The sequence below is a fragment of the Streptomyces sp. NPDC028991 genome (assembly GCF_055564775.1).
In genome coordinates this window covers 23,898-218,805 of sequence record NZ_JBVHVP010000013.1, presented here as the reverse complement: position 1 = coordinate 218,805, position 194,908 = coordinate 23,898, and the positions used below count along the sequence as shown (strand labels likewise).

Genomic DNA, 194,908 nt, shown 5'->3' with positions numbered 1-194,908 from the left:
GTCGTGGCCGCCTTCGGGGGAGCCGATGGCCCAGGGGACGCCGACGTCGTCGGGGGTGGCGGAGAGGGTGTTGTTGCGGCCCTTGCGGTGGGTGGTGCCGATGGGGTGGACGGGTGGGAGGTAGACGACGTCGAAGCCCATGGCGGCGATGGCGGGCAGTCGGCGTTCGGCGGTGCGGAAGGTGCCGTGGGGCTGTTCGGGGGTGCCCTCGGAGCGGGGGAAGAACTCGTACCAGGCGCCGTACAGGGCGCGTTCGCGCTCGACCAGCAGGGGCAGCGGGTCGGAGGTGGTGACCAGTTCCCGCAGCGGATGCCGGGCCAGCACCGCGTCCACCCGGGGCGTCAACGCCGCCGCCAGCCGGGTGGCCACGGGCAGCGTGTCGTCGAGCAGGGCGTCAGCGGCGGCCAGCACCACGGCACGTCCGGCGTCCTCGGGGACCCCCGCCGCGGCCCGCCGGTACAGTTCGGCGCCCTCTTCCAGGACGAGGCCGGTGTCGATCCCCGCCGGCACCTTGATCCGCGCGTGGTGCTTCCAGGTGGCGACGGGGTCGCTCCACGCCTCCACCCGGTACGTCCAGTCGCCCGGGGCGCCCGGGGTGACCTCGGCGCCCCAGCGGTCGCTGCCGGGGGCCAGCTCCCGCATCGGCGTCCACGGGCCCGGCCGGCCCTCGGGGTCCTTCAGCACGACGTTGGCGGCGACCGCGTCGTGCCCCTCCCGGAACACGGTGGCGGTGACCTGGAACGTCTCTCCCGCCACCGCCTTCGCCGGGCGCCTGCCGTACTCCACCACCGGGTGGACGTCCCGTACCGGGATACGTCCGATCCCCACGGTCGCACTCATCCGTTCTCACCTCCGCCGTGCTCGGGGCCGGGCCGGGGCCCGGCCGTTCGGGTCAAGCCGCGCCGGAGGGGGTCTTCCGCCCCGACGGGGAGAGCCGGTCCACCTGCTCCTGCGCAGGGGTGACCAGGTTCGTTCGCAGATACCTTTCGGCGGCATCCGCGGCCTCGCGTGCGCACCGCTTTCCCATCAGTACGCAGAGGGTGTAACCGGAGTCCTCGAAGGTGGACCGGACGCCCACATCCGCCGGGGACGCGAGCATCGAGCGTTCCCAGGCGCGGTAACGCCGCAGCTGCCGGGCGACTTCGCTTTTGGCGGGAAGCAGCATGGCCGGTCACCTTCCGGACGGTCCGGGGGTACGGACGATCGAGTTCTTCACACATGGTGCACGGGTGGTGACGCGCCGTCTTGTTGGATCTTCAACTGCTTTCTCGTGTTGCACGAATGGACTACTGCTCCCACTCTGGAGTGACTCAGAAGCGATCAGTGCTCACGCTTCGTGTTCGGGGAGCTCGTCCCCCAAGGGGCGAGGAGGAGCGAGAGCTTTCGCGGTGAGGAGCCACGACGATGAAGACCGCAGTGCCCTGCTACTACCACCTCGACGTGGAAGTGAGCCCGGAACGGGTCGGACAGGTCAGGCGCATCCTGGCCGCTCACCTCCGGTTCTGGAACCTGGAGAACCTCGTCGAACCCGTCTGCTCGGGCGCCGAAATGCTGCTCCGGGCGATCGACGAGCACGCGAGCGACAAGAACACGTCGATCGAGATGTGGTGGAACCACCAGCACCTCATCACGGCCGTGGGGGGCAACGACCACGCGCTCCGTCCCGACCAGGACCTGCGCACCTGCCTCCAGCACCTCGCCGCCACCAGCGACGGCTGGGGCTGCTGCGCCGCCGACACCGGGGCCAAGGTCATCTGGTTCTCGCAGCGCGCCCGGGCCGGCGAACGCGTCCCGCTGGTGGCGACGGCGCCGGAGCCGATCACCCAGGAGGGGCTGGAAGTGCCACGCGAGATCATGCCGGTGGCCCGGCTGGCCGGACCGGCCGGCAGGACGAACGGCGTTCTGGAGGAGGCCCGGTGACCCGCGCCAGGCCGAACTGGAAGGGGTCGCCCGTGTGGAGCGGGCACCCCTACCCCCTGGGGGCCGCGTACGACGGACAGGGCACCAACTTCGCGCTGTTCAGCGAGGTCGCCGAACGCGTCGACCTCGTCCTCGTCGACGACGACGGCACCCACAGCACCATCCCGCTGCCCGAGGTCGACGGCTTCGTCTGGCACTGCTACCTGCCTGGCGTCGGCCCGGGGCAGCGCTACGGCTACCGGGTCCACGGTCCGTGGGCCCCGGCCGTGGGCCATCGCTGCAACCCGGCGAAGCTGCTCCTCGACCCGTACACGCGGGCCGTGGACGGGATGGTGGACAACCACGCCTCCCTCTTCGAACGGGCCAGAGGCAGGGCCGACCCGGGCGACAGCGCCGGGCACACCATGCTCGGCGTGGTCACCGACCCGTTCTTCGACTGGGGCGACGACCGGCCGCCCAGGCGCCCGTACTCGGAGAGCGTGATCTACGAGGCCCATGTCCGCGGTCTCACCCGCACCCACCCCGACGTCCCCGAGGAACTGCGCGGCACCTACGCGGGACTGGCGCACCCGGCGGTCGTGGAACACCTGACGTCCCTCGGCGTGACCGCCGTGGAGCTGATGCCGGTGCACCAGTTCGTGCACGACGGCCACCTCCAGGACCGGGGCCTGTCCAACTACTGGGGCTACAACACCATCGGCTTCTTCGCGCCCCACAACGGCTACGCCGCCCTCGGCACCCGCGGCCAGCAGGTCACCGAGTTCAAGTCGATGGTCAAGACCCTGCACGAGGCCGGCCTCGAAGTGATCCTCGACGTGGTCTACAACCACACCGCCGAGGGCAACGAGAAGGGACCCACCCTCTCCTTCCGCGGCATCGACAACGCCTCGTACTACCGCCTGGTGGACGGCGACTGGCAGCACTACTACGACACCACCGGCACCGGCAACAGCCTGCTGATGCGACACCCCTACGTACTCCAGCTGATCATGGACTCGCTGCGGTACTGGGTGACCGAGATGCACGTCGACGGATTCCGCTTCGACCTCGCCGCCACGCTGGCCCGGCAGTTCCACGAGGTCGACCGGCTGTCGGCGTTCTTCGACCTCATCCAGCAGGACCCGGTGATCAGCCGCGTCAAGCTGATCGCCGAGCCCTGGGACGTCGGCGAGGGCGGCTACCAGGTCGGCAACTTCCCGCAGCTGTGGTCGGAGTGGAACGGCATGTACCGCGACGCGGTGCGGGACTTCTGGCGCGGCGAGGAGCACACGCTCGGCGAGTTCGCCTCCCGGCTGACCGGCTCCTCCGACCTGTACCAGCACAGCCGGCGCCGCCCCCGCGCCAGCGTCAACTTCGTGACCGCGCACGACGGGTTCACCCTGCGCGACCTCGTCTCGTACAACGACAAGCACAACGAGGCCAACGGCGAGGGCAACCGGGACGGCGAGAGTCACAACCGGTCCTGGAACTGCGGAGCCGAGGGCGAGACGAGGGACCCGGCCGTACGGGAGCTGCGCGGCCGACAGCAGCGCAACTTCCTCGCCACGCTCCTGCTCTCGCAGGGCATCCCGATGCTCTGCCACGGCGACGAACTGGGCCGCACCCAGCGGGGCAACAACAACGCCTACTGCCAGGACAACGCCATCTCCTGGATCGACTGGCGGCTGAACGGGGAACAGCGCGCGCTGCTGGACTTCACCCGGCGCGTCATCGCGCTGCGGGCCGGCCACCCCGTCCTGCGCCGGCGCCGCTACTTCCGCGGTGACACCCCCACCCACGCGGACCAGCCGCTGCCCGACCTGGTGTGGCTGCTGCCGGACGCGCGGGAGATGACCGACGACGACTGGCAGCGCTCCGACGCGCACGCCGTCGGCGTCTTCCTCAACGGCGACGCCATCGCCGAACCCGACCCGTGCGGCCGGCCGGTCGAGGACGACTCCTTCCTGCTGCTGTTCAACAGCCACTGGGAGCCGGCCGACTTCCGGCTGCCCGACGCCACCTACGGGGAACGCTGGGCGACGCTGATCGACACCGCCGACCCCGAGGGCGTTCCCGACGAGGCGGAGCACAAGGCGGGCACCGTGGTGACCGTCGAGCAGCGCAGTCTGGTGCTGCTCTCCCGGCCGTCCCGCACCGGCCGGTGAGCAGCCCGTGAGATCAGCCGAGGCGGCGCGCGGTCACCGTGAACTGCGCGCCGTCGGCGTCCCGGAGCACGGCCTCGTCGGTGTCCAGCGACAGCACGCTGCCACCGTGCCGCTCGGCGGCGCGGGCGCAGGCCGTGACGTCCCGGACCGCGAAGTGGACCTGCCAGTGCGGCCGGATGGCCGGGTCGGGCGCCGCTCCCAGGGCGCCCGACTCGATGCGTGCCACCACGTCCCCCTGGTTGCGCAGCACGACCTCGTCGCCCTCGTACCGGACCTCGCAGCAGCCGTTGGGCCCCGACGCCCAGTCGAAGATCTCGCCGTAGAAGATGGCGGAGTCGAAGGCGTCCCGGGTGTGCAGCCGGATGAAGGCCGGACGCGAGGTGCGCCAGGTCTCCCAGTCCGAGAAAAGTTCGCCCTCCCAGATCCCGAAGGTCGCGCCGTCCCGGTCGGCCAGCAGGGCCGCCCGCCCGGGCGGGAGGGAGATCGGCCCGACCGCGGCCGTGCCACCGCGCTCCTGCGCCCGCGACACGGCCTCGTCCGCGCTGCGCACGGCGAAGTACGGCGTCCACGCCACCGCCATCTGCCACATCGCGGCGACCGCGGCGATACCCGCGACCGGCGCCCCGTCGGCCAGGGCGATCCGGAAGGGCTCGCCCAGCTTGGCGGGCCGCCACTGCCAGCCCAGTACGGCGGAGTAGAACTCCTCGGTGGCCTTCAGATCACGGCTGGTCAGACTCACCCAGCAGGGGGCCCCGTACACGGAGTGCGTGGAAAGGAGGCTCTCCTGGCCGGCGGGGAGGGGCATGTCGTGGTTCATGGCAGTCGCGTCCTGGTCTCGTCCACCGGCAGCCACCGGCTCCACACCAGTGTCCGGCCGGGAGTGCGGCGGGCGCCTGCCGAGTACCCCGGCCGCGACGCCGAAACGGTGGCGGACGAGCCCCGGACAGCCCAGTGGCGCGAGGAGGCGCAGGTGGCGACGATGGATGCGTCGGAGCGGTACCGCGCGGCACAGGTGGCGGAGACCCGCCGGATCCGGAGGTGACCATGCCCACGGACTGGGGCTCGGACCAGACCGGCTCGGACCAGATCTTCCAGTTGCAGGAGCAGGTCCGGCAGCTCAAGGAGGCGGTCGTCTCGCACGCCGTCGTCGACCAGGCGATCGGGATGGTCGTCGTCCTGGGCAGGGTGACGCCGGACGAGGGATGGATCGTACTGAAGGAAGTTTCCCAGCATACGAACATCAAACTGCGCAATGTGGCGGAACTGATACTCATCTGGGGGCGCACTGGAGTGATGCCGCCGGGAATCCGGGCCGCCCTCGAGGACTCCCTGGACCGCCACGGCCCCGTACGGATCCCCGGCGAACCGCCTGAGCGCTGAGACGGCGCACCGCGACCGTCTCAGCGGACCTCCGCGAGGATCTCGTCGCGGATCCGGTCGAAGCAGCCGCTGAGCAGCCGGGAGACGTGCATCTGGGAGATGCCGAGCTGCTGCGCGATGCGGCTCTGCGTCATCCCGCCGAAGAAGCGCAGGTAGAGGATGGTGCGCTCACGTTCGGGCAGCGCCTCCAGGCAGGGCCGGACGGCCACCCGGTCCACGACCGCGTCGAAGGCCGGATCCGGCCCGCCGAGCGCGTCCCCGAGCGCGTACCCGTCGGTCCCCGGCATCTCCGCCTCCAGCGAGAGGGCGGAGAAGCACTCCAGGGCCTCCATGCCGGTACGGACCTCGACCGTGGTGAGCTGCGCGTGGTCGGCGATCTCCTCGATGGTGGGGGCGCGGCCCGGCGTGGTCTGGGCCAGTTCCTTCGCGGATTTGCGTACCCGGTTGCGCAGGTCCTGGATTCGCCGCGGCACGTGCAGGGTCCACATGTGGTCGCGGAAGTGCCGCTTGATCTCGCCGGTCACGGTCGGCACGGCGTACGCCTCGAAGGCGTGGCCGCGTTCCGGGTCGTAGTGGTCGACGGCCTTGACCAGTCCCAGGGCCGCCACCTGGTAGAGGTCCTCCAGGTTCTCTCCGCGTCCCCGGAAGCGGACCGCGATCCGCTCGGCCATGGGCAGCCACACCTGGATCAGTTCGTCCCGCAGCGCCTTGCGCTCCGGGCCCTCGGGCAGCCCGGCGAGCCGGTCGAAGGCCGCGGACGTGTCGGGAGCGTCGTCGTGCGGATGGGGCTTGGTTCTGCCGGCGATACGCATCATGCGCACCTCCCTCAGCAGGGGTGCGGGCAAGTCCTCATATATATGGATACTGAGCGCGTTTCTCCCGAACGGCCACCCGAACGGCTGCGGACCGGTGAGCGAGACGGCGGCGCCGCCGAACGTGATGTGCGGCACGCTCTGGGTGATCGCCCGGCGGGGGCACCGGCGGATACTTCCTGCGCAGCGCTTGATCACTGATCAAAAGGGGCGAAGTCCCTGGCCACAGCGCATTCCGCTCATTTGACAGTGCACTGAGCACACAGATAGGAAGCAGCGTCGAGAGGTCGAGAGGGGCACCGTGTACGAGCCGAACGTCGTCGGGGACTGGCAGGAGTACGACGAGCACGCCGGTCTGCGGGTCCGCGTCCACCGACTCGAGGCCGCCGAGCCGCCGCGTGGACGCGACGACGCCGCCGAGGGGCTGACGTACTTCTGTGTCCGGGTGACCGTCGAGAACCGGGGCGGCCGGCAGCTCGGCATCCACCTGGAGGACGGGCAGATCGACGTGCGGATCGGCCCCGACGGGGAGAGCGCGTTCATCGACTGGCGCAACTCCCAGTTCATCGAGGGTTTCGACGTCTACCCGCTGCGCCGGGCCACCGCCGTGCTCTACGCCGCCGGCCCGGAGGCGAGCCTCGGCCAGGTGGACGTCCAGGTGCAGGTGCGGGTGGACGAGGAGTGGGCCGACCGCCGGCTGTGGACGGGCGGCCTCGGGCTGCCCGACGGGAGCGCCGGAAGCCTGTCCGGCACGGTGCGGGACGACGGGGTGGCGCACCAGGTGAGTGCCTTCCTGCGGGGCCAGGCGGAGGAGGGCTCCGCCTGATCCCCGGGGGGCCGGCGCCTCAGTGCGCGATGCCGTCGATGATCTCGCGGGCCCCCTGGCGCAGCAGGGCCACGGCGACCGACGTGCCCAGCGTCGCCGGGTCGAGGCGGCCGGCCCACTCGTGTGCGTTCAGCCGCGTCTTGCCGTCCGGGGTGAAGACGCAGGCCCGCAGGGAGAGTTCCCCGCTCCGCTCCACGCGGGCGTATCCGGCGATCGGGCTGTTGCAGTGCCCCTGCAGGACGTGCAGGAACATGCGCTCCGCCGTCGCCTCACGATGGGTCTGCGGGTCACCGAGGCCGGTGACGGCGTCGATGAGGGCGGTGTCGCCCTCACGGCACTGCAGGGCGAGGATGCCCGCGCCGATCGGCGGCATCATCGTCTCGGGGGAGAGGACCTCGCTGATCACGTCACGGCGGCCGATGCGCTCCAGACCGGAGACCGCGAGCAGCAGGGCGTCCGCGTCGCCGGCGGCCAGCTTCGCCAGCCGCCGGTTGGCGTTGCCACGGAACGGCACACACGTCAGGTCCGGGTGGGTGGCGGCCAGTTGGGCGACGCGGCGGACCGAGGAGGTCCCGACGCGGGTCCCGGCCGGCAGCTCGTCCAGGGTGAGCCCCTCCGGATGGATCAGCGCGTCCCTGATGTCGTCCCGCTCCAGGAACGCGGCGAACACCGTGCCGGCCGGCAGCGGCCGGTCGGCGGGCACGTCCTTGACGCAGTGCACCGCCAGGTCGGCCTCACCCGACAGCAGCGCGGCGTCCACCTCCTTGGTGAACGCGCCCTTGCCCTCCACCTGCGACAGGTCGCCGAGCCACTTGTCGCCGGTGGTCTTCACCGGCACGACCTCGGTGCGCACGCCGGGGTGGAGGGCCGCCAACGCGGCCCTGACGCGTTCGACCTGCGCCAGGGCCATCGGGGAGTCGCGGGAGACGATGCGGATCAGTTCGGGGGCGGACATGCGGACACGATAGTGCTCTCCGGGGCCCGCCGGTTGCGTGGTTCGCTCGACCGGCCCCGGCCGGGCGCCTCAGGCGTTCGGGTCGAAGGGGATGCCGGAGGGCTTGGCGGCCGCCAGGTGGGAGGCGAAACTGCCGTCCTTGAGGCCGAAGGTGGCGCTGCCGAAGTCGTGGGAGCTCAGCTTCTCGCGCAGGCCGGCCGGATAGCCGTTCCAGCCGACCAGCGTCGGATACTGCCAACCGCCCCGGTGGTTCTCCGGCGGCTCGTCGCCCGAGGTCGCCGGGCGGAAGCAGTGGGTGCTGACGCCGTCCTTGTGGTAGACGATCTTCGGATGCGTGCCGTCGAAGCGGACCGCCGACCTCGCGTGCACACGGAACGATCCGTGGCTGGAGGTCGAGACGTACTCCACGGTGCCGTCCCGTACCCACACCACGACGTGCTCCCAGTCGTGCCGGTGGCCGCCGAGGCCGCTGCCGGGCAGCGCCTGGTCCTTCTCGAAGTAGAGGCCGTACATGTAGGCGCACCAGCCGCTGTCGCACTTGGCGCGTGCGTAGCCGTTGGTGTTGTCCAGGTCGACGGCGTCCCGGCAGTTGCCGTTGAGCGCGCCGGTCGGTTTGAGTCCGCCGTTGACCGCGCCGTCGGCGCCGATGGCCGGCGTGGGGTAGCAGCCGTCGGTGTCGTAGTCGTAGGCGGGCTGGTACGTCCGCTCCAGGCCGTCGGCGTTGCCGGGCAGCCCCGGGGGCGGGGCGGCGAAGGCGGTGGCGGGGAAGGCGACGACGAGGGCGAGCGCACCGAGCGGTGCGGCGAGCCATCTCTTGCGGCGGGTGGGGGCGGTACGCGACGACACCGCGTCCTCCTCTGATTCCGGGCGCAGCCCAACGGCTGTGGGGGTAAGGGGAGTTCAGGGTCCCGTCTTTGCACTTCCGCGCCAAGGGGCCACGGGCGTCCCGGTGGTGAAGGGCAGCCCAATACTTGACGCGGGGTCACCCGTTCACACCATGTCGTCCGGAATGTCGGCGGCCGACTCCTCGGGCGCGAGGTCCGGCCGGAGCCTGAGCCAGGACGGCTGGCGCAGCATGCCCTCCCGGGTGCGGGTGCTGTACCGGACCTCGCCGACCAGCCGGGGGACGGCCCAGCGCGCCCCCGGCACCGGCGGTACGGGGTCGAAGGGGCACACGTCGCTCGCGGCGGCCCGCAGCAGCGCCGCCAGCTCGGTGCGCTCGGCCGCGCTCCAGCCGGTGCCGACCCCGCCGACGTAGCGCAGCCGGCCCGCGGCGCGCTGGCCGACCAGGACGGCGCCGGGCAGGCCCGTGAGCCGTCCCCTGCCGGGCAGCCAGCCGCCGACCACGACGTCCTCGCTGCGCATGTTGCGGATCTTGATCCAGGCCCGGGAGCGGATCCCCGGCTCGTACACCGAGTCCAGCCGCTTGCACACCAGGCCCTCCAGGCCGTGCTCGCGGGTGGCCCGCAGTGCCTGCTCGCCGTGGCCGACCAGGGCGGCCGGGGTGGACCAGGACGGCCCGCCGAGGCCGAGATCCGTCAACCGCTGGCGGCGGCGGGTGTAGGGGAGGCGGAGGAGGGGCCGGCCGGCCAGGTGCAGGGCGTCGAACAGCACCAGATGGACGGGGACCCGCGCCGCCCGGTGCGCCGCACGGCCCGGGGCGTGCGCCAGGCCCATGCGGGACTGCAGCAACTGGAAGTCGGCGCGGCCCTCTTCGTCCAGAGCCAGCACCTCCCCGTCCAGCACGGCGGCGGTGGAGCCGAGCGCCGTGCCGAGCGGTGCCAGTTCGGGGTAGGCGGCCGTGATGTCGTGGCCGGAGCGGGCGCGGAGCAGCACGGTGCCGTCGCCGGGCAGGTAGACCACCACGCGCTGGCCGTCCTGCTTGGTCTCGTAGGCCCAGCGCGCGTCCTGCGCGGCGGACGGCAGGGCACCGGGCGTGGCGAGCATGGGAGGGATCAGCGGCAGCTCCACGGGTCAGTTCTCGACGCACCCGTGCGCCGTCACGCGCGTTGCCCGCCAGGTTCGCCTGAACGGCGCCGGGCCCGGGGCGGGACCGGCGCCGGCGCCGTCAGCGGACGGAGGCGCTCTCCGAGGCGCCTGCGCCGGCCGGTGCCGGGTGCGCCGGTCCGGCGGCGGGGCGGTGCCGCGGGATGAAGGACGCGATCAGGCAGGCGAGCAGGGCCGCACCGGCGCCGATGGCCATGACCACCTTGAACGCGTCCTCGGACGGCAGGGCGAAGCCGCCGAGGTCGATGGTCAGCTGAGCCAGTATCACTCCGGCGATGGCACTGGCGACCGACGTACCGATGGACCGCATGAGGGTGTTCAGGCTGTTCGCGGCGGCCGTCTCGCTCGCCGGCACGGCGCCCATGATCAGCGCCGGCATGGCGCCGTAGGCGAAGCCGATGCCCGCGCTGATGACGCAGGAGACCAGTATCAGGTGCCAGAGCTCGGACATCAGGAGGATGTTCAACCCGTAGCCGGCCGCGACGATCAGGGCGCCGGTCATCAGTGTCACCTTCGGGCCCTTGGACCGGGAGACCTTCGCGGAGACCGGGGCGAACGCCATCATCACCAGACCGGACGGCGCCATCACCAGGCCCGTGGTCAGCAGGGAGCGCCCGAGGCCGTAACCGGTAGCCTCGGGCAACTGCAGGAGCTGCGGAAGCACCAGGGACATGGCGAACATGGAGAAACCGATGGCCACGGACGCCAGGTTGGTGAACAGCACCTGGCGGCGGGCGGTGGAGCGCAGGTCCACCAGCGGCTGCGCGGTACGCAGCTCCCACCGGCCCCAGGCCAGGAGGATCACCACACCCGCAGCGAACAGACCGAGGGTGGTGCCGCCGGTCCAGCCCCAGTCGGCGCCCTTGGAGATCGCGAGCAGCAGGCACACCAGGCCGGCCGCCATGCCGAAGCCGCCGGGCAGGTCGAAGCGGCCGCCGGTACGTACCGCCGACTCGGGAACGATCGCCAGTACCAGCACCAGGGCGACGGCGCCGAGTGCGCCCGAAAGCCAGAACAGCATGTGCCAGTCGAGGTGGTCCGCGATCAGTGCGGCGGCGGGCAGACCGAGCGCGCCGCCGACCCCGAGCGAGGCGCTCATCATGGCGGTGGCGCCGGCCAGCCGCTCGGCCGGCAACTCGTCGCGCATGATGCTGATGCCGAGCGGGATCACGGCGGCGGACAGGCCCTGCAAGGCGCGGCCGACGACCATCGGGACGAGGCTGTCGCTCAGTGCGCAGACCACCGAGCCGCCGATCAGCAGCACCAGGCTGAGCAACAGCATCCGCCGCTTGCCGAGCATGTCACCGAGCCGTCCGACGACCGGGGTGGCCACCGCGGCGGCGAGCAGCGTGGCGGTCACCGCCCAGGCCGCGTCCGAGGCGGGGGCGTCCAGGAGCCTGGGAAGGTCCGGGACGATCGGGATGACCAGGGTCTGCATGAGCGAGACGACGATCCCGGCCAGGGCCAGTACCGCCACCACGGCGTTCGGCCGCGGCACGGCGGCCGTCTCGGCGCCGGTGGATCCGGCGGGGGATGCGGGCATGGAGGTGCCTTTCGAGCAACGAGCGGGGAACCGGAGCGCGACGGAGTTAAGAGTTAAGTCAGTCGCTTGACGTATCCTACGGGGTACGGAACGGGGCACGCCCGTCCGGGCCACGCACGGCGCCGGATCCGGTGTTGCGTAGGCTTCCGTGAGAACCCGCCGCACGTCGGCGGACCTGCGGCGACTTAGGGGACTGGCCGTCGCGGGCCGGCAGGGAAGTCCCGGTGCGGCGGTGATCATGGCGGGCAGGGCGGTACGGACGGAACAGGTCAGCGCGACCCGGCAGCTGATCCTGACCACGGCCGAGCGGCTGTTCGCCGAGCACGGGGTGTACGCGGTCTCCAACCGCCAGGTCAGCGAGGCCGCCGGGCAGGGCAACAACGCCGCGGTCGGCTACCACTTCGGCACCAAGTCCGACCTGGTCCGCGCCATCGTCCAGCACCACTCGGAGCGGGTCGAGGAGCTGCGGGCCCGGCAACTGGCCGCCCTGGACGACTCCGCCGATCTGCGCGACTGGGTGGACTGCCTGGTGCGGCCGCAGTTCGACCACCTGGCGGCGCTGGGCAGCCCCACCTGGTACGCGCGGTTCTGCGCCCAGGTCATGACCGACCCGGCGCTGCGGCAGATCATGGTCGACGAGTCCCGCGCCTCGGCCTCCCTGCGGGCGATCATCCGGGGGCGGAACCGGTGCATGCCCGCACTGCCGGGAGAGGTCGGGGCCGAGCGGGGCGACATGGCGCGCCATCTCATCGTGCACACGGCGGCCGAGCGGGAGCGTGCCCTGGCCGAAGGGCGCCCCACCCCTCGCGCCAGTTGGCAGGACGCCGCCGACGGACTGGTCGACGCGATCGTGGGCATGTGGCTGGCGCCCGTCACGCCCCGGGGCGGGATGTGACGGGCGCCTGTCGAGCGAAGGCCGACGGGCCGGGCGCGTACGCCCGCACGCTCACCGTGCGGGCGTACGCGCGGCCTGCGCCGTGGGCGGTGCGGGCGCCGGGCGGATGGCGGTGGGCGCGCAGGCCGGACGGCAGGTTCCGGTCGGGCCCTCGTGAGCCGGGCCCCCGCACCGGGGACTGCGCCTGGGCCGCCCTCCCCGTGCGGGGCGGGTCTCGCGCCCCGGGCGGCGGCACCACCGCCTGACCGATGTTCACCGCACGCCGCCGGGGCCGCCCGCCGTCGGCGTTTCGGGGGCGGGCTCCGGCGCGCACCGGCACGACGATCACCAGATCGTCTACGCTGCCCACCCCGGTCGCCCCCGGCCGCCCCCGGCCGGCGGCGGTCTGCGCGGTCATCCACGCGGACCCGGCCGACCCCCGCACCCTCGCCGCGCTCGGTGCCGCCACCGGGACCGGGGAGCGCGCGCTCAGCCGTCTCCTCCGCCGTGAGTTCGGCGTGACCTTCCCCCGGTGGCGCACGCAGTCCGCCTCCACCACGCCCTGCGCATGCTCGCCGACGACCTGCCCGTCACCACCGTCGCCCACCGTCGCGGCTGGTCCGCCGCCAGCGCGTTCATCGAGGTGTTCCGCCGCTCGTTCGGCTACACCCCCGGCACTCACAACCGCCGTACGTGAACCCGCCGCCGCCCATTCCTTACCGTCGAGTAATATCGCGTGGCAGGCCCCCAGAGGAGGAACCGTGTCCCGGTCCGAACGCTCACCCCTGCTGCTCGCCGGCCTGCTGGCCACCGCGGGCGTCGCCCACTTCGCCCGCCCCCGCACCTTCGACGCGATCGTGCCGCGCGGCCTGCCGGGTGCGGCCCGGACATGGACGTACGCCAGCGGTGTCGCCGAACTGGCGCTCGCCGCCGGCCTCGCGCTGCCGCGTACCCGAAAGGCCGCCGCGCTGACCACGGCCGCCTTCTTCGTCGGGGTGTTCCCCGCGAACGTCAAGATGGCCGTGGACTGGCGGAACCGTCCCGCACCGCAGAAGGCCGCCGCCTACTGCCGGCTGCCGGTGCAACTGCCGCTCGTGCTGTGGGCCCGCGGCGTCGCCAAGGGCAGCGAGGGCCGGTCGTGAGCCGGAACCCGGCCGTCGGCGACACGGTCGACGACTTCACGCTGCCGGACGAGACCGGCACCCCGCGCCGTCTGTCCGGGCTGCTCGCCGACGGCCCGGTCGTGCTGTTCTTCTACCCCGCCGCCCTGACCCCCGGCTGCACCGCGGAGGCCTGCCACTTCCGCGACCTCGCCACCGAGTTCGCCGCGGTGGGCGCCCGTCCCGTCGGCGTCAGCGGGGATCCCGTCGAACGGCTGCGGGAGTTCACCGGGCGCCACACCCTCGGCATGCCCCTGCTGTCGGACGTCGACGGCGCGGTGCGCGAGCTGTTCGGGGTGCGGCGGGGGTTCGGTCCGGTCCCCACCAAGCGGGTCACCTTCGTCATCGGACGGGACCGCGGCCTGCTGGAGGTCGTCCGCAGCGAACTGAGGATGAACGCGCACGCGGACCGGGCTCTGGCCGCCTTGCGCGCACACCAGGGGTAGCGCCCCGCTCTCGCTCCGTCGCGGTTGAAACCGGGCCGTAAAGGGTCAATCCTGGACGCTATGGAGCATCCCTCCGCTGTGGTGACCCTGGACACCCACGGCACGGTGACGGGGTGGAGCGAGGGCGCCCGGCAGCTGACCGGTTACCCGGCCGAGGAGGCCGTCGGGCGGGCCGCTCTGGAACTGCTGGCCGAGGACGTGCCGGCCGACGTCCTGACCGCCCTGTCCGGCACCGTGCGGATGCGGCACCGGGACGGAACCCTCGTCGCGCTCCGCCTGCGCGCCTGCGCCCTGACGGGCCCGGACGGCGGGCCGGCCGGATACGCCGTCAGCGCCGAACCGCCCGGCGGCGGGCGGACCTCGCTGGCCGAACTGGCCTTCGAGCAGGCGGCCATGTCGATGTCCGTCTTCGACACCCGCCAGCACTACCTGCGGCTCAACGACGTGGCCTGTCAGGTGATGGGCGTGCCGGAAGAGGCGCTGATCGGCCGCTACTTCCCGGACTCCGTCGAGGACGCCGAGCACAGCCAGGGCTTCCTGCGCCGGCTGCGCCAGGTCGCCGAGACGGGCAGACCGGCGCGCTACGAGAGCTTCACGGGAGCACCGGCCCTCAACCGCGACCACGCCTGGACCACCGAGATGTGGCCCGTCCGGGACGCCTCCGGCGAACTGCTGGGCACGGCCCTGGCGGCCTTCGACAGCACGGAGCAGTATTGGGCGCGGGAGCGGCTGGCCCTGCTGAACAAGGCGGCGGCAGCCATCGGCACCACGCTCGACCTGGTGCGCACCGCCGAGGAGCTGGTCGAGGTGGTGGTGCCGCGGTTCGCCGACTTCGCCAGTGTCGACCTGCTCGAATGGGTCCTGGGCGCGGAGGAGTCGCCGATGCCGTTCAGCGAGGAGGTCGCATTGCGCCGGGTCGCCCACCGCTCCGTCACCGAGGGCACCCCGGAGGCGGCCGTGCGCCTGGGGCACGTGGACGTCCACCCCGCCCTGTCACCGCCCGCGCGGGCGGTGCGGGAAGGCCGGACCCTGGTCAGCCAGGCGGGCGAGCCGTCCTTCGTGCGCTGGGTCGCCGAGCGCAACGCGCGCGGTCCGGAGGGACGCCCCTACCGCATGGGCGCCCACTCGATGATGGCGGTGCCCCTGCGGGCCCGTGGCGTCACCCTGGGTGTCGCGGTGGCCGTGCGCATGGAGCAGCCGGACGAGTACGGCACCGAGGACGCCGTGTTCGCCGAGGAGCTCGCCAGCAGGGCCGCGGTCTGCATCGACAACGCCCGCCGCTTCGCCCGCGAGCGTTCCACCGCGCTGACCCTCCAGCACAGTCTGCTGCCCAAGGGCATGCCTGGACAGGCGGCGGTCGAGGTGGCGCACCGTTACCTGCCCTCCGTGTCGGCGGCCGGCATCGGTGGTGACTGGTTCGACGTGATTCCGCTGGCCGGCAGCCGTGTCGCGCTCGTCGTCGGCGACGTCGTCGGCCACGGCATCCCGTCCACGGCGACCATGGGCCGTCTGTGCACCGCCGTCCGCACCCTCGCCGACGTCGACCTGCCCCCCGACGAGCTCCTCACCCACCTCGACGACCTCGTCACCCACCTCGTGGCCGGGGACTCGGGCGACGAGGTCGCGGAGCTGGGCGCCACCTGCCTCTACGCCGTCTACGACCCCGTCTCCCGCTGCCTGGCCCTGGCCGCGGCCGGGCACCCCGCACCGGCCGTGGTCCTGCCCGACGGCACCACGCGGCTCGTCGAGATGACCGCCGGGCCGCCGCTGGGTGTCGGCGGACTGCCGTTCGAGGCGACCGAGCTGGAGCTGCCCGAGGGCTCCGTCGTCGCCCTGTACACCGACGGCCTCGTCGAGGACCGCGACCGCGACGTCGACCACGGCACCGCGGAACTGTGCCGCGCGCTGACCGCGCCCGCAAGCTCCCTCGACGTCCTGTGCGACACCGTGCTCAAGGCCGTCATGCCGGAGGAGCCCAGTGACGACGTGGCACTGCTGCTGGCCCGCACCCGCGCGCTGGGCACGGAGCAGATCCGCACCTGGGACGTCCACCCGGACCCCGCGCACGTGGCCGCCACCCGGCGGTCCGTCACCGACCAACTGTCGCGGTGGGGACTGGACGAGGCGGCGTTCGTCACCGAGCTGGTCGTCAGCGAGCTCGTCACCAACGCGATCCGGTACGGCGAGCCGCCCATCCAACTGCGTCTCATCCGCGACAGCGCCCTCATCTGCGAGGTCTCCGACGGCAGCTCCACCTCACCGCACCTGCGCCGGGCCCATGCCTACGACGAGGGCGGCCGGGGCCTGCTGCTGGTCGCCCAGCTCACCCAGCGCTGGGGCAGCCGGCAGACGGGCACCGGAAAGACGATCTGGGCCGAGCAGCCCCTGCCGGCGGAGCCCTAGCCGGGGACTGTCCGGCGAATCACGCGGCGGACGCGAGGTCGCCCGGCTACGTCACCCGCCCGCGACCTCGGACCACAGACCTCGACCGTCCTCCGCGGCGACCCGCGCGAGGGCGCGCCCGGTGCGGGTGCCGACCGGGGCCGGGTACTCCCGTCAGAACTCCTCGTGCACCTCCGGGTCGCCGCCGATCCGCCGGTGCGCGCGGTCGGCGACCGCGCGCATCTGGCCCGCGTCCAGTTCGAAGCCGAAGACGTCGAGGTTCGCCCGCTGCCGGGCGGGGTCGGCGGACTTCGGGATCGGCACCGCGCCGAGCTGGATGTGCCAGCGCAGCACCGCCTGCGCGGGCGTCACTCCGTGCGCCTCGGCGACCGCGGCCAGGGCCGGATCGTCCAGCAGGTCGCTGCCGCGGCCCAGCGGGCTCCAGCTCTCGGTGCGGATGCCCTTGCGCTCGTGGAAGGCGCGCAGTTCCTCCTGCGGGAAGAGCGGATGCAGCTCGATCTGGTTGACGGAGGGCAGGACACCGGTCTCCTTCTCCAGCCGTTCGATGTGCCCGGCGGTGAAGTTCGAGACGCCCACCGAGCGTACGAGGCCGTCGTCGCGCAGTTTGACCATCGCCTTCCAGGAGTCGACGTACCTGTCCACGCGCGGCAGTGGCCAGTGGATCAGGTACAGGTCGACGTAGTCGACGCCGAGCCGGGCGCGGGACTCCTCGAACGAGGCGAGTGTCTCCTCGTAGCCGTGGTGCCGGCCGGGCAGCTTGGTCGTCACCACGATCTCCTCGCGGGGGACCCCGCTGCCGGCCACGCCGCGGCCGACACCGGTCTCGTTGCGGTAGTTCGTCGCCGTGTCGATCAGGCGGTAGCCCGCCTCCAGGGCCTGGCGGACCGCCCGCTCCGCCTCGTCGTCCGTCATCGGCCAGGTGCCCAGCCCCAGGGCGGGGAGCGGGGTGCCGTCGTCGAGCGTGTGCGTCGGGATGCTGTTCACCGGGGGACCTTCCCTAGACCGTGTGTACGGCGGTCTGCCGCCCGTCCAGCGTCTCCCACGGGGTGAGCGCTGATCAACCGGACGGCGCGGGAAGGGGTCTGCCACGATCTCCGATGCAGCCGACACGCACGACCGACCGGCCAGTGACCGACCGGCCAGTGACCGACCGACCAACGGAGCGCGCATGACGAGGGACAGGGCAACGGCACAGCGTACGGCGACCGAGGCCACGGGGATCGAACCCGCGGTGATCGAGGCCGCGGGGATCGAGGTCGAACCCGCCGCCGGGCACATCGGCGCCGAGATCCGCGGCGTCGACCTGGCCGGCGGCCTCGACGCGGCGCAGGTCGCGGCGATCCGGGCGGTGGTGCTGCGCTGGAAGGTGGCGTTCTTCCGCGATCAGCGCCTCGACCACGCCGGACACGTGGCGTTCGCGCGCCTGTTCGGCGAGCCGGTCGTCCTGCCCCGGCGCGGCAAGGCGTCACCGGCGGACTTCCCGGAGATCGAGACGACCGCCGACCGGCTGGAACTGGGCGGCCGGTTCGGGATGGACCACGACGAGTGGCTGCGTCGGCGCCGGCACACACTGCTGCGCGGCTGGCACTGCGACCACGGTGCCCGAGTCGACCCGCCGGCCGCCACCATCCTGCGCGCCGAGACGGTCCCGCCGTACGGCGGCGACACCACCTGGTCGAACCTCGCCGCGGCCTACGCCGGACTGTCCGCCCCGATGCGCGTGTTCGCCGACGGACTGCGCGCCGAACACCGCCTGGGCGTCGGCTACCAGCCCCGGCCGGGCGACGACGCCTATGTCCGGCATCTGCTCGACCACCAGACCGCGACCGTGCACCCGCTGGTCCGCGTCCATCCGGAGACGGGGGAGCGGGTGCTGTTCGTCAACGGCTACTACGTCGAGCAGATCACCGGCCTCTCCCGCCCGGAGAGCGCGGCGGTCCTGGAGCTGCTGCTGGAGCAGGCGACCCGCCCCGAGTACACCGTCCGCTTCCGCTGGGAGCCGGGCAGCGTCGCCTTCTGGGACAACCGGGCCACCATCCACCTCGCCCCGAGCGACAACGCCCACCTCGGACACCCCCGGATCATGCACCGCGTGATGCTCGCCGGCGACGTGCCGGCCGGGGTCGACGGCACTCCCTCCGAGGCGGTCGTCGGCAGCGGACCGGGACGTTGGTGAGCCGTCACACGAGCGGGATCGTCACCTCGTCCTCGACCGGCGGGTCCAGCTCCTGCGCCCGGTTGCCGGTGGCGGCGTAGCAGCGCAGCCGGACCGCGTCCGAGGCGACGTCCAGGCGCAGGAAGGATTTGAAGAAGGGCGGGTCGTACGTCGCCGAACTCGGCGAGAACAACCGCGTGTAGATCTTGCGCACGGGCAGCCGGAACCGCTTTTTGTGGTCGGGCCGCCGTCCGGTGCCCAGCAGCCCGGCGACCAGCCGGGTGCGCCGGGTGACCCGCGCGGCGGTGCCCTGGGCACGGGCCGGACGGATGCCGAGGCGTTCGGTGATCACGGCCGTCGCCTCGGCCTCCGTGAGGGTGAAGAAGCGGCGCATCCGCAGCCGGCGGCCGTACAGCCGGCTGTAGAAGGCGAGGGAGTCGCCGCGCAGCGGATAGCAGCGGAAGTCCTGCTCACCGACGCCGGCCACCGAGACGCGGGGGATGGTGTGGGTGGCGTGCATGAACGCCCCGCCGCCGCCCGCGACGACGTACTGGACGGTCCGGCCGTCCACGTCGACCGGATAGCGCTGGTAGTTGTGGATGTCGCCGCCTATCGCCGCGACGTAGTGGCTGCCGGGGTCGCGCACGATGTCGTCGACGGTGCCGCCGCCCTCGATGGCGCACGGGTGGTGCTCGCCGTCCACGTACAGGGGCGAGCCGGTCACCAGGATCTTCGGCCGCGGTCCCCGCGACACCTCGCGCAGCCACGCGCCCTGCTCGGCGTCGACCGTGCCCAGCAGCCCCGTGTCGATGCCGACGATCCGCACCGGGCCGGCGTCGATCGCCCAGTACGGTCCGGGCTGGGTGGCCTGCTGGGCGGGCGCGGACCGCATCGCGCGCGCCTCGTCCAGGTGCCGGCCGTCGTCCGGTCGCGGCCGGTGCCACAGCGAGGACCGCAGCCAGGCCGGGGTGAGAGGGCGCGGCGCGGGCTCCGGGGGCAGCGGCGGGGCGTCGCCGCAGAAGACCCGCATGAAGCCGCCGAGGTCCTCGTACCAGTCGTGGTTGCCCGGTATCGCGTATATGGGCCCCTGGTAGTCGCGGTACGGGCGGAAGAACTTCGTGCCGTAGTCGTCGGCGCTGCCCACCGGGTAGATCACGTCGCTGGCGACGATGGCGAACCGGGTGTCCCGACCCTCCTTCAGCAGGCCGGGCACCACGGCGTACTGGGGGTCGTCGCCCTCCCCGGTGTCGCCGACCACCAGGAAGGAGAACCGGTCGGGATCGTCCCGTCGGATCACCTTGTCGGCCGGGGCCCCGGCGGCCGTGCGCTGCGCCACCCAGCGGGCGCGGGTGCGGCCCGTGGGGTCCCCGAGCCAGGCGGCGAGCACGCCGTTGCGGGCGGCCCACAGTGTTCTCGGGTTGAGCCAGGACAGCTTCTCGGTGCGCTGCGGGACGAGTTCTCGGTAGGCGCCGCGCTCGGTGGAGCCCCAGCCGGCGCCTTCGGCGGTATCGCGTGAGGAGTCAGACACCCGGGCACGGTAACAACGCGCGGGGCGGGGGCGGGACGCGGGGGAGACCGTCAACTCCCGCCCCCATGACGCCGTTTCGGAGCCCTCTGGGTCAGAACGTCCGCTTCAGGAGGTCCAGCAGCGCCTCCCAGTGGCGCTCCGTCGCCTTCGGGTCGTACGCCGCGGTGTCGGCCTGCGTGTAACCGTGGGGGGCGCCTTCGTACACCTCGCAGCGGTGCCGGACACCGGCCGCGGTCAGCGCCGCCGCGAGGCGCTCCTGCTGCTCGGGTGGCATGGACCCGTCGTGGTCCGCGTGGCCGAAGTACAGCTCGGCGGTGATGTTCCCGGCCACCAGGTGCGGGCTCTGCGGCCCCTCGGTCGCCAGGTTCCCGCCGTGGAAGCCGGCCGCCGCGGCGACCCGGTCCGGATACGTGCCGGCCGTGCGCAGGGCGAGCCCGGCGCCCATGCAGTAGCCGGTCACCGCGACCGGGCCGTCGGCCGCCGCGGGAGCCTTGGCCAGCCACCGCAGGTAGGCGTCGGCGTCCCGCATCGCCCGGTCGGGCGTCAGCGACCGCATGACCGGGCCGAGGCGCTGGAAGATGTCCGGACGCGCCTGCGGGTCGATGAACTCGGGCAGCTCCACGACCGGCGCCCGCCCGTGCCGGTGGAAGACGTTGGGTACCAGGACCGTGTACCCGGCCCCGGCCAGCCGGTCGGCCATGTTCCGCAGTTGCGGGCGCAGCCCGAAGGCGTCCATGTAGAGCAGGACCGCGGGACGCGGGTCCCCGTCGGCGGGATGGGTGAGATAGGCGTCGGCGCTGCCGTCGTCGGTGGGGACGTCGACGGCGGTTCCCTGTACGTCGGTCATGGCGGGACTGTCTCTCTGTCTGGTCTCGGTGCCCGGCCCGTGGTCGTCCTGGCACGCCGGGCCGGAGGCGTGCCGTCGCCCCGGGCGGCCCGTTACTCGAACCTCGTCGTGTCGCCCGCGCCCCGTCGCACGATCTCCGCCTCACCGCCGGAGAAGTCGACGACGGTGGTCGGCTCGGTGCCGCAGTCCCCGGAGTCGATCACCGCGTCGAGCACATGGTCGAGCCGGTCCTTGATCTCCCAGCCCTGGGTCATCGGCTCCTCCTCGCCGGGCAGCAGCAGGGTGCTGGACAGCAGTGGTTCACCGAGCTCGGCGAGCAGGGCCTGGGTGACGACGTGGTCGGGGATGCGCACGCCCACGGTCTTCTTCTTCGGATGCTGGAGCATGCGCGGCACCTCCCTGGTCGCCGGCAGGATGAAGGTGTAGCTGCCGGGCGTCGACGCCTTGATCGCCCGGAACACGTCGTTGTCGATCTGTACGAACTGGCCGAGCTGCGCGAAGTCCTGGCACACCAGGGTGAAGTGGTGCCTGCTGTCCAGTTGCCGGATCGACCGGATGCGGTCGATGCCGTCGCGGCTGCCCAGTCGGCAGCCCAGCGCGTAGCAGGAGTCCGTCGGGTACGCGATCAGCGCCCCCGAGCGGACGCTGTCGGCGACCTGGGCGATGCTGCGCGGCTGTGGGTTGTCGGGGTGCACGTCGAAGTACTTCGCCATTCACCGAGCTTATGCCCGCCGGAGCGCGCGGACCGACAGGCCTGGTCGGCGGCTCGGTCGCCGACCGTGCCCGGATCCGCGCGCCCGCCGGAAGTGCCGGTCGGTCTCGGCCATGGGGTAACGTCCCCGGACTGGGCCGAGGCAGGGCGAGGACGAGGAGAAGGCCGACGTGGCGGGCCGAGAGGACGGGGCGGACGGGGCACGGCAGTGGGAGGCCGGAAGCGGGGGGCACGCCGACTGGGCGGCGGAACTGCTCGACCACCTGCGGCCGGCCGGACGCGACGTACGCAGGGTCGTGACCTGGCTGGGCCGCACCGCGCACGCGACCGTGTCGTTGCAGGACGGTACGGGCCGTCTGCTGGCCGGCGCCCGTACCCCGCTGGACGAGGACCTGGTCGCCGACATCACCTCCGGCCGGATCGCCTCCGCCGCCCTGGAGGACCGGGGCCGCCATCTGCGGCTCGTCCGCGTGGAGCGCGTCCATCCGGCGCCGGCCGCCGTCCTCGCGGTGGCCCGCGAGACCCCCTTCGACCGGCGGGTGTCCGACATCGTCACGCACACCGCCCAGGTCGTGGAACTGCTCCTGGCCGGCCACGAGTCGACCGCGGCCGGACACCGGCTGCGGCGGGCGACCTCCGACCTGCGCCTGGCCATCCTGCAACTGCTGATGGTGGAGGACACCGTCTCCGCCCGCCGTGTGGCCGCCGGACTCTGGCCGGGCCTCCTCGACACCGAGGACGCGTGCGTCTACGTCGTGGAGTGCAGCCCGGACGAGCGCGACCACCTCGCCGAGGAGTGCCTGTCGGTGACGGGTGAACGGGCGCTCGTCGTACGATGCCCGGCCATGGACGGGCACGTGATCGTCCTCACGCCCCGCGAGGCGGCGGGAGCGGAACTGCGCTCGCTCGCGGGCCGTCTCCCCGGCGTCTTCCTCGGCGGCAGTGCCCGGCAGAGCCTCGCCCGCACCGCCACCGCGTACGGGCAGGCCGTCAGCGCGCTGGCCGTCGCCCGGTTCCGCCCGGAGAAGGCGGCCGTGTACGCCGAGCGGACCCACCCCGAGCGACTGATGGACCCGGCGGCGCTGCACGGCTGGACGGTCCGCCTGCTCCGCCCGCTCGACGCCCTGCCGCACCACACCCGCGCCGAACTGCTCGCCACCACCCGGCTCGGCTTGGAATTCACCGCCGTCAACACGGCGAAGATCCTCGGCGTGAGCCGCAACACGGTCCGCGCCCGCATGGACCGGGTCGAGTCACTGCTGCGCACCGACTTCGACGACCTGACCGTCCGCGCCACCGTCCACCTCGCCCTGAACGCCCAGGCGGGCCTCGCCGCGCACCCGGCCGGGGGTGCCGGCCGGCCCGGCCCCGCCCGTCTCGCCGACCTGCTGGCCGGGCCCGCCCTGCGTACCTGGGCCGGCGACCTGCTCGGCCGCCTGGAACCGGACACCCGGGACCTGCGGCGCACGCTCCGCACCTGGATCGCCGTCGGCGGCAACGCCGAGCGGACCGCGCAGACGCTCGGCGTGCACGCCCAGACCGTGCGCGAGCACGTCCGCAGCGCGGAGCCCGTCCTCGAACGCCAGCTGCTCGCCGCGGGCAGCGACCTGTACGAGGTCGTGCTCGCCCATCTGGCGACGGGCGATCTCGACCTGCCACCCCTGCGCGGGTCGAAACCGGACCATCCGGACCCACCTGTGCACGGGTGAGTCCCCGCGGCCCGGCAGTGGGCACGGACGCGATTCACAACGGCCGAGCCGTCCACGTAGGTTCGACGGGCCGAGGGGGCACGACCGGAACGGGGGACCGGTCGCGCCTCCTCCGGCCTTTTCGCCACCGGGACGCCGGACCGGCTCAGCCGCGCGGCCGTACGGGAATCTCCTGCCGGCCGAAGGCGATGAACGACGGCACCTGCCGCAGCTCCCGCCGATCCACGGCCAGGCACAGCTCCGGAAACCTCTCGAACAGGGCGGGCAGTGCCGTCAGGGCCTTTGCGCGGGTGGGCGGAGCATCGACGCACCGGCGCACTCCGATGCCGACCGCCAGACCGGCCCGAGCGCGCGCGGCCCGGCGCTCCTCCCGGGGGCGTCGGCGCCGACCGGGTCGAGGGCGGTGCGGTCGGTGACGGCGAGGCGCAGCTCGTCCTCCCGGAAATGTCCCAGTGGGTCATGCGGCTCAACGGGACATGACTGTGGGCTCAGTCCGTTCCGGTCAGGCCGTGTGCCGTCTGGCGCCCCGGGTACCCGGCCCGCACTTCGGAAACGAACACCACCTCTGGGAGGAGGTCCGTATGGCCAGCGCCACGGAGACCGGCGGCGTGACCGGCACGCAGGACAAGGACTACAACCTGATCTGGTACGTCGAGTCGTGCCTGAACAACGCGCTGCGTCTGGAGACGTACATCCAGGACGCGGAGCGCAACAAGGACACCGAGGTCGCGGAGCTGTTCCGCAAGGCGCAGGCGGACAGCCGCAAGGGCGCCGAACTGGGCAAGGGCCTGCTGCGCGCACGGCTCGACGGCGGCTGAACACGACCGGCCCGCGATGGCCCGGACACCCCTGTGACACGGGTGTCCGGGCCATCGGCGTGGAGCTCGTCCAAATACCTGCAAATCGGTATGTGTCGGATGTCTCATCGTGGGGTACCCGGAGCGCCCATGTGCGCGGCCGACGGCCGCCTCGCAGCTCAGGGCCGCGTCCGAGGCCGGCCACGAGTCGAAGGAGCCCACGAAAATGACGGACGTATCGAGCCAGGGACCCGCCCCGGGCGACGACCGCAAGGTGCTCACCAACCGGCAGGGGCACCCCGTCTACGACAACCAGAACCAGCGCACGGTCGGCGCCCGCGGCCCCGCCACGCTGGAGAACTACCAGTTCCTGGAGAAGATCAGCCACTTCGACCGCGAGCGCATCCCCGAGCGCGTCGTGCACGCCCGCGGGGTGACCGCGTACGGCTACTTCGAGGCTTACGGCGCCTGGGGCGACGAGCCGATCGAGCGCTACACCCGGGCCAAGCTGTTCCAGGAGCGGGGCAAGCGCACCGACCTGGCCGTCCGGTTCTCCACCGTCATCGGCGGACGCGACTCCGCCGAGACGGCCCGCGACCCCCGCGGCTTCGCGGTGAAGTTCTACACCGAGGACGGCAACTGGGACCTCGTCGGCAACAACCTGGCCGTCTTCTTCATTCGTGACGCGATCAAGTTCCCGGACGTCATCCACGCCCTGAAGCCGGACCCGGTGACCTTCCAGCAGCAGCCCCGGCGCATCTTCGACTTCATGTCCCAGACGCCGGAGTGCATGCACATGCTGGTCAACCTGTTCAGCCCGCGCGGCATCCCGGCGGACTACCGCCACCAGCAGGGCTTCGGCGTCAACACCTACAAGTGGGTCAACGCGGCCGGTGAGACCAAGCTCGTCAAGTACCACTGGATGCCCAAGCAGGGCGTCCGCAGCATGACCGAGGAGGACGCCGCCAACGTGCAGGCGCAGGACCTCGGCCACGCGACCAAGGACCTCTACGACGCGGTCACGCGCGGGGAGTACCCCGAGTGGGAGCTGCTCGTCCAGATGATGGACGACCACGACCACCCGGAGCTCGACTTCGACCCGCTCGACGACACCAAGACCTGGCCCGAGCAGGAGTTCCCGGCCAAGCCGGTCGGCAGGATGGTGCTCGACCGGATGCCGGAGAACTATTTCGCCGAGAACGAGCAGATCTCCTTCGGCACCGGTGTCCTCGTCGACGGCCTGGACTTCTCCGACGACAAGATGCTCGTCGGCCGCACCTTCTCCTACAGCGACACCCAGCGCTACCGGGTCGGTCCGAACTACCTCCAGCTGCCCGTCAACCAGGCCAAGAACGCCGACGTGCGCACCAACCAGCGCGACGGCCTGATGGCCTACCACCAGGACGGCGGCGGCGAGAACCCGACCGTCAACTACGAGCCGTCGATCACCGGCGGCCTGCGCGAGGGCGAGTACCCCACGCACGACGAGCAGGGGCCGGAGATCCAGGGGCGGCTCACCCGCAAGCGCATCCCGCGCACCAACGACTACATGCAGGCCGGCCAGCGCTACCTGCTGATGGAGGAGTGGGAGCGCGACGACCTCGTGGCGAACTTCGTCGACCTCCTCTCCCAGTGCGACCGCCCGGTGCAGGAGCGCATGGTGTGGCATTTCCTGCTGGTCGAGAACGACCTCGGCCTGCGGGTCGGCGAGGGCATCGGCATCAGCCCGCAGGACGTGAAGCACCTGGAGCCGCTGGCCGGCCAGGACCTCACCGACGAGGACCGCGAGCGGCTGGCCAACCTCGGCAAGAACCCGCCGCGTGACGTGGAGGGCCTGACGATGACCCACTGCGTCCCGAACGAGCGGCACGTCGTGACGCGCTGAGACTCTCCTCCGGGCCGCCGCTCACCCCGGGCCGGCGCTCACCCCGGGCGTCGCAGCGCCGCCCGGGCCGCCGCGAGGGCCTGCTCGGCGTAGCCCCGCCCGAACAACACGGCGTGCACCAGCAGCGGGAAGAGCTGGTGCACGCCGACCCGGTCGGCCCAGCCGTCGGCGAGCGGCGCGGCCTCCCGGTAGCCGTCCATGACCCGGTCCAGGTGCGGGCAGCCGAAGAGGCGCAGCATCGCCAGGTCGGTCTCCCGGTGCCCACCGTGCGCGGCCGGGTCGATCAGACGGACCTGCCCGTCGGCCCCCCACAGCACGTTGCCGCTCCACAGGTCGCCGTGCAGCCGGGCGGGCGGCTCGGCGGGCCCCGCCAGCTCGGGCAGCCGCTCACAGACCCGCTCGACGTCGGTCGCCTCGGCGGGCCCGACGGTGCCGGCGTCGACCGCGCGGCGCAGATACGGCAGCACCCGGTGTTCGGCGTACCAGCTCGGCCAGTCGCTTCCGGTGACGTTGCGCATGGGGGCGAGCCCGATGTACGCGGCCTCGGGTCCGCCGGGGGGCGCGGCACCGAACGCGGGCGCCCCGGCGGCGTGCAGCGCGGCCAGGTCCCGGCCGAACCGGACCGCCGCCCCGGCACTCGCCCGTCCCTGTGCCACGTGGTCGGTGACCAGCCAGCGCGCGTCGTCGCCGTGCACCACCGGGACCCGTACCGTGCCGGCGTCCGCCAGCCAGCGCAGCCCGGCGGCCTCGGCCCGTGCCGCTCCGGCGCCGTCGCCGCGTTTGACCACCACCGTTCGCCCGTCGTCGAGGGTGACCTCGGTGAGCGCCCCGGACAGCGGGCGCTCACCGGTCACCGACCGGCCGGTGTACCGGGCCGCGGCGGCCGAGGGCGAGGTGGCGGGAGACACGGCCACCAGACTAGGGCCGGCTGCGGCCGACCCGGTGAAATACGCCCGGTACGCCGATCGAACGCCCCGGGCGCGGGGCAGCAGTGGGACTATGACCAGTTCAGCGTTCCATCGCACGATCACCCTGCCCGCCCCCGTGTGCGAACAGGCCGCGCACCATCTCGAGCACGCGGTCCAGAAGGCCATCGACGGCGCCGCGACCCCCTGGCGCGCCTTCCGGGGGGCCGACGGCGGCGACTTCGCGTTCTCGGTCCCGGTCGTCGAGCAGGCCGCGGGCTGCCTCCTGGTACTGGCCGCCGAGAGCGCCCAGAGCCTGCGCCCGTCCGCCCTGCGCGCGCTGATCACCGTCGCCCTGCACCTGAGGGACGCCGCCGAGGCCGTCCGCCGGCCCGTGCTCACCAGCGGTGCCTGGTGAGCACCGCTCCACTCCCACCGGGCCGCAAAACGGGGTGACCCGTTCCTGAGCGTGTGCTTGGCTGCGCGGCATGGATTTCTCCCGCTTCCTCGACTGCCTCGCGGCCGACTACGACCGGCTGCGGGCCGTCGTCGCGACCGACGCCGGCGCCGCGGTACCCACCTGCCCCGGCTGGACCGTCGCCGATCTGACCCGCCACGTCGGCGAGGTCTACCTGCACAAGACCGTCGCCATGCGGGCGGGCGCCGAGCCCGAGCCGTGGCCGCCGAAGGAGTTCGCCGAGGAGGAGCCGACGGCACTGCTCGACCGCGGGTACACCGCGCTGCGCGCCGAGTTCGCCACCCGCGCCCCCGAGGACCCGGCCGCCACCTGGTACGGCCCCGACCAGAGCGTCGGCTTCTGGATCCGGCGGATGGCCCAGGAGACCGTCGTCCACCGCATCGACGCCGAACTCGCCACCGGTCGGCCCGTCGCGCCCGTCCCGGCCGATCTCGCCGTGGACGGGATCGACGAACTGCTCAAGGTCTTCGCCGCGTACTCCGTCGCCGAGTGGGGCGAGTACTTCACCGACGTCCTGGCCCGCACGCCGGGGCACACGTACCTGGTGCGGGCCGGTGACGCGGCCTGGCGGGTGCGGACCGGCCCGGGGGAGTTCACCGTGACGGACGGCGTCGCCGGCGACGGCACGGCCGACGTGACGTTCAGCGGCACCCCGGAGGCCGTGCTGCGCCGGCTGTGGAACCGGGAGAGCGCCGACGGGGACACCGGGGTGACGATCGAGGGCGACCCGGAGGCGGTCGAGGAGTTGCGGCGCTGCATCGTCGTGGCGGCCGAGTGAGCGGACGCCCGGGTCCGGAGGCGAAGAGGACGGCCGTTCTCAGGGCTTCTCCCGCTCGGCGGTGACCGGCTGCACCCGGTGATCGACAAACGCCGTCCAGGACCGCCCCCAGAGGCGGAGCGGGCATGCACGTCGTGTGCCGCCGCCTGTGTCCCGGCCCCCGGTCTGCGCCGGGATGTGTCCGAGGCCACGCCACCGACGAGCGCCGGGCCATGGTCCGGGCCGGGGGCGCCGGGCTACGGTTTCCGCGGACCCCGTGTCCTCCACGACGACCAGACTCCCTGTCCCACGACGAGCGGTTCGGACGGCCCGGCAGTGCACGCAGATCTCTCCCCCGTCATCGCGGCGACCACCCAGTGGCTCACCGGCGCCTATCCGGCGTCCGGCGGTGCGCTGGCCTGCGCCCTGTGCGAGGTGCAGGCGCGCCAGGCCGTGACGGTCGCGGCCCGGCTGCGCTACCCGACCCCGATGGACGTGGCGCTGCTGGGCGTGGCGGGCCCGGGAGGCTCAGCCCGGCTGGACTGGACCACCGGCGCGGACGGTGCGACGGCCGCGGAGCCGGACGGGGACGCCTGGCGGACCTGGGTGGACGAGGTCGTGGCGAGCTGGGCGGCCTGCCTGCTGACCGACCCGGAACTCGCCGCCCTGGCCGTGGCGGCGCTGGCCGACGGCGGCCCCGCGGCGGGTACGCCGGCGGAGTTCCGCCGCCTGGTCGCGCCCGACGATCAGGACCGGCGGGCAGCGACGCTCCTGCGCCACCCCGACCTCGCCGCGCCCGTCGCCGCACTGCACCGGGCCCAGCTCGTCGCCCGTCTGAACCCCGGCCGGGCACTCGTCGCCTGATCCCGGCGCCGTTCAGGCAGCCGTGCCCAGCGCCGCCTGCCCGGGCACATCCGCGTCTCCGGCCCGCACCGCAACCGGCGCCGTGACCCGGCGCCGGCGCAGGAGGTGCCCCGCGCCGATGCCGCCCGCGATGATCAGGCCGCCCGTGACGAGCGCGCCGCGGGCACCGGCCAGCTCCATGAGCAGCCCGAGCGCCGGCGGACCGCCGAGGCTCCACACCGTGCCGATGCTGCCCCACACCCCGAGCACCCGGCCCCGCATGTGCGCGGGCGGGTCGGTCTGGAGTACCGCGGTGCCCGCCGTGTCGGACACGGACTCCACCACGGCCATCGGCAGCACCATCACCAGCAGGACGGCCAGCGACGGCGACAGGCCGGCCACCACCTGCAGCAGTCCGCCCGCCGCCGCCAGCGCACCCACGATCCGTACGGAGGGCCGGCGCAGCCGGGCGCCCAGGACCGCGCCGACGATGCCGCCGGCCGCCAGCACGGTGGAGACCGTGCCGAACGACCCGGCGCCGCCCGCGAGCGGTCCGGTGACGAGCACGGCCAGGGTGAGCTGGTAGTTGCGCCCGAAGACCGCGCTGACCCCGGTCACACCGGCCAGCGCCAGCAGCCGGGGACGGCGCGCGAAGAAGGCCAGTCCCTCCCGCACCGTCATGGTGTCCGCCGCACCGCGGCGCTTCGTGGCCGCGACGTGCTCGACCGCCCCGCGAGCCGGCCGCAGGAAGGGGATGACCGAGGCCACGAACAGGAACGACAGCCCGTTGGCGGCGTAGGCGGCGGCCGTGCCGAGGAAACCGACCGTCACCCCGGCCAGCGCGGCGCCCGTGAGCCGGCCCGCCTGGTGGACCAGCGCGCCCACTCCGATCGCGGAGGGCACGTCCTGAGGCGGGACGAGGTCGTTGCCCAGCAGTGAACACGCCGGGCCGTCGACGGTGGCGATGACGCCGGTGACGGCGGCCAGCACCATCAAGGAGGTCACGTCGAGCCGGTCCAGCGCCACCATGAGCGCCGTCACGAAGGCGACCGCGCCGAGCAGGGCCTGGCTGACCGCGGCGGTCAGTTTCCGCGGCCAGCGGTCGACGGCCGCGCCGCCGAACACGCTGATCAGCAGCGCGGGCGCAGCCTGGACCGACATCGACAGGCCCGTCGCGGCGGCGGATCCGGTGATCTGCAGGACCAGCAGATTCTGCACCGTGAGCTGCATCCACGTACCGGCGTTCGACACGAAGTTCGCGACCGACCACCAGCGCATACCGCGGTATCTCAGGGACCGCCACGGCGAACGGGACGCGGACGGGGGCGGTGCCGAGGCCGGGGACGGCGGGGCGGGGGCAGGGGAAGAAGACACAGTGCGCCACTCGAAGACGAGTCGTGAGACCCGGAAAGGGAAAGGGAAGGGAGCGAGAAGGCCGGCTGCGTTGCGCGACCACTCCACTGAGCCGGATGACGGCGCCGACCATCGTGGCAGAAGGGACCGGCGAGTCATCGCCGACGCCTGCCTTCGGACTCGGCCCGCCCGGCCCAAACTGCCCAAACTCCCTTGTGCGCAATGGACTTGCCCAGCCGAGTGGGCTTGATCACAGCCCCCGGCGCCGCACGTGCCGGGCCGGCGGCCGTGACGGGGACCACAGTGGGACGGCCGTTCGGCTGCCGGCCTGGGCCGCCGCCGAAGCGGTCGCGGCAGACGTCAGGGTATGAAAGCGACTCGGTGGGGCACCCGGGGCACGCTCGTCAGCGCTCCGTCAGGCGCTTCGCGGAGGAAGAGAGGTCGTCCTCATGATGCCGATGGCGGCGTTCAGCCCGCGGGCGGAGGCCCGTCCGCCCTGGGGCAGTGTCCTGGTGACCGGCGGCGCGGGGTTCCTCGGCTCTCATCTGTGCACCCGCCTGCTCGATTCAGGTGTCGAAGTCAACTGCCTGGACAACCTCTCCACGGGGCGGGCGGAGAAGGTGGCCCACCTGGCCGGCCGGCCGGGCTTCCGCTTCCTGGAACGCGACATCTCCGAACCCGGCTGCCCGGACGCCCTCACCGGCCCCTACGACCTGGTCCTGCACCTGGCGGGCCCCGCGTCCCCGGCCGCCTGGCCGGACCGGCCCGTGGAGATCCTGGAGGCGGGCAGCCTCGGCACCCGTGCCGCGCTGGCCGTCGCGGACCGGGACGGCGCCAGATTTCTGCTCGCCTCCTCGCCGCCGGTACTGCCCGACGCGCCGTCCGGCGCCGACCCGGTCGGTCCGCACAGCGCCTGTGCCGAGGCCGTCCGGTTCTCGGAGGCCCTGGTCGCCGCGCAAGCGGCCACCCACGGCTCGAACGCCGGGATCGTCCGGCTGTTCACCGGCTACGGGCCCGGCATGCGCACGGACGTCGGAGGGATCCCGGCCCGCTTCATCGAGCAGGCCCTCGCGGGCCGGCCGGTCACCGTGGCCGGAGACGGCAGCCGGACGCACCCCCTGTGCTACGTCGACGACATGGTCGACGGCGTGCTGCTGGTCGCGGCCGGCCGGTCGGTGCGGCCCGTGGACATCGGCGGCGACCAGGAGCCCACGGCCGTGGAGATCGCCCGCCGGGTGATCGAGCTGACCGGCTCCGACTCACCGCTGGCCTTCGTCGACGGGACGGGGGGCCTGCCCGCCGAACCCCGGCCGGTCACCGGCTTCGCCCGTGAGATCTTCGGCTGGCTGCCGAGCGTCACCTGGCAGGACGGCCTGGAACGCACCGTCGCCTCCCTCCGCGAGCGGCCCGATCCGGTCCCGACGGCGACGACCGGGCGGGTGGGGGAGTGGTGGGTGTGATGTGAGGAGAGGAACACTCCGCACGCGCCGCGGTGCGTGTGAGTCGCGGTGCGTGTGAGGGGCGGTGCGTGTGAGGGGCGGTGCGTGTGAGGGGCGGTGCGTGTGAGGGGCGGTGCGTGTGAGGGGCCCGTCGCCACGGCGACGGGCCCCTCACACGGGATGCGGACGGGCGTGCTCAGTCGGGCTTGCCCCGCCCCGACATCGCGTCCCGCACCCGGTCGACCATGCCCGCACCGGGCGCCAGGAGCTTGTTCATCGGGGGCTTGTCCGGCGCGGACGGGTGCGGACGCGTCGGAGCCGTCTTCTTCGCCTGGCGGACCTTGTCGCCCAACTGGTCCAGGGCGTCCGCGGGGCACGCCTCGCGGAGCCTCGGGAAGAGGTTGCCCTCCTCGTCGGCGACGTGCTCGCGGATCTCGCTCATCAGCTTGCCGATCAACCGGTCGAACTCGGCGTCGTCCGACGCGCAGCCCTCCAGGTCCTTCATGATCTGCTCGGCCTCGGCGTGGTCCTCGAGCTCCTTGTCCGCGAGGGCACCCCCGTTCGCCACGTGCTCACGGACGGCCGGGTAGAGATACGCCTCCTCTGCCACCGAGTGCCGGATCAGCTCGATCGTCGCCTGATCGGCGTAGAGCTTGCGGTCCTTGTGACCGGACGGCAGCGCCTCGATCTTGCCGAAGAGCTCCTCGACCTCACGGTGATCGGTCGTCAGCTCGTCGATGACGTTTCCTCCGTGTCCCATGTTTCACCTCCAGCAAGGTCGTGGCGGTCGTGGGACAGACCCGCCACGAGCGTCGGGTCCCCCCACACTCATTGGGCTAACGCCGAATTCAGCTGCCCAGCCTGGCCCGCACGCCGCCCGCCGTCGCCGCGGGACGTGCCGTGGCCCGGACCGAACGGCGCACCAAGTGGGCGTCGTGCCGCAGTCCTCGGGCCGCGTGGCGTCCGCGCCACAGCATCGAGGGGGCACCGCCGGTGTCGTCGGCCGCGATCAGCAGGCCGCCCATCATGGACAGGTTCTTCAGGAAGTGGATGCGCTGCTGGGCACGGTCGGACGGGTCCTCCGCCTCCCAGTAGCGGTGCGCCGCCAGCGTGGTGGGGACCAGGCTCGCCGCGAGGGCCAGCGCGGCCAGCCGTGGACAGCGGCCGAGCCCGAGGAGGACCCCGCCCACCACGTGGACGGCGCCGTTGAGCCGTACGAGTTGTTCGGTGTCGTCCGGCAGCACCGCCACGCGGTCGGCCACCGGCCGCACGACCGGTTCCGCCGCCGGGGCCACGTCCGAGGGGCGGCGCAGGGAGTGCAGACCGCCCGCGACGAACATCGAGGCGAGCATCGGGCGGCCGGCCATACGCAAAAGACTCATGAGGCTCTCTCGCTTCTTTCCGTGGGTTCCGGAGGACCATCGTGTGGTGCCTACTGGGATCATCAGGTGCCCGGACCGGGCGGCGCCATTCGGCGGTCGGCGCGCTGTCGGCGCGCGTCGGCACCGCGTCGCGCGGTTGGTGCGCAGGTCACAGGCTGGTGAGGAGCTGCGGCGACAAGTTCTTGATCATGGTGTTGGTCCAGCGCATCTGGCGCAGCGTCTGCGGGTGGCAGGCGGAGGCCAGCTCCAGCAGCTCGCTGTCTCCGGCCGCCTGGGCCGCCTGGGCGAGCATCTCCCAGTGCAGCGAGTTCTCCGCGGCGGCGACGTGCAGCTCCCGCAGGTGGCGCAGGAGCAGCAGACCCGGCTCGGGACGGTGCACCACCGCCTCCGCCGCCTTCTTCCGCAGCGTCGCGAAGGCGCCGTCCGGGGAGTGGTCCGGCGGGTCGCCCAGCTTCACGTCGTGGCGCGCGGCGACCTCCGCCAGCCGCCGGACGTGTTCGCGGGACCAGAGGGCGAGGTCGGTGGCGACGTGATGGACCTCGTGCTCGGTACGGTGCCGCTCGGCGACGGTCACCAGGTCGTGCGACAGGTGCCGTTCGCCACGGTGCAGCGTGCGCAGGGTCAGGGTGATGCCGTTCACTGGGCGCCTTCCTCACGGCCGTGCGGGAACTCCGCCGGCGTCTGCGTCGTGTGCGCCGCCGGTCCGCCCGCGGTGGGCCGGGCGGCGCCGGCGGTGGCGGGTGCCGAGGCGGTGGTGGTCGGCGCCGGGGACGGCCCGCCGTCGCCGCGCTCCACGAGGGTGACGGCGGCCGTGGCCGTCTTGAACAGCGGCTGCTTGGACGCCGGGTCCCAGTCGGTGACGGTCGTCTCGTTCGCCGCCCGCCCGGGCGTGTCCGGACCCGGCCCCGACCCGTCCTCGGTGTCCCAGTAGCCGTAGTGGAACGGTACGAAGAGCAGGCCCGGCCGGATGCCGGTCACCCGCAGCCGCCCTCGCAGGGAACCGCGTTCGCTCCTCACGTCGACCAGGTCGCCCTCGCCGAGGCCGAGCCGGTCCGCGTCCGCGGTGGACATCTCCACCCACACGTCGGGAGCGGCGGCGTCGAGCTGGGGTGCCCGCCCGGTCTTGGTACGGGTGTGGAAGTGGTAGATCGTCCGGCCCGTGGTGAGCTGGAACGGGTACTCCTCGTCCGGCTCCTCGTGCGGCGGCCGGTAGGCGGCGGCCTTCAGCATCGCCTTGCCGTCGGGGTTGAGGGAGCGGTACTCCACGACCTCGTTGGACGCCCCGGTCTCCAGGTCCTTTCCGTAGCTCTCGCACAGGTCCGGGTGGGCCCAGCCGATGCCGTCGGTGTAGAGGCGCGCGGTGCCCTCGGGCGACTCCTCGCCGCAGGGCCACTGGATGCCGCTGGTGTCGCGCAGTCTGGCGTAGGACAGGCCGGTGTAGTCGCAGGGGCGGCCCGCGCTGCACCGCTTCCACGCCTCGAACGCCGACTCGGGGCCGTCCCAGGTGATCAGCGGGCCGCCGTCCTTGTCGCGGAAGTCCATCCGCCGCGCGTAGTCCAGGAAGATGTCCAGGTCGGGCTTGGCCTCGCCGGGCGGTTCGACCGCCTTCCGGGACAGGTGCACCGTGCGGTCCGCGTTGGTGAGCGCACCGGTCTTCTCGCCCCAGGTCGCGGCCGGCAGCACCACGTCGGCCAACTGCGCCGTCTCCGTGAGGAACAGGTCCTGCACCACCGTGAACAGCCGCTCCTGCGCCAGGATCGAGCGGATCCGGGAGAGTTCGGGCAGCGAGACGGCGGGATTGGTGCCGCTGATCCACAGCATCCGGATCGAGCCCTGCTCGGCGTACCGGTACATCTGCATCGCGTGTGTGGGCGGCGCGTAGTGCGGGATCTTCTCCGGCTCGACGTTCCACACCCGCGCGAGGTCGGCGACGTGGGAGTCGTTCTGCCAGTTGCGGAAGCCCGGCAGGTCGCCGTTGGCGCCGCACTCGCGCGTGTTCTGCGCGGTGGGCTGGCCGTTCATCTGGAGCAGGCCGGCCCCCGGGCGCCCCAGCATGCCCCGGATCAGGTGCAGGTTGTTGATCTGCACCGCGGCGGCCGTGGCCTGGTGGGACTGGTAGACGCCCTGGAGGACCGTGGAGACCAACGCGTCGGTGGTGCCGACGAGTTCGGCCGCCTCCTCGATCCGGGCGGCGGGGACGTCGCAGATGTCCGCGGCCCACTCGGGCGTGCAGTCGGCCACCCGCTCGGCCAGCTCCTCGAAGCCGACGGTGTGCGCGTCGATGAAGTCGCGGTCGATCCTCTCGTGCCGGATCGTCTCGTGCAGCAGCGCGTTGAGCAGGGCCACGTTGGTGCCGCCCCGGGGCGCGAGGTGCACGGCGGCGTGCCGGGCGACCCGGGTGGGGCGGGGGTCCACGCACAGCAGTCGCGGCGGGTCGGCACCCTCCATGCGGTCCAGCAGCCGCATCCACTGCACGGGCTGCGTCTCGGCGATGTTGTGGCCGAACAGCGCGACCACGTCGGCGTGGTCGAAGTCGTCGTAGCTGCCGGGCTGCCCGTCGCAGCCGAAGGTCTCCTTCAGCGCCTCCGCGGCCGTGGCCGTGCACAGCCGGGTGTTGCCGTCGAGGTGGTTGGTGCCGATCCCGGCCCGGGCGAGGACCGCGAGCGTGTAGTACTCCTCGAGGAACAGCTGGCCGGAGGTGTAGAAGCCGATCGAGCCCGGCCCGCGCTCGTCCAGCAGTTCGCGGGAGCGGTCGGCGACCAGGTCCATCGCCGTGTCCCAGTCCGTCTCCACCAGCCGCCCGTCCCGCCGCACCAGCGGCCGGGTCAGCCGGTCCCGGGAGGCGTTCGCCTGCCACCCGAACAGGTCCTTGGGGCCGAGGCGGCCCCGGTTGACCCGGTCCACGTCCCGGCCACGCACGCCCACCATCCGGCCGTCGGCCACCGCGATGTCCATGGCGTCGCCGTCGGAGTGCAGGATCGACGCCGACTGAACCCATCGCTGCACCGCCTCGGGCTCCACCCCGTCCGCGAGGAACGTGTCCACCCGGGCCGGCCAGGTCTCGTGCCGTCCGTAGGGCGCCCTGCCGCCCCACGGCTGCGCGATCCGGTCCGCCGTGTCCTCCATCGCCGGCCTCCCGCCAGGTTCCGTGCCACTGCCGGCCGCCGGGTACCCGGGTGCCTCGGACCGAAGCGGACCACTTGTGGGAGCGCTCCCAGCCGGGCAGGATGCTGCGGTGACCACGACTGCCGCCGTACGCCCGTACCGTTCCGCCGACGCCCCGGCCCTCGACGACATCTGCATCCGCACCGCGCACAACGGCCAGGATGCCCGGCCCGGGTACGCCGACCCCGCCGTCCTGCCCGCCGTCTTCGCCGCGCCCTACGTCCACCTGGACCCGGATCTCGCTTTCGTACTGGACGACGGGCGGGGCCGGGCGGTCGGCTACATCCTCGGCACGTCGGACACCCCGCGCTTCGCGGAGGAGTTCCGCGCCAAGTGGCTGCCGAGGGTCGCGGACCGCTACCCGGCACCGGACGGCCCGCCCGGCACCCCGGACGAGGTCATGGCGGGACTGCTGCACGACCCGGAACGGATGGTCGTCCCCGAACTGGCCGCGTACCCGGCGCATCTGCACATCGACCTGCTGCCCGAGTGGCAGGGCCGCGGACACGGCCGGGAGCTGATGCGCACGTTCTGGCGGGCGCTGCGGGAGCGCGGCGTACCGGCCGTCCATCTGGTCATGGCGACGGCCAACACGCCGGCCAGGGCCTTCTACGACCGTATGGGGTTCCACGTGATCGAGGCGGCGGGCCTGGACCTCGCGGACGTCACCTGCCTCGGGCGTACGACGCGGGACGGCGGCCCGGCCTGACCCGGCGGGCGGTGGTCAGCCCACGCCCAGCCGGTAGACGTTGAAGGCCCGGCGGATGACGGGCTGGGCCACGTTGCGCACCCGGACGCCGCCCGCCGTCATCCCGTGCTCCGAGCCCAGGTGGGCGTGGCCGTGCACCGCGAGGTCCGCGCCGGCCGTGTCGATCGCCTCCGCCAGCAGATAGCTGCCGAGGAACGGGTGGATCTCCAGCGGCTCCCCGGCGAGAGTGTCGGCGACGGGGGAGAAGTGGGTCAGCGCCACCCGGGCCGCGCAGCCCTCCTCGTCCAGCTCCTTCAGCGCGGCGTGCAGGCTGTCCGCCGAGCGGCGCGTGGTGCGGACGAACTCCTTCATGACCGGCTCGCCGAACTCTCCGGCACTGCGCCCGACGAAACCGCCGCCGAACCCCTTGGTCCCGGCGATCCCCACCCGGGTCCCGGCGCACTCCACGACCGTCCCCTCGCCCTCCAGGACCCTCACGCCGGCGTCCCGGAGCAGGGCGGCGACCTTCTCGGGCTGCTCGTCGTGGTGGTCGTGGTTGCCGAGGACGGCCACCACCGGCACCGCCAGGTCGCGTACCTCCCGGGCCACCACGCGCGCCTCCTCCGGCGTGCCGTGCCGGGTGAGGTCCCCGGCGAGCAGCAGCAGGTCGGCACAGTCGGGCAGGGTCTCGAAGGCGGGTCGCAGCAGTCCCTGGCTGTCCAGCCCCATGTGGATGTCTCCGACGGCGGCGACGCGGATCATCACAGCTCCTCCGCATGGTCGGGGCCGGCCGTCTCCGCCACCACGACGTCGGTGTGCACGGTGAGCCCGGCCAGTTCCTCGTGGGCGATTCGCAGCAGCGTCTCGCGGCACTGCGCCGAGGGCACCGTGCCGGTGATCACGATCGCGCCGGCCCGGATCTCCGCCCGTACGCCGAGCTCGCCGAGCTCCTCCGCGGCGAGCCGGTCGTGCAGGTGGGCCACGCGGTACTCGACGTTCCCGGCCGCGGCCGCGGTGTCGCTCGCCGCGGGGCCCTGGTGTGCGACGGGGTCGCTCATCGCCGCTCCTCCTTCGGGGAACCGGCCGGGGTACCGGCCGGCGAGATGATCTCCAGCCGTTCGAGGATGTAGAAGAACGCGGCGGGCATCGGGGCGTCCCCGCAGTCGCGGCGCAGCTCGTCCCAGTCGATCTTCTCCCGCAGCGTGCGGGCGATCGGCAGCACCGCCCCGAAGTCGCAGTGGTGCTCCGAGAAGGCGGCCAGCAGGCCGCGCAGCAGATCGGTCGGCGACAGGACCGGCATGAGCACGGAGTCGACCGAGAGATCCTGGGCCCGGGCCAGCAGCTGTGTGGTGACGGGCTCGTGCGCGAGCTCGAAGATGAGGTCCACCTGCTGGCCCAGGCAGTTCGCCTTCAGCAGCCAGTCCTCGGGCGGCGTGTACACCGCCAGGCCCGCCTCCCGCAGAGTCGCGGCGACGGCCTCCGCGTCGTCGGGCCGGATGCAGAAGTCGACGTCGTGCTGGAGGTTCTGGGTGCCGCCGTGCGCGTACACGGCCACGCTGCCGGCCAGCGCGAAGGGGTGCTCCTTCTTCTTCAGGATCGAGCCCACCTGCTTGGCCGCCTGGAGGATCGCCTGGTTGCGGTCGAGGGGGAGATCCTCGTGGCGTGCGTCGTTCGGGGGGACCGGTTCCGGGTCCCCCGCTGCCAGACGGAGCTCGGAAACGCCGGCGCGCTGGTCGAGAGCGCGGTCGTCGGCGTGCTGCGTCATTGCTGTCCCCTTTCCGGGCCGTCGCCTGCCGGGGCGGACCCGACCGGCCCTCCCCTGGGCTTTCGGGTACCCGGCGCGCTACCGCCGACACGACGAGGTCGTCATCGAGGTGAGGTGTTCCGGCCATGGTGGGCACTCGGGCGGCATGAACGACGAGCACGGGCAACAGCGGACCGGTCCCGAGGAGCGCCGCACGGTGGAACGGCTGGTGGCGGCCTGGCTGGCGGAGACCGAAGACCACGACCGCGCCGCGGCACACGAGGCCCGCTCCGGCTGGGAACGGGGTGCCCTGTCCGAGCCGGCCGCCCAGGACCTGGCCACCTGGGTCACGGCGAGGGTCACGGACACCGGTTTCACGGAGGACGAGGGCCCTTATGTGGAGGGACCCGTCCGGATCACTCCGTCGGACAAGGACGCCGTGCACGACTGGCTGCGTGCGCGGGGACACGGGGTCTAGGGGTACGACCCGCAGGGTCGTTCACGCGGCTGACCGGTGGGCGGCCGCCGAGTGCGGTGTGGCAGCGGTGGTGGTTTCAGGTGTGCGGGAAGTCCGCCGGGGCTGCTGTTCCTTCGGCGTCGCTGGTGTGGGGCCGCAGGCAGGCCCTGACGGGCCGGCCGCCGCGGTGCCGCCGCGTCAGCAGACCGGCGGCCGCCATTCGAACATCAGGATCGTCGCGTCGTCCCGCAGCTGACCGCCGGCCTGCGAGTCCAGAATCGAGTGGATCAGGCGCCGCAGCGTCTCCGGGGCCAGCTCGCCGCCGGCCGTGGCCCGGATGACGTAGTCCGCGAACCGTTCGAGCCCGAACAGCTTCTCCTCACGGGTACGCGCCTCGGTGACCCCGTCGGTGTACATCAGCACCCGGTCACCGGGCTCCAGCCTCATCTCGTGCAACCGGCGCGGGTCGGGGGAAAGGCTCGCCGGCACGCCCATCGGAGGGTCGGCTTCCCGCTCCAGGGCGTCGACGATCAACTGCTCACCCCGGATGAGCAGCGGCGCCGGGTGGCCGCAGTTGCTCCAGCGCAGCAGACCGGTCTCGAACTCCAGCTGGGCGAGGATCGCGGTGCAGTACTGGTCCGGCAGCCAGCGGGCCAGCGCGTCGTCGACGCACGCCACGAGGGCGGGCAGTTCGGCCCCGTTGCGCCGGGCGTTGCGGCAGGCGGCCAGCGCCACCGCGCTGGTCAGTCCGGAGGCGAGGTCGTGCCCCATGGAGTCGATGACCGAGACGTGCAGCGTCGTCTGGGTGAGCGAGTGGTCGAAGGCGTCGCCGCCCAGCTCGTAGGCCGGTTCGAGGACGGCCGTCGACACCACCTGGGCGTTGCCGATGGTGCGCGGGGGCAGGAAGGCACGCAGCATCTCGGAGGGGAGATGCATCGGCTCGGTGCGGGTGTGCCGGACGAAGGAGTCCTCGAAGGCCCGCTTCGAGGTGATCATCATGGCCAGCAGCGAGGCCAGCGCCCGGCCCCGGACCAGAGTGGCGGAGGTCAGCGCCGACGAGTGCACCGCCAGTACCCCGAGCCGCTCCGCACCGTCCAGCAGGGGCAGCCACGCCGTTACGCCGCCGGTGTCGGACTCCTCCACGCGCAGCGCCTGAGTCCGGTAGGCCCAGCCCGCGAGCGAGCCGTCCACGGGGATGGCCGACGCCACGTCGGTCTGCGGTACGAGATGCCGTTGCTGCAGGTCGACGAGGTAGACCACCGCGTGCTGGAGATCCAGCGCCTTGGCGCACCTGGCCACCGCGGTGGCCAGGTCCAGCGTCAGATGGGCCGGATCGGCGAGGAACTCCTGCAGCAGCGCCTCGCTCGCCTCTGACGTCGACACCTCGTCTCCCCTCGTCGATGAACCGTCGTGACGGGGCGCACTGCGCAGCAGTCTGGCACCCGGTGCCCCGCCCCGCCCGTCGAGCGGATCACCCGCGGAGCGCTTCGGACCGGGCAGGAAGGGCACGCGTCACGTCGTACGACACCGAGCGCAGTCGTACGACACCGAGCGCACAGGAGTGGTGCCACATGACCGAGTACGAGCGTTCCCGCACCATGCCCGCCCGGCCCGAGCAGGTCTTCGACCAGGCCGCGAACGTCGGCCGGCTGGACACCTGGCTGCCCCGGGACCTGCACGTGGAGCTGGAGGACCCGCCCGCCGTCACCGTGCACGAGGACCGCACCGACCAGGACACCTCCGCACTGCTGAGCGCCCGGCCCGAGCAGATGCGGCTCGAATGGGGCACTCGCGACCAGGGCAGCTACGCCGGCTGGCTCCAGGTCGCCGGACTCGGCAGCGGGGCCAGTGAGGTGACGGTGCACCTGTCGTTCTTCGACGAGGGCCACGACCCCGGGCAGCCCGCGGTGGCCGACGCCCTCGACAGCAGCCTGCGGCGGCTGGAGGAGCAGGTGAGGATGCGCACCGACAACGCGGCCGGCTGACGGGGGCAACCCATGAGGGTCGTGTCGTGTCGTAAAGGAAAAGCTTCACCGAACCGACAGCGACACCGACAGACCGACATGGGGGAAACATGTACATCCGTGCCCGAGGGCTCCGCGCCGCCGTGACCGCGCTGGCGGCCGGTGCCGCGGTCGCCGTGGCCGCCGTCCCGGCGACCGCGACGCCGCCCGAGTCCGGCCCGCCCGCCTACCTGGAACCGGCCGAACTGCCGCCGCACCCCACCTCCGACTGGTACGCCGGAACGGTCACCGCAGGTCAGCCGGACCCGCTGCCGATGTGCGTGGGCGAGGCCCTGCCGTCCACCGCCTCCCACCGCCGGTACTGGACCGAGTACGACACCGGCGCCCTCCAGGTCACGGTCGTCGAGCGCAGCACCCAGCGGGCCAGGCAGTTCGCCGCCCTGCTGCGCGAGGACCTCGCCGGCTGCGCGCGGAAGGTGATGGAGCGGTACCCCGACATCACCGCCACGCAGCGGTACTACGGCCGCGTGAACGTCGAGGAGGGCGCCCACGTCTACGGCGTCCACACGGCCGCCGAGTGGGGCGCCTCCGACATCGGCCTGTTCTCCGTGGGCAGGGACGGCAGGGCCGTGACGGTCGTGCAGTGGGGCCAGATGGGCACCTTCGCACACGCTCGGGTGGCCGACTTCAAGGCCACCACGGTCACGGCCGTCGGCAAGCTGTACTGAACGGCCGCGGCGGCCGGGTCGTGCCCCGGCCGCCGCACGGGCCCGGGTGTCCGCGCGGCGCACCGGGGCACTCACCGGCCATGGACGCACACCGCCGCCCGCTGATGGACCGCACGCTGCCCCTGCTGACCCAGGGGTACGCCTGGCTGCCCAACCGCATGCGCGAAAGCACCGACTCCGTGGTGCGCACCCGACTGCTCGGCAAGCCCGCGCTGGCCGTGCGCGGCCCGGAGGCCGTGCGCTTCTTCTACGACGAGGGTCACGTCCACCGGCACGGAGCCATCCCCGCTCCCGTGCTGGACACCCTCTTCGGACAGGGCGCCGTCCACACCCTCGACGCGGACGCCCACCGCGCCCGCAAGGAACTGTTCCTGCCACTGCTCGACCCGCACCGCGTCGCCGGTCTCGCCGAGTCCGTCACCACGGCCTGGGACGAGGCCGTGCGCTCCTGGAGCCGACGCCCCCGCGTCGTGCTGTTCGACGAGGCGGGCGTGGTGCTCACCCGCGGAGCCTGCCGGTGGGCCGGACTCCCCGAGGAGGCCGTCGACGCGGAGCCGCTGGCGCGGGATCTGATCGCCATGGTCGACGGCTTCGCGGCCCTCGGGCCCCGTCATCTGCGGGCCCGCCGGGCCCGCGCCCGGCAGGAGGCCCGCATGGCGCGCCTGATCGAGGACGTACGGTCCGGTAAGGTCTCCGCCCCCGCGGACTCGGTGCTCGAACGGGTCGCCCGGCACCACGACGAGCCCGACGAGCCGCTGGAGGCCGGGACGGCGGCGGTGGAACTGCTGAACGTACTGCGCCCCACGGCCGCCGTGAGCTGGTTCGTGGCCTTCGCCGCCCACGCCCTGCACCGGTGGCCGGCCCATCGGGAGCGGCTGCGCGCCGGTGACGGCGCGTTCGCGACGGCGTTCGCGCACGAGGTCCGGCGGTTCTACCCGTTCGCCCCGTTCCTCGGCGGCCGGACCGTCTCGGAGCTGACCTGGCACGGCGAGTCCGTCCCGGTCGGCGGGATCCTGCTGCTCGACGTCTACGGCCAGAACCACGACGAGACACTCTGGGGCGACCCCTACACCTTCCGGCCGGAGCGCTTCCTGGACCGGCCCGCCGACCCCGACGAGCTGATCCCGCAGGGCGGCGGCGACCCGGCCACCGGGCACCGCTGCCCCGGCGAACGCGTCACCGTCGGCCTGCTGGAGGCCCTGGCGGTGCGGCTGGCCCGCCTGGAGTACACGGTCCCCGAGCAGGACCTGCGCATCCCGCTGCGCCGCGTCCCGGCCCGCCCGCGCAGCGGCTTCGCCGTCACCGGCGTACGCGCGCCCTGACGCGCGTCAGGACGTACGGTCGCCGCCCTTGTGTCCCTCGTCCGGCTCCACCGCGTCGCGCCGCCCGGTCTGCTCCGCCTGGTCGAGCCGGGCGAGGCCGGGATGGTGCAGGTCGAAGGCCGGCGACTCGGAGCGCACCCGCGGCAGTTCGCGGAAGTTGTGGCGGGGCGGGGGACAGGACGTGGCCCACTCCAGTGAGCGCCCGTACCCCCAGGGGTCGTCGACCTCGACCGGCCGCCCGTACCTGGCGGTCTTCCACACGTTGTACAGGAACGGCAGCGTGGACAGGCCCAGCAGGAACGCGCCGATGGAGGACAGGGTGTTGAGGGCCGTGAAGCCGTCGGCGGCCAGATAGTCGGCGTACCGGCGCGGCATGCCCTCGACGCCGAGCCAGTGCTGCACCAGGAAGGTGGTGTGGAAACCGGCGAACAGCGTCCAGAAGTGCACCTTCTCCAGGCGGTGGTCGAGCATGCGGCCCGTCATCTTCGGCCACCAGAAGCTGAATCCGCCGAACATCGCGAACACGATCGTGCCGAACAGGACGTAGTGGAAGTGCGCCACCACGAAGTACGAGTCGGTGACGTGCCAGTCCAGCGGCGGCGAGCCGAGGATCACCCCCGTCAGCCCTCCGAACAGGAACGTCACCAGGAAGCCGGCCGCCCACAGCATCGGCGGCTCGAAGGACAGCGACCCCTTCCACATCGTGCCGATCCAGTTGAAGAACTTCACCCCGGTGGGTACGGCGATGAGATACGTCAGGAACGAGAAGAAGGGCAGCAGTACGGCACCGGTGGCGAACATGTGGTGCGCCCAGACCGTGGCGGACAGCCCGGCGATGGCGATGGTGGCCCCCACCAGTCCCATGTAACCGAAGATCGGCTTACGGGCGAAGACCGGGATGATCTCGGTGATCACCCCGAAGAACGGCAGCGCCAGGATGTACACCTCCGGATGGCCGAAGAACCAGAACAGGTGCTGCCACAGGATCGCCCCGCCGTTCCCGGCGTCGAACACGTGCGCGCCGAAGTGCCGGTCCGCCTCCAGCACCAGCAGCGCCGCCGCCAGCACCGGGAACGCGAGCAGCACCAGGACCGAGGTCAGCAGTACGTTCCAGACGAAGATCGGCATTCGGAAGATCGTCAGGCCCGGGGCGCGCATGCAGACGATCGTGGTGATGAAGTTGACCGACCCCAGGATGGTGCCGAACCCGGACAGCGCCAGCCCCATGATCCACAGATCCCCGCCGAGATAGGGGGCACGGAGCGGGCCGCTGAGCGGTGTGTAGGCGGTCCAGCCGAAGTCGGCGGCGCCCTGCGGGGTGAGGAAGCCGCCGAGGACGATCAGACCGCCGAAGAGGAACAGCCAGTACGCCAGCATGTTCAGCCGCGGGAAGGCCACGTCGGGCGCGCCGATCTGCAACGGCATGACGGCGTTGGCGAACCCGGCGAAGGTCGGGGTCGCGAACAGCAGCAGCATGATCGTGCCGTGCATCGTGAAGGCCTGGTTGTACTGCTCGTTGGAGAGCATCTGGAGACCCGGCCGGGCCAGCTCCATCCGGATGAGCATCGCCAGCACCCCGGCGATCAGGAAGAAGCCGAACGACGTGATGAGGTAGAGGTGACCGATGCGCTTGTGATCGGTCGTGGTCAGCCAGGAGACGACCACCCGCCCCTTGCCGCGGTGTTCCGCCGCCGGGGCCGGCACGGTCGGTTCGGTCTGTGTCGCCATCCGCCCAGAGCAGCCGACGCCCGGCCGCCTGCGCCGACGCCACGTCACGCGCCCACCCGGGTAGGGCCGATTGGCTGATCGTTTCTATCCGTCCGGGTGCGTCGGCACCTCGGAGGGACGCAGCGGCCGTCACCCGAATGGCCCCCGCACAGTACTGGTGAGGCCCGATCCGGTGTCTCCTGGAGTGTGTCAGCGGCGTCCAGGCTGGGAGGCCGATCATGTACGAAATGTGCGTGGGCCCGGAGAAGGCGGGCGGAGCGTTGGTGTGGCACGTGATGGCCAAACAGGCCGCGGCCACCCTGTGCGGACAAAGGCTCCGCGAACGTATCGAGGCATCCGACGGCGAACGGGCACGTCACTGCCCGGACTGCATGGCTTCGTTCGAGAAGTTGATGACAGCCACGCCGTGCTGACGGACCGTCCGCAACCGTCCGCCCCGTCGCATCCCGCGGCGGGGCGGACGGCATACGGCGGCGCACGGCGCTCGTGGTGGGCGGTCGGCGTGATTGTCGGCTGGGCGCATGGTCATGGAGCTGGGCTGCCTCGGTGATCTTTCGCCGGGTGGTGCGCCGCGGCGACTCCCCGCGGTGCGGTAGCCGATTGACTGGCGGTGCGGCCGGCGCGGCACGGTGCGAGCGCCCTCGGTTCCCCCTACCCGTCATCGTGTCCGACCGTCGATTCCCGTCATCGCCCTTGCCATCGTGAGGAGTAGTACGTGTCGCAGATCACCGACTCGCCCCCGGTGGGCGCCTTTCCGCGTCTGGACTGGGTCGACGACGTGTTCTCGCCCGCCCTGCGGGCCGCGGTCGAGTCGCTGCCGGCCGCGGAGAGCCTCGTGGCCCGCTACCACCGGGGCTGGTGCGAGGCCGACGGCGCGCCGCGCGCGGACGCGTCCGGCGGCGGCAAGGCGGTGCGCCCGGCACTCACCCTGCTGTCGGCGGCGGCCGTCGGAGGGAGCCCGTCGGCCGCGGTGCCCGGCGCCGTGGCGGTCGAGCTGGTGCACGACTTCACCCTGCTGCACGACGACGTCATCGACGGCGACGCGCTGCGCCGCCACCGGCCCGCCGCCTGGTCGTTGTTCGGGACCCCGGCGGCCGTACTGACCGGAGACGCGCTGCTGGTCGCGGCGCTGCGCGCACTGGCCCAGGCCTCGCCGACGCGGGCCGGGGCAGCCGTGCAGGAACTCGTGGGCGCGCTCCTGGAACTGGTGGAGGGGCAGAGCAACGACGTCGCGTTCGAGAAGGCCCACGAGGTGTCTGTCGCGGACTACCTGGCCATGGCCGCGGGCAAGACGGGCGCCCTGATCGGCTGCGCCTGCGCGCTGGGCGGCGTGCTGGCCGGAGCGGACGACGTCCGGGTCGGCGGCCTGCGGGAGTTCGGCCGGCGACTCGGCGTGGCGTTCCAGTGCGCGGACGACATCCTCGGCATCTGGGGCCGCACCGCGCGCAGCGGCAAGCCGGTCGGCGCGGACCTCGCCGCGCGCAAGAAGTCACTGCCGGTGGCGGCGGCCCTCGCGGCCCCGGGCGCGGCGGCCGAGCGGCTGCGCGAGCTCTACCGCGCACCGCACCCACTGGACGAGGACGACATCGACCTGGCGCGTCACCTCGTGGAACAGGCCGGCGGACGGCAGGCCGCCGAGGAGGAGGCACGCCGCCAGATGGCGGCCGCGCTGCGGTCCCTGTCACTGGCCCGGCCGACCGCCGACGCCTACCGCCAACTGCACGACATCGCCTGGGCGATGACCCGCCGCGAATCCTGACCCGCACCACCATCCCACCATCCCACCACCAGCTCACCGGCCGGAGCGAACGTCTCCGCCGCGTGACCCGGAGCCGGGCGGACCGTTGTCCTGACGACGACCGCCCCGTCCCCTCGCCCCGGCCGCGCCGCGGCCGACCGCCGAGGCTCCGATCCGACGAAACACAGTGGAGCCGTGCAGCACACCGAGCACAGCGCAATGCCTCCGGGCGACCTTCCGGCCGTGGCCGCCTACGGGCTGCAGGTGGCCCGCGGCGCCCAGCCGGTGCTGCGCAACGTCAGTTTCACCATCCCCCGCGGCCGCATCGTCGGTCTGCTGGGCCCGAGCGGCTGCGGCAAGACCACCCTGCTGCGCTGCGTCGTCGGCGTGCAGCAGCCCGGCGCCGGCCATGTCCAGGTGCTCGGCCACGCGGCGGGTGCCTGGCCGCTGCGCACCCGCGTCGGCTACGTCACCCAGGCACCCTCCGTGTACGCGGACCTGACGGTGCTGGAGAACCTGCGGTACTTCGCCGCCGCCCTCGGCCTGCGCGGCTGGCAGCGGGAGGACGCCGTGGTCCGCGTCGTGAAGGACGTGGACCTCGTGGCGTACGCGGACCAGCCGGTCGCCCGGCTGTCGGGCGGTCAGTACTCGCGGGTCTCCCTGGCCGTGGCCCTGCTGAACCGGCCCGAACTGCTGGTGATGGACGAACCGACGGTCGGCCTGGACCCGATGGTGCGCCGGGAGCTGTGGCTGGTCTTCCAGCGGCTGGCGGAGGAGGGCACCACGCTGCTGGTCTCCAGCCACGTCATGGACGAGGCCGACCGCTGTGACCGGCTGCTGCTGATGCGCTCGGGCCGGCTCCTGGCCAGCGCCGACCGGAACAGCCTGCTCGAGCACACCGGCTGCGATGTGGTGGAGGAGGCGTTCCTGCACCTCGTCAGGGCCGCGGCGGCGGCCGAGGCGCGGGCCCGGCAGCACACGGGTGTGGACGGCCTCTCCCCCCACCTGCTCGACCAGCCGGGCGCGCCCGACGCCGAACGCACCTTCTTCGCTGCGGACACCCTCACATGACTGTCACCCAATTGGCCGACCGGCTGCCGTTCTCACCCGGCATCACCTCCGCGACCGCGGTACGGGTGCTGCAGCAGATCTCCCGCGACCGCGGCAGCACCGCACTGCTGCTGGGCATCCCCTGCATGCTCATGGTGCTGCTCAAGCTGATGTTCCACGACTCGGAGGAGACCTTCGAACGGGTCGGGCCCCAGGTCTTCGGCATCTTCCCGGTCATCGTGATGTACCTGGTGGCCTCCGTGTCGACGCTCAGGGAACGCACCTCCGGCACCGCGGAGCGGCTGCTGACCATGCCGGTACGGCGGCTGGACATCGTTCTCGGGTACAGCCTCGCGTTCGCGTTCCTGGCGCTGCTCCAGGCGGTGCTGTCCACCCTGCTCGCGGTGGGCCCGCTGGGCCTGGACATCGAGGGCCCGGCGTACCTGCTGATGGTCATCGCCATGCTCGGTGCCCTGCTGGGCCTCGCCCTCGGCCTGCTGGTGAGCGCCTTCGCCCGCAACGAGTTCCAGGCGGTGCAGTTCCTGCCGGCCGGGGTCCTGCCCCAGTTCCTGGTGTGCGGGCTGTTCGTGCCCCGCGACGAGATGCACGGCGCGCTGGCGGCCCTCGCCCGGGCGATGCCGATGACGTACGCCGTGCAGGCCGCGGGCGAGGCGGCCGCACACACCGGTGTCACCGGGCTGTTCGTCCGGAACGCGGTGCTGATCCTCGTATGCGTGGTCCTGGTGCTCGTGGCCAGCGCCGCGACGCTCAAACGTCGATGAGGGCCGCCCACCGACGGCCCTCATCCGGTAACACCTGCTGCCCGGTTCGGCTAGCGCGCCAGGCCCCAGGAGAAGCCACCGGAGACACTGCCGAACTTCGGGATCTCGAACGGGCCGAAGTGCATGGGCGGCTCGTGGCCGCCGTTGAACCCGCCGCCACCACCGCCGGGGCCGGGCGAGGCGACGGCCGGGGCCGACACCGGAGCGGCACTGGCGGCCGGCACTGCCCCGCCTGCCGCGAGGGCCAGAGCGGCCAGCGACACCACGACGGCGCGGCGCAGCGACAATGACATGAAAACCTCCGAAGCGAATTAAAAGAAAGAGGAGATGTGGGCGAGTGCAAGCCTAGCCAATCGAACTCCCCCGTACCGGCAGTGAAATGCTGATTTCCCCCGAACGAATCGGTGGATACACCAGCAGAAAACGCGATGAACGTCAATGAAGAAGCAAGTGGAAAAGGAAAGGTGAAAAACAATATGACCGGGATGCGGCGGACGGTGCTCGCCCTCTGCGCGGCCCTCACCGCCCTGCATGTCGTCGCGGTGCCCGCCTGGGCCGGTCCACCGCCCCCGCCGGCGCCGCCCACCCCCTACCGGGCGCCCCTGTGGCCCGTGCCCGAGCCGGGTCGGTGGGAGTCCGCACCGGGTCCGGCCGCCTCCCAGGGCTCCCGCCCACCGGCCGCGGGCTCCACCGCGGCGGACGACCGCATGGTCGCCGCCGTCAACCGGCAGCGCAAGCAGGCCGGCTGCTCCTCGGTGCGGCTGCACCCGGCGCTGAGCCGGGCCGCCCGGAAGCACAGCGCCGCGATGGCGCGCAGCCGTCGGCTGACCCACACCGGGGCCGACGGCAGCAGCCCCGCCGACCGGATGCGGGCCGCCGGATACCGGGTCGGCTCCGCCGGCGAGAACGTCACCGCCGGATCCGGCACCGCCGAGGCCGCCGTCGCCGCGTGGACGCGCAGCGCCCCGCACCGCGCCATCCTCCTCACCTGCCGCTACACCCACGCGGGCGTCGGCAGGGCGAAGGGTCCCGGCGGCCCCTGGTGGACCCTCGACCTGGCCTCGGGCCGGTGAGGCGTCCGCACGTGCCGAGGCGTCAGGCGAGGTCCGGGTCCCACCACCAGGCGACGGACGGGGCGCCCTCCACCGGCCCGGGACGGGCGTCGGAGGGTTCGTCGGCCCAGGACAGGAGTGTGTCGTCCATCTCGTCCGGCCACTGCCCACCGCTCAGGTAGCGCGGCACCCGCAGCCCCCACTCGTTGTTGCCGCGAACGCCGTACCGGAGCCCCTGGAGATAGCCGGCGAGTTCGACGCTCGCGGTCGGCCGGACGCGGTCGTGGAGCCGCACGAACCGCAGCAGGACACGGTCGCGCAGCGCGGTGCCGGCCGTCACCGCGTCCCGGAGCGGGCAGGCCCGCTCCTGCATCAGCACCGTGTAGATGTTCTGGTCGGCCTGACCTCCTGACAACTCCTTGTGCAGCGAGTGCCGGTCGTTGTCCAGAGCGGCCACGAGGACGGCCATCTCGGTCAGCGCGCGGACGGCGGGCCGGTGCAGTTCACGGTCGGGGACCTCGGCGCCCGTCGCCAGTTCCAGCAGGGCGAAGGTGGGCTCGCCGCCCGACGACAGCAGCCGCATCGCCAGGAAGTCGTCCAGCCCCGGCATACGGCCGGCCGCCTGGTTGCCGATCTGCCAGGCGACGCCGGACAGCCAGGCGCGGTGGGCGTGCACGAACCGGGCCACCTGCGTGGGCGGGGCGAAGCCGCGAAAACGGCGCATGATGTCCTGCAAGGCGCCGACGAAGCGGTCCGTGCCCGTGGCCGAGTCCGTCTCGCAGGCCCGCTGCACCTGGCCGGCCAGCGCGTTGAACTGCGCCGGCCGGCTGCTGAGCGGCCCGGTGTCGCAGCGTGCGTCGTCGAAGGCGAAACCCCAGTAGACCCACAGGGCCGCCGCCAGCAACCGGTCCTCGTCCGCCACCGGGGCGAACCGGGCGAAGAAGTCGGCGCTGTGCGTCGCCACGACCCAGGCCCGTTCCCGTTCGGTGTCACACAAGCCGCTGTCGCCGATCCATGCCACGGCTTGTTTCTCGACCTGCCGGACACGGGGATGAACAGCGGACTCGAAAGGACAGAAGATCGGCGGCAATTCCACGCCGGATACGCGGGACGCGGGGGATCCCATGGCAACACGCACCTTCCGGATAATGAGGTTGGCCCAAGGGTTCGGGGATTCGCTCACGATCATGGAGAACCGGTCGGTCCAATGGCGGCAGGCCATGCCCGCCGGACGGCGGCAGTCAGCCGAAAGGGTTGGCGCCGCGCGACGGTTGACCGGCCGCGACCATCACTCGCCTGGTGCAGTGTCACGGTGCCGACCCGGGGAAGTCGCACGTCGTGCCCGGGTGCGCAGTCCTCCCGCACCGGGGCGGCAGGGAGTGCCGCGGCCGGGATCCCCGAGTCGGCCGCGGCACCCCCTCATCGCTCGCGCGGCGGTGACCTCCTCGGCCGCCGAGCGGCGCGCGTCCCAGGCCGGCATGTGACCGTCGAGCGACGCCGCGCCCCGGTGGACGTCGAGGAGGAGCCCGGCCCCACCGCCCGCGCCCGCAGCGGCCCGGCCGGCGCCCCGCTCGGCTCGGGGAGTGGTGTCACCGCACGGCTTCGGTCAACTCACGGTGGTATGGCGGTGAGCCGCGGGCACCGCCCCGGTGGGTACGTCGCTCCGCGCCCCGGCAGGTACGTCATACCGCGCCCCGGTGGGACCATCTGCCCGCAGGCCCGGTGTCCGTCGGCGTGGTCGGAGCCGTCCGGGACCGGAAGGAGCCGTCAGCGTGATCGAGTGGGTGTCCCTGCCCCCGCCCCTGGGCAGCGGTGCCAGACCTGTTCCCCGGCCGGTCGCGGCTGCGCTCGTGTGGGCCGGCCGACGGGACCCGTTCTGGCTGACCTGACTGCTCGGTGCGGCCCTGGTCGGCACGGCGCCGGCCCGCCTGACCCATGCCCGGGCCGCCTACCGGCGGGTGGCCGCGGCGACCGGACCGTAAGGCTCCGAGCAGGGTGCAGCCGGGGCCGGCGACTTCTGACGACGCGTGACCGAAGGCCGGGGCCCGCCCTCTGTCGACGGACGGGTCCGCCCTCTGCCGACGGATGGGACGGGCCTCCTGCCGACGGACGGGGTGGGCCCCGGCCGGCGGTCGGGTCGGGTCTCCTGCCGGCGGTCGGAGGGGGGCCTCGACCGGTGATTGGGGGAGGACCCTGACCGTCGGTTGCGGGACGGACCCCGCCGGGTCACCCGGCGAAGTCCTCCCCGCCCCTCCGGGATCAGGCCGTGTGCAGGGTCAGTCCGTAGCGGTTCAGGATCTCGTTGACGGGCTGGAACCAGGTCTCCCCGCCGCTGGAACAGTTGCCCCAGCCGCCCGAGGTGACGCCCTGCGCCTGGTCACCGCTGATGAAGGAGCCGCCCGAGTCGCCGCCCTCGGCGCAGACACTCGTCTTGGTCATCTGGTGCACCGCGCCCTGGCTGTAGTTGACCGTCTCGTTCTTGGCCAGCACGGTGCCGCAGTGCCAGTGGGTGGTGGAGCCGGAGCGGCAGATCGAGGCGCCGACGGGTGCCTCGTTCGAGCCGCGCACCAGCTGGTCGGAGACCGTTCCCCAGCCGAGAACGACCGGTACCGTCCACCAGCCGCTGCCGACACTGACCCAGGCGTAGTCGTTGCCCGGGAACGACGAGCCCTGGAACGTGCCGATGTGCGAGCCGTCCCAGCCTCGGACCGCCCCTCCCACACCGCCGCAGTGGCCGGCGGTGACGAACCCGCCGTGCACCGAGAAGCCGATCGAGCAGCGGACGTTGCCGGTGTAGTACGGGTCCCCGCCCACGGTTCCCGCCGCGAAGGTCTGCGGAGCGGATTCCACCGTGCGCACCGTGACGGGACCGGCCTTGCGGGCCCGGTTCACGAAGTGCCGGACATCGTTGTCAGCGATCTCGCCCCGGACCACGTCGACGACCACCGTGTTGGCGGCCGGGTCGACGTGCCAGCTGCTGACGCCGGCGGGTGCGTCCAGGCGGTCGATGCGCGCCTTGGTGGCGTCGAGCCGGCGCGCGCTGTGCTCGACGGTGCGGACGTGCGCGCCGGTGGCGCCGACGGCTCGGACCGTCTCGGGTGCGGCCTCCGAGGTGACGGCCACGGTCAGTTGCCCGCGGTCGGCGTCGAACCAGGAGCCGCCGAAGGCGTCCCCGGCGGCCTTGCGTGCCGTGGGCGCGAGGCCGGTGGCGCGGCGTTCTGCCGCGAGCCGGTCCTCGGCCGCGGCCCGGGTGAGGCCGAAGTCCCGCTGCATGGCGTCCAGGAGACCGGCGGAGGCCGGTTCCCCGGCGGAGGCGGCGGAGGTGGTGGGGGAGTCGGCCGCCGAGGCCGGCAGCGTGCCGACCGCGGTGAGACTGCCGAGTACGAGGAGGGTGGCCAGGCCGAGGTGCCTGAGTCTGCTGCGTCTCACGGAGTTGCCCTTCGTCGTTCCAACGAGGTGGGGGTGGAACAGATGGGTGGAACAACCGCAGTCTGAGAGCGCTCTCATCGAGGTTGGTTCGAGCTTAGTCAGAGTGCAACGTCAGGTCCATGCCAATGCGGGGCTTTTCCGGTGGGGATCACGCGGACTGCGAGACAAGACGGCGAGACGGCGAGACGGGATGGCGAGACGAGACGGCGAGACGGGACGGCGAGGTGAACGGTCGCGGTCCCTCTGGGGGTCCCTTACGCCCCGATTGGCCGGTCCCGGACGGGGCACTCAGTGCTGCGTCCTTGCAGTGACGGCTTCTGGCACAGGGAGGCAGTCGTGGCGGTTCGGCATCGGCTGATCCAGGCGAGCCCGCAGGCGGTGTGGGAGGTGCTCGCGGACGGCAACCAGTACGTGAGGTGGGTGGTGGGCCCGTCCGAGGTCACCCCCAAGGCCGGACGGTGGCCGCAGGTCGGCGCGACGATCGCCTACGAGGTGCGGCTCGGGCCGGTGCGGCTGAACAACGAGTCGGTGGTCCGGCACTGCGTGGAGGGCTCCGTACTGGAGCTGGAAGCCAAGGCGGGCAGGCTCGGCACGGCCCGGATCGCCATCGAGCTGCGCCCCTGGGGCGAGCAGTGCCTCGTGATCGTGGACGAGCACCCGCTGCGCGGCCCGGGCGGCCTGCTGCACAACGTGGGCGTCGAGGCGCTGATCCAGGTACGGCACCGCGCGATGCTCTCCCGGCTCGCGGGACTGTGCGAGGCCGAGGCCGGGGACCAGTGCCGGCCGGACCCGGCGGAGCCGCCCGGTTCCGTGGCCTTCGGACCCGGCCCCGGAGCCGGCCGTGCCTGACGCCGTGGTGGTCGGGGCCGGCCCCAACGGACTGGTGGCGGCGAACCTGCTGGCGGACGCCGGCTGGAGCGTGGAGGTCCTGGAGGAGCAGCCCGAGCCCGGCGGGGCGGTGCGCCACGACAGCGAGGTCGCCCCCGGCTTCGTCAACGACCTGTTCAGCTCCTTCTACCCGCTCGCCGCGGCTTCCCCGGTCCTCGCCGGACTGCGGTTGGAGGACCACGGACTGCGCTGGGCGCACGCCCCCCATGTGCTGGCCCACCCCCTGACCGACGGCACGTGCGCCGTCCTGGACCGCGACGTCGGGACCACCGCGGCCTCCCTCGACGCCTTCGCGCCCGGAGACGGAGCCGCCTGGGACCGCCTGCACGAGGTCTGGGACCGCTACCGGGCCGACATCCTGGACGCCCTCTTCACGCCCTTCCCGCCGGTCCGGGCAGGCGCCCGCCTCGCCCTGCGGCTGCGCGGCGGCGGAGGACTGAGGCTGGCGCGCACCCTGGTGCTGCCGGTGCGGCGCATGGGCGAGGAGGAGTTCTGCGGCGAGGGCGGCAAACTGCTCCTGGCCGGCAACGCCCTGCACGCCGACCTCGCACCCGAGGCGGCCGGAAGCGGCGGGTTCGGCTGGCTGATGTCCATGCTCGGCCAGACCTACGGCTTTCCCGTGCCGGTCGGCGGCTCCGGTGCCCTGACCGCTGCCCTGGTGCACCGGTTGCGGGCCCGCGGCGGCACCCTGCGCTGCGGGCGCCGCGTCGAGCGGATCCTGGTCCGGGACCGGCACGCGGTGGGCGTCCGCACCGCCGGCGGGGAGACGGTCGCCGCCCGGCGCGCCGTCCTCGCCGACGTGTCCGTGCCCGCCCTCTACGGCGATCTCGTCGCCCCCGAGGACCTTCCGGACCAGGTCCTGGCCGATCTGCGGCGCTTCCAGTGGGACTTCGCCACCTTCAAGGTGGACTGGGCGCTGGACGGCCCCGTGCCCTGGCGGTGCGAGGACGCGGCCCGGGCGGGGACCGTGCACCTGGCCGACGGTCTCGACGAGCTGACCCGGTTCGCCGCCCAGATCGCCATGCGGCAGGTACCCGACCGTCCCTTCGCGCTGTTCGGCCAGATGACGACCACGGACCCCTCCCGCTCACCGCGCGGTACGGAGTCCGCCTGGGCCTACACCCACGTCCCCCACGACATCCGGTCCGACGCGGGGGACGAGGAGATCACCGGCAGCTGGGACACCAAGGAGCAGGAGCTCATGGCCGACCGCGTCGAGCGCCAGGTGGAACGCTTCGCGCCCGGCTTCCGCGGGCTGATCCGGTCCCGGCGCGTGCTGGCCCCGCCGACGCTCCAGGCCATGAACGCCAACCTCGAGGGCGGCGCCATCAACGGCGGCACCACGGCCATGCACCAGCAGCTCGTCTTCCGGCCGGTGCCCGGCACCGGGCGGCCGGAGACACCGGTGGCCGGCCTCTTCCTCGCCTCCGCGGGCGCCCACCCGGGAGGCGGGGTGCACGGGGCGCCGGGCGCCAACGCCGCGCGCGCCGCCCTGCGTCAGCACCGGTTCGCCGGCCTCGCGCGGGTGCAACGCGGCCTCACCCGCCGCGACCGCTCCGGCGACAAGCGGTGACCTTCCGCCTGCGACCGTCCGTGCCGCGACCGGTCGCGTGTGGCGTCCGCGTGTTCTCCCGAGGAAGGGCCGACCGGTGACAGACAGCCCCCTGCAGAACCGCACCGTCGTCGTGACCGGCGCCGCGCGTGGGCTGGGCGCCGCCCTCGCACGCGCGTGCGCCCGCCGTGGCGCCCGGCTCGCGCTGATCGGCCACGAGAAGTCGCGACTGGACGCCGTGGCGGCAGACCTGCCGACCGACGCGTTCGCCGTCGAGGCCGACGTCACCGACCCCGCCGCGCTGGACGACGCGGCCGGTGAGGTCCGCGGACGCCTGGGGCCGCCTTCGGTCGTGGTGGCGAACGCCGGCATCGCGGAGGGCGGCCCGTTCGCCACGTCGGACCCGGACGAGTGGCGCCGCGTCGTGGACGTGAACCTGACCGGCAGTGCCCACACCGCCCGCGCCTTCCTGCCGGACCTGCTCCGCACCGCGGGATACCACCTGCAGATCGCCTCGCTGGCCTCGCTCGGCGCCGCACCCATGATGAGCGCCTACTGCGCCTCCAAGGCGGGAGTGGAGGGCTTCTGCCACTCGCTGCGCGCCGAGGTGGCCCACCACGGGATCGCGGTGGGCATCGCCTACCTCAACTGGATCGACACCGACATGATCCGCGACGCCGACCGGTACGCGGTCCTGCGCGAGTTGCGCGCCCACATGCCCGCGCCGGCCCGTCGCACCACTCCGGTGGACGATGTCGCCGCCCGCCTGGTACGAGCCGTGGAGCGCCGCCGTACCGCCGTGTACGTACCCGGCTGGCTGCGCCTGGCGCAGGTGGGGCGTACGGCCCTGCCGCCCGTGGTGACGCGGCTGTCCCGCCGAGAGCTGCCCCGGCTGGAGGCGGAGGGCGCCCTGGACGCCACCGGCCCGCTCGGTGCGGGCGGGCGTGCCGACCACGCGGTGGGGGAAACGGGAGGCGTGGAGCCGTAGCGGCTGCCCGCTGCCGCGCCCCTGGCCCGGGCGATGGCATGTGGCGTGACCCGGCGGACCGCGCACCCGGGGACCGCGGAAACGGTCTCGGCTCGCGCGCCAGGGGCGTGGGTGTCAGCGCGGCCCGAATCGTCGCGCCACTGCACGCAGCACCGGCGACCGGCCCCGGTCCGGCACCGTCCACAGCGTCTCGCCCCGCACGCCCCACCTCGCCAGCAGGGCGTTGGCCGCGAGGAACCCGGAGGTGGCGGCGCGTTCCATCAGGGCCACGGGCAGACCCGTACGGACCAGGTCTCCGGCGACGACGACGGCCGGGTCGGGTGTCCGGACCGTCGGGCGGTCGCGGTAGCCGCCGACGGTGAACAGCGGGCAGTCCGCCCGCCACTCGTGCCGCGCGGCCACGACGCGGGCCTCACGGGTCTCCGGGTACACCTGGTGCAACCGGTCGACGAGGCGCTTCTCCTCGACCTCCCGGACGGCCGTCGGCGGCAGGGCGTAGGCGTGGAGTTCGACGACCGACCCTCCGGTGCGCGCCGCCCAGCGCGCCGCCTCGCCCTCCCAGTGGGACAGCACGCTGACGTTGTCCAGCGAGCCGTAGCCGCTGGTGCCGAGGAAGCCGGGCCGGCCGGTCGCGACCGGACGGTCCAGCCAGAGCCGGGAGACCAGGAACGGCGGGGCGGTGCGCAGCCGGGCCACCCGCTCGCGCCACCCGGCGTCCCCCAGGTGCGGCGAGCGGCTCACCAATCCCTTCAGACCACCGGTGTCGAGGGCGAGTACGACGGCGTCGTACGGCCGGGCACCGGTGGCGTCGACCACCAGGTGGCCGCCGGACGGACCGGGCCGGACGGCCTCGACGGGCGTGCTCGTCCGCACCTCGGCCCCACGCCGCGTCAGTTGGCCCGTGAGCGGATCCCACAGTGCCTGCGGGAACGGTTCGCGGGGGACGTCGAACAGCAGTCCCTCGCTGGAGCCGAGGAAGTAGATGTGGAACATCAGCGCCATCTCCGCGGCCGACAGCTCCCGCGGGTCAGCGAAGAAACTGCGGGAGAACACCTCGAAGGCCAGATGCCGCGCGGCGGCGGGGAAGCGCAGGGCGTCGAGGAAGTCCTGGGCGCTGACGTCGTCCAGCTGTTCGTGGACGCGGCGGGTACGGACGTCGAGGAGCGGCAGGGCCGCGGCGGGCCGCATGGCCAGCAGATCGCGCGGACGGAAACTGGGGCTCAGGGCGACGAAGCCGAGGGCGCTGAACGGCGGCGTGCGCGGTACCCGGCGGAAGCCGTCACGCAGGCCGCTGCTGTGCCGCAGCGGATAGTCCGGCAGGCCGGTCAGCATGCCCAGCCCGGGATCGGAACGGCGCAGCAGATTCCGCAGGTTGTAGTACTGCCGGAAGAAGGCGTGGAAGCCCCGGCTCATGGTGGCGGACGTGCCGTCGGGCAGGTCGACCGGCCAGCCCGCGACCCGGCCGCCGAGCACACGCTCGCGCTCGTGCAGCACCACGCGTACTCCGCGCTCGGCCAGCACGGTCGCCGCCGCCAGCCCCGCGATGCCGCCGCCGATCACCGCCACGGACGGCGGTTCTCCGGCCGCCCTCTCCCGCCCCGCCCGCGGGGCGATGGCCCGCGCCCGCCGGTCCCGCCCCGGGGCCCGCGCCCCGCTCCGCCGGCTCACCGGGCACCGCCGGTCCACGCGCCGCCGCCCTCCGCCGGGCCCGGCCCCGCCCCGGTGCGGTGGGCGAGGAAGGTGTGGGTGATGCCCGTCTGCCAGCCCGGCAGTGGCAGGACGCGGACGCGTGCGAACCCGGCCCGGGCCAGCCGCGCGCCGAACGCCGGCGCGGAGTCGAACGCCAGGACGCTGCGCCACAGATGCCGGTAGAGGTCCCGGTCACCGGTGGCCGTGCCCAGCGGCAGGACGACGCCCCGGCACACCGCGGCCCACACCAGTCGGTCCACGCGCCGCCCGCCGAGCGCGTACTCGTGCACCGCCAGCCTGCCGCCCGGGACCAGCATCCGGTGCACCGTGCGCAGGACGGCGTCGGGATCGGTCAGGTTGCGGAACAGGTAGGCGGCGAGGACCGCGTCGAAGGGCCCGTGCGGCTCGGCGCGGTGCAGTTCCTCCGCCGGGGTGTGTACGAAGCGCACCCGCGACGGCCAGCGTTTGGTCCGGGCCCGGTCCAGCATGCCCGCCGAGGCGTCCACCCCGACGATCTCCGCGGCGGGGAAGGCTGCGGCCAGCGCCGCCGTCGACGCGCCCGTGCCGCAGCCCAGGTCCAGCACCCGGCGTCCGGCGCCGCCGTCCGCGAGGCCGAGCCGGCGGGCGGAGCGGCGCAACTGGGCGTGGTAGCCCGGGTTGAGAGCGACCAGGCGGTCGTAGCGGCCGGCGCCGTGGTCGAAGGCGGCGGTCAGCGCGGCGTCTCGCAGCAAGGACGGCATCGGGGCTCCTGGGGGCAGATGACTCACGGGCGGGTGTCGCTCGAGGACCGGTGTTGCTCACGTGCGGGTGTCTGGCCGAAGGGCGGGTGTGCTGCTCGCGGGTGGCCGTGCTGCCGGCGGGGCGGGGCACTCGCCGACGGTCTCCGGTCAACGGACGGGAACGTGGCGGCGCGGCAGCCACGGCAGTTCGGCCGCCGTGCGCAGCATCGGCAGGGCGGGGGCGCGCACCCCGACCGCCAGGTCCTCGTACAGCCGGGAGCGCCCGTCGAGGAAGCGCAGCAGCCGTCCGGCGGGTACCCGGTCGAACAGCCGGAAGAAGAGGTCGGGGCCGTCCACCCGGCCGGTGTCCAGCGCGCGGAGCAGCACCGCGTCCATCAGCCGCGCCCGCGCCGGGTGCGGGGGCGGCGGCACCGGGCGGCGCCCCGCGCGTACGGCGTGGGCGACGGCGGCGGACTGCCGCTGCACGGCGGCGAACGTGTAGCCGGTGGAGGGGCGCGTCGCCCCGCCCGCCATCCCGATGCGGAAGACGGCACCGGAGCCCTCGGCCCGCCGTTCGAACACGGCGTCGGTCATCGGGATCACCCCCTGCTCCGCCGACAGGATCTCCGTGGCGCCGGTGCGCAGGACGCGGCGCGTGTAGTCCTCCAGGGCGCCGTCGTACGCGGCGGACGTCAACGGTGCCGGGCCGAACTCGGTGTACTCGACCAGCGCGGTGTGCCGCCCGGTCGGGAGCACGTAGCCGAAGGACAGGCCCCGCTCCGGTTGTCCGGTGCGGAAGTCCATCAGGTCGACCACCGCCGGGTCGAAGACCGGCCGCTCGGTGCGGACGAACCAGCCGCGGAAGTGCTGGAGGAGGCGGGTGCGGGCCGGCGGCAGGCGGAGTGGCGGGCGGGAGTCGAAGACCCAGCGGGCCCGCAGGTCGACGCGGGCCCCCGTCGCGTCCGCGGCCGTCACGCACGCGGTTCCGTCCGCCCGCGTGGTCACCGTGCCGACGGTGGCCTCCAGACGCCGCAGCCCCGGCCGCTCCCCGAGATCGCGGTCCACGAGCGCCTCGAAGTCGTCCGAGCGGATCATCTTGTAGCGGGCGGGCGCGATGTGCCGCAGGACGACCGCCCCGTCCCGGCTCCGCACCCGCAACCACTCCCACGACGCCGTCGTCGCCGCGTCGAAGCGGCCGGGGCCCGACTCCCAGAAACACCAGGTGCGGCGCGGTGCCCGCAGCGGACCGGGCGGCGGATCGACCAGGACGACGGAGGGCGCCGCGCCGCGTGGCGCGTCCGCCGGGAGCCGGTGCGCCAGGGAGAGACCTGCCGCCCCGGCACCGATGACGACGATGTCCGCCTCGACCACCGCCACCTCCTTCCGCCTGTGTGCGCGACGAGCGTGCGATGGCTCGGTTCCGGCGGAGTATTCCGCCCCCGTGCCGCCCCCGGACGCACGGCGCGCTGGACCGCCCGGGGCGGGTGCCCGCCGCACGGGTGACAGTCGGGCGTGAACGGCTCCGGGGTGGCGTCGTGCGGGAGGTGAAGGGGGAAGGCATGACGCCGAGTCACCCCCGTCGGACCGTGGCCGACGCCGGACGGCGCATCCACCGTGCGCCGTCCGGCCGGAGCAGCCGCGGCGGCCGACGTGTCCGACACGGCCCGGCACCGCGGCCGACGACGAGAGGACCCGGGATGCGCCCCAGCACGGCCGACGACGGCCGGGAACAACTGCGGGACCTGCCGCACGGGGCGGGAGGCTCGCGATGACGCGGACGGTGACCGGTCGCACCGACCACGTCGTGGTCGTCGGGGCGGGGCTCGCGGGCCTGTCGGCCGCCCTGCACCTGCTGGGCTCCGGGCGGCGGGTGACGGTCGTGGAACGCGACCCGCTGCCCGGCGGCCGCGCCGGACGACGCGAGCTGGGCGGGTACCGCCTCGACACGGGCCCGACCGTGCTGACGATGCCCCATCTGGCCGACGAGGCGTTCGCCGCCGTCGGCGACCGGCTGGCCGACCGCGTCGAACTCCTGCCCCTGCACCCCGCCTACCGGGCCTGCTTCGCCGACGGCGGCACCCTCGACGTCCACACCGGGGCGGACGCGATGGAGGCGGAGGTCGAACGGTTCGCCGGGGCCCGGGAGGCGGCCGGGTACCGCCGGCTGCGCACCTGGCTGCGACGGCTGTACGAGGTGCAGATGCGCCGGTTCATCGACGCCAACTTCGACTCGCCGCTCGGCCTGCTCACCCCCGACCTGGCCCGGCTCGCCGCCCTCGGCGGCTTCGGCCGGCTGGACGCGCGCATCGGGCGGTTCCTGACGGACGAGCGGCTGAGGCGCGTCTTCTCCTTCCAGGCCCTGTACGCCGGTGTCGCACCGGCCCGGGCCCTGGCCGCCTACGCCGTCATCGCCTACATGGACACCGTGGCCGGCGTGTACTTCCCGCGCGGCGGCATGCACGCCCTGCCCCGTGCCATGGCGGACGCCGCCGCCGACGCCGGAGCCGACCTGCGCCTCGGCCGGGACGTCACCCGGCTGGAACGCTCCGGCAACCGCGTCACGGCGGTCGTCACCGCCCACGAACGCGTCCCGTGCGACGCCGTCGTCCTCACCCCCGACCTGCCCGTCGTCCACCGGCTGCTGGGCCGCCGTCCGCGCCGCCCGGTCGGGCTGCGGCACGCGCCCTCCGCCGTGGTCCTGCACGTGGGCACCACCCGCACCTGGCCGCACCTGGCACACCACACGCTGTCCTTCGGGTCCGCGTGGCACCGGACCTTCGACGAACTGACCCGGACCGGCGCCCTGATGACCGACCCGTCCCTGCTGATCACCCGGCCCACCGCCGCAGACCCCTCCCTGGCGCCCGAGGGACGTCACCTCCACTACGTCCTCGCCCCCTGCCCCAACACCGACATCGGCCCCGGCGCCCGGGACTGGGCCGACCTCGCGCCGCGCTACCGCGACCGTCTGCTCACCACTCTGGAACGCCGGGGACTGACCGGCATCGCCGCCGCCATCGAGGAGGAGTGCCTGGTGACACCCGCCGACTGGACCGCACAGGGGCATGCCGCGGGCACGCCGTTCTCCGTCGCCCACACCTTCGCCCAGACGGGACCCTTCCGCCCCCGCAACCTGGTGCGCGGCACGGACAACGCGGTCCTCGCGGGCTGCGGGACCACCCCGGGAGTGGGCGTGCCGACCGTGCTGATCTCCGGGAAGCTGGCCGCCGCCCGCATCGCCGGACCACCGGCACGCCGTTCGCCGGCGAAGGGCGGGCGCCGATGACCCGGCGCGAACTGGACGCCGCGGGCATCACCGACCCGGCCCTGCGCGCCGCCTACACCCGGTGCCGGATCCTCAACGCCCGCCACGGCCGCACCTACTTCCTCGCCACCCGCCTCCTGCCCGCCGACCGCAGACCGGCCGTGCACGCCCTGTACGGATTCGCGCGGTGGGCGGACGACATCGTCGACGACATGGGTGCCGAGGCGACGACCGCCGACCGCGCGGCCGCCCTCGCCCGGCTCGAGGAGCAGCTGCGGCAGGCGCTGACCGGGGCCGGGCCGGCCGGTGAACCCGTGGTGGCCGCCCTCGCCGACACCGCCGCCCGGTACGCCATCGACCCGGCGCACTTCACCGACTTCTTGGCCTCGATGCGCAGCGACCTCACCGTCACCGACTACGCCTCCTACGACGACCTGCGCGCCTACATGCACGGCTCGGCCGCCGTCATCGGCCTGCAGATGCTGCCCGTGCTCGGCACCGTGACCGCCCGCGTCCGGGCCGCGCCGCACGCCGCCGCGCTGGGCGTCGCCTTCCAGCTGACCAACTTCCTGCGGGACGTCGGCGAGGACCTCGACCGGGGCAGGATCTACCTCCCGGCGGACCTGCTCGCCGCGCACGGCGTCCACCGGGACCTGCTGCTGTGGAGCAGGCGCACCGGCCGCCCCGACCCCCGCGTCACCGCCGCGCTGCGGGCCGCCGAGGACCTCACCCGCGCCGTCTACCGCGAGGCCGCCCCCGGACTCGCCATGCTGGACCCGGTCGCGCGCCCCTGCATCCGTACCGCGTACGTCCTCTACGGCGGCATCCTCGACGCCATCGCGGACGACGGATACGCGGTACTGCACCGGCGTGCGGTGGTGCCCCGCCGCCGCCGCGCGGCCGTCGCCGCCGGCGGACTCGTCCGGGTGCTGGCCGCCAGGCTGGGGGCGCGTGGCGCCGCCGCGCACGGGATGCCGCCGGCGCCGTGCCGGAAAGACACCCACTCCGTGAAGGAGGCCGGATGAGGCAGCACCCCCACCCCGGCCGGGGCCGCTACCCACTGCGGCTGCGGCGCCGCCCCGTCCCCTGGCGGAACCAGCGTCCGACCTGGCGCGAGGCACGCCCCGCCCTCATCGCCGGAGCCCTCGAGCGCGCCCGGGCCCGCCCCTCCGGCAACTGGTACGTCCTCGGCGCGAGTACGGACGCGGCGCCCACCCGGCCGCTGTCCGGCACGGTCGACGGCGTCGAGGCCGTCGTCTGGCGCGACGCGCGCGGGCGTCTGGTGGGCGGGCCCGGCGCCTGCCCCCACCTCGGTGCCCCCTTGGCCGACAGCCCGGTGCGGTGCGGCACGCTGGTGTGCCACTGGCACGGACTGGCCCTGGACGGCGGTGCGTTCGCCGGCTGGGAGCCGCTGCCGGTGCACGACGACGGCGTCCTGGTGTGGGTACGGCTGGACGCGGTGGGGGAGGAGACGCCGACGCCCGCCCCCGTCGTACCCGCCAGGCCACCGCGCAACGCGGCCCTGACATCCGTCTGGCGCGGGGTCGGGGTCTGCGAACCCGAGGACGTCGTCGCCAACCGGCTCGACCCGTGGCACGGCGCCTGGTTCCACCCGTACTCCTTCGTGGACCTCACCGTCGTCGAGACGCCCCGCCAGGCCCCCGACGCCGGCGAGGACGACGACCGCTTCGTCGTGGACGTGTCCTTCCGGCTCACCGGCCGGCTCGTCGTGCCCGTACGGGCGGAGTTCACCGCCCCGGAGCCCCGCACCGTCGTCATGCGCATCACCGGCGGTGAGGGCACCGGATCCGTCGTGGAGACCCACGCCACGCCGCTCGGCCCGGACGAGGCCGGCCGGCCGCGTACCGCGGTCACCGAGGCGGTGCTGGCCACCTCGGACCGGCCGGGCTTCCCCGTGGTCCGGCGCCTGGCCCCGGCCCTGCGCCCGCTGATGCGGGCCGCCGCCGGCCGCCTGTGGCGCGACGACCTCGCCTACGCCGAACGCCGCGGACACCTGCGCGCTCGCGGCAGGTTTCCCGGCTAGAACGGAGCAGGACCGGCATGCAGACCTTCCTCCCCCACCCCGGGTTCCGGGAGTCGGCGCTGACCCTGGACCGCCGCCGGCTGGGCAAGCAGCGGGTCGAGGCACTCCAGGTGCTGCGCGGCCTCACCGTGCCCGGCTACGGCTGGCGCCGGCATCCGGCGGTGCGGATGTGGACGGGCTACGAGGAGGCCCTCGTCCGGTACGGCCTGGAGGTCTGCCGGGTCTGGCGCGAGCGGGGCCACCAGGACAGCTGCGCCGCGTCCCTCGTCGCCGGGCTCGCCGCGAGCCGCCCGCACGAGCCGGTGCGGGACCAGTCCGAGCTGGCGGGCGCCGGGGAACTGCCGCCCTGGCTCGGGGACGACGCCTTCCACCGCAGCCACCGGTCGGCGCTGGTGCGCAAGGAGCCGGAGGTGTACGCCGAGCTGTTCCCCGGGGTCCCGGACGACCTGCCCTATGTGTGGCCGGACTCGGACCGGGAGCGCGGCGAGGCGGGGAGCGGTACCCCGTAGGGTCAGGCCCGCTGCTCGCCGGCCAGTTCCTTCATGTCGACGGTCTGGTCGGCCGGCGGCTGCTCGGGGCTCACCGGCTCGTCGTACTCGCTGAAGGTGACGCTGCCCGGGTTCTCGCCGCCCTCGGTCGTGGTCTTGAGGATGTACGGCTTGCCCTCCGTGGCGACGTACAGGGCGAGTGTCTCGCCGGAGGAGCTCTCCTTGGTCAGCTTCAGGGCCTCCTCGCCGTTCACCTCGGTCGTGTCGCCGCGCTTCATCCCCTGGCGCTCGGACTTGTCCTCGTCCATGGCGGCGATGAAGCCCTGCTTGTCGCAGACCCCGGCGGTCGTGGCGTCGTTCGCCGGCATCTTCACCCACTTGTCCCGCAGCTTCGGCACCATCTTCCGCGCCGCCTCGGGCTGCTGTTCGAGGGCGTTGCGCCAGTACTGCTCGTCACCGCGCAGATAGAGCGTCGCGTCGGTGTGCCGCACGTCCGCCGTGGACTCGCCGGTGCCGATGGTGCCCTGGCAGTTCTTCTCCTGGTCGACCGAGACGTCGATGGTGACGGTGCTGCCGTCCTCCTGGCGGGTGTCGCCCTTCATGTGCAGGGACTTCGCCTGCCGCGTGGCCTCGACGGCCTTCGCGGCGATGTCGTCGGCGCTCTGCCCCTCGAAGGGCTTGCCCTCGTCACCGGAATCGCCGCCGCAGCCGGCCAGTAAGGCGAGGGAGACGCTCGCGGTCGCCACAGCGGTCGCCACTTTGATGGTGCGCACTGGCAGTTCCTCCCAGATCCGTTGATGCCCGTCAAATCCCTTGACTTTCCGATGTGTTGACACCGGGACGTTCCGACTACCCCGTATTCCTCCGACATGCGCGCGATGGAGAAGCCGTGACGTCCGTGTGCGGGCGGTGGCCGCGGATTGGTCCCCGACGACGCCCGTGAAGTGGACCCCGTGCCGGGCCGCTGCGCTTCCTAGCGTCATGGCCATGAACGCCACCACCCTGCGCGGCGCCCTGCTCGCCGCGTTCGCCTGTGTCCTCGTCGGAGGATCCTTCACCGCCAACAGCCTGCTCGGCGACTACCCGTACGCGGGCGGCCAGTTCCTGCGCTACGGTCTGGCCTTCCTGCTGCTCGTCCCGCTCGCCGGACCCGGCGCGACGACCCGGCTGCGCACGCTGGGAGCCGGCCGGTGGCTGCGCCTCGCGCTGCTCGCCGCCGTCGGCATGGTCGGCTTCAACCTGGCCGTCCTCGCCGCGGAACGCACGGCGGAACCGGCGGTCCCCGGCGTCTTCGTGGGCTGCGCGCCGGTGGTGGTCGCCGTCCTCGTCCCCGTCCTGGACGGGCGGCGGCCGCAGCGCGCCGTGCTGTACGGGGCGTTGTTCGTGGCCGTGGGCGCCTTCACGGTCCAGGGCTGGGGGCGCACCGACGGCGCGGGCATCGCCTTCTCCGTGTGCGCCCTGGTCGGCGAGGTGGGATTCGCGGTCCTCGCGGTGCCCGTACTGCGGCCCCTGGGCCCTCGGCTGCTGTCCACCGTGGTGTGTGGTGTGGCGGCCGTCGAGTCGGCGGCGGCCGGTGTCCTGGCCGACGGTGGCGGGTGGCTGCGGCGGCCGGACGCGGTCGAGGGCGGGGCGCTGCTGTGGCAGGCGGCGGTGGTCACCGTCATCGGGTTCGTGTGCTGGTACATGGGCATGCAGCGGATCGGGGCGGAGCGGGCCACACTGTTCTCCGGCCTGATCCCGGTCGCCGCCGCCTGCACGGCACCGCTCGTCGGTACGGGCTCCTACGGCGCCGCTCAGGCCGTGGGCAGCACCCTGGTCTGCGCCGGGGTCGCCGTGGGTTCCGGTGCCGCGTCGCTGCCGTTCGCGCGCCGGGGCCGGGCGCCGGCGACGCGGCAGCGGACCCCGGAGCGCTCCTTGGAGAAGCCGGAGAGGTCCTTCTAGGTGTGGTGCCCGGGTTCACGCGGGCCGGGCACAGGGTCCCGCGGACGTCCACCGGGACCCTGTGCTTCGTCCGGTACGGCTCAGGGCTGTACGGGCATGCTCCAGCAGTTCGAGCCGGCCGGCTTGCCGGAGAGCCGGTCGGTGAGCCAGGAGATGGCCTTGCCCTGATCGGCGAGCAGCGGGGCGAAGTGGTTGAGCAGGCCACTGCCGACACCGGGCAGCAGGACCGGGTCGTAGGTGACCTTCGCGCCCTTGCGGCACCAGTCGACGGCCAGTTGCCGGGACTGTTCGTGGGGGACCAGGTCGTCGGCCACCCCCGTGGCCACGCGGACCGGACCGGTCGGCTTCAGCGCGCCGATCCGCTGCTCGGCCAGGAAGGCCCGCAACGTCGGCTCGGCCCGGATGATGTCGCCGAGCGACTGCCCGGTCCTGGTCCAGGCGGTGCTGCTGTCTCCTCCGTACGCGAAGAGGGCGTCGCCGACGCACATGGTCGACAGATCCTTCAGCGCCTCCTCGCCCGCCGTGTCGACGTACCGGTCGGCGATGGGCCGCAGGGCCGGCTCGCTCTGCAGGAAGCCGTTGAGCGACCAGCCCAGCGCGCCCGCCAGGTCGCCGCCGTCGATGGCCTCGGTGACCTCGGTCAGGTCGGCGGGCGGAGCGCCGGCGTAGGTGCCCGCCAGCTCGACGTCCGGGGCGTAGGTGGGCTGGAGTTCGGCCGCGGCGGCCGTCGCCCCGCCGCCCTGGCTGTAGCCGAACAGACCGATCCGGGAGTCCGGGGTGACCGACGCCGAGTCGAGGGAGCGTGCGGCGCGTATGGCGTCCAGTACGGCGTGGGCTCCGTCGACGCGGTTGACGTAGGTGTGCAGCCGGTCGGTGGTGCCGAGCCCCACGTAGTCGGTGACGACGACCGCGACGCCGCGCAGCAGCAGCCGGTAGACGGACAGGTCCTCGTAGCCCACCGACACCGTCTCGCCGTTGAGCAGCAACGGGTGCTCCAGTGCCATCGAGGCGGCGCACTGGTCGCCCTGGCCCATGGTGCCGGGCGCCACGGCGACCAGGGGCCGCGGTCCGTCGCCGCGCCACTTCGCGGTGGGCTCGATGTAGGCGCCGGTCACGGCGACCGGTTCGCCGTTCGCGTCGGTGGACTTGTACATCAGCCTGGTCGCACGTCCCGGAAGGGGGCCGCCGAGGGTGGGCAGACTCAGGGCGAGGCGCAGCGGTTCGCTGCGGATCAGCGCGCCGTCGGTGTCGGGCAGCGTGGACGGCGGGGAGTAGAAGGCGGGGATCTCGACGCCGCGGGAGACCTCCGTGGCGGAGCCGGTCGCCGGACCGGTGGCGGCGGCCGGGACGGCCTGCGCACCGAGGGCGAGCGCGACCGTGACGGCCGCGGCGAGCGTGCGTGGGCGTGGGGGCATGGCGAACCTCCTGGGGAAGGGCCGGAACCGGTCGTCCGCGGTCCAGTGGGGTCAGGGCCGTGGCCGCGCTGCTCCTGTGAGGTGACGGGACCGTAACCGACCAGGGGTTACCGGGGGTAGCACCATGCTCATTACGGTTCAGTAACTTGACGCGCCGTCTGACAGCGGTCCCGTCGCGAACCAGGAGGTGCCGAAGCGCGGAGGGGGAGCGGTACGGCCCGCCGCTCCGTCGGGCAGCGGGCCGGGCGCCCCGGTTGTTCCGGCCGGGGCACGCGTGCCTACCGGCGGCTGCGCACCAGCAGATACAGGAAGTACGGCGTACCGATGACCGCCGTCATGAGCCCGGCGCCGAGCTGGGCCGGGGCGATCACCGTGCGGCCGATCAGGTCGGCCGCGCACACGAGCGTGGCCCCCAGGAGGAGCGCGACCGGCACGACCCGTACGTGCCGCCGGCCCACGAGCGCCCGGGCGGCGTGCGGGGCCACGAGCCCGACGAACCCGATGGTGCCCGCGCAGGCCACGGCCGTCGAACTGAGTACGACGCTCAGCACGAGGAACCCGAGCCGCCCCGCCCCCAGCCGCAGGCCGAGCAGCCGCGGTGTGTCCTCGTCCAGTGAGATCAGGTCCAGCTCGGTGCGCCGGGCGACCGCGACACCGATGCCGACGACCAGAGCCAGCGCGACCGGCACGATGTCCGGCATGGTCCGCCCGTAGGTGGAACCCGACAGCCAGGTCAGCGCCTTCGTCGCGTTGAACGGGTCGGTGAGCACGATCAGCAGGCTGATCAGCGCGGTCGTCGCGGCGGCGACCCCGATGCCGACGAGGACCAGCCGGTTCTGCCGGAAACCGCCCCGGGCGGCGAGCCCGAAGACGAGGACCGCGGTGACGGCGGACCCCGCGAAAGCGGCACCGGCGACACCCCACGTCCCGGCCACCGGCGCGGTGGTCACCAGGACCACGGCACCCAGCGCGCCGCCGCCGGAGACGCCCAGGACGCTGGGCTCCGCGAGCGGGTTGCGCGTCACGGCCTGTACCAGCGTGCCGGCCAGGGCGAGCGCCGCGCCCGCGCCGAGCGCCGCGAGCACCCGGGGCACCCGGGTGTCCAGGACGAAGGAGACGGTCCGCCCCGCCCGGCCCTGCGCCCAGTTGAGGACGTCACCGAGCAGCAGCTTGCTGTCGCCGACCAGCACGGCGGCGATCACGAGGCCCACCAGGACGGCGACCAGGACGGCCAGCGTGGCCAGGAACACCGCCCGGCTCGGGATGCGCAGCCGGTCCGGCGCCCCGGCCCCGGCCGTGTCCTTCAGGCGCAGCGCCATGACGACAAGGAAGACGGCACCCACCAGGCTGGTGACGACACCGGTGGGCACGGCCACCGAGAGGTCGTCCGCGACGAAGGTCCGCAGCAGCACGTCCGAGCCGAGGACCAGGGCCGCGCCGGTGAGCGCGGCCGCGGGCATGGCCGTACGGGACCGCGCGAAACCGCGGAACCGGCGGGCCAGCGGGCGCACGAGGGCGGGGGCGCACAGGCCGACGAATCCGATCGGCCCGGCGAGCGTGACCGCGGCGGCGGACAGCAGCGCGGCCAGGACGACGACCGTGACCCGGGTGGCCCGGACCGGGACGCCCAGTCCGCGCGCGGCGTCGTCGCCGAGCGCGAGCGCGTCCACCCGGCGGGCCGTCAGCAGCAGCCCGACGAGCCCGGTCAGGGCGATGGGCAGCATCTGCAGGATGCCGTCGAAGCCGTTCTGGGCGATGCTGCCCTGGTTCCACTGGTAGAGACCGTCCGTCTGCTCGGGGAAGAGCAGCAGCAGTCCCTCCGTCATGGAGTTCAGGCCCAGCATCAGCGCGGTGCCGGCCAGCACGAGCCGGACGGTGCCCGTGCCGAGCCCGGACAGACCGAGTACGACGGCCGCCGCGGCCAGGCCGCCGGCGAAGGCGACACCGGAGGAGGCGATCATCGGGAGCGAGACGCCGGTGGCGCCGACCAGTCCGAGGGCCAGGTAGGAGCCCGCGTTCACGGCCAGCGTGTCGGGCGAGGCCAGCACGTTGCGGCTGACCGCCTGGAGCACGGCACCGGCCATACCGAGGACGGCGCCGACCAGGAGGCCCGCGGTCATGCGGGGCAGCCGGGACGCGATCACGACGGACGCGTCGTCCGGACGGGCCTGCCCGGTCAGGGCCTTGAACACCTCGGCCGGTCCGACGGCGGCGGTGCCCTGGGTGATGTCGACGACGGCCAGGACGGCGACCAGGAGGACGAGCCCGGCCGTCACCGCGGCCGCGCCCGGCCGGGACGTGGGTGCCGTCGACGGACGGGCGGCGGGCTTGGTTGCGGTGACGGCCATGACCCCGCTACTTCGTCAGTGCGCCGACGATGGAGTCGATGTACGCCTCCATCGACCGGGGACCGCCGAACATCCAGATGCCGTCGTTCAGCCGGTGCACGTCGCCGGCCTTCACGAACGGCAGGGACTTCCACACCGAGTTCTCGGCCAGCGCGCCGGTGAACGGGGTGCTGTTCTTGTCCTCGTCGCTGGCGATGTAGGCGAACTGGACGTCCTTCGGCAGGGCGGTGAGGCCCTCGACGTCGGTGGAGGCGAGGCCGTAGGCCTCGTCGCCCTTCATCTTCCAGGCGTTCTTCAGGCCGATCGCCTCGTTGACCTCACCGATGAGGGAGGTCGCGGTGTAGGGGCGGATGGAGACCTGGTTGGACGTCACGTAGCCGTCGGCGAAGGCGATCTCCTTGCCGGCCATCTTCGCGTCGGTCAGGGCCTTCTTGCCCTCGGCGACCTTCGCCTCGAAGCCCTCGCGGATCGTCTCGGCCTTGTCCGTGGTGCCGGTCGCCTTGGCGATGAGGTCGACGTTGTCGAGCATCTGCCCGATCTGGTCGGTGCCGTCGGCGGACTTCACCTCCAGCACGGGGGCGACCTCGCGCATCTGCTTCACGGCGGCGGGCGGCAGGTCCGTGGTGGCGACGATGAGGTCGGGGGCCAGGGAGGCGACCGTGTCCATGCTCGGCTCGCCGCGCGTGCCGATGTCCTTGGGCTCGTTCTTCAGCGGGGCGGACGTGTCCCACGTCGTGTAGCCCTTGACGTCCGCGACGCCGACCGGGTCGACACCGAGCGAGACGAGGCTCTCGACGACGTTCCACTCGGTGGCGACGACCTTCTTGGCCGGGCCGTCGAGCTTCACCTCGGTGCCCTTGCCGTCCTTGAGCGTGATGGCCTCGGAGGCCTTCTTCTCGGACTTGTCGGCGGCGGGCTCGGTGGTGCCGCAGGCGGCGAGGGTGAGCGCCGCGGCGGTGGTGGCGGCCGCGGTGAGCAGGAGGCGTCTCATGAGGTGGTGCCGAGCCTTTCGGTTCGTATGTGGTGGCGGCCGATCGGGCGGGTGCGCAGCCGGCCGGTCAGGGGGTCGGTGTCGACGTCGATCCGGATGCCGTAGACGGCGGTGAGGCGTTCCGGCGTCAGCACGTCCTCGGGTGGGCCGTCGGCGACGATCCGGCCCGCTTCGAGGAGCGTGATCCGGTCGGCGACGGCCGCCGCCTGGTCGAGGTCGTGCAGGACGACACCGACGGCGATGCCGTGGACGTCCGCCAGGTCGCGGATGAGGTCGAGGAGTTCGATCTGGTAGCGGAGATCGAGGTACGTCGTCGGCTCGTCCAGGAGCAGTACGCCGGTCTCCTGGGCGAGGCAGCTCGCGAGCCAGACCCGCTGCAACTGCCCGCCGGACAGGTGGTCGGCCCCGCGGTCGGCGAGGTCGTCGACGCCGGTGAGGGCGAGCGCCCGGTCGACGGCGGCGGGGCCGTCCGGATCCGGCCGCCCCCAGCGGCCCCGGTACGGATAACGGCCGAACTCGACGACGTCCCGCACGGTCAGCCCGCCGGGCGTCGGGCGTCCCTGCGTCAGCAGGGCGACGTACCGCGAGAAATCACGGGACGTCAGCGCCAGTCCGTCGGTGTCACCGTCGATCCTGAGCGTGGCGGCGCGGGCGCGTTGCAGCCGGGCGATGGTCCGTAGCAGCGTCGACTTCCCGCTGCCGTTCGGACCCACCAGGACGGTCACTTCACCGGGCCTGAGCCCGACCGCCGCGTCGTGCACGACATCGACACCGTCGTACGACACGGTCACACCGGCCGCCGACAGTTCATGACCGCGCAGGCGCGGGGTACCGGCTGCGTCTTCACCAGATCTCACGTGGCGAAGGTTAGCCTAACCTAAAAAGCGCTGGTAGAGGCGGGGCTCGCACAGTGCGGGGGGAGGCCGTGCCGTCGCGGCCTCCCCCGACTGGGTGAGGATCTCAACTCGCCTGCCACGACTGGGGTTTCCACAGACCGGACCGGTTCAGGGACTGCGGGCAGTGCAGATAGATCTCGTCGATTTCCAGCAGCAGGGCGAGGGCCGGACGCCGGCCGTCCCGTGCCATCGCGTCGAAGAAGGGCGCGTCGGTGAGGAGACGGGCCCGGCCGTTGACGCGCAGTACCTCCTTGCCGCCGGGAACCAGGTAGAGCAGTCCGGCGTGCGGATTGTCGAGAATGTTGTGGAAGCTGTCCCCCCGTCGGTTTCCCGGCCGGTCCGGCAGGGCGAGGGTGCCGGGGCCGAGGATGTGCGTGAACCCCGGGGCGTCACCGCGCGGCGAGACGTCGCAGTTGCCTTCGGTGTCGGACGTGGCCAGCAGGCAGAAGGGGGAGCGGGCGAGGATGTCCCGGTCCTCGTCCGTGAGCCGGTCGTGGACCTTGTCGATGACGATGGGCCAGGGCTCGCCCAGCAGCTCGCGCAGTTCCGCGCGCGAGCCGAGCTCGACCCAGCCCTCCTCGGTGACGGCGTCCGGCCGGGCGCCGGCCGTGTCGATCGTGTGCGGCAAGGCCGGCTCCCCAGGTGTGTGCTCGGCGGAAGCGCGGGCTTCCGGCGGATGGCTGCATCCAGCACATTATCTGATGTTAGGTTCGCCTTACCTGGCGGCTCGGGAGTGACGCGGAGGACGGGCGGCGCCGACCCTCAGAAGGCGTACCGGACACGGAGCCAGGGCGCATGGGCGGCGACGAGCTCGCGGAGCCGCTCCACCGCCCCGGCCTTGACGCCGCTGCGGTAGCGCACGTTGAGCGCGCCGTTCTCGGAGCGCTTGGCCTGCTGGATCTCCGGCCGCCACAGCACCTCCTCGGCGCGCGGATGCCAGCCGAGGTTGACCTCGTGCAGCTCCCGGTTGTGGGTCAGCATGATCACTTCGGCGGCGGCCTGCCGCTTGACCCGGTCCGGCAGGACGTCGTCGAGGTGCCGCAGCAGCTCCGCCCAGGCCTCCTCCCAGCCCGGACGCAGCACCACGGGGGAGAGGTTGAAGTGCACCTCGAAGCCGGCGTCCAGGAAGTCGCCGGCCGCGGCGATGCGCTCGGCGACCGGTGAGGTGCGCACGTCCAGCAGCCGGGAGTCGTCCGGCGGCATCACGGAGAAGCGGATCCGGGTCCGGCCGCGCGGGTCGAGGGCGAGCAGGTCCGGGTTGACGTACTTGGTGGCGAAGGACGCCTTGGCGGTCGGCCACTGCCGGAAGGCGTGCACCAGATCCGCGGTGTTGTCGCAGATCAGGGCGTCCACCGAGCAGTCGCCGTTCTCGCCGACGTCGTAGACCCAGGCCTCGGGGTCGCACTGGTTCGGCTCGGGCTTGGGTCCCTGCCGGGCGATGTGCCGGCCCAGGTGAGCGATGACCCGGTCGATGTTGGTGAAGACGGTGATCGGGTTGGCGTACCCCTTGCGGCGCGGCACGTAGCAGTAGGCGCAGGCCATGGCGCAGCCGTTGGAGACGCCGGGGGCGATCCAGTCCGCGGACCGGCCGTTGGGGCGGGTGGCCAGCGTCTTCCGCTCGCCCAGGACCAGCGTCTCGCCCTTGATCCGCACCCAGCGCTCGACGTTGCCCTCGTTGCCGTGCAGCCCGGGGACGCGCCAGTGCGAGTCGACCTCGATCACGCGGGCGCCGGGGAAGCGGGCGATCACCTGCCGGCCGCGTGGCGAGGCGGCCGCCGCCGGCTCGGCGTGGATCTCCCGTACGGGCAGCAGGCGGCGGGCGGCGGCCGAGTCCCGGAAGAGCGGTCCGCCGGCGGGCGCGGGGGCCGGCGGAGCGGGCGTCAGGGCATCGAGGCCGAACAGGGTGCCGGAGCCGTCGTCCGGCGCGGTGGACGGGTCGTGCATGGGGTGCTCCGGTGCGCGGGTGCGGGACGGACCGTCGCGGCCTCGGTGCGCCGCGGACGGTCCCGGTCCCTCCACTGTACGAAGCGCGCGGTGCCCGGTGCCGTGTCACGCGTCCCGTCGGGGGCATACGCGTGACACGGCACCGGTGCGGTGCCGCCGACCGAAGGGATGTACACCGTGCTTGCCATCATCGCGGCGGTCCTGTTCCTGATCGCCTGGCTGATCAACGCGGCGGAGGTCTCGACCAACGACATCTTCACCTCCACCAACGTGATGCTCGCCGGCCTCGCCCTGCTGGCCCTGCACGTCGCCGGCATCGGCAGCGGCTGGGCGGCACGCGGGCGCCGCCGCTGAGCCCCCCGCCCGCAGCCCCGGTTCCGCCCCCGTCAGGGGACACGGGCCACGCCCGCGTAGATGCCGCTCTCCTCCCGGGCGGGCGGCTCCTCGTCCCCGCCGTACCACTCGGTGGCCGTGACCAGGCCGGGCGGAAGCAGTTCCAGTCCGCCGAAGAAGCGGGCCACTTCCGCCCGGGTACGGAAGCCGAGCCGGATGCCGCCCTCGGCGTACTGGGCGATCACCTGCTCCGCCAGCTCGGGGAAGAGGTCGATCGCGGCGTGCGACAGGACCAGGTGGCTGCCCGACGGGAGGGTCTCGACCAGACCGCGGACGATGCCGTGGGCGTCCTGCTCGTCCGGGACGAAGTGCATCAGCGCGATCAGCGACAGCGCGACGGGACGGTCGAAGTCCAGGATCTCCCGGGCGCGCCGCACGATCTCGTCCGGCTCCCGGACATCGGCCTGGATGTAGTCCGTGGCCCCCTCGGGGCTGCTGACCAGCAGGGCCTCCGCGTGCCGCAGGACGATCGGATCGTTGTCCGCGTAGACGACCCTGGCCGAGGGAACCGTTCGCTGGACGATCTGGTGGAGGTTGGGCTCCGTCGGGATGCCCGTGCCGATGTCCAGGAACTGGTCGACGCCCCGCGCGGCGAGGTGGGCCACCGCACGGTTCATGAACGCGCGGTTCTGCCGCGCCGCGTCCCGCGCCTGGGGCGGCAGTTTCTCGCCCACCGCCTCGTCGACGGGGTAGTTGTCCTTGCCGCCCAGCAGCCAGTCGTAGACACGCGCGGGGTGGGCCCGGCCGGTGTCGATGTGGGGAGGCCGGGAATGGTCCGTCGTCATGGCAGGCTCCGTGGTCAGGGAGGTGACGCTCCACCGCAGTTCCCGATCATCGTACTGCTCCGCGGCCCGTGCCATGTTCCGGGCCGGCGACGGGAGTTGCCGACCGCTCGACGAGGGTCACCCGACGTCCCGGCGCGCGGTGCGGGGCGGGCGGTGGGCTCACTCCCGGTCCGCGTCGGTGATCTCGCGGACGACCCGCGCCGGTGTCCCGGCGACGACCACCATGGGCGGCACGTGCGCCGTCACCACGCTGCCCGCGCCCACCACCGAACCCCGGCCGACGTTGACCCCCGGCATGATCAGTGCGCCGGCCCCGATCCACACGTCGTCCTCGATGCGCACCGGCGCAGTCCGCACCACCGCCGCGGCGGTGGTGCGGACTGCGCCGATCGGTCGTGCTGGGGTCAGCTCGCGGACACGTCCGTCACCGTCCAGCGCTGGTTGTCGCCGGAGTTGGGCGGCCACGTCGTGACGGCCGCGCCCTCGTGCGTCGCCTGGCCGCCGACCTCGAGCAGGCGCCCGGTGGCCGCGTTGACCAGGGTCCAGGTGCCGTCGCCGGTGGTCGACACGATCCACTCGGCGGCCTTGTCGCGCTTGCCGGTGTCGGGCTCGGCCACCGGGACGTCGTCGCGAACGGCCAGTCGTGTGCCGTCCTCGGGATCGGTGAAGACGTGGCGGTCGCGGACGCCGCTGTCGTGGCGTACCGCGCTCAGCCGCCACTCCTGGGCGCTCGTGCCGGCCTCGGTGCCGAGGACCAGACCGGTGCCGTCCGCCGCGACGGTGACGGCCTTGCCGCTCTGCACGCCGGTCAGCGTGTAGGTGTGGCCCTTGCGCAGGGCGGCGGCGTCCTTCGCGACGCCGGAGACGCCCTTGATCTCGAAGGAGGTCACGGACTGCGCGGGCACGGTGAAGGTGGCCGCGCGGTCGCTCACCCTGACCGGGGCCTGCTGCTCGAGCTTGCCGTCGGCGCTGGTCACGACCGGGGTGACGGTGGCCCTCCGGCTCACGTCGCGGAACTTCGCCAGGTCGATGGTGACGGTACGGGGCGCGGTCGTCCGGTTGACGTGGACGAGCGAGGCACCCTTGCCGTCGCGGGTGACGGCGGCGGCGCTGGAGGTGTCGTCCGTGTTGATCAGCCGGTCGCCGGGCCGGATGAAGTGGGTGAAGTTGCGGGCGGTGTCGAACTTGGTGTTGGTCCGGATCGGGCAGGTCTCGAGGGTGTCCCCGGCGGTGCAGCCGAACGGGATCTGGATGCTGCCCCAGTTGCCGCCCTCGGCGGACTCGCCGCCGGGCTTCATGTTGTCGTAGTCCTCGACGGGCTGCCAGAACACCCAGGCGCGGGGCTCCAGTTCGCGCAGGTCGTCCACGATCTGCTGGGCGAGTCCGAGGCCGGGCCGCATGTCCTCGAAGTCCTGGCCGTCACCCCAGTCGCCGCCGACCTCGCTCATCCACAGCGGCTTGTCCGCGGCCTTGGACAGGTCCCGCACGGTGGTGCGCTGCCCGGTGCCGTAGGTGTGGACGTTCATCTGGCCGACGAGGTCGCGGTCGGCCTGCGAGTACGCGCTCCAGTTCTTCGCGAAGGTCCCGGGGTTGGTCTCGTCCATCGCCGAGATGTCCGCCTTGACCTTCGCCTTCTTCAGCGCGGGGGCGAGGGCCCGCAGGACCTCGCGCTGGAGCTCGGGGCCCATGTGGGCCCCTTCCTGCCGGCCGCCGACGGGTTCGCCGTCGGCGCCCAGCCGCGTACCCCAGTAGGGGGTGTTGGGCTCGTTGAACGGGTCGACGGTGTCGACCTTGATGCCCTCGGCCTTCTCCAGCCGCTTCGTCGCACCGGCCACGTAGGCGGCGAAGTCCCCGACCGACTCGGACTTGAGCTGGTCGGCGGAGGAGTCGAAGCCGCCGGAGACGTAACCGCTGACGGTCATGAACCAGGGCGGGGAGTTGCTGAACGTCTCCCAGTGGTCGATGTCGTCCTTGATGCGCTCGACCCACCAGCGCTGGGCGGCGTCGGCGTCCTCGTTCCAGTCGGCCGGGTCGTCGGCGCTCCACCAGTCGGTGTCCTCGCGGGTGGTGCCCGCGGGCGCCTGCCACCAGCCCTCCACCGCGCCGCCGGCGCGCAGGTAGTCCTTCACGTCCGGTGCGTTGCCGCCGCCGATGTTGTAGCGGGCGATGTTCAGCCCCAGGCCGTCGTCGCCGAACAGGAGCCGGGCCAGCTTCTCGCGGATCTCGGGCGGGTAGCCGCCGGTGGCGTTGGCGAACCAGACCAGGCTGGTGCCCCAGCCCTCGAACTCCTCCTGCTGGTACGACGGGTCGGGCCGCACGGTGACGGAGGCGGCGGCCGCGGCCGGTTCGGCCTGGGCGGGAACGCTGATCAGTGCGGCCCCCGTGGCCAGGGCGGTCAGGACCGCTGCCCCCAGGAGGCGTCTGCTGCGGGTACGGCGTGCCATCGTGTGCTCCCAACTGAACGGTGTGGTCGCTGCGGTGGCCCCTCCGCCCTGGTCCGGGCAGGAGGGGACGGCCCCGGAGCGGGTGCGTGCCGCTCCGGGGAGTCGTGGGTGTGGTGCGACGGTGCCTGGAGGGCGCCGGTGCCGTCTCAGTCCGTGGGCGTGCGCAGGACGGCGACGTCCCTGGGCGCGAGGGCGACGGCACCGTCCGCGTCGGTGGTGCCGGCCAGAACCTCCCCGGCGAGGCCCGGGACGGTCACCGCCTCGTCGGTCCGGTTGACCAGGAACAGGAAGCGGCCGCCGGGGCCCCGGCGCACGGTGGCCTCGACCGATCCGCGCACCTCGGCGGGCAGTTCGCTCGCCACGCCCGCCGGTTCCAGCAGCCGCGGCAGCAGCGAGGCGAGCCCGTCGGCGCCGAGCCGGGTGGAGACGTAGGCGGCCGAACCGCTGCCCGTGGGGCGCCGGGTGACCGCCGGGCGGCCCGCTTGCGGACCGGTGCGGTAGTGGGCCAGTACCTCCGTGTCCGGAGCGGTGACGGTGATGTGGTCGGTCCACAGCCCGCCGGTGCTCGCGTCGTCCAGTTCCACGGTCCGCTCGGCGGGCAGCGGGCCGAACTCCTCGACACGGATGCCGAGCAGATCCCGCAGGGCGCCCGGGTAGCCGCCGAGCCAGACGTGGTCGTTCTCGTCGACGACACCGGAGAAGTAGGTGGTGACCAGGTGCCCGCCCTGCTCGGCGTAGCGGGTGAGGTCCTTGGCGAGCTCGGCCGGGACCAGGTGCAGCACAGGGGCGATCAGCACCCGGTGGCGGCTCAGGTCGGCGCCGGCGGTGACCACGTCGGCGCGGATGCCGAGCGCCAGGAGCGCGGAGTACCAGTCGAGCGCCTCCCGGTGGTAGTCGAGCAGCGACGTGGGATGCGAGTCCTGCTCGCTCGCCCACCACGACTCCCAGTCGAAGAGGATGCCGACCCCGGCGGGCTCCCGCTCGCTCCCGGCGACCGGCGCCAGCGTCCTCAGCGTGTCGCCGAGCGCGGTGACCGCGCGGAACAGGTCGCTGTCGGCGCCGGCGTGCGGGACCATCGCCGAGTGGTACTTCTCGGCACCGGCCGCCGACTGGCGCCACTGGAAGAAGCAGACCGCGTCGGCGCCGTGCGCCACGTGTGTCAGCGAGTCCCGGGCCAGCTCGCCCGGCCGCTTGGCCAGGTTGACGGGCTGCCAGTTCACGGCACTCGTGGAGTGCTCCATCAGGAACCAGGGCCGGCCGCCCGCGATGCCGCTGGTGAGGTTCGCGGAGAAGGACAGCTCGTCACGGGCCTGGGGGCTCGGCACCACGTAGTGGTCGTTGGCGACGAAGTCCACCTCGCCGGCCCAGTCCGCGTAGTTCATGCCCTTGGTGCCGGGCATCACCATGAAGTTGGTCGTGACGGGGACGCCGGGCGTGACCTCCCGCAGGATGGCCCGCTCCGCCCGCAGGTGGTCCTTGAGCGCGTCCGACGAGAAGCGTTTGAAGTCCAGCTGCTGGGTCGGGTTGGGGTGCGAGGCGGCCAGCCGCGGCGGCAGGATCTGCTCCCAGTCGCTGTAGCGCTGCGACCAGAACGCCGTGCCCCAGGCGTGGTTGAGGGCGTCCGTCGTGCCGTACCGCGCGCGCAGCCAGTCGCGGAACGCACGGGCCGCGTCGTCCGAGTAGTCGTAGACGTTGTGACAGCCCAGCTCGTTGTTGACGTGCCAGGCGACCAGGGCCGGGTGCTCCGCGTAGCGGGTCGCCAGCTCCCGGACCAGGCGCAGGGCGTGCTCGCGGAAGACGGGCGAGGTCGGGCGCCAGTGCTGGCGCGCGCCCGGCCACAGCGTCTCGCCCCGGTCGGTGACCGGGAGGATCTCCGGGTGCGCGGTGGTCAGCCAGGGCGGTGGGGAGGCGGTGGCGGTGGCCAGGTCGACGCCGACGCCGTTGTCGTACAGGAGATCCATGACCTCGTCGAGCCAGGCGAAGTCCCAGGTGCCTGGGCCCGGCTGGAGGCGGGCCCAGGAGAAGATGGCCAGCGACACGACGTTGACGCCGGCCTCGCGCATCAGTCGTACGTCCTCCTCCCACACCTCCCGGGGCCACTGCTCGGGGTTGTAGTCGGCGCCGAAGAGGAGACGGGGGGCGGGCGCACCGTCCGGCCCGCGCTGCAGGCGGGACAGGAGGGTGGAGATCATGACGGTCCTTCCGGTGTGGTGCGTACGGTGCGGGAGCGGCGGTGCGTGAGTCGCGCCGCCGCCCCGCGGGCCGCCGCGTCGTGTGCTGCCGGTACTGCTTCCCGACTGCTACTTCTCGACGGTGAAGCCCTGTTCGGTGCCGTACTCGACGGAGGCCTCCTGCCAGGACTTCAGGCCCTCGACCAGCGTGGTGTCCGAGACGTAGGCCTTGCCGACGGTGTCGTTGAAGATCGAGTTCGCGTACACCTGGTAGGGCAGGTACGACCAGTCGTCGGCGACGTTCGCGGCCGACTCGGCGAAGACCTTGTTGGCCTTCTGGCCGCCGAAGTAGGGGAACGCGGTGTCCTGGAACTCGGTGGACTGCAGGTCCGCGGTGGTCGCCGGGAAGGCGCCGTTGTCCAGGCGGGTCTGCACGCCCTCACCGGCGTTGGCGTACTCGACGAAGGCGTACGCCAACGCCTCGTTCTTGCCCAGCTCCGGCAGGGCCAGCGCGCTGCCGCCGTTCTCCGCGCTCGCCTCGGCGCCCGCGGTCCACTGCGGCAGCGGGGCGACGCGCCAGTCACCGGCGGCGTCCTTCACGCCCGAGGCGAGGTTGGCGGGCATCCAGGCGCCGGTGGCGAGTGTCGCGATCGTGCCGTCGCCGAGACCCTTGTACCAGTCGTCGGTCCAGCCCGTGACGGGGGCGAGCAGCTTCTCGTCGATGAGCTTCTGCCAGGTGTCGGTGAACGTCTTCGCGCCCTGGTCCGAGAAGTCGATCTTCACCTTGGTGCCGTCGACCGTGTAGGGGCGTGAACCGGCCTGCCAGAGCATGCTGGTGGCGAACCCGGCGTCGCCGGTGTCGGCGGTGATGTACGCCTTCGGGTCGGCCTTGTGCAGGTCGCGGGCGGCGTCCAGGTACTCGGCCCAGGTGGTGGGCACCTTGATGTCGTACTTGTCGAAGACCTTCTTGTTGTAGAACAGCGCCATCGGACCGGAGTCCATCGGCAGCGCGTAGACGCCGTCCGAGCCGGCCTTCACCCCGTTCCACGGGCCCGGGGAGAACTTGGCGGAGAGCTTGTCGGCGCCGAAGCCCTCGAGGTCGGTGAGCTGCTCGGTCAGGGCGTACTGGCCCATCGCGTAGTACTCGATCTGCGCGACGTCCGGGACGCCCTTCTTCGCCGATATGGCGTTCTGCAGCGCGGTGTACTGGTCGGCGTTGGTGCCCGCGTTGACGAGGTCGACCTTGACGCCGGGGTGCTTCTTCTCGAAGTCGGCGGCCACCTGCTTGAGGGTGGGCTCCCATGCCCAGACCGTGAGGGTGCCGCCCTCGTCGAGGGCCGCCTGGATGTCCGCCTCGGAGACCGCCTTCCGGCTCGATCCCCCGTCGTCGGAGTCGCCGCAGGCGGTCGCCCCCAGGGCGAGGGCGCAGACGAGGCCTATGCCGCGCAGTATGCGGCGCGAGTGCTTGGGCATGGGATTGCTTCCACTTCTTCGTGGCCGGAACCGGCACCGTCGAGGGTTGGAGGGGCGTTGGGGGAGGGGGGAGAGGGTGGGGGCTACTCCTTGACGCTTCCGGCGGCGAGGCCGGACTGCCAGTACCTCTGGAGCAGCAGGAACGCGGCGATCAGCGGCAGGATGGTGATGAGCGACCCGGTGACGACCAGGTTGAAGACGGCCTCGCCGCCCGCGGTCGCGGCCTGGGCGTTCCAGCTGTTCAGACCCAGGGTCAGCGGATACCAGTCGGGGTCCTTGAGCATGACCAGCGGCAGGAAGTAGTTGTTCCAGGTCGCGACCATGGTGAACAGCAGGACGGTGACGATGCCGGGCGCCAGCAGCGGCAGGGCGACCTGGAAGAAGGTGCGCACCTCGCCGGCGCCGTCGATGCGTGCGGCCTCCATCAGCTCGGCCGGGACGGCCTCGGTGGCGAACACCCACATCAGATACAGGCCGAACGGCGAGATCAGGGACGGGATGATGACCGCCCAGGGGGTGTTGGTGAGCCCCATGTTGCTGAACATCAGGAAGGTCGGCACCGCGAGGGCGGTACCCGGCACGGCCACCGCGCCGATGACCACGGCGAAGACGGCGCGCCGCCCGGGGAAGTCGAACTTGGCGAGCGCGTAGCCGCCGAGCACGGCGAGGAAGGTGGCGCCTCCCGCGCCCAGACCCACGTACATCAGGGTGTTCAGCAGCCAGCGGGTGAAGACGCCGTCGTTGTAGGTGAACGTCTCGCTGATGTTGTCCCACAGCGCGAAGTCGCCGTCGAACCACAGGCCGAAGGAACGGGCCAGCCCCTCCTGCGTCTTGGTGGCGCTGACGGCCAGCCAGATCAGCGGCACCAGGCTGTACAGCAGCACGAGCCCGGTGAGCACGGTCAGCAGGATGCTGCGCCGGGGCTTGTCGGGGGAGTGGCGGCGGCGGGACGTACGCAGCCGGGGCACGGAGCCCGAGGTGCCGGACGGGGCGGTCGCGGAACGGTCGGAGACGGTGACGACAGGACTGGTCATCGCTGCTTCACACTCCCTTGCGCATGCCGCGCAGCTGGACGACGTAGGCGATGACCATGGTGATCAGCCCCATGACGATGGCGACCGTCGCGGAGTAGTTGTGCTGCTGGCCGTTGAAGGAGAGCGAGTACGTGTAGTAGTTCGGCGTGTAGTCGGTGGTGATGGCGTTGGGCGCCAGCGGCTGGAGGATGCTGGGCTCGTTGAAGAGCTGGAAGCTGCCGATGACCGAGAAGATCGTCGCGATCACCAGGGCGCCGCGGATGGCAGGGAGCTTGATGGCGGTGATCACGCGGATCTGCCCGGCGCCGTCGATCTGGGCCGCCTCGTACAGCGAGTGCGGGATGACGCGCAGCGCCGAGTAGAAGATCAGCATGTTGTAGCCGACGAACTCCCAGGTCACGATGTTGCCGATGGAGGCCAGCACCAGGTCCGGGGAGAGCGGGTCGGGCAGGGAGACGCCCAGCGCGCTGTTGACGTCGCCGACCAGACCGAAGCGGGTGCCGTACATGAAGCCCCACATCAGGGTGGCGACCACGGCGGGCACGGCGTACGGCAGGAAGATCGAGATGCGGAAGAAGTCCCGGCCGTAGAGGCGACCGCTGTCCAGGGCCAGTGCCACCAGCAGGGCGATGCCGAGCATGATCGGCACCTGTACGGCGAGGAAGAGCGAGACCCGGCCGAGCGAGGCCCAGAACCGGTCGTCCTTGAGCGCCTCGCCGTAGTTGTCCAGGCCGACGAAGGTGGTGCCGCCGATGAGCTGGTCGCGGAAGAGGCTGAGGTAGACGGAGTACGCGATCGGCGCGAGGAAGACCAGGGCGAAGACGGCCACGAAGGGCCCGAGGAATCCCCACCCCGCCCAGGAGCGGCGCTCTTGCCTCGCCGGGGGTGGGGCGGGCCGCGGTGCGGCGGCGGCCGGCGGTTGCAGCGTCGTCATGTCGTTCCTCGCTCGTCCACGTCCTGGAGCCTCACCATGTTTGCGTAAACATCCAGCAGCCGCGGAAGTGCGTTTCTGTTGATCGGTGAGCTGTTATGTTTACGTAAACATTTAATGGCGGCATGTCTACACTGCCCCGGGGACGACGGTCAAGGGTCCTTCGGAGCCGAGGCTCGGACGGTTGCGGAGAGGTGGCGAACGGCAGTGGACACCGCTGAGGAAGCCGTGGACGCACGGGGCGCGGTTCCGCGGCTCCGCCGCGGCGGCCGGGCGCCGACGGCGTCCATGGCGGACGTGGCCCGGCTCGCGGGAGTCTCCTCGCAGACCGTCTCCCGTGTCTCCAACGGCTACGCCGGCGTGACGGAGGAGACCCGGCAGCAGGTGCTGGCGGCCATGAAGGAGCTCGGCTACCGGCCCAACAGCGCGGCCCGGGCCCTCAAGCGCGGTGAGTTCCGCACCATCGGCGTCATCACCTTCTCGCTGGCCACCACGGGCAACGTGCGCACCCTGGAGGCCATCGCCACCTCGGCGGCGAGCGAGGGGTACGCGGTGACGCTGCTGCCGGTCGCCGTCCCCACCCAGGACGAGGTGCGGGGCGCGTTCTCGAGGCTGGAGGAGCTCGCCGTCGACGCGGCGATCGTCATCATGGAGGTCCACCTCCTGGACGCGGCGACCCTCAAACTGCCGCCTCACGTGCAGGTCGTGGTGGTCGACTCCGACGCGGGCGACCACTACACGGTCGTCGACACCGACCAGGCCGGCGGCAGTCGTGCCGCGGTGCGTCATCTGCTGGACCTGGGTCACGACACGGTGTGGCACCTCGGCGGACCCGAGGGCTCCTTCGCCGCCCAGCGCCGCACCGACGCCTGGCGGCGAACGCTCACCGAGGCCGGCCGCACGCCGCCGCCCCTCACCCGGGGCGACTGGTCGGCGGAGTCCGGCTACCGGGCGGGCCTGGAACTCGCCGCCCGCCAGGAGTGCACGGCCGTCTTCGCGGCCAACGACCAGATGGCCCTCGGCCTGATGCGCGCCCTGCACGAACGCGGCCGGCGCGTACCCGAGGACGTCAGCGTCATCGGCTTCGACGACATCGCCGAGGCCGGTTCCTTCCTGCCGCCGCTGACCACCGTCCACCAGGACTTCGCCGAGGTGGGCCGGCTGTGCGTGGAGGCCGTGCTGCGCAAGATGCGCCAGGACGGCCCGGAACGGGGCACGACGCTCGTGCCGACCCGGCTGGTCACCCGCGCGAGCACGGCGGCGCCGCCGGAGTAGGGGGCGCGGGTCCGGGGCGCGGCCCTGCCCGGTTCCCGCTGTGGGAGCCGTACCCGGCGGTGCCGTCCCGCGGCCGACGCGGCACATGGACACCGCGGGACCGAGTCCCGCGGATACCGGTTTCCGGCCGAACGGGTGAGTACCGACCGGTTTACGGGCTGCCGGGGAAGGCAACTCCACAAGCCGAACGTCGTCCCCCCACGCCCGGGAGAGCTTCATGACCCAAGTCGCCGACTATGTGCTCCAGCGTCTGTCCGAGTGGGGCGTCCAGCGGGTGTACGGCTATCCGGGTGACGGCATCAACGGCCTGCTCGGCGCCTTCGACCGGGCCGACGGCGACCCGGAGTTCATCCAGGCGCGGCACGAGGAGATGGCCGCGTTCATGGCCTGCGGGCACGCGAAGTTCACCGGTGAGGTGGGCTGCTGCGTCGCGACCTCGGGGCCGGGTGCCGTTCACCTGCTCAACGGCCTCTACGACGCCAAGCTGGACCACCAGCCCGTGGTGGCGGTGGTGGGCCAGCAGAAGCGGCTGTCGCTGGGCACCCATTACCAGCAGGAGATCGCCCTCGACCGGCTGTTCGCGGACGTGTCCGAGTACTGCCAGATGATCGTGCATCCGGGCCAGGCCCGGCACGTGATCGACCGGGCCTTCAAGACCGCGCTGACCACCCGGGGCGTCGCCACGATCATCATTCCGAACGACGTGCAGGAGGAGGAGGCCCAGCCCTCCCCGCCCAGGGAGCACGGTTCGGTGTTCTCCAGCGTGGGCTGGAGCCGGCCCCGGGTCCTGCCCGACCTGGACGAGTTGCGCAAGGCCGCCGACGTCCTCAACGCGGGCGACAAGGTCGCGATGCTGGTCGGCCAGGGCGCGGCGCATGCGGAGGCGGAGGTGATGGAGGTGGCCGAACTGCTCGGCGCCGGCGTCGCCAAGGCGCTGCTCGGCCGGGAGGTCCTGCCCGACGACGTGCCGTTCGTCACCGGCCCCATCGGCCTGCTGGGCAGTAAGGCCAGCGACAAGATGATCAAGGGCTGTGACACCCTGCTCATGGTCGGCAGCAGTTTCCCGTACTCGGAGTGGCTGCCCGAGGAGGGGCAGGCCCGAGGCGTCGAGATCGACATCGACGGCCGCATGATCGGCATCCGCTATCCCATGGACGCCCACCTCGTCGGCGATTCCAGGGAGACCCTGCGCGCCCTGATCCCGATGCTCCAGCGCAAGGAGGACCGCGGCTGGCGGGAGAGGATCGAGAAGGACGTCCGGGAGTGGCACGACCTGGCCGACCGCTGGGCGGGTGAGCACTTCGGCAAGACGATCAACCCCCAGGCCGTCGCCGCCGAACTGTCGCCGCGGCTGCCCGACGGAGCCATCCTCACGGCGGACTCCGGCTCGGGCACCAACTGGTGGGCCCGGCACCTCAAGCTCCGCGAGGGCATGCGGGCCTCGCTGTCCGGCACGCTGGCGACGATGGGCCCGGGGACGCCGTACGCGATCGCGGCCCGGTTCGCGTATCCCGGCCGGCCGGTGATCGCGTTCGTCGGTGACGGCGCGTTCCAGATGAACGGCATGAACGAGATGATCACCGTCAAGCGGTATCTGGACCGCCTGACCGGGCCGGCGCCGTTCGTTTTCTGCGTGTTCAACAATCAGGACCTCAACCAGGTCACCTGGGAGCAGCGTGCCATGGCCGGTGATCCCAAGTATCCCGGTTCGCAGGACATCCCCGATGTCCCCTACGCCGCCTACGCCGAGCTGCTGGGCCTCAAGGGCATCGTCTGCGACGACCCGAAGAAGGTCGCATCCGCCTGGGAGGAGGCGCTCGCCGCGGGCCGGCCGGTGGTCCTGGAGTTCAAGGTGGACGCGGAGATCGCGCCGATCCCGCCGCACATCATGAAGGAGCAGGGCAAGAAGGCGGTCAAGGCGGCGCTGCACGACCCGGAAGCCACCGGTATCGCCACCAAGGGCGTACGCCAGAAGCTCACCGAGTACGCCGAGCATCTCCCCGGACGGGGGAAGAAGTGAGCGGCGGGCGGCGGGCACGGCGAGCCGGGCGGCACCGCCGGGCGGACGGCAGTGAAGTCGTGGTCGTCACCGGGGCGAGCGGTGGCGTAGGCCGGGCCACCGCACGGGCCTTCGGCGCCCGGGGGAGCTCCGTGGCCCTGCTGGCGCGCGGCGAGCACGCCCTGGAGCGGGCGGCGGAGGAGGTCCGGGAGAGCGGCGGACGGGCGCTGCCCCTGGTGGTGGACGTCGCCGACGCGGCGGCCGTGGACGCGGCGGCCGCCCGGATCGAGGAGGAACTCGGCCCGATCGACGTCTGGGTGAACGCGGCGTTCGCGACCGTCTTCGCACCCGTGCCGGAGGTCAGGCCCGAGGAGCTGAAACGTGCCACGGAGGTGACCTACTTCGGCTTCGTCCACGGCACCCAGGCCGCCCTGCGGCACATGACGCCGCGTGATCGCGGCACCATCGTCCAGGTCGGGTCGGCCCTGGCCCAGCGCAGTGTCCCGCTCCAGGCGGTGTACTGCGGGGCCAAGCACGCCATCCAGGGTTTCACCGAGTCCCTGCGCTGCGAGCTGTTGCACGACCGCAGCGGGGTGCGGGTGACCATGGTCCAGATGCCCGGGCTCAACACGCCCCAGTTCAGCTGGGTCCTCACCCGGCTGCCCAGGCATCCGCGCCCGGTGGCTCCCGTCTACCAGCCCGAGCTCGCCGCCGAGGCGGTCCTGTACGCCGCCGACCACCCCGAACGGCGTGAGTACTGGGTCGGCGGCTCCACCGTCGCCACCCTGCTCGGTCAGAAGTTCGCCCCGGGGCTCCTGGACCGCTACCTGGCCCGGACCGGCTACGACTCGCAGCAGACGGACCAGCCCGTCGACCCGTCCCGCCCGGTCAACCTCTGGAAGCCGCCGGACGAGACCGCGCCGGCCGACTACGGAGCACACGGCGACTTCGACGACGAGGCCCACGCGCGCAGCCCCCAGTTCTGGGTCTCCCGCCACCGCCGGCCGCTCGCGCTGGCCGCCGCCGTGGCCGGAACGGCCGCCGCCGCACTGGCCGACGGCATGCGCCGACGCGCACGGGCCGGTGGGGCGGCGGCGTCGGTGCGGCGGGCCGCGCACTCCGTTCCCAGGCCGTGGGCGTAGTCGGGGGACCGTAGTCGGGGGATTCGCCGCTGCCGTCGCGAAGCGCCTCCGCGACCGGCTCCTCCCCAGGTGTTCCAGGGCTCAGACCGGCGAACCCGTCCGCCGGTCGAGCACGTCCTTTGTCACGGCGTCGACCAGGTATGTCTGCGTGTCGTCCCGCCGGACGGTGGTGACGTCCACGGACCACACGGTCTCGTCCCGCCGGTCCTTCTCCAGCCGGAGGCCGGTCACCTTCCCGAAGTCGGGGCCCTTCACCTGCTCGACGGCTTCCTCGGGCAGCACCCTCGCCGAGGCGACCAGGGCGGAGACCCGCTCTTTGGCCGCGGCCGACTGCCCGTCCGGTACGACGGTGCCGAGGAGCCGCCCGTGCACCGCCTCGACGCGGACCACGTGCACGGTTCCGTCCCGGGCCGCGACCCGGGTGGACCAGACGGGCTGCGGGTCGGAGACCCGGCGCAGCGCCACGGAGAGCAGACGGCTGCCGGGGACCTCGTCCAGCGCCTTGCGGAGGGCCCGGTCGTAGGGCGCCTCGACCTGCGGCAGCACCTCGGGACGGGGCGAGGGCGGCGGGCCGTCGCACGCGGCGCCCGTGGTGAACAGAGCGCCCGCCACGACGAGCGTGGGCACACCGGTACCGCGGGCACGACGTCGGACCGTCGTGCTCCTGAGCGGGCGGGTCATGGCTGTCTGCCTTCCTGAGAGCTGGTGCGGAGGGAGAGGGCGGCGGCGGGGAAACGGATCACTCACGGTCGATGTTGCGTGTCCACCAGTGGTGCTCGCAGAACCAGTGGCCGACCATCGCGCCGCCGAAGACGACGAACCCGACCCCGATCAGCCACGACTCCACCACCAGCACGATGCCGACCGTTCCGTAACTGATCGCGTTGTCGAGGATGAGCGGTGTGAACACGAGGTACGAGAAGCCGCGCAGGCCGATGAGCCCCGCCATGGTCGCGATCGCCCCCGGCAGCAGGTCACGCCAGCGGACCTGGCTGCCCAGCAGGAAGTGCTGGCCCCACCAGAAGAACAGCATGCCCGTGGCCGTGGACAGCGCGATCCGCAGCGACCCGTGCAGCGCGGTCCGCGTCTGTACCTCCTGGTAGAGGTAGGCGGTCAGCATGACCACCCAGGTCAGCTGGCGCCAGACGCGGTGCCACGGACCGGAGGGCAGTTCCCAGATGCGTTCGTAGCCGTTCTGCACGCTCGCCGCGAAGGACACGCCGAACACGGCGAGCGCGATGCCGCCCCACACGCTCGTGGTGCCGACGATCTTGGTCGGCGGACTGATGATGTCGGTCAGCACCCGGGCGGACCGGCCGGACAGCCCCATGCCGTCGGCCAGCCAGGAGGCGAACCCGCCGCGCGCCCCCAGGGGGTCGAAGGCGGCCACCACGATCAGCAGCGGCGCCAGCGTGACCAGGGCGAGCGTGGCGAACCCCATGGCCCGGTGCATCAGCTCCAGGTCCCGGCCGCGCCGCACCAGGGCGGACGCGGCCAACCGGTCCCACACCCGGTGGAACGGCTGCCGGAAGCGGTTCACGGGATGCTCCTCGGGCGGTCCCCTCGATGGCTCGCGGATGCGGAACTGAGTGACCCGTCGGCGGGCCGGACAAACGTCGCGCCACCCGGACGCCCGCCGCCTGCCACCCGGACGCCCGCCACCCGCCCCCTGGACGCCCGCCACCCGCCCCCTGGACGCCCGCCACCCGCCCCCGGACGCCCACAGCCCGGACGGCCTTCGCATGGGCCGAACGATGCGGGGAACCGGCTCCGGGAAGGTGAGCCGAGAGGATGTGCATCATGCGCGCACTGACCGTCCGTCCCGGCCGGGACGGCTCGCTCGGGGTGGAGGAGACCGGGGAGCCGAAGCCGGCCGCCGGTGAGCTCCTGGTCCGCGGACTGGCCCTGGGTGTCTGCGGCACGGACCGGGAGATCGCCTCCGGCGTGTACGGCCAGGCCCCGCCGGAGCACGACCGGCTGATCGTCGGCCACGAGTCACTCGGGCGCGTCGCCGACGCGCCACCCGGCAGCGGATTCGCCGTCGGCGACCTGGTGGCCGGCGTGGTGCGGCGCCCCGACCCGGAGCCCTGCGGCGCCTGCGCGCACGGCGAGTTCGACATGTGCCGCAACGGCCGCTACCGCGAACGCGGCATCAAGGAACTCGACGGGTACGGCGCCGAGCTCTGGTGCGTCGAGACCGACTACGCCGTGCGCGTCGACGCGGGGCTGGGCCTCGCGGGGGTGCTCATGGAGCCGACCAGCGTGGTGGCCAAGGCCTGGGAACAGATCGAGAAGGTGGGCGACCGGGCCTGGTTCGAGCCCCGCAGCGTGCTGGTGACCGGCGCCGGCCCCATCGGTCTCCTCGCCGCGCTGCTCGGCCGGCAGCGCGGCCTCGACGTACACGTCCTGGACCGGGTCACGGACGGACCCAAGCCGGACCTCGTACGCGCCCTCGGAGCCACGTACCACAGCGGCGCGGCCGACGACGTGTTCGCCGCCGTACGTCCGGACGTGGTGGTGGAGGCCACCGGGGCGGGCCGGCTGGTGTTCGACGCGATGCGCGGGACCGCGGCGTACGGCATCGTCTGCCTCACCGGCGTATCGCCCGCCGGACGGAGCCTGACCGTCGACGCGGGCACGGTGAACCGGGACATCGTGCTGGAGAACGACGTCGTGGTGGGTTCCGTCAACGCCAACCTCCGCCACTTCCGGCAGGCCGCCGACGCCCTGGCACGGGCCGACCGGGACTGGCTGCACCGGCTGCTCACCCGCCGCGTGCCGCTGGAGCACGCGACACGGGCGTTCGAGCGGAGCGCCGGCGACATCAAGACGGTGATCATGCTGGAGGGCGGCGCGGACTGACCGCTCGCCGCACGAGCCGAGGGAGTACGCGATGACGCCGGCGACCGGCTTCGACGCGAGGACGCTGGACGAGTGCACGGTCGACTCGGTCGACGTGCACGCCTTTCGGGTGCCCACCGACGGGCCGGACGGCCGGGAGCAGGACGGCACCCTGGAGTGGGACTCCACGACCGTGGTCCTGGTGCGGGTGCACGCCGGCGGCCGGACCGGTCTCGGCTACACCTACGGCGACGTGTCCGTGGCGACCTTCGCGCACTCCGTTCTGGCGCCGGTGATCCAGGACGGCCCGGTCTCCTCGCCGCCGGCGCTGTGGGAGCGGATGGGCGAGCGGATGCGCAACGCCGGCCGCCCCGGAGCCGGAGCCATGGCCCTGTCCGCCGTCGACGTGGCGCTGTGGGACCTCAAGGCGAGACTGCTCGGCCTCCCGCTGGTCCACCTCCTCCCGGCCCACCACGCCCGGGTGCCGGTCTACGGCAGCGGCGGCTTCACCAACTACTCCCTGGACCGCCTCACCGAGCAGCTCACCGGATGGGCCGAGCAGGACATCCCGCGCGTGAAGCTGAAGACCTCGCGGGAGCCGGCGGCCGACGCGCGGCGCCTGACCGCCGTACGCCGGGCCGTCGGCGACGGGGTGGAGCTGTTCACCGACGCCAACGGGGCGCTCGGCCGCAAGGAGGCCCTGTACTGGGCGCACCGGTTCCACGACGAGTGGGACGTGCGCTGGTTCGAGGAGCCCGTGAGCTCCGCCGACCTGGCGGGACTGCGGATGCTGCGCGACCGGGGCCCGGCCCGGCTGGAGATCACGGCGGGGGAGTACGCCTTCACCGCCCAGGACTTCGCCAACCTCGCCGACGGGCCGGCCGTGGACTGCCTCCAGGCCGACGTCACCCGGTGCGGCGGCATCACCGGCGTGCTGGAGGTGGCCGGTCTGTCGGCGGCCCGGCACCTGGACCTGTCCGCGCACTGCGCCCCCGCCGTGTCCGCCCACGCCTTCTGCGCCGTGCGCCGGCTGCGGCACCTGGAGTACTTCCACGACCACGTGCGCGTCGAGCGGCTGCTCTTCGACGGCGTCCTGTCGCCCGACGGCGGGGACCTGTGCCCCGACACGGGCCGTCCGGGGCTCGGCCTGGACGTCAGATGGGCCGACGCGGAGCCGTACCGCGTGTACGGTACCCGCCCGGCCTGACCCCGACCGGGACGCGGACGCGGAGCGGCGACGGGCTCACGGGGTCCGCCCGCGCGGGTTCAGGGGTCCATGCGCTGCTGCTCGCGCATGCGCTCGTTGTGCCAGGCGATGGCGGCGCGTATCTGCGGCTCCTGGAGGCCGGTGCGGCAGCCCAGCTGGTCCATGGAGAGCGCCGTCGCGCCCGTGGTCAGGGCGCGGGTGAGCTTCGCCGCCCACAGCTCCTCCTCCACGAACGGCCGGTGCGCGTAACCGTCCTTGATCACGTCGAAGTGATCGTCGCAGCACGCGGTGATGAGCCGCAGCCCGTCGAACCATTCGTTGGTGAGATGGGCCGCGGAGGAGTCCGGCACGTAGCCGCTCACGGCCTCGTCCTCGGGGAAGACCCTGGCGCACAGGTCGCACAGCTCCATGGGGACCGGCTTCGCGGCCCGACGGCCCTTCCTGCCCTTGCGCTTCCACATGGCGACTCCCGGGGATCGGCGTCCGGAATGCCGGAGTTACCCGCAGGGCGAGGAGCAAACGCCCCGCGGGCGAGGGGACCGTCGTGGTCCCGGCCGCTCCGGACGCCGTTACGCCAGCCTCACCGGCAGCTCGAAGAGGTCGTTCTGCGTGACCACCGGCTTGTTGCGCAGGTCCGAGGCCGGTACCGCCAGGTCCAGGTGCGGGAAGCGGGCGTAGAGCGCGGGGAGTGCCACGCCCGCCTCCAGCCGGGACAGGGCCGCGCCGGGGCACACGTGCGGGCCGTGGCCGAAGGAGATGTGCCGGTTCTGCGAGGTGCGGGTGATGTCGAACCGGCCCGCCGTCGGGCCGTGCGCCCGCTCGTCCCGGCCCAGCGCGCCGTACGACACGATCAGCGCGTCCCCGGCGGGTATCACCCGGTCGCCGACCGGGACGTCCTCGGTCGCGAAGCGGACCAGCACGTGCGAGGTCGGGGTCGAGTAGCGCAGCGTCTCCTCGATCACCGCGGACCAGTCCGCCTCCCCGGCGAGCACCAGGGCCCGCTGCTCGGGATGTGTGGACAGGTTGACGACGGAGTTCACGATGAGGGAGATCGTGGTCTCGTGGCCGGCGGCCACCATCAACTGGAGCGTGGAGACGATCTCCGCGTCGGTGAGGTGGTCGCCGTTCTCGGAGGCCTGGATCAGCGCGCTGGTCAGGTCGTCGCCGGGCGCGGCGCGCTTCGCGGCGACCGTGTCGGCCATGATCCCGGCCAGCTCGGTGAGGGTGGCGACGACCTCCTCGGGCGGCGTCTGCGTCGAGAAGAACTTCTCGAACAGCACCTTCAGCCGCGGCAGCCTGGTCTCCTCGATGCCCATCAGGTCGGCGATGACGTACATCGGCAGCGGATAGGCGAAGGCGGCCTTGAGGTCGACCACGCCGCCGTTCGTGGGTAGCTCGTCGAGCAGCCGGTCGGTGAGCTCGGTGATCCGCCCCCGCATGTGCTCCACGCGGCGCGCCGTGAGCGCCTGTGCCACGAGGGTGCGCAGCCGGCGGTGCTCGGCGCCGTCCACCGTGAGCATCGAGCGGCCGGGGTTGGCCAGCCCGATCAGCGGCCAGTCGGCGGGGATCTCGCCACGCTGCCACGCGCCCCACACGTTGATGTCCTTGACCAGGCGGGGGTCGGTGAGCAGGGCCTTGGCCTCCGCGTGGTGGGTGACCGCCCACACGGGGACGCCGCCCGGCAGCTCCACGGCGACGAGCGGCCCGGCCGCGCGCAGCCGGGCGCTCTCGCCGTCCAGGTCGGTGACGAACGGGTCCAGCGGAATCCGGGCCTCTTCGGTGCCGGTCGTCATGCTGACGTGCCTCCCAGGGCAGTGGTCGGGGTGAACCGCACGGGCAACTCGGTCAGCCCCCGCAGCCACGGCGAGGGGCGACGGGTGAGGGACCCGGCGGGTACGGCCAGGTCGATGTCCGGCAGCCGGTCGAGGACGACCTCGATGCCCGTGCGCGCGACGACCTCGGCGACCTCCTGCGCGGGGAACGGGCAGCGGTGCTCGCCGTGGCCGAAGGAGAAGTGCGCGTTGTTGCCGCCGGTGAGCGCGGACCCGTCGGTACGGACCTGCGGGTCGGAGTTGGCGCCCTGCAGACCGAGCAGCACCAGGTCGCCGGCGCGGACGCGGCGCCCACCGAGCTGCGTGTCCCGGGAGGCCCAGCGGCCGGCCACGTTCTGCGTGGGCGTGTCCTCCCACAGCACCTCGTTCATGGCCTCGGCGACACTGTTGCGGCCGCCGAAGAGCGAGGCGGCGAAGCGGTCGTCGGTGAGCATCAGGCGCAGCGAGTTGCCGATCCAGTCGGCGGTCGGCTGGTGGCCCGCGGCCATCATCACCATGAGGTCCTGGGCTACCTCCTCCTCGGTGAAGCCGCTGTCGTCGGCCAGCATCCGGGAGGCGACGTCGTCGGCGGGCGCCGCCTTCCGGTCGGCGAGGAGCCGGGCCATCGACGTGGCGAGGTGCGTCTGGCCGGCGATGGCCCGCTCCCTGCCGTCGATCATGTCGTTGAGGGCGGTGACGAGCGCCGGGCCCTGCTCGTCCAGGAAGCCGTACAGGCGGGCCAGGACCCGCACCGGCAGCAGCATGGCGTAGTCGCCGACCAGGTCGGCCTCGCCCTTGGCACACAGCCGGTCGACGAGTTCGTCGGCGAACCGTTCGGCGTGGCCGCGCAGGACGTGCGGGTCGACGGCCTCCAGCGCGTCGCTGATCATGGCGGCGCGTTCCCGGTGCCGCTCGCCGACCGTGTAGAGGATCGATGGCTGCCTCCGGCCGATCATCGGCAGCAGCGGCCAGTCGCCGGGGATGTTCTCCCACTGGTTCCACAGGTCGGAGTCCCGGCTGAACAGCACCGGATCGCCGGTCACCTGGTGCAGTTCGCGGTAGCCGAGCACCAGCCAGGCCGGGATGTCCCCGTCCAGCAGTACCGGGGTGACGGCACCGTGCTCGCGCCGCATCTGCCGGTACAGCAGGGCGGGTTCGGTCTGGAAGCGGGGGCCGCTGAGCGGTACCGCGTCCGTGACGTCGGTGGCGTCGGTGCTCACACGAACTCCTGTCGGGGCCGGGCAGCCTGGCCCGCGTAGTGGGCCTGAAGGTGCTCGACGAGCGCGATCAGCACCTGCTTGCTGGACTCGCGGGACCGGGCGTCACAGGAGACCAGCGGCACCCGCGGGTCCAGGTCGAGGGCCTCGCGCACGGTCTCGGGCGGGTGCTCGGGACCACCGAAGTCGTTGCAGGCGACGATGAACGGCGTGCCGTGGTGCTCCAGGCGGTCGATGGCGTACCAGGAGTCGTCGATGCGGCGGGTGTCCACCAGGACCACCGCGCCGAGCGTGCCGGAGAACAGCCGGTCCCACAGGAACCAGAACCGCTCCTGGCCGGGCGCGCCGAACAGGTACAGCACGTTGCGCGCGTCGAGGCTGATGCGGCCGAAGTCGAAGGCCACGGTCGTCGCGGTCTTGCCGCGCACCTCGCTGATGTCGTCGACGGCCTCGCCGGCCTGCGTCATCGTCTCCTCGGTGTTGAGGGGGCGTATCTCGCTGACCGAGCGGACCAGGGTCGTCTTGCCGACGCCGAACCCGCCCACGACCACGATCTTCAGGCCGTTGTCGGCGGACGCGCCCAGGGGAGGGCGCGCGGGAGGACGGGCGTCAGAGATTGCGGAGTCCAACGAGCACCTGCTCCAGGATGTCGGGATCGGGGACGGCCGCCGTGTGCGGGTGACGTGCGCTCACCCGGCCGGCGGCGTGGAGGTCGGAGAGCAGGATCCTGGTGATGCTCACCGGGAGCCGCAGTTCGGCGGCGATCTCCACGACGGCCGTGGGGGCCTCGGTCATCCTGAGGATCGCCGTGTGCTCCGACTGCATGCCGGGCCTCGGCTCGCACTCGGCGACGACGAGGGTGACCAGGTCGAAGGGGTTGCCGGGGTCCGACCGGCTGCGGCCCTGGGTGACGGTGTACAGGCGGTCGGGCGCGTCGTCCCTGCCGGGGCGGCTCATGACGTACGGGGCCGCGCGGTGAGGTGCTCGCCGAGCTGCTCGACGAGCTCGCTCATGTTGTGCCCGACGAGCCCCGCGTCCGCGTCCTCGGAGGTGACCACGGCGAGGTGCGCGCCCTCACCGGCCTCCACGATGAACAGGATGCCGCCGTAGAACTCGGTCATGGCCGAGCGCACCCCGCCGCTGCCGTCGCCGAACTCCACGGACGCGCCCTGGGACAGCGACTGGATGCCGGCGGCGATGGCGGCCAGTTGGTCGGCCTGGTCGACGGAGAGCTCCGGGGTGCGGCACAGCTTGAGTCCGTCGCGGGACAGGACGAGCGCGTGCCGCGCGCCCGGCGTGCGCTCCAGGAGGCCCTCGATGAGCCAGGTGAGCTTCTCGTCGGCGGTGGTCGAGCCGGTCATGAAGTGGTGTCGCCTTCCGGGTGCGCGTGCGAGTGGGACGGGTGGTCGGGGGCCGTCTCGGCTGGTGCGGGTACGTCGGGCCCGGGCTGCGGGGCACGGTCGCGCGAAGTGGCGGGGCCGGTGGCCCGTACGGCCTGGCGGAAGCTGCTGAAGCGGGCCGCGCGTACCTTCGCGTCGTCGGCGGGGGGAGTGGGGCGGGGCTCGGCGGGCCGGGCGCGTTCGGCCGCGGCGAGGGTGCGGCCGCGACGGCGCTTGGGCAGCCCCGCGGACGGCTCCTCCGGGTCCTGGCCCGCCCTGCCGTGGGCGGGCAGCGGCTCGGGGGTCACGTCGCCCGGGACGGTCCCGGCGGGGGGCGGCGCCGGAGCGTCCGGCGGGTCGGCGGGGGCGCCGAGAGGTGCGGTGGTGTCCGGGGCGGTGGGCGGCGGGGCCGCCGGCCCGTCGGAGGAGGCCCCGGCCCGGGGCCCTGCGGTGGCGGACGGTACGGGAGTGCGCGATGGGCCCGCCGAGGTGGTGGGCGGCGCGGTGATGCCGGGCGAGGCGGTGATGCCGGGCGGGGCGGCCTGGGCGGTGGCCGCCGGACCGGTGGAGGCGGCGGGGCCGCTCAGGATGTCCTGGGGGACGAGCATCAGCACCCCCGTACCGCCGCGTGCGGACGGGCGGAAGGACACCTTCAGCCCGTACTTGGCCGACAGCCGACCCACCACGGCGAGACCCAGTCTGGTGCCGGTCAGGCCACCGAGCCCGGCGGTCTCGCCGGACACCGCCTGCTCGGCCCGGCGCAACTGCACCTCGCCCATCACCAGTCCGCTGTCCTCCACGGAGACGATGACGCCGGCCGGCACCTCCTCGACGTACACGTGGACCTCGGCGGTCGGCGGGGAGAAGTTCGCGGCGTTGTCGAGCAGTTCGGCGAGGGCGTGCATGACACCCTCGGCGGCGTGTCCGGCGACCGCGGTGTCACTGACCGAGTGCACGCGCACCCGCTGGTAGCCGGCGATACGCCCCATGGCTCCGCGCAGAATGGACTCCATGCCGATGGGCCGTGCCCAACGTCGCCCGGAGCGGGCCCCCGTGAGGACGGCGACGGAGTCGGCGAGCCGGCCCGCCTGCGCCGTGCGGTGGTCCAGGTGGAGCAGATCGGCGAGGACGTCCTCGTCGCTGTGCCGCTCCTCCATGGCCCGCAGGTCGGCGAGCATCCCGGTGGCCAGCGCCTGCATCCGGCCGGCCGCGTTGGCGGTCGCGGAGACGGCGGCGGCTCGCCCGCTGTTCGCCCGCTCCAGCCGGGCCCGCAACCGGGTGGTCTCCTCGGCGAGCCGCGCGACCTCCTGGGCCCGCTGCTCGGCGAGCCGCACCCGCTCCTGATCGAATTCCTCCGTGAGCCGCTCCCGCTCGCGGCCGGACTCCGCCACCAGGCGGGCGCGTTCGCGCTCGGCCTCGTCCCGCAGGCGCTCCAGATCCTGCCTCGCCTGCTCGGCCAGCCGCGCCCGGTCCTGGGCGAGCCCGGCCGCGTCCGCGCGGGCGGAGTCCAGCAGGCGGCGGGTGGCCCGTTCCCGGCGTACGGCGTGCACGGACATCGTCACGGCCGCGCAGAGCAGGATCGCCGCGGCGCTCGCGCCCAGGCCGAGTGGGACGCGTACCGAGGACGGGGCCGCGGCGACGGCACCGCCGACGACGAGGGCCGACACCACCGCGCAGGGCAGGGCAACGGCCAGGAGAGCACGGGGAGCGGGTCGGTCGCCGGGGCGGGCGGGCGCGGTCATCAATCGGGTCCTCGCCAGGCCGCCGGAGCGGCCCTCGTGTCGTCCTTCGGGGCACGTGCGAGCAGATGACTCTCACACAGCACGCAACTGGCGATCACTATACGAGAGTTACTGATCGAAAAGAGAAGGATTCCGTTCAATCACTGCTCGTTCAGGCACAGCACGCTGCCCCGCCGAACCCGCCCGGCAGGCGTCACAACCGCTCGTTCGCCACATCGTCCTCATCGGGCGTCCGCCCCGTCCCCCGACGGCCGTGGGCCTGGAGCAGCCGCAGCCGGTCGAGGTGGGAGATCACGGGGGAGGCCGTCACCCCGTGCAGCACGACGGAGCCGAGGACGGTGAAGGCCACCACGGCCCACAGTTCCCCGGCCGGAACGTGGAAGCCCTCCGTGCCGAGGGCGTGCGCGAGGTAGAACAGCGAGCCGATGCCGCGGATGCCGAAGAAGGCGGTCACGAGACGCTCCCGGCGGCCGGCGGCCGTGCCGAACTGCGCGACCCAGCCGGTCAGCGGCCGCGCGACGAGCAGCACGAGCAGGCCGACGGCCGCACCCTGCCAGGTCAGGTCGGCCAGGGCACCCTGTGCCACACAGACACCCAGCAGGAACAGGAGCCCGGCGGTCAGCAGTCGTTCGACCTGCTCGACGAAGTCGTGGAGCACGGCGTGGTAACCGTGGTCGCGTTCGGCGGCGCGGATGCGGCAGGCGGTGACGAAGACGGCCAGGAAGCCGTAGCCGTGGGCGAGTTCGGTGATGCCGTAGGAGAGGAACGTGGCGCCCAGGGCCACGAAGCCCTCCCGGTGCTCGGACAGCCGCACCGACGCCCGGCCGGCCCGGAAGAAGAGCCAGCCGAGCAGCTTGCCGACGGCCAGGCCGGCCAGTACGCCGATCCCGCACGCGTACAGCAGGTCGACCAGCAGCCAGTGTCCGACCCACCCGCCGGACAGGCCCGTGCCCGCCGCCGCGGTCAGCGCGATCGCCGCCATGACGACGGGGAAGGCGAGGCCGTCGTTGAGGCCGGCTTCGCTGGTGAGCGCGAAGCGCACTTCGTCCTCGTCGTGCTCGGAGTCGGTGGGCGCGCCCACCCGCACCTCGGAGGCGAGCACCGGATCGGTGGGCGCGAGCACGGCCGCGAGCAGCAGCGCGGCGGCCGGCGGCCAGTCCAGCAGCCACCAGGCGAGGAGCCCGGTAGCCGCGATGGTCAGCGGCATGGTGATGCCGATCAGACGCCACGGCGCACGCCAGCGGCGCCGGCCGAAGGGACGGTTCAGCGCGAGCCCGGCACCCATCAGGGAGACGATGACGCAGATCTCGGTGAGATGCTCCACCCACACCCGGTCGCGCACCGGGTCGATCTCCGGAAGCGGCGTGGACAGCAGTTGCAGGGCGGCCCCGCAGGCCAGGAAGACCAGTGGCATCGACAGCGGCCGCCCGGCCACCAGCCGGGGGAGGACGGCAGCCGCGAGGGCACCCGCCCCGAGCACGGTGAAGAGGAAGTCAGCCAAGGTCACCGCTCACGTGTGCCCGCCGTCGAGGAGTCCCACGCCAGGCCGCTCGGCCGGAACGCGGACGGGACGGGCCCCGCGGCGCTCAGGGCAGTCCGCCCTGCTCGCAGACCTGGCGGGCGAGGTCGCGGAGTTTGACGTTGTGGTCCTGCGAGTACCGCCGAAGCGTGGCGAAGGCCTGGTCCTCGGTCAGGCGGTGTCTGCCCATGAGGATGCCCATGGCCTCGCCGATGGTGTGCCGGGTGCCGATGGCCTCCTGTAGCTGGGCGTGCGTACGGGCACTGGAGAAGGCGACCGCGGCATGGGAGGCCAGCAGCCAGCCGGCGGTCTCGTCGGCCTCGGTGAACGCGCCGGGCCGGTACGAGTAGAGGTTCAGCGCCCCCAGATCCTCGTCCTCGGTGAACAGCAGGAAGCCCATCATGCTGCCCAGGTTCAGTTTGCGTGCCTCGGGCACGTACTTGGGCCAGCGCCGTGCCTCTTCCGTGAAGTCGGCGATCCGGAACTGCCGCTGTCCCTCGGAGGTGCGCGCGGCGTCGAAGCACGGTCCTTCTCCCACCCGCCCCTGCAGCTCGTCACTGTCGACGACCACCGGGTCGGTGGGGGCCAGGGACTTCACCTGTTTGCCGCGCAGGATGAGGATGCCGGCGGCGTCGCAGTCCTCCACCAGCTCCTTGGCCGAAGCGGTGATCCGCTCAAGGGTGTCGTTCACCGATTCCTGCGCCAGCAGATCGCGCGCCAACGACGCCATCTGCTGAGCGAACCCACGCCAGTCCTCCATGCCGATTCCTCCTCGTTCCCCGGAGGAGTGCCCCGGAAGCGGGCGCGCGCACCTGTGGCCCGTCCGGCCGCGGCCGTCCGTGTCGCCGAGGCATACGACGGACGGCTGACACTGCCGCGCCGACCGGCCGACCGGGAGCTCAGCGGCCGCCGGGCCGGAGCCGGTCGGCGGCGTCCGGCGACTGGATCCGCATCCCGGGACGCCGCCGGTGCACGGTCAGGTACGTCACCCCGTCCGGGCCGGCGACGACTCCCCGGGCGGAGCCGTGCGGGAGCCAGGTCAGGACGCCCGCGCGCAGGGGCTGCTCGCCGTCGGTGCGGACCAGGGCGGCCTCGCCGTGGAGAACGAGCAGCAGGACGTCCAGGTCCGGTTCGGTGTGCGTGTCGACCCGCCCCGCCGGGGGGAGGCGGACGACGTTGGCGTCGAGCTGCCGCCCCGGCTCGGCGAGCTTCCACAGGGCGCCGGCCGACGCGGCTTGGCCGCGGGGCACGAGGTCCGCGGTGTCGCACAGGACCCGGGGGAGGGGAGGACCGGCCGCCGGCGCGGGAGAATCGCCGTCTTCCGCCGCCATCAGGTGTCACCGTCCGCCGGACGACGTCCAGTGACGCGCCGCGCGAAGAGATTCCGGTAGATAAACACGAATCCATTATGCGCATTTGATAGCGTCCCGGCTGTGCGGCTGACCAAATTCACCGACCTGGCGCTGCGTTCCGTCATGCGCCTGGCGGTCGTGGGGGACGGTGACGACCCGCCGACCACCCGTGAGGTGGCCGAGGTCGTCGGTGTGCCGTACACGCACGCGGCGAAGGCCGTCACGCGCCTGCAGCACCTCGGTGTCGTGGAGGCGCGGCGCGGGCGCGGCGGCGGACTGACACTGACCTGCCTCGGGCGGCGTGCCTCGGTGGGATGGCTCGTGCGGGAGCTCGAAGGCGACGGTGAGGTGGTCGCCTGTGAGGGCGACGCACCGTGCCCGCTGCGGGGGGCGTGCCGGCTGCGGGGCGCGCTGCGGAACGCGCAGGAGGCCTTCTACGCCGCACTCGACCCGCTGACCGTGGCCGACCTGGTGGCCTCGCCGACCGGTCCGGTCCTGATCGGCCTCACGGACCGTCCCTCCGGTTGACGGACGGCCCGGCCGACGGGTTGCCGGGCGCCGAGGCGCCGAGCAGGCGGTCACGCACCCGTGGGCGGGCGCCGGCCCGCCGCGGGACTTCCGCAGAGGCGTTAGGCCGCTGCGGTGAACGCGGTGGTGATGGCGGTGTCGACGCGGGCGTGCACGACCAGCCGCGGGCCCGAGGTGTCGGCGTTGTTCTCCAGCAGCCGGCGGACGGGCGCGCTGTGGGTGACGGCGCACATCAGGACGCCGAGCCGGCCGCACCACTGGTGGGCCCGGAGCACGGCGCTGACCGCGGCGTGACCGGCGGCCCGCTCGGTGAGGACGATGACGACGGGGGTCGGCTGATGGGCGTCGACCAGGTTGGTGATGTGCGTGGTCAGCGTGGCCCGCCCGTCGATTCCCGGGTCCTGGTCCACCGTGATGACCAGGACCCCATGCTCCAGGGTGTGGGACAGCATCGTGGCCTCCGATCCGACGCCTGGTGGCGAAGTTGTGTCCAGTGAAGGTGCCCGGTACCGCGCTCGCAACGCGCCCGCGTCCGGACCGGCCGGCCGGTGCCCCGCACACGGCACTGAGTACGATCGTCCGGACCCCGCCCGCCGTGCCCTGATCGACACAAGGAGCCCCGACCGTTGCCCGCCCTCCTGCCCCCGCCCCGTACCGGGCCCCGCCTGCTGGCCCCGGAGCGGCTGACGCGGCTGGAGGACGGCGAACGGCTGCACGCCCTGCTGTGGCGCCCGGGACCGGGCTGGCGGATGGCCAGCAGTGCCGTGCTGGGCGGGGGCATCGCCGATCGCGCATGGGTGCTCAACGCGCAGGTCGCCCACGGCTACCGGCGAACCGACCCGGCGCGGCACCTGGCCGACCTGGCTCGCGCCGCCGGCGCACGGGGGCCCGGGGTGGGGCTGATGACGGCCGCCGACGTGTCCGCCTGCGCACGGGCGCGGGACGGCGGTGCGGAAGCCGTGGTGACCGCGGGGATCTCGGTACGCGGATGGGCGGCCTCGCCCGAGCAGGGGGCCGCAGCGCCCGCCGCACCGGGGACGATCAACATCGTTGCCGCGCTGCCGGTCGCGCTGAGCGACGCCGCCCTGGTCAACGCCGTGATGACGGCGACCGAGGCCAAGGTCCAGGCGCTGCTGGACGCCGGCCTCGACTGCTCCGGCACGCCCACGGACGCCGTGTGCGTGGCCGCCCGCGCCGAGCGGTCCGGAGCCGGGACCCACACGTTCGCGGGCCCGCGCTCCGAGTGGGGAGCCCGGCTGGCCCGGGCCGTCCACCGGGCCGTGCTCTCCGCGCTGCCCACCGGCCCGTGAGCCCGGGTCCGTCACCCCGTCACAACGAGGTCCTGCGCCGCACCGCCACCGCCCGCAGGGCCAGCGCCACGGCGAGCAGCACCCAGGCCACGGCGCAGTACGCCCACGCCGTCGCGCCCCGCACGAGATCCACGGCGCTCCACACGGCCCACAGCGCGAGTACGACGCACAACGCCGTCCACGCGACGTCGGCGAGGCGGGTGCGTAACTGCGCGCGCTGCCGGGTGCCCGGTTCCAGATCGCCGAGACGGTTGCCGGTGGGTCCCTGCCGCTGATCCACGTCGGACTCCTTGGGGGAACGCTGAAGAGTGAACTCCTGGTACCCGCAGGGAGGTTGCGCAAGCGGTGGGGCGCGGAACACATGCGTGGGGTGACCCGGACCGGGCCGCCCCACGCACGCGTCGACCTCGGGCGATCAGCGCTGCGAGGTCTTCTGCAGGGCCTTGTCGAGAGCGGCCTTGAAGCCGTGGGCCCACAGCTGGTTCACCCGGCTGCGCTCGTTGGCGTTCGGGTAGGCGTTGGTGCAGGACGGGCCGGGGCCACCGCCCGACATCAGCTCGCTGCACGGGCCGGAGTAGTGGTCGGGCAGACCGAGCACGTGCCCGGTCTCGTGGGCGGTCACGCGGGTCGAGTCGTACTGCTGGTTCTGCCGGTAGTCGAGGAAGATGTAACCGTTGCCGTGTCCGTCCGTGGAGGCGTACGAGCCGCGCGAGTCGTTGCCCTCGTAGTACGCGAAGTCCGCGCCGGAGCTTCTCTCCGCGAGCCGCACGTTGGACACCGAGCCGTTCCAGATCTGGGTGGAGCGGGATATCTGCGAGCGGAAGCTGGGCGCGTTGGCGGCGCTGTAGTAGACGGTGACGGCCGCCGTCGAGGTCGGGTTCGCGGCGCGCTTCTCGGCGACGGACTTGATGACCGCCTCGAAGAACGCCCGGTTGGCGGCGGCGTCTTCGCCCGAGCCGGCGGAGGGCTGGTAGCCGACCTGGGCGGCCTTGGCCGGCGCCTGGGGAGCGGCGGCCGTCGCGGCGGGACCGGTGCCGAGCGCGGCCGCCGTCAGGCCGAGGCCGACCGCGGTGGAGAGCAGGGGCAGGCTGATACGCATCGATGACTCCTTGTGTGGGGGAGTGGGGAGAGAAGTCGTCACCGGTGAGTGTGGAGGGCCCGTGAGCCCGCTGTGATGATGGCAACAGGTGATAGGGCGGGGCTATCACCACCGAAGGCCACCACCGGAGGGCAGCACCGGAGGGCAGCACCGGAGGCCGCCACCGGGCGGCCTCCCGGAATCAGCTTCGACCGGAGTGCAGAACTCGCCCTGATAGGCCGCGTTTTGTTCACCTGGCGCAACCAAGTGTTCCGCTTTACGCTCCTTGCATGGAGCTCGAGGTGAGGCACCTACGCGCACTGTGCGCCATCGCCGACGCCGGCAGCCTGCACCGCGCGGCCCGTCAACTGGGCGTCGCCCAGCCCACCTTGAGCACGCAGCTGCACCGTATCGAACAGGCCCTGGGCGGGCCTCTGTTCATCCGCGAGCGCACCGGCTGCCGCCCCACCCCGCTCGGCCGGACGGTCCTCGGCCGGGCCCGTCCGCTGCTGGCCGACATGCGCACCCTGGTCCGCGAGGCCCGCGCCGCCGCGGCCGGCGGCGACAGCCGGGTGCGCGTCGGCTCGACGGCCAGCCGCGCCCTGGCCGGCTGGCTGCGCCGGCTCAGACAGCCGGGCCTGGAACCGACGCTCCAGATGGACGTCTCCGCCAACGCGCTGCTGCGCAGGGTCGCCGAGGGCCAGCTCGACGTCGCCTTCGTGCACGAGGTCGAGGGCTGCCCGCTGCACGTGCCCGAGGGCCTGCGGCTGCGGGTCCTCGTCGAACGCGAGCCGCAGTTCGTCATGCTCCCCGCGGACCACCCCGCGGCCCCCCGGTCCGTCGTCCGCCTCGACGACCTGGCCGAGGACCGCTGGATGGTCGACCCCACCGTCGACGGCGAGTGGGACGGAGTGCACCGCATGCTGCGCGCGGTCGGCCTCAACCCGCGGGTCCTGCACGGCGACTACCACACCGCCGCGTCCCTCGTCGCCACCGGCGAGGTCGTCACCGTCTGCCAGCCCAGTTCCCTGTCCCGCCCCGACACGGCCGTCCGGCGCCTGCACGGCGACCCCCTCGGCGTACGCCTGCTGCTGGCCGCGCGCACCCGGACCGAGCTGGACGCCGTCTACCCGGCGCTGGAGGAGGCGTACTGGGAGGTGGCCCGCCAGTCCACCGCGTACCGGGAGTGGCTGGAACACACCGGGCCCCGCCTCGTGCCGGCCCCCTGAGCCGTATCGGCCATTGCGGTGGTTTCCCACCCGAATCGGTATGGCAAGAAGGTCATATGGTTACGGAGAGGTGTATGAGCTCTGTGCGACGTCTTCCGCCTCTTCGTTCGATGGCCGTCATCTGTGCCCTGGGCAGTTCCGTCCTGCTGATGACCGGCTGCACGAACGCCGACACGACACGCTCCAGTGTCGCCGAGGCGGCTCAGACCACTCCTCCCACCACATCCCCCACCAATACGGCCACCGCCACCGACACCGCTTCGCCCTCTCCTTCGGAGTCCCTGACCGACGACCAGTCCGAGCGCCGGGCTCTGGTCCCGAAGGCGAAGGTCACCTGGGACAAGGCGGCCGACACCGCCGTGCAGGAGGTCCCCGAGGGCAAGCTCGTCGACCTGGAACTGAAGCCCACGTCCGCCGAGGCCACCGCCTCGACCGGTTCGCCCAGCCCCAGCATGCCGAACCCGGCCCCCAGCCAGGGCGCTCCCGAGTGGGAGGCCAAGGTCGCCGCCCCCGACGGCACCGTGCACCGGATCGACGTCGACGCGGTTTCCGGCAAGGTCTTCCGCACCCAGGCCGAGGACCAGGACGCCGACGACAAGCAGCAGGTCGCCGACTGGCTGAAGAACGCGACCCAGACGCCGGAGCAGGCGGTGAAGGTGGCCACCGACAAGGCCGACGGCACGGTCACCGGCGTCGAGCTGGACGAGAACGACGACCAGCAGCTCCTGTGGGCCGTCGACGTCGTGTCGACCGACAACTGGAACAAGACGACCGTGGACGTCGACGCGACGAACGGCAAGATCCTGCGCGAGCACGTGGACCGCGACTGAGTGCCGACCCCGGCACCGCGAGAAGAAACCGAAACAGCACGAGCAGCCGGGTGGAGTCACCCGGCTGCTCCCGTCTGACGCTCAGACACGCCGGCATGACCACCGAGACGGCGAACCAGCCCATCATCAGCTTCGGCAGCCAGGTGTTGAGGGGAGCGTCACCCCTTGCGGCCCACCCCGCCGAACATGGCCACCTCGGCGGGCGTTTCGTCGTCACCGGCGTCGGGATGCCAGCGGTTGCAGGAGACCACGCCCGGCGGCAGGAGTTCCAGCCCGTCGAAGAACCGGGCCACCGCGCCCGGGGTGCGCTGGGTCAGTTTCGGGGTGCCGTGCTCGTTCCAGAAGGACACCGCCGCGTCGACGTCGGGCATGTCCGGCCGGGTGACGGTGTGCGACAGGACGAGGTGGCTGCCCCCGGGCAGGGCGTCGACGAGCCGTCGCACGATCCCGTACGCCTCCTCGTCGTCCTCGACGAAGATGACGACGCCGAGCAGCATCAGCGCCACCGGCTCGTTCAGGTCCAGCGTGCGCGAGGCGTGCTCCAGGATGGCGTCGACGTTGCGCAGATCCTCGTCGAGGTAGTCGGTGCGGCCCTGAGGTGTGCTGGTGAGCAGCGCCTCGGCGTGGGCGAGGACGATCGGGTCGTTGTCGACGTAGACGATGCGGGACTCGGGCGCGATGCGCTGGGCGACCTCGTGGGTGTTGTCCGCCGAGGGCAGTCCGGTGCCGATGTCGAGGAACTGCCGGATGCCGTGCTCACCGACGAGCCGGCGTACCGCGCGGCCCAGGAACAGACGGTCGGCGAGGGCGTAGTCCCCGATGCCGGGGTGCAGCCGGCGTATCTGGTCGCCGGCCTGCTGGTCGACCGCGTAGTTGTCCTTGCCTCCCAGCCAATAGTTCCAGATCCGGGCCGTGTGCGGCTGGTCCGTCCTGATCCTGTGACGCGGTTCGTTCATGGCGGGCGACTCGGCCATGGTGAAGTCCTCCGGTCCGGGCGGTGATCACTCAGGGACCAACGTAGTCCCCGGAGTTGACGGAAGCGAAGGCTCCGGAGCGGGGCGTCGGCACCGGCGGCCGCGGGCGAGTGCCGGGTCGTTAGGATCATCCCTCATGACGGCACCCGAACCCACCATCCTCGCTACCTCCGGAGGGCACCGCACGGGTGGCCGGACCATGGTGGCGTTCGACGCCCTGGTGCACCACGCGGTGGAGCTCTCCGGCGCGCACGGCCGGCGTCCCCGGGTGCTGTACGTCGGCACGGCGATCGGGGACGCCGAGCACTTCACCGCCCGGATGACCGAGGCCGCCCGTGTCGCCGGCTTCGACCTGACGCCGCTGCACCTGTTCCCCATGCCCAACGTCGAGGACGTCGAGGAGACCGTGCTCGCTCAGGACGTCGTCTGGGTGATGGGCGGCTCGGTGGCCAACCTGCTGGCCGTCTGGCGCGTGCACGGCCTGGACCGCGTCATGCGCCGGGCCTGGGAGGCGGGAGTCGTGCTCAGCGGGGTGAGCGCGGGATCCCTCTGCTGGTTCCGCGGCGGTGCGACCGACTCCTTCGGCCCCCAGCTGCGCCCGGTCACCGACGCCCTGGGCTTCCTGCCCTACGGCAACGGCGTGCACTACGACGTGGACGAGGGCCGCCGCCCGCTGACCCACCGGCTCGTCGCCGACGGCACGCTGCCCGCCGCCCACTGCACGGACGACGGCGTCGGCCTCGTCTACCGCGGCACCGAGCTGGTCGAGGCGGTGACGGAGATTCCGGGCAAGGGCGCCTACGTCGTCGTACGCGAGGGCGACACGGCGGTGGAGGAGCGCATCGAGCCGCGGGAGTTGCCCGGCGTGGCGCCGTAGTCCCTACGGCGGGGGCGGGCGGCCCCGGCGCCTCGGCGGGCCGCGGTGGCCGTACGTGTTTGCCGACGCGGTCCGGGGCAAGGCGGTGTCCATGAGCGATCCGAACAAGGACACGAACCAGAAGCCCAACACCACACGGACCGCCGCGTCCAAGGCCCGCGACGCCGCGGACAAGGCGACCGCCCCCGCCTCGCGGGCCGGACAGACCGCCGAGAGCAAGGCCGGTGACGCGGCGTCAGCGGCCAAGGCCGGCGCCCAGCGTTCGGCGCAGGCCGCGAACGGCGCCGTGCAGTCGGCGGCCAAGGGCGTGGCGGCCGGCCGTCAGGTGGTCGTCGAGACCTCGGGACAGGTCGCGGCCACGGCCAAGACGGCGTGGACGGTCATCGCCCAGCGCAAGCTGGTCGCCGCGGGCGTGGGAGCCGGCATCACCGCGCTGAGCGCGGCGTCGTACGCGGTGGGACGCCGTGCGGGACGCCACACGCACGGGCCCCTCACCCGGCTCACCGGCGGCCGGATCTGACGCTTCGCGGCCGGCTCAGACCCGGACGCCGATGCCGACGCCGACGCCACGGCGCCCGGCCGGCCGGGTGTGCGGGCGGGCCGGCAGCCTCGGCGCCCCCGTACCGGTCATGGCGTTCGCCCGGTGCCGGCCGCAAGGCCCGGCACCGCCGTACCGCTCCCCGGGCAGGGGAAGATGGGACCGCGAGCGAAGTCCCGACCGATGCGGAGGAGTGGGCGTATGCAGCATGACCGAGCCGGAAAGCCGGCCGGCCCCGAGGACTTGATCGACGTCGCCCGGCTGGTGACGGCGTACTACGCCCTGCGCCCGGACCCGGCCGAGCCGGGGCAGCGCGTGGCCTTCGGCACGTCCGGGCACCGCGGATCATCCCTGGCGGCGGCGTTCAACGACGACCACATCGCCGCCACCAGCCAGGCCATCTGCGAGTACCGCTCCGCACAGGGCACCGACGGCCCGCTCTTCCTGGGCGCCGACACGCACGCCCTGTCCGAGCCGGCGAGAATCACCGCACTGGAGGTGTTCGCGGCCAACGACGTGACCGTCCTCGTCGACACGGCGGACGGCTACACCCCCACCCCGGCGGTCTCGCACGCCATCCTCACCCACAACCGCGGCCGCGCCTCGGGCCTCGCCGACGGAGTGGTCGTCACCCCGTCGCACAACCCGCCCGCCGACGGCGGCTTCAAGTACAACCCGCCGAACGGCGGCCCCGCGGGCTCCGACGCCACCTCCTGGATCCAGGACCGGGCCAACGAGATCATCGCGGCCGGCCTGAAGGACGTACGGCGTGTCCCCTACGCCCGGGCGCTCGCCGCGCCCGGCACCGGCCGCCACGACTTCCTCGACGCGTACGTCTCCGACCTGCCGAGCGTCCTGGACCTGGACGCGGTCCGGTCGGCGGGCGTGCGGATCGGTGCCGACCCGCTGGGCGGCGCGTCCGTCGCGTACTGGGGCCGCATCGCCGAGCAGCACCGCCTCGACCTGACCGTCGTCAACCCGCTCACCGACCCCACCTGGCGGTTCATGACGCTGGACTGGGACGGCAAGATCCGCATGGACTGCTCGTCGCCGCACGCGATGGCCTCGCTCATCGAACAGCGCGACCGCTTCACCATCGCCACCGGCAACGACGCGGACGCCGACCGGCACGGCATCGTCACCCCGGACGCCGGGCTGATGAACCCCAACCACTACCTCGCCACCGCGATCGCCTACCTCTACGCCCACCGCACCGACTGGCCCGCCGACGCGGGTGTCGGCAAGACGCTGGTGTCCTCCGGGATGATCGACCGGGTCGCCGCCGATCTCGGCCGGCGGCTGGTCGAAGTACCCGTGGGATTCAAGTGGTTCGTGGACGGACTGGTCGGCGGCACGCTCGGCTTCGGCGGCGAGGAGTCCGCCGGCGCCTCCTTCCTGCGCCGGGACGGTTCGGTGTGGACCACGGACAAGGACGGCATCATCCTGGCGCTGCTCGCGTCCGAGATCACCGCCGTCACCGGCAAAACGCCCTCCGAGCACTACGCCGCCCTGACCGCCCGCTTCGGCGAACCCGCCTACGCCCGCATCGACGCGCCCGCGACCCGGGAGGAGAAGGCCCGCCTGGCCAGGCTGTCCCCGGCCCAGGTCACCGCCGACAGCCTTGCCGGGGAGCCGGTCACCGGCGTGCTCACCGAGGCACCGGGCAACGGCGCGCCCATCGGCGGCATCAAGGTGACCACCGAGAACGCCTGGTTCGCGGCCCGCCCTTCCGGCACCGAGGACGTCTACAAGATCTACGGGGAGTCGTTCCTCGGACCGGACCACCTCCGGCAGGTGCAGGACGAGGCCAAGCTCGTCGTCCTGGGCGCGCTGGGCGGCTGACGCCGTACCGGCACCCCGGCACCCCGGCACGGGCCCGGGCCGGTCGGCGACGGCCGGCCCGGGGGAAGTGCCGCGGCCGGCCCGGGGGAAGTGCCGCGGTCGGCCGGGGGGAAGTGCCGCGGTCGGCCCGCCGCACCCGACCGTGCGGCCACGACGACGTGTGCCGCAGGATCGGCTACCCGCCCCCCCGTAGACCGCCGAGCCGGGCCCGGACGGGGATCAGGACCGGGCGCGCTCGCCCCGCGGGTGGGAGCGCAGTGCCCACGCCGGTGTCCAGACCTCCGTGTCGAGATGACCGGACGGCCGGGCGGCGAGGTAGCCACGCAGCACGGCCAGCGCGGGGTGCGGGTTGCCGGCGTGCCAGAGCAGGGAGTGCGGGTAGACGGGCGTCGGGTCGCGCAGCGGGACACGTCGCAGATCGTGGACGGCGGGCCAGACCAGGGGGGTCCGCTCGCTGAGGAAGGTCGCGACCGTCGAGGACTCGGCGATCGTGTCGAGGAGCCCCTCGACACCGAAGTTGGGGCCGATCGCGTCGATGGTGAGCCCGAACTCGCCGGCGAGCGCGTCGTAGTAGGCCGACCACTCGGTGCCGGGTGCGTTCCCGGGCATCCAGACGCGATGACCGCGGACCTGGGCCGGGGTCACCGCCCGCGCCCTCGCGAACTCGTGGGCGGGCCCGGTGAAGAGCTGGAGCGGCTCGTCGAAGACGGGCGTGGCCTCGACGCCGTCGGGGAGGTTGGTTCCCGGCATGGTGACGCAGCGGAAGGACGCGTCGATCTCCCCGGAGCGTATGGCGGTCGCGGCCGCGTCCGCGTTCGCTTCGAAGAGGATGACGACATCGAGCTCGACCTCGGGATGGGCGCGGTGGAAGTCGCGCAGCACCCCGGCCATGGCGGACCGTCTGCCGATCACGTCGACCCGCAGCGGGCGCCGTCCGGGCCGTACCGAGGCGGCGGCCCGCTCCGCGGCGTCGAGGAGGGCACGGGCGTGCGGCAGGAAGGCCTGTCCGTCGACGGTGAGCCGCGCCCCCCTCGCGGTGCGGATGAACAACGGCGCACCGAGGTCCTTCTCCAGCGCGGCGATGCGCTTGGAGACTGCCTGCTGGGTGATCGCCAGCTCGGCGGCGGCGACCTGGAACTGCCCCGCCCCGGCGGCGGCGACGAAGGTGCGTACGGCGGTGAGATCCACGGCCCGCACTCTACGGGCACAACCCCTGGTTGTGAGTACTCGACGGAAGGGATGGACGGAAGGGGTGGTAAATGGCCGAGCGCGGCTTCACCCGCACAACCACACGGAGTGCGCGATGCCCGGTCCCCGGGCAGGCCGACCTCGCCCCGAAACCAGGTGCGCCCTCCGGGCGTCCGTGTCACGCTCCGCCGGTGGACCGACAGAAGATCTCCAGACTCGCCCATGCCGATCACCCGATCGCGGGCGCCACTCGACGACGACTCGGTACACCGACTCCTGGCACGTGGTCTCCCACACGTCGGCGCGCGCGTTCCCGACCTGGGCTGCGGGGGTGGAGAGTGGCTTCTGCGCGCCCTCGCCGGACATCCGGGGCTGACGGCCGAGGGGGTCGACATCTCCGAGCCCTCGCCCGCACACGCGCGAGACGCGGCGGACCGGCTCGGCGCGCGGGACCGCCTGGTCCTCCACCGGCAGGACGCCGCACGATTCGCCGCGCCGCACCGGTACGACCTCGTCCTGTGCGTCGGCGCCACGTACGCCGCGACGACTACGAGTGGGCCTGGACCGGGCCGCCGGCCTCGTGCGCCCTGGACCACCGCACCGATCCGGACAGTGCCCGGGCGCTCGAGGCGGCCACCACCCACCGCGACGGATGGCTGCGGGTCTGCCGCGACGCCATGGGTTTCCTCTGCCTCGTCCTGCGCCCGACGGGCGACCGAGTGGCACGACCACACAGTTCCGGTGATCGGACGGGCGTTCTCTGATGTTTCCCGGATTTTGGGGGTAGACGGGCTGGCGTAACGGTCAAGGCTCAGGAAGAGGGCGGATCGGATGGACGGGGCTGCCCACAATGGGGATCAGCTGAGAAGTGAGCTGGTCAGGGTTTCGGCGGAGTACGAGGGCATGCCCGGCGACATCGCCCGGGGACGTGAACTGGCCCGCGGGTTTCTGGCGCGGGTGCGGGCGGCGCAGGGCCTCCCGGTGTCCGACCGGGCGACGGACTTGGTGCAGTTGGTGGTCAGCGAGCTGCTGACGAACGCCTGCAAATACGCGCCCGGCCCCTCGTTGGTCGACCTCGAGCTGGCCGATGACCGGGTGGAGGTCACGGTGTGGGACAGCGATCCGGCTCTGCCGGTGGCCGAGACGCCGGACCCGGGCCGGATCGGCCGGCACGGGCTGGAGATAGTCATGGCCGTCTGCCAGAGCTTCGAGGTGCGCCGGGAGCCGGTCGGCAAGCGCACGAGGGCCGCGGTGAGGCTCGCCGACACGTGAACGGCTCGGCAGCCGGACGTGTCTGCCGGCCCCGACGAGACGACGGCGGCACCGCCGCACGGCACACGCCCGCGCCACTCTTACGTCCGGCGGGCCGCCGGCCCCCGGCCCGGATCCGGTGGACCACGCTGCGGCGCGCTGGCCCCCGGTTCCGCCGCTCGAGGCCGGCCTGGTACAAGATCAGCACCGCGAGCCTGCCCGGCCTCCCTCCTTCGGCCCTCGCGAAGCGGTTCATCCCCGCCCGCTGAGGGAACCTGGCGCGGGACGGACGGCATCGGAAGGCTGTGAGGGCCGTGACATCACGCTGGGCGGGCCACCGGGAGGGCGGCGAGCCGGGTGCCGAAGGACCGGACGGTCCCTCGGCACCCGACTTCGCCCGGACCGTCCTGCACGCTCTCGGCGCCGGCGTACTCACCCTCGACCCGTCCGCGCGCATCACCTCCGTGAATCCCTGGGCCGAGCACCTGCTGGGCCGGCCGGCGCGGGACATGGTCGGCCACGACGCGCACGACCTCCTGCACCGGTACGCCGACGGCAGCCCCGTGCCGCGCGAACGGTGCGCCCTGCGCAACCCGCTGTACGGAGCGTCCTCGGAGGAGGGCAGCGAGGAGTACTTCCAGCGGGCGGACGGCACCACGGTGCCGATCATCTGGGCCGCCACCGCACTGGTCGGGGACAGCGGCCAGGAAGGGCTCGCGCTGGTCTTCCACGACTTCAGCCTGAACCGCAGCGCCGCCGAGGAGACCGAGGCGCGTACCACCGCCTTGGAGGCACTCACCGCCCAGTTGCACCTGGTGGCCGAGATCTCCACCGTGCTGATCCCCAGCGAGCGCACGTCCACCACGCTCCGACGCCTCCTGCGGCTGCTCGTGCCGGACCTGGGCCAGTGGGCCGCGGTCGACGTCTACCAGGGGCAGTCGGACGCCCTGGAGCGCGTCGCCGTGCGCAGCAGCGCACACCCGCACCGCGCGGGACGGCTGCGAGGGCCGATGACCTCGCTGCCGGACCCGGCCCGCGCCGCGCTGACCAGGCTGATCAACAGTGACCGTCCCGCCTCGCTGAGCTCCGAGGACCTGCTGTACGACCCGCGCAACCCCCTCGCCGCCACCCACCGGGTGCTGTTCGAACGGCTCGCGGACACTCGGCCGTCGTCGTCCCGCTCCGCACCCGGCAACGGTCGTACGGGACGCTGACCGTGGCACGCGCGGAGGGCCACCCCGCCCACACCGATGCCGAGGTCGCCCTGCTGGCCGACATCGGCCGCCGCGTCGGGCTGGTCCTGGACAGCGCCCGGCTCTACCACGAGCAGCAGAACGTCGCGGAGACCATGCAACGCCAGCTGCTGACCCCCCTCCCACAGGTCGACCACGTCCGCATGGCCGCCCGGTACTGGCCCGCCGAGAGCGCCATGGAGGTCGGCGGCGACTGGTACGACGCCTTTCTGCTCGCCGACGGTGTCATGGCCCTGGTCATCGGGGACGTGGTCGGACACGACCTCCAGGCCGCCGCCCACATGGCCGAGGTCCGCAACATGCTGCGCGCCCTGGCCTGGGACCATCAGGAGCCGCCCAGTGTGATCATGCGGCGGCTCGACGAGGCCGTGACCAACACCAGTGACGCCCCCATGGCCACACTCGTCTTCGCCCGCGTCGAAGGCCCCGAAGGCGGCCCGTGGCAGTTCCACTGGGTGAACGCCGGCCATCCGCCGCCGCTGCTGATCACACCGGAGGGGGAGACGCGTTTCCTGGAGGGCGGCCACGGCCCGCTCATCGGCATGAGCGCCACCCTGCGCCTCGGTCTGAGCTGGCCCGACGCACGCGAGGAACTTCCGCCGGAAAGCATCCTCCTGCTCTACACCGACGGTCTGGTGGAGAGCCGCGACCGTCCGATCGACCTCGGCATGGCCAAGCTCCGCCACCACGCCGGCGTCCTGGCGCGCCGGCTGGAGGAGTGGACCATCGACGAGTACTGCGACGAACTGCTCGACCGCATCACGCCGCGCGGCGACGATGTCGCCCTGCTCGCCCTGCGCCTGCCCGCCGCCGGCGTCGGTGCCCCCGGAACCACCGCGCCGCCCCCGCCGCCCCAGTCCACGCACAGCGAGGCCGCGCCCGACCGGGCCGCCCCGGGCTCACTGCGCCAGCGGCCCGAGGTGGAGGACCCGACACACGTCGCTCCGGAGGAGTAGCGGCAGGGCGGCGGCGAAGGCCCCGTCCACGTGCTCCGTCCGCTCCGCCCGTACCCGTCCGGAAACCGCCGCCGTCGTCGGCGACAGCCGGCTCCGCGCCGTGAGGACGGCGGGCCGGGATCACCCGACCGGGGAAGCCCGCGCGCGATTGCGGACGTCGGCCAGGGACCCCCGGGTGCAGCGCGGCAACGCGAGCCGGGTGTCGAGCGCGTCTGCTGGGCACTGCCCGCCGGATCGGGGCCGAGCCCCGCCCGGGCCGTCTCCGCGGGGACGACGATCGACGCGGAGCCCTGGTCGAGGGTGTCGTGGATGTCCCGCGCCATCCGCTCCCGCTCCTCCGCGACACCCTGGCGCTGGTGCGCCTCGGACAGGGCCGTCCGGGCCCGCTCCAACTCCACGATCGGCTCCGCCCGTTCGGCGCTCCGCACGACCACCGAACGCGCCCACGGACCGGTCAGGACACCCATGGCCACGACGATCAGGGTGGACGCCGGCGCAGCAGTAGCCCGGGGTGGGCCTTCTGGACGACCGCCGTATGCGCGAGCGGCGCGTCCACCTTGTCCTTGGCGGCCCGTCCCGCACCCTTCGGCGCGACCTCGGCCATCAGGAACCGGCGATCCCCCGACCACAGCGGGGCCGCCACGGCCGCCACCTCGGGCAGCCCTTCCGTCCGGGCCGTCAGATCGCGTGCCGCCGCTCGACGGCACGCTCGTCCGGGACACCCGAACGGACGGATATCAGGACCTGCTCGGCGGATCTGCGCTCCGGCCGCTCCAGCGTGCCATGCGCACAGTCCTTGACCTCATCCCCAAAACCCCCTACAGGCAAAGCAGTTGGCAGACAGAATGTCCGGTCGAACCTGCCGCCCACTGCTCGGTGCCCGGGGAGGAGACACCCCCTCGGCCCAGGGAGGACACCCCCGTACTCCCACGTGTCCGCAGGTCCCCCGACCGGGCGGACGTTCACCCGGCTGAGCGCCTTGAGTGGTGCGAGACGCGGGGCTGGCTGACGGTAATTCACGTCGGGGCCGGGTCACCTCAGCTGACGAAGCACCAGCTGCCCGGCCGTGACGGAAGGAACCTCAGATGCGTTCTGCTCGCATGCTCCTGACCACAGCGGCGGCCTCGGCCGTCCTCGTCCTCGGTGCTCCCGGCGCCTACGCGGCGGTCGGGGGCGACTGGAACCACGACGACTCTTCCTACAGCAAGGAGCACGACAACGGAGGCAAGCACGAGAAGCCGCGCGGTGGGATGCACACGGGTGGCGGCGCCCTGACCGCGGTGAGCGAGGGTGACTGGGAGGGCGGCTCCAAGCAGGGTTCGGAGACCCAGAAGCAGGACGAGGGTGAGAAGTCCTGGGGCGGCGGCGAGCACGAGAAGCCGCGCGGCGGTATGCACACCGGAGGCGGCGGGCTGGACGAGCCGGCCACGACCGCGGGCGGCCTGGCCGTCCTGGCCGTCGCCGCGACCGGTCTGTACGCCGTCCGGCGCAGGAAGTCGACTCACGGAGTGGCGTGAGCCATGCCGGGCGCGATAGCAGTCGGGCCGCCACCCAGGCACCGCATGGCGGCCCGGCTCGCTCCCACCCCGTCCGCCGGTGCCCCAGTGAGGTGGTCCTCGATGGCAGTTCCCCCTTCTTCCCTCGCCGACGACGAGTCGGCGCCGACCGGGTCCCGCTCGGGCATGACGGTGCTGCTGGCCGTGGCCCTCCTGGTCCTCGCGGTGAGCCTGATCGGCGGCAACGACACCTCGGCCGACTCCTCCCGCCCGCCGCTCGCCGCCCAGCCCGGAGCGTCGGCCCCGTCGGCCGCCGACCGGCCCGGCACGGGGCTGCCGCGGTCGAAGCCGGTGCGCCTGCTCATCCCGGAGATTTCCGTCGACGCCCCCTTCACCGACCTCGCCATCGGTGCGAACGGGCAGCTCCAGGCCCCGCCGCCCGACGACACCAACCTCGTCGGCTGGTACGCCAAGGGCGTCTCCCCCGGGGAGGAGGGCACCTCGATCATCGCCGGGCACGTGGACACGAAGACGTCGGCGGCCGTCTTCGCCCGCCTCGGCCAGCTGGAGAAGGGTGACGTCTTCCACGTCGAGAGGGCCGACGGACGCAAGGCGTCGTTCGAGGTCGACGACCTGGAGACCTTCGACAAGGACGACTTCCCCAGCAAGCGCGTGTACGGCGACGCGGACCGGGCCGAGGTACGGCTCATCACCTGCGCGGGCGACTACGACCGGAAGGCCAAGGACTACACGGACAACCTGGTGGTCTTCGGGCACCTCACCTGAGTCGCGTACACCGTCCCGGACCACCCGGTCACCCACGCAGTGCATACGAGTCGCGCGCCGGCCGGGCCGGGCACAGGATCGAGGGACGCCGGCGTCCCATCACCGCGGCCGACGTTCAGTTCCGCTCCCGCGAAGGAGATGTGCGCAGGATGACCATGACGTCCCCCCCTGCTTCCGAACCGCTGACGCGACAGGCGTCGCACCATGTCTCCCAGTCCGTGTTCGACGGCTCCAGGCTCCGCGTCGTTCTGCTGGTGGAGGTCTACGACGGAGCCCAGCAGCAGTTCCTCGAGACCTACGAGCAGCTGCGCAGCCACGTGGAGTCCGTTCCCGGGCACCTTGGCGAGCAGCTGTGCCAGTCCATCGAGAACCCCTCCCAGTGGCTCATCACCAGCGAGTGGGAGAGCGCCCCGCCCTTTCTGAACTGGGTGAGCAGCGAAGAGCACGTGCGGATGGTGAAGCCGCTGCACAGCTGCGTCCGGGACACCAGGTCGCTGCGCTTCCACGTCGTCCGCGAGACGGGCCACCCGGCGGCGGGTGCCGGGACCGCCCGGAGCGGGCTCCAGACGTCGCCCCGGATCGGTGACGGTGTGATCCGGCACGCGCTCACCTTCACGGTGAAGCCGGGCAGCGAGGACGCGGTCGGCGAGATCCTCGCCGACTACGCCTCGCCCGAGCCGCGGGTCGACGACACCACACGGCTGTGCCGCACCTCCCTGTTCCTGCACGGCAACCGGGTGGTGCGGGCCATCGAGGTGCGCGGGGACCTGCTCGCGGCCCTGCGGCACGTGGCGGAGCAGCCCGAGGTGCGGGCCGTCGAGGAGGCCATCAACCCGTACCTGGAGCAGGACCGGGACCTCGGCGACCCGGAGTCCGCCCGGGTGTTCTACACGCGGGCGGCACTGCCCGCCGTCCACCACGTGACCGCGGGCGAGGAGGACCCGGCGGCGCGGCGGCACGCGTTGTCGTACCCGGCCCGGCCGGGCTGCGGCATGCGGCTGGCCCGGCTGCTCGCCGACCGCGACGAGGCCGCGGCGGACGACCCGGACAGCCCGGTCCTGTGCAGCACGATCTTCCAGCGCGACGACGTCGTGGTGCGGCTGGTCGACGTACGAGGCGGTCTCGACGCCGGTGAGCCGTCGGTGTCCCTCGGCCTCACGGATCCCGGACAGGTGGCCGAGCTGACGACACTCCTGGACGGCCCGGCCGGTACGGACCGGCCCGCGCCGACGGGCGGCGGCCTCGACCGGGCGCTCGAGGGCGCCCGCATGAAGCTCGTCACCGACCGCCGTTCCCCCGACGCCTGACCCGATCGCCACGGCGCGCACGTCGGCCGCCGGACCGCTGCGGATGCGGTCCGGCGGCCGACGTGCCGCGTGTCCCGGTCGGCTCACTCCGGGACGGTGCAGTCGAACGCGTGCAGGTAGGGGTTGACCGGACGGATGTCGTCGATGGCGAGGCCCGCGTCGGTCAGCCTTCCGACCATGCTGTCGGTGGTGTGCTTCGCGCCGCCGACGTTGAGGAGCAGCAGCAGGTCCATGGCGGTGCTGAACCGCATCGAGGGCGTGTCGTCGACGAGGTTCTCGATGACCACTACCCGGGCCCCGGGCCCGCCCGCCGCCATGACGTTGCGCAGCGCTCGGGCGGTGCTGTCGTCGTCCCACTCCAGGATGTTCTTGATGATGTACACATCGGCCTGGACGGGGACGGCCGCCCGGCAGTCGCCCGGCACGATCCGCACCCGGTCCGCGAGCGATCCGCCCTCGCGCAGCCGCGGGTCGGCGTTCTCCACCACCCGTGGCAGGTCGAGCAGGGTGCCCCGCATCGACGGGTACTTCTCCAGCAGGCTCGCCACCACGTGCCCCTGGCCGCCGCCGATGTCCGCCACCGACGTGCTCCCCGACAGGTCGAGGAGCGCCGCGACGTCCTGGGCCGACTGCCGGCTGGAGGTGGTCATGGCGCGGTTGAAGATCGCGGCCGACTCGGGAGCGTCCTCGTTGAGGTAGGTGAAGAACTCCTTGCCGTACAGGTCCTCGACGACGTTGTGGCCGGTGCGTACCGCCTCGTCGAGCCGGGGCCAGGCGTCCCAGGTCCACGGCTCGGTGCACCACAGGGTGATGTAGCGCAGGCTGTGCGGGTCGTCCTCCCGCAGCAACAGGGACATGTCGGTGTGCGTGAAGGTCCCGTCCTTCCGCTCGGCGAAGACGCCATAGCAGGTCAGCGCACGCAGCAGTCGGCGCAGCGGCCTGGGCTCGGTCTTCACCGCGGCCGCGAGGTCCTCCACGGCCATGGGCGTGTCGCCGAGCGCGTCGGCGACGCCGAGCCGGGCTGCCGCGCGGAGGGCGGCGGCACATGCCGCCCCGAACACGAGCTCCCTCAGCCGCATGGGCGGTGGCGGGGCAGTCTGTGCGGTCGTCATGTGCCGCTTTCCTTCCTGCTTCGGTCCACGGATGGCTGCGGTCGGCCGGTCAGCACAGTCCCGCGGGCTTGGAGGCGCCGCAGGTGTTGCCTTCGAAGGTGTTGCTCTTGGCCGTGTCGCCGGTCCCGGTGTGGACGAGGTCGGCGGGGGAGTTGTCGCGCAGCCTGTTGCCGTTGATCTCGTTCTGCGAGTTGGGGGCGCCCACCACGCTCGCGGCCAGGACGATTCCGCCCGACATCGATGACTTGCCGGAGTTGCCCTCGACCGTGTTGTCGGCGACCAGGACCTTCTCGGCGCCGGTCAGAACGATGCCGGAACCCTGGAGGGCCTCCAGCCGGTCGGTCTTCGGGCAGGACTTGTTGTTGCGCACGACGTGGTTGTCGCGCACGACCAGGTCGCCGGCCTTGGGCTTGTTCTCGTCGCCGACGACGAACACGCCCGCGCAGTTGCCGCCGATGTAGTTGTCCGCCACGGCGAGGTTGCGCAGGCGGCGGACGGTGACGCCGATCCGGTTGCCCTCGACCCGGTTGTGTTCGACGACCGTGCCCTGGGTGTCCACCGCGCCTTGCTCGGCCTTGACGGTGTTGGCGAGGAAGATGCCGGCGTCGCCGTTGTCGCGGGCGGTGTTGTCCCGGAACGTGCCGTGGATCGACTGCTCCTGGGCGATGCCCCAGACGCCGTTCTTCGCGGCCGTCACGTTGCGCACGGTGAGTCCGTCGGTGGCCATCGAGAACAGGCCGGTGTGCTTGAAGCCGGTCACCGTCAGGCCGGCGACGGTGACGCCCTTGACGTTCTTGTCCTTCGTTCCGAGCACGCAGATGCCGTTGCCGCCCTCGGCGCAGGTGTCGTCGTCGGCGGCCTTCTCGGTGCTCGGCATGATGACCGTACCGCGGCCCATGCCGCGCAGGGTGAGCCCGGGTGTGCTCACCGTGACGCTTTCGCGGTAGGTGCCGGGGGCGACGAGCACGGTGTCGCCGGAGTCGGCAGCGTCCACTGCCTTCTGGATCGATTGGCCGGGGTGGACCACGTGGGTCATGTGGCCGGCGGACGCCGGAGCCGCACCGAGCCCCGTTCCGATCATCGCTGCGGTGCACACCAGGTACACGACATGGCATTTCTTCATACTCCGCACGTTATGCCCGAAAGATTCGCACACGAGGGGGATGAGCCATCCGACGGCGTGTCATGAACGGGCGGTGAACCGGTGGTTCTCGGGCAGACGGGCGTAAGTGATCTTCATGTCGGCCGCAGGGAGGAATGACCGTCGTGACCGTGCCTGAACGCCGCCCGCGCCCGGGACGCTCCGGGCGCCGCTTCGACCTCCGCGCCACGGCCGTGTACTTCGGATTCGCCGCCGTCGGCCTGTGCATCGTGGGATGGGCCGTACGGATGGCGTTCGACGTCGCGGAGCGGCGTCCGGCCTGGGCCGTCGTCCTGGTACTCGGGGCAGTGGCGGCAGCCGCGGTCCGCCGGCGCGGGAGAGCCGGCTTCTCGCCCTCGAGGCTGGCGCGCCGCACCACGGGCGCCCTTGACGAGGCCACGGCGACGGCCCTGGACGCACTGGAGGAGGAGCCGGGCGCCGCGCCGGTGGCGGAGAAGGCTCGCGGCCTCGACGAGCCCGCCACGGCCGCCGCCGCCGGCCACGGGGCGCTCGGCGCCGACGAGTTCGAGCAGGCGATAGCCGATCTCTGCGTACGGGACGGCTGTGCCGAGGTGGAGGTCGTGGGCGGCGCGGGCGACCTGGGCGCGGACGTGGTGGCGGTGGCGCCGGACGGCAGCCGCGTCGTCATCCAGTGCAAGTGTTACGGCGACGGCAACAAGGTCGGCTCCCAGGAACTCCAGCGCTTCGGCGGCACCTGCTTCACCGTCCACGAGGCCGACGTCGCGGTCCTCGTCACGAGCAGCGACTTCACCGCACCGGCCGCCGAGTACGCCGAGCAGTGCGGAATAGTCTGCGTGAACGCGGAGCGACTGCGCGACTGGAGCGAGGGCCTGGGGCCGGCCCCCTGGGTGCCGAGTCCCCTCACCGAGCAGGAGGCGCGGCCCTCGGACCGGGCCGCCCGGTGATCTCCCGGAGCCTCCTCGCCCCGCCGACCGCGGGGGAAGGGCGGTTCTTCCGCCGCCCAGTGGCAACCTGGGTTGCATGGGCAAGACTGCGCTGATCGTCATCGACATGATCAACACCTACGATCACGAGGACGCCGACTCGCTGATTCCCTCCGTGGAAACCGTGCTGCCGGCGCAGACCGGCCTCCTGGAGCGGGCACGGCGGCAGGGCGTCCCCGTGATCTACGTCAACGACAACTTCGGCGAGTGGCGTTCCCACCACGGAGAGATCCTCGACAAGGCTCTCTCGGGACCGCACGCCCGTCTCGTCGAGCCGCTGCGACCCGACGAAGCGTCCCTTTTCGTGGTCAAGGCGCGCCACTCGATCTTCTTCGGGACCCCGTTGACGTATCTGCTCCACGAGCAGGGGATCGACCGGCTCGTGCTGTGCGGGCAGGTGACCGAACAGTGTGTGCTGTACTCCGCGCTCGACGCCCACATCCGCCACTTGCAGGTCATCGTTCCGCGTGACGCGGTGGCCCACATCCACGCCGACCTCGCGGACGCCGCGCTGCGCATGATGCAGCGGAACATGGAGGCCCGGGTGTGCGACAGCGGCGAGTTGTGGACGTGAGACGGCCGCCCGCCACACGGAGGCGATGCGCACAGTCCTCGTCGAGGACCTGGACGCCCGCGTGCCCGGCGGGAGCGATGCCGGGTCCGGCGGTGCACCCCGCCCACCGGGTGCGCACCGGTACCCGTCCGGTCAGCTCCGCAGGGTGCGCGCGGGCAGGATGACCTGCGCCGCCGCCGCGAGGGTCTCCTCGTCGTTCGCGAACGCGGCGACCGCGTCGCCGTCGCCGGGCTCCCCACCGGACCAGGGGCGGGTGGTGAAGATCAGGCAGGCGTACCCGCGCTTGTCGACCGCCGTGCGCCACTTCGCCGTGGGAACGAACTGGGCGTTGACTCCCGGCATGGTGAGGGCCGCCGCGCCGGGCACCACCAGCAGGCCGACCGGCAGGTTCGGCAGCCGCGCGGCGTCGAGGACGCCGTCCCCCACGGAGAGCCCGGAATGACGCAGCAGCCGCTCGACGGCGACCGGGGACGCCTCCGGGCCGCCCTCGCCGTCGCCGAGGGAGCAGGCGAGGAGGAAGGGGACGTCACCGTCGGGGGTCTCACGGCTCCAGCACATGATCACGAGTGTGCCGAGGTCGGCGGTTCGCAGGGGACGCGTGTCAGCTGAGATCGAGGTCACCGCGAAACCGTAAGGGCGCGCCGGGGCACCCCCGCCCGCCTCTCACCCGACTGGCGGACGTCCTCGCGCTTCTTCACACGAACGAGGTGTGTGTTCCCGGACGGCGTCGGTGATCCTGGCGCGCGTCCGGGCCGGTTCCCCGCCGACGGCGGCCGTGCCGAGACCCTGGGCGCGCACCGGGCGGGAGCCGGAGAGTACGGCGCCGGCGCCGCGAACGTCCGGGAGATTCGGCCCGCCCGGTTGCGTGACCGCGCCTCGGGATTCCCCGTCTCCGGTCTCCCGCCGGGCGGCGTACCGGCCGCCGACGGTGGTCCGGGTGCTCCGGTCGGCCCAAGGGACTGGTGGCTGACGCGGCGCCTCGCCGTCACGTGGTGTAACTGTCTCTGTATGATCTGTAGACGAAATGCTCATAGGGGCGACGTGCGCAGTTCGCAGGGCCGCAGGATCCGGACCGCCGTGGTGGTCCTGTTCGCGGCGACCGCGCTGGGCGCGACCACCGAAGCCGCGGCCTCGCAGTCGGTCCCCTCGCGTACCGACTGGGACGCCATCGCCGCGTGCGAATCGGGCGGCAACTGGAAGGCGAACACCGGCAACGGCTACTACGGCGGCCTGCAGTTCGCACGGTCGAGCTGGATCGCGGCCGGCGGTCTCCGGTACGCCCCGCGCGCCGACCTCGCCACCCGCGGGGAGCAGATCGCCGTGGCCAAACGCCTCGCGCGGCTGCAGGGAATGTCGGCCTGGGGCTGCGCCTGACGTTCCCGCCCGGCGCCGGCGGGCAGACGTAGTCATGTGGGCCGCCCGTCCGCAGCAGGGTGAAGGAGGGCCGGCAGCCATGGCACTTCTCCCGGGGTACAGCCGTCCGGCCCCGCGCGCACGGCTCGGCGACATGATCTTCTCCAGGGTGGCGGGGCCGGACGGGCCGGCGAACCGGGCCCGCATCCACGACGCACCGGGCCCACGCTGGTTCGGACCGGAACGGCCGATCAGACGGGTGCACGGGGATGCCTCGATGTTCATCGGAGGTCTGTCCGCCCTGCTTCTCCAGTCCCTCCATCCCCTGGCCATGGCCGCCGTCGCCGCGCACTCCGGATTCCGCGGCGATCCCTGGGGGCGGCTGCATCGGACCAGTACCTTCCTGGCCGTCACCACCTACGGACCCGCCGACAGCGCACAGCAGGCGTGCGATCGGGTACGGGCCGTCCACGACGGCGTGCGCGGCACCACCGCCGAGGGGCAGCCGTACGCCGCCGCGGATCCGCACCTGCTCTGCTGGGTGCACATCGCCGAGGTCGACAGCTTCCTGCGCGCCCACCAGCGCTACGGCGCCCGGCCCCTCGACGACGAGGAGTGCGACGCGTACGTGGCCGACACGGCGCGCATAGCCACCGCGCTCGGCGTCCCGGACCCGCCCGTCGACCGCACCGGACTCGCCGAGCGACTGGCCGCCTACCGCGGGGAACTGCGCGCGACCGGCGAGGCGCGGAGCACCGCTCGGTTCCTGCTGCTGAACCCGCCGGTACCACTGCTCGCACGCCTCCCGTACGCGGTCGTCGCCGCCAACGCCATCTCGCTCCTGCCGGGCTGGGCCTCGCGGGCCCTGTGGCTGCCGCGCGTCCCCCCGGCCGAGGGCGTGTGTGTACGCCCGCTCGGCGTGGCCGTGACCGCGGGGATCCGCTGGGCGCTGACCCCGCCCCGCGACGCGGCGTAGTCCCGGGCCGCCGTTCGCGGGTGCCCGGTCGCCGCCGACGGGCTCGTCAGGCACCCGGACCGGGATCCGGCCGCGCCGCCGTGTGGATGCCGGCCCGGGCCGCTTCCAGCTGGGCGGCGAACGCGATGCCGAGGAAGAGCGCCACGGCGGTGAGGTTCGCCCACAGCAGCAGTGCGATGAAGGCGGTGAGCGGACCGTAGACGGCTCCGAAGGCGCCGCTGTGCCCGACGTACAGCGCGAGCAGCCAGGTCGCCGACACCCACAGCACGAGGTGGACCGCCGAGCCGAAGGCGAGCCACGTGTAGCCGGGCTGGTCGCGGCGGGGTGACCAGCGCAGGATCACCGCCGAGGCGACCCAGGCCAGCAGCAGTCCCGCCGGTACCTCCAGCACGCCCCACCACCCGGTGCCGCCGTCCCGGTCGCCCATGGAGCGGGCCACGGCGTCCCCGACGGCCTCACCCGCGACGAGTACGAGGAACCCCAGCACCATGGGCAGGCCGGCGGTGAGCGCGAGCACCAGTGCCCTCGCGTACTTGCGGGGGAGGGGGCGGTCTCGTTCGATGCCGTAGATGCGGTTGGCGCCGCGCTCGATCTGGCCCATGGCGGAGGCGAGGTTCAGTACGGCGAACGCCAGGCCCAGCCACAGCGCGAGCGTGCTCCACGCGTCACTGCCGGCGCTGCGCCGGGTGCCCTCGAGCGCCTCCTCCACGACGTCGGCACTGGTTCCCGGCACGATCCTGCCGAGGGTGAACTCGACGACCCGGCCCACTGCTTCGGTGTGCACCGACGTGGCGAGGCCGACGAGCACGATGGTGAACGGGACCAGGCCCAGCACCACCTGGAAGGCGAGGGCCCGCGCGTTGGTGAAGCCGTCCGCGTAGCGGAACCGGGTGAAGGAGTCGGTCAGCAGCCGCAGGCCGCCGTACCGGCGCAGGGCGGTCAGGGCTTCGTCGCCGGAGAGTTCGTCTCCGAGCATGTCCCGGGTCTGCGGGACGTGGACGGCGGTTCCCACGGTGCGGCTGCTCCTCGGCTCGGGGCGGGGACGGGCGAGGTGGAGTCCCCACCCGTGCGCATGCCCCGTGAACGAGCCGGCAGCGCGGACGGGGCCGCCTCGCGCCCCGACGGTGTCGCCGAGTTGACCGGGGTAACCCGTGGGCGTGCACTCGGGCCCGCTCGCCTCGCGACCCGTTTCCCCGCGCCACCGCGTGGGCAGCCCCCCGGCGGGGGAGCAGAGAGGCGGTCCCGGACGTTGCGTACGCCGATACGTCCGGGGCCGCCCTCGCACCGCTTGTCCGGCCGCCGGCGGCGGCGTACCGCGTCCCGCCTCCGTGGCGACGGAGGCGGGACGAAGTAGGGACCGGTCCTCGGGGAGAGGGGTCAGACGCCCGCCACCGACTGGATCCACGAGCGGTAGGCGGTCACGTTCGTGTACGCCGTGGTGGTCTGCCGGTCGCTGGTCGAGGCGACGCCCACCTGGACTCCGCCGGCCATCATCGGGCCGCCGGAGTCGCCGCCCGCGGTGATGCCGTCACCGGGGCGGGCACAGATCGCCTGACCGTAGTAGGCGTCGTAGCACCCGCGGGTGACGGTCAGGTTGGCGACCTTCAGGTACCGGGACTGGCAGTTGATCTCCGAGCCGCACCGGGAGGTGGCGCCCCAGCCGTAGACCTGCACGCTCTGGCCGACCCGCACCGTGCCCGGCTGCCCGAGCCGTGCGTAGGAGGCGGAGACCGAGCGGTCGAGCCGGACCAGCGCGAGGTCCGACGAGGCGTGGGTGACGGTCTGGACGCCGTTGGCCACGGTGCCGCCGGAGCTCTGGTCGAGGCTGCCGATGCGGAAGGAGAGGCCCCCGCCGCTCACACAGTGCTTGGCGGTCAGGATCCAGGTGGGGGAGATGATGGTCGAGGAGCAGGTCTGGGTTCCGTTGGAGAACAGCCGGGCCGCCCAAGGGGCGTTCTGTGCGTAGCCGCCGCCGATGATCGGCTGGGGGCCGCCGTCACCGGGCCGGGGCTCCGCCGCGGACGCGCTCGGCGCGAACACGAGGGCGGACAGCAGGGCTGCCATGAGGGCGGCCATCAAGGTGGGGACGAGTCTGGGTATGCGCAAGGCTCCTCGATTCCGACGACACGCGTGGGGGCGCGTGTTGGTGTGTGGGGCGCCGCTCAGGATGTCCGGCGCGGATCCGGGACCACCAATCCCGACTTCTCATAACGCGCCGTTATGGAAGGGCCGGGTCGGCCGGTGGGCCGGCCCGGCCCGGCCCGTCGGTTCAGCCGGCGGACGAGGCCGGGGGATCCCTTCTTTCGCGCACGGTCATCAGCAGGGTGCGGGGCCGCACGGTGGCCGCGGCGACGGGCCGCACCGTCTGGCCGGGGGCGAGTTCCAGGCGCACCCGCCGGGTGATCGTGGCGATGGCGGTGAGGAGTTCGGTGAGGGCGAACCGGTCGCCGACGCACTTGTGCTTGCCGGCGCCGAACGGCAGGAACGCGTGCGTGGGGCGCGGCTGGTCGCTGTCCAGCCAGCGGTCGGGGTCGAAGCGCAGGGGGTCCGCGAACAGTTCCGGGTCCCGGTGCAGGGCGTGCTGGCAGTAGGCCAGTTCGGTTCCGGCGGGCACGGTCCAGGGGCCGAGCCGCGTCTCGGTGACGGTGCGGCGGGTGACGAGCCACCCGGTGTGGTGCAGCCGCAGCGTCTCGTCGACGACCCGCCCGAGGTACGGAAGGCTGCCCAGGTCGTCGAAGGTGACCGCGCGGTCGCCGAGGACGTCGTCCAGTTCCTCCAGGACCCGCGCCTCGATCCCGGGATTCCGGGCGAGTTCGTACAGCACCCAGGACAGCACCGAGGCGGTGGTCTCGGTGCCGGCCACGGCCAGGGTGAGGATCTCGGAGGAGATCTGGTGCCCGGTCAGCGGCCGGCCGGTCTCCTCGTCGGTGGTGCGCAGAAGCAGCGACAGCATGTCGCCGGTGTCGTGGCCGGAGGCCTGGAGCTCGGTGACGGACCGGTCGATGGTGGCCCGTACGGCGTCCCGGGCCGCGGTGAAGCGGCGGTTGGCGGGCAGCGGCAGCCGCTCGACCCAGTCGGGCAGCATGACGCGGGCGCCCACGCCGTTCATCACCACCGACAGGTCCGCGCGCAGCCGGCGGAAGGTGGCCTCGTCCAGGCTGCCGGAGAACACGGTCTTGGCGAGCATGTTCAGACTGAGCCCGACCATGGCCTCGCGCACGTCGAGTCTCCGCTCCGGGCCCCAGCCGTCGACGGCGGCCTCGGTCTCGCCGCGCATGGTGTCGACGTAGCGGGCGATCCGGTCGCGGGCGAAGGCGGGTTGGAGCTGGCGTCGTTTGCGGACGTGGGCCTGGCCGGCCGCGGTGACGACGGAGTCGCCCAGCAACTGGCCCATCTTCTCGAAGAACCGGCCCTTGTCGAGGCTCGGTCCGAGGTCGGTCAGCATGGTGCGGATGAGGTCGGGATCCTGGACGACCAGGGTGCGGGTGCCGGGCTGGAGGGTGATCTCGACGAGCGGTCCGTAGGTGTCGCGCAGTGCGGCGATGAAGCCGAGGTTGTCGCGCAGGAGCTGTATCGCGTGGCCCAGGAACGGCAGCGAACCCGCTGCCCTGGGTATGGGGGGAGGCGCTACGAGCGTCACGAGGGTACGTCCCTTCGAGTCGATCTTGGGCGCCTCCATGGCTGCCCTGATCACTGCCCGGGGCAATCCGCGCGAGGGCGTGGTGTTCGCCACGTGACCCGCGGGCACGGGCGGGTGTGGCAGGACGGGCGGTGGGGAAGATTCCGCTTTCGGCCGGCCCTCGACCCGCGGCGGGCCCTCGACCCGCGGCGGGCCCTCGACCCGCGGCGGGCCCTCGACCCGCGGCGGGCCCTCGACCCGCGGCGGGCCCTCGACCCATGGCGGGCCCTCGACCCGCGGCCGGCACGAAGGCCGCGGGCCGGCCGCCGGGTCAGCGGAGCAGCAGCTGCACGAGGGCGACGGTGCCGACCGTCACGACCAGGGTCCGCAGAACCAGCGGGCTGAAGCGGCGGCCGACCTTGGCCCCGAGGTAACCGCCGAGGGCCGAGCCGACCGCGATGAGCCCGACGGCCGTCCAGTCGAAGTCCGCGGCGAAGAGGAAGAAGAGCGCGGCGACGGTGTTGACGACGGCGGCCAGGACGTTCTTGACGGCGTTGAGGCGTTGCAGGGGTTCGTCGAGGAGCATGCCCATCAGGGACAGGTAGATGATCCCCTGCGCGGCCGCGAAGTAGCCGCCGTAGACGCTGGCGAGCGTCAGGCCGGTGAACAGCAGTGGACCGCCGTCACGGCGGGGGGAGGCGCCGGTGCGTGCGCGGCGGCGCTGCATCAGCCTGCCGAGCCGGGGCTGGAGGGCCACCAGCACCAGGGCCAGCCCCACCAGGACCGGCACGATCGTCTCGAACGCGTCGGCAGGCAGGGACAGCAGCAGCGTGGCGCCCGCGAGGCCGCCGATCAGCGCGCCGGCGCCCAGCTTCAGGATGCGCCGACGCTGGCCGGTCAGCTCCTTCCGGTAGCCGATGGCCCCGCTGATGGAGCCGGGGATGAGGCCGAGGGCGTTGGAGACCGTGGCGGTGACGGGGGACAGTCCCGTGGCCAGCAGCACGGGAAAGGTGATCAGCGTTCCGGAGCCGACGACGCTGTTGATCGTTCCGGCCCCGACGCCCGCCGCGAACACCGCGGCCATGGCCTCGGGCGTCACGCGGGGCCGCCCCGCGCCGCCGCCGGACCCGGCCGGAAGGTGTCTTGTGCATCTTTCACGGGGCCGACTGTACCCACCGCCGAAGTCACGGCATGTGCCGGTACCAACCGGTCGCGCTTGAGCAGTTCTTGACGTGAAGTCACCTGATCAGGCGGTGATACGATCACCGCGTTTGCGGAGCGGGCGGATGGGTGAAAGACGGCATCCCCGACTTCAGGGACAGCCCGGACAGCAACCCCCGGTGCGGGCAGTCCACCGGGCCGCCCGCGTAGACGGGAATCCAGCAAGCCGGCCTTCAGTCGCCTGAAGAGAGTCTTATGACGGAATACACAGGGAACCCATTGCTCTGGGTCCTTCTCGTCGCCCTCGTCGCCGCCGCCGCGCTCATCAGCCGCCAGCGCAGGACGGCGCGAGCCTTGCGGCAGCAGGTCCAGGGTCTCAGGGATCACTACACAGAGCTGGAGAGCAATTACGGCAAGTCCGTGCAGGCGGCTCAGGAACGGGCCGAGGACGAGACGAAAACCGTCCTGAAATCGGCCATGCGGACTCTGCAGGGCCTCGCCGCCGAACAGCAACTGGTGCTCTCCCGGCTGCAGACCAAGTACGGCGACTCGGCGCTCCTGCAGGACCTGCTGGAGATCGACCACACCAACTCGCAGTTCGGCCGGCGCGCCCAGTCCATCGCGGTCCTGTGCGACGGCTGGCTCGGCGGCCGGCGTGACACCGCCTCGGTGTACGACGTGGTGCGCAGCGCCCAGGGCCGCATCCGGCACTTCCGCCGGGTGGAGATCCTCTCCCAGGTCGACTTCGGCATCACCAGCCGGGCCGTCGAACCCGTCGCCCTGGCCCTCGCCGAGCTGTTCGACAACGCCACCAGCTACTCCAGCCCGGACACCGTCGTCGAGATCAACATCCGGACCGTGCCCAAGGGCATCTGCGTGGTCGTCGACGACGCCGGAGTCGGCATGAGCGACGAGGAACGCGCCCGCGCCGACAAGCTGCTCGCCACCGAGCGGGCCTCGGGCGTGGCGGGGCTCGGCAACCCACCGCAGTTCGGCTTCGCGGTCATCGGCCTGCTGTGCGAGCGATTCGGCTTCGAGGTGTCGGTGGACTCCTCCTCCCCCTACGGAGGTGTACGCGCGGTGGTCCTGTTGCCGCACGAACTGCTCACCGCCATGCCGGAGAAGAGGGCCCCCGCCCCCGCCGCCCGCGGCACGGCCCGGCCGGGCCCGGACAGCGGACCGGAGGCCGCGCTCACCTCCTCCGAGACCGGTGACGGTCTGCCCCGGCGGCGGCGCAAGCGCCCGATGGCCATCGTGCCCGGCAGCTCCTCCGGCCCGCGCCAAGCGGGCCGCTCCGACTCCGAGCAGGCGCAGATCATGGGTGCCTTCCAGCGGGGCACGCAGACCGGCCGCGTCACCCGGCCCGAGGAAGCGGACCGGACGAGCAGAACACCTGGTGCAAGCAGAGAAGGACATGAGGACTCGTGAACGACGATCTGTCATGGATGCTCGACAGCGCCCTGGAGATTCCCGGGGCCCTGCACGCGGTCCTGATATCCGCCGACGGCCTGCTGATGGCCCGGACGCAGGACTTCGACAAGGACGACGCGGACCGGGTCGCCGCCGCGATGAGCGGTGTCCAGTCACTCAGCCGCACCCTCGCCTTCTTCTGTGAGGACCCGCACCAGGCATGGCGGCAGACCCTGGTCGAGTTCGACGGCGGCTGGGTGTTCCTGATCTCCGCCGGTGAGGGCGCCTACCTCGGCGTCTCCGCCTCCCCGGAGGTCGACATGGCGGACATCACCTTCCGGATGCAGCAGCTCGTCGCCCAGCTCGGCAAGCGGCTGACGACCCCGCCGCGCGAGAACCTCGGCACCCGCTCATGACCGGCCGCGACGGCTGGGAGCCGGAGGCCGCCGAATTAGTACGGCCGTACGTCATCACCAAGGGGCGCGGCCTGCCCGACGAGGACGACCTCTCCCTCATCACCCTGGTCACCGCCTCGCCCGAGGACGCGCGGCGGCCGACCCGGCTGTCCCCCGAGGAGCAGAGCCTGCTGGAACTCTGCTCGGCCGGCTACCTCTCGGTCGCCGAGATCGCCGGACACACCCATTTCCCGCTGGGCGTGGTGCGGATCCTGCTGGCATCCCTCATGGAAGGCGGCTACGTCACGACCCGCCCGCCGGTGGCCCCCGCGCGCCTGGCCGACAGGGAGATCCTGGAGGAGGTGCTCAATGGGCTCCGCGCCAAGTTTGGGTGAACAGGACTACGTACGCGGCGGGGCGACCCAGACCGCGGTGAAGATCCTCGTCGTCGGGCACTTCGCGGTGGGCAAGACCACCCTCATCGGCTCCATCTCCGAGATCGAGCCGCTGTCCACCGAGGAGACGATGACGCAGGCCGCCGAGGCGGTCGACGACCTCAAGGGGGTCCAGGGCAAGACCACCACCACGGTCGCCATGGACTTCGGCCGCCTCACCATCAGCGACCGCGTCGTGCTCTACCTGTTCGGCACGCCCGGCCAGCAGCGCTTCGTCCAGATGTGGGAGGACATGGCCCGCGGCGCGCTCGGCGCCCTGGTACTGGTCGACCCCGAGCGGCTGGCCGACTCCTTCCCCGTGATCGACCTCATCGAGCACTACGGGCTCGAGTACGCCATCGCCGTCAACCACTTCGACGGGGCGCCGCTGCGCGACGAGCGGGCGCTGCGCGAGGCCCTGGACCTGCTCGACGACACCCCCGTCGTCACCTGCGACGCCCGCGACGAGAAGTCCTCGGCCGCCGCACTGACCACCCTCGTCCGCTACTTGCTGGACCGCACCCGCTAGGAGCTGGGAGCAGACATGAACGCCCACGACACCGCCCCGGTGCCGCCGCCCGGGTGCCCGGCCCACGGCTCCGGCGCCCGTGTGCCGCTGCACGGGACGGAGTTCGCCGCCGACCCCCAGGCGTACTACGAGTACCTGCGCCACTACGGGGCCGCCGCGCCCGTCGAACTGGCCCCCGGAGTCGAGGCGACGCTGGTCACCGACTACGCGGCGGCGCTCCAGTTGCTGCAGGACTCCGGCTCCTTCCGCAAGGACGCGCGTCGCTGGCGGGCCTTCAACGAGGGCAAGGTGGGCCCGGACAGCCCCGTCGCCCCGCTGCTCGCCTACCGGCCCAACTGCATGTTCGCCGACGGCGCCGACCACCTGCGCCTGCGCCAGGCGGTCACCGACAGCATGGCGAAGGTGGACACCCGCCGGCTGAGCCGGAGCACCGAGCAGATCTCCGGCTACCTCATCGCCCAGTTCGGTGGCCGCGGCTCGGCCGACCTGCTCGGCGACTACGCCAAGCAGCTGCCGCTGTTCGTGTTCAACGAACTCTTCGGCTGCCCCGCCGACATCGGCGACCGGGTGCTGTTCGGCATCTCCGGCATGTTCGACGGCGTCAACGCCGACAAGGCCACCGCGGTGCTGTTCCAGGCGGTGGGGGAGCTGGTCGAGCTCAAGCGGAGCAAGCCCGGTGACGACGTCACCTCCTGGCTGATGCGGCACGAGGCCCGGCTGACCGACGAGGAGATGGTCCACCAGCTCGCGCTGCTGCTCGGTGCGGGCGCCGAACCCCTGCGCAACCTCATCGGGAACACCCTGCACCGGCTCCTGACCCACGAGCGGTACGCCCGCGAGGGCGGTCTGATCGACGAGGCCCTCGACGACACGCTGTGGGAGAACCCGCCCATGGCGAACTACGCGCCGCACTACCCGGCCGCCGACACGGAACTCGCCGGGCAGCAACTGCCGGCGGGCGAACTGGTCCTGGTCAGCTTCGCCGCGGCGAACACGGGCCCGGCCCTGAAGGCCTCGCGCCAGGCGGGCAGCAACCGCGCGCACCTCGCCTGGAGCGCGGGTCCGCACGCCTGCCCGTCCAAGGAACCGGCCCGGCACATCACGGTCACCGCCATCGAGCACCTGTTCAACGAACTGCCCGACGTCGAACTCGCCGTACCCGAGGACAGCCTGACGTGGCGTCCGGGCCCCTTCAACCGGGCCCTGGCCACGCTCCCGGCCCGCTTCACGCCGGTGCGGTCCGGGCGGCGTGGTGACCCGCGGCAGGACACCGGAGCGGCCGAGCAGGAGCAGACGGCGGGCCCGGCCCGGCCGGCCGAACGCAGCGGCATGTGGAGCCAGTTCCTCAATTGGCTCACACGGTGACATGCGCAACACCCTCCCAACCTGCCCCTTCCGCATGAAGGTTCGACGGCACGGGTAGTGAGCAACGCGGCATTCAAGTTGCTTACGAGTAAAAGGAGGTGTCGTGGACCACATATCCACGAACGCCGCTTTCCCGCCGCCGAAACCCCCGATACCCGCCTCCCCAGGCGGGTATCTCGCTGTGCGGCTCCGGCCGGGGACGGGCCGGTGACCGCCGCACCGACGGACACGGCCCCGCGGGGCACGGCGACGCTCGGTGCCTTCACGAGCGGCCAGTTGCGAAGACTCGGCGCGGTCGCCGGCCTGTCCGAGGCCGACGTCGACACGTACGCCCGTGTCCTGACCGACTCGCTGGGCCCGGTGGCCGAGCGGCCGCTGAACCTGCCGCCGCCCGCCCGCACGTTCCTGTCCGACGACCACACCCCCGTGGAGTTCTCGCTCTCCTTCCAGCCGGACGCGGCTCCCGCCCTGCGGGTGCTCCTGGAACCGGGCTGCGGCGCAGACAGCCTGGCCCAGGGCGGCCGCGCCGGACTCGAGGCGATCCGGGCGATGGCCCGGCGCTGGCGCTTCACCACCGGCCCGCTCGACGAGCTCCGGGACCTGTTCCTGCCGCCCTCCCCGCAAGGGCCCCTGGCCCTGTGGTGCGCTCTGGAGCTGAGACCCGGCGGTGTGCCCAAGGTCAAGGTCTACCTGAACCCGGCCGCGAACGGGGCGGAACGTTCCGCCGGGACGGTGCGTGAGGCTCTGCACCGACTGGGCCACCGCCGGGCCTTCGCGGGCCTGCCCCAGGGGCACGGATACCCCTTCCTCGCCCTGGACCTGGGGGACTGGGAGCAGCCCCGGGCGAAGGTCTACGTCCGCCACGAGAATCTCACGGCCGGTCAGGCCGGGCGGCTGTCCCGGATGACCGCGGGTCCCGGTCCGGCGGCGATCGAGGGGTTCTTCCGTGCGGCCGCGGGCCCCGGCCCCGGCCTGACGGGGCTCACAGGGCGGCCCGGCCTGTCCTGCCACTCCTTCACCGACACCGCCACCGCCCGGCCGAGCGGCTTCACCCTGCACATCCCGGTCAGGGACTACGCGAGGCACGACGGAGAGGCCCTGACACGGGCGGCGGGCGTGCTGCGGCACCACGGCATGGACGCCTCGGTGCTCGCCCGCGCCTTCGCCGCCGTCACCGACCGGCGGCCCGAGGACGGCGTGGGGCTGATCGCCTACCTGGCGCTGGCCCATCAGCAGGACCGCCCGCCGCGGGTGACGGCCTACCTCTCCTCGGAGGCGTACGCGGTGAGGCCGCCGGTCGTGGAGGCCGTCCGCCACCCGGTGGCGGTGCGCTGAGCGGACCGTCCGGACACCACGGGGCTCCCGGCGCGACGCGCCGGGAGCCCCGTGGTGTCCGAAAAGGCTCCGAAAAGGCTCCGAAAAGGGTCCAGAAATGGTGCCGAGACGTGGTGGCCCGGCGGCGGGCGGGACGGCTACACGGGCAGCGACTCCCGGAACTCCGCCAGGTACGGGCCCACGTCCACCTGGATCGAGGCGCCCTGCGTCCGGCCGTACCGCTGCACGACGGCAGCGAGGTACGTGCCGATCTCCTCGCGCATCGCGTCAGCCGCGGGCAGCTCGGCCTCGCCGTCGATGATCCGCGCCACCCACTGCGCCTGCGCCTCCACCAGCCGGGTGATCGCGCCGACCGGGCGGACGAGTCCGACGAAGTACAGTCCCGGCCGGCCGGGCGCGGCCACCCGTCTGTACAGCTCGACCGAGCCGTCCGCCGCGACCGGGCAACCGGTGGGCAGGAAGGGGAAGGTCATGTGGAAGCCGGTGCAGTACACGACCGCGTCCGCCGCCACGGAGGTGCCGTCGGTGAAGACGGCCCGGTCGCCGTCGAAGCAGGCGATCGCCGGCTTCGGGGTGACGGCGCCGTGCCGGATCCGGCTGAGGATCTCGTCCGAGAGGGTCACGGCCGAGGAGAAGAGCGGGTGGTCGGGCTCGGGCAGGCCGTAGTCCGCCAGCCTGCCCCGTGCGACGAGCAGGGCCTGCTCGGCCCATCGGCGCCGTTCGGCGAAGGACATCTCGTTCCACCAAGGCGCTTCGGCGATCTCGTCGAGCGACATCCCGAAGAGCTGCTTGGGCGCGATGTGCAGCCCCCGGCGCACCGAGAGCACGGTCTCTGCCGCGTGCCGGGAGAGGTCCGCCGCGATGTCCACCGCCGAGGCTCCGAGACCCACCACGACCACGCGCCGACCGGCGAAGTCGGCGCCGTCGCGGTAGTCGAGGGAGTGGAGAATCGTTCCGGCGAAGGACGCGGAACCCTGGGGGAGAGGGTCCGGCAGGGCGGGGACGGTGTGGTGCCCGGAGGCGACGATCACCTGCTCGAACCGACGCGTCGCCGTCGCGCCGTCCGCGTCCCGGCTGACGACCGTCCACATGCCGTCCGCGTCCTGGTCCACGGACACCACCTCGGTCCGCAGCTCGACGTGGTCGCGCAGGCCGGCCCACTCTGCGAAGGCGCGCAGATAGGCGGCGACCTGGCTGTGCCGGGGATAGAGCGGGTACGAGTCCGGCATCGGGAAGCCGGCGTAACCGGTCAGCTGCTTGGCGGTGTTGAGGTGCAGCGACAGGTACCCGGGCCCGCGCTCGCCGGCCTCCGGCTGACGCCAGATCCCGCCGACGTCCGGCGCCTTCTCCAGACAGAGGAACCCGATGCCGCGTTCCTTGAGGGCGTGGGCCACCGCCAGCCCCGACAGACCTGCACCGATCACACACACACGCACGGGATTTACCCCCAGGATGTACTCAATCTCCCCCGATCATGCATTCACTGCCCATCCACATCTCTCCGCACACCAGCACGAGAGGTGAACAGACGTGTCTGTGCTCACGTTTCGTCCCCAGGGGCACCGTTTGGATCTTGCCGGGTCCCGAGGCACCGTTGCCTGGCAAACGGCCCGGTCCCAACGTCACCCCCAGCCTGCCGGCGGTCACGTCCGGCGCAGATCCGTGACCCGGCGGAGCTTGCCGAGCGAGCGCTCCAGGGTCTCCGGGTCCACGATCTCCACCTCGACGGTCACGCCCACACCGTCCTTGACACCCTGGCCGATCGCCGCGGCGGCGGCCGCGCGCTGCTCCGCACCGGCGTCGGGGCGGGCCTCGACCCGCACGGTCATGTGGTCCATGCGGCCGCGCTCGGTGAGCTGGATCTGGAAGTGCGGGGCGACACCGGGCGTGCGCAGCACGATCTCCTCGATCTGGGTGGGGAAGACGTTCACCCCGCGCAGGATGATCATGTCGTCGCAGCGGCCGGTGACCTTCCGCATCCTGCGGAAGGCCGGCCGCGCGGTGCCCGGCAGCAGCCGGGACAGGTCGCGCGTGCGGTAGCGGATCACCGGGAGCGCCTCTTTGGTGAGGGAGGTGAAGACGACCTCGCCCTCCTCGCCCTCGGCGAGCACGGCGTCCGTGAGCGGGTCGACCACCTCCGGGTAGAAGTGGTCCTCCCACACGTGCAGACCGTCCTTGGTCTCGACGCACTCCTGCGCCACGCCGGGGCCGATCACCTCGGACAGCCCGTATATGTCGACCGCGTGGATGTCCATGCGCTCCTCGATCTCGCGGCGCATCTCCTCGGTCCACGGCTCGGCGCCGAAGATGCCGGCCTTCAGGGACGTGCTGCGCGGGTCGACGCCCTGCCGCTCGAACTCGTCGAGCAGGGTGAGCATGTAGGACGGGGTGACCATGATGATCTCGGGCCGGAAATCCTGGATGATCTGGACCTGCCGGGCCGTCATGCCGCCGGAGGCCGGGATCACCGTGCATCCGGCGCGTTCGGCGCCATAGTGGGCGCCGAGGCCCCCGGTGAACAGGCCGTAGCCGTAGGAGATGTGCACCTTGTGGCCCGGCCGGCCGCCCGCGGCCCGGATCGAACGGGCGATGACGTCCGCCCACATGCACAGGTCGCCCTCCGTGTAACCGACGACGGTGGCACGTCCGGTGGTGCCGCTGGAGGCGTGCACGCGCCGCACGTCGGCCATCGGGACGGCGAACATGCCGAAGGGGTAGGTGTCGCGCAGGTCGGCCTTGGTGGTGAAGGGGAACCTGGACAGGTCGGCCAGGCTGCGGCAGTCGTCGGGCTTCACTCCGGCGGCGTCGAACTTCCTCCGGTACAGCTCCACGTTCTCGTAGGCGTGCCGGAGGGTCCTGCGCAGCCGGTCGAGCTGGAGCTCTCGGAGCTGCGCCGGGGAGAGCCGCTCGGCGTCGTCCAGCAGGTCGTGGGGGAGGGGCTCGCCCCGGCGGGGTGCCGGGGGCGCCCCGGTCGTCGGCTCGCTGCTCATCGCGACTCCTTCGTCGTCGTGCCCGGCGTCTCGCGCGCCGTAGTGTCCCGCACGCTGCGGCTGCGTCCGCGGAACTCCGCGATCACTTCCGCGCCGCGCCGCACCGTCACGTCGTAGACACCGCTGCGGCCGAACCGGGCCCGCTCCTCGGCGCGCGCCACGAGCACGTCGCCCTCGCGGGCCGGCGCGACGAACACGATGTCGGCACCCGCGGCCACGGTCACCGGTCCGTGGCTGTTGCACGCGCAGGCGAAGGCGGTGTCGGCGAGCAGGAACAGGTAGCCGCCGTGGGTGGTCCCGTGTCCGTTCACCATCGCCGGGGTCACGGTCATACGGAGCTCGGCGGTCCCCTCGTCGTGCTCGACCAGCTCGATGCCCAGCCGCCGGGACGCCTCGTCCGCGGAGAACATCGCCTCCGTGGGCGTCGGCTCGACGGCCTCCGACACCTTTCCCACCACGCGGCCCCACCACCTTGTCTCCCGACCGACCATTCGGTTAGCGCACGGCAGGGCCCAGTAATCCAGGCGTGCGGCCGCCCTGTCAAGAGAGCGGCCGGTGGGGCGATGGGCCTTGCCCGGCGCGGGGAAACGCGTCACACTGATACCGAACGAATGGTCGGTTGGGAAGCTGGTGACGATGACCACGACACACGCCGCCGAGGCGCCGCCCCCGGACGGACTGCAGGAGCACTTCGACGCGACGATCGCGCGCGACCAGCGCATCGAGCCGCGCGACTGGATGCCGGACGGCTACCGGAAGACGCTGATCCGGCAGATCGCCCAGCACGCCCACTCGGAGATCATCGGCATGCAGCCGGAGGGCGAGTGGATCACCCGGGCGCCGTCGCTGCGCCGCAAGGCGATCCTGTTCGCCAAGGTCCAGGACGAGGCCGGCCACGGGCTGTACCTGTACTCGGCGGCCGAGACGCTCGGCGCCGACCGCGACGACCTCACCGAGCGGCTCATAGAGGGACGCCAGAAGTACTCGTCGATCTTCAACTACCCGACCCTGAGCTTCGCCGACGTCGGCGTGATCGGCTGGTTCGTGGACGGCGCCGCGATCTGCAACCAGGTACCGCTGTGCCGCAGCTCGTACGGGCCGTACGCGCGCGCGATGGTGCGCATCTGCAAGGAGGAGTCCTTCCACCAGCGGCAGGGCTACGAGCTGCTGATGACGATGATGCGCGGCACCGGCGCCCAGCGGGAGATGGTCCAGGACGCGGTGAACCGCTGGTGGTGGCCGTCCCTGATGATGTTCGGCCCGCCCGACGACGCCTCGCCCAACTCCGCGCGGTCGATGGCCTGGAAGATCAAGCGGCACAGCAACGACGAACTGCGCCGCCGCTTCGTCGACATGACCGTCCCGCAGGCCGAGAAGCTCGGCGTCACCCTGCCCGACCCGGACCTGCGCTGGAACGAGGAGACGGGGCACCACGACTTCGGTACCCCGGACTGGGACGAGCTGATGCGCGTCATCAAGGGCGACGGACCGTGCAACGAACAGCGGATCCAGCGGCGGCGGGCCGCCCACGAGGAGGGCGCCTGGGTGCGCGAGGCGGCCACCGCCCACGCGGCCAAGCAGGCGGCCCGTACGAAGAGGGGAGCGGCGGCATGAGCGCCGACAAGCAGGGCTGGCCGCTGTACGAGGTGTTCGTGCGCGGCAAGCGCGGCCTCAACCACGTCCACGTCGGCTCGCTGCACGCCGCCGACGACACCATGGCCCTCACCCACGCCCGCGACCTCTACACCCGGCGCAACGAAGGCGTGAGCATCTGGGTCGTGCGCTCCGAGCACATCACCGCCTCCACCCGCGACGAGAAGGACCCCTTCTTCGCCCCCAGCGCCGACAAGGTCTACCGCCACCCGACCTTCTACGACATCCCCGACGACGTCCCCCACATCTAGGAGCAGGGCATGAGTGACGACCACGTCTACCTGACCCTGGCCGAGGGACACGAGGACGACACCCGCTGGGCCTACGGCACGGGCTTCGAGGACCCGCTGCACGGCGTCGACACCACCGTGCCCGGGGGAGTCGACGCCGGTGAACTGGTCGCGGACTGCGTGGCACTCGCCGACGACGCCCTGGTCTCGGCGCAGCGGCTCGCCGAGTGGGTCACCCGGGCACCGGAACTGGAGGAGGAGGTGGCGCTGGCCAACATCGGCCTCGACCTCCTCGGCCAGGCCCGCCTGCTCTACGCGCGCGCCGGCCAGGCCGACGGCACCGGCCGCGACGAGGACGCCTACGCCTACTTCCGGGACGCCGGCGACTTCCGCAACGTGACGCTGGCCGAACTGCCCGGCGGCGACTTCGCGTTCACCGTGGTCCGGCTCCTGGTGCTCTCCAGCTGGCGCCTGGCCCACTTCCAGCGGCTGGTGACCCATCCCGACCCGGTCCTCGCGGCGGTCGCGGCCAAGGGCGTCAAGGAGCTGACGTACCACCGGCAGTACGCCGCCGAGTGGGTCGTACGCCTCGGCGACGGCACGGACGAGTCGCACCGCAGGACGCGCGCGGCCCTGGAGCAGGTCGCCCCGTACCTCGGTGAACTGCACAGCGCGTACGACGTACGGGACGAGGTCGCCGGCGACCTGCGCCAGGTCACCGAGGCGGCCGGGCTCACCCTGCCGGTGTACCGCCCGCTGCCCGGCTCCGGGCGCGCCGGCGAGCACACCGAGCATCTGGCGCCGCTCCTCGCCGAGTTGCAGGGCGTCGCCCGCGCTCACCCGGAGGCGACATGGTGACCGCGCTCCCGGACGCCCGCCGCGCCAGGCACGTCGCCGAGCAGGTGGCCGACCCCGAGCTGCCCATGCTGACTCTCGCCGACCTCGGCGTGCTGCGCGGCGTCGAGGTGACCGGGGACGGCACCGTGGTCGCGAGTCTGACCCCCACCTACTCGGGGTGCCCGGCGATGGCCGAGATGCGGGCGGACGTCGCCGCCCGGCTGCGGGAGGCGGGGTACGCGCGCGTGGAGATCCGCACGGTCCTCGACCCGCCCTGGACCACCGACTGGATCACCGAGGCCGGCCGCCGCAAGCTCGCCGAGCACGGCATCGCCCCGCCCGGCGCCGCACCCCGCGGCCCGGTCGCCCTAGTGCTGTCGCCCACCCGGCCCGCGGTGCCCTGCCCCCGGTGCGGCTCGGCGGACACCGAGGAGACCTCCCGCTTCGCCGCCACGTCCTGCAAGGCGCTCTGGCGCTGCCGGGCCTGCCGTGAGCCGTTCGAGTACGTCAAGGAGATCTGATGGCCCCGACCGCCCCCGCCTCGGCGACCGAGTCCGCCTCGGCGTCACCGGCGCGCACCCGTCGCCGTCCCGCCTTCCACCGCCTGCGCGTCGCCGCCGTCGACCGGCTGTGCGCGGACGCGGCGGCCGTGAGCTTCGAGGTCCCGGACGAGCTGGCCGAGGAGTTCGCCTTCGCGCCGGGCCAGTCGCTCACCCTGCGGCGGCAGATCGACGGCCGGGACGAGCGCCGCTCGTACTCGATCTGCGCACCGGCCGGTGCGGTGCCGCGCATCGGGGTGCGGGTGGTGCCGGGCGGACTGTTCTCGTCGTGGCTGGTGAGCGAGGTGCGTCCGGGTGACACCGTCGAGGTGATGGCCCCCACCGGCTTCTTCACACCCGACCTGACCACTCCGGGACACCACGTGCTGATCGCGGCCGGGTCGGGCATCACGCCCATGGTGTCCATCGCCGAGTCGGTGCTGGCCGCCGACCACCGCTCGACCGTCACCCTGTTCTACGGCAACCGCCGTACCGACACGGTGATGTTCGCCGACGAACTGGCCGACCTGAAGGACCTCCACCCGACCCGCCTCCAGCTGGCCCACGTGCTCTCCCGCGAACCCCGCGAGGCAGAGGTGCTCTCCGGCCGTCTGGACGCGGAGCGGCTCTCGGCGCTGGTCGACTCGCTGGTGGACGTGGAGAGCGCGGACCACTGGTGGCTGTGCGGCCCGCAGGGCATGGTCGCCGACGCCCAGCAGGTCCTGGCCGGCCTCGGTGTCCGGGCGGACCGCGTCCACCGGGAGCTGTTCTACGCCGACGACGAGCCCGTCCGGGAGGTCCGGCACGAGGAGGCCGGCCCGCGGGGACCCGTCAGCGAGGTCACCATCACCCTGGACGGCCGCTCCACGACCTCCACCCTCTCCCGGGGGCGGTCCGTCCTCGACGGCGCCCAGCAGACCCGCCCCGACCTGCCCTTCGCCTGCAAGGGCGGCGTCTGCGGCACCTGCCGTGCCCTGGTCACGGACGGCAGCGTCGACATGCGCCGCAACTACGCGCTGGAAGCGGCCGAGGTCGACGCCGGCTACGTCCTGACCTGCCAGTCGTACCCGGTCTCGGAGAAGCTGACCGTGGACTACGACAGCTGAGAAGACGTCACCCGGGTTCGGGCCAGGTCGCAGGAGGGTGACGTGGCTGGTCGACGCCGGTGAGCGGGATCCGGTGGGTGCGGCTGCGAGGCGGAGGAGAACGTCGGCGCGGAGCGTCGGCCAGTGACGACGACGCCGCGGCTGAGCCTGCCGGACCCCGCGTCCGCGGCACGATCCGAACGAGGCCCCGGTGACGGGGCGGGCGCCGCTCAGCAGCCCTCGGCCAGCACCTCGCGGATCACGTGGCGGGCGTTGCCCGCCATCGCCGGGTTGCTCGCACGGTAGTACGGCAGCGCGATCAGCGCCTGGGAAAGCGTCCGCCCCCGGCCGCGCCTCCAGGCCGCGTCGTCCACGCCGAGCGCCTCGCGGAACACCTGCCTCGCCCCGGCCGGCAGCAGATTCCACGCCGGGAAGAGATCGCAGGCCGGGTCGCCCACTCCCATGCAGCCGAAGTCGATGACCGACGACAGCCTGCCGCCGTCCACCAGCAGGTTGCCCGGCATCAGGTCGGCGTGCAGCCAGACCGGCGGTCCGTCCCAGGCCGGAGCCCGCAGCGCGTCGTCCCAGACGGCGGTCAGCGCGTCGCAGTCGAGACCTTCCTCGGGGAGGCCGCGCAGTGCCTCGATCGCGGACCGGGTCGACTCGTCGAGCGTGGCGAGCGGTCCGCCGCGATGAGCCCGCGGCGCGCCCGGCAGGGTGACGCTCCGCATCGCCGCCACGAACCGGGCCAGGTCCCCGGCCAGCAGCGCCGGCTCGCTCAGTGCTCCGGCCTCGGGGATCTCTCCGGGCAGCCACCGCAGCACCGACCAGGGCCACGGATACCCTGCGCCGGGCTCACCGGCGCCGAGCACCTCGGGGACGGCGGTGGGCAGCAGGGGCGACAGGCGGGGCAGCCACTCCCGCTCCGCCAGCACGTCCCCGGCCCCGCCCTCGATCAGCGGCAGCCGTACGACCAGGTCGTCGCCGAGCCGGTACATGGCGTTGACCGTCCCGCCGGACGGGAAGCGCTCGACGGGCAGTCCCGCCCACTGCGGGAACTGCCCGGCGACCAGGCGCCGTACGAGACGGTCGTCGAGGGCGTGAAGGCCCTGCCGCGTCTGCCCTGAAGTCATGGGCCTCATCCGAACCCCCGACGCCGACGCCGGTCAAACGCCTTCCCGTCAGCCGGACGGAGAGGTGTGGTTCCTCGCGTGGTCCCGCACGGCGTTGGCCATCCTGGTCCGGGACCGCCAACGCCGACCCGGCGGGGATCCGCGCGAGGGCGGGGGATCCGACCCGTCAGACGCCGAACTCCGAGGGCGACACGCCAAGGGCGGTGCAGGCCTCGCGGATCGCGTACTGCTCGGACGGCTCGAAGACTCCGTCCGCACCGGCGATGACCATGCCGGTCTGGATGACCGCCCGGGCCTCCGCGGGCTTCTTGGCGGCCTTGGCGATCACCTGAAGGGCCTCGCTCTTGCCCAGCTCGAAGTTGGCGACGAGCTTGTCCACGTGCTGGTTGAAGCGCTGGCGGAGCTGGTCGGCCGGGAAGTTCTGCAGAACCTCGTTGGAGACGATCAGCTCCTCCACGCGCTGCCGCTCGGCCGGCTCCACCTGGCCGTCGGCCGCGGCGACCAGCGCGCACATGGCCATGCTGGCGTCCCGGTAGGCGCCGCTCTTGAGTTCGGTCTTGACCGACGCGAGCTGGGTCTTGAACATCCCGATCAACTGGGCCTTGGAACCACCGGAGGACGAGCCCGGCCGGCCGGCTGCCTGGTGCCCCTGCGGTCCCTGCCCGGGGCCGCTCGCTCCCCGAGTGCCCTGGGACTGCTGGAAGGTCTTGGCCTGGTCCTTGATCTTGTCCCACATCGCCACTCGTGCCACCTCGGCTTCTGTTGCTGCTGCGTGTCCGTCTTGGTCCTCGGTCGCGATTCCTCGCGGCCATCAGGATGAACGAGGCCGGGGGCCGCGGGGTTCCCGAACGGCAAAGACCGGGCAAAGTGTCTCACGGCGGCGTAGTAGGCTGCGCGACCAGGAGTTGACGGCCGGTCGGCAGGACGGGGTGTGGGACGGGTGGCTCGGCTGAAGGCGTCACCGGTCGCTGCCGAGCCCCGCGAGCCGCTTGGCCCTCCCGCCGCCCGGCGCACGGTCCGGTCGCGTGAGGTCGGCTGGTTCGTCGCGATCGGCATCCTGTCGACCGCCGGGCAGGCGCTGCTGTACTGGGTGCTGCGCCTGTGGTGGCCCCCGGCCGCCGCCAACCTCGTCTCCCTGATGGTGCTGACGGTGCTGAACACCGAGGCGAACCGGCGGCTGACGTTCCGGCACACCGCCGTGGGCGCTGCCCGCGCCCACCTCGGAGCCGGTGGCCTCTTCCTGCTGGGCTACCTGGTCACCTCCGGTGCCGTGCTGTGGTTCAGGCACGCGGAGCCCGGTGCCTCGCCCGCCGCCGAGACCGGAGTCCTCGCCGCCACGTCGGTGGCCGTCACCGTCGTGCGCTTCGTCGTTCTGCGGCTTGCCGTCTTCCGCGGCCCGGCTCGCCGACGGCGTTGACCCGTGCCCGGACGGCGTTGACCCGTGCCCGGACGGCGCTGATCCGCACGCCTCCCGTCAGGCGCCGAAGCGGCGACGGGAGGCCTCGATGTGGCCCAGGTACCGGTGGGTCCAGTCGCACATGTGGTGCGTCGTCTTCAACAGCCCCCGCCCCGGCTCCGTGAGGGTGTACTCGACCCGCGGCGGCACGGTGGGGTGCACACACCGCTCCACCAGCCCGTTGCGCTCCAGCATGCGCAGGTTCTGGGTGAGCATCTTGTGGCTGATGCCCTCGATCTCGTCGCGCAACTCCCCGAAGCGCAGGGTGCGGTCGCCCAGCGCCTCGATGAGCAGCAGCGCCCACTTGTTGGCGATGTCCGAGAAGATCTCCCGCGCCAGGGAGTCCGCGCGCGTCAGGTCCGCGTCGTCGGGCGAGCCCGTGAACTGCTTGGTCACCATCGGGTTCCCCAGTCACTGAAAAGTGCGTTCTTCCATGTCAGCGGTCACTCTCCTACGGTTCCCGAGTAACCACAAGAGAGCGAATGGCAAGGAGAGACACGTCATGGCCATCACCCTGGTGAACCCCGGCGGACTGCCGGAGGTCGACGTCTACCGGCAGGTGGCGATCGCGTCCGGATCGAAGCTGGTCTTCGTCGCCGGACAGGTCGCGTGGGATGCCGACGGGACCACGGTCGGCGCGGACGACCTGGCCGCGCAGGCCGAGCGGTGCTACCTCAACGTGGCCACCGCCCTGGCCGCGGCCGGTGCCTCCTTCGACGACGTGGCGAAACTGAACGTGCACGTCGTCGACTGGACCCCCGACAAGATGCCCCTGCTGCTGGAGGGCATCGGCCGGGCGACCGCGAAGCTCGGCGTCACCGCGGCACCGCCGGCCACGCTGCTGGGCGTCGCGGCGCTGGACGTGCCCGAGCATCTGATCGAGGTCGAGGCCACCGCGGTCGTCGACTGAACGGCCCTGCCGCGACCCGGCCGCACTCGCAGGCGGCTTCGCCTCCGTCCGGCGGGGACGGCGCCAAGGAGGGACCGGGCGTCCCCGCGGGCGGTCCCACGCCCCGTCGCACCTCACGCACGGGAAACGCCCAGTGGCGTTTTTGATGCCGCGCGTACCGGTGTGCGCGGTCGGCACCCGACGGCGCCGTTTGAGTGCCTGAGCTCGGGACACGCGATTGCTGGGCGCCGCCGGCCGGCGGCGCCGACCGCGTACCCGATCGTGTGGAGGCCGGCAATGACGGAGAGGAACGGAACGGGCGGCGGACCGCTCGACCGTCCGGCGATGCCCCAGGAGGAGGCGGAGCTCTCTCCGCCGTACCGATTCCAGCGACAGCAGCGCCCCGGTCTGGAAGAGCGGATGGAACTGCGCCCGCGCTATCACGCCCCCAACTACCGGGGCTCCGGGAAACTCGCCGGGAAGGTGGCGCTGATCACCGGCGGCGACTCCGGAATCGGCCGCTCGGTGGCCGTCCTCTACGCACGCGAGGGGGCCGACGTCGCCGTCGTCCACCTGCCGGAGGAGCAGAGCGACGCCGACGAGACGCGCGAGGCGGTCGAGAAGGAGGGCCGCACCTGCCTGCTGCTGCCGGGCGACCTGTGCGATCCCGCCTTCTGCGCGGACGTCGTCGAACGCACCGTCGCCGAACTGGGCGGTCTGAACGTCCTGGTGAGCAACGCCGCTTACCTGAACAGTCAGAACAGCCTGTCCGACCTGACCGCCGAGGACTTCGACCGGGTCTTCAAGACGAACGTCTACGCCTATTTCCATCTGGTGACCGCGGCGCTGCCGCACCTCTCCCACGGTGACGCCGTGATCGCCACCGCGTCCGAGGAGGCCCTCAAGGGCAGCGAGATCATGATGGACTACGCCGCGTCCAAGGCGGCCCTGGTGGTGTTCACCAAGTCCATCGCCCCGCACCTGGCAGAGCGCGGCATCCGTGCCAACATCGTCTCCCCGGGGCCCACCTGGACGGTGCTCAACCTGGCGGGTCAGCGGTTCCCCGACGACTATCTGACCCATCTCGGCAGTTCGTCTCCCATGGGTCGGGTCGCCCAGCCGGAGGAGGTCGCTCCCGCGTACGTGTACCTGGCTTCCGACGCGGACTCCAGCTTCACCGTCGGCGAGGTCATCGCCGTCACGGGCGGTCTGACGGACACCCGCTGAACGCGTGGCCGTCGCGCCCGTCGTCAGCCGCGCGCGGCCCGGTCGAGGAGGCTCTGCAGGTAGAGGCCGCGCCGGGCGTCGAGCGGGGCCGGCGTGCCGGTGCGGACGGCCGTCGCGAAGTCGTGGCGCAGGACGGGCCAGCACTCCTCGTGGTCGATGCCGGCCGTGTCGTAGACCACGGGGTGCGCCGCGCCGAAGAGCTCGACGCGGGTGAGCGTGTGCGGGACGGCCACCGAGCCGGACAGGGACGCCTGGCTCACGGCCCCGTTCTCGTGCTCGCAGGTCAGCTCCACCCAGCGGCGCGGGTCTCCGGTGGCGCGGATGCCGGTGATGGGGCCGACCGCGGTGTCCAGGAGGTCCAGCAGGTGGGGTCCGAGGTCGAGCAGGGCGCCGTGCTCCAGGCGCCAGCCGGTGGCGAACTCCCCGCGCAGGAAAGCGCCGTGGAGGTAGCAGGCGCGGGCTCCGGCCACGTCGAAGGCGCGTGCGGCCGTCAGGAAGGCCCGGGTGGCCGGGTGGTAGCGCTTGGTCAGCACGAGCTGGGAGACCACACCGGCCTCCGCGACCGCGTCCGCCACCCGGCGGGCCGCCGAAAGGTCGGGCCCGAGCGGCTTCTCCAGCAGCAGGGCCTTGCCCCGCTTCGCCGCCCGTGGCGCCAACTCGGCCTGGACGGCGGGCGGCACGGCGAAGGCCACGGCCTCGCAGCGGTCCAGCAACTCCTCGAAGCGGGTGGCGACATGGGCGGCGTAGGGCGCGGCGGTCTCGCGGGCGGCCTCCGTACGACGGGCCCAGACCGCGGCGAGCCGGGTCTCGGGCCCGGCGGCCAGCACCCGGGCGTGCATGGTGCGGGCCCAGGGGCCGGCGCCCACGAGTCCCACCTCGACGGGCCGGTCGGTCCAGGGCACGGGGGCAGCGGTCACGGTGTTCCTGTCTTCCTGGTGCTCTTCGTGGGCTACTTGAGTGGTGCGCCGGGGGACGGCGGTGCGCTCACGGCGCGAGGCGGTCGAGCCGGGCGTCGGCGCCGGCGGGGGAGTAGAGGTGCTCCACGACCATGGCGGCGGCTCCGACGATCCCCGCGTGGTCGCCGAGCCGTGAGGTGACGACCTGGAGGTTGGCCGTCGCCCGGGGCATCGCGCGCTGGTAGACCAGTTCCCGCACCCCGGTCAGGAACGGCACCCCGGAGAGCTCGCCGGCGATCATGAGCACGCCGGGATTGAGCAGGGTCACGACGGTGACCAGGACTTCGCCCACCCGCCGTCCGGCCTCTCTGGCCAGTCGTACGGCGTCGGGGTGGCCCTCGTTGAGCAGCCGCCGGACGTCCCGTCCGGAGGCGGTGTCCAGCCCCAGCGCGGACAGCTCCTTGGCGATCGCACGCCCGCTGGCGACGGCCGCGAGACAGCCGTGGGAGCCGCACATGCACAGCGCGTCGGACCGGTCGTGCAGGCGGATGTGCCCGATGTCGCCGGCGCCGCCGTCGATGCCGCGGTAGAGGCTGTCGCCGATGACGACACCCGCGCCGATCCCGGTGGACACCTTCAGCAGGAGGAAGGACGCACAGTCGCGGTGGTTGGCCTGGTGCTCGGCCAGCGCCATGAGGTTGGCGTCGTTGTCCACCAGCACCGGGACGGCGTCGGCCTCCGGGGCCAGGCCCATCCGCGCCGCGTACGCCTCCCGCAGCCGCTCCCGGATGGGGTACCGGTCCCAGCCCGGCATGATGGGCGGCTCGATCACCCGCCCCGACTCCCAGTCGACCGGGCCGGGTACGGACAGCCCGATCCCCACGACACGGGACGCCGGGACCCCGGCCGCCGCGATCAGGTCCGGGAACCACTCGGCCAGCCGGTCCAGCACGTGTTCGGGGCCCTCGCCGACATCCATCGGCCCGGTGTGCTCGGCCAGGATGGTGCCCGCGAGATCGAGTACGGCGGCGCGGGCGTGCCGGGTCTCCAGGTCGAGGGCGACGACCGAGCCGTGACTCGGATCGAAGGCGATCCGGTGGGACGGCCGGCCACCGGTGGAGGCGCCCGTGGTGTGGCGCAGCCACCCCGCACGGTTGAGCAGGTCGAGGCGCTGCCCGACGGTGGACCGGGACAGTCCGGTGGCGTGCTGGAGGTCGGCCCGGGTGTTGGCGCGGCCGCTGCGGATCAGCTGCAGCAGCGCGCCGGCGCTGGCCTGACTCGACGTCATCATGGTGTCCCCCAGGGCTCAACTCTTGTCGGCGCCGCTGGTCAGACCCTCGGTGAGCAGTCTTTCGGCGGCGAAGAACAGAAGTACCACGGGGATGGTCAGCACCACGGAACCGGCCATCAGCACGGTCTTCGGCACCTCGATGCCGTTGGACAGCTGCGCCAGGCCCAGGGAGACCGTCCACTCGCCGGGGTCGGCGGCCAGGAACAGCAGCGCGAAGAGGAACTCGTTCCAGGCGATCATGAAGACGTACAGGCCGGTCGCCATCAGGGAGGGCAGGGCCAGCGGCAGGATCACCTTCCGGACGGTCTGCAGCCGCGAGCACCCGTCGAGGGCCGCCGCCTCCTCGATGGAGGCCGGGATGGTGACGAGGTAGTTCTTCAGCATGTAGATCGACACCGGCACGGTCTGGGCGACGTAGACGATGGCGAGGCCGGCCAGGCTGGAGGACAGCCCGATCCTGGCGAAAATGACGAACAGCGGGACGGCCAGCAGCGTCGCCGGGAACAGGTAGACGGCCAGGAAGAGCGCGCTGACCTGACGGTGGCCGAAGAACTTCAGCCGGCTGACGGCGTACGCGCCGGGCACGGCGGCCACGAGGGTCAGCACGACCGTGCCGAGCGAGACCAGCGCGGAGTTGAGGAGGAACCTCAGGAAGCCCTGGCCGCCGTCGTCGGTGGAGCGCAGCACGTCCTGGTAGGTGGAGAAGGTGAAGTCCTTCGCCGAGACCCACAGGGAGCCCGGGTCGAGCAGCAGCGCGTCGATGGGCTTCAGCGACAGCAGCACCATGTAGTAGAAGGGCAGAAGGGTGATCACGGCGAGGAACGCGATGACGAACCAGCGCAGGACGCCGAAGAACCTCTCCTCGAACAGGGCCCGGCTCAGGGCCGCCTTGCGCGTCACGCTTCCTCCTGGACCTTGTTGCCGAAGAACTTGAAGTAGAAGCCCAGCAGGATCATCAGCGAGACGGCCAGGACGAGCGCCTGGGCGGCCGCCGCTCCCACGTCGTAGCGGGCGGTGAGGAAGTCGTAGACGCGCACGGCGGCCACGTCGGTGCCGGCGCCGCCCCCGGTGAGCAGGTAGACGTCGTCGAACTTGTTGAACGTCATGATGAACCGCAGCACGCACAGCAGCGCGATCACGGGCATCAGCTGGGGCAGCAGGACGTGCCGGAAGCGCTGGGTCGGGGTCGCACCGTCGACCAGCGCGGCCTCCTCCAGCGTGTCGGGCACCGCCTGGAGACGGGCCAGGATGAACAGGAACGCGAAGGGGAAGTAGCGCCAGCACTCGAAGACGATGACGGTCAGCAGCGCCAGCGGGACGTCGAAGTGCAGGCCCAGCAGATGGACCTCGTACTCCCGGGTGGACAGGAAGGCGATCGGGTCGTCCCAGCCGAACAGCCGCCGGCCCCAGTCGTTGACCACGCCGTACTGCGGGCTGAGCGCGACCTCCCAGACGAAGGCCACGGCGACGACGGGCGCGACGTACGGCAGCAGCATCGCCGCGCGCAGCAGCCCGCGCCCCTTGAACGGCTTGCGCAGCGCGAGCGCGGCGACCAGGCCGAGGACGACGGAGCCGAGCGTGGAGCCCGCCGTGTAGAGCAGGGTGGTCCACAGGCTGGACCAGAAGCCTGCCGAGTCGAAGACCTGCGCGAAGTTGTCCAGGGTCCAGTTGCCGAACAGGCCCATGCCCTGGATGTCGACGAGCCTGGCCTTCTGGAAGGCCAGCAGCACGGTCCACGCGATGGGCAGCACGACCACCACGAGGACCACGAGGAAGGTGGGGGAGACGAACGCGAGGCCCGCGCGGTTGGCGCGCCGACTGGCGGTCATCGGACGGCGGCCCGGCGCGTCGGGCCGGTCCGTGGACCGGGGGCTGGTGTCCCGGCGCTGCGGCGCGCCGGCTGGGGCTGTTGTCATGAGGGACCTTCGTGACGTGCAGGCGGGCGGCTACTGCAGGGACTTCTTCAGGGCGGCGACCTCTTCGTCGGCGTCGCGGGCCGCCTCAGAGGGCGAGCTCTGGCCGCTGGTCATGGCGCCGACGGCCTTCGGCACGGGCAGTTCGCCGTTGGTGGCGCCGACGAGGGCTCCCTCGCCCTGGGTGATGCCCCAGCGGCGCATGTTGCCGACGCCGTCGGCGAGCTGGTCGAGCAGGCTCTCGGGGAAGACCTCGTCCAGGGGTTTGCGGGTGTCGACGCCGATGTCACTGTGGCGCCAGGCGCGGAGGTATTGCTCGGGGTCGGCGGCCGTCCCCCTGCGGACCGGGATCTTGCCCTCGGGCGCCATGCCGAACCAGGACTCGTAGCCGGTGCCCATCATGTACTCGATGAACTCGCGGGACGCCGCGGTCTCGGCCGTCTTGGTGGTCACCCAGGAGGTGATCTCGCCGAACTGGGCCGGCTCCTTCGCGTCGGGACCCTTCATCGCGGTGACGATGCCGCTGTTGTCCGACAGGTACCGCGGATCCTTCGCGCACTGGGGGCAGCTGGGCAGGGCGTCCTTGCGCAGGCCGGCGAGTTCGTCGAGCAGGAACGAGGACCAGATGACCATGGAGGACCGGCCGGCGAAGTACGTGGCCCGGGTGGAGTCCACCGTCTGGGTGCCCGGGGCGCCGTAGGCGCGGGCCAGTTGGTCGTAGGTGCGGAACGCCTCCTCGCACTGCGGGGACTCGAGGGCCACCTCGTGCCGGTCGTCGACCAGTTGGCAGTCGTTGGCCAGGGCGAGGCTCTCGAAGCTCTGCGAGGTGAAGACGTCGCTGGGATCGGTGGCCGCCGAGATGCCGTCGTGCCCCTCGGTGGTCAGCGCCTTGGCGGCGGCCAGCGCCTTCGCGTACGTGTCGGGAGCCGCCAGGCCGTTCCGCGCGAACTGGTCCTCGCGGTAGACCAGCAGCTGGAGCCAGGCGTCGGAGGGCACGCCGAGGCTGGTGGCGCCGTCGGAGGTCAGCTCCAGCGCGTTGGCGTTGAACGTGTCCCGGCCGAGTTCGCCGACGATCCGCTTCGGGATGTCGGTGTTCAGCAGCCCGTTGGTGTACATCTGCCAGACCTGGCCCATGGGGGCGGCGCCGATGACGTCGGGCAGCGTGCCCGAGGCCGCCGCCGACATGATCAGCTGCGGCATCTGGCTCTCGTCGACCCCGACGAGCTTGACCTTGATCCCGCTCTTCTTCTCGAACCCGTCGATGACCTTCCGCGTCGCGGCGACGCGGTCGGGGAGGTTCTCCTGGGACCAGACCGTGATCTCACGGTCGGGTTTGCCGGGTCCCGTGCTGCCCGCGCAGCCCGAGAGCAGCCCGATTCCCAAGGCTGCCGTGACGCCGACCGCGGTCGTCCTCGACCGCAGGGTCCTGATGCGCATTGAGTGTCCTCGTTCCGGCTTACGTCTGCTCGCCACGCATCACAGCACTACTTTTGCTGGTTGACAAGACATAAGTTGCGGATATTGTCGACGCAACCGCACCAGCAACCCTTCCGGAGCCCCTTCGTGTCATCCGTGGAACGCGTCGTCCAGTTCACCGGTCCCCGTCAGGTGGAGGTGGCCGAGCACGTCAGGGCCGAACTGCCGCCCGGCCACCTGCGGGTCCGCACCCGCTACTCGGGCATCTCGGCCGGCACCGAACTCACCGCCTACCGCGGCACCAACCCGTACCTGACCCGCACCTGGGACCCAGAGGCGCGGCTCTTCCGCGACGGCGCGCCCGGCATCGAGTACCCGGTGGCCGGCTGGGGCTACTCCGAGGTCGGCGAGGTCGTCGAGGTCTCCCCGGAACTCGCCGGCACCCCGGGCCTGCCGGCCCCCGGCGACCTGGTCTGGGGCATCTGGGGCCACCGCGGCGAGGGCGTCGTCCCCGCCGAGCGCATGATCGGCCACACCCTGCCGACCGGGCTGGAACCGCTGGCCGGGGCCTTCGCCCGGGTCGGCGCCATCGCCTACAACGCCGTCCTGGCCGGCGACATCCACCTCGGCGAGGACGTCGCCGTGTTCGGCCAGGGCGTCATCGGCCTGCTGACCACCCGCCTCGCCCGGCTCAGCGGCGCCCGCGTCACCGCCGTCGACGCCCTCGACGGCCGCCTGGAGACCGCGAAGCGGTACGGCGCCCAGTACACCCTCAACGCCCGCACCGACGCCGTCGCCGAACGCGTCCGAGAGACCACCGGTGGCCTCGGCGCCGACCTCGCCATCGAGATCAGCGGCGCCTACCCGGCCCTGCACGAGGCGCTGCGCTCCGTCGCCGCCGGCGGCCGGGTGGTGGCCTCCGGCTTCTACCAGGGCGACGGCGTCGGCCTGCGCCTCGGCGACGAGTTCCACCACAACCGGGTCCAGCTGATCTGCTCCCAGATCGGCGGCGTCCCCCCGCAGTTGTCGAACCGCTGGACGGTCGAACGCCTCCAGCAGACCTTCCTGCGCCTGGTCGCCGAGGGCCAGGTGGACGTCGGCTCGCTGGTGAGTCACGTCGTCCCCGTCGCCGACGCCGCCGACGCCTACGTACTGCTGGACGAGCGGCCCGCCGAGGCGCTGCAGGTCGTCCTGGAATTCTGAGAGTCCCCGAAAGGCATCCCCATGCTCAAGACCGCCGTCCAGGAACAGCTGCTGCCCGGAGACACCCTGCAGGCCAAGTGGGACTTCGCCCAGCAGGCCGGCTACGACGCGATCGAACTGCGCGGCAAGGGCGACCTCCACTTCGCCTCGCGCCGCGGTGAACTGAAGCAGGCCCGCGAGGACGGCGTCGTCATGCCGACCGTCTGCGTCGACATGCCGCACTTCCTCGGTGCCTTCGACGAGGACCTGCGCCGCGACGCCGTCGCCCAGATGAAGTCACAGCTCACCGTCATCGCCGAGATCGGCGGCGTGGGTGCCCAGACCCCCGCCTCGTACGGCATGTTCTCCCGCCGCCTGCCGCCCTTCGAGCCGCCGCGCACCGAGGAGGAGGACCGCGACGTACTCCTCGCCGGTCTCACCGAACTCGGCGAGCACGCCCGCAGGGAGGGCGTCACGCTCTTCCTCGAGCCGCTCAACCGCTATGAGGACCACATGGTCAACCGGCTCGAACAGGCCGCCGACCTGATCCGCGCCGTCGGCCTGGACTCCGTCCGGATCGGCATCGACAGCTACCACATGAACATCGAGGAGACCGACCCCGCCGCCGCGATCCTCGCCCACGCCGACGTCATCGGCCACGCCCAGGTCTCCGACTCCAACCGCTTCCAGCCCGGCGCCGGCCACCTCGACTGGCCCGCCTGGCTAGGCGCCCTGCACACCATCGGCTACGACGGCCATCTCGCCCTCGAATGCCGGCTGACCGGCGACCCCGTCGAGGCCGTGCGCTCCGTCCCCGCGTTCCTGGCGAGGTCGGGCGCGTGAACTCCCCCTTGGAGCTCCTGGACCGGCCCGCGCCCACCGCGCCCGCGGACCTGACCCTGCGGCGCGGTGCGGCGCGGGTCCTCATCGACAACTGGACCGGCGCCTCCACCGTCCCCTCCCGCACCCTCTACCCCCACCAGTGGAGCTGGGACTCCGCCTTCGTCGCCATCGGACTGCGCCACCTCTCGGTGCGCCGCGCCCAGCGGGAGCTGGAGTCCCTGCTGGCCGCGCAGTGGGCCGACGGACGCGTGCCCCACATCGTCTTCAACCCCGCCCTGCCCCACGACGCCTACTTCCCGAGCCCCGACTTCTGGCAGTCCTCCCGGGCCGGCCGCGCCGCGGGCGCACCGCCGACCGCCGAGACGTCCGGCATCGTCCAGCCGCCGGTGCACGCCCTGGCGGCCTGGCTCGTGCACCGGGCCGACCCGGCGGAGTCACGACGCCGCGGCTTCCTCGCCCGCGTCCACCCCCGGCTCGCCGCCTGGCACGAGTACCTGCGCACCCGCCGCGACCTCGGCGGCCGGGGCCTCGCGGCGGTCGTCCACCCCTGGGAACCCGGCATGGACAACAGCCCCTGCTGGGACCGGGCCCTCCAACGCGTCGAACCCAGCCCGCCCGACACCTTCCGGCGCGCCGACCTCGACCACGGCCACCCCGCCGACCGGCCCACCGACCTCGACTACGGCCGGTACGTGCGGCTGGCCACCGAGTACCGGGAAGCCGGTTACGACGACCGCGTCGTGCGGCACCGGTTCGCCGTGGAAGACCCGTGCTTCAACGCGCTGCTGGTCGTCAGCGAACTCGCCCTGGCCGCCATGGCCCGCGAACTGGGCCTGCCCGGGGAGCGGCACACCGAGCGGGCCGCCGAGCTGACCCGGGCGCTGGTGGACCGGCTCTGGGACGAGGAGGCCGGCCTGTTCCGCGTACGCGACCTGCACACCGACACGCCGGTCGACGAGGCGAGCGTCAGCGGACTGATTCCACTCCTCGTGCCGCACCTGCCGCAGGACGTCGTCCGGCGCCTGCGCACCACGCTCACCGGCCCGCGCTTCGCCGCCCCGGCCACGAGCCTGGTCCCGAGCTACGACCTGACCGGCCACGCCTTCGACCCCACCCGGTACTGGCGCGGACCGGCCTGGTTCAACACCGCGTGGCTGATCGAGCGGGGACTGCGCACCCACGGCCTCGGCCGGGACGCCGCACGTCTGCGCACCGGCTTCCTCGCGGAGGCGGGACGTTCCGCCTTCGCCGAGTACGTCGATCCCGCCACCGGCGTGGGCCGCGGCACCCGGCGCTTCTCCTGGACCGCCGCCCTCACGCTCGACCTGCTGAGTGCCGACCCGCAGGAGCTACACCTGAGGCCCGGCCGGGAGCCCGGCCCGAAGGAGCCCTGCATGAAGGAGTCGGGCACGAACGAGTCCGGCACGAACGAGTCCGGCTCGAAGGAGCCCTGCACGAAGGAGTCCGACCCGAAGGAGTCCATGCCATGACCGCGGCCGACCCCCGCGTCCAACTGGTGCGCGACGCCACCTTCGTCCGTCTCGGCACCGAAGGGGGGATCAGCGGCGTCCGCGGGTCGGCTCCCGACGGACTGTTCTTCCAGGACGCCCGGCACCTCAGCCGCTGGCGGCTCACCGTCGACGGCGGCACCCCCGTCGCCCTGGTGCCCGCCACCGCGGACACGGACGACACGGCCGCCTGCGTGCTGACCCCCGAAGGCACCCGGGACGACCCGCCCGCGTACACCGTCTTCCGGCGGCAGAGCCTCACCGCGGGGACGTTCGCCGAACACCTGAGTCTGGTCAGCAATCGCCCCGACCCGGTGACCGCCCGCCTCGACCTCACCGTCGACGCCGACTTCGCCGACCTCTTCGAACTCCGCGCCGACGACCGCGACTACGCCAAGCCCGGCGGGGAGCGGCAGACCCGCGAGACCGCGGCCGGCCTGCTCTTCGCCTACCGGCGAGCCGACTGGCACGCCCGGACCGAACTCACCTGCCGCCCCGCCCCGGACACGGTCGACCCTCCGCGGGGGGAACAGGGGGCCACCGCACGGACGTTGACCTGGCACCTGCCGCTCGACGCCCACGGCCGGACCGACCTGCACCTGACCGTCCGCGCACACCCGCACGGACGCCCCCGGCCCGCCGGTGCCGCACGGCGCCCGCACCGCCACGAACCGGTGGCCGCCGCCGCGGACGACCTGACGCTCACCGTCGAGCGCGGTCTCGCCGACATCGACCTGCTGACCATCCCGGTCACCGGCGTCGACGGCGAGGACGTGCACGTCCCGGCCGCCGGCATCCCGTGGTTCCTCACCCTGTTCGGCCGCGACTCACTGCTGACGTCGTACTTCCTGCTGCCGTACCGGCCCGATACGGCAGCCGCCGTCCTGAGCGCGCTCGCCGCCACCCAGGGCCGGCGCCACGACGCCTTCGGCGGCGAGCAGCCCGGACGCATCGTCCACGAGACCCGGCACGGCGAACTCGCCCACTTCCGGCAGGTCCCGTACGGCCGCTACTACGGCGCCGTCGACGCCACGCCCCTCTTCCTGGTCCTGCTGCACGCCCACCACGAGGCGACCGGCGACCGCACCCTGGCCGCCCGCCTGGAGCGGCACGCCCGGCAGGCCGTCGACTGGATGCTGACCGACGGCGGCCTGGAGCAGCACGGCTACCTCGTGTACACCCCTGACCCGGGTGGGCTCGTGAACCAGAACTGGAAGGACTCCGCAGGCGCGATCTGCTTCCGCGACGGCACCCAGGCCGAGGGCCCCATCGCGGTCTGCGAAGCGCAGGGCTACGCCTACGACGCGCTGCTGCGCACGGCCCGGCTCGCCGACGAGGTCTGGGGGGACGAGCCCTACGCGCGCCGACTCCGCGCGTGCGCCGCCCGGTTGCGGGACCGTTTCACGGCGGACTTCTGGATGCCCGGGGCGGACTTCCCGGCCCTCGCCCTGGACGGTGACGGTCGCCAGGTCGACGCGCTGGCCTCGGACGCCGGGCACCTTCTGTGGTCGGGCATCCTCGACCCGGAGCGCTCCCGCCGGGTGGGACGGCGACTGCTGGAGCCGGACTTCTTCTCCGGCTGGGCGATCCGGACCCTCGCCGCCGGTCAGCGCCCGTACCACCCGCTGTCGTACCACCGGGGCAGCGCCTGGCCGCACGACAACGCGGTCATCGCCCTGGGCCTGGCCCGCCAGGGACTCACGCACGAGGTGCGCACCGTCGCCGAGGGCCTCGTCGCGGCGGCGGCCCACCACGGCCACCGGCTGCCCGAGGTCCTGGCCGGTTACGACCGCTCGGCGACCGCCGGACCGGTCCCGTATCCCCACTCCTGCTCACCGCAGGCCTGGGCCGCCGCCACCCCGCCTGCCCTGCGGACGGCGCTGCTCTGGCCGGCCGGGCAGGACACCGGAACGGCCGGCTGACGGACGGGGCCGGCCCTTACTGCGGACTCGTGCGGGCCGGGTCCTGCCCCGAAGTGCCGAGGCGATGGCGGCAGTCCGGGTCGTGCCGTGCGCCCAGAGAGGTCCACCACCGCTCGCAGCAGCCGTCGCGGAGGGGGGCGCGGGCGGCGGCGGGCCGGGTGCACTCCGGGCCGTGCAGGGCGCCGTCGGAGTGCCGCCAGAACGCGCAGCACGGTTTCGGCACGGCGCTGAGCGACTGCTGTCCGCGGGGGCGTGCCAGCCGCTCGGCGCGCTGCGCCTGTGCGAGCCGCAGTCGGTGTGCCGCCCGGGCGCGGGCGGCACACCAGGCGAACACGGCGGCGGCGTACAGGCCCGGCAGGGCCAGAAAAGGATGGTGGGCGGCCGCGTACCCGGCGGCGGCGAGAAGGAGCACGGCGGCGGCACGGCAGGCGCGGGCGGTGCGCAGGCTCGGTGTCACAGGGAACCCCCGTTGGTCGGCGACGGAGCGGGCCTCGGGACATCCGTATGCCCGCTGTTCGCCGTCCTACGTGCCCGGATCGCCGCCGACGGCGCGGGGGAAGCGGCCCGCCGCGACGTCGGCGGGCGGAAAACCCGTTGCGGTCACCCACCCGTGCTCGCCTTCGACGAAGGCCGGCTGGTGGCGTACGGGTTGTTGTGGGACGAGTCGGGCGGGGAGCGCGTCGGCATCGACCACTACGTGCTGCCGGACCATCAGGAGACCGGGCCGCACATCACGACAGACGGGCGGGCCGGCCCTCGCGTCTGCGGCATGATCCGCCGGACGACTCGCGCACGGCCATGAGCGAACGGGCGTTCACCCGGCGATTCGGCTCGGAGACGGGCGACAGCCCGGCCGTCTGGCGGGGGCGGGTCCGCCTGCCGGCGGCCGTCCCGCTGTCGCGCACCGCGTCGGTCGGCGAGGTCTCCGGGCGCCTCGGCCACGCGTCGCCCGCCGCGTTCACCGCGGCCTTCACCCGCGCCTTCGGCACGTCGCCGTCCCGCTTCGCGGCGAGCCACGGCAGGCCGCGCTAAGGCTGCCCCTGCTCCTGCCCCCGCTCCCGCGCGTGGTGGCCCAGGGCCGCGCTGCGGCTCGTCGCCAGGTGGTGCAGGACGAGCGCCTGTACACGCTCCACGTCGCGCTCCGCGATGGCCTGGTAGAGAGCCTCGTGTTCCAGCGCCACGCCCAGCAGGTCGTCGTGCTGGCCCATGAGCCACCGCAGGCGGCTGCGCAGGACGCGTTCGAGCTCGTTGAGCAGTTCGTTGGCCGCCAGGGAGATGACCGTCTGGTGGAAGTCGGCGGCCGCCCGGCGGGCCCGCACCGCGTCGTCCGCGCGGGCCGCCGCCAGTTCGGCGTCCACCGTCGCGCGGAGCTTCTCCAGCCCGGAACGGGTGTGCCGCTGGGCGGCGAGCCGGAACGCCAGGGTCTCCAGGCCCGAGCGCACCTCGTCGAGATCGGCGATGTCGCTGGTCGTGAACTCCCGTACCACTGCCCAGGACCGCGGCCGCGGTGTCACGAGTCCCTCGGACACCAGGGTCTTGAGGGCCTCCCGGACGGGCAGCCGGCTCACGCCGAGCGCCTCGGCCAGCTCCCGTTCCACCAGTCGGCTGCCCGGCCGCCGCACGCCGTCGACGATCTCGTCGCGCAACCGCCGTGTGACCCGCTCGGACTCGGGCGTGAAGCCCTCTGACGCAGCCATCGCCGTCCTTCGTCTGTCTTCCCCTGCCGAGCGCGCCGACCGCGCCGGTGCGGAGCGTCGGTCGGGCGGCCCGTCAGAATACCCCGCGGCCGGTGGGGCCGGCGGGCGGCCGCCGCCGGGGCGCGGGACGCGGGAGGAAAGACGGTTCCGGCGGTCTCAGCCGGCCTTCGGGGGCCAGTTGAGGATCTGTTTGGGACGCGGTCGCGCGTAGGTGCGCACCTTGGACGTGGACAGACCCAGCCGTACCAGTGACTCGGCGATCGTCACGGCGGCGGCGATCCCGTCGACCACGGGCACACCGGTGCGTTCCACCACGCGTTCGGCGAGGCCCGCCATGCCGCCGCAGCCCAGGCAGATCACCTCCGCCCGGTCCACCTCGACCGCACGGGCGGCCTGCTCGGTGATGGCGTCCACGGCGGCCTGCTCGTCCCGCTCGAGCTCCAGTACGGCGAGCCCGCTGGCGCGCACGGAGGCGCACCTGGCGCTCAGCCCGGCCACCTGCAGCCGCTCCTCGATCAGGGGGACCGTGCGGTCGAGGGTGGTGACGACGGAGTAGCGGCGGCCCAGGAACTGGGCGGTGCTCGCCGCGGCCTCGGTGATGTCGACGACGGGGACGTCGAGCAGTTCCTGGAGTCCTTCCCGGCCGTGTTCGCCGTACCCGGCCTGGATCACCGCGTCGAACGGCTCCGGGTGGGCGCGGACGGTCTCCATGACGGCGACCGCGGCGAGATAGCTCTCGTAGTTGCCCTCGACGGACTCCGCGCCGAAGACGGGCGTCAGCGGGACGATCTCGGTGCCCGGGGAGGCCGCGCCGGCCGCCTGCTTGCCGATCGCGTCGGTGATGGACTGCGTGGTGTTGACGTTGACCACGAGGATGCGCATGGGCGGGCCTTCTGCTCGGGTGAGGCGCGGCGACGGCGGAGCTATTCGGCGGCGACGGCGATGGCTTCGCCGTCCACGTCGCGGACCGGCGAGGCACGGTCGGCGATGAGCGCGTACAGCGCGGCGGCGACGATCGCGCCGACGAACCAGGAGAACCCGGCCGCGGCGTGGAAGAAGGGGACCAGGGCGACGACGACGGCGATGGCGGCGCTCGGGACGAAGGCGGCGACGGCCCGCGGGTTGTAGCCGCGCCGGTAGTGGTACTCGGCGCCCGCGTCCTCGGTGTAGAGGGCCGGCACGTTCACACGGGCCTTCCGCAGCAGCCAGTAGTCCGCCATGATCACGCCGAAGAGCGGGCCGAGCAGGGCACCGAGCCCGCCGAGGAAGTAGTTCACCACGACAGGGCTGTTGTAGAGGTTCCAGGGGGTGATCACCAGACCGAGGACCGCGCTCACCAGGCCGGCGCGGCGGAAGTCGAGCCGGTGCGGGAAGAGGTCGACCAGCGCGTAGATCGGCGCCACGAAGTTGGCCAGCAGGTTCACCGCCACCGTCAGGGCGATCAGGGCGAGTGAGGCGACGGCCAGCAGGAACATGTTGGGGATGGTCCTGACGATGTCCGTCGGGCTCGTGATGACGTGTCCGTCGAGGGAGAACTGGGCACCGCTGAGGACCGCCACGATGCCGGCGAAGAAGAGCATGTTCACCGGAATGCCGATCACGTTCCCGCGGACGATGGCCCTCCGGCTCCTGGCGGACCGGGTGAAGTCGCAGAAGTTCAGGACGAAGGTCCCGTAGATCACGACCCACAGAGCGGCGGCTTGCAGGACCTGGAGCCACATCGCGCCGCCGGTGAGCGGCTCGCCGTTGGACAGGGAGACCGAGCCGTCCGCCCGGACGAACATCCACACCGCCAGGGCGCACATGGTGAGCAGCGTGGTGGGTGCCGCGAAGGCCATGTACCGGCGGATCATCTGCATCCCGTAGCTCACGATGAGCACCTGCACGGCCCACAGGACCAGGAAGGTGATCCAGCCGAGCGTCGACTGGCCGAGCAGGGAGTTCGTGTCCAGGCGGGCCAGGCCGGGGAACATCGCCACCAGCAGGGCGCTCAGCACGGCGGAGGCGAGGTAGGTCTGGATACCAAACCAGGCGATGGCGACCGCGCCTCGGACGGCGGCCGGAAGCTTCGCCCCTTTGACGCCGAACGCTATGCGGCTCATCACCGGGAAGGGGACGCCGGTCTTGTGTCCCATGAAACCGGACAGCGTGAGCAGCAGGAAGAGCAGGACCGACGCGACGACGAAGGCGGCGAGGATGCCCCACACGTTCAGTCCGAGGGCGAACAGTCCGATGGCGAACGCGTAGTTCCCGAGACTGTGCACGTCGTTGGCCCAGAGCGTGAAGACGTTGTAGGCGCCCCAGCGGCGCCCTTCCCTCTTCGTCGGGGCCAGGTCGTATGTGTAGAGACCGGGGCTGGGGGCGGTGTCGCCGGCCTCCGCGGGGGAGCGGCGGTCTTCCAGGGCAGTCATACGGGACTCCTGGGATCAGGTGCGGGGGAGTTGGAGAGTTCCACAAAGCGGAAGCGACGTTTCGATGAACAGAACGTAGTTTTCGCCAAACAGCACCGTCAAGAGGTCTGCCGCAAATGGAATCCCATTTTTGGGCCTGTTGACAGAGAGATGGACCGTCCCTAGCCTGACGCCCCGTCATTACATCGATGTAAAGATCGATGCAAAGAGCTGCGGAAAGGACCCCCCGTGCCTCCCAGCCCCTCACACCGTCCCCGCGCGCACGCCGGCCTGCTCGTCGCCGCCCTCCTCGGGCTCGTCGTGAGCCTCCTGCCCGCCCTCACCGCACCGGCCGCCGCGGCGTCGCCCGCGCCTTCACCCGGGCCTTCACCCGCATCGCGTGCCGCCACCGCGGCGGCCGGCACGTTCCGCAACCCGCTCAACACCGGGCCCGACCCGTACATGACGCACTGGAAGGGGAATTACTACCTCACCACGACCCAGGGCGACAGCATCAGGATGTGGCGTTCCCCGTCCCTGGGCACCCTGGCCACCGCCGACCCGGTCACGGTGTGGACGGACACCGACCCGTCCCGCAACCGCAACATCTGGGCCCCGGAGTTCTACCGCTTCGGCGACCGCTGGTACCTGTACTACACGGCCGACGACGGCGTCGACGAGCACCACCGGCTCTACGTCCTGGAATCGGAGCGCGACGACCCGGCCGGCCCGTACCACTTCAAGGCGAAGCTCGCCCCGCCCAACCACGCGGACGACTTCGCCATCGACGCGGGCATCCTCCGGCTCGGCGGCAGGCTCTACCTCGCCTACAGCGGCATCAACCGGTACCAGCACAACGGCATCAACATCGCCCCGATGTCCGACCCGTACACCGTCTCGGGCGACGCCGTCGCCATCGACGCCGCCGGCGGATGCCCGGAGGTGCGGGAAGGCCCGGAGTTCCTCTACCGCAACGGCCGGGTGTGGATGACGTACTCCACCTGCGACACGGGCAAGCCGGACTACCAGGTCTGGATGATGTCGATGCCGCTGAACGCCGACCCGCTCGTGCCCGGCAACTGGCATCAGCACCAGGGCGCGGTCTTCTCGCGCGCGGACGACCGCGGCGTGTTCGGCCCCGGGCACCACGCCTTCTTCAAGTCTCCGGACGGAACGGAGGACTGGATCGTCCACCACGCCAAGACCACGTCCGTGAACACCTACGGCAACCGCACGACCAGGGCGCAGAAGTTCACCTGGCGGGCCGACGGCAGCCCCGACTTCGGGCGCCCGCTCGCGATGGGGGCCACCCAGGACCTGCCTTCCGGCGACCCCGGATCCGGCAACTACTGGATCAACGACGACGGCCGCTCCAGCGGCCCCGGCGGCGTCGCCTACGGCGGTGCCTGGAACTCGGGCACGGGCTGTGCCACCCAGTGCTTCTGGAGCGACGACCACTGGAGCGACCGCGCCGGTGCCACGGCCACCTTCTCCTTCACCGGCACCCGCATCGCCCTGCTCTCCGTCAAGGACACGGGGAACGGCTACGCGGCCGTCAGCGTCGACGGCGGCCCCGAGCAGCGGGTCGACTTCCACCACCCGATCCGCGTCGGCGAGGCGGTGCAGTACCTCAGCCCGCGGCTCGCGTACGGCGACCACACCCTGCGGGTCCGGGTGACGGGAGAGCACAACTCCCAGTCCGGGGCGTCCTTCGTGAGCGTCGACCGCGCCGAGGTCTACGTGAACTGACGCACCCGGCCGAAGGGCCCTCAGTGCCGCTCGTGGCCCTCCGTGCTCTCCCTCAGGACGAGCCGGTGGGCCACGATGCGGTCCTGCGGCGACAGCACACCGGAATCGGCGCCGCCACTCACGGCGTCCGGTCCGGTCGCCTCCTCGATGCGGCGCAGCAGCAGCTGTACGGCGACCTTGGCCACCGCCGCCTTGTCGGGGGCCACCGTACTCAGCGTCGGCACGCTGAACCGCCCGCCCTCCACGTCGTCGAAGCCGATGACGGCCACCTCCCCGGGCACGCCGACGCCGTGCTCGTGCAGAGCACGCAACGCCCCCAGCGCCAACTGGTCGTTGAGGCAGAGCAGCGCGTCGGGCCGCGCGCCGTCCCGCAGCGCCCGCGCCACGGCCTCGGCGCCGTCGGGCATCCTGAAGGAGTCGACCGGCAGCAGGGCGGCCGGATCGTAGGCGATGCCCGCTTCCGACAGGGCCGCACGGTAGCCGCGGGTCCGGGCCTCGGCCGTCCCCAGACCCGAGTCGTCGCGCCCGCCGACGGCGAGGATGCGGCGCCGCCCGAGACCGATCAGGTGGGTCGTCGCCTCGCGCGCGGCCCTCTCGTTGTCTATGGCGACGTGGTCGGCGCCTTCCTCCAGCAGCTCGCCGAGCAGCACGGTGGGCGGGGCGCCCGCGCGGTCGCGCAGGTCGTCGGCGGTCAGGGCGAGCGGGCTCAGGATGATCCCGTCCACGAACGCGGAGCCGAAGCCGGCCAGTGCCGCCAGTTCATGGGCGCGGTCCGCCCCGGACTGATGGATCAGCACGGTCAGGGAGCACTGCTCGGCCTCGCGGATCACATGCCGGGCCAGCTCGGCGAAGTACGGTATGTCAAGCTCGGGAACGACCAGGGCGATGATGCCGGTACGGCCCTTGCGCAGGTGACGGCCGGCCAGGTTCACCCGGTAGCCGAGCTGTTCGATGGCCTCGCGCACCACCTGCCTGGTGCGGTCGGAGACATGGGCGTAGTCGTTGATGACATTGGACACCGTCTTCTCCGACACGCCCGCGTGACGTGCGACGTCCTTGATCCTGGGCCGTGCCACCGAGACCTCCCTGCCTCTCGCGCGACTGCCGAGTCTATGTCCCGGCGCGGCACCGGTCCGGGCGCGGGCCGGCGGACGACGATCTCCCGGTCACCACCGGTGACCCCCGGCCCAGCTCTTTACAGCCAATGTACATCGATGTAAAAACTAGCCACCGCATCAGCGTCCGGCCGTCGAAAGGTCCGCGATGAGTTCCCGTTTGCCTGCCCGGGGGGTGCCGGCCGCCTCCGATCCGGTACGCCGCCTCAGCCGCCGCCGGCTTCTGCGTCACACCATGGCCGGGGCGGGAGCCCTGCTCGCCGCGGGTCCGCTGTCCGGCTGCGCCTCGCCGGCCTCCGCCTCCGGCGCCTCCGCGCTGAGCGTCTGGGACCTGTTCCAGGGCGGCGACGGCATGCTGATGGACGACATGATCGAGGCGGTCGCCAGGGGGGCGGCGGGGGCCGAGGGCTTCGAGGTGGACCGCACGATCCTGGACTGGGGGCCGTCCTACTACACCAAGCTCGCCATGTCAGCCGCCGGCGGCCGCGCCTCCGACGTGGCCGCCATGCACCTGTCCCGGCTGGCGGGCTACGCGCCCGGCGGCCTGGTCGACGCCTTCGACCTGGACCTGCTCGCCGAGTTCGGCGTGACGCGGAAGCACTTCACGCCCGCCGTCTGGGAGCGGACCCAGCACGACGGAACGGTCTACGCGATCCCGCTCGACGTCCACCCCTTCATCGTCTTCTACGACCAGGAGGCCGCGGACACCGCAGGTCTCCTGGACTCCTCGGGCCGGCTGGCTCCCATGGGCTCGCCGGAGGCGCTGCTGGACGCGGGCAAGGCCCTCGCCGAGGCGACCGGGGGGGCGGGCATCCTGTTCGGCCATGTCACCGACACGGCACAGAACTGGCGTCTCTTCGCCGGCCTCTACGCGCAGACCGGCGCCGAGTTCACCCTGCCGGACGGCGGTCCCCCGGAGATCGACACCGACGCCGCCATACGCGTCGTGACGTTGATGAAGCAGCTCTTCGACGGCCGGACCAACCCCGGCAACCTGGACTACAACGGCGCGCTGGCCGCCTTCACCAGCGGCCGCGGCGGAATGGCCATGCTCGGGGAGTGGGAGCTGCCGACGCTGAAGCAGTCCGGCATACCGCTGGGTGCCGCCCCCTTCCCCCAGGTCTTCGACCAGCCGGCCGTCTACACCGACAGCCACGGCTTCGTCCTCCCGCACCAGGAGAACCCCGACCCGGCGCGGCGCCGCGAGGCCCACCGGTACGTCGCGGAGATGCTCAAGCACAGCCTCACCTGGGCGAGCGCCGGCCACATCCCCGCCTACCAGCCCGTGCTCGCGGAACCGGAGTACGCGGCCCTCGAGCCGCAGTCCTCCTACGCGGACGCCGCGAAGGTGGCGGTGCTCGACCCGCCCAACTGGTTCGCCGGAGCCGGTTCGAACTTCCAGAACCGGATGTGTCAGCCGCTCCAGTCGGCGCTGCTGGGCAACACGTCCGCCGAGCAGGCGGTGCGTCAGATGGTCCGCGAAGCGGACGCGCTGCTGCGGCAGCCCAACCCGGTGGCCTGACCGGCTAAGGAGTGACCGACGTGACCACCACCGCACCTCTCGGCGCCGAGGCGCAGACCGGCCCGCCCGCTGCGCACGCGGGCGATCGCCGCACCGCCCTGCGGCGAATACGCCCCGGCAACGGGCTCGTGTTCGTCCTGCCCTTCCTGCTCGTGTTCGGCCTCTTCATGGTGTGGCCGATCGTGCACGGGGTCTGGATGAGTTTCACCGACAGCTCGCTCGCCCTGCGCGACACGCACTTCGTCGGCTTCGACAACTACACCGAGGCCTTCGGCGATCCCGACGTGTGGAGCAGCCTCGGCAACACCCTCTTCTTCACCGTCATCTCGAGCGTGCCACTGGTACTGGCCGCCCTCGCGATGGCGCTGCTGGTGCACAGCGGACTCGCCGGACAGTGGGCGTGGCGACTGGCCTTCTTCGCCCCCTACCTGCTGCCCGTGACCGTCGTGACCATCATCTGGACCTGGCTCTACCAGCCGGAACTGGGCCTGGCCAACCAACTCCTCGAAACCCTCGGCATGGAACCGGTCGGCTGGCTGTCCGACGAGTCCGTCGCCATGTGGTCCGTCACCGTCCTCACCGTCTGGTGGACGGTCGGCTTCAACTTCCTGCTCTACCTCGCGGCGCTCCAGTCCCTTCCCACGACCTTCGACGAGGCGGCGGCCCTCGACGGCGCCGGCGCCTGGCGGCGCCTGTGGTCCGTCACCCTGCCGCAACTGCGCAGGACGACGGGGCTGGTGGCCATGCTCCAGATCCTGGCCTCCCTCAAGGTCTTCGACCAGATCTACATCCTCACCAAGGGCGGCCCGGGCGGCTCCACCCGCCCGGTCCTCGAGTACGTCTACGACGTCGGCTTCACCGGCTACCGCCTCGGCTACGCCTCCGCCATCTCGTACCTCTTCTTCGCCCTGATCGTCGTCGTCTCGCTCGTGCAGCTCCGCCTCTTCCGCCGGGAGGACTGACCGTGTCCGCAACCGCCACCACCGTCCGCACACGGCGCCGTCCACCCCGCGAAGCGGCCGGCTCCCCCCTGCTCCTCGGCCACGGCCGGGTGCCCCGCGTCCTGGCCGGAACGGCACTCGCCGTCCTCGCGGCCGTCTGGCTGGTGCCGTTGGTGTGGGCGGTCGTCACCTCGGTCCAGAGCGAGAAGGACATCAACTCCACCGGCCTGTCCCCGTTCAAGGGCGCCTTCACCCTGGACGCCTACCAGCGGATCCTGGAACGCGGGAACGTCACCGGCTGGGCCTTCAACAGCTTCCTGATCGCCGCACTCGTCACGCTGATCACGGTGGTGGTGTCCACCCTCGCGGCGTACGGGTTCTCGCGCGGCACGTTCCGCGGTCGCCGGGCGCTGCTCGCCGTCACCGTCGCCGCCATCATGATCCCGCCGCAGCTGCTCGTCGTGCCGCTGTTCGAGCAGATGCTCCTGTTCAACCTGGTCGACACCTACGCGGCGGTCATCCTGCCCCAGGTCGTCGCGCCGATGATGGTGTTCATCCTCAAGCGGTTCTTCGACGGCGTCCCCAAAGAACTGGAGGAGGCGGCCCGGATCGACGGTGCCTCCGAGTTCCGGGTCTTCCGGTCGGTCGTGCTGCCGCTCTCCCGGCCGATCGTGGCCGCGGTGGCGATCTTCGTCTTCATCGGGGCGTGGAACAACTTCATGTGGCCGTTCATCGTCACCAACAACCCGGACCTGATGACCCTCCCGGTGGGCCTGGCCACCGTGAAGGACGCCTACGGCATCCAGTACGCGCAGTCCATGGCCTCCGCCCTGCTGGCGGCGCTCCCGCTGATCGCGGTCTTCCTCCTCTTCCAGCGCCGCATCGTCGACTCCGTCGCCACCACCGGCCTCGGCGGCTCCTGACCCCCGCCCCACCCGCTGTACCCACGGGCCCGGCACTCCCGCGCCGGCCCACCGATCGACTGGAGCATGTGTGCCCACTCACTCCGTACCCCGCCCGGAGTACCCGCGACCGCAGTTCGTGCGCCGCGACTGGCTCAACCTGAACGGCGCCTGGCAGTTCGAGACCGACCGGGGCGACAGCGGACTCGAACGCGGTCTGCTCGACCGCGAGCTGCACGGCGAGATCCTCGTACCCTTCCCGCCCGAGTCGGAGCTGTCCGGCATCGGGGACACCGACTTCCTGGAGGCCGTCTGGTACCGGCGCGCCCTCACCCTGCCGGCGGCCTGGGCCGGGCGCCGCGTACTGCTGCACTTCGGTGCCGTCGACTACGACACCACCGTATGGGCCGACGGCAAGGAGGTCGCCCGGCACCGCGGCGGCTTCACCCCCTTCACCGCCGACCTCGGCGACATCGCCGGGGCGGGAGAGGAGGTCGTCGTCACCGTGCGGGCCCGCGACCCGAGGTCCGGCCCGCAGGCGCGCGGCAAGCAGGCGGTGCGGTACGCCAACCACGACTGCAACTACACCCGGGTGACCGGCATCTGGCAGACCGTCTGGCTGGAGCCCGTCCCCGACCTCCACCTGCGCCGCCCCCGGATCACCCCGGACCTGGCCGGCTCCGCCTTCCACCTCGAACTGCCGCTGTCCGGCAACCGGCCCGGACACCGGGTACGCGCCGTCCTGGCCGACGCCGACGGCGAGGTGAGCCGCGCCGAGGTCCGCGCCGACCTGGACCTCGCCCCGCGCCTCCACCTGCCGGTACCGGACGGCCGCCGACGGGAGTGGAGCCCCGGCGACCCGCACCTGTACGACCTGCGCCTCGAAATCCTCGACGCCGCCGGACAGGTCGTCGACAGCGCGGAGAGCTACGCCGGGCTGCGCGCCGTGGGCCTGCGCGGCAAGGCCGTCACTCTCAACGGGCGCCCGCTCTTCCAGCGTCTCGTCCTGGACCAGGGCTGGTACCCGGACGGACTGATGACCGCCCCGACCGACGCGGCACTGGTGCGGGACATCGAGCTGGCCATGGAAGCCGGCTTCAACGGAGCCCGGCTGCACCAGAAGGTGTTCGAGGAGCGCTTCCTGTACCACGCCGACCGAATCGGCTACCTGGTCTGGGGCGAGTTCGGCGACTGGGGCTGCGAGACGGGCGGCTCCTCGGGCGACAACCAGCGGCCCGACGCCTCCTACGTCGGCCAGTGGCTGGAGGCCCTCGAACGCGACTACTCGCACCCCTCGGTCATCGGCTGGTGCCCACTGAACGAGACGTACCAGAAGCTGCACGACCGCATCACCCAGCTCGACTCCGTCACCCGCGCGATGTTCCTCGCCACCAAGGCCATGGACACCACCCGGCCGGTGATCGACGCCTCCGGGTACGCCCACCGGGTCCCCGAGACCGACATCTACGACTCCCACAACTACGAGCAGGACCCGGCCGCCTTCCGGCAGCTGATGTCCGGCCTCGCCAAGGACGCCCCCTACGTCAACGCCCACGAGACCGGCACCCCGTACTCCCAGCCGTACCGCGGCCAGCCGTACTTCGTCAGCGAGTTCGGCGGCATCTGGTGGGACCCGGAGGCGGCCGCCGACCGGTCCGGCGACGACCGCACGGAGTCCTGGGGCTACGGGGAACGGGTCCGCAACGAGGAAGAGTTCCACGAGCGGTTCGGCGGTCTGACCGGGGTACTGCTGGCAGACCGTGACATGTTCGGCTACTGCTACACGCAACTGACCGATGTATTCCAGGAGCAGAACGGCGTCTACCGCTTCGACCGCGGCGAGAAACTCGACGTCGAACGCATCCGTGCCGCACAGCTTCGCCCGGCCGCGATCGAGGAGCAGGAACCGGCCCGGCCTTCCGAGCCGGAAACGGACTGAGCGAGGATGACCCGGTCGCACTACGGGGCGCCGCACCGGCCCAGGGCCGCGCCGCCGGAGCCGGATTCCGCGATCACCTGAAGACCATGGTCCCGGCGCGGTGACGGAACCTCGTCATGCGTGGAGGGAGTTGTGCCATCCGTGCGCACGTATGTGTGTGGGACGGTTGAGCCAGCAAGGTTTCCCGCCACAATGGTGGCGGGATCCGTCCGTGGCGAGGGGGACTTGTGGGGGAACGGGCCGAGGTGCCGCGGGGCCGGCTCTGCGACCGGCCGAGAAGAAGGTGCACCGCATGAGCCCGGTCCTGGATACGGCGTTCATACCGCCGCGGGACCGGGAGGAGGTGGTCCGGCACGCGGTGTGGGAATCCCTGGTGGCGGTCGATATCGACCACCGTCCCGCGGCTGAGGACATCTCCGTCCGCATCGGGCTCGGCGCCGTAGGGCCTCTCAGGTTCTGTTCGGCGCGGGCGTCGGCGGTCACCGTCCGTCGGACCGAGCGGCTGGCCCGGCAGGACGAGGAACCGGCCGTCTTCCTCGGCCTCCAGACGACGGGCACCAGCCTGGTGGCGCAGAACGGCCGCGAGTGCGTGCTGAAGCCCGGAGAGCTGGCCGTCTACGAGTCGATCTCTCCCTATACGCTGCTGTTCGACGAGGGCGTCGACCACCACTTCCTGCGGTTCCCCCGTGCGGCACTCGCGCTCCCCGACCGGTTGCTGCGCGAGACCAGCACGGTCCCCCTGGGCCCCGACAACCCCGTCGCACGGCTCGCCTTCACCTACTTCTCCCAACTGGCCGTGACCGACGAACTGCGCCAGGGCGCGCACGCCGACGCCGTCGTGGAACCCAGCATCGAACTCCTCCGCGCCGTCCTGACGGCCCAGTACGGCAACCTCGGCCTGGCCAAGGGCCCGATGGAGGCGACACTCAGCCTGCGGATCACTCAGTACGTCCGAACCCACCTGGCGGATCCCGATCTGTCGGCCGCGCGGATCGCCGCCGCGCACGGCATCTCCGTACGTCACCTCTACGCGGTGCTGTCCCGGTCGGGCATCAGCCTCGGAGACTGGATCCGTACACGCCGCCTGGCCGAATGCAGGCGGGAGCTGGCCGGCCCGAACGGACGGCTGCGGACCGTCGCCGCGGTAGGCCGGAGCTGGGGCTTCGTGAACGCCGCCCACTTCAGCAAAGTGTTCAAACGGACGTACGGAATCTCGCCCCGGGACTGGCGCGACCAGAACCACCCCCGGTCCTCCGCGTGAGGGCCCCGGGGGCTGCCGGACACGGACTGCCGGCTCCGGCCCCCCGGCGCGCCGGGTCAGAAGGGGCGGTCGCCCTCGATGGCGACGCGTTCGGCGACGCGGCGGTCGGTGCCGTAGTCGCCCACGGCGTAGTGCTGCGTGGCGCGGTTGTCCCAGAAGGCGACGTCACCCGGCTGCCAGCGGAAGCGCACCTGGTACTCGGGGACGTGCGCCTGCTGGAAGAGGAAGCGCAGCAGCCGGTCGCTCTCGTCCCGGTCCATACCGGTGATGTGGGTGGTGAAGGACGTGTTGACGAACAGCATGCGCCGTCCGGTCTCCGGGTGGGTGCGCACGACGGGGTGCTCCACGGGCGGGAACAGGTCCTGGTGCGGGATCAGCCGCTCGGGCCCGTAGAACCTCGCGAAGCCGGGGATGAAGTCGTGCACGGCACGGGCACCGTCGATGCGGGCCTTCACCTCCTGCGGGAGGTTGTCGTAGGCGGCCGCCATGTCCGCCCACATGGTGTCGCCGCCGAACGGGGGCACCTCGCGCAACTGGAGGACGGCGCCGAGCGCCGGCCGCTCGCGGAAGGTGACGTCGGTGTGCCAGACGTTCTCGTACGTCGGGGTGGCCCCGTCGGCCTTGTCGAAGCGGACGACGTCCTCGCTGGAGCCGGCGGCGAGCAGGGGGTTGGTCTCCAGCTCGCCCCAGTTGCCGGCGAACCGGCGCTGCCGGTCGGACGTGAGGTGCTGGGCGCGGAAGAACAGCACCTTCCACTCCAGCAGGGCGCGGTTCAACTCCTCGCGCAGTGCGGGAACGAGCGGGCGCGAGAGGTCGACGCCCCTGATCTCGGCGCCGATCGTGCGAGCCTGCGGAACGACCTCGAAGAGTTCGTAGGGCCGTTCCTCCCACCCTGCGGGCAGTCGGCGCAGGACGCGCCGGCCCTCGTACATCCCGTCCTGCGGGACGCGTGCTTCGCGCAGGCCGGTGCTCGGACTGGTGGCCGTTACGGTCATGGGAGTCCTCCCCTTGTGTGGCGGTATCGGTGGGGCCGGCCCACGGCGGCACGACAGCACCGCCGGATGGCCGGGCAAAAAAGAGGGTGATTTCCGGACTGGTCGCCGGACGGAAGACCGCTCGGCACACAACGCGGCACGCGTCGGGCCTGCGGTTCGAAGACGGCCGTTATCGGCCGGAGCGCTCACAACCGGTTCGTTCGGGCACGCGGGGACACTCCGCCGTGGTGCCGAACCGGTATGTGGTCATGGCACCGATTGTGTGATCTTCCCGCGCCCGTGTCAATGGGCTCAGACGATTTGCGGAACGAAGGGGAGCATGGCATCGCCCTCGGGCTGGACGATGCCGTAACTGCTCTCGGGCACCTTGTTCCAGACACCGGGCAGATCGCCCAGGGGTTCCGAGACGATCAGGCGGGTCTCGTCGGACGCCTCGCGCAGGAAGGGCAGGTCGGGATGGAGGGCCCGCAGGCTCTCCACGCGTGAGCTGTAGTAGAGCGACCTCGAGTCACCCTGGCTGGAGTAGCGGAAGGCCCACAGCCGTCGCCCCTCGGTCACGGCGACCGTCATCTGCAGCGGAAACTCCACGCCGTGCTCGTGACCGACCTCCTCCACCAGCCCCGCCATCCGCGCCACGGCCCCCGGAGGATCGTCCTCCAGACCGAGCGTGAGGGCCAGGAAGAACATCATCTCCGAGTCCGTGGAACCCTCGATGTCCAGGAAGAGCCGCGGATCGACGGCCAGGGCGAGGTCGCGCCGGACGCGGTGGAACTCGGCGATCGCACCGTTGTGCATCCACATCCAGCGGCCGTGGCGGAAGGGGTGGCAGTTGGTCTGCTGCACCGCGCTGCCCGTCGATGCCCGGATGTGCGCGAAGAACAGCGGTGAACGGACGTGGCTCGCGATCTCCCGCAGATTGCGGTTGCTCCACGCCGGTCCGACCTCCCGGACGATCGCGGGTGTCGTCATCTCCGGGCCGAACCAGCCGACGCCGAACCCGTCCCCGTTCGTCGTCTCGACGCCCATCCGGGCGTGCAGGCTCTGGTCGATCAGTGAGTGCTGCGGCTTGTAGAGCATGGTCTCCAGCAGCACGGGCGTCCCCGAGTAGGCGAGCCATCGGCACATCGTCTGCCGCCTCCCTGGTCCCCGCGCGCGCTGCCGTGCGGGGCGCGAACGTCAGTCGACCGGCCAGGTGTGGACCGGGGCGTTGAGATGCATGTAGTCCATGTACTGCCGGGTCATCCGGCGCAGCGCCTCGTGGCGGCCCGGATGGGCGGAGGCGTCGATGTGGTGGAACATCTCCTTCTGCCAGACCGCGCCGTTGCGCCCGGTGACGCACCGCTGCTCGATGATGCCGAGCAGCGGCTCCCGCCAGGCCGCGTCCATGCCGGAGAGCTCCAGCCCCCGGTGCGCCAGCGGCAGCAGCCGCCGCAGGACGAGTTCGGGCGCCGGCACCTCGCCCATGCCCGGCCAGTACAGCCGCGCCTCGATACCGTGCCGGGCCGCGGTGTGCAGGTTGTCCTCGGCGACCGAGAAGGACATCCGCGACCACACCGGCCGCTCCTCCTCCACCAGGGCGCGGGTGAGCCCGTAGTAGAACGCGCCGTTGGCGAGGGTGTCGGCGACGGTCGGACCGGCGGGCAGCACGCGGTTCTCCACCCGGACGTGCGGAATGTCGTTCGCCACGGCGTAGACGGGCCGGTTCCAGCGGTAGATGGTGCCGTTGTGGAGGGTGAGCTCGCCCAGTTCGGGGATGTCGCCCCGGTCCAGCGTCTCCACCGGGTCCTGCTCGTCGCACAGGGGGAGCAGCGCCGGGAAGTAGCGCAGGTTCTCCTCGAAGAGGTCGAAGACGCTGTTGATCCACCGCTCCCCGAACCACACCCGGGGCCGCACTCCCTGCGCCTTGATCTCCTGCGGCCGGGTGTCGGTGGCCTGCTCGAACAGCGGGATCCGGCTCTCGTGCCAGAGTTCCTTGCCGAGCAGGAAGGGCGAGTTGGCCGCGAGGGCAACCTGGACCCCGGCGATCGCCTGGGCCGCGTTCCAGTAGCCGGCGAACTCGTCGGGGGACACCTGGAGGTGGAACTGCGTGCTGGTGCAGGCGGCCTCCGGCATGATCGTGTCGGCGTACGTCCGCAGCCGGTCGACGCCGTCCACCGCGATGTGCAGGTCCTCGCCCCGGGCCGCGAACACCTGGTCGTTGAGTAGCCGGTAGCGGGGGTTCTCCGACAGGGCGGCCTCGCCCACGTCCGACTGGCGCAGCGTGGGCAGGGTGCCGACCATGATCAGATGTGCGCCGATCGACTTGGCGCGGTCCTCCGCGTGGTTCAGCGCGGCGCGGATCTCCGTCTCCCAGGAGTCGGGGCCGCCCGCGGTCAGCCGGCGGGGCGGGATGTTGATCTCCAGGTTGAACCGGCCCAGCTCGGTGGACCAGGCGGGGTCCGCGATCGCCTCGAGCGCGTCGCTGTTGCACATCGCCGGCTCGGCCCCGTCGTCGACCAGGTTCAGTTCGATCTCCAGCCCCACCTGGGGCCGCTCGGTCTCGAACCGTGACTCGCGCAGCATCTGCGCGAAGGCCTCGAGGCACTCCTGCATCTTGATCCGGTACCGGCGGCGGTCCTCGCGGGTGAAGACCAGCGCCGGGACGTCCCGTCCCATCGGCCCTCCCGGATTGCCTCGCTCGGACAGCTCTCCACCCCAGCGTCGCACCACCTGGCGCCTCTCACCAGGCGGGACGGGAGGGGGCCCACCGCACTGTGTGCGGTGGGCCCCCGTCGGTTCAGGTCCTCGTGCGGCCGATCAGTCCTTAAAGCTTGCCGGACTCCCGCACCGTGATCTTCGCGGAGGTGCGGCCGGACGGGGAGGAGCCGTAGGTCTCGATCTTGTCGACCACGTCCGTGCCCTCGACGACCTTGCCGAAGACGACGTGCTTGCCGTCCAGCCAGGGGGTGGGGACGGTGGTGACGAAGAACTGCGAGCCGTTGGTGTTCGGACCCGCGTTCGCCATGGAGAGCAGGTAGGGCTCGGTGTGCTTCAGCTGGAAGTTCTCGTCCGCGAACTTCTCGCCGTAGATGCTCTTGCCGCCGGTGCCGTCGCCCCGGGTGAAGTCACCGCCCTGGAGCATGAACTGCGGGATCACGCGGTGGAACGGGGAGCCCGCGTAGCCGAAGCCGTGCTCGCCGGTGGCCAGCTCGATGAAGTTCTTGGCGGTCTTGGGGGTGACGTCCTCGAAGAGTTCGAAGACGATGCGGCCCGCATCCTGGCCGTCGATGTCGATGTCGAAGTAAATCTTGGAATTGCTCATCGCACCATTGTGACGTGCGAGTGCCGGTGATGCCGAACCGGCTGCCACTTCAGGGCGTGGCGAGCAGTTCCAGGGTGTCGATCACGCGGTTCGAGAAGCCCCACTCGTTGTCGTACCAGGCGACGACCTTGACGTGGCGGCCGTCGACGCGGGTCAGGGCCGAGTCGAAGACCGACGAGGCCGGGTTGCCGGTGATGTCGGAGGAGACCAGAGGATCGTCGGAGTACTCCAGCACTCCGGCGAGCGGCCCCTCGGCGGCGGTGCGGTAGGCCGCCAGCACGTCCTCACGCGTCACGTCACGGGCGACGGTCGTGTTCAGCTCGACGATCGACCCCACCGGGACCGGCACCCGGATCGAGTCGCCCGACAGCTTGCCGTCCAGGTTCGGCAGCACGAGGCCGATGGCCTTGGCGGCGCCCGTCGTGGTCGGCACGATGTTGACCCCGGCGGCGCGGGCGCGGCGCGGGTCGCGGTGCGGGCCGTCCTGGAGGTTCTGCTCCTGGGTGTAGGCGTGCACCGTCGTCATGAAGCCGTGCTCGATGCCGGCCAGTTCGTCGAGCACCGCGGCCAGCGGCGCGAGCGCGTTGGTGGTGCAGGACGCGTTCGAGACGATCGTGTGGGCGGCCGGGTCGTACGCCTCGGTGTTCACGCCGTACGCGAGGGTGACGTCGGCACCGTCCGACGGCGCGCTGACCAGGACTTTCCTCGCGCCCGCGGTGAGGTGGGCACGGGCGGCGTCCGCCGAGGTGAAGCGCCCGGTCGCCTCCAGCACGAGGTCGACGCCGAGCTCGGTCCACGGCAGCCGCGCCGGCTCGCGCTCGGCGAGCACCCGGATCCGGTGCCCGTCGACGACGAGGGTGTCCCCCTCGACGGTCACCGGGCGGCCGAGCCGGCCGGCCGTCGAGTCGAAGGCCAGCAGCCGTGCGAGGGCGGCGGGCTCCGTGAGGTCGTTCACGGCGACGACCTCCAGCTTGCCGTCACGTTCGAGCAGGGCGCGCAGCACATTGCGTCCGATGCGGCCGAAGCCGTTGATGCCGATGCGAGTCATGAGTGGTGTCCCTTCGGTTCGCCGTGCGGTGCGCCACCAGGCTCTCGCGCGGCGTCCGCCCGCGGGAGCGGCGTGAGTGCCACGGTTCGCAAGGATCGCGCCAGGGGCATGCGGCGGCGCCGGACAGGCCCTAATCGCCCTGGGCGAAGGTGCGCCGGTACTCGCTCGGTGTGGTGCCGAGGATGCGCTGGAAGTGCAGCCGCAGATTCGCACCGGTGCCGAGACCGACGTCGGCGGCGATCTGCTCGACGCTGCGCTCCGAACGTTCGAGCAGCTCACGGGCCATGTCGATGCGGGCGCGCATGACCCACTGCATCGGTGTGTACCCCGTGTCGTCGACGAAGCGCCGTGAGAAGGTGCGCGCCGACACCGCCGCGTGCCGGGCGAGGGCCTCGAGAGTGAGCGTCTCGCCGAGCCGGCGCAGCGCCCACTCACGGGTGGCGGCGAACCGCTCGCCCAGCGGCTCGGGCACGCTGCGCGGCACGTATTGAGCCTGACCGCCGCTGCGGTAGGGGGCGGCGACGAGGCGACGGGCGGCGTGGTTCGAGGCGGCCACCCCGAGGTCGCCGCGCAGGATGTGCAGGCACAGGTCGATGCCCGAGGCGGCGCCGGCCGACGTCAGCACACTGCCCTCGTCCACGAAGAGCACGTTCTCGTCGACCCGCACGAGAGGGTGTTTGGCCGCGAGCGCCCGCGTGTAGTGCCAGTGCGTCGTGGCACGTCTGCCGTCGAGCAGGCCCGTGGCGGCGAGCGCGAAGGCACCCGTGGAGATGGCGGCGAGCCGCGCCCCCCGTCCGTGGGCCGCCGTCAGTGCGTCGACGACGGCCCGCGGCGGGTCGTCGAGGTCGGGGGACCGGTAACCGGGCAGGAAGACCACGTCGGCCCACGCCAGCGCGTCGAGGCCGTGGGCGACGTGGTACGACAGGCCGTCACCGCCGGTCACGAGACCGGTCGCCGCGCCGCACATCCGCACCTCGTACGGCATGCTCGCGCGCGTCGTGAAGACCTGCGCCGGGATGCCCACGTCGAGCGGTTTCGCACCCTCGAGCACAAGGACGGCGACGCGGCGCAGGCGGGAGGACGGCACGGGGCCAGCGTACGTGGGGAGCGGAGGGTCAGCGCAGCCCCAGTGCGCTCATGGTGTGCTCGGCCATGCGCCGCTCCCCGAGGGCGTTGGGGTGGACGGGGACGAGGCTGTGCCCGAAGAGGAGCGGTTCGATCCACCGGGTGCCGGGAGCCTCGCAGGCGTCGTGGCCCTCGGAGACCCGGGAGAAGTCGACATACGTGGCACCGGTCTCCTCGGCGGCCCGCTCGACGGCGACGTTGAGGCGCGCCTGGATCCCCCGGAGGTAGGGCACGTCACCGGCGGCGATCGGCAGCTTCGCGAAGCAGGACGGATCGGCGGTGGCCGGCGTGATCCACGGGTAACCCAGGGCCACGACCCGGGCGTTGGGCGCCTTGGCGCGGACGGTGCGCAGCGCGGCCTTGAGCGCGGGGTAGGTGCTGGTGTCGATCTGGTCCTCGAAGGACGTCCCGTGTCTGTCCTTGCAGGGGCTGCCCTTCCCGCCGCTGAGGACACCCGCGGAGCCGCAGGCCGTGATGGCGTTGACGAAGGTGTTGTTGTCGTTGCCGCCGATGGTCAGCGTGACCAGGTCCGTGCCGGCGCCGAGCGCGTCCGCCTGGGGAGCGACGCCCGGGTACTGCGGCTGCGTGAAGTGGGCGGTCTGTGCGGCGCCGCAGGTGACGTCCTTGAGGCGGGCGCCCGTGGCGGCGGCGATGACGTGCGGATAGTTCGCCGTGGAGCGCAGGCAGAGCAGGTTGGTGGGATCGACGGGCAGGACGCCCGAGCCGGCGCTGTAGCTGTCGCCGAGGGCGACGTAGTCCAGGGAGGGGGTGGTGTGCGCGGTGGCGTCGGTGAGACCGAGGGCCAGCGTGCCGGCGAGGGCTGCTGACGCGGTCATGACACGACGAAGGGCGTGCTTCGGCATGTGGGGTCTCTTCTCGGGGCGTGGGCGCGGGAGTTGCGCGGGTGTGCGACCGCTGGTTACCGATCGGTTCTACTTTTAAGTAATGTGCACGCGACCTGACTTTGAGTCAACGTTGTTGACGGAACTTCTTGCAGCGGACCTTCGAGGGTCGATCGATTCTCGATCGATTCCGATTGAAGGGCGGGGCTCGCCCAGGTGGTCCGAGACACCACGGTTCCCGACGTCCGCGGCCCGATCGGCGCGGGCGGTGTTCCTCCGCGAAAGGCGTTTGCCCATCGCCGAAGCGTGTGGTGAGGATATGCCGGCAAGGCAGGAACACCACCGTCGCAGACCTGTCCCTGCCCCCTGACCTCCGGAGGAACGCCGTGCCCGACCTCGCACCCGAGGTGCGCCCCGCGACCCACGACGACGTGCCCGCCGCCGTACGGACGCTGGCCCGCGCCTTCGCGGACTACCCGTTCACCCGGCACGTGGTCGCCGCCGACGATCACCAGGAGCGGGTGCGCCGCTTCCAGGAACTGTTCCTGACGCGGGTCGCCATGGCGTACGGACGTGCCTGGGTCACCGACGACTGCCGTGCCGTCGCCGCCTGGACGACCCCGGAGCGGGATCCGGGGCCCGCCTTCGCCGAGGCCGGTCCCCGAGTCGCCGAGCTGGCGGGCGACCGGGCGGCGGCCTTGGAGTCGGCCGAGCGCGCCCTGGCGCCGCACCGCCCGTCTGGCCCGGTGTGGTTCCTCGCCACCGTGGGGGTGGACCCGCGTACCCAGGGTTCCGGTCTGGGCACCGCCGTTCTCCGGCCCGGCCTGGAGGCGGCCGAACGCGCGGGTACCCCCGCCTTCCTGGAGACCTCGGACGCGGCCAACGTACGGTTCTACGAACGCCTCGGATTCGAGGTGACCGCGGAGGTGAGCCTGCCGGACGGCGGCCCGCCGACCTGGTGCATGCTCCGGGAGCCCGGACGCTGACTGGCGGGGCGGGTGACTCCCGCCGCGAGAGCACTCGCCGCGCCGGCTCCCGGGACGGCTGTCGGTGCCCGTGGCCATGCCCGCCCGGCCCCGTCCGTACCGCCCGCGCCCGGAGCCGATGCCGTCGTCCCGGCCGAGAGCTACCTGGCCGGCGCCGTCCACCGCACGGGAGACGGCCGCACCGGAGGACTCAGCGGCGGCCGGGGGAAAGGGACCCGGGCTGTTCTAAAGTGACTACCGTCAGTTCAGCCGACAGGGACCTGTGAGGTACTCACCAGCCATGCCGACCGAAACGTTTGAGTTCCAGGTAGAGGCGCGTCAGCTCCTGCAGTTGATGATTCACTCCGTCTACTCGAACAAGGATGTCTTCCTGCGCGAGCTCGTCTCCAACGCCTCCGACGCACTGGACAAACTGCGCCTGGCCGCCCTGCGGGACGACACTGGCGGCGTCGACGTGACCGACCTCCACATCGAGCTCGACGTCGACAAGGAGGCCCGTACCCTCACCGTGCGGGACAACGGCATCGGGATGTCGTACGACGAGGTCACGCGCCTCATCGGCACCATCGCCAACTCGGGCACGGCCAAGTTCCTCGAGGAGTTGCGCGAGGCCAAGGACGCCGCCGGGGCCGACGGGCTCATCGGGCAGTTCGGCGTCGGCTTCTACTCGGCCTTCATGGTGGCCGACGAGGTCACTCTGGTGACCCGGCGTGCCGGTGAGACCGAGGGGACCCGCTGGACGTCCCGCGGCGAGGGCACGTACACCCTGGAGACGGTCGCCGACGCGCCGCAGGGGACGTCCGTCACCCTCCACCTCAAGCCGGCGGACGCCGAGAACCAGCTCCACGACTACACCTCCGAGTGGAAGCTCAAGGAGATCGTCAAGCGGTACTCGGACTTCATCACCTGGCCGATCCGCCTGCTGCCGGAGCCGGCCGAGGACGGCGCCGAAGCGCGCGAGGCCGAGACGCTCAACTCGATGAAGGCACTGTGGGCCCGCCCGCGCGACGAAGTGTCCGACGACGAGTACCACGAGCTGTACAAGCACATCAGCCACGACTGGCGCGAGCCGCTGGAGACGATCCGGCTGCAGGCCGAGGGGACCTTCGAGTACCAGGCCCTGCTCTTCGTGCCCTCGCACGCCCCGCACGACCTGTTCACCCAGGGGTATCAGCGCGGCGTACAGCTCTATGTGAAGCGTGTCTTCATCATGGACGACTGCGAGGAACTGCTGTCGCCCTACCTCCGCTTCGTCAAGGGCGTCGTCGACGCGCAGGACCTCTCGCTCAACGTCTCCCGCGAGATCCTCCAGCAGGACCGCCACATCCGCATGATCCAGCGCCGCCTGACGAAGAAGGTCCTGGCCACGCTCAAGGACCTGATGACGTCCGGGCCGGACCGCTACGCCACCTTCTGGCGGGAGTTCGGAGCCGTCCTGAAGGAAGGACTGGTGACCGACTCCGAGAACCGGGAAGCGATCCTCGCCGCCTGCTCGTTCGCCAGCACGCACGACGCAGACGAGCCGACCACGCTGAAGAGTTACGTGGAGCGGATGAAGGACGGCCAGGACGACATCTACTTCATGACGGGCGAGTCCCGGCAGGCCATCGAGGACTCTCCGCACATGGAGGCGTTCCGGGCCAAGGGCGTCGAGGTGCTGCTGCTGACCGACGCCGTGGACGAGGTCTGGGTCGACGCGGTGGGCGAGTACGAGGGCAAGCGGCTGCGCTCGGTGGCCAAGGGCGAGATCGACCTCGGTGGAACGGAGGAGGACGGCAAGAGCGCCGCCGAGAAGGAGGCGCAGAGCGAGGAGTACGCCGGGCTGCTCGGCTGGATGACGGAGCATCTGGGCGAGGACGTCAAGGAGGTGCGCCTCTCCTCCCGCCTCACGGTCTCCCCGGCCTGTGTCGTCTCCGACGCCGACGAACTCACACCCGCGCTGGAGAGCATGTACCGGGCGATGGGTCAGGAGGTCCCGCACGCCAAGCGGATCCTCGAACTCAACCCGGAGCATCAGCTGGTGAAGTCCTTGAACCGGGTCCACACGGGGCAGCAGGACCGGACGGAGCTGACCGAGGCCGCCGAACTGCTGTACGCCCTGGCGGTACTCGGCGAGGGAGGCAAACCGAAGGAGCCGGCCCGGTTCGTGAAGCTGGTGGCGGACCGGCTGGAGCGCACCCTGTAGCCGCTCCGGCCGGTGGGGGGCCTCGTCGTGCACCACCACGAATCGTGGCGTCCGTGAAACGGAACGGGGGCCGGCGCCCACTGGCCCTAGCGGGCGCGCCGGTCCGTGGTGGTGACACGGGCGATGGCCTCCAGGGTGAGGTCACGGCCGTGGGGCTCGCGGGCCAGCGCCCGGTGCAGGGTCAGGCCTTCGATGAGGGCGTCGAGCTGGCGGGCCGTGTCCGGGTCGAAGTGCTTCTCCAGGTGGACGCGGCTGCGGCGCATCCACTCGTGCGTGAGTTCCCGGTAGGCCGGCTGCCGCGCGGCTAGGGTGTACAGCTCCTGGGTGAGCACCAGGTCCCGCCGGCTCCCCTCGGACAGGTCGTGCACGAGGTCGGCCACCGCGGCCCGGGCCTGGTCGCGGTCGGCCGCTGCGCCGAGGCGGGCGTCGAACACGTCGACGATGTGATCGGTGAAACGGCCGAAGGCCTCCCGCAGCAGTTCCTCCATGCCGCCGAAGTGGTACGTCATCGATCCCAGGGGGACCCCGGCGCGCGTGGCGATCTTCCGGTGGGAGACGCGCGCGATCCCCTCCTCGGCGATCAGGTCGAGCGTCGCGGCGATGATGCGTTCACGCCGCCGCGGATCCGTGTGTCCGGTTGCCATGGGAGCGGGCTCACACCTTCCGCACCGGCCGGGCGGGGTTGCCGACGGCCACGACGTTCGGGGGCACGTCCTTCGTGACGACCGCTCCGGCACCGATGACGGAGTTGTCGCCGATGGTCACGCCGGGCAGGACGATGGCGCCCCCGCCCAGCCAGACGTTGTCGCCGATGGTGATGGGCCGGGCCGCCTCCAGCTTGTCGCGCCGGGGCCCGGCCTCCAGGGGATGCGTGGGCGTGAGCAACTGGACGCCCGGCCCGATCTGGCAGTCTTCCCCGATGGTGATCGCCGCGACGTCCAGCGCGGTCAGGTTGTAGTTGACGAAGGTGCGCGCGCCGATCGTGATGTTGCCGCCGTAGTCGACGTACAGCGGTGGCCGCACATGCGCCTCGGCGCCCAGGGAGCCGAGGAGTTCGGCGAGGATCGGCTGCGCGGCCGCCGCGTCCTGCGTGTAGACGGCCTGGTAACGGGCGGCCAGCCGCACGGCCTGTTGCTGTCTGCGGGCGATCTCCGGATCGTCGGCGATGTAGAGGTCGCCCGCCTCCATGCGTTCGAGGTTCGTGCGGGGGTCCTGCGCGAAGTGGTCCGTCGGCATGCGCTCGATCGTACCCCCTGGGGCGTACGAACGTACACTCGCCGTCGGCACGCCACTCGGAGGAACCCCCGGCCGAAGCCCTCCCTCAGCGGCGGCGGGGCTGGAGCACCCCGGCGCACAGGAGGACGAGAAGCCCCGCGACCGGCACCACCAGCAGCCCCACCCGCAGGCTCGTCGCATCGGCGACCAGTCCCACGGCCGGCGGGGAGAGCAGGAAACCCAGCCGCATGAGCCAGGAGACGATGGTCAGCCCGGACCCGGGCTTCAGGCCGGGCAACTCGTCGGCCTCGTGCATGGCGGCCGGAACCAGGGTCGCCACTCCGAACCCGGCCGCGGCGAACCCGAGGACCGTCCCGGGCACCGTCGGCACGGCCAGCGCCAGCCCCATACCCGCCGCGGCGACGAGAGCTCCGGAGCGGGCCACCGCGCGCTGGCCGAAGCGGTCCACGAGCCGGTCACCGATCAGCCGGCCGACGAACTGCGCCCCGACCAGGGCGACATAGCCGGAGGCGGCCAGCGCCACCGACGCGTGCAGCGAGTCGGAGAGGTAGAGGGCGGCCCAGGAACTGCCCGCGTCCTCGACGAGTGTGCCGGCCGTGGCGATGAGCACCAGCGCGGCGAGTACGTATCCGGTACGCGGTCCCGGCGCCGTGCGCCTGGTCTCCCGCGGCGCGCGCCCCTCGGCGCCGGGTTCCACGTCCGGCTCGGTCTCCGGGCCCGGGAGGCGGAACCGCAGGGCGACGCACGCCGCGATCCCGAACACCGCGGCCGACAACAGCAGGTGCCCGCCGCGCGGGACACCCAGGGCCATCGCGGCGGCGGCCATGGACCCGCCGGTGACCGCGCCGATCGACCAGATGGCGTGGAAGGAGTTGATGATGGAGCGTCCGTAACGGCGCTGCACCCGCAGGCCGTGGGCGTTCTGTGCGACATCGGTGAACGCGTCCGCCGCTCCGGCCAGGAGCAGGGCGGCCGCGAACAGCACCACCGAGTCCGCCAGGCCGGCGGCGAGAATCCCCACCCCGGTCAGCAGCGTGCCGCCGACCGCCACCCGCGCCGAGCCGAAGCGGCGGACGAGTATCCCGGCGCCGAGCCCGGCCGCGATGGCACCGGCCGGGAACGCCGCCACGGCCAGACCGTAGGCGGTGTTGCCGATGCCGAGGTCCGATTTGATCTGCGGGTACCTCGGCAGGAGGTTGGCGAACAGGGCCCCGTTGGTGAAGAACAGCACGGCAACGGCCACGCGAGCCCGCCGGTCGGCCAGGGCGGGCCGGTGCAGTACGTCGACAGTCATGCGCGGGAGCCTACAGGCGTAAGCGTACGAACGTACACTCTGGATAACCGGTGTACCGACGGCCCCGTCGGCGCGATCATGGGGAGCGAGTGACCACAACCCCCCGAGGAGCCCCCCGACATGCCGGTGCCCGCAGACCCCACGGTGCTCCATCCGATGCCCGGACAGCCGAGGGTGGTGCTCCTCAAGCCGCTGGTGACCTCCCCGCTGATCGAGGTGGGGGAGTACTCCTACTACGACGACCCGGACGACGCGACGGCGTTCGAGACGCGCAACGTGCTCTACCACTACGGGCCGGAGCGGCTCGTCATCGGCAGGTTCTGCGCCCTGGGGACGGGCACGCGGTTCATCATGAACGGCGCCAACCACCGTATGGACGGCCCCTCGACCTTCCCGTTCCCCACCATGGGCGGATCCTGGTCCGAACACTTCGACCTGCTCACCGGCCTGCCCAACCGGGGCGACACGGTCGTCGGGAACGACGTCTGGTTCGGTCACGGAGCGACGGTCCTGCCCGGCGTACGGATCGGCCACGGGGCGATCATCGGCGCGGGCTCCGTCGTCACCCGGGACGTGCCCGACTACGGCATCGTCGGTGGCAACCCCGCCCGGCTCATCCGCACCCGCCACAGCGACGAGGATGTCGCCCGGCTGCTCGCGGTGGCCTGGTGGGACTGGCCGGCGGACCTCGTCACCGAACACGTGCGGACCATCATGTCGGGCACCGTCGCCGACCTCGAAGCGGTGGCCCCGCCTCGTTAAACTGGCGCCCGTCGTACCGCACAGCGCACTGAGGAGACCGGATGCCGGCACGCGACCCGTCCGTCTCCGGCGATGCGACCGGGGCGCCGTCCTCGCCGCCGGTCCGGCAGGTGCTGTCCGACAGTGTCTACGAGGACGTCAAGGCCATGGTCATGGACCATGAGATCGCCCCCGGTGCCCGCGTCGGCATCGAGGCACTGGCCCGCACGCTCGACGTCTCACCGACCCCCGTGCGCGAGGCCCTGGCCCGGCTGGAGTCGGACGGCCTGGTCGTCAAGCGCTCCCTGTCCGGGTATCGGGCCACCGAGTTGCTGACCCGGCAGGGGGTGGAGGAACTCTTCGAGATGCGGCTGCTCCTCGAACCGCGTGCCGCCGCCCTGGCCGCCCGCCACGCCGAAGAGTCCCAGCTCGACGCCGTCGAGGCGATCCTGGAGGACATGCAGGCCCACCCCGGCCCCGCCGGACCGTACGCGGCCTACCGGGATTTCGCCGCCCTGGACCAGCGTTTCCACGACACGGTCGCCGCGGCCGCCCACCGGCCCCTGCTCGCGGACGCGGTGCGGCGGCTCCATTCCCATCTGCACATCTTCCGCCTCAGCAGCCTCCAGAGCGAGGGTGCCCCGACCCTCGCCGAGCACGAGCGCGTGGTCCGCGCGATCCTGCGGCGCAGTGCCGAACGCGCCGCCGAGGCGATGGCGGACCACCTCACCCGCAGCCTGGAGCGCCGCCTCAGCCGCCTCGGCCCCGGCTGACGCCGCGCCGGTCACCCGCCGTGGACGCCGGTGCGGGTCATCCGGTAGACGCGCCGGGCGGTGCCCGCGAACACCTCGTCCCGCTCGGGCCCGCCGAGCGAGGCGGTCAACTCCCGGGCGGCGGCCAGGACGTCGCCGTAGCGGGCGGCGAGGGTGCTCACCGGCCAGTCGGAGCCGAACATGAGCCTGCCGGGGCCGAAGGCGTCGAGCACCGTGTCGGCGTACGGTCCGAGGTCGCCGACCGTCCACGACCGCGGGTCGGCCTCGGTGACCATGCCGGAGAGCTTGCACACCGTGTTCGGCAGGGCGGCCAGCGCGCGCACCCGGCCGGCCCAGGGCTCCCGTCGGCCGGATGAGATCGGCGGCTTGCCCAGGTGGTCGAGGGCGAAGGTGAGTTCGGGGAGAGCAGCTGCCGCCCTGGTCGCCGACGGCAGCTGGTGCGGAAGGATCACGAGGTCGTGGACGAGTCCGGCCGCCGCGACGGCGCGAAGCCCGCGCAGCACCTCGGGCCGGGCCAGCCAGTCCGGGTCGGGCTCCGCCTGGACCTGGTGCCGGATGCCGCGCAGGAACCCGCCGCCGGGCAGCGAGCGCAGCCGCGCCAGCTCGTCGGCCACCCCGGGCGACGTCAGGTCGGTCCATCCGACGACCGCGCCGACCACGTCGCTGTCCGCGGCCAGGGCCAGCAGCTCGGGTGTCTCCTCGGGCACGGTGACCGTCTGCACGAGCACCGACGCCGCCACCCCGGCCTCGCGGACCTCGGCCTCGAACTCCGCGAGGAGGAACGAGCGGCGAAGCGGGGCGAGTTCCGGCCCGGTGATCCACTCCTGGTCGCGTACGCCGAGGTCCCAGACGTGATGGTGGGCGTCGACGACGCTCATGGCCCTCCCCTGACCGGCACCGGTACCTCACCCGGCAACAGGTCCAGCGCCCGCAGGCTCTCCCACACCGCGTCGGGGAAGGGCCGGTGGAACCGCGCGGCCGCGTCCCGGACCTGGGCGGCCGACCGCGCCCCGACGAGGACGGAGGCGACCGCCGGATGTCCGAAGGGGAAGCGCAGCGCGGCCGCGCGCAACGGCACTCCGTGTGACTCGACGACGTCGCGCATCCGCACGGCACGGCGCAGCAGGTCCGCGGGAGCCGCCCGGTAGTCGTAGGTGGCACCCGGCGACGGATCCGCCAGCAGCCCGGAGTTGAACACACCACCGATGATCACGCTCTTGCCGGCCGCCGCCGCTGCGGGCAGCAGTCTCTCAAGGGCGCCTTGTTCGAGGAGGGTGTAGCGTCCCGCGCAGAGCACGGCGTCGACATCCGTGTCCGTCAGGAAGCGCGTCAGCATCCGGGTCTGGTTCATCCCCGCGCCGATCGCCCGGACGACCCCCTGCGACCGCAGCTCCTCCAGCGCCGGATAGGCCTCCCGGAACGCCTGCTCCCCGTGGTCGTCCGGATCGTGCAGCAGCACGAGGTCGACGCGGTCGAGCCCGAGCCGGGTGAGGCTGTCCTCCAGCGAGCGGCGTACGCCGTCGGCGCTGAAGTCCCACCGCCGCCGGTGGGTGGCCGGTACGGCGAAACCGTGTGCCAGGTCGTCGCCACCGCCGTCGTGCGGGACGAGTACCCGTCCCACCTTGGTGGACAGGGTGAAGTCGTCGCGGGGCCTGGTCCTGAGGGCCTCGCCCAGTCTGCGTTCCGACCGGCCGAGGCCGTAGTGCGGGGCGGTGTCGAAGTAGCGGACGCCCGCTTCCCAGGCGGCGTCCACGGCGGCCGCCGCCTCCTCCTCGCCCACGTCCTCGTAGAGACCGGCGACGGCCGCGGCGCCGAAGCCGAGGGCGGTCACGGAGACGTCGCCGCGGCCGAGAGTGCGGCTCGGCAGCGCTGCGGCGGCACCGCTTCCGTCCGGCCGCGTCACCGTCCCTCCGGCCGCAGCCGCAGGCCCTGCATCCCGCCGTCCACGGCGAGCGCGGTGCCCGTGACCGAAGCGGCGGCCGGGCTCGCCAGGTACACGATGGCAGCGGCGACCTCCTCGGCGGTGACCAGCCGGCCCATGGGCTGCCGGGCGTCCAGCGCCGCCCGCTCGGCGACGGGGTCGGCCGCCCGGTCGAGGAGGCGGCCGATCCAAGGAGTGTCCGCCGTACCGGGGTTGACGCAGTTGACGCGGATGCCCTCCCGGACGTGGTCGGCGGCCATGGCCAGGGTCAGGGACAGGACCGCGCCCTTGCTCGCGCCGTACAGGGCGCGCTGCGGGAGTCCCGCCGTGGCCGCGATCGAGCAGGTGTTGACGACGGCGGCGTGCGCGGAGGCCCGCAGGTGGGGGAGGGCCGCGCGAGTGGTGCGGACCATGCCGAGGACGTTCACGTCGAGGACCCGGTGCCACTCGGCGTCGTCGTTGTCCTCGACCGTTCCCACCGCTCCGATGCCGGCGTTGTTGACCAGGATGTCGATGCCCCCGAGGTGCTCGGCGGCGGCGGTGACGGCGAACCGCACGGAGGCGTCGTCGGACACGTCCGCGAGGTAGCCGCGCAGGGGTTTCCCGTCCGCCGACGGGTCGGGTCCGAGCGGGTCGGTGTCCAGTACGGCGACGTCGGCGCCGCGGGCTGCCAGCAGGCCGGCGGTGGCCCTGCCGATGCCGGACGCGCCGCCGGTCACCAGGGCTTTGAGGCCGGACAGTTCGCTCATGGGTTCATCCTCTTCTGCCGGCCGGCCGGGTCGGCGGCGTCGGTGACCCAGAAGGAGCCGTCCGGATATCGGTAGGCCGCGATCGACGCGTCGTGCATCTCCGCGGAGAAGCCGGGTGCCGCGGGAGCCACGTAGCGCCCGTTCGCGAGGGTCACGGGGTCCTTGAAGTGCTCGTGCAGATGATCCACGTACTCGATCACGCGGTCCTCGGTCGTCCCGGTCAGGGCGACGAAGTCGAACATCGACAGATGGCGCACCAGCTCGCACAGGCCGACGCCGCCGGCGTGTGGGCAGACCGGGACGCCGTGCTTGGCGGCGAGCAGCAGGATCGCCAGGTTCTCGTTGACGCCGCCCACCCGTGCCGCGTCGATCTGCAGCACGTCGATCGCCTCGGCCTGCAGAAGCTGCTTGAAGACGATGCGGTTCTGGACGTGCTCACCGGTGGCGACCTTGATCGGGGCGACGCCCTTGCGCACCGTCGCGTGCCCGAGGATGTCGTCGGGGCTGGTCGGCTCCTCGATCCAGTACGGGGCGTATCCGGCCAACGCGTTGGTCCATTCCACGGCCTCGGCGACGTTCCAGCGCTGGTTCGCGTCGACGGCGATCCGGACGTCGGGGCCGACGGCCGCGCGCGCCGTGCGCATCCTGCGGACGTCGTCGGCGAGATCGGCCCCGACCTTCAGCTTGATCTGGGTGAAGCCGTCCGCGACCGCCTGCTCGGCGAGCCGGACCAGCTTCGCGTCGGAGTAGCCGAGCCAGCCGGGAGAGGTGGTGTACGCCGGGTATCCGGTCGCCAGGAGCCGGGCCTCGCGCCCGTCGGCGCCGTCCTTGCCCTCGCGGAGCAGGGTCACGGCCTCCTCCCGGGTGAGAGCGTCCTCGATGTAGCGGAAGTCCACCTGGTCCGCGAGCCATTCCGGCTCCGCGTCGGAGAGGAACTTCCACACGGGCTTGCCCGCACGCTTGGCCGCCAGGTCCCACACCGCGTTGACGACGGCGCCGATCGCCATGTGCATCACGCCCTTCTCCGGGCCGAGCCAGCGCAACTGGCTGTCGCCGACCAGGACCCGGCCGAGCGATCCGGGATCGGCGCACACCGCTTCGACGGGCAGGCCCACGACGTGGTCGCGCAGCGCCGCGATCGCCGCGACCTGCACGTCGTTGCCCCGCCCGATGGTGAAGGCGAACGCGTGCCCCTCCAGTCCGTCGCCCGCGTCGGTCCGCAGGACCACGTACGCGGCGGAGTAGTCGGGGTCGGGGTTCATCGCGTCGGAGCCGTCGAGCTCGCGCGAGGTCGGGAAACGGATGTCGATCACGTCGACGTAAGCGATGCGCGCCGCGGCCATGGTCGCTTCCCAACTGGAATCAACTGGAATCAAATAGGATCCTGCCGTCCTGATGGTGTGGCAGATTCGATCACCTCGTCAAGACGCGCACCGCAACCGACTTGGTTGCGTCGCGCTCGCTCCCTGCGTGACGGGGCGGCATATCCCATAGGATTTACCCAGCATCGCGAGCGAGCCGCAATCCGCGCCAGGGCTCACTCGAGGAGCTCCGCGACCAGGGTGGCGAACTCGTCAGGGGTGGCCAGGCGCACGCCGAGCTGTTCGGCCCGCGGGTAGGCGGCGGCGTCCACGACCCCTGCTGCCGAAGTCGTCATGGGCGGTGTCTTGCCCCCCCCCGCCACTGACTATGGGCCCGGTCACGCGGACCCGCCGCACGGTGAGACGACACCGCCGCGCGGGAATGGCTGGAAGAGGCGCTTCGTTGACACCTGTCATGCCCGACTCTTCCACACGGCCCCCGGCGTCCCGTATGCCGCTCGCCGTCTACATCCTCGGCCTGTCCGTATTCGCCCTCGGCACGAGCGAGTTCATGCTCTCCGGGCTGCTGCCGCCCATCGCCGACGACATGGACGTGTCGATCCCCCGGGCCGGGCTGCTGATATCGGCGTTCGCGATCGGGATGGTGGTCGGCGCGCCCCTGCTCGCGGTCGCGACCCTGCGGCTGCCACGGAAGATCACGCTGGTCGCGCTGATCTCGGTGTTCGGCCTCGGCCAGGTCGCGGGCGCGCTGGCGACGACGTACGAGATCCTGTTCGTCTCGCGCGTGGTGAGCGCTCTGGCCTGTGCCGGATTCTGGGCGGTGGGCGCTGCCGTCGCCATCGCCATGGTGCCGAAGACCTCACGCGCCCGGGCGATGGCCGTGATGATCGGCGGACTGTCGATCGCCAACGTCCTCGGCGTCCCGGTGGGCGCCTTCCTCGGCGAGCACCTGGGCTGGCGGTCCGCGTTCTGGGCCGTCGGCGCGGCGTCCGCCGTCGCGCTCGTGGGTGTGGTGACCCTGATCCCGCACATCCCCCTGCCCGAGCGGCGTCCTCGGCTGAAGGGCGAACTGGCGATCTACCGAGACCGTCAGGTGTGGCTGTCCATCGTGGTGACCGCACTCGCCGCCGGGGGTGTGTTCTGCGCCTTCTCGTATCTCGCGCCGCTGCTCACCGACGTGGCCGGGCTGGCGGACGGCTGGGTGCCGACCGTGCTGGCCCTGTTCGGCGTCGGCGCGCTGATCGGCACGACGATCGGTGGCCGGGTCGCCGACGCGCACCTGTTCGGCGTGCTGCTCTCCGGCATCACCGCCTCGACCGTGCTGCTGGCCGCGCTGGCGCTGTTCGCGTCGAGCCCCGTGGTCGTGATCGCCCTTTCCCTGCTCCTCGGCGTCTCCGCCTTCTACACGGCACCGGCGCTCAACGCCCGCATGTTCAACGTCGCCGGCGCGGCACCCACCCTCGCGGGCGCGACGACGACCGCCGCGTTCAACCTCGGCAACACCGGCGGCCCCTGGCTCGGCGGCACGGTGATCGACGCGGGCCTCGGCTACGCCGCCACCGCTTGGGCGGGCGCCGCGATGACCCTGCTCGCGATCGCCTTCGCCGCCGTCTCGTTGCGGCTGCACAGCCGGTCGCGCATCGTGATGGGGAGCATGGCCGCCGAGTCCGTGGGCGCGGAGCGGACCCAGCGGGTGTGACGCCTGCCGGAGTGCGGAAACATCACTTATGATCATCGGCAAGGCGGGGTCGTAGCACAGAGGCAGTGCGCCGCGACAGCATCTCGGAGGACGCCGGTTCGGTCCGGCCGCCCCGCCCCTTCTCCGCACCCGGGCACTCCGGTTCTCCGCACCCGGGCGCTCCGGTCGGGTGGGCTCGACGCGCGGGGCTCCTCGGCCGGCCGGACCGCGGCGTTCAGTCGTCGGACGGGACACCCGTCGCCGGATTCGAAGGGACGGTCGGCGTGCTCCGCGCGGCGTCGGCGCAACGGCGCGCCAGGCGGGCGAAGGCCTCCTCGAGCGCGAGCGGGCCGACCACCTCGATCTCGGTGTCGAAGACGCCGATGGCGGCGGCGAGGGCCGGCCACGACCAGGAACCGAGGCTGAGCCGGCAGCGGTCCGGGCCGAGTTCCTCGACGGTGCCGTCGAGGGCGTGGGGGGACACGGCGGCGGCGGGCAGGTGGAGGACGACCTCGCCGCGGCAGGGCCATTCGGGAGAGTGGGCGGAACCGCGGAACCTGCCGGTCAGGAAGGCGGCGACATCTCCTCCGGGCAGTTCACGCGGCGTGAAGCGGGGCCCGGTGGGGGTGCGCGGGGTGATCCGGTCGGCGCGGAAGACGCGCCAGTCGTCCCGCTCGAGGTCCCAGGCGACGAGATACCAGCGCCCGCCGTGGGCGACGAGGTGATGGGGCTGAACCCGGCGGGGCGGCGGCACCGTGTCCTCGCCCGTGTCCGCCGGGTGCGGCGGGGCGTAGTCGAAGCGCACGACCTCGTGCGCGCGGACGGCGGCGCTCAGGGCCATCAGGACGCCGCCGGCGGCCCTGGTCGCGGACCGCGCGACGGCGGTCACCTGGAGGGCGTCGATCCGATGGCGCAGGTGGGCGGGCATGACCTGGCGGAGGGTGGTCAGCGCGCGTGCCGCGCCGTCCTCGATACCGGCGCCGGAGGTGGTGGCCGTCCGCAGTGCGACCGCCAGGGCCACGGCCTGTTCGTCGTCGAACAGCAGCGGCGGCAAGCGGGTGCCGGAGTCGAGCCGGTATCCGCCGTCGGGCCCGCCGTCGGGCCCCTTGGCGGCCACGACGGGATAGCCGAGTTCGCGAAGCCGGTCGACGTCTCGGCGCAGGGTGCGGGCGCTGACGTCCAGCCGCTCGGCCAGCACGGCTCCGGGCCAGTCGCGGCGCGCCTGGAGCAGCGAGAGCAGCGACAGCAGTCGTGCTGAGGTCTTCTGCATGCCGCCCATGCTGCCCGAAGAAGCGGCCACGACCTGACCGCTACCTGCGCCAACGTGAGAACCGCGGGGCCGGTCCGGCCCCGCGGCCGGCCGCTCCCGCACGGGCTGTCCGGCTGCCGTCAGAGGCGAGGAGCCCATCGTGTCCGTCAAAGCCGTGACCCACCTGAACTTCCGCGGAGACGCCCGCGAGGCGCTCACGTTCTACCAGTCCGTGTTCGGCGGGGACCTGGCCGTGGTGACGTACAAGGACGCCGGAAACGTCCAGGACCCCTCCGAGGCCGACCAGGTGACCTGGGGCCAGGTATCCGCCGACGGCGGTCTGTGCGTGATGGCCTACGACGTCCCCTCGCGCATGCCGTGGAACCCGGGCAAGAACGCCTTCTTCGTCTCGGTCCGCGGGGACGGGACCGAGGAGATCACCGCGTACTGGGAGAAGCTGTCCGACGGCGCGACCGTCCTGCAGCCGCTGGCGGCCGCGCAGTGGGCGCCGCTCTACGGGATGCTCCGGGACCGGTTCGGCGTCACGTGGGTCCTGGACGTCGTGGGCGAGTAGCGAGTAGCGAGTAACGAGTAGCGAGCGGCAAGTACGGCCCGCGCCGAGGGCCGCCGGCCGGGTGGCGGACACCCGTCACCCGGCCGGCGGCGGACGCCCGGCCACCAGCACACCAGCCGCAGAGCACCGGCACAGACCACCTCCGCGCGCACAGGCCGCGGACCGCGGCGCGCGGACCGCGGCGGCTCGCGGATCACGGATCATCGTCCGCGGAACACCGGCCACCGGCCACCGGCCACAACCCGAACGAAGGCAGGACCCACAGTGAGTCGCCACCACACCCGCCCCTCCCGGACCCGTCACCCCGCCCCGCGGCTCGGCTCCGAGGCCTCGGTCCGATGACCGTGCTCGATGCCCGGGCGCTCAACCGCGCCACCCTGGCCAGGCAGTTGCTGCTCGACCGTGCCGACCTCCCGGTCCTCGACGCGGTCGCGCACCTCGGCGGCGTCCAGGCCCAGGAGCCCCAGGAACCGTTCGTGGGGCTCTGGTCGCGGCTGCGTGCCTTCGATCCGTCCGCCCTCTCGGGACTGCTGACGGGGCGGCGCGTGGTGCGTACCCATCTCATGCGCCGAACCGTCCATCTCGTCACCGCCGACGACGCCCTGGCCTGGCGGGCCCGACACGACGGGATGCTGCGCCAGCGGGTCCTCGGCACCTACCGCCGCGAACTCGAAGGAGTGGACCTCGACGAACTCGCCGCGGCGGGCCGGGCGGTCATGGCCGACGGCGAGCCCCGCTCGATGAGCGCGCTGGCGCGGGTGCTCGCCGATCGCTGGCCGGCACCGGGAGCGCGGGCACTGGGCGAAGTGCTGGTCGCCGCACTGATCCCCATGGTGCAGGTGCCGCCACGCGGGCTGTGGCGCACCAGGGCGGGCGTGCGCAACGCCCCGCTCTCCTCCTGGCTGGGCCGCGAGATCGACCCGCCGGCCCCGGACGGCTCCGACCCGGTCGGCGAAGCCCTGGTACGGCGCTACCTCGCGGCATTCGGACCCGCCGCCTCGGCGGACCTGCGTGCCTGGTGCGGCCTCGCCGGACTGCCCGCCGCGATCACCGCCGTACGGGGGGAACTGGTCGCCTTCCGCGACGAACGAGGCAGGGAACTGCTGGACCTCCCCGACGCGCCGCGTCCCGACCCCGGCAGCCCCGCCCCGGTGCGATTCCTGCCGGCGTTCGACAACGCGATCCTCGGCTACCACGACCGGAGCCGGATCATCGACGACGCCCACCGGGGTCTGTCGGTCGCGGGCGCTCGCGTCGTCCTGGTCGACGGCCGGGTCGCCGCGACCTGGAGCGTCGAGGCCGACACGGTGACCGTCACTCCGCTGCGCCGCCTCTCCCGGGCCGACCGGACCGCCGTCGCCGAGGAGGGGCGGGCGCTGGCGTCCCTCCTCTCCGACCGGGACAGCGACAGGGTCCGCGTCCTCGCGTCGCCCCGCTGAGCGGCGGTACCGGCTACGTCCGCCGCCAGGGCCGGCAACCCCACAGGGAACACGGAAAACGTCCCCCACCACCCTCCCCCCCTCCACCATCAAAGGCAACGCCGCTGACCGCCTTTTCCCAA

General features: G+C 72.6%; 186 protein-coding genes, 1 tRNA gene and 7 pseudogenes. 92 read left to right on the top strand and 102 right to left on the bottom strand.

The genetic code is table 11. The features are described from left to right. Together ACZ4V1_RS24705 and ACZ4V1_RS24700 are read right to left on the bottom strand one after the other, a co-directional pair. A partial coding sequence (locus tag ACZ4V1_RS24705; RefSeq protein ID WP_468339656.1) for a maltotransferase domain-containing protein occupies positions 1 to 840 on the bottom strand: 840 nt, incomplete at its 3' end. Between the two features lie 52 nt (positions 841 to 892). After that, the gene (locus ACZ4V1_RS24700) at positions 893 to 1,165 is read right to left on the bottom strand and encodes a DUF5133 domain-containing protein (protein WP_468339654.1); all 273 of its coding nucleotides are present in this window, start codon (positions 1,163 to 1,165) and stop codon (positions 893 to 895) included. Between the two features lie 239 nt (positions 1,166 to 1,404). On the opposite strand from ACZ4V1_RS24700, the gene ACZ4V1_RS24695 reads away from it, so the two are divergent. Both ACZ4V1_RS24695 and glgX read left to right on the top strand, forming a co-directional pair. Next, positions 1,405 to 1,920 carry a pep a2 gene (locus ACZ4V1_RS24695; protein WP_468339652.1) on the top strand — a complete coding sequence of 172 codons (516 nt, stop codon included), beginning with the start codon at positions 1,405 to 1,407 and terminating at the stop codon, positions 1,918 to 1,920. Continuing rightward, on the top strand, positions 1,917 to 4,064 hold the full coding sequence (gene glgX, locus ACZ4V1_RS24690; protein WP_468339650.1) for a glycogen debranching protein GlgX: 2,148 nt from the start codon (positions 1,917 to 1,919) through the stop codon (positions 4,062 to 4,064). Before ACZ4V1_RS24695 ends, glgX begins: the two co-directional genes overlap by 4 nt. Before the next feature lie 13 nt (positions 4,065 to 4,077). Here the strand turns inward: glgX and ACZ4V1_RS24685 are convergent, their stop codons facing one another. Further along, on the bottom strand, positions 4,078 to 4,881 hold the full coding sequence (locus ACZ4V1_RS24685; RefSeq protein ID WP_468339648.1) for a VOC family protein: 804 nt from the start codon (positions 4,879 to 4,881) through the stop codon (positions 4,078 to 4,080). On the opposite strand from ACZ4V1_RS24685, the gene ACZ4V1_RS24680 reads away from it, so the two are divergent. Together ACZ4V1_RS24680 and ACZ4V1_RS24675 are read left to right on the top strand one after the other, a co-directional pair. Continuing rightward, positions 4,873 to 5,106, top strand: a complete 234-nt coding sequence (locus ACZ4V1_RS24680; protein WP_468339647.1) for a hypothetical protein — start codon at positions 4,873 to 4,875, stop codon at positions 5,104 to 5,106. The two genes, ACZ4V1_RS24685 and ACZ4V1_RS24680, sit on opposite strands and share 9 nt — an antisense overlap. A gap of 2 nt (positions 5,107 to 5,108) precedes the next feature. After that, the gene (locus tag ACZ4V1_RS24675) at positions 5,109 to 5,444 is read left to right on the top strand and encodes an ANTAR domain-containing protein (RefSeq protein WP_468339645.1); all 336 of its coding nucleotides are present in this window, start codon (positions 5,109 to 5,111) and stop codon (positions 5,442 to 5,444) included. A gap of 20 nt (positions 5,445 to 5,464) precedes the next feature. Here the strand turns inward: ACZ4V1_RS24675 and ACZ4V1_RS24670 are convergent, their stop codons facing one another. Then, the gene (locus tag ACZ4V1_RS24670; RefSeq protein ID WP_468339675.1) at positions 5,465 to 6,256 is read right to left on the bottom strand and encodes a SigB/SigF/SigG family RNA polymerase sigma factor; all 792 of its coding nucleotides are present in this window, start codon (positions 6,254 to 6,256) and stop codon (positions 5,465 to 5,467) included. 301 nt (positions 6,257 to 6,557) lie between these two features. Between ACZ4V1_RS24670 and ACZ4V1_RS24665 the strand changes: the two genes are divergently transcribed. After that, positions 6,558 to 7,082, top strand: a complete 525-nt coding sequence (locus ACZ4V1_RS24665) for a hypothetical protein (RefSeq protein ID WP_468339643.1) — start codon at positions 6,558 to 6,560, stop codon at positions 7,080 to 7,082. Between the two features lie 19 nt (positions 7,083 to 7,101). Here ACZ4V1_RS24665 and hemC read toward each other — a convergent pair whose 3' ends face one another. From hemC to ACZ4V1_RS24645, 4 genes are all read right to left on the bottom strand, one after another. Then, positions 7,102 to 8,037 (bottom strand): hydroxymethylbilane synthase, encoded by a 936-nt coding sequence (gene hemC, locus ACZ4V1_RS24660; protein ID WP_468339641.1) that lies wholly within the window; start codon positions 8,035 to 8,037, stop codon positions 7,102 to 7,104. 69 nt (positions 8,038 to 8,106) lie between these two features. After that, on the bottom strand, positions 8,107 to 8,883 hold the full coding sequence (locus tag ACZ4V1_RS24655) for an NPP1 family protein (RefSeq protein WP_468339639.1): 777 nt from the start codon (positions 8,881 to 8,883) through the stop codon (positions 8,107 to 8,109). Between the two features lie 144 nt (positions 8,884 to 9,027). Continuing rightward, the gene (locus ACZ4V1_RS24650) at positions 9,028 to 10,008 is read right to left on the bottom strand and encodes an ATP-dependent DNA ligase (RefSeq protein ID WP_468339637.1); all 981 of its coding nucleotides are present in this window, start codon (positions 10,006 to 10,008) and stop codon (positions 9,028 to 9,030) included. Between the two features lie 97 nt (positions 10,009 to 10,105). After that, positions 10,106 to 11,587, bottom strand: a complete 1,482-nt coding sequence (locus ACZ4V1_RS24645) for an MFS transporter (RefSeq protein WP_468339635.1) — start codon at positions 11,585 to 11,587, stop codon at positions 10,106 to 10,108. A gap of 238 nt (positions 11,588 to 11,825) precedes the next feature. On the opposite strand from ACZ4V1_RS24645, the gene ACZ4V1_RS24640 reads away from it, so the two are divergent. The 5 genes and pseudogenes from ACZ4V1_RS24640 (at position 11,826) to ACZ4V1_RS24620 (ending at position 16,470) form a co-directional block, all read left to right on the top strand. Further along, positions 11,826 to 12,482 carry a TetR/AcrR family transcriptional regulator gene (locus tag ACZ4V1_RS24640; RefSeq protein WP_468339633.1) on the top strand — a complete coding sequence of 219 codons (657 nt, stop codon included), beginning with the start codon at positions 11,826 to 11,828 and terminating at the stop codon, positions 12,480 to 12,482. 341 nt (positions 12,483 to 12,823) lie between these two features. Next, positions 12,824 to 13,158, top strand: a pseudogene (locus ACZ4V1_RS24635) (helix-turn-helix transcriptional regulator); the annotation flags it as partial. A gap of 64 nt (positions 13,159 to 13,222) precedes the next feature. After that, entirely contained in the window at positions 13,223 to 13,603 is a 381-nt protein-coding gene (locus ACZ4V1_RS24630) for a DoxX family protein (RefSeq protein ID WP_468339631.1), read from the top strand. Further along, on the top strand, positions 13,600 to 14,067 hold the full coding sequence (locus ACZ4V1_RS24625; protein WP_468339629.1) for a peroxiredoxin: 468 nt from the start codon (positions 13,600 to 13,602) through the stop codon (positions 14,065 to 14,067). Before ACZ4V1_RS24630 ends, ACZ4V1_RS24625 begins: the two co-directional genes overlap by 4 nt. Positions 14,068 to 14,127: 60 nt before the next feature. After that, positions 14,128 to 16,470, top strand: a complete 2,343-nt coding sequence (locus tag ACZ4V1_RS24620) for a SpoIIE family protein phosphatase (RefSeq protein WP_468339627.1) — start codon at positions 14,128 to 14,130, stop codon at positions 16,468 to 16,470. A gap of 153 nt (positions 16,471 to 16,623) precedes the next feature. On the opposite strand, the gene ACZ4V1_RS24615 is transcribed toward ACZ4V1_RS24620, so the two are convergent. Beyond that, positions 16,624 to 17,454: an aldo/keto reductase gene (locus ACZ4V1_RS24615; protein WP_468339625.1), complete on the bottom strand. Its 831-nt coding sequence runs from the start codon at positions 17,452 to 17,454 to the stop codon at positions 16,624 to 16,626. A 184-nt stretch (positions 17,455 to 17,638) separates the two neighbouring features. Here ACZ4V1_RS24615 and ACZ4V1_RS24610 point away from each other — a divergent pair, with 184 nt between their 5' ends. Further along, positions 17,639 to 18,646: a TauD/TfdA dioxygenase family protein gene (locus tag ACZ4V1_RS24610; RefSeq protein ID WP_468339623.1), complete on the top strand. Its 1,008-nt coding sequence runs from the start codon at positions 17,639 to 17,641 to the stop codon at positions 18,644 to 18,646. A 4-nt stretch (positions 18,647 to 18,650) separates the two neighbouring features. Here ACZ4V1_RS24610 and ACZ4V1_RS24605 read toward each other — a convergent pair whose 3' ends face one another. The 3 genes from ACZ4V1_RS24605 to ACZ4V1_RS24595 all read right to left on the bottom strand — a co-directional run bounded on the left by ACZ4V1_RS24605 (position 18,651) and on the right by ACZ4V1_RS24595 (position 21,713). Continuing rightward, positions 18,651 to 20,153 (bottom strand): metallophosphoesterase family protein, encoded by a 1,503-nt coding sequence (locus tag ACZ4V1_RS24605; RefSeq protein ID WP_468339621.1) that lies wholly within the window; start codon positions 20,151 to 20,153, stop codon positions 18,651 to 18,653. Between the two features lie 91 nt (positions 20,154 to 20,244). Continuing rightward, entirely contained in the window at positions 20,245 to 21,000 is a 756-nt protein-coding gene (locus ACZ4V1_RS24600) for a dienelactone hydrolase family protein (protein WP_468339619.1), read from the bottom strand. Between the two features lie 92 nt (positions 21,001 to 21,092). After that, on the bottom strand, positions 21,093 to 21,713 hold the full coding sequence (locus ACZ4V1_RS24595; RefSeq protein WP_468339617.1) for an L-threonylcarbamoyladenylate synthase: 621 nt from the start codon (positions 21,711 to 21,713) through the stop codon (positions 21,093 to 21,095). A gap of 169 nt (positions 21,714 to 21,882) precedes the next feature. Here ACZ4V1_RS24595 and ACZ4V1_RS24590 point away from each other — a divergent pair, with 169 nt between their 5' ends. After that, positions 21,883 to 23,421, top strand: a complete 1,539-nt coding sequence (locus tag ACZ4V1_RS24590; protein ID WP_468339615.1) for a helix-turn-helix domain-containing protein — start codon at positions 21,883 to 21,885, stop codon at positions 23,419 to 23,421. Positions 23,422 to 23,566: 145 nt separating this feature from the next. Here ACZ4V1_RS24590 and ACZ4V1_RS24585 read toward each other — a convergent pair. Continuing rightward, positions 23,567 to 23,758, bottom strand: a pseudogene (locus ACZ4V1_RS24585) (cytochrome P450); the annotation flags it as partial. Positions 23,759 to 24,002: 244 nt separating this feature from the next. On the opposite strand from ACZ4V1_RS24585, the gene ACZ4V1_RS24580 reads away from it, so the two are divergent. After that, positions 24,003 to 24,239, top strand: a complete 237-nt coding sequence (locus ACZ4V1_RS24580; RefSeq protein WP_468339613.1) for a hypothetical protein — start codon at positions 24,003 to 24,005, stop codon at positions 24,237 to 24,239. Positions 24,240 to 24,444: 205 nt separating this feature from the next. After that, positions 24,445 to 26,103: a catalase gene (locus ACZ4V1_RS24575; protein WP_468339611.1), complete on the top strand. Its 1,659-nt coding sequence runs from the start codon at positions 24,445 to 24,447 to the stop codon at positions 26,101 to 26,103. A 38-nt stretch (positions 26,104 to 26,141) separates the two neighbouring features. Here ACZ4V1_RS24575 and ACZ4V1_RS24570 read toward each other — a convergent pair whose 3' ends face one another. Further along, positions 26,142 to 27,011: a fructosamine kinase family protein gene (locus ACZ4V1_RS24570; RefSeq protein ID WP_468339609.1), complete on the bottom strand. Its 870-nt coding sequence runs from the start codon at positions 27,009 to 27,011 to the stop codon at positions 26,142 to 26,144. Between the two features lie 91 nt (positions 27,012 to 27,102). Here ACZ4V1_RS24570 and ACZ4V1_RS24565 point away from each other — a divergent pair, with 91 nt between their 5' ends. The 3 genes from ACZ4V1_RS24565 (at position 27,103) to ACZ4V1_RS24555 (ending at position 29,107) form a co-directional block, all read left to right on the top strand. Next, positions 27,103 to 27,426, top strand: coding sequence for a hypothetical protein (locus ACZ4V1_RS24565; RefSeq protein WP_468339607.1), 324 nt, complete (start codon positions 27,103 to 27,105; stop codon positions 27,424 to 27,426). Between the two features lie 70 nt (positions 27,427 to 27,496). Then, positions 27,497 to 28,264, top strand: a complete 768-nt coding sequence (locus tag ACZ4V1_RS24560; RefSeq protein WP_468339605.1) for a maleylpyruvate isomerase family mycothiol-dependent enzyme — start codon at positions 27,497 to 27,499, stop codon at positions 28,262 to 28,264. Between the two features lie 315 nt (positions 28,265 to 28,579). After that, on the top strand, positions 28,580 to 29,107 hold the full coding sequence (locus tag ACZ4V1_RS24555; RefSeq protein WP_468339603.1) for a hypothetical protein: 528 nt from the start codon (positions 28,580 to 28,582) through the stop codon (positions 29,105 to 29,107). Between the two features lie 12 nt (positions 29,108 to 29,119). Here ACZ4V1_RS24555 and ACZ4V1_RS24550 read toward each other — a convergent pair whose 3' ends face one another. Next, positions 29,120 to 30,364, bottom strand: coding sequence for an MFS transporter (locus ACZ4V1_RS24550; RefSeq protein ID WP_468339601.1), 1,245 nt, complete (start codon positions 30,362 to 30,364; stop codon positions 29,120 to 29,122). 524 nt (positions 30,365 to 30,888) lie between these two features. On the opposite strand from ACZ4V1_RS24550, the gene ACZ4V1_RS24545 reads away from it, so the two are divergent. Further along, positions 30,889 to 31,899 carry an NAD-dependent epimerase/dehydratase family protein gene (locus ACZ4V1_RS24545; RefSeq protein WP_468339599.1) on the top strand — a complete coding sequence of 337 codons (1,011 nt, stop codon included), beginning with the start codon at positions 30,889 to 30,891 and terminating at the stop codon, positions 31,897 to 31,899. A 175-nt stretch (positions 31,900 to 32,074) separates the two neighbouring features. On the opposite strand, the gene ACZ4V1_RS24540 is transcribed toward ACZ4V1_RS24545, so the two are convergent. From ACZ4V1_RS24540 to ACZ4V1_RS24525, 4 genes are all read right to left on the bottom strand, one after another. Then, positions 32,075 to 32,638, bottom strand: a complete 564-nt coding sequence (locus ACZ4V1_RS24540) for a hemerythrin domain-containing protein (protein ID WP_468339597.1) — start codon at positions 32,636 to 32,638, stop codon at positions 32,075 to 32,077. 88 nt (positions 32,639 to 32,726) lie between these two features. Next, positions 32,727 to 33,260, bottom strand: a complete 534-nt coding sequence (locus ACZ4V1_RS24535; protein WP_468339595.1) for a DoxX family membrane protein — start codon at positions 33,258 to 33,260, stop codon at positions 32,727 to 32,729. Positions 33,261 to 33,408: 148 nt separating this feature from the next. Next, entirely contained in the window at positions 33,409 to 33,900 is a 492-nt protein-coding gene (locus tag ACZ4V1_RS24530; protein WP_468339593.1) for a hypothetical protein, read from the bottom strand. Continuing rightward, on the bottom strand, positions 33,897 to 36,386 hold the full coding sequence (locus ACZ4V1_RS24525) for a molybdopterin oxidoreductase family protein (RefSeq protein ID WP_468339591.1): 2,490 nt from the start codon (positions 36,384 to 36,386) through the stop codon (positions 33,897 to 33,899). Before ACZ4V1_RS24525 ends, ACZ4V1_RS24530 begins: the two co-directional genes overlap by 4 nt. Positions 36,387 to 36,495: 109 nt before the next feature. Here ACZ4V1_RS24525 and ACZ4V1_RS24520 point away from each other — a divergent pair, with 109 nt between their 5' ends. Next, the gene (locus tag ACZ4V1_RS24520) at positions 36,496 to 37,134 is read left to right on the top strand and encodes a GNAT family N-acetyltransferase (protein ID WP_468339589.1); all 639 of its coding nucleotides are present in this window, start codon (positions 36,496 to 36,498) and stop codon (positions 37,132 to 37,134) included. Between the two features lie 15 nt (positions 37,135 to 37,149). On the opposite strand, the gene ACZ4V1_RS24515 is transcribed toward ACZ4V1_RS24520, so the two are convergent. Genes ACZ4V1_RS24515 through ACZ4V1_RS24505 form a run of 3 tightly spaced genes read right to left on the bottom strand, consistent with a single transcriptional unit; the run spans position 37,150 to position 38,878 of the window. Further along, entirely contained in the window at positions 37,150 to 37,875 is a 726-nt protein-coding gene (locus ACZ4V1_RS24515) for a metallophosphoesterase family protein (RefSeq protein ID WP_468339587.1), read from the bottom strand. After that, on the bottom strand, positions 37,875 to 38,171 hold the full coding sequence (locus ACZ4V1_RS24510) for a BON domain-containing protein (RefSeq protein ID WP_468339585.1): 297 nt from the start codon (positions 38,169 to 38,171) through the stop codon (positions 37,875 to 37,877). The genes ACZ4V1_RS24515 and ACZ4V1_RS24510 overlap by 1 nt, the downstream gene beginning before the upstream one ends. Further along, entirely contained in the window at positions 38,168 to 38,878 is a 711-nt protein-coding gene (locus ACZ4V1_RS24505; RefSeq protein ID WP_468339583.1) for a nucleotidyltransferase family protein, read from the bottom strand. The genes ACZ4V1_RS24510 and ACZ4V1_RS24505 overlap by 4 nt, the downstream gene beginning before the upstream one ends. A 145-nt stretch (positions 38,879 to 39,023) precedes the next feature. Here ACZ4V1_RS24505 and ACZ4V1_RS24500 point away from each other — a divergent pair, with 145 nt between their 5' ends. Beyond that, a complete protein-coding gene (locus ACZ4V1_RS24500; protein WP_468339582.1) occupies positions 39,024 to 39,335 on the top strand; it encodes a hypothetical protein in 312 nt (103 codons plus the stop codon). A 4-nt stretch (positions 39,336 to 39,339) separates the two neighbouring features. Here ACZ4V1_RS24500 and ACZ4V1_RS24495 read toward each other — a convergent pair. Both ACZ4V1_RS24495 and ACZ4V1_RS24490 read right to left on the bottom strand, forming a co-directional pair. After that, positions 39,340 to 39,534: pseudogene (locus ACZ4V1_RS24495) on the bottom strand (IS481 family transposase); the annotation flags it as partial. Continuing rightward, complete coding sequence (locus ACZ4V1_RS24490; protein ID WP_468339580.1) at positions 39,513 to 40,697, bottom strand: PP2C family protein-serine/threonine phosphatase; 1,185 nt, start codon at positions 40,695 to 40,697, stop codon at positions 39,513 to 39,515. The pseudogene ACZ4V1_RS24495 and the gene ACZ4V1_RS24490, both read right to left, overlap by 22 nt. Before the next feature lie 188 nt (positions 40,698 to 40,885). On the opposite strand from ACZ4V1_RS24490, the gene ACZ4V1_RS24485 reads away from it, so the two are divergent. The 3 genes from ACZ4V1_RS24485 (at position 40,886) to ACZ4V1_RS24475 (ending at position 43,328) form a co-directional block, all read left to right on the top strand. Continuing rightward, on the top strand, positions 40,886 to 41,299 hold the full coding sequence (locus ACZ4V1_RS24485) for an SRPBCC family protein (protein WP_468339578.1): 414 nt from the start codon (positions 40,886 to 40,888) through the stop codon (positions 41,297 to 41,299). A gap of 89 nt (positions 41,300 to 41,388) precedes the next feature. Beyond that, the gene (locus ACZ4V1_RS24480) at positions 41,389 to 42,006 is read left to right on the top strand and encodes a hypothetical protein (protein WP_468339576.1); all 618 of its coding nucleotides are present in this window, start codon (positions 41,389 to 41,391) and stop codon (positions 42,004 to 42,006) included. Between the two features lie 80 nt (positions 42,007 to 42,086). Then, a complete protein-coding gene (locus ACZ4V1_RS24475; protein ID WP_468339574.1) occupies positions 42,087 to 43,328 on the top strand; it encodes a cytochrome P450 in 1,242 nt (413 codons plus the stop codon). A gap of 6 nt (positions 43,329 to 43,334) precedes the next feature. Here the strand turns inward: ACZ4V1_RS24475 and ctaD are convergent, their stop codons facing one another. Then, entirely contained in the window at positions 43,335 to 45,056 is a 1,722-nt protein-coding gene (ctaD, locus tag ACZ4V1_RS24470) for an aa3-type cytochrome oxidase subunit I (protein WP_468339572.1), read from the bottom strand. Positions 45,057 to 45,771: 715 nt separating this feature from the next. Here ctaD and ACZ4V1_RS24465 point away from each other — a divergent pair. The 3 genes from ACZ4V1_RS24465 (at position 45,772) to ACZ4V1_RS24455 (ending at position 48,626) form a co-directional block, all read left to right on the top strand. Continuing rightward, a complete protein-coding gene (locus tag ACZ4V1_RS24465) occupies positions 45,772 to 46,815 on the top strand; it encodes a polyprenyl synthetase family protein (RefSeq protein WP_468339570.1) in 1,044 nt (347 codons plus the stop codon). 198 nt (positions 46,816 to 47,013) lie between these two features. Further along, positions 47,014 to 47,865, top strand: a complete 852-nt coding sequence (locus tag ACZ4V1_RS24460) for an ABC transporter ATP-binding protein (RefSeq protein WP_468339674.1) — start codon at positions 47,014 to 47,016, stop codon at positions 47,863 to 47,865. Beyond that, on the top strand, positions 47,862 to 48,626 hold the full coding sequence (locus tag ACZ4V1_RS24455) for an ABC transporter permease (protein ID WP_468339568.1): 765 nt from the start codon (positions 47,862 to 47,864) through the stop codon (positions 48,624 to 48,626). Before ACZ4V1_RS24460 ends, ACZ4V1_RS24455 begins: the two co-directional genes overlap by 4 nt. A 50-nt stretch (positions 48,627 to 48,676) precedes the next feature. On the opposite strand, the gene ACZ4V1_RS24450 is transcribed toward ACZ4V1_RS24455, so the two are convergent. Next, positions 48,677 to 48,919 (bottom strand): hypothetical protein, encoded by a 243-nt coding sequence (locus ACZ4V1_RS24450; RefSeq protein WP_468339566.1) that lies wholly within the window; start codon positions 48,917 to 48,919, stop codon positions 48,677 to 48,679. Positions 48,920 to 49,102: 183 nt separating this feature from the next. Here ACZ4V1_RS24450 and ACZ4V1_RS24445 point away from each other — a divergent pair, with 183 nt between their 5' ends. Then, positions 49,103 to 49,699: a CAP domain-containing protein gene (locus ACZ4V1_RS24445; RefSeq protein ID WP_468339564.1), complete on the top strand. Its 597-nt coding sequence runs from the start codon at positions 49,103 to 49,105 to the stop codon at positions 49,697 to 49,699. Positions 49,700 to 49,721: 22 nt separating this feature from the next. Here ACZ4V1_RS24445 and ACZ4V1_RS24440 read toward each other — a convergent pair whose 3' ends face one another. Together ACZ4V1_RS24440 and ACZ4V1_RS24435 are read right to left on the bottom strand one after the other, a co-directional pair. Continuing rightward, the gene (locus ACZ4V1_RS24440; protein ID WP_468339562.1) at positions 49,722 to 50,699 is read right to left on the bottom strand and encodes a terpene synthase family protein; all 978 of its coding nucleotides are present in this window, start codon (positions 50,697 to 50,699) and stop codon (positions 49,722 to 49,724) included. A 1,238-nt stretch (positions 50,700 to 51,937) separates the two neighbouring features. Then, positions 51,938 to 53,107, bottom strand: coding sequence for a S1 family peptidase (locus tag ACZ4V1_RS24435; protein ID WP_468339560.1), 1,170 nt, complete (start codon positions 53,105 to 53,107; stop codon positions 51,938 to 51,940). A 336-nt stretch (positions 53,108 to 53,443) separates the two neighbouring features. On the opposite strand from ACZ4V1_RS24435, the gene ACZ4V1_RS24430 reads away from it, so the two are divergent. From ACZ4V1_RS24430 to ACZ4V1_RS24420, 3 genes are all read left to right on the top strand, one after another. Next, positions 53,444 to 53,956, top strand: a complete 513-nt coding sequence (locus ACZ4V1_RS24430; RefSeq protein ID WP_468339558.1) for an SRPBCC family protein — start codon at positions 53,444 to 53,446, stop codon at positions 53,954 to 53,956. Beyond that, positions 53,949 to 55,568, top strand: coding sequence for a phytoene desaturase family protein (locus tag ACZ4V1_RS24425; RefSeq protein ID WP_468339556.1), 1,620 nt, complete (start codon positions 53,949 to 53,951; stop codon positions 55,566 to 55,568). The genes ACZ4V1_RS24430 and ACZ4V1_RS24425 overlap by 8 nt, the downstream gene beginning before the upstream one ends. 76 nt (positions 55,569 to 55,644) lie before the next feature. After that, positions 55,645 to 56,535, top strand: coding sequence for an SDR family oxidoreductase (locus ACZ4V1_RS24420; protein ID WP_468339554.1), 891 nt, complete (start codon positions 55,645 to 55,647; stop codon positions 56,533 to 56,535). Positions 56,536 to 56,649: 114 nt separating this feature from the next. Here ACZ4V1_RS24420 and ACZ4V1_RS24415 read toward each other — a convergent pair whose 3' ends face one another. The 3 genes from ACZ4V1_RS24415 to ACZ4V1_RS24405 form a co-directional block, all read right to left on the bottom strand. Beyond that, complete coding sequence (locus tag ACZ4V1_RS24415) at positions 56,650 to 58,203, bottom strand: FAD-dependent oxidoreductase (RefSeq protein ID WP_468339552.1); 1,554 nt, start codon at positions 58,201 to 58,203, stop codon at positions 56,650 to 56,652. After that, on the bottom strand, positions 58,200 to 58,964 hold the full coding sequence (locus ACZ4V1_RS24410) for a methyltransferase domain-containing protein (RefSeq protein WP_468339550.1): 765 nt from the start codon (positions 58,962 to 58,964) through the stop codon (positions 58,200 to 58,202). Before ACZ4V1_RS24410 ends, ACZ4V1_RS24415 begins: the two co-directional genes overlap by 4 nt. Positions 58,965 to 59,111: 147 nt before the next feature. Next, the gene (locus ACZ4V1_RS24405; RefSeq protein ID WP_468339548.1) at positions 59,112 to 60,314 is read right to left on the bottom strand and encodes a lycopene cyclase family protein; all 1,203 of its coding nucleotides are present in this window, start codon (positions 60,312 to 60,314) and stop codon (positions 59,112 to 59,114) included. A gap of 397 nt (positions 60,315 to 60,711) precedes the next feature. Between ACZ4V1_RS24405 and crtI the strand changes: the two genes are divergently transcribed. The 4 genes from crtI to ACZ4V1_RS24385 are packed head-to-tail and all read left to right on the top strand — an operon-like array spanning position 60,712 to position 64,761. Then, positions 60,712 to 62,229: a phytoene desaturase family protein gene (gene crtI / locus ACZ4V1_RS24400; protein ID WP_468339546.1), complete on the top strand. Its 1,518-nt coding sequence runs from the start codon at positions 60,712 to 60,714 to the stop codon at positions 62,227 to 62,229. Next, the gene (locus ACZ4V1_RS24395; protein WP_468339544.1) at positions 62,226 to 63,233 is read left to right on the top strand and encodes a phytoene/squalene synthase family protein; all 1,008 of its coding nucleotides are present in this window, start codon (positions 62,226 to 62,228) and stop codon (positions 63,231 to 63,233) included. Before crtI ends, ACZ4V1_RS24395 begins: the two co-directional genes overlap by 4 nt. Beyond that, positions 63,230 to 64,252: a DUF5914 domain-containing protein gene (locus tag ACZ4V1_RS24390; protein ID WP_468339542.1), complete on the top strand. Its 1,023-nt coding sequence runs from the start codon at positions 63,230 to 63,232 to the stop codon at positions 64,250 to 64,252. Before ACZ4V1_RS24395 ends, ACZ4V1_RS24390 begins: the two co-directional genes overlap by 4 nt. A 17-nt stretch (positions 64,253 to 64,269) precedes the next feature. Next, positions 64,270 to 64,761: an MSMEG_6728 family protein gene (locus ACZ4V1_RS24385; protein ID WP_468339540.1), complete on the top strand. Its 492-nt coding sequence runs from the start codon at positions 64,270 to 64,272 to the stop codon at positions 64,759 to 64,761. A gap of 2 nt (positions 64,762 to 64,763) precedes the next feature. Here the strand turns inward: ACZ4V1_RS24385 and ACZ4V1_RS24380 are convergent, their stop codons facing one another. Further along, positions 64,764 to 65,513 (bottom strand): hypothetical protein, encoded by a 750-nt coding sequence (locus tag ACZ4V1_RS24380; RefSeq protein ID WP_468339539.1) that lies wholly within the window; start codon positions 65,511 to 65,513, stop codon positions 64,764 to 64,766. A gap of 214 nt (positions 65,514 to 65,727) precedes the next feature. On the opposite strand from ACZ4V1_RS24380, the gene ACZ4V1_RS24375 reads away from it, so the two are divergent. Continuing rightward, complete coding sequence (locus tag ACZ4V1_RS24375; RefSeq protein ID WP_468339537.1) at positions 65,728 to 66,681, top strand: DMT family transporter; 954 nt, start codon at positions 65,728 to 65,730, stop codon at positions 66,679 to 66,681. Positions 66,682 to 66,761: 80 nt separating this feature from the next. Here the strand turns inward: ACZ4V1_RS24375 and ACZ4V1_RS24370 are convergent, their stop codons facing one another. The 6 genes from ACZ4V1_RS24370 to ACZ4V1_RS24345 form a co-directional block, all read right to left on the bottom strand. After that, on the bottom strand, positions 66,762 to 68,096 hold the full coding sequence (locus ACZ4V1_RS24370; RefSeq protein WP_468339535.1) for a lipase family protein: 1,335 nt from the start codon (positions 68,094 to 68,096) through the stop codon (positions 66,762 to 66,764). 278 nt (positions 68,097 to 68,374) lie between these two features. Next, a complete protein-coding gene (locus ACZ4V1_RS24365; protein WP_468339533.1) occupies positions 68,375 to 70,444 on the bottom strand; it encodes an iron ABC transporter permease in 2,070 nt (689 codons plus the stop codon). A 7-nt stretch (positions 70,445 to 70,451) separates the two neighbouring features. Then, on the bottom strand, positions 70,452 to 71,435 hold the full coding sequence (locus ACZ4V1_RS24360) for an ABC transporter substrate-binding protein (protein ID WP_468339531.1): 984 nt from the start codon (positions 71,433 to 71,435) through the stop codon (positions 70,452 to 70,454). Beyond that, on the bottom strand, positions 71,432 to 72,292 hold the full coding sequence (locus ACZ4V1_RS24355) for an ABC transporter ATP-binding protein (RefSeq protein ID WP_468339529.1): 861 nt from the start codon (positions 72,290 to 72,292) through the stop codon (positions 71,432 to 71,434). Before ACZ4V1_RS24355 ends, ACZ4V1_RS24360 begins: the two co-directional genes overlap by 4 nt. A gap of 103 nt (positions 72,293 to 72,395) precedes the next feature. Next, positions 72,396 to 72,959: an MSMEG_1061 family FMN-dependent PPOX-type flavoprotein gene (locus ACZ4V1_RS24350; protein WP_468339527.1), complete on the bottom strand. Its 564-nt coding sequence runs from the start codon at positions 72,957 to 72,959 to the stop codon at positions 72,396 to 72,398. A 134-nt stretch (positions 72,960 to 73,093) separates the two neighbouring features. Then, a complete protein-coding gene (locus ACZ4V1_RS24345; RefSeq protein ID WP_468339525.1) occupies positions 73,094 to 74,275 on the bottom strand; it encodes a spore photoproduct lyase family protein in 1,182 nt (393 codons plus the stop codon). A 168-nt stretch (positions 74,276 to 74,443) separates the two neighbouring features. Here ACZ4V1_RS24345 and ACZ4V1_RS24340 point away from each other — a divergent pair, with 168 nt between their 5' ends. Beyond that, a complete protein-coding gene (locus ACZ4V1_RS24340; RefSeq protein ID WP_468339523.1) occupies positions 74,444 to 74,629 on the top strand; it encodes a hypothetical protein in 186 nt (61 codons plus the stop codon). A gap of 32 nt (positions 74,630 to 74,661) precedes the next feature. Here the strand turns inward: ACZ4V1_RS24340 and ACZ4V1_RS24335 are convergent, their stop codons facing one another. From ACZ4V1_RS24335 to ACZ4V1_RS24305, 7 genes are all read right to left on the bottom strand, one after another. Continuing rightward, a complete protein-coding gene (locus ACZ4V1_RS24335) occupies positions 74,662 to 75,453 on the bottom strand; it encodes an SAM-dependent methyltransferase (protein ID WP_468339521.1) in 792 nt (263 codons plus the stop codon). Positions 75,454 to 75,612: 159 nt separating this feature from the next. Continuing rightward, on the bottom strand, positions 75,613 to 75,795 hold the full coding sequence (locus ACZ4V1_RS24330; protein ID WP_468339519.1) for a DapH/DapD/GlmU-related protein: 183 nt from the start codon (positions 75,793 to 75,795) through the stop codon (positions 75,613 to 75,615). Between the two features lie 62 nt (positions 75,796 to 75,857). Next, positions 75,858 to 77,897, bottom strand: coding sequence for an RICIN domain-containing protein (locus ACZ4V1_RS24325; RefSeq protein ID WP_468339517.1), 2,040 nt, complete (start codon positions 77,895 to 77,897; stop codon positions 75,858 to 75,860). A gap of 146 nt (positions 77,898 to 78,043) precedes the next feature. After that, the gene (locus tag ACZ4V1_RS24320; protein ID WP_468339515.1) at positions 78,044 to 80,089 is read right to left on the bottom strand and encodes a beta-galactosidase; all 2,046 of its coding nucleotides are present in this window, start codon (positions 80,087 to 80,089) and stop codon (positions 78,044 to 78,046) included. A 108-nt stretch (positions 80,090 to 80,197) separates the two neighbouring features. Then, positions 80,198 to 81,541: an ABC transporter substrate-binding protein gene (locus ACZ4V1_RS24315; protein ID WP_468339513.1), complete on the bottom strand. Its 1,344-nt coding sequence runs from the start codon at positions 81,539 to 81,541 to the stop codon at positions 80,198 to 80,200. 83 nt (positions 81,542 to 81,624) lie between these two features. Then, the gene (locus tag ACZ4V1_RS24310; RefSeq protein ID WP_468339511.1) at positions 81,625 to 82,575 is read right to left on the bottom strand and encodes a carbohydrate ABC transporter permease; all 951 of its coding nucleotides are present in this window, start codon (positions 82,573 to 82,575) and stop codon (positions 81,625 to 81,627) included. Between the two features lie 7 nt (positions 82,576 to 82,582). After that, complete coding sequence (locus tag ACZ4V1_RS24305) at positions 82,583 to 83,509, bottom strand: carbohydrate ABC transporter permease (RefSeq protein ID WP_468339509.1); 927 nt, start codon at positions 83,507 to 83,509, stop codon at positions 82,583 to 82,585. A gap of 204 nt (positions 83,510 to 83,713) precedes the next feature. Here ACZ4V1_RS24305 and ACZ4V1_RS24300 point away from each other — a divergent pair, with 204 nt between their 5' ends. From ACZ4V1_RS24300 to ACZ4V1_RS24290, 3 genes are all read left to right on the top strand, one after another. Further along, the gene (locus tag ACZ4V1_RS24300) at positions 83,714 to 84,781 is read left to right on the top strand and encodes a LacI family DNA-binding transcriptional regulator (RefSeq protein WP_468339507.1); all 1,068 of its coding nucleotides are present in this window, start codon (positions 83,714 to 83,716) and stop codon (positions 84,779 to 84,781) included. Between the two features lie 217 nt (positions 84,782 to 84,998). Continuing rightward, a complete protein-coding gene (locus ACZ4V1_RS24295; protein ID WP_468339505.1) occupies positions 84,999 to 86,801 on the top strand; it encodes a thiamine pyrophosphate-requiring protein in 1,803 nt (600 codons plus the stop codon). After that, positions 86,798 to 87,922 carry an SDR family oxidoreductase gene (locus ACZ4V1_RS24290; protein WP_468339503.1) on the top strand — a complete coding sequence of 375 codons (1,125 nt, stop codon included), beginning with the start codon at positions 86,798 to 86,800 and terminating at the stop codon, positions 87,920 to 87,922. Before ACZ4V1_RS24295 ends, ACZ4V1_RS24290 begins: the two co-directional genes overlap by 4 nt. A gap of 81 nt (positions 87,923 to 88,003) precedes the next feature. Here the strand turns inward: ACZ4V1_RS24290 and ACZ4V1_RS24285 are convergent, their stop codons facing one another. Both ACZ4V1_RS24285 and ACZ4V1_RS24280 read right to left on the bottom strand, forming a co-directional pair. Continuing rightward, the gene (locus tag ACZ4V1_RS24285) at positions 88,004 to 88,603 is read right to left on the bottom strand and encodes a PepSY domain-containing protein (RefSeq protein WP_468339501.1); all 600 of its coding nucleotides are present in this window, start codon (positions 88,601 to 88,603) and stop codon (positions 88,004 to 88,006) included. 58 nt (positions 88,604 to 88,661) lie between these two features. After that, positions 88,662 to 89,462, bottom strand: a complete 801-nt coding sequence (locus ACZ4V1_RS24280) for a ribonuclease BN (RefSeq protein WP_468339499.1) — start codon at positions 89,460 to 89,462, stop codon at positions 88,662 to 88,664. A 260-nt stretch (positions 89,463 to 89,722) separates the two neighbouring features. Here ACZ4V1_RS24280 and ACZ4V1_RS24275 point away from each other — a divergent pair, with 260 nt between their 5' ends. Both ACZ4V1_RS24275 and ACZ4V1_RS24270 read left to right on the top strand, forming a co-directional pair. Continuing rightward, positions 89,723 to 90,784, top strand: coding sequence for a glucose 1-dehydrogenase (locus tag ACZ4V1_RS24275; RefSeq protein WP_468339497.1), 1,062 nt, complete (start codon positions 89,723 to 89,725; stop codon positions 90,782 to 90,784). A 31-nt stretch (positions 90,785 to 90,815) separates the two neighbouring features. Then, positions 90,816 to 91,970 (top strand): enolase C-terminal domain-like protein, encoded by a 1,155-nt coding sequence (locus tag ACZ4V1_RS24270; protein WP_468339495.1) that lies wholly within the window; start codon positions 90,816 to 90,818, stop codon positions 91,968 to 91,970. A 59-nt stretch (positions 91,971 to 92,029) separates the two neighbouring features. On the opposite strand, the gene ACZ4V1_RS24265 is transcribed toward ACZ4V1_RS24270, so the two are convergent. The 10 genes from ACZ4V1_RS24265 to ACZ4V1_RS24220 all read right to left on the bottom strand — a co-directional run bounded on the left by ACZ4V1_RS24265 (position 92,030) and on the right by ACZ4V1_RS24220 (position 100,969). Then, positions 92,030 to 92,431 (bottom strand): hypothetical protein, encoded by a 402-nt coding sequence (locus ACZ4V1_RS24265; protein ID WP_468339493.1) that lies wholly within the window; start codon positions 92,429 to 92,431, stop codon positions 92,030 to 92,032. A 108-nt stretch (positions 92,432 to 92,539) separates the two neighbouring features. Next, positions 92,540 to 93,763 (bottom strand): cytochrome P450 family protein, encoded by a 1,224-nt coding sequence (locus ACZ4V1_RS24260; protein WP_468339491.1) that lies wholly within the window; start codon positions 93,761 to 93,763, stop codon positions 92,540 to 92,542. Then, entirely contained in the window at positions 93,760 to 95,001 is a 1,242-nt protein-coding gene (locus tag ACZ4V1_RS24255) for a cytochrome P450 (protein WP_468339489.1), read from the bottom strand. The genes ACZ4V1_RS24260 and ACZ4V1_RS24255 overlap by 4 nt, the downstream gene beginning before the upstream one ends. Continuing rightward, complete coding sequence (locus tag ACZ4V1_RS24250) at positions 94,998 to 95,627, bottom strand: GTP-binding protein (RefSeq protein WP_468339487.1); 630 nt, start codon at positions 95,625 to 95,627, stop codon at positions 94,998 to 95,000. Before ACZ4V1_RS24250 ends, ACZ4V1_RS24255 begins: the two co-directional genes overlap by 4 nt. Further along, positions 95,608 to 95,955, bottom strand: coding sequence for a DUF742 domain-containing protein (locus tag ACZ4V1_RS24245; RefSeq protein WP_468339485.1), 348 nt, complete (start codon positions 95,953 to 95,955; stop codon positions 95,608 to 95,610). Before ACZ4V1_RS24245 ends, ACZ4V1_RS24250 begins: the two co-directional genes overlap by 20 nt. After that, the gene (locus ACZ4V1_RS24240) at positions 95,952 to 96,359 is read right to left on the bottom strand and encodes a roadblock/LC7 domain-containing protein (RefSeq protein ID WP_468339483.1); all 408 of its coding nucleotides are present in this window, start codon (positions 96,357 to 96,359) and stop codon (positions 95,952 to 95,954) included. Before ACZ4V1_RS24240 ends, ACZ4V1_RS24245 begins: the two co-directional genes overlap by 4 nt. Then, on the bottom strand, positions 96,356 to 98,119 hold the full coding sequence (locus ACZ4V1_RS24235; RefSeq protein WP_468339481.1) for an ATP-binding protein: 1,764 nt from the start codon (positions 98,117 to 98,119) through the stop codon (positions 96,356 to 96,358). Before ACZ4V1_RS24235 ends, ACZ4V1_RS24240 begins: the two co-directional genes overlap by 4 nt. Positions 98,120 to 98,312: 193 nt before the next feature. Further along, positions 98,313 to 99,626 (bottom strand): cation:proton antiporter, encoded by a 1,314-nt coding sequence (locus tag ACZ4V1_RS24230; protein ID WP_468339479.1) that lies wholly within the window; start codon positions 99,624 to 99,626, stop codon positions 98,313 to 98,315. A 79-nt stretch (positions 99,627 to 99,705) separates the two neighbouring features. Then, positions 99,706 to 100,398, bottom strand: coding sequence for a GAF and ANTAR domain-containing protein (locus ACZ4V1_RS24225; protein ID WP_468339477.1), 693 nt, complete (start codon positions 100,396 to 100,398; stop codon positions 99,706 to 99,708). A gap of 139 nt (positions 100,399 to 100,537) precedes the next feature. Beyond that, positions 100,538 to 100,969, bottom strand: coding sequence for a hypothetical protein (locus ACZ4V1_RS24220; RefSeq protein ID WP_468339475.1), 432 nt, complete (start codon positions 100,967 to 100,969; stop codon positions 100,538 to 100,540). A 102-nt stretch (positions 100,970 to 101,071) separates the two neighbouring features. Here ACZ4V1_RS24220 and nsrR point away from each other — a divergent pair, with 102 nt between their 5' ends. Beyond that, positions 101,072 to 101,518: a nitric oxide-sensing transcriptional repressor NsrR gene (gene nsrR, locus ACZ4V1_RS24215; RefSeq protein WP_468339473.1), complete on the top strand. Its 447-nt coding sequence runs from the start codon at positions 101,072 to 101,074 to the stop codon at positions 101,516 to 101,518. A 101-nt stretch (positions 101,519 to 101,619) separates the two neighbouring features. On the opposite strand, the gene ACZ4V1_RS24210 is transcribed toward nsrR, so the two are convergent. Beyond that, positions 101,620 to 101,970: a hypothetical protein gene (locus ACZ4V1_RS24210; RefSeq protein WP_468339471.1), complete on the bottom strand. Its 351-nt coding sequence runs from the start codon at positions 101,968 to 101,970 to the stop codon at positions 101,620 to 101,622. A gap of 174 nt (positions 101,971 to 102,144) precedes the next feature. Here ACZ4V1_RS24210 and ACZ4V1_RS24205 point away from each other — a divergent pair, with 174 nt between their 5' ends. Beyond that, positions 102,145 to 102,828 carry an adenosylcobinamide amidohydrolase gene (locus ACZ4V1_RS24205; RefSeq protein WP_468339469.1) on the top strand — a complete coding sequence of 228 codons (684 nt, stop codon included), beginning with the start codon at positions 102,145 to 102,147 and terminating at the stop codon, positions 102,826 to 102,828. Between the two features lie 19 nt (positions 102,829 to 102,847). Here the strand turns inward: ACZ4V1_RS24205 and ACZ4V1_RS24200 are convergent, their stop codons facing one another. Both ACZ4V1_RS24200 and snpA read right to left on the bottom strand, forming a co-directional pair. Further along, positions 102,848 to 103,108, bottom strand: coding sequence for a hypothetical protein (locus ACZ4V1_RS24200; protein ID WP_468339467.1), 261 nt, complete (start codon positions 103,106 to 103,108; stop codon positions 102,848 to 102,850). A 135-nt stretch (positions 103,109 to 103,243) separates the two neighbouring features. Continuing rightward, on the bottom strand, positions 103,244 to 103,927 hold the full coding sequence (gene snpA / locus ACZ4V1_RS24195) for a snapalysin (protein ID WP_468339465.1): 684 nt from the start codon (positions 103,925 to 103,927) through the stop codon (positions 103,244 to 103,246). A gap of 269 nt (positions 103,928 to 104,196) precedes the next feature. Between snpA and ACZ4V1_RS24190 the strand changes: the two genes are divergently transcribed. Continuing rightward, positions 104,197 to 105,135, top strand: coding sequence for a LysR family transcriptional regulator (locus tag ACZ4V1_RS24190; protein WP_468339463.1), 939 nt, complete (start codon positions 104,197 to 104,199; stop codon positions 105,133 to 105,135). Positions 105,136 to 105,209: 74 nt separating this feature from the next. Beyond that, entirely contained in the window at positions 105,210 to 105,965 is a 756-nt protein-coding gene (locus ACZ4V1_RS24185; protein ID WP_468339461.1) for a PepSY domain-containing protein, read from the top strand. Positions 105,966 to 106,123: 158 nt separating this feature from the next. Here the strand turns inward: ACZ4V1_RS24185 and ACZ4V1_RS24180 are convergent, their stop codons facing one another. After that, positions 106,124 to 106,939: an SAM-dependent methyltransferase gene (locus ACZ4V1_RS24180; protein WP_468339459.1), complete on the bottom strand. Its 816-nt coding sequence runs from the start codon at positions 106,937 to 106,939 to the stop codon at positions 106,124 to 106,126. Positions 106,940 to 107,075: 136 nt separating this feature from the next. On the opposite strand from ACZ4V1_RS24180, the gene ACZ4V1_RS24175 reads away from it, so the two are divergent. From ACZ4V1_RS24175 to pgm, 3 genes are all read left to right on the top strand, one after another. Then, positions 107,076 to 107,816 carry a Type 1 glutamine amidotransferase-like domain-containing protein gene (locus ACZ4V1_RS24175; RefSeq protein WP_468339457.1) on the top strand — a complete coding sequence of 247 codons (741 nt, stop codon included), beginning with the start codon at positions 107,076 to 107,078 and terminating at the stop codon, positions 107,814 to 107,816. 91 nt (positions 107,817 to 107,907) lie between these two features. Continuing rightward, positions 107,908 to 108,336 (top strand): hypothetical protein, encoded by a 429-nt coding sequence (locus ACZ4V1_RS24170; protein WP_468339455.1) that lies wholly within the window; start codon positions 107,908 to 107,910, stop codon positions 108,334 to 108,336. A gap of 219 nt (positions 108,337 to 108,555) precedes the next feature. Beyond that, positions 108,556 to 110,196 carry a phosphoglucomutase (alpha-D-glucose-1,6-bisphosphate-dependent) gene (gene pgm / locus ACZ4V1_RS24165; RefSeq protein ID WP_468339453.1) on the top strand — a complete coding sequence of 547 codons (1,641 nt, stop codon included), beginning with the start codon at positions 108,556 to 108,558 and terminating at the stop codon, positions 110,194 to 110,196. A gap of 219 nt (positions 110,197 to 110,415) precedes the next feature. On the opposite strand, the gene ACZ4V1_RS24160 is transcribed toward pgm, so the two are convergent. Further along, positions 110,416 to 111,384, bottom strand: a complete 969-nt coding sequence (locus tag ACZ4V1_RS24160; RefSeq protein WP_468339451.1) for a LysR family transcriptional regulator — start codon at positions 111,382 to 111,384, stop codon at positions 110,416 to 110,418. 191 nt (positions 111,385 to 111,575) lie between these two features. On the opposite strand from ACZ4V1_RS24160, the pseudogene ACZ4V1_RS24155 reads away from it, so the two are divergent. The 3 genes and pseudogenes from ACZ4V1_RS24155 (at position 111,576) to ACZ4V1_RS24145 (ending at position 114,844) form a co-directional block, all read left to right on the top strand. Continuing rightward, positions 111,576 to 112,148 (top strand): annotated as a pseudogene (locus ACZ4V1_RS24155) (SAM-dependent methyltransferase). Between the two features lie 67 nt (positions 112,149 to 112,215). Then, positions 112,216 to 112,656: an ATP-binding protein gene (locus ACZ4V1_RS24150; RefSeq protein ID WP_468339449.1), complete on the top strand. Its 441-nt coding sequence runs from the start codon at positions 112,216 to 112,218 to the stop codon at positions 112,654 to 112,656. 138 nt (positions 112,657 to 112,794) lie between these two features. Continuing rightward, positions 112,795 to 114,844, top strand: a pseudogene (locus ACZ4V1_RS24145) (SpoIIE family protein phosphatase). Between the two features lie 269 nt (positions 114,845 to 115,113). Here ACZ4V1_RS24145 and ACZ4V1_RS24140 read toward each other — a convergent pair. Continuing rightward, positions 115,114 to 115,167: pseudogene (locus ACZ4V1_RS24140) on the bottom strand (hypothetical protein); the annotation flags it as partial. A gap of 155 nt (positions 115,168 to 115,322) precedes the next feature. Further along, on the bottom strand, positions 115,323 to 115,496 hold the full coding sequence (locus ACZ4V1_RS24135; RefSeq protein ID WP_468339447.1) for a hypothetical protein: 174 nt from the start codon (positions 115,494 to 115,496) through the stop codon (positions 115,323 to 115,325). Positions 115,497 to 115,929: 433 nt separating this feature from the next. Here ACZ4V1_RS24135 and ACZ4V1_RS24130 point away from each other — a divergent pair, with 433 nt between their 5' ends. The 3 genes from ACZ4V1_RS24130 (at position 115,930) to ACZ4V1_RS24120 (ending at position 118,433) form a co-directional block, all read left to right on the top strand. Next, entirely contained in the window at positions 115,930 to 116,361 is a 432-nt protein-coding gene (locus tag ACZ4V1_RS24130) for a hypothetical protein (RefSeq protein WP_468339445.1), read from the top strand. A gap of 102 nt (positions 116,362 to 116,463) precedes the next feature. Further along, complete coding sequence (locus ACZ4V1_RS24125) at positions 116,464 to 117,126, top strand: class F sortase (protein ID WP_468339443.1); 663 nt, start codon at positions 116,464 to 116,466, stop codon at positions 117,124 to 117,126. 149 nt (positions 117,127 to 117,275) lie between these two features. Continuing rightward, a complete protein-coding gene (locus ACZ4V1_RS24120; protein ID WP_468339441.1) occupies positions 117,276 to 118,433 on the top strand; it encodes a SchA/CurD-like domain-containing protein in 1,158 nt (385 codons plus the stop codon). An 83-nt stretch (positions 118,434 to 118,516) separates the two neighbouring features. On the opposite strand, the gene ACZ4V1_RS24115 is transcribed toward ACZ4V1_RS24120, so the two are convergent. Continuing rightward, positions 118,517 to 119,545, bottom strand: coding sequence for a methyltransferase (locus tag ACZ4V1_RS24115; protein WP_468339439.1), 1,029 nt, complete (start codon positions 119,543 to 119,545; stop codon positions 118,517 to 118,519). A gap of 49 nt (positions 119,546 to 119,594) precedes the next feature. Further along, positions 119,595 to 120,668, bottom strand: a complete 1,074-nt coding sequence (locus tag ACZ4V1_RS24110) for a right-handed parallel beta-helix repeat-containing protein (protein ID WP_468339437.1) — start codon at positions 120,666 to 120,668, stop codon at positions 119,595 to 119,597. Positions 120,669 to 120,811: 143 nt separating this feature from the next. On the opposite strand from ACZ4V1_RS24110, the gene ACZ4V1_RS24105 reads away from it, so the two are divergent. After that, positions 120,812 to 121,612: a restriction endonuclease gene (locus ACZ4V1_RS24105; RefSeq protein WP_468339435.1), complete on the top strand. Its 801-nt coding sequence runs from the start codon at positions 120,812 to 120,814 to the stop codon at positions 121,610 to 121,612. A gap of 76 nt (positions 121,613 to 121,688) precedes the next feature. After that, positions 121,689 to 122,225, top strand: coding sequence for a cysteine hydrolase family protein (locus ACZ4V1_RS24100; protein WP_468339433.1), 537 nt, complete (start codon positions 121,689 to 121,691; stop codon positions 122,223 to 122,225). A gap of 132 nt (positions 122,226 to 122,357) precedes the next feature. On the opposite strand, the gene ACZ4V1_RS24095 is transcribed toward ACZ4V1_RS24100, so the two are convergent. Further along, positions 122,358 to 122,846 (bottom strand): DUF5949 family protein, encoded by a 489-nt coding sequence (locus ACZ4V1_RS24095; protein WP_468339431.1) that lies wholly within the window; start codon positions 122,844 to 122,846, stop codon positions 122,358 to 122,360. A 420-nt stretch (positions 122,847 to 123,266) separates the two neighbouring features. Here ACZ4V1_RS24095 and ACZ4V1_RS24090 point away from each other — a divergent pair, with 420 nt between their 5' ends. Together ACZ4V1_RS24090 and ACZ4V1_RS24085 are read left to right on the top strand one after the other, a co-directional pair. Next, positions 123,267 to 123,599 (top strand): transglycosylase family protein, encoded by a 333-nt coding sequence (locus tag ACZ4V1_RS24090; protein ID WP_468339429.1) that lies wholly within the window; start codon positions 123,267 to 123,269, stop codon positions 123,597 to 123,599. 79 nt (positions 123,600 to 123,678) lie between these two features. Further along, positions 123,679 to 124,554 (top strand): oxygenase MpaB family protein, encoded by an 876-nt coding sequence (locus ACZ4V1_RS24085; protein ID WP_468339427.1) that lies wholly within the window; start codon positions 123,679 to 123,681, stop codon positions 124,552 to 124,554. Between the two features lie 46 nt (positions 124,555 to 124,600). On the opposite strand, the gene ACZ4V1_RS24080 is transcribed toward ACZ4V1_RS24085, so the two are convergent. The 4 genes from ACZ4V1_RS24080 to ACZ4V1_RS24065 form a co-directional block, all read right to left on the bottom strand. Further along, a complete protein-coding gene (locus ACZ4V1_RS24080) occupies positions 124,601 to 125,566 on the bottom strand; it encodes a YihY/virulence factor BrkB family protein (RefSeq protein ID WP_468339425.1) in 966 nt (321 codons plus the stop codon). 365 nt (positions 125,567 to 125,931) lie between these two features. After that, positions 125,932 to 126,660 carry a S1 family peptidase gene (locus ACZ4V1_RS24075; protein ID WP_468339423.1) on the bottom strand — a complete coding sequence of 243 codons (729 nt, stop codon included), beginning with the start codon at positions 126,658 to 126,660 and terminating at the stop codon, positions 125,932 to 125,934. A 163-nt stretch (positions 126,661 to 126,823) separates the two neighbouring features. Beyond that, on the bottom strand, positions 126,824 to 128,194 hold the full coding sequence (locus tag ACZ4V1_RS24070) for a cytochrome P450 (protein ID WP_468339421.1): 1,371 nt from the start codon (positions 128,192 to 128,194) through the stop codon (positions 126,824 to 126,826). Between the two features lie 310 nt (positions 128,195 to 128,504). Further along, the gene (locus ACZ4V1_RS24065; RefSeq protein ID WP_468339672.1) at positions 128,505 to 129,257 is read right to left on the bottom strand and encodes a sulfite exporter TauE/SafE family protein; all 753 of its coding nucleotides are present in this window, start codon (positions 129,255 to 129,257) and stop codon (positions 128,505 to 128,507) included. A gap of 332 nt (positions 129,258 to 129,589) precedes the next feature. Between ACZ4V1_RS24065 and ACZ4V1_RS24060 the strand changes: the two genes are divergently transcribed. From ACZ4V1_RS24060 to ACZ4V1_RS24035, 6 genes are all read left to right on the top strand, one after another. Further along, the gene (locus ACZ4V1_RS24060; RefSeq protein WP_468339419.1) at positions 129,590 to 130,762 is read left to right on the top strand and encodes an ATP-binding protein; all 1,173 of its coding nucleotides are present in this window, start codon (positions 129,590 to 129,592) and stop codon (positions 130,760 to 130,762) included. Next, complete coding sequence (locus tag ACZ4V1_RS24055; RefSeq protein ID WP_053126708.1) at positions 130,759 to 131,160, top strand: roadblock/LC7 domain-containing protein; 402 nt, start codon at positions 130,759 to 130,761, stop codon at positions 131,158 to 131,160. Before ACZ4V1_RS24060 ends, ACZ4V1_RS24055 begins: the two co-directional genes overlap by 4 nt. After that, the gene (locus ACZ4V1_RS24050; protein WP_468339417.1) at positions 131,157 to 131,534 is read left to right on the top strand and encodes a DUF742 domain-containing protein; all 378 of its coding nucleotides are present in this window, start codon (positions 131,157 to 131,159) and stop codon (positions 131,532 to 131,534) included. Before ACZ4V1_RS24055 ends, ACZ4V1_RS24050 begins: the two co-directional genes overlap by 4 nt. Next, the gene (locus ACZ4V1_RS24045; RefSeq protein ID WP_121750796.1) at positions 131,509 to 132,102 is read left to right on the top strand and encodes a GTP-binding protein; all 594 of its coding nucleotides are present in this window, start codon (positions 131,509 to 131,511) and stop codon (positions 132,100 to 132,102) included. Before ACZ4V1_RS24050 ends, ACZ4V1_RS24045 begins: the two co-directional genes overlap by 26 nt. Positions 132,103 to 132,117: 15 nt before the next feature. Continuing rightward, entirely contained in the window at positions 132,118 to 133,467 is a 1,350-nt protein-coding gene (locus ACZ4V1_RS24040; RefSeq protein WP_468339414.1) for a cytochrome P450, read from the top strand. 207 nt (positions 133,468 to 133,674) lie between these two features. Continuing rightward, positions 133,675 to 134,802, top strand: a complete 1,128-nt coding sequence (locus ACZ4V1_RS24035; protein ID WP_468339412.1) for a tryptophan dimethylallyltransferase family protein — start codon at positions 133,675 to 133,677, stop codon at positions 134,800 to 134,802. 137 nt (positions 134,803 to 134,939) lie between these two features. On the opposite strand, the gene ACZ4V1_RS24030 is transcribed toward ACZ4V1_RS24035, so the two are convergent. From ACZ4V1_RS24030 to paaI, 3 genes are all read right to left on the bottom strand, one after another. After that, positions 134,940 to 136,238, bottom strand: a complete 1,299-nt coding sequence (locus ACZ4V1_RS24030; RefSeq protein WP_468339410.1) for a flavin-containing monooxygenase — start codon at positions 136,236 to 136,238, stop codon at positions 134,940 to 134,942. A 207-nt stretch (positions 136,239 to 136,445) separates the two neighbouring features. Next, positions 136,446 to 137,792, bottom strand: a complete 1,347-nt coding sequence (gene paaK, locus ACZ4V1_RS24025; protein ID WP_468339408.1) for a phenylacetate--CoA ligase PaaK — start codon at positions 137,790 to 137,792, stop codon at positions 136,446 to 136,448. Continuing rightward, entirely contained in the window at positions 137,789 to 138,202 is a 414-nt protein-coding gene (gene paaI, locus ACZ4V1_RS24020) for a hydroxyphenylacetyl-CoA thioesterase PaaI (RefSeq protein WP_468339670.1), read from the bottom strand. Before paaI ends, paaK begins: the two co-directional genes overlap by 4 nt. 226 nt (positions 138,203 to 138,428) lie before the next feature. Here paaI and paaA point away from each other — a divergent pair, with 226 nt between their 5' ends. The 5 genes from paaA to paaE are packed head-to-tail and all read left to right on the top strand — an operon-like array spanning position 138,429 to position 142,157. Beyond that, positions 138,429 to 139,406 carry a 1,2-phenylacetyl-CoA epoxidase subunit PaaA gene (paaA, locus tag ACZ4V1_RS24015; protein WP_468339406.1) on the top strand — a complete coding sequence of 326 codons (978 nt, stop codon included), beginning with the start codon at positions 138,429 to 138,431 and terminating at the stop codon, positions 139,404 to 139,406. Then, positions 139,403 to 139,696 (top strand): 1,2-phenylacetyl-CoA epoxidase subunit PaaB, encoded by a 294-nt coding sequence (gene paaB / locus ACZ4V1_RS24010; RefSeq protein ID WP_468339404.1) that lies wholly within the window; start codon positions 139,403 to 139,405, stop codon positions 139,694 to 139,696. The genes paaA and paaB overlap by 4 nt, the downstream gene beginning before the upstream one ends. 9 nt (positions 139,697 to 139,705) lie before the next feature. Next, positions 139,706 to 140,533 carry a 1,2-phenylacetyl-CoA epoxidase subunit PaaC gene (paaC, locus tag ACZ4V1_RS24005; protein ID WP_468339402.1) on the top strand — a complete coding sequence of 276 codons (828 nt, stop codon included), beginning with the start codon at positions 139,706 to 139,708 and terminating at the stop codon, positions 140,531 to 140,533. Further along, positions 140,527 to 141,033 carry a 1,2-phenylacetyl-CoA epoxidase subunit PaaD gene (gene paaD / locus ACZ4V1_RS24000; protein ID WP_468339400.1) on the top strand — a complete coding sequence of 169 codons (507 nt, stop codon included), beginning with the start codon at positions 140,527 to 140,529 and terminating at the stop codon, positions 141,031 to 141,033. The genes paaC and paaD overlap by 7 nt, the downstream gene beginning before the upstream one ends. Beyond that, complete coding sequence (paaE, locus tag ACZ4V1_RS23995) at positions 141,033 to 142,157, top strand: 1,2-phenylacetyl-CoA epoxidase subunit PaaE (protein WP_468339399.1); 1,125 nt, start codon at positions 141,033 to 141,035, stop codon at positions 142,155 to 142,157. The genes paaD and paaE overlap by 1 nt, the downstream gene beginning before the upstream one ends. 209 nt (positions 142,158 to 142,366) lie before the next feature. Here the strand turns inward: paaE and ACZ4V1_RS23990 are convergent, their stop codons facing one another. Both ACZ4V1_RS23990 and ACZ4V1_RS23985 read right to left on the bottom strand, forming a co-directional pair. Then, positions 142,367 to 143,269: an aminoglycoside phosphotransferase family protein gene (locus ACZ4V1_RS23990; protein ID WP_468339397.1), complete on the bottom strand. Its 903-nt coding sequence runs from the start codon at positions 143,267 to 143,269 to the stop codon at positions 142,367 to 142,369. Positions 143,270 to 143,435: 166 nt separating this feature from the next. Continuing rightward, entirely contained in the window at positions 143,436 to 144,011 is a 576-nt protein-coding gene (locus tag ACZ4V1_RS23985; protein WP_468339395.1) for a tellurite resistance TerB family protein, read from the bottom strand. A 189-nt stretch (positions 144,012 to 144,200) separates the two neighbouring features. On the opposite strand from ACZ4V1_RS23985, the gene ACZ4V1_RS23980 reads away from it, so the two are divergent. After that, on the top strand, positions 144,201 to 144,686 hold the full coding sequence (locus tag ACZ4V1_RS23980) for a GtrA family protein (protein WP_468339393.1): 486 nt from the start codon (positions 144,201 to 144,203) through the stop codon (positions 144,684 to 144,686). Positions 144,687 to 144,743: 57 nt separating this feature from the next. Here the strand turns inward: ACZ4V1_RS23980 and ACZ4V1_RS23975 are convergent, their stop codons facing one another. Then, entirely contained in the window at positions 144,744 to 145,124 is a 381-nt protein-coding gene (locus ACZ4V1_RS23975) for a winged helix-turn-helix transcriptional regulator (RefSeq protein WP_468339391.1), read from the bottom strand. 103 nt (positions 145,125 to 145,227) lie between these two features. On the opposite strand from ACZ4V1_RS23975, the gene ACZ4V1_RS23970 reads away from it, so the two are divergent. After that, the gene (locus tag ACZ4V1_RS23970) at positions 145,228 to 145,635 is read left to right on the top strand and encodes a RidA family protein (RefSeq protein ID WP_468339389.1); all 408 of its coding nucleotides are present in this window, start codon (positions 145,228 to 145,230) and stop codon (positions 145,633 to 145,635) included. 324 nt (positions 145,636 to 145,959) lie between these two features. Next, positions 145,960 to 146,841: an SDR family oxidoreductase gene (locus ACZ4V1_RS23965; RefSeq protein ID WP_468339668.1), complete on the top strand. Its 882-nt coding sequence runs from the start codon at positions 145,960 to 145,962 to the stop codon at positions 146,839 to 146,841. A gap of 23 nt (positions 146,842 to 146,864) precedes the next feature. On the opposite strand, the gene ACZ4V1_RS23960 is transcribed toward ACZ4V1_RS23965, so the two are convergent. From ACZ4V1_RS23960 to ACZ4V1_RS23940, 5 genes are all read right to left on the bottom strand, one after another. After that, positions 146,865 to 147,758 (bottom strand): Gfo/Idh/MocA family protein, encoded by an 894-nt coding sequence (locus tag ACZ4V1_RS23960; RefSeq protein ID WP_468339387.1) that lies wholly within the window; start codon positions 147,756 to 147,758, stop codon positions 146,865 to 146,867. A 67-nt stretch (positions 147,759 to 147,825) separates the two neighbouring features. Continuing rightward, on the bottom strand, positions 147,826 to 149,025 hold the full coding sequence (locus ACZ4V1_RS23955) for an ROK family transcriptional regulator (RefSeq protein WP_468339666.1): 1,200 nt from the start codon (positions 149,023 to 149,025) through the stop codon (positions 147,826 to 147,828). Between the two features lie 18 nt (positions 149,026 to 149,043). Next, on the bottom strand, positions 149,044 to 149,928 hold the full coding sequence (locus tag ACZ4V1_RS23950; RefSeq protein WP_468339385.1) for a carbohydrate ABC transporter permease: 885 nt from the start codon (positions 149,926 to 149,928) through the stop codon (positions 149,044 to 149,046). Beyond that, positions 149,925 to 150,944 (bottom strand): carbohydrate ABC transporter permease, encoded by a 1,020-nt coding sequence (locus ACZ4V1_RS23945; protein ID WP_468339383.1) that lies wholly within the window; start codon positions 150,942 to 150,944, stop codon positions 149,925 to 149,927. Before ACZ4V1_RS23945 ends, ACZ4V1_RS23950 begins: the two co-directional genes overlap by 4 nt. Positions 150,945 to 150,974: 30 nt before the next feature. Beyond that, on the bottom strand, positions 150,975 to 152,378 hold the full coding sequence (locus tag ACZ4V1_RS23940; protein WP_468339381.1) for an ABC transporter substrate-binding protein: 1,404 nt from the start codon (positions 152,376 to 152,378) through the stop codon (positions 150,975 to 150,977). Positions 152,379 to 152,513: 135 nt separating this feature from the next. Here ACZ4V1_RS23940 and ACZ4V1_RS23935 point away from each other — a divergent pair, with 135 nt between their 5' ends. Genes ACZ4V1_RS23935 through ACZ4V1_RS23920 form a run of 4 tightly spaced genes read left to right on the top strand, consistent with a single transcriptional unit; the run spans position 152,514 to position 157,812 of the window. Next, the gene (locus ACZ4V1_RS23935) at positions 152,514 to 153,560 is read left to right on the top strand and encodes a zinc-dependent alcohol dehydrogenase (protein WP_468339664.1); all 1,047 of its coding nucleotides are present in this window, start codon (positions 152,514 to 152,516) and stop codon (positions 153,558 to 153,560) included. 21 nt (positions 153,561 to 153,581) lie between these two features. Beyond that, entirely contained in the window at positions 153,582 to 154,382 is an 801-nt protein-coding gene (locus ACZ4V1_RS23930) for a sugar phosphate isomerase/epimerase family protein (protein WP_468339379.1), read from the top strand. Further along, entirely contained in the window at positions 154,379 to 155,872 is a 1,494-nt protein-coding gene (locus tag ACZ4V1_RS23925; protein WP_468339377.1) for an MGH1-like glycoside hydrolase domain-containing protein, read from the top strand. Before ACZ4V1_RS23930 ends, ACZ4V1_RS23925 begins: the two co-directional genes overlap by 4 nt. Next, positions 155,869 to 157,812: an amylo-alpha-1,6-glucosidase gene (locus tag ACZ4V1_RS23920; protein WP_468339375.1), complete on the top strand. Its 1,944-nt coding sequence runs from the start codon at positions 155,869 to 155,871 to the stop codon at positions 157,810 to 157,812. Before ACZ4V1_RS23925 ends, ACZ4V1_RS23920 begins: the two co-directional genes overlap by 4 nt. A 16-nt stretch (positions 157,813 to 157,828) precedes the next feature. Here the strand turns inward: ACZ4V1_RS23920 and ACZ4V1_RS23915 are convergent, their stop codons facing one another. Continuing rightward, positions 157,829 to 158,269: a hypothetical protein gene (locus tag ACZ4V1_RS23915; protein WP_468339373.1), complete on the bottom strand. Its 441-nt coding sequence runs from the start codon at positions 158,267 to 158,269 to the stop codon at positions 157,829 to 157,831. Positions 158,270 to 158,281: 12 nt separating this feature from the next. Here ACZ4V1_RS23915 and ACZ4V1_RS23910 point away from each other — a divergent pair, with 12 nt between their 5' ends. Together ACZ4V1_RS23910 and ACZ4V1_RS23905 are read left to right on the top strand one after the other, a co-directional pair. Further along, a complete protein-coding gene (locus ACZ4V1_RS23910; protein ID WP_468339677.1) occupies positions 158,282 to 158,614 on the top strand; it encodes a hypothetical protein in 333 nt (110 codons plus the stop codon). Then, a pseudogene (locus ACZ4V1_RS23905) lies at positions 158,599 to 158,844 on the top strand (helix-turn-helix domain-containing protein); the annotation flags it as partial. The gene ACZ4V1_RS23910 and the pseudogene ACZ4V1_RS23905, both read left to right, overlap by 16 nt. Here the strand turns inward: ACZ4V1_RS23905 and ACZ4V1_RS23900 are convergent. The 3 genes from ACZ4V1_RS23900 to ACZ4V1_RS23890 all read right to left on the bottom strand — a co-directional run bounded on the left by ACZ4V1_RS23900 (position 158,841) and on the right by ACZ4V1_RS23890 (position 161,920). Next, a complete protein-coding gene (locus ACZ4V1_RS23900; protein WP_468339371.1) occupies positions 158,841 to 159,509 on the bottom strand; it encodes a GntR family transcriptional regulator in 669 nt (222 codons plus the stop codon). The pseudogene ACZ4V1_RS23905 and the gene ACZ4V1_RS23900 overlap by 4 nt on opposite strands. Positions 159,510 to 159,665: 156 nt before the next feature. Further along, positions 159,666 to 160,391: an aspartate/glutamate racemase family protein gene (locus tag ACZ4V1_RS23895; RefSeq protein ID WP_468339369.1), complete on the bottom strand. Its 726-nt coding sequence runs from the start codon at positions 160,389 to 160,391 to the stop codon at positions 159,666 to 159,668. A gap of 41 nt (positions 160,392 to 160,432) precedes the next feature. Beyond that, positions 160,433 to 161,920, bottom strand: coding sequence for an NCS1 family nucleobase:cation symporter-1 (locus ACZ4V1_RS23890; RefSeq protein WP_468339367.1), 1,488 nt, complete (start codon positions 161,918 to 161,920; stop codon positions 160,433 to 160,435). Positions 161,921 to 162,148: 228 nt separating this feature from the next. Between ACZ4V1_RS23890 and ACZ4V1_RS23885 the strand changes: the two genes are divergently transcribed. Then, the gene (locus ACZ4V1_RS23885) at positions 162,149 to 163,648 is read left to right on the top strand and encodes a family 43 glycosylhydrolase (protein ID WP_468339365.1); all 1,500 of its coding nucleotides are present in this window, start codon (positions 162,149 to 162,151) and stop codon (positions 163,646 to 163,648) included. A gap of 20 nt (positions 163,649 to 163,668) precedes the next feature. Here ACZ4V1_RS23885 and ACZ4V1_RS23880 read toward each other — a convergent pair whose 3' ends face one another. Then, the gene (locus ACZ4V1_RS23880) at positions 163,669 to 164,724 is read right to left on the bottom strand and encodes a LacI family DNA-binding transcriptional regulator (protein ID WP_468339363.1); all 1,056 of its coding nucleotides are present in this window, start codon (positions 164,722 to 164,724) and stop codon (positions 163,669 to 163,671) included. A gap of 187 nt (positions 164,725 to 164,911) precedes the next feature. Here ACZ4V1_RS23880 and ACZ4V1_RS23875 point away from each other — a divergent pair, with 187 nt between their 5' ends. From ACZ4V1_RS23875 to ACZ4V1_RS23855, 5 genes are all read left to right on the top strand, one after another. After that, complete coding sequence (locus ACZ4V1_RS23875; RefSeq protein WP_468339361.1) at positions 164,912 to 166,285, top strand: extracellular solute-binding protein; 1,374 nt, start codon at positions 164,912 to 164,914, stop codon at positions 166,283 to 166,285. A gap of 20 nt (positions 166,286 to 166,305) precedes the next feature. Continuing rightward, positions 166,306 to 167,247, top strand: coding sequence for a carbohydrate ABC transporter permease (locus ACZ4V1_RS23870; protein ID WP_468339359.1), 942 nt, complete (start codon positions 166,306 to 166,308; stop codon positions 167,245 to 167,247). A 2-nt stretch (positions 167,248 to 167,249) separates the two neighbouring features. Then, positions 167,250 to 168,149 (top strand): carbohydrate ABC transporter permease, encoded by a 900-nt coding sequence (locus ACZ4V1_RS23865; RefSeq protein WP_468339357.1) that lies wholly within the window; start codon positions 167,250 to 167,252, stop codon positions 168,147 to 168,149. Positions 168,150 to 168,219: 70 nt separating this feature from the next. Next, the gene (locus tag ACZ4V1_RS23860; RefSeq protein WP_468339355.1) at positions 168,220 to 170,067 is read left to right on the top strand and encodes a glycoside hydrolase family 2 protein; all 1,848 of its coding nucleotides are present in this window, start codon (positions 168,220 to 168,222) and stop codon (positions 170,065 to 170,067) included. A 292-nt stretch (positions 170,068 to 170,359) separates the two neighbouring features. Next, positions 170,360 to 171,328 carry an AraC-like ligand-binding domain-containing protein gene (locus ACZ4V1_RS23855; protein ID WP_468339353.1) on the top strand — a complete coding sequence of 323 codons (969 nt, stop codon included), beginning with the start codon at positions 170,360 to 170,362 and terminating at the stop codon, positions 171,326 to 171,328. A gap of 56 nt (positions 171,329 to 171,384) precedes the next feature. Here the strand turns inward: ACZ4V1_RS23855 and ACZ4V1_RS23850 are convergent, their stop codons facing one another. The 7 genes from ACZ4V1_RS23850 to ACZ4V1_RS23820 all read right to left on the bottom strand — a co-directional run bounded on the left by ACZ4V1_RS23850 (position 171,385) and on the right by ACZ4V1_RS23820 (position 178,660). Further along, positions 171,385 to 172,323: a TauD/TfdA dioxygenase family protein gene (locus tag ACZ4V1_RS23850; RefSeq protein ID WP_468339351.1), complete on the bottom strand. Its 939-nt coding sequence runs from the start codon at positions 172,321 to 172,323 to the stop codon at positions 171,385 to 171,387. Positions 172,324 to 172,614: 291 nt separating this feature from the next. Further along, entirely contained in the window at positions 172,615 to 173,448 is an 834-nt protein-coding gene (locus tag ACZ4V1_RS23845) for a class II glutamine amidotransferase (protein ID WP_468339349.1), read from the bottom strand. Positions 173,449 to 173,499: 51 nt separating this feature from the next. Beyond that, positions 173,500 to 174,978 carry a glutamate-cysteine ligase family protein gene (locus ACZ4V1_RS23840; protein ID WP_468339347.1) on the bottom strand — a complete coding sequence of 493 codons (1,479 nt, stop codon included), beginning with the start codon at positions 174,976 to 174,978 and terminating at the stop codon, positions 173,500 to 173,502. 148 nt (positions 174,979 to 175,126) lie between these two features. Then, positions 175,127 to 175,624 (bottom strand): peptidylprolyl isomerase, encoded by a 498-nt coding sequence (locus ACZ4V1_RS23835; protein ID WP_468339345.1) that lies wholly within the window; start codon positions 175,622 to 175,624, stop codon positions 175,127 to 175,129. Between the two features lie 49 nt (positions 175,625 to 175,673). Then, entirely contained in the window at positions 175,674 to 176,672 is a 999-nt protein-coding gene (gene gap, locus ACZ4V1_RS23830) for a type I glyceraldehyde-3-phosphate dehydrogenase (RefSeq protein WP_468339343.1), read from the bottom strand. A 130-nt stretch (positions 176,673 to 176,802) separates the two neighbouring features. Further along, on the bottom strand, positions 176,803 to 177,759 hold the full coding sequence (locus ACZ4V1_RS23825) for a GlxA family transcriptional regulator (protein WP_468339341.1): 957 nt from the start codon (positions 177,757 to 177,759) through the stop codon (positions 176,803 to 176,805). A gap of 28 nt (positions 177,760 to 177,787) precedes the next feature. After that, the gene (locus ACZ4V1_RS23820; protein WP_468339339.1) at positions 177,788 to 178,660 is read right to left on the bottom strand and encodes an SGNH/GDSL hydrolase family protein; all 873 of its coding nucleotides are present in this window, start codon (positions 178,658 to 178,660) and stop codon (positions 177,788 to 177,790) included. Between the two features lie 365 nt (positions 178,661 to 179,025). Here ACZ4V1_RS23820 and ACZ4V1_RS23815 point away from each other — a divergent pair, with 365 nt between their 5' ends. Together ACZ4V1_RS23815 and htpG are read left to right on the top strand one after the other, a co-directional pair. Then, entirely contained in the window at positions 179,026 to 179,625 is a 600-nt protein-coding gene (locus ACZ4V1_RS23815) for a GNAT family N-acetyltransferase (protein ID WP_468339337.1), read from the top strand. 280 nt (positions 179,626 to 179,905) lie between these two features. After that, positions 179,906 to 181,810: a molecular chaperone HtpG gene (htpG, locus tag ACZ4V1_RS23810; protein ID WP_468339335.1), complete on the top strand. Its 1,905-nt coding sequence runs from the start codon at positions 179,906 to 179,908 to the stop codon at positions 181,808 to 181,810. Between the two features lie 86 nt (positions 181,811 to 181,896). On the opposite strand, the gene ACZ4V1_RS23805 is transcribed toward htpG, so the two are convergent. From ACZ4V1_RS23805 to ACZ4V1_RS23795, 3 genes are all read right to left on the bottom strand, one after another. Further along, the gene (locus tag ACZ4V1_RS23805) at positions 181,897 to 182,454 is read right to left on the bottom strand and encodes a TetR/AcrR family transcriptional regulator (protein WP_468339333.1); all 558 of its coding nucleotides are present in this window, start codon (positions 182,452 to 182,454) and stop codon (positions 181,897 to 181,899) included. A gap of 10 nt (positions 182,455 to 182,464) precedes the next feature. Continuing rightward, entirely contained in the window at positions 182,465 to 183,046 is a 582-nt protein-coding gene (locus ACZ4V1_RS23800; protein ID WP_468339331.1) for a sugar O-acetyltransferase, read from the bottom strand. Between the two features lie 85 nt (positions 183,047 to 183,131). Continuing rightward, positions 183,132 to 184,340 (bottom strand): MFS transporter, encoded by a 1,209-nt coding sequence (locus tag ACZ4V1_RS23795; RefSeq protein WP_468339329.1) that lies wholly within the window; start codon positions 184,338 to 184,340, stop codon positions 183,132 to 183,134. A gap of 120 nt (positions 184,341 to 184,460) precedes the next feature. Between ACZ4V1_RS23795 and ACZ4V1_RS23790 the strand changes: the two genes are divergently transcribed. Further along, complete coding sequence (locus ACZ4V1_RS23790) at positions 184,461 to 185,102, top strand: CatB-related O-acetyltransferase (protein WP_468339327.1); 642 nt, start codon at positions 184,461 to 184,463, stop codon at positions 185,100 to 185,102. Positions 185,103 to 185,143: 41 nt separating this feature from the next. Continuing rightward, complete coding sequence (locus ACZ4V1_RS23785) at positions 185,144 to 185,854, top strand: GntR family transcriptional regulator (protein WP_468339325.1); 711 nt, start codon at positions 185,144 to 185,146, stop codon at positions 185,852 to 185,854. An 11-nt stretch (positions 185,855 to 185,865) separates the two neighbouring features. Here the strand turns inward: ACZ4V1_RS23785 and ACZ4V1_RS23780 are convergent, their stop codons facing one another. From ACZ4V1_RS23780 to ACZ4V1_RS23765, 4 genes are read right to left on the bottom strand one after another with little or no spacing between them, the layout of a single operon-like run. After that, positions 185,866 to 186,732, bottom strand: a complete 867-nt coding sequence (locus ACZ4V1_RS23780) for an amidohydrolase family protein (protein ID WP_468339323.1) — start codon at positions 186,730 to 186,732, stop codon at positions 185,866 to 185,868. Further along, positions 186,729 to 187,721, bottom strand: coding sequence for an aldo/keto reductase (locus ACZ4V1_RS23775; RefSeq protein WP_468339662.1), 993 nt, complete (start codon positions 187,719 to 187,721; stop codon positions 186,729 to 186,731). The genes ACZ4V1_RS23780 and ACZ4V1_RS23775 overlap by 4 nt, the downstream gene beginning before the upstream one ends. A gap of 32 nt (positions 187,722 to 187,753) precedes the next feature. Further along, positions 187,754 to 188,524 carry an SDR family NAD(P)-dependent oxidoreductase gene (locus ACZ4V1_RS23770; protein ID WP_468339321.1) on the bottom strand — a complete coding sequence of 257 codons (771 nt, stop codon included), beginning with the start codon at positions 188,522 to 188,524 and terminating at the stop codon, positions 187,754 to 187,756. After that, a complete protein-coding gene (locus ACZ4V1_RS23765) occupies positions 188,521 to 189,867 on the bottom strand; it encodes an enolase C-terminal domain-like protein (RefSeq protein WP_468339319.1) in 1,347 nt (448 codons plus the stop codon). Before ACZ4V1_RS23765 ends, ACZ4V1_RS23770 begins: the two co-directional genes overlap by 4 nt. A 469-nt stretch (positions 189,868 to 190,336) precedes the next feature. Between ACZ4V1_RS23765 and ACZ4V1_RS23760 the strand changes: the two genes are divergently transcribed. Both ACZ4V1_RS23760 and ACZ4V1_RS23755 read left to right on the top strand, forming a co-directional pair. Further along, positions 190,337 to 191,545, top strand: a complete 1,209-nt coding sequence (locus ACZ4V1_RS23760; protein ID WP_468339660.1) for a Cmx/CmrA family chloramphenicol efflux MFS transporter — start codon at positions 190,337 to 190,339, stop codon at positions 191,543 to 191,545. Positions 191,546 to 191,588: 43 nt separating this feature from the next. Further along, positions 191,589 to 191,662: transfer RNA gene (locus ACZ4V1_RS23755), tRNA-Leu, on the top strand. A 97-nt stretch (positions 191,663 to 191,759) separates the two neighbouring features. On the opposite strand, the gene ACZ4V1_RS23750 is transcribed toward ACZ4V1_RS23755, so the two are convergent. Beyond that, positions 191,760 to 192,794: a helix-turn-helix transcriptional regulator gene (locus tag ACZ4V1_RS23750; protein WP_468339317.1), complete on the bottom strand. Its 1,035-nt coding sequence runs from the start codon at positions 192,792 to 192,794 to the stop codon at positions 191,760 to 191,762. A 139-nt stretch (positions 192,795 to 192,933) separates the two neighbouring features. Here ACZ4V1_RS23750 and ACZ4V1_RS23745 point away from each other — a divergent pair, with 139 nt between their 5' ends. Together ACZ4V1_RS23745 and ACZ4V1_RS23740 are read left to right on the top strand one after the other, a co-directional pair. Continuing rightward, entirely contained in the window at positions 192,934 to 193,347 is a 414-nt protein-coding gene (locus tag ACZ4V1_RS23745; RefSeq protein WP_468339315.1) for a VOC family protein, read from the top strand. 338 nt (positions 193,348 to 193,685) lie between these two features. Beyond that, positions 193,686 to 194,786: a winged helix DNA-binding domain-containing protein gene (locus ACZ4V1_RS23740; RefSeq protein ID WP_468339313.1), complete on the top strand. Its 1,101-nt coding sequence runs from the start codon at positions 193,686 to 193,688 to the stop codon at positions 194,784 to 194,786. Positions 194,787 to 194,908 lie beyond the last annotated feature (122 nt).

Excerpts from the sequence above, each read along its gene's own strand:
- ACZ4V1_RS24645 (WP_468339635.1), bottom strand. The coding sequence starts at position 11,587 with ATGCCCGCATCCCCCGCCGGATCCACCGGCGCCGAGACGGCCGCCGTG.
- ACZ4V1_RS24445 (WP_468339564.1), top strand. The coding sequence starts at position 49,103 with ATGACCGGGATGCGGCGGACGGTGCTCGCCCTCTGCGCGGCCCTCACC.
- ACZ4V1_RS24225 (WP_468339477.1), bottom strand. The coding sequence starts at position 100,398 with ATGGAGGACTGGCGTGGGTTCGCTCAGCAGATGGCGTCGTTGGCGCGC.
- ACZ4V1_RS23785 (WP_468339325.1), top strand. The coding sequence starts at position 185,144 with ATGCCGGCACGCGACCCGTCCGTCTCCGGCGATGCGACCGGGGCGCCG.
- ACZ4V1_RS24595 (WP_468339617.1), bottom strand. The coding sequence starts at position 21,713 with ATGGCGAAGTACTTCGACGTGCACCCCGACAACCCACAGCCGCGCAGC.
- ACZ4V1_RS24110 (WP_468339437.1), bottom strand. The coding sequence starts at position 120,668 with ATGAAGAAATGCCATGTCGTGTACCTGGTGTGCACCGCAGCGATGATC.
- ACZ4V1_RS24370 (WP_468339535.1), bottom strand. The coding sequence starts at position 68,096 with ATGCCCCCACGCCCACGCACGCTCGCCGCGGCCGTCACGGTCGCGCTC.
- ACZ4V1_RS24130 (WP_468339445.1), top strand. The coding sequence starts at position 115,930 with ATGCGTTCTGCTCGCATGCTCCTGACCACAGCGGCGGCCTCGGCCGTC.
- ACZ4V1_RS24535 (WP_468339595.1), bottom strand. The coding sequence starts at position 33,260 with ATGAGTCTTTTGCGTATGGCCGGCCGCCCGATGCTCGCCTCGATGTTC.
- ACZ4V1_RS24150 (WP_468339449.1), top strand. The coding sequence starts at position 112,216 with ATGGACGGGGCTGCCCACAATGGGGATCAGCTGAGAAGTGAGCTGGTC.
- ACZ4V1_RS23920 (WP_468339375.1), top strand. The coding sequence starts at position 155,869 with ATGACCGCGGCCGACCCCCGCGTCCAACTGGTGCGCGACGCCACCTTC.
- ACZ4V1_RS23790 (WP_468339327.1), top strand. The coding sequence starts at position 184,461 with ATGCCGGTGCCCGCAGACCCCACGGTGCTCCATCCGATGCCCGGACAG.
- ACZ4V1_RS24505 (WP_468339583.1), bottom strand. The coding sequence starts at position 38,878 with ATGACGCAGCACGCCGACGACCGCGCTCTCGACCAGCGCGCCGGCGTT.
- ACZ4V1_RS23940 (WP_468339381.1), bottom strand. The coding sequence starts at position 152,378 with ATGCGCATCAGGACCCTGCGGTCGAGGACGACCGCGGTCGGCGTCACG.
- ACZ4V1_RS24410 (WP_468339550.1), bottom strand. The coding sequence starts at position 58,964 with ATGCCGTCCTTGCTGCGAGACGCCGCGCTGACCGCCGCCTTCGACCAC.
- ACZ4V1_RS24085 (WP_468339427.1), top strand. The coding sequence starts at position 123,679 with ATGGCACTTCTCCCGGGGTACAGCCGTCCGGCCCCGCGCGCACGGCTC.
- ACZ4V1_RS24320 (WP_468339515.1), bottom strand. The coding sequence starts at position 80,089 with ATGATCTCCACCCTCCTGTCCCGCCTGCAGCGCGGGCCGGACGGTGCG.
- ACZ4V1_RS24475 (WP_468339574.1), top strand. The coding sequence starts at position 42,087 with ATGGACGCACACCGCCGCCCGCTGATGGACCGCACGCTGCCCCTGCTG.
- ACZ4V1_RS23770 (WP_468339321.1), bottom strand. The coding sequence starts at position 188,524 with ATGAGCGAACTGTCCGGCCTCAAAGCCCTGGTGACCGGCGGCGCGTCC.
- ACZ4V1_RS24670 (WP_468339675.1), bottom strand. The coding sequence starts at position 6,256 with ATGCGTATCGCCGGCAGAACCAAGCCCCATCCGCACGACGACGCTCCC.
- ACZ4V1_RS23795 (WP_468339329.1), bottom strand. The coding sequence starts at position 184,340 with ATGACTGTCGACGTACTGCACCGGCCCGCCCTGGCCGACCGGCGGGCT.
- ACZ4V1_RS24620 (WP_468339627.1), top strand. The coding sequence starts at position 14,128 with ATGGAGCATCCCTCCGCTGTGGTGACCCTGGACACCCACGGCACGGTG.
- ACZ4V1_RS24485 (WP_468339578.1), top strand. The coding sequence starts at position 40,886 with ATGACCGAGTACGAGCGTTCCCGCACCATGCCCGCCCGGCCCGAGCAG.
- ACZ4V1_RS24295 (WP_468339505.1), top strand. The coding sequence starts at position 84,999 with ATGACCCAAGTCGCCGACTATGTGCTCCAGCGTCTGTCCGAGTGGGGC.
- hemC (WP_468339641.1), bottom strand. The coding sequence starts at position 8,037 with ATGTCCGCCCCCGAACTGATCCGCATCGTCTCCCGCGACTCCCCGATG.
- htpG (WP_468339335.1), top strand. The coding sequence starts at position 179,906 with ATGCCGACCGAAACGTTTGAGTTCCAGGTAGAGGCGCGTCAGCTCCTG.
- snpA (WP_468339465.1), bottom strand. The coding sequence starts at position 103,927 with ATGCGTATCAGCCTGCCCCTGCTCTCCACCGCGGTCGGCCTCGGCCTG.
- ACZ4V1_RS24480 (WP_468339576.1), top strand. The coding sequence starts at position 41,389 with ATGTACATCCGTGCCCGAGGGCTCCGCGCCGCCGTGACCGCGCTGGCG.
- ACZ4V1_RS24395 (WP_468339544.1), top strand. The coding sequence starts at position 62,226 with ATGACCCGGCGCGAACTGGACGCCGCGGGCATCACCGACCCGGCCCTG.
- ACZ4V1_RS24275 (WP_468339497.1), top strand. The coding sequence starts at position 89,723 with ATGCGCGCACTGACCGTCCGTCCCGGCCGGGACGGCTCGCTCGGGGTG.
- ACZ4V1_RS24515 (WP_468339587.1), bottom strand. The coding sequence starts at position 37,875 with ATGATCCGCGTCGCCGCCGTCGGAGACATCCACATGGGGCTGGACAGC.
- ACZ4V1_RS24550 (WP_468339601.1), bottom strand. The coding sequence starts at position 30,364 with ATGCGCTGGTGGTCGGTCGCGAACTTCGTGTCGAACGCCGGTACGTGG.
- paaA (WP_468339406.1), top strand. The coding sequence starts at position 138,429 with ATGACCACGACACACGCCGCCGAGGCGCCGCCCCCGGACGGACTGCAG.
- ACZ4V1_RS24540 (WP_468339597.1), bottom strand. The coding sequence starts at position 32,638 with ATGGGACACGGAGGAAACGTCATCGACGAGCTGACGACCGATCACCGT.
- ACZ4V1_RS24640 (WP_468339633.1), top strand. The coding sequence starts at position 11,826 with ATGGCGGGCAGGGCGGTACGGACGGAACAGGTCAGCGCGACCCGGCAG.
- ACZ4V1_RS24500 (WP_468339582.1), top strand. The coding sequence starts at position 39,024 with ATGAACGACGAGCACGGGCAACAGCGGACCGGTCCCGAGGAGCGCCGC.
- ACZ4V1_RS23760 (WP_468339660.1), top strand. The coding sequence starts at position 190,337 with ATGCCGCTCGCCGTCTACATCCTCGGCCTGTCCGTATTCGCCCTCGGC.
- ACZ4V1_RS24700 (WP_468339654.1), bottom strand. The coding sequence starts at position 1,165 with ATGCTGCTTCCCGCCAAAAGCGAAGTCGCCCGGCAGCTGCGGCGTTAC.
- ACZ4V1_RS24260 (WP_468339491.1), bottom strand. The coding sequence starts at position 93,763 with ATGACGACCGGCACCGAAGAGGCCCGGATTCCGCTGGACCCGTTCGTC.
- ACZ4V1_RS23930 (WP_468339379.1), top strand. The coding sequence starts at position 153,582 with ATGCTCAAGACCGCCGTCCAGGAACAGCTGCTGCCCGGAGACACCCTG.
- ACZ4V1_RS24175 (WP_468339457.1), top strand. The coding sequence starts at position 107,076 with ATGACGGCACCCGAACCCACCATCCTCGCTACCTCCGGAGGGCACCGC.
- ACZ4V1_RS24675 (WP_468339645.1), top strand. The coding sequence starts at position 5,109 with ATGCCCACGGACTGGGGCTCGGACCAGACCGGCTCGGACCAGATCTTC.
- ACZ4V1_RS24305 (WP_468339509.1), bottom strand. The coding sequence starts at position 83,509 with ATGACGACGCTGCAACCGCCGGCCGCCGCCGCACCGCGGCCCGCCCCA.
- ACZ4V1_RS24285 (WP_468339501.1), bottom strand. The coding sequence starts at position 88,603 with ATGACCCGCCCGCTCAGGAGCACGACGGTCCGACGTCGTGCCCGCGGT.
- ACZ4V1_RS24560 (WP_468339605.1), top strand. The coding sequence starts at position 27,497 with ATGGATTTCTCCCGCTTCCTCGACTGCCTCGCGGCCGACTACGACCGG.
- ACZ4V1_RS23800 (WP_468339331.1), bottom strand. The coding sequence starts at position 183,046 with ATGCCGACGGACCACTTCGCGCAGGACCCCCGCACGAACCTCGAACGC.
- ACZ4V1_RS24510 (WP_468339585.1), bottom strand. The coding sequence starts at position 38,171 with ATGAGCGACCCCGTCGCACACCAGGGCCCCGCGGCGAGCGACACCGCG.
- ACZ4V1_RS24240 (WP_468339483.1), bottom strand. The coding sequence starts at position 96,359 with ATGACCGGCTCGACCACCGCCGACGAGAAGCTCACCTGGCTCATCGAG.
- ACZ4V1_RS23845 (WP_468339349.1), bottom strand. The coding sequence starts at position 173,448 with ATGTGCCGATGGCTCGCCTACTCGGGGACGCCCGTGCTGCTGGAGACC.
- ACZ4V1_RS24045 (WP_121750796.1), top strand. The coding sequence starts at position 131,509 with ATGGGCTCCGCGCCAAGTTTGGGTGAACAGGACTACGTACGCGGCGGG.
- ACZ4V1_RS24115 (WP_468339439.1), bottom strand. The coding sequence starts at position 119,545 with ATGACGACCGCACAGACTGCCCCGCCACCGCCCATGCGGCTGAGGGAG.
- ACZ4V1_RS24695 (WP_468339652.1), top strand. The coding sequence starts at position 1,405 with ATGAAGACCGCAGTGCCCTGCTACTACCACCTCGACGTGGAAGTGAGC.
- ACZ4V1_RS24180 (WP_468339459.1), bottom strand. The coding sequence starts at position 106,939 with ATGGCCGAGTCGCCCGCCATGAACGAACCGCGTCACAGGATCAGGACG.
- ACZ4V1_RS23835 (WP_468339345.1), bottom strand. The coding sequence starts at position 175,624 with ATGAGCAATTCCAAGATTTACTTCGACATCGACATCGACGGCCAGGAT.
- pgm (WP_468339453.1), top strand. The coding sequence starts at position 108,556 with ATGCAGCATGACCGAGCCGGAAAGCCGGCCGGCCCCGAGGACTTGATC.
- ACZ4V1_RS24185 (WP_468339461.1), top strand. The coding sequence starts at position 105,210 with ATGAGCTCTGTGCGACGTCTTCCGCCTCTTCGTTCGATGGCCGTCATC.
- ACZ4V1_RS24210 (WP_468339471.1), bottom strand. The coding sequence starts at position 101,970 with ATGCTGTCCCACACCCTGGAGCATGGGGTCCTGGTCATCACGGTGGAC.
- ACZ4V1_RS23875 (WP_468339361.1), top strand. The coding sequence starts at position 164,912 with ATGAGTTCCCGTTTGCCTGCCCGGGGGGTGCCGGCCGCCTCCGATCCG.
- ACZ4V1_RS24270 (WP_468339495.1), top strand. The coding sequence starts at position 90,816 with ATGACGCCGGCGACCGGCTTCGACGCGAGGACGCTGGACGAGTGCACG.
- ACZ4V1_RS24460 (WP_468339674.1), top strand. The coding sequence starts at position 47,014 with ATGCCTCCGGGCGACCTTCCGGCCGTGGCCGCCTACGGGCTGCAGGTG.
- paaB (WP_468339404.1), top strand. The coding sequence starts at position 139,403 with ATGAGCGCCGACAAGCAGGGCTGGCCGCTGTACGAGGTGTTCGTGCGC.
- ACZ4V1_RS24335 (WP_468339521.1), bottom strand. The coding sequence starts at position 75,453 with ATGACGACGGACCATTCCCGGCCTCCCCACATCGACACCGGCCGGGCC.
- ACZ4V1_RS24360 (WP_468339531.1), bottom strand. The coding sequence starts at position 71,435 with ATGAGACGCCTCCTGCTCACCGCGGCCGCCACCACCGCCGCGGCGCTC.
- ACZ4V1_RS24600 (WP_468339619.1), bottom strand. The coding sequence starts at position 21,000 with ATGACCGACGTACAGGGAACCGCCGTCGACGTCCCCACCGACGACGGC.
- ACZ4V1_RS23975 (WP_468339391.1), bottom strand. The coding sequence starts at position 145,124 with ATGGTGACCAAGCAGTTCACGGGCTCGCCCGACGACGCGGACCTGACG.
- ACZ4V1_RS23765 (WP_468339319.1), bottom strand. The coding sequence starts at position 189,867 with ATGGCCGCGGCGCGCATCGCTTACGTCGACGTGATCGACATCCGTTTC.
- paaC (WP_468339402.1), top strand. The coding sequence starts at position 139,706 with ATGAGTGACGACCACGTCTACCTGACCCTGGCCGAGGGACACGAGGAC.
- ACZ4V1_RS23945 (WP_468339383.1), bottom strand. The coding sequence starts at position 150,944 with ATGACAACAGCCCCAGCCGGCGCGCCGCAGCGCCGGGACACCAGCCCC.
- ACZ4V1_RS24575 (WP_468339611.1), top strand. The coding sequence starts at position 24,445 with ATGACGGACGTATCGAGCCAGGGACCCGCCCCGGGCGACGACCGCAAG.
- paaI (WP_468339670.1), bottom strand. The coding sequence starts at position 138,202 with ATGTTCTCCGCGGACGAGGCGTCCCGGCGGCTGGGCATCGAGCTGGTC.
- ACZ4V1_RS24100 (WP_468339433.1), top strand. The coding sequence starts at position 121,689 with ATGGGCAAGACTGCGCTGATCGTCATCGACATGATCAACACCTACGAT.
- ACZ4V1_RS23890 (WP_468339367.1), bottom strand. The coding sequence starts at position 161,920 with ATGACTGCCCTGGAAGACCGCCGCTCCCCCGCGGAGGCCGGCGACACC.
- ACZ4V1_RS23990 (WP_468339397.1), bottom strand. The coding sequence starts at position 143,269 with ATGACTTCAGGGCAGACGCGGCAGGGCCTTCACGCCCTCGACGACCGT.
- ACZ4V1_RS24390 (WP_468339542.1), top strand. The coding sequence starts at position 63,230 with ATGAGGCAGCACCCCCACCCCGGCCGGGGCCGCTACCCACTGCGGCTG.
- ACZ4V1_RS23855 (WP_468339353.1), top strand. The coding sequence starts at position 170,360 with ATGAGCCCGGTCCTGGATACGGCGTTCATACCGCCGCGGGACCGGGAG.
- ACZ4V1_RS24375 (WP_468339537.1), top strand. The coding sequence starts at position 65,728 with ATGAACGCCACCACCCTGCGCGGCGCCCTGCTCGCCGCGTTCGCCTGT.
- ACZ4V1_RS23965 (WP_468339668.1), top strand. The coding sequence starts at position 145,960 with ATGCCCCAGGAGGAGGCGGAGCTCTCTCCGCCGTACCGATTCCAGCGA.
- ACZ4V1_RS24685 (WP_468339648.1), bottom strand. The coding sequence starts at position 4,881 with ATGAACCACGACATGCCCCTCCCCGCCGGCCAGGAGAGCCTCCTTTCC.
- paaE (WP_468339399.1), top strand. The coding sequence starts at position 141,033 with ATGGCCCCGACCGCCCCCGCCTCGGCGACCGAGTCCGCCTCGGCGTCA.
- ACZ4V1_RS24120 (WP_468339441.1), top strand. The coding sequence starts at position 117,276 with ATGACCATGACGTCCCCCCCTGCTTCCGAACCGCTGACGCGACAGGCG.
- ACZ4V1_RS23740 (WP_468339313.1), top strand. The coding sequence starts at position 193,686 with ATGACCGTGCTCGATGCCCGGGCGCTCAACCGCGCCACCCTGGCCAGG.
- ACZ4V1_RS24245 (WP_468339485.1), bottom strand. The coding sequence starts at position 95,955 with ATGAGCCGCCCCGGCAGGGACGACGCGCCCGACCGCCTGTACACCGTC.
- ACZ4V1_RS23970 (WP_468339389.1), top strand. The coding sequence starts at position 145,228 with ATGGCCATCACCCTGGTGAACCCCGGCGGACTGCCGGAGGTCGACGTC.
- ACZ4V1_RS23750 (WP_468339317.1), bottom strand. The coding sequence starts at position 192,794 with ATGCAGAAGACCTCAGCACGACTGCTGTCGCTGCTCTCGCTGCTCCAG.
- ACZ4V1_RS24325 (WP_468339517.1), bottom strand. The coding sequence starts at position 77,897 with ATGGCACGCCGTACCCGCAGCAGACGCCTCCTGGGGGCAGCGGTCCTG.
- crtI (WP_468339546.1), top strand. The coding sequence starts at position 60,712 with ATGACGCGGACGGTGACCGGTCGCACCGACCACGTCGTGGTCGTCGGG.
- ACZ4V1_RS23820 (WP_468339339.1), bottom strand. The coding sequence starts at position 178,660 with ATGCCGAAGCACGCCCTTCGTCGTGTCATGACCGCGTCAGCAGCCCTC.
- ACZ4V1_RS24125 (WP_468339443.1), top strand. The coding sequence starts at position 116,464 with ATGGCAGTTCCCCCTTCTTCCCTCGCCGACGACGAGTCGGCGCCGACC.
- ACZ4V1_RS24450 (WP_468339566.1), bottom strand. The coding sequence starts at position 48,919 with ATGTCATTGTCGCTGCGCCGCGCCGTCGTGGTGTCGCTGGCCGCTCTG.
- ACZ4V1_RS24365 (WP_468339533.1), bottom strand. The coding sequence starts at position 70,444 with ATGGCCGTCACCGCAACCAAGCCCGCCGCCCGTCCGTCGACGGCACCC.
- ACZ4V1_RS23895 (WP_468339369.1), bottom strand. The coding sequence starts at position 160,391 with ATGCGCATCCTCGTGGTCAACGTCAACACCACGCAGTCCATCACCGAC.
- ACZ4V1_RS24580 (WP_468339613.1), top strand. The coding sequence starts at position 24,003 with ATGGCCAGCGCCACGGAGACCGGCGGCGTGACCGGCACGCAGGACAAG.
- ACZ4V1_RS24545 (WP_468339599.1), top strand. The coding sequence starts at position 30,889 with ATGATGCCGATGGCGGCGTTCAGCCCGCGGGCGGAGGCCCGTCCGCCC.
- ACZ4V1_RS24340 (WP_468339523.1), top strand. The coding sequence starts at position 74,444 with ATGTACACCGTGCTTGCCATCATCGCGGCGGTCCTGTTCCTGATCGCC.
- ACZ4V1_RS24065 (WP_468339672.1), bottom strand. The coding sequence starts at position 129,257 with ATGGCCGCGGTGTTCGCGGCGGGCGTCGGGGCCGGAACGATCAACAGC.
- ACZ4V1_RS24345 (WP_468339525.1), bottom strand. The coding sequence starts at position 74,275 with ATGCACGACCCGTCCACCGCGCCGGACGACGGCTCCGGCACCCTGTTC.
- ACZ4V1_RS24385 (WP_468339540.1), top strand. The coding sequence starts at position 64,270 with ATGCAGACCTTCCTCCCCCACCCCGGGTTCCGGGAGTCGGCGCTGACC.
- ACZ4V1_RS23780 (WP_468339323.1), bottom strand. The coding sequence starts at position 186,732 with ATGAGCGTCGTCGACGCCCACCATCACGTCTGGGACCTCGGCGTACGC.
- ACZ4V1_RS24265 (WP_468339493.1), bottom strand. The coding sequence starts at position 92,431 with ATGTGGAAGCGCAAGGGCAGGAAGGGCCGTCGGGCCGCGAAGCCGGTC.
- ACZ4V1_RS24455 (WP_468339568.1), top strand. The coding sequence starts at position 47,862 with ATGACTGTCACCCAATTGGCCGACCGGCTGCCGTTCTCACCCGGCATC.
- ACZ4V1_RS24565 (WP_468339607.1), top strand. The coding sequence starts at position 27,103 with ATGACCAGTTCAGCGTTCCATCGCACGATCACCCTGCCCGCCCCCGTG.
- ACZ4V1_RS23900 (WP_468339371.1), bottom strand. The coding sequence starts at position 159,509 with ATGGCTGCGTCAGAGGGCTTCACGCCCGAGTCCGAGCGGGTCACACGG.
- ACZ4V1_RS24220 (WP_468339475.1), bottom strand. The coding sequence starts at position 100,969 with ATGGCGGCGGAAGACGGCGATTCTCCCGCGCCGGCGGCCGGTCCTCCC.
- ACZ4V1_RS24315 (WP_468339513.1), bottom strand. The coding sequence starts at position 81,541 with ATGCCCAAGCACTCGCGCCGCATACTGCGCGGCATAGGCCTCGTCTGC.
- ACZ4V1_RS24310 (WP_468339511.1), bottom strand. The coding sequence starts at position 82,575 with ATGACCAGTCCTGTCGTCACCGTCTCCGACCGTTCCGCGACCGCCCCG.
- ACZ4V1_RS23850 (WP_468339351.1), bottom strand. The coding sequence starts at position 172,323 with ATGACCGTAACGGCCACCAGTCCGAGCACCGGCCTGCGCGAAGCACGC.
- ACZ4V1_RS24040 (WP_468339414.1), top strand. The coding sequence starts at position 132,118 with ATGAACGCCCACGACACCGCCCCGGTGCCGCCGCCCGGGTGCCCGGCC.
- ACZ4V1_RS24170 (WP_468339455.1), top strand. The coding sequence starts at position 107,908 with ATGAGCGATCCGAACAAGGACACGAACCAGAAGCCCAACACCACACGG.
- ACZ4V1_RS23955 (WP_468339666.1), bottom strand. The coding sequence starts at position 149,025 with ATGACGTCGAGTCAGGCCAGCGCCGGCGCGCTGCTGCAGCTGATCCGC.
- ACZ4V1_RS24060 (WP_468339419.1), top strand. The coding sequence starts at position 129,590 with ATGACGGAATACACAGGGAACCCATTGCTCTGGGTCCTTCTCGTCGCC.
- ACZ4V1_RS23840 (WP_468339347.1), bottom strand. The coding sequence starts at position 174,978 with ATGGGACGGGACGTCCCGGCGCTGGTCTTCACCCGCGAGGACCGCCGC.
- ACZ4V1_RS24525 (WP_468339591.1), bottom strand. The coding sequence starts at position 36,386 with ATGGAGGACACGGCGGACCGGATCGCGCAGCCGTGGGGCGGCAGGGCG.
- ACZ4V1_RS24235 (WP_468339481.1), bottom strand. The coding sequence starts at position 98,119 with ATGACCGCGCCCGCCCGCCCCGGCGACCGACCCGCTCCCCGTGCTCTC.
- paaK (WP_468339408.1), bottom strand. The coding sequence starts at position 137,792 with ATGAGCAGCGAGCCGACGACCGGGGCGCCCCCGGCACCCCGCCGGGGC.
- gap (WP_468339343.1), bottom strand. The coding sequence starts at position 176,672 with ATGACTCGCATCGGCATCAACGGCTTCGGCCGCATCGGACGCAATGTG.
- ctaD (WP_468339572.1), bottom strand. The coding sequence starts at position 45,056 with ATGGCGACACAGACCGAACCGACCGTGCCGGCCCCGGCGGCGGAACAC.
- ACZ4V1_RS24610 (WP_468339623.1), top strand. The coding sequence starts at position 17,639 with ATGACGAGGGACAGGGCAACGGCACAGCGTACGGCGACCGAGGCCACG.
- ACZ4V1_RS23805 (WP_468339333.1), bottom strand. The coding sequence starts at position 182,454 with ATGGCAACCGGACACACGGATCCGCGGCGGCGTGAACGCATCATCGCC.
- paaD (WP_468339400.1), top strand. The coding sequence starts at position 140,527 with ATGGTGACCGCGCTCCCGGACGCCCGCCGCGCCAGGCACGTCGCCGAG.
- ACZ4V1_RS24050 (WP_468339417.1), top strand. The coding sequence starts at position 131,157 with ATGACCGGCCGCGACGGCTGGGAGCCGGAGGCCGCCGAATTAGTACGG.
- ACZ4V1_RS24190 (WP_468339463.1), top strand. The coding sequence starts at position 104,197 with ATGGAGCTCGAGGTGAGGCACCTACGCGCACTGTGCGCCATCGCCGAC.